Annotated in this window: 187 protein-coding genes and 8 pseudogenes (2 of these 195 only partly in view); 128 read left to right on the forward strand and 67 right to left on the reverse strand. The window is 47.6% G+C overall.

Annotated elements, in window-relative coordinates:
* From AC56AD_RS02575 to AC56AD_RS02650, 16 genes and pseudogenes are all read left to right on the forward strand, one after another.
* Positions 1-37, forward strand: the 3' end of a protein-coding gene (locus AC56AD_RS02575; RefSeq protein WP_012507343.1) for an NAD-dependent 4,6-dehydratase LegB. It extends 962 nt beyond the left edge of the window; 37 of the gene's 999 nt are visible here — the last part of the coding sequence; its start codon lies off the left edge, out of view; its stop codon occupies positions 35-37.
* Positions 34-1221, forward strand: coding sequence for a LegC family aminotransferase (locus AC56AD_RS02580; protein WP_012507344.1), 1188 nt, complete (start codon positions 34-36; stop codon positions 1219-1221). Before AC56AD_RS02575 ends, AC56AD_RS02580 begins: the two co-directional genes overlap by 4 nt.
* Positions 1218-1847, forward strand: a complete 630-nt coding sequence (locus AC56AD_RS02585; RefSeq protein WP_012507345.1) for an acetyltransferase — start codon at positions 1218-1220, stop codon at positions 1845-1847. The genes AC56AD_RS02580 and AC56AD_RS02585 overlap by 4 nt, the downstream gene beginning before the upstream one ends.
* Positions 1844-2851: an N-acetylneuraminate synthase gene (gene neuB, locus AC56AD_RS02590; protein WP_012507346.1), complete on the forward strand. Its 1008-nt coding sequence runs from the start codon at positions 1844-1846 to the stop codon at positions 2849-2851. Before AC56AD_RS02585 ends, neuB begins: the two co-directional genes overlap by 4 nt.
* Entirely contained in the window at positions 2848-4011 is a 1164-nt protein-coding gene (gene neuC, locus AC56AD_RS02595) for a UDP-N-acetylglucosamine 2-epimerase (RefSeq protein ID WP_012507347.1), read from the forward strand. Before neuB ends, neuC begins: the two co-directional genes overlap by 4 nt.
* A gap of 15 nt (positions 4012-4026) precedes the next feature.
* Entirely contained in the window at positions 4027-5085 is a 1059-nt protein-coding gene (locus AC56AD_RS02600; protein WP_012507348.1) for a nucleotidyltransferase family protein, read from the forward strand.
* A gap of 9 nt (positions 5086-5094) precedes the next feature.
* Positions 5095-6417, forward strand: a complete 1323-nt coding sequence (locus tag AC56AD_RS02605) for an adenine nucleotide alpha hydrolase family protein (RefSeq protein WP_498984047.1) — start codon at positions 5095-5097, stop codon at positions 6415-6417.
* 9 nt (positions 6418-6426) lie between these two features.
* Complete coding sequence (gene hisF / locus AC56AD_RS02610) at positions 6427-7197, forward strand: imidazole glycerol phosphate synthase subunit HisF (RefSeq protein ID WP_012507350.1); 771 nt, start codon at positions 6427-6429, stop codon at positions 7195-7197.
* A complete protein-coding gene (gene hisH / locus AC56AD_RS02615; protein ID WP_012507351.1) occupies positions 7184-7831 on the forward strand; it encodes an imidazole glycerol phosphate synthase subunit HisH in 648 nt (215 codons plus the stop codon). Before hisF ends, hisH begins: the two co-directional genes overlap by 14 nt.
* Positions 7824-8858 (forward strand): Gfo/Idh/MocA family protein, encoded by a 1035-nt coding sequence (locus tag AC56AD_RS02620; protein WP_041526390.1) that lies wholly within the window; start codon positions 7824-7826, stop codon positions 8856-8858. The genes hisH and AC56AD_RS02620 overlap by 8 nt, the downstream gene beginning before the upstream one ends.
* Positions 8855-9559, forward strand: a complete 705-nt coding sequence (locus AC56AD_RS02625; protein ID WP_012507353.1) for an acylneuraminate cytidylyltransferase family protein — start codon at positions 8855-8857, stop codon at positions 9557-9559. The genes AC56AD_RS02620 and AC56AD_RS02625 overlap by 4 nt, the downstream gene beginning before the upstream one ends.
* Complete coding sequence (locus AC56AD_RS02630) at positions 9556-10359, forward strand: SDR family oxidoreductase (RefSeq protein WP_012507354.1); 804 nt, start codon at positions 9556-9558, stop codon at positions 10357-10359. Before AC56AD_RS02625 ends, AC56AD_RS02630 begins: the two co-directional genes overlap by 4 nt.
* A complete protein-coding gene (locus AC56AD_RS02635; RefSeq protein ID WP_012507355.1) occupies positions 10353-10916 on the forward strand; it encodes an acyltransferase in 564 nt (187 codons plus the stop codon). The genes AC56AD_RS02630 and AC56AD_RS02635 overlap by 7 nt, the downstream gene beginning before the upstream one ends.
* Before the next feature lie 24 nt (positions 10917-10940).
* Positions 10941-12221 (forward strand): glycosyltransferase family protein, encoded by a 1281-nt coding sequence (locus AC56AD_RS02640; RefSeq protein ID WP_012507356.1) that lies wholly within the window; start codon positions 10941-10943, stop codon positions 12219-12221.
* Positions 12214-12900: an FkbM family methyltransferase gene (locus AC56AD_RS02645; RefSeq protein ID WP_012507357.1), complete on the forward strand. Its 687-nt coding sequence runs from the start codon at positions 12214-12216 to the stop codon at positions 12898-12900. Before AC56AD_RS02640 ends, AC56AD_RS02645 begins: the two co-directional genes overlap by 8 nt.
* A gap of 265 nt (positions 12901-13165) precedes the next feature.
* Positions 13166-14298, forward strand: a pseudogene (locus AC56AD_RS02650) (IS630 family transposase).
* A 123-nt stretch (positions 14299-14421) separates the two neighbouring features.
* Here the strand turns inward: AC56AD_RS02650 and AC56AD_RS02655 are convergent.
* Positions 14422-14685, reverse strand: a complete 264-nt coding sequence (locus AC56AD_RS02655) for a transposase (protein WP_049759876.1) — start codon at positions 14683-14685, stop codon at positions 14422-14424.
* 191 nt (positions 14686-14876) lie between these two features.
* Between AC56AD_RS02655 and AC56AD_RS02660 the strand changes: the two are divergent.
* Positions 14877-16244 (forward strand): annotated as a pseudogene (locus AC56AD_RS02660) (IS1182 family transposase).
* A gap of 305 nt (positions 16245-16549) precedes the next feature.
* Here the strand turns inward: AC56AD_RS02660 and AC56AD_RS02665 are convergent.
* Positions 16550-16729: a hypothetical protein gene (locus tag AC56AD_RS02665; RefSeq protein WP_083765343.1), complete on the reverse strand. Its 180-nt coding sequence runs from the start codon at positions 16727-16729 to the stop codon at positions 16550-16552.
* A 163-nt stretch (positions 16730-16892) separates the two neighbouring features.
* Here AC56AD_RS02665 and AC56AD_RS02670 point away from each other — a divergent pair.
* Positions 16893-18597 (forward strand): annotated as a pseudogene (locus AC56AD_RS02670) (IS5 family transposase).
* Positions 18598-19054: 457 nt separating this feature from the next.
* The gene (locus tag AC56AD_RS02675) at positions 19055-20209 is read left to right on the forward strand and encodes a hypothetical protein (protein ID WP_012507360.1); all 1155 of its coding nucleotides are present in this window, start codon (positions 19055-19057) and stop codon (positions 20207-20209) included.
* A gap of 540 nt (positions 20210-20749) precedes the next feature.
* Here AC56AD_RS02675 and AC56AD_RS02680 read toward each other — a convergent pair.
* The 4 genes and pseudogenes from AC56AD_RS02680 to AC56AD_RS02695 all read right to left on the reverse strand — a co-directional run.
* Positions 20750-20927 (reverse strand): annotated as a pseudogene (locus tag AC56AD_RS02680) (IS1182 family transposase); the annotation flags it as partial.
* A 4-nt stretch (positions 20928-20931) separates the two neighbouring features.
* Positions 20932-22165 (reverse strand): annotated as a pseudogene (locus tag AC56AD_RS02685) (ISAzo13 family transposase).
* 71 nt (positions 22166-22236) lie between these two features.
* Positions 22237-22485: a transposase gene (locus AC56AD_RS02690; RefSeq protein WP_223293963.1), complete on the reverse strand. Its 249-nt coding sequence runs from the start codon at positions 22483-22485 to the stop codon at positions 22237-22239.
* 20 nt (positions 22486-22505) lie between these two features.
* The gene (locus AC56AD_RS02695) at positions 22506-22853 is read right to left on the reverse strand and encodes a hypothetical protein (protein WP_223293964.1); all 348 of its coding nucleotides are present in this window, start codon (positions 22851-22853) and stop codon (positions 22506-22508) included.
* A 12-nt stretch (positions 22854-22865) separates the two neighbouring features.
* On the opposite strand from AC56AD_RS02695, the gene AC56AD_RS02700 reads away from it, so the two are divergent.
* Positions 22866-23198 (forward strand): transposase, encoded by a 333-nt coding sequence (locus AC56AD_RS02700; RefSeq protein ID WP_083765302.1) that lies wholly within the window; start codon positions 22866-22868, stop codon positions 23196-23198.
* On the opposite strand, the gene AC56AD_RS02705 is transcribed toward AC56AD_RS02700, so the two are convergent.
* A complete protein-coding gene (locus AC56AD_RS02705; RefSeq protein WP_150085564.1) occupies positions 23195-23449 on the reverse strand; it encodes a hypothetical protein in 255 nt (84 codons plus the stop codon). The two genes, AC56AD_RS02700 and AC56AD_RS02705, sit on opposite strands and share 4 nt — an antisense overlap.
* A gap of 81 nt (positions 23450-23530) precedes the next feature.
* Here AC56AD_RS02705 and AC56AD_RS02710 point away from each other — a divergent pair, with 81 nt between their 5' ends.
* The 28 genes from AC56AD_RS02710 (at position 23531) to AC56AD_RS02845 (ending at position 50443) form a co-directional block, all read left to right on the forward strand.
* A complete protein-coding gene (locus AC56AD_RS02710; protein WP_190274013.1) occupies positions 23531-23692 on the forward strand; it encodes a hypothetical protein in 162 nt (53 codons plus the stop codon).
* Between the two features lie 357 nt (positions 23693-24049).
* Entirely contained in the window at positions 24050-25315 is a 1266-nt protein-coding gene (locus tag AC56AD_RS02715) for a glycosyltransferase family 4 protein (protein WP_012507361.1), read from the forward strand.
* A 154-nt stretch (positions 25316-25469) separates the two neighbouring features.
* Positions 25470-26663, forward strand: a complete 1194-nt coding sequence (locus tag AC56AD_RS02720; RefSeq protein WP_012507362.1) for an O-antigen ligase family protein — start codon at positions 25470-25472, stop codon at positions 26661-26663.
* A 418-nt stretch (positions 26664-27081) separates the two neighbouring features.
* Positions 27082-27762, forward strand: coding sequence for a hypothetical protein (locus AC56AD_RS02725; protein WP_150085566.1), 681 nt, complete (start codon positions 27082-27084; stop codon positions 27760-27762).
* Between the two features lie 54 nt (positions 27763-27816).
* A complete protein-coding gene (locus AC56AD_RS02730) occupies positions 27817-29118 on the forward strand; it encodes a glycosyltransferase family protein (RefSeq protein WP_150085569.1) in 1302 nt (433 codons plus the stop codon).
* Positions 29115-30314 (forward strand): glycosyltransferase family 4 protein, encoded by a 1200-nt coding sequence (locus AC56AD_RS02735; protein ID WP_012507365.1) that lies wholly within the window; start codon positions 29115-29117, stop codon positions 30312-30314. The genes AC56AD_RS02730 and AC56AD_RS02735 overlap by 4 nt, the downstream gene beginning before the upstream one ends.
* A gap of 32 nt (positions 30315-30346) precedes the next feature.
* Positions 30347-31369: a polysaccharide biosynthesis protein gene (locus AC56AD_RS02740; RefSeq protein ID WP_012507366.1), complete on the forward strand. Its 1023-nt coding sequence runs from the start codon at positions 30347-30349 to the stop codon at positions 31367-31369.
* Positions 31370-31385: 16 nt separating this feature from the next.
* Entirely contained in the window at positions 31386-32504 is a 1119-nt protein-coding gene (locus AC56AD_RS02745) for a polysaccharide biosynthesis C-terminal domain-containing protein (RefSeq protein ID WP_012507367.1), read from the forward strand.
* A 48-nt stretch (positions 32505-32552) separates the two neighbouring features.
* Entirely contained in the window at positions 32553-33665 is a 1113-nt protein-coding gene (wecB, locus tag AC56AD_RS02750; protein WP_012507368.1) for a non-hydrolyzing UDP-N-acetylglucosamine 2-epimerase, read from the forward strand.
* Between the two features lie 60 nt (positions 33666-33725).
* Entirely contained in the window at positions 33726-34292 is a 567-nt protein-coding gene (locus AC56AD_RS02755) for a DapH/DapD/GlmU-related protein (RefSeq protein ID WP_482229216.1), read from the forward strand.
* 236 nt (positions 34293-34528) lie between these two features.
* On the forward strand, positions 34529-35080 hold the full coding sequence (locus AC56AD_RS02760) for an LbetaH domain-containing protein (protein ID WP_012507370.1): 552 nt from the start codon (positions 34529-34531) through the stop codon (positions 35078-35080).
* A complete protein-coding gene (locus tag AC56AD_RS02765) occupies positions 35073-35333 on the forward strand; it encodes a class I SAM-dependent methyltransferase (protein WP_012507371.1) in 261 nt (86 codons plus the stop codon). Before AC56AD_RS02760 ends, AC56AD_RS02765 begins: the two co-directional genes overlap by 8 nt.
* 117 nt (positions 35334-35450) lie before the next feature.
* On the forward strand, positions 35451-36854 hold the full coding sequence (locus tag AC56AD_RS02770) for an IS1380-like element ISPph3 family transposase (protein WP_498983727.1): 1404 nt from the start codon (positions 35451-35453) through the stop codon (positions 36852-36854).
* Positions 36855-36969: 115 nt separating this feature from the next.
* Positions 36970-37521, forward strand: a complete 552-nt coding sequence (locus AC56AD_RS02775) for a methyltransferase domain-containing protein (RefSeq protein WP_012507372.1) — start codon at positions 36970-36972, stop codon at positions 37519-37521.
* Complete coding sequence (locus AC56AD_RS02780) at positions 37518-38420, forward strand: glycosyltransferase family 2 protein (RefSeq protein ID WP_012507373.1); 903 nt, start codon at positions 37518-37520, stop codon at positions 38418-38420. The genes AC56AD_RS02775 and AC56AD_RS02780 overlap by 4 nt, the downstream gene beginning before the upstream one ends.
* A 24-nt stretch (positions 38421-38444) precedes the next feature.
* On the forward strand, positions 38445-39194 hold the full coding sequence (locus tag AC56AD_RS02785) for a glycosyltransferase family 2 protein (RefSeq protein WP_223293966.1): 750 nt from the start codon (positions 38445-38447) through the stop codon (positions 39192-39194).
* The gene (locus AC56AD_RS02790; protein WP_012507375.1) at positions 39191-40159 is read left to right on the forward strand and encodes a UDP-glucose 4-epimerase family protein; all 969 of its coding nucleotides are present in this window, start codon (positions 39191-39193) and stop codon (positions 40157-40159) included. Before AC56AD_RS02785 ends, AC56AD_RS02790 begins: the two co-directional genes overlap by 4 nt.
* Positions 40160-40191: 32 nt before the next feature.
* Positions 40192-40752, forward strand: coding sequence for a sugar transferase (locus tag AC56AD_RS02795; RefSeq protein WP_012507376.1), 561 nt, complete (start codon positions 40192-40194; stop codon positions 40750-40752).
* A 5-nt stretch (positions 40753-40757) separates the two neighbouring features.
* On the forward strand, positions 40758-41738 hold the full coding sequence (fcl, locus tag AC56AD_RS02800; protein ID WP_012507377.1) for a GDP-L-fucose synthase: 981 nt from the start codon (positions 40758-40760) through the stop codon (positions 41736-41738).
* A 6-nt stretch (positions 41739-41744) separates the two neighbouring features.
* Positions 41745-42887 carry a GDP-mannose 4,6-dehydratase gene (gene gmd / locus AC56AD_RS02805; protein WP_012507378.1) on the forward strand — a complete coding sequence of 381 codons (1143 nt, stop codon included), beginning with the start codon at positions 41745-41747 and terminating at the stop codon, positions 42885-42887.
* 749 nt (positions 42888-43636) lie between these two features.
* Positions 43637-44230: an acetyltransferase gene (locus AC56AD_RS02810; RefSeq protein ID WP_012507379.1), complete on the forward strand. Its 594-nt coding sequence runs from the start codon at positions 43637-43639 to the stop codon at positions 44228-44230.
* A 158-nt stretch (positions 44231-44388) separates the two neighbouring features.
* On the forward strand, positions 44389-45603 hold the full coding sequence (locus AC56AD_RS02815) for a glycosyltransferase family 4 protein (protein ID WP_012507380.1): 1215 nt from the start codon (positions 44389-44391) through the stop codon (positions 45601-45603).
* Positions 45604-45611: 8 nt separating this feature from the next.
* Positions 45612-46214 carry a sugar transferase gene (locus AC56AD_RS02820; protein WP_012507381.1) on the forward strand — a complete coding sequence of 201 codons (603 nt, stop codon included), beginning with the start codon at positions 45612-45614 and terminating at the stop codon, positions 46212-46214.
* Positions 46215-46278: 64 nt separating this feature from the next.
* Positions 46279-46521, forward strand: a complete 243-nt coding sequence (locus tag AC56AD_RS02825; RefSeq protein WP_012507382.1) for an acyl carrier protein — start codon at positions 46279-46281, stop codon at positions 46519-46521.
* Positions 46518-47843: an AMP-binding protein gene (locus tag AC56AD_RS02830; protein WP_012507383.1), complete on the forward strand. Its 1326-nt coding sequence runs from the start codon at positions 46518-46520 to the stop codon at positions 47841-47843. Before AC56AD_RS02825 ends, AC56AD_RS02830 begins: the two co-directional genes overlap by 4 nt.
* Positions 47840-48565, forward strand: coding sequence for an SDR family NAD(P)-dependent oxidoreductase (locus AC56AD_RS02835; protein ID WP_012507384.1), 726 nt, complete (start codon positions 47840-47842; stop codon positions 48563-48565). The genes AC56AD_RS02830 and AC56AD_RS02835 overlap by 4 nt, the downstream gene beginning before the upstream one ends.
* A gap of 17 nt (positions 48566-48582) precedes the next feature.
* Entirely contained in the window at positions 48583-49185 is a 603-nt protein-coding gene (locus AC56AD_RS02840) for an acyltransferase (protein WP_012507385.1), read from the forward strand.
* Positions 49186-49258: 73 nt separating this feature from the next.
* Positions 49259-50443, forward strand: coding sequence for a DegT/DnrJ/EryC1/StrS family aminotransferase (locus AC56AD_RS02845; protein ID WP_012507386.1), 1185 nt, complete (start codon positions 49259-49261; stop codon positions 50441-50443).
* Between the two features lie 10 nt (positions 50444-50453).
* On the opposite strand, the gene AC56AD_RS02850 is transcribed toward AC56AD_RS02845, so the two are convergent.
* The 8 genes from AC56AD_RS02850 to AC56AD_RS02885 all read right to left on the reverse strand — a co-directional run bounded on the left by AC56AD_RS02850 (position 50454) and on the right by AC56AD_RS02885 (position 57827).
* The gene (locus AC56AD_RS02850) at positions 50454-51146 is read right to left on the reverse strand and encodes an EpsI family protein (protein ID WP_012507387.1); all 693 of its coding nucleotides are present in this window, start codon (positions 51144-51146) and stop codon (positions 50454-50456) included.
* On the reverse strand, positions 51127-52002 hold the full coding sequence (locus AC56AD_RS02855) for an exosortase/archaeosortase family protein (protein ID WP_012507388.1): 876 nt from the start codon (positions 52000-52002) through the stop codon (positions 51127-51129). The genes AC56AD_RS02850 and AC56AD_RS02855 overlap by 20 nt, the downstream gene beginning before the upstream one ends.
* Entirely contained in the window at positions 52002-52931 is a 930-nt protein-coding gene (locus AC56AD_RS02860; protein ID WP_012507389.1) for a hypothetical protein, read from the reverse strand. Before AC56AD_RS02860 ends, AC56AD_RS02855 begins: the two co-directional genes overlap by 1 nt.
* Before the next feature lie 66 nt (positions 52932-52997).
* A complete protein-coding gene (locus tag AC56AD_RS02865) occupies positions 52998-54710 on the reverse strand; it encodes an IS1634 family transposase (RefSeq protein ID WP_012507107.1) in 1713 nt (570 codons plus the stop codon).
* A gap of 177 nt (positions 54711-54887) precedes the next feature.
* On the reverse strand, positions 54888-55277 hold the full coding sequence (locus tag AC56AD_RS02870; protein ID WP_012507390.1) for a SurA N-terminal domain-containing protein: 390 nt from the start codon (positions 55275-55277) through the stop codon (positions 54888-54890).
* Entirely contained in the window at positions 55274-55945 is a 672-nt protein-coding gene (locus AC56AD_RS02875; RefSeq protein WP_041526396.1) for a PEP-CTERM sorting domain-containing protein, read from the reverse strand. The genes AC56AD_RS02870 and AC56AD_RS02875 overlap by 4 nt, the downstream gene beginning before the upstream one ends.
* A gap of 164 nt (positions 55946-56109) precedes the next feature.
* The gene (locus AC56AD_RS02880) at positions 56110-57048 is read right to left on the reverse strand and encodes a hypothetical protein (RefSeq protein ID WP_012507392.1); all 939 of its coding nucleotides are present in this window, start codon (positions 57046-57048) and stop codon (positions 56110-56112) included.
* The gene (locus AC56AD_RS02885) at positions 57039-57827 is read right to left on the reverse strand and encodes a hypothetical protein (RefSeq protein WP_223293969.1); all 789 of its coding nucleotides are present in this window, start codon (positions 57825-57827) and stop codon (positions 57039-57041) included. Before AC56AD_RS02885 ends, AC56AD_RS02880 begins: the two co-directional genes overlap by 10 nt.
* Positions 57828-57914: 87 nt before the next feature.
* Between AC56AD_RS02885 and AC56AD_RS02890 the strand changes: the two genes are divergently transcribed.
* The 6 genes from AC56AD_RS02890 (at position 57915) to AC56AD_RS02915 (ending at position 61215) form a co-directional block, all read left to right on the forward strand.
* Positions 57915-58067: a hypothetical protein gene (locus AC56AD_RS02890; protein ID WP_190274016.1), complete on the forward strand. Its 153-nt coding sequence runs from the start codon at positions 57915-57917 to the stop codon at positions 58065-58067.
* 70 nt (positions 58068-58137) lie between these two features.
* Complete coding sequence (locus AC56AD_RS02895) at positions 58138-59109, forward strand: GDP-L-fucose synthase family protein (RefSeq protein ID WP_498984076.1); 972 nt, start codon at positions 58138-58140, stop codon at positions 59107-59109.
* Positions 59110-59115: 6 nt separating this feature from the next.
* Positions 59116-60258: a GDP-mannose 4,6-dehydratase gene (gmd, locus tag AC56AD_RS02900; protein ID WP_012507394.1), complete on the forward strand. Its 1143-nt coding sequence runs from the start codon at positions 59116-59118 to the stop codon at positions 60256-60258.
* A gap of 69 nt (positions 60259-60327) precedes the next feature.
* The gene (locus AC56AD_RS02905; protein WP_223293970.1) at positions 60328-60579 is read left to right on the forward strand and encodes a DUF4258 domain-containing protein; all 252 of its coding nucleotides are present in this window, start codon (positions 60328-60330) and stop codon (positions 60577-60579) included.
* On the forward strand, positions 60576-60776 hold the full coding sequence (locus AC56AD_RS02910; protein ID WP_012507396.1) for a DUF2283 domain-containing protein: 201 nt from the start codon (positions 60576-60578) through the stop codon (positions 60774-60776). The genes AC56AD_RS02905 and AC56AD_RS02910 overlap by 4 nt, the downstream gene beginning before the upstream one ends.
* A 166-nt stretch (positions 60777-60942) precedes the next feature.
* On the forward strand, positions 60943-61215 hold the full coding sequence (locus tag AC56AD_RS02915; protein ID WP_190274017.1) for a hypothetical protein: 273 nt from the start codon (positions 60943-60945) through the stop codon (positions 61213-61215).
* A 120-nt stretch (positions 61216-61335) separates the two neighbouring features.
* Here the strand turns inward: AC56AD_RS02915 and AC56AD_RS02920 are convergent, their stop codons facing one another.
* Complete coding sequence (locus AC56AD_RS02920) at positions 61336-61662, reverse strand: helix-turn-helix domain-containing protein (protein WP_012507397.1); 327 nt, start codon at positions 61660-61662, stop codon at positions 61336-61338.
* 433 nt (positions 61663-62095) lie between these two features.
* Between AC56AD_RS02920 and AC56AD_RS02925 the strand changes: the two genes are divergently transcribed.
* From AC56AD_RS02925 to AC56AD_RS02945, 5 genes are all read left to right on the forward strand, one after another.
* On the forward strand, positions 62096-62269 hold the full coding sequence (locus AC56AD_RS02925) for a hypothetical protein (RefSeq protein WP_190274018.1): 174 nt from the start codon (positions 62096-62098) through the stop codon (positions 62267-62269).
* Positions 62270-62522: 253 nt separating this feature from the next.
* Entirely contained in the window at positions 62523-63530 is a 1008-nt protein-coding gene (locus AC56AD_RS02930) for an Rpn family recombination-promoting nuclease/putative transposase (protein WP_041526649.1), read from the forward strand.
* Positions 63531-63864: 334 nt separating this feature from the next.
* Positions 63865-64857, forward strand: coding sequence for an Rpn family recombination-promoting nuclease/putative transposase (locus AC56AD_RS02935; protein ID WP_012507399.1), 993 nt, complete (start codon positions 63865-63867; stop codon positions 64855-64857).
* Positions 64858-64935: 78 nt separating this feature from the next.
* Positions 64936-65826 carry an Rpn family recombination-promoting nuclease/putative transposase gene (locus AC56AD_RS02940; RefSeq protein ID WP_012507400.1) on the forward strand — a complete coding sequence of 297 codons (891 nt, stop codon included), beginning with the start codon at positions 64936-64938 and terminating at the stop codon, positions 65824-65826.
* A gap of 208 nt (positions 65827-66034) precedes the next feature.
* Positions 66035-66994 (forward strand): Rpn family recombination-promoting nuclease/putative transposase, encoded by a 960-nt coding sequence (locus AC56AD_RS02945; protein WP_012507401.1) that lies wholly within the window; start codon positions 66035-66037, stop codon positions 66992-66994.
* Positions 66995-67551: 557 nt separating this feature from the next.
* On the opposite strand, the gene AC56AD_RS02950 is transcribed toward AC56AD_RS02945, so the two are convergent.
* From AC56AD_RS02950 to AC56AD_RS02965, 4 genes and pseudogenes are all read right to left on the reverse strand, one after another.
* Positions 67552-67878, reverse strand: a complete 327-nt coding sequence (locus AC56AD_RS02950; protein WP_012507402.1) for a helix-turn-helix transcriptional regulator — start codon at positions 67876-67878, stop codon at positions 67552-67554.
* Positions 67871-67969 (reverse strand): type II toxin-antitoxin system RelE/ParE family toxin, encoded by a 99-nt coding sequence (locus AC56AD_RS02955; RefSeq protein ID WP_083765344.1) that lies wholly within the window; start codon positions 67967-67969, stop codon positions 67871-67873. Before AC56AD_RS02955 ends, AC56AD_RS02950 begins: the two co-directional genes overlap by 8 nt.
* A 272-nt stretch (positions 67970-68241) precedes the next feature.
* Positions 68242-69650 (reverse strand): annotated as a pseudogene (locus tag AC56AD_RS02960) (IS1380 family transposase).
* A 92-nt stretch (positions 69651-69742) separates the two neighbouring features.
* Positions 69743-69964 carry a type II toxin-antitoxin system RelE/ParE family toxin gene (locus AC56AD_RS02965; RefSeq protein WP_083765345.1) on the reverse strand — a complete coding sequence of 74 codons (222 nt, stop codon included), beginning with the start codon at positions 69962-69964 and terminating at the stop codon, positions 69743-69745.
* Between the two features lie 212 nt (positions 69965-70176).
* Between AC56AD_RS02965 and AC56AD_RS02970 the strand changes: the two genes are divergently transcribed.
* From AC56AD_RS02970 to AC56AD_RS03005, 8 genes and pseudogenes are all read left to right on the forward strand, one after another.
* Entirely contained in the window at positions 70177-70350 is a 174-nt protein-coding gene (locus tag AC56AD_RS02970) for a hypothetical protein (RefSeq protein ID WP_190274019.1), read from the forward strand.
* Between the two features lie 156 nt (positions 70351-70506).
* On the forward strand, positions 70507-70797 hold the full coding sequence (nadS, locus tag AC56AD_RS02975) for a NadS family protein (RefSeq protein WP_012507404.1): 291 nt from the start codon (positions 70507-70509) through the stop codon (positions 70795-70797).
* Positions 70798-70834: 37 nt separating this feature from the next.
* Positions 70835-71239 (forward strand): GDP-mannose 4,6-dehydratase, encoded by a 405-nt coding sequence (locus tag AC56AD_RS02980; RefSeq protein ID WP_263053219.1) that lies wholly within the window; start codon positions 70835-70837, stop codon positions 71237-71239.
* Positions 71240-71572: 333 nt separating this feature from the next.
* Positions 71573-71788, forward strand: a complete 216-nt coding sequence (locus AC56AD_RS02985) for a hypothetical protein (protein ID WP_012507405.1) — start codon at positions 71573-71575, stop codon at positions 71786-71788.
* A 14-nt stretch (positions 71789-71802) separates the two neighbouring features.
* Positions 71803-72198: a type II toxin-antitoxin system VapC family toxin gene (locus AC56AD_RS02990; protein WP_012507406.1), complete on the forward strand. Its 396-nt coding sequence runs from the start codon at positions 71803-71805 to the stop codon at positions 72196-72198.
* Between the two features lie 2 nt (positions 72199-72200).
* Positions 72201-72356 (forward strand): annotated as a pseudogene (locus AC56AD_RS02995) (GDP-mannose 4,6-dehydratase); the annotation flags it as partial.
* A 225-nt stretch (positions 72357-72581) separates the two neighbouring features.
* Positions 72582-73094, forward strand: a complete 513-nt coding sequence (locus tag AC56AD_RS03000) for a hypothetical protein (RefSeq protein WP_012507407.1) — start codon at positions 72582-72584, stop codon at positions 73092-73094.
* Positions 73095-73316: 222 nt separating this feature from the next.
* The gene (locus AC56AD_RS03005) at positions 73317-73397 is read left to right on the forward strand and encodes a hypothetical protein (RefSeq protein ID WP_397233997.1); all 81 of its coding nucleotides are present in this window, start codon (positions 73317-73319) and stop codon (positions 73395-73397) included.
* A gap of 446 nt (positions 73398-73843) precedes the next feature.
* On the opposite strand, the gene AC56AD_RS03010 is transcribed toward AC56AD_RS03005, so the two are convergent.
* The 3 genes from AC56AD_RS03010 to AC56AD_RS03020 form a co-directional block, all read right to left on the reverse strand.
* Positions 73844-74674, reverse strand: a complete 831-nt coding sequence (locus tag AC56AD_RS03010) for a PEP-CTERM sorting domain-containing protein (protein ID WP_012507409.1) — start codon at positions 74672-74674, stop codon at positions 73844-73846.
* Between the two features lie 146 nt (positions 74675-74820).
* On the reverse strand, positions 74821-75603 hold the full coding sequence (locus AC56AD_RS03015) for a PEP-CTERM sorting domain-containing protein (protein ID WP_012507410.1): 783 nt from the start codon (positions 75601-75603) through the stop codon (positions 74821-74823).
* A gap of 210 nt (positions 75604-75813) precedes the next feature.
* Positions 75814-76320, reverse strand: a complete 507-nt coding sequence (locus tag AC56AD_RS03020) for a transposase (RefSeq protein WP_012507411.1) — start codon at positions 76318-76320, stop codon at positions 75814-75816.
* A gap of 304 nt (positions 76321-76624) precedes the next feature.
* Here AC56AD_RS03020 and AC56AD_RS03025 point away from each other — a divergent pair, with 304 nt between their 5' ends.
* The 12 genes and pseudogenes from AC56AD_RS03025 (at position 76625) to AC56AD_RS03080 (ending at position 88152) form a co-directional block, all read left to right on the forward strand.
* A complete protein-coding gene (locus AC56AD_RS03025; RefSeq protein ID WP_481859665.1) occupies positions 76625-77527 on the forward strand; it encodes an Rpn family recombination-promoting nuclease/putative transposase in 903 nt (300 codons plus the stop codon).
* Between the two features lie 207 nt (positions 77528-77734).
* Positions 77735-78682, forward strand: coding sequence for an Rpn family recombination-promoting nuclease/putative transposase (locus AC56AD_RS03030; protein ID WP_041526653.1), 948 nt, complete (start codon positions 77735-77737; stop codon positions 78680-78682).
* Positions 78683-78713: 31 nt separating this feature from the next.
* The gene (locus AC56AD_RS03035; RefSeq protein ID WP_012507414.1) at positions 78714-78989 is read left to right on the forward strand and encodes a hypothetical protein; all 276 of its coding nucleotides are present in this window, start codon (positions 78714-78716) and stop codon (positions 78987-78989) included.
* Between the two features lie 201 nt (positions 78990-79190).
* On the forward strand, positions 79191-79349 hold the full coding sequence (locus AC56AD_RS03040; protein WP_223293971.1) for an addiction module protein: 159 nt from the start codon (positions 79191-79193) through the stop codon (positions 79347-79349).
* Positions 79350-79542: 193 nt separating this feature from the next.
* Positions 79543-81058, forward strand: a pseudogene (locus AC56AD_RS03045) (ATP-binding protein).
* 189 nt (positions 81059-81247) lie between these two features.
* Positions 81248-81400 carry a hypothetical protein gene (locus AC56AD_RS03050; RefSeq protein WP_190274055.1) on the forward strand — a complete coding sequence of 51 codons (153 nt, stop codon included), beginning with the start codon at positions 81248-81250 and terminating at the stop codon, positions 81398-81400.
* Between the two features lie 227 nt (positions 81401-81627).
* Positions 81628-81981 carry a hypothetical protein gene (locus AC56AD_RS03055; protein WP_150085574.1) on the forward strand — a complete coding sequence of 118 codons (354 nt, stop codon included), beginning with the start codon at positions 81628-81630 and terminating at the stop codon, positions 81979-81981.
* A gap of 111 nt (positions 81982-82092) precedes the next feature.
* On the forward strand, positions 82093-83391 hold the full coding sequence (locus AC56AD_RS03060) for a nucleotide sugar dehydrogenase (protein WP_012507418.1): 1299 nt from the start codon (positions 82093-82095) through the stop codon (positions 83389-83391).
* Positions 83392-84260: 869 nt separating this feature from the next.
* Complete coding sequence (locus AC56AD_RS03065; RefSeq protein ID WP_012507419.1) at positions 84261-84653, forward strand: RpnC/YadD family protein; 393 nt, start codon at positions 84261-84263, stop codon at positions 84651-84653.
* Positions 84654-85182: 529 nt separating this feature from the next.
* Positions 85183-85929 (forward strand): YdcF family protein, encoded by a 747-nt coding sequence (locus tag AC56AD_RS03070; protein WP_012507420.1) that lies wholly within the window; start codon positions 85183-85185, stop codon positions 85927-85929.
* A 259-nt stretch (positions 85930-86188) separates the two neighbouring features.
* Positions 86189-86779, forward strand: coding sequence for a UpxY family transcription antiterminator (locus AC56AD_RS03075; protein WP_012507421.1), 591 nt, complete (start codon positions 86189-86191; stop codon positions 86777-86779).
* 119 nt (positions 86780-86898) lie between these two features.
* Positions 86899-88152 carry an MFS transporter gene (locus AC56AD_RS03080; RefSeq protein ID WP_012507422.1) on the forward strand — a complete coding sequence of 418 codons (1254 nt, stop codon included), beginning with the start codon at positions 86899-86901 and terminating at the stop codon, positions 88150-88152.
* Positions 88153-88221: 69 nt separating this feature from the next.
* Here the strand turns inward: AC56AD_RS03080 and uvrA are convergent, their stop codons facing one another.
* Positions 88222-91062 carry an excinuclease ABC subunit UvrA gene (uvrA, locus tag AC56AD_RS03085; RefSeq protein WP_012507423.1) on the reverse strand — a complete coding sequence of 947 codons (2841 nt, stop codon included), beginning with the start codon at positions 91060-91062 and terminating at the stop codon, positions 88222-88224.
* A gap of 245 nt (positions 91063-91307) precedes the next feature.
* On the reverse strand, positions 91308-94058 hold the full coding sequence (gene ppdK, locus AC56AD_RS03090) for a pyruvate, phosphate dikinase (RefSeq protein WP_012507424.1): 2751 nt from the start codon (positions 94056-94058) through the stop codon (positions 91308-91310).
* Between the two features lie 150 nt (positions 94059-94208).
* Here ppdK and AC56AD_RS03095 point away from each other — a divergent pair, with 150 nt between their 5' ends.
* Positions 94209-95090, forward strand: a complete 882-nt coding sequence (locus tag AC56AD_RS03095; RefSeq protein ID WP_012507425.1) for an ABC transporter permease — start codon at positions 94209-94211, stop codon at positions 95088-95090.
* Here AC56AD_RS03095 and AC56AD_RS03100 read toward each other — a convergent pair.
* Together AC56AD_RS03100 and AC56AD_RS03105 are read right to left on the reverse strand one after the other, a co-directional pair.
* Positions 95082-95240, reverse strand: a complete 159-nt coding sequence (locus AC56AD_RS03100) for a hypothetical protein (protein ID WP_317623602.1) — start codon at positions 95238-95240, stop codon at positions 95082-95084. The two genes, AC56AD_RS03095 and AC56AD_RS03100, sit on opposite strands and share 9 nt — an antisense overlap.
* Positions 95241-95268: 28 nt before the next feature.
* Positions 95269-95436 carry a hypothetical protein gene (locus AC56AD_RS03105; RefSeq protein WP_317623603.1) on the reverse strand — a complete coding sequence of 56 codons (168 nt, stop codon included), beginning with the start codon at positions 95434-95436 and terminating at the stop codon, positions 95269-95271.
* A gap of 158 nt (positions 95437-95594) precedes the next feature.
* Between AC56AD_RS03105 and AC56AD_RS03110 the strand changes: the two genes are divergently transcribed.
* The 14 genes from AC56AD_RS03110 to AC56AD_RS03175 all read left to right on the forward strand — a co-directional run bounded on the left by AC56AD_RS03110 (position 95595) and on the right by AC56AD_RS03175 (position 142489).
* A complete protein-coding gene (locus AC56AD_RS03110) occupies positions 95595-106430 on the forward strand; it encodes a T1SS-143 repeat domain-containing protein (protein WP_499052192.1) in 10836 nt (3611 codons plus the stop codon).
* A gap of 68 nt (positions 106431-106498) precedes the next feature.
* Positions 106499-113407, forward strand: coding sequence for an Ig-like domain-containing protein (locus AC56AD_RS03115; RefSeq protein ID WP_499052195.1), 6909 nt, complete (start codon positions 106499-106501; stop codon positions 113405-113407).
* Between the two features lie 32 nt (positions 113408-113439).
* Complete coding sequence (locus tag AC56AD_RS03120; RefSeq protein ID WP_041526405.1) at positions 113440-114861, forward strand: TolC family outer membrane protein; 1422 nt, start codon at positions 113440-113442, stop codon at positions 114859-114861.
* Positions 114862-114919: 58 nt separating this feature from the next.
* Entirely contained in the window at positions 114920-115633 is a 714-nt protein-coding gene (locus tag AC56AD_RS03125) for a peptidylprolyl isomerase (protein WP_012507428.1), read from the forward strand.
* Between the two features lie 56 nt (positions 115634-115689).
* Positions 115690-118740: a peptidase domain-containing ABC transporter gene (locus tag AC56AD_RS03130; RefSeq protein WP_012507429.1), complete on the forward strand. Its 3051-nt coding sequence runs from the start codon at positions 115690-115692 to the stop codon at positions 118738-118740.
* A complete protein-coding gene (locus tag AC56AD_RS03135) occupies positions 118737-119726 on the forward strand; it encodes an HlyD family secretion protein (RefSeq protein ID WP_012507430.1) in 990 nt (329 codons plus the stop codon). The genes AC56AD_RS03130 and AC56AD_RS03135 overlap by 4 nt, the downstream gene beginning before the upstream one ends.
* Before the next feature lie 107 nt (positions 119727-119833).
* Positions 119834-133303: an O-linked N-acetylglucosamine transferase family protein gene (locus tag AC56AD_RS03140; protein ID WP_012507431.1), complete on the forward strand. Its 13470-nt coding sequence runs from the start codon at positions 119834-119836 to the stop codon at positions 133301-133303.
* 43 nt (positions 133304-133346) lie between these two features.
* Entirely contained in the window at positions 133347-134129 is a 783-nt protein-coding gene (locus tag AC56AD_RS03145) for a glycosyltransferase (RefSeq protein ID WP_012507432.1), read from the forward strand.
* Between the two features lie 204 nt (positions 134130-134333).
* Positions 134334-135083 carry an FkbM family methyltransferase gene (locus tag AC56AD_RS03150; protein ID WP_012507433.1) on the forward strand — a complete coding sequence of 250 codons (750 nt, stop codon included), beginning with the start codon at positions 134334-134336 and terminating at the stop codon, positions 135081-135083.
* 497 nt (positions 135084-135580) lie between these two features.
* Positions 135581-136072, forward strand: coding sequence for a hypothetical protein (locus AC56AD_RS03155; protein WP_049759881.1), 492 nt, complete (start codon positions 135581-135583; stop codon positions 136070-136072).
* 545 nt (positions 136073-136617) lie between these two features.
* Positions 136618-139902: an O-linked N-acetylglucosamine transferase family protein gene (locus AC56AD_RS03160; RefSeq protein ID WP_012507435.1), complete on the forward strand. Its 3285-nt coding sequence runs from the start codon at positions 136618-136620 to the stop codon at positions 139900-139902.
* Between the two features lie 283 nt (positions 139903-140185).
* Positions 140186-140884 (forward strand): Lcl C-terminal domain-containing protein, encoded by a 699-nt coding sequence (locus AC56AD_RS03165; RefSeq protein ID WP_083765304.1) that lies wholly within the window; start codon positions 140186-140188, stop codon positions 140882-140884.
* A gap of 298 nt (positions 140885-141182) precedes the next feature.
* A complete protein-coding gene (locus AC56AD_RS03170) occupies positions 141183-141680 on the forward strand; it encodes an Lcl domain-containing protein (RefSeq protein ID WP_012507437.1) in 498 nt (165 codons plus the stop codon).
* 266 nt (positions 141681-141946) lie between these two features.
* Positions 141947-142489, forward strand: a complete 543-nt coding sequence (locus AC56AD_RS03175) for a hydrolase (protein ID WP_012507438.1) — start codon at positions 141947-141949, stop codon at positions 142487-142489.
* Positions 142490-142543: 54 nt separating this feature from the next.
* Here the strand turns inward: AC56AD_RS03175 and lpxK are convergent, their stop codons facing one another.
* Both lpxK and AC56AD_RS03185 read right to left on the reverse strand, forming a co-directional pair.
* Entirely contained in the window at positions 142544-143611 is a 1068-nt protein-coding gene (lpxK, locus tag AC56AD_RS03180; RefSeq protein ID WP_012507439.1) for a tetraacyldisaccharide 4'-kinase, read from the reverse strand.
* On the reverse strand, positions 143604-144215 hold the full coding sequence (locus AC56AD_RS03185) for a DUF374 domain-containing protein (RefSeq protein WP_012507440.1): 612 nt from the start codon (positions 144213-144215) through the stop codon (positions 143604-143606). The genes lpxK and AC56AD_RS03185 overlap by 8 nt, the downstream gene beginning before the upstream one ends.
* Positions 144216-144391: 176 nt before the next feature.
* On the opposite strand from AC56AD_RS03185, the gene purD reads away from it, so the two are divergent.
* The 4 genes from purD (at position 144392) to trpC (ending at position 148475) form a co-directional block, all read left to right on the forward strand.
* A complete protein-coding gene (gene purD / locus AC56AD_RS03190) occupies positions 144392-145672 on the forward strand; it encodes a phosphoribosylamine--glycine ligase (RefSeq protein WP_012507441.1) in 1281 nt (426 codons plus the stop codon).
* 21 nt (positions 145673-145693) lie between these two features.
* Positions 145694-146125 (forward strand): M67 family metallopeptidase, encoded by a 432-nt coding sequence (locus AC56AD_RS03195; protein WP_012507442.1) that lies wholly within the window; start codon positions 145694-145696, stop codon positions 146123-146125.
* Between the two features lie 91 nt (positions 146126-146216).
* Entirely contained in the window at positions 146217-147695 is a 1479-nt protein-coding gene (gene carB, locus AC56AD_RS03200) for a carbamoyl-phosphate synthase large subunit (RefSeq protein WP_012507443.1), read from the forward strand.
* Positions 147696-147704: 9 nt separating this feature from the next.
* The gene (gene trpC / locus AC56AD_RS03205) at positions 147705-148475 is read left to right on the forward strand and encodes an indole-3-glycerol phosphate synthase TrpC (RefSeq protein WP_012507444.1); all 771 of its coding nucleotides are present in this window, start codon (positions 147705-147707) and stop codon (positions 148473-148475) included.
* Here trpC and rpe read toward each other — a convergent pair.
* The 6 genes from rpe to pheA form a co-directional block, all read right to left on the reverse strand.
* Entirely contained in the window at positions 148462-149127 is a 666-nt protein-coding gene (gene rpe, locus AC56AD_RS03210; RefSeq protein WP_012507445.1) for a ribulose-phosphate 3-epimerase, read from the reverse strand. The genes trpC and rpe overlap by 14 nt on opposite strands.
* Positions 149128-149172: 45 nt before the next feature.
* On the reverse strand, positions 149173-151377 hold the full coding sequence (locus AC56AD_RS03215; protein WP_012507446.1) for a BamA/TamA family outer membrane protein: 2205 nt from the start codon (positions 151375-151377) through the stop codon (positions 149173-149175).
* A 19-nt stretch (positions 151378-151396) separates the two neighbouring features.
* Complete coding sequence (locus tag AC56AD_RS03220) at positions 151397-151624, reverse strand: DUF2795 domain-containing protein (protein WP_012507447.1); 228 nt, start codon at positions 151622-151624, stop codon at positions 151397-151399.
* A gap of 24 nt (positions 151625-151648) precedes the next feature.
* The gene (locus AC56AD_RS03225) at positions 151649-152410 is read right to left on the reverse strand and encodes a M23 family metallopeptidase (protein WP_223293973.1); all 762 of its coding nucleotides are present in this window, start codon (positions 152408-152410) and stop codon (positions 151649-151651) included.
* 102 nt (positions 152411-152512) lie between these two features.
* Positions 152513-155347: a DNA polymerase I gene (gene polA, locus AC56AD_RS03230; protein ID WP_012507449.1), complete on the reverse strand. Its 2835-nt coding sequence runs from the start codon at positions 155345-155347 to the stop codon at positions 152513-152515.
* The gene (pheA, locus tag AC56AD_RS03235; RefSeq protein ID WP_041526406.1) at positions 155344-156186 is read right to left on the reverse strand and encodes a prephenate dehydratase; all 843 of its coding nucleotides are present in this window, start codon (positions 156184-156186) and stop codon (positions 155344-155346) included. Before pheA ends, polA begins: the two co-directional genes overlap by 4 nt.
* 116 nt (positions 156187-156302) lie before the next feature.
* Here pheA and AC56AD_RS03240 point away from each other — a divergent pair, with 116 nt between their 5' ends.
* Genes AC56AD_RS03240 through AC56AD_RS03250 form a run of 3 tightly spaced genes read left to right on the forward strand, consistent with a single transcriptional unit; the run spans position 156303 to position 158200 of the window.
* Positions 156303-157055 carry a YebC/PmpR family DNA-binding transcriptional regulator gene (locus tag AC56AD_RS03240; protein WP_012507451.1) on the forward strand — a complete coding sequence of 251 codons (753 nt, stop codon included), beginning with the start codon at positions 156303-156305 and terminating at the stop codon, positions 157053-157055.
* 4 nt (positions 157056-157059) lie between these two features.
* Positions 157060-157635 (forward strand): crossover junction endodeoxyribonuclease RuvC, encoded by a 576-nt coding sequence (gene ruvC / locus AC56AD_RS03245; protein WP_012507452.1) that lies wholly within the window; start codon positions 157060-157062, stop codon positions 157633-157635.
* Positions 157636-157645: 10 nt separating this feature from the next.
* Positions 157646-158200: a CDP-alcohol phosphatidyltransferase family protein gene (locus AC56AD_RS03250; RefSeq protein ID WP_012507453.1), complete on the forward strand. Its 555-nt coding sequence runs from the start codon at positions 157646-157648 to the stop codon at positions 158198-158200.
* A gap of 398 nt (positions 158201-158598) precedes the next feature.
* Here the strand turns inward: AC56AD_RS03250 and AC56AD_RS03255 are convergent, their stop codons facing one another.
* The gene (locus AC56AD_RS03255; RefSeq protein WP_012507454.1) at positions 158599-160002 is read right to left on the reverse strand and encodes a bifunctional UDP-3-O-[3-hydroxymyristoyl] N-acetylglucosamine deacetylase/3-hydroxyacyl-ACP dehydratase; all 1404 of its coding nucleotides are present in this window, start codon (positions 160000-160002) and stop codon (positions 158599-158601) included.
* A gap of 149 nt (positions 160003-160151) precedes the next feature.
* Positions 160152-160949, reverse strand: a complete 798-nt coding sequence (locus AC56AD_RS03260) for an inositol monophosphatase family protein (RefSeq protein ID WP_012507455.1) — start codon at positions 160947-160949, stop codon at positions 160152-160154.
* A gap of 151 nt (positions 160950-161100) precedes the next feature.
* Between AC56AD_RS03260 and AC56AD_RS03265 the strand changes: the two genes are divergently transcribed.
* On the forward strand, positions 161101-161577 hold the full coding sequence (locus AC56AD_RS03265; protein WP_012507456.1) for a TspO/MBR family protein: 477 nt from the start codon (positions 161101-161103) through the stop codon (positions 161575-161577).
* 88 nt (positions 161578-161665) lie between these two features.
* Here the strand turns inward: AC56AD_RS03265 and AC56AD_RS03270 are convergent, their stop codons facing one another.
* The 6 genes from AC56AD_RS03270 to rsmI form a co-directional block, all read right to left on the reverse strand.
* Positions 161666-162151: a DUF4405 domain-containing protein gene (locus AC56AD_RS03270; protein WP_041526407.1), complete on the reverse strand. Its 486-nt coding sequence runs from the start codon at positions 162149-162151 to the stop codon at positions 161666-161668.
* 202 nt (positions 162152-162353) lie between these two features.
* Positions 162354-164357: an acetate--CoA ligase gene (gene acs / locus AC56AD_RS03275; protein WP_012507458.1), complete on the reverse strand. Its 2004-nt coding sequence runs from the start codon at positions 164355-164357 to the stop codon at positions 162354-162356.
* A gap of 182 nt (positions 164358-164539) precedes the next feature.
* Complete coding sequence (leuS, locus tag AC56AD_RS03280; RefSeq protein WP_012507459.1) at positions 164540-166963, reverse strand: leucine--tRNA ligase; 2424 nt, start codon at positions 166961-166963, stop codon at positions 164540-164542.
* 92 nt (positions 166964-167055) lie between these two features.
* Positions 167056-169242 (reverse strand): polyribonucleotide nucleotidyltransferase, encoded by a 2187-nt coding sequence (locus AC56AD_RS03285; protein WP_012507460.1) that lies wholly within the window; start codon positions 169240-169242, stop codon positions 167056-167058.
* Between the two features lie 114 nt (positions 169243-169356).
* On the reverse strand, positions 169357-170208 hold the full coding sequence (gene panC, locus AC56AD_RS03290; protein WP_012507461.1) for a pantoate--beta-alanine ligase: 852 nt from the start codon (positions 170206-170208) through the stop codon (positions 169357-169359).
* A complete protein-coding gene (rsmI, locus tag AC56AD_RS03295; protein ID WP_012507462.1) occupies positions 170192-170926 on the reverse strand; it encodes a 16S rRNA (cytidine(1402)-2'-O)-methyltransferase in 735 nt (244 codons plus the stop codon). Before rsmI ends, panC begins: the two co-directional genes overlap by 17 nt.
* Before the next feature lie 97 nt (positions 170927-171023).
* On the opposite strand from rsmI, the gene AC56AD_RS03300 reads away from it, so the two are divergent.
* Complete coding sequence (locus AC56AD_RS03300; RefSeq protein ID WP_012507463.1) at positions 171024-172010, forward strand: ABC transporter ATP-binding protein; 987 nt, start codon at positions 171024-171026, stop codon at positions 172008-172010.
* Positions 172003-173805 (forward strand): signal peptide peptidase SppA, encoded by a 1803-nt coding sequence (gene sppA / locus AC56AD_RS03305; protein ID WP_041526409.1) that lies wholly within the window; start codon positions 172003-172005, stop codon positions 173803-173805. Before AC56AD_RS03300 ends, sppA begins: the two co-directional genes overlap by 8 nt.
* A 37-nt stretch (positions 173806-173842) precedes the next feature.
* Here the strand turns inward: sppA and AC56AD_RS03310 are convergent, their stop codons facing one another.
* Positions 173843-175177 (reverse strand): DcaP family trimeric outer membrane transporter, encoded by a 1335-nt coding sequence (locus AC56AD_RS03310; protein WP_012507465.1) that lies wholly within the window; start codon positions 175175-175177, stop codon positions 173843-173845.
* 129 nt (positions 175178-175306) lie between these two features.
* Positions 175307-176863: a YifB family Mg chelatase-like AAA ATPase gene (locus AC56AD_RS03315; protein WP_012507466.1), complete on the reverse strand. Its 1557-nt coding sequence runs from the start codon at positions 176861-176863 to the stop codon at positions 175307-175309.
* Positions 176864-177206: 343 nt separating this feature from the next.
* On the opposite strand from AC56AD_RS03315, the gene AC56AD_RS03320 reads away from it, so the two are divergent.
* The 5 genes from AC56AD_RS03320 to AC56AD_RS03340 all read left to right on the forward strand — a co-directional run bounded on the left by AC56AD_RS03320 (position 177207) and on the right by AC56AD_RS03340 (position 183138).
* A complete protein-coding gene (locus tag AC56AD_RS03320; RefSeq protein ID WP_012507467.1) occupies positions 177207-178271 on the forward strand; it encodes an acyltransferase family protein in 1065 nt (354 codons plus the stop codon).
* 271 nt (positions 178272-178542) lie between these two features.
* Entirely contained in the window at positions 178543-179835 is a 1293-nt protein-coding gene (locus AC56AD_RS03325; RefSeq protein WP_041526410.1) for a DNA-methyltransferase, read from the forward strand.
* Between the two features lie 295 nt (positions 179836-180130).
* On the forward strand, positions 180131-181435 hold the full coding sequence (locus AC56AD_RS03330) for a DNA cytosine methyltransferase (protein ID WP_012507469.1): 1305 nt from the start codon (positions 180131-180133) through the stop codon (positions 181433-181435).
* Between the two features lie 67 nt (positions 181436-181502).
* Positions 181503-182432, forward strand: a complete 930-nt coding sequence (locus tag AC56AD_RS03335) for an HNH endonuclease (RefSeq protein WP_012507470.1) — start codon at positions 181503-181505, stop codon at positions 182430-182432.
* A gap of 454 nt (positions 182433-182886) precedes the next feature.
* Positions 182887-183138, forward strand: coding sequence for a hypothetical protein (locus tag AC56AD_RS03340; protein ID WP_397233534.1), 252 nt, complete (start codon positions 182887-182889; stop codon positions 183136-183138).
* Between the two features lie 70 nt (positions 183139-183208).
* Here AC56AD_RS03340 and AC56AD_RS03345 read toward each other — a convergent pair whose 3' ends face one another.
* The 3 genes from AC56AD_RS03345 to AC56AD_RS03355 form a co-directional block, all read right to left on the reverse strand.
* On the reverse strand, positions 183209-183535 hold the full coding sequence (locus AC56AD_RS03345) for a type II toxin-antitoxin system RelE/ParE family toxin (protein ID WP_012507471.1): 327 nt from the start codon (positions 183533-183535) through the stop codon (positions 183209-183211).
* Positions 183535-183804, reverse strand: a complete 270-nt coding sequence (locus AC56AD_RS03350) for a type II toxin-antitoxin system Phd/YefM family antitoxin (RefSeq protein ID WP_012507472.1) — start codon at positions 183802-183804, stop codon at positions 183535-183537. The genes AC56AD_RS03345 and AC56AD_RS03350 overlap by 1 nt, the downstream gene beginning before the upstream one ends.
* A 279-nt stretch (positions 183805-184083) precedes the next feature.
* Positions 184084-186852 carry a phosphoenolpyruvate carboxylase gene (locus tag AC56AD_RS03355; protein ID WP_012507473.1) on the reverse strand — a complete coding sequence of 923 codons (2769 nt, stop codon included), beginning with the start codon at positions 186850-186852 and terminating at the stop codon, positions 184084-184086.
* 251 nt (positions 186853-187103) lie between these two features.
* On the opposite strand from AC56AD_RS03355, the gene AC56AD_RS03360 reads away from it, so the two are divergent.
* Positions 187104-187745, forward strand: coding sequence for a photosystem P840 reaction-center cytochrome c-551 (locus AC56AD_RS03360; protein WP_012507474.1), 642 nt, complete (start codon positions 187104-187106; stop codon positions 187743-187745).
* 75 nt (positions 187746-187820) lie between these two features.
* On the opposite strand, the gene queF is transcribed toward AC56AD_RS03360, so the two are convergent.
* Positions 187821-188171 carry a preQ(1) synthase gene (queF, locus tag AC56AD_RS03365; RefSeq protein WP_012507475.1) on the reverse strand — a complete coding sequence of 117 codons (351 nt, stop codon included), beginning with the start codon at positions 188169-188171 and terminating at the stop codon, positions 187821-187823.
* 146 nt (positions 188172-188317) lie between these two features.
* On the opposite strand from queF, the gene AC56AD_RS03370 reads away from it, so the two are divergent.
* The 9 genes from AC56AD_RS03370 to AC56AD_RS03410 all read left to right on the forward strand — a co-directional run bounded on the left by AC56AD_RS03370 (position 188318) and on the right by AC56AD_RS03410 (position 197939).
* Positions 188318-189028 (forward strand): class I SAM-dependent methyltransferase, encoded by a 711-nt coding sequence (locus AC56AD_RS03370; RefSeq protein WP_012507476.1) that lies wholly within the window; start codon positions 188318-188320, stop codon positions 189026-189028.
* Positions 189025-189888, forward strand: a complete 864-nt coding sequence (locus AC56AD_RS03375) for a hypothetical protein (protein ID WP_012507477.1) — start codon at positions 189025-189027, stop codon at positions 189886-189888. The genes AC56AD_RS03370 and AC56AD_RS03375 overlap by 4 nt, the downstream gene beginning before the upstream one ends.
* Complete coding sequence (locus AC56AD_RS03380; protein ID WP_012507478.1) at positions 189885-190895, forward strand: tyrosine-type recombinase/integrase; 1011 nt, start codon at positions 189885-189887, stop codon at positions 190893-190895. Before AC56AD_RS03375 ends, AC56AD_RS03380 begins: the two co-directional genes overlap by 4 nt.
* Before the next feature lie 77 nt (positions 190896-190972).
* Positions 190973-191293, forward strand: coding sequence for a ribosome hibernation-promoting factor, HPF/YfiA family (gene hpf / locus AC56AD_RS03385; protein WP_012507479.1), 321 nt, complete (start codon positions 190973-190975; stop codon positions 191291-191293).
* A gap of 91 nt (positions 191294-191384) precedes the next feature.
* Positions 191385-192380, forward strand: coding sequence for an HPr(Ser) kinase/phosphatase (hprK, locus tag AC56AD_RS03390; protein WP_012507480.1), 996 nt, complete (start codon positions 191385-191387; stop codon positions 192378-192380).
* On the forward strand, positions 192373-194175 hold the full coding sequence (locus AC56AD_RS03395) for a peptide-binding protein (protein ID WP_012507481.1): 1803 nt from the start codon (positions 192373-192375) through the stop codon (positions 194173-194175). The genes hprK and AC56AD_RS03395 overlap by 8 nt, the downstream gene beginning before the upstream one ends.
* 6 nt (positions 194176-194181) lie before the next feature.
* Positions 194182-195147: an ABC transporter permease gene (locus tag AC56AD_RS03400; protein ID WP_012507482.1), complete on the forward strand. Its 966-nt coding sequence runs from the start codon at positions 194182-194184 to the stop codon at positions 195145-195147.
* Positions 195148-195190: 43 nt separating this feature from the next.
* Positions 195191-196225 carry a Holliday junction branch migration DNA helicase RuvB gene (gene ruvB / locus AC56AD_RS03405; RefSeq protein ID WP_012507483.1) on the forward strand — a complete coding sequence of 345 codons (1035 nt, stop codon included), beginning with the start codon at positions 195191-195193 and terminating at the stop codon, positions 196223-196225.
* Positions 196206-197939 carry a tetratricopeptide repeat protein gene (locus AC56AD_RS03410; protein ID WP_012507484.1) on the forward strand — a complete coding sequence of 578 codons (1734 nt, stop codon included), beginning with the start codon at positions 196206-196208 and terminating at the stop codon, positions 197937-197939. Before ruvB ends, AC56AD_RS03410 begins: the two co-directional genes overlap by 20 nt.
* A gap of 121 nt (positions 197940-198060) precedes the next feature.
* Here the strand turns inward: AC56AD_RS03410 and nifJ are convergent, their stop codons facing one another.
* A complete protein-coding gene (nifJ, locus tag AC56AD_RS03415; RefSeq protein WP_041526411.1) occupies positions 198061-201618 on the reverse strand; it encodes a pyruvate:ferredoxin (flavodoxin) oxidoreductase in 3558 nt (1185 codons plus the stop codon).
* Positions 201619-201893: 275 nt separating this feature from the next.
* Here nifJ and rlmB point away from each other — a divergent pair, with 275 nt between their 5' ends.
* The 3 genes from rlmB to gcvPA all read left to right on the forward strand — a co-directional run bounded on the left by rlmB (position 201894) and on the right by gcvPA (position 204487).
* Positions 201894-202640 (forward strand): 23S rRNA (guanosine(2251)-2'-O)-methyltransferase RlmB, encoded by a 747-nt coding sequence (rlmB, locus tag AC56AD_RS03420; RefSeq protein ID WP_012507486.1) that lies wholly within the window; start codon positions 201894-201896, stop codon positions 202638-202640.
* A gap of 119 nt (positions 202641-202759) precedes the next feature.
* On the forward strand, positions 202760-203143 hold the full coding sequence (gcvH, locus tag AC56AD_RS03425) for a glycine cleavage system protein GcvH (RefSeq protein ID WP_012507487.1): 384 nt from the start codon (positions 202760-202762) through the stop codon (positions 203141-203143).
* Between the two features lie 3 nt (positions 203144-203146).
* Positions 203147-204487: an aminomethyl-transferring glycine dehydrogenase subunit GcvPA gene (gene gcvPA / locus AC56AD_RS03430; protein ID WP_012507488.1), complete on the forward strand. Its 1341-nt coding sequence runs from the start codon at positions 203147-203149 to the stop codon at positions 204485-204487.
* A gap of 79 nt (positions 204488-204566) precedes the next feature.
* On the opposite strand, the gene dapA is transcribed toward gcvPA, so the two are convergent.
* Positions 204567-205457, reverse strand: coding sequence for a 4-hydroxy-tetrahydrodipicolinate synthase (gene dapA / locus AC56AD_RS03435; RefSeq protein WP_012507489.1), 891 nt, complete (start codon positions 205455-205457; stop codon positions 204567-204569).
* A 398-nt stretch (positions 205458-205855) separates the two neighbouring features.
* Here dapA and AC56AD_RS03440 point away from each other — a divergent pair, with 398 nt between their 5' ends.
* A complete protein-coding gene (locus AC56AD_RS03440) occupies positions 205856-210109 on the forward strand; it encodes a PAS domain S-box protein (RefSeq protein ID WP_190274021.1) in 4254 nt (1417 codons plus the stop codon).
* 19 nt (positions 210110-210128) lie between these two features.
* On the opposite strand, the gene recN is transcribed toward AC56AD_RS03440, so the two are convergent.
* From recN to AC56AD_RS03455, 3 genes are all read right to left on the reverse strand, one after another.
* Positions 210129-211832, reverse strand: coding sequence for a DNA repair protein RecN (gene recN / locus AC56AD_RS03445; RefSeq protein ID WP_012507491.1), 1704 nt, complete (start codon positions 211830-211832; stop codon positions 210129-210131).
* A gap of 18 nt (positions 211833-211850) precedes the next feature.
* On the reverse strand, positions 211851-212060 hold the full coding sequence (locus AC56AD_RS03450; protein WP_012507492.1) for a Sec-independent protein translocase subunit TatA/TatB: 210 nt from the start codon (positions 212058-212060) through the stop codon (positions 211851-211853).
* A gap of 118 nt (positions 212061-212178) precedes the next feature.
* Positions 212179-212817, reverse strand: coding sequence for a phosphatidylserine decarboxylase (locus AC56AD_RS03455; RefSeq protein WP_012507493.1), 639 nt, complete (start codon positions 212815-212817; stop codon positions 212179-212181).
* Positions 212818-212939: 122 nt separating this feature from the next.
* Between AC56AD_RS03455 and tilS the strand changes: the two genes are divergently transcribed.
* On the forward strand, positions 212940-213926 hold the full coding sequence (gene tilS, locus AC56AD_RS03460; protein WP_012507494.1) for a tRNA lysidine(34) synthetase TilS: 987 nt from the start codon (positions 212940-212942) through the stop codon (positions 213924-213926).
* Positions 213927-213999: 73 nt separating this feature from the next.
* On the opposite strand, the gene AC56AD_RS03465 is transcribed toward tilS, so the two are convergent.
* From AC56AD_RS03465 to trpD, 5 genes are all read right to left on the reverse strand, one after another.
* The gene (locus tag AC56AD_RS03465) at positions 214000-215040 is read right to left on the reverse strand and encodes a hypothetical protein (protein ID WP_012507495.1); all 1041 of its coding nucleotides are present in this window, start codon (positions 215038-215040) and stop codon (positions 214000-214002) included.
* 11 nt (positions 215041-215051) lie between these two features.
* A complete protein-coding gene (gene rnhA / locus AC56AD_RS03470; protein ID WP_273278836.1) occupies positions 215052-215492 on the reverse strand; it encodes a ribonuclease HI in 441 nt (146 codons plus the stop codon).
* 82 nt (positions 215493-215574) lie between these two features.
* On the reverse strand, positions 215575-215793 hold the full coding sequence (gene rpmB, locus AC56AD_RS03475; protein WP_273278837.1) for a 50S ribosomal protein L28: 219 nt from the start codon (positions 215791-215793) through the stop codon (positions 215575-215577).
* A 72-nt stretch (positions 215794-215865) separates the two neighbouring features.
* Positions 215866-216858: a chlorophyll synthase ChlG gene (gene chlG / locus AC56AD_RS03480; protein WP_041526667.1), complete on the reverse strand. Its 993-nt coding sequence runs from the start codon at positions 216856-216858 to the stop codon at positions 215866-215868.
* Positions 216859-216931: 73 nt separating this feature from the next.
* On the reverse strand, positions 216932-217987 hold the full coding sequence (gene trpD, locus AC56AD_RS03485) for an anthranilate phosphoribosyltransferase (RefSeq protein WP_012507499.1): 1056 nt from the start codon (positions 217985-217987) through the stop codon (positions 216932-216934).
* 156 nt (positions 217988-218143) lie between these two features.
* Between trpD and AC56AD_RS03490 the strand changes: the two genes are divergently transcribed.
* Together AC56AD_RS03490 and cutA are read left to right on the forward strand one after the other, a co-directional pair.
* Positions 218144-219238 (forward strand): M24 family metallopeptidase, encoded by a 1095-nt coding sequence (locus AC56AD_RS03490; protein ID WP_012507500.1) that lies wholly within the window; start codon positions 218144-218146, stop codon positions 219236-219238.
* A complete protein-coding gene (cutA, locus tag AC56AD_RS03495; protein ID WP_317623604.1) occupies positions 219228-219431 on the forward strand; it encodes a divalent-cation tolerance protein CutA in 204 nt (67 codons plus the stop codon). Before AC56AD_RS03490 ends, cutA begins: the two co-directional genes overlap by 11 nt.
* Positions 219432-219576: 145 nt before the next feature.
* On the opposite strand, the gene AC56AD_RS03500 is transcribed toward cutA, so the two are convergent.
* The 7 genes from AC56AD_RS03500 to AC56AD_RS03530 all read right to left on the reverse strand — a co-directional run bounded on the left by AC56AD_RS03500 (position 219577) and on the right by AC56AD_RS03530 (position 228341).
* Positions 219577-220263 carry a hypothetical protein gene (locus AC56AD_RS03500; protein ID WP_012507502.1) on the reverse strand — a complete coding sequence of 229 codons (687 nt, stop codon included), beginning with the start codon at positions 220261-220263 and terminating at the stop codon, positions 219577-219579.
* 30 nt (positions 220264-220293) lie between these two features.
* Positions 220294-220809, reverse strand: a complete 516-nt coding sequence (locus tag AC56AD_RS03505) for an IS630 family transposase (RefSeq protein WP_049759884.1) — start codon at positions 220807-220809, stop codon at positions 220294-220296.
* Between the two features lie 11 nt (positions 220810-220820).
* Positions 220821-221288: a helix-turn-helix domain-containing protein gene (locus AC56AD_RS03510; protein WP_041526412.1), complete on the reverse strand. Its 468-nt coding sequence runs from the start codon at positions 221286-221288 to the stop codon at positions 220821-220823.
* 39 nt (positions 221289-221327) lie between these two features.
* Complete coding sequence (locus tag AC56AD_RS03515; protein WP_150085582.1) at positions 221328-224747, reverse strand: hypothetical protein; 3420 nt, start codon at positions 224745-224747, stop codon at positions 221328-221330.
* Positions 224748-224933: 186 nt separating this feature from the next.
* A complete protein-coding gene (locus AC56AD_RS03520) occupies positions 224934-226103 on the reverse strand; it encodes a DNA polymerase III subunit (RefSeq protein WP_012507505.1) in 1170 nt (389 codons plus the stop codon).
* 17 nt (positions 226104-226120) lie between these two features.
* A complete protein-coding gene (locus tag AC56AD_RS03525) occupies positions 226121-227032 on the reverse strand; it encodes a branched-chain amino acid transaminase (RefSeq protein WP_012507506.1) in 912 nt (303 codons plus the stop codon).
* 103 nt (positions 227033-227135) lie between these two features.
* Positions 227136-228341 carry a 6-phosphofructokinase gene (locus AC56AD_RS03530; RefSeq protein ID WP_012507507.1) on the reverse strand — a complete coding sequence of 402 codons (1206 nt, stop codon included), beginning with the start codon at positions 228339-228341 and terminating at the stop codon, positions 227136-227138.
* Positions 228342-228525: 184 nt separating this feature from the next.
* Between AC56AD_RS03530 and AC56AD_RS03535 the strand changes: the two genes are divergently transcribed.
* Positions 228526-229800: an ABC transporter permease gene (locus AC56AD_RS03535; protein ID WP_012507508.1), complete on the forward strand. Its 1275-nt coding sequence runs from the start codon at positions 228526-228528 to the stop codon at positions 229798-229800.
* On the opposite strand, the gene ispF is transcribed toward AC56AD_RS03535, so the two are convergent.
* Positions 229797-230270: a 2-C-methyl-D-erythritol 2,4-cyclodiphosphate synthase gene (gene ispF, locus AC56AD_RS03540; RefSeq protein ID WP_012507509.1), complete on the reverse strand. Its 474-nt coding sequence runs from the start codon at positions 230268-230270 to the stop codon at positions 229797-229799. The genes AC56AD_RS03535 and ispF overlap by 4 nt on opposite strands.
* A 220-nt stretch (positions 230271-230490) precedes the next feature.
* On the opposite strand from ispF, the gene AC56AD_RS03545 reads away from it, so the two are divergent.
* Positions 230491-230686, forward strand: the start of a protein-coding gene (locus AC56AD_RS03545; protein WP_012507510.1) for a DUF4407 domain-containing protein. It continues 917 nt past the right edge of the window; only the first 196 of its 1113 coding nucleotides appear in the window; it begins with the start codon at positions 230491-230493; its stop codon lies beyond the right edge, outside the window.

The following is a 230686-nucleotide window of genomic DNA, read 5'->3' on the forward strand; positions in this document are numbered from 1 at the left end:
CCTTGCCAGTTACAAGTCAGATATATACAACCTGTGAAAGATTTAAACTCACCATCCCTACTGGCAGATCAGGTCGTCGCTGCTCTTCGCTCTGTTATTGGCCAGAAAGCCGCAGTTCTGCATGAACCAAGCTTTTCCGGCAACGAGTGGCTCTATCTCAAAGAGTGTCTCGATTCAACCTTTGTCTCATCCGTAGGCAAGTTTGTTGACCGCTTCGAAGCTGATCTTGTAGCCTATACTGGTGCCAGATATGTGGTTGCTGTGGTGAATGGCACAGCAGCACTGCACATTGCTTTAAAGCTTGCAGGGGTTAAAGCTGAAGATGAAGTGTTGATACCGGCCCTTACCTTTATTGCTACTGCCAATGCTGTAACCTATTGCGGTGCCACACCGCATTTTGTTGACAGCGAAGAGCGTACTCTGGGTGTGGATGCTGTAAAGCTTCGTGATTATCTTGAACAGCATACAGAGCAACGTGCTGGGCAGTGTATTAACCGCACTACCGGTCGGGTTATTCGGGCTTTCGTGCCTATGCACACCTTTGGTCATCCTGTCGATTTGGATGGAGTAATGGCCGTAGCACACGATTTTAATCTTGCACTTGTTGAAGATGCGGCTGAGTCTTTGGGCAGTTACTACCAAGGCAGGCATACGGGCACTTTCGGATTGATGGGTACATTAAGTTTCAACGGCAACAAAACCATAACTACCGGTGGCGGCGGCGCAATCCTGACTGATGATGAAGAGCTTGCACGCCATGCCAAGCATGTGACTACAACCGCTAAATTGCCTCATGCTTGGGAGTACCGTCATGATGAAATCGGGTATAACTACCGTATGCCCAACATCAACGCAGCTCTTGGCTGTGCACAGTTGGAGCAATTACCAACAATGCTTGCTGCAAAAAGGGAGCTGTTTCAGCGTTACCAAGCGGCATTTGCAACGGTTTCGGGTATCAGGTTGATGGTGGAACCGGCACAATGCCAAAGCAACAACTGGCTGCAAACTCTTGTGTTGGAACATGAGCAAGCAAATCAACGGGATGCTCTCCTGAAAGTCACAAATGATTCCGGTATTATGACACGCCCAGCATGGATTTTGATGCATGAGCTGGCGCCATTCCAGGAGTGCCCGCGTATGGATTTGGCAGGCGCTCAGTCGCTTGTGCAGCGTTTGATTAATATTCCAAGCAGTTCAAGTCTGCTTCAAGTCGTTTCATGAGCAAGCCGGATATCATACTTATTGGCGCTGGCGGTCATGCACATTCCTGCATTGATGTCATAGAGCAACAAGGCCAATACCACATTGCCGGATTGGTTGGTATGCCGCATGAAGTGCACGACAAGCACCTCGGTTATGAGGTGATAGCCACCGATGACGACTTGCCTCAACTGGCAAAGGAGTACGGCCATGCCCTGATTTCTTTAGGTCAAATTCTGTCGCCCGGTAGCCGCATACGTCTCTATCAGCAAGCCATCAAGCTTGGATTTCAACTTCCTGTAATTGTTGCGCCAACTGCTTATGTTTCCCGTCATGCCACTCTTGGTGCGGGAACAATTATTATGCATGGTGCAATTGTTACTGCTGGAGTCAGGGTTGGAGATAATTGCATTATCAACAATCGATCACTCCTTGAACATGATACTACGGTGGAAGACCACTGCCATATTTCAACAGGGGCTATCCTGAATGGTGGTGTAACGATTGGGGCTGGCAGCTTTGTCGGTAGTGGTACTGTTATCAAAGAGGGGGTAATAATTGGAAAGGATTGTGTAATTGGGATGGGCCTTTCTCTGCGCCATAATCAACTTGATCATTCACGATATACTGGCAAGAGTACCTCATGAGACAACGGACGCTCATTATCGCTGAAGCCGGGGTCAATCATAATGGTGACATGGAGTTAGCCAAGAAGTTGATTGATGTTGCCGCCGAAGCTGGAGCGGATTATGTTAAATTCCAGACATTCATTGCTGATCGTCTTGTTACGCATGCAGCCAACAAGGCTGACTACCAGATAAAGAGTACGAATTGCAGTGAATCGCATCATGAGATGCTACGTCGACTGGAACTCACACCTGCAATGCACAAAGAACTCATAGCACATTGTGCATCGCGAAATATTGGGTTTTTCTCCACAGGCTTCGATATTGAGAGTGTCGATCTACTGGTAAGTCTCGGTCATAATCTATTCAAGATTCCATCTGGAGAGATTACCAATCTCCCTTACTTGCGCCATATTGGCCAACTTGGTAAGCCTGTCATTCTCTCCACCGGAATGGCAATATTGGGCGATATAGAAGCAGCAATCGAAGTACTTGAACAAGCAGGTACAGCACGATCCAATCTGACCGTATTGCACTGTACCACAGAATACCCTACACCCATGTCAGAAGTGAATCTTCGAGCCATGCAGAGCATGCATAGTGCGTTTGGCGTGGCGGTGGGTTATTCAGACCATACGCAAGGCATCGAAGTGGCCATTGCCGCAGTTGCCTTGGGCGCAACGGTTATCGAAAAGCATTTCACCCTCGATCGCAATTTGCCAGGCCCCGACCATAAGGCAAGTCTTCAACCTGCAGAACTCAAGGCCATGGTGTCAGCCATTCGTAATATTGAAGTTGCTCTCGGTGATGGAATCAAAAGCCTCACTCCAGGCGAAGCAAAGAACAAGCCCGTTGCTCGTAAATCACTGGTCGCTAGTCATGCGATTAAAGCAGGTGAACTCTTCAGTGCACAGAATATCACCACGAAGCGTCCCGGTACAGGGATCTCGCCAATGCGATGGGATGAAGTAATGGGGCGTGTTGCGCAGAGAGATTTTCTTGCAGATGAATTGATCACGTTATGACTCGCAAGATTTGCGTTATCACTGGCACCCGTGCTGAATATGGCTTGTTGCGTTGGGTCATGCAGGGCATCAAGGATGACCCTGAGCTGACGCTGCAAATCATTGCCACCGGTATGCACCTGTCGCCTGAATTTGGTTTGACCTATCGCAACATTGAGCAGGATGGATTCCAGATAGATCGCAAGGTTGAAATGCTCACCAGCTCCGATACTGCTGTTGGCATAGCAAAGTCCATGGGTCTCGGGTTGATCGGTTTTGCTGATGTCTTGAATGAATTGAAGCCAGATTTGATTGTAGTGCTCGGTGACCGGTTTGAAATTTTCTCGGCAGTCTCGGCGGCGTTGGTTGCTCGTATTCCAGTTGCCCACTTGCATGGAGGTGAACTGACCGAAGGCGCTTTTGATGATGCTATCCGGCATTCCATAACCAAAATGTCGCACCTCCATTTTGTTGCTGCTGAAGAATACCGGCAGCGCGTGATCCAACTGGGAGAGCAACCGGATCATGTTTTTCTGGTAGGTGGGCTTGGTATTGACAACATTAAGCGTCTGAAGCTTCTCGATCGCGAGGAGTTGGAAGCTTCAATTGACTTGAGGCTTGGGCCTAAAAATCTGCTCATCACTTTTCATCCGGTTACTCTTGAGACCGCAACTGCAGCAGAGCAAATGGCAGAACTGCTTGCGGCATTGGCAGAATTTGAGGATACACAGCTAATATTTACCATGCCGAATGCCGACAACGGTGGGCGTGTGATGATCAGAATGGTGGAAGAATTTGTAGCACAGCACACTAACGCACGAGCGTACACATCCCTTGGGCAACTCCGCTATTTGTCATGCGTTTCAAATGTCGATGGTGTTGTGGGTAACTCTTCCAGCGGTTTGGCCGAAGTGCCCAGTTTCTGCAAAGGCACTGTTAACATTGGTGATCGCCAAAGGGGTCGGCTTCAAGCGGAAAGTGTGATCAACTGTGAACCGACTCGTAAGAGCATTGCAGGCGCCATTAACAAACTTTATTCTACCGATTTTCAACTAATCTTGAGCAAGCTTGCAAACCCCTATGGAGATGGCGGTGCAAGTGAAAAAGTTGTTGAAATATTAAAAAACCATGCACTGTGCGGAATGATAAAAAAGATTTTTTATGACCTTTGTAATGAATGATATACGAAAGAGAGAGTGACCATTACTGAAGAAATCTGGCGTCAGGCCATCCTTCCAATGTCCGCTTCTCTTGAGGAGGTAATAACCAATCTTACAAAGGTTTCGATTAAGATTGTGTTAGTGGTTAATGAAGCGGGTGAGTTGCAAGGCACCATTTCAGACGGAGATATTCGGCGTGGATTGCTTCGGGGGTTGAATCTCATAAGCCCAATCGAAAGTATTATCCACCATAATCCGCTGGTTGTCACGGAGGAATTAGGGCGTGAAGCTGTTCGGAAGTTAATGGTTGTTAACAAAATCCAGCAGGTGCCTGTTGTTGATGACCAACACCATATTGTAGGCTTGTATCTTTGGGATGAAATCGCGAAACCAATCCTGCGACCTAACCTGATGGTTATCATGGCTGGCGGTATGGGTACCCGGCTTCGTCCGCATACAGAAAACTGCCCGAAGCCGATGTTGTCGGTTTCCGGCAAGCCCATGCTTGAACACATCATTGAGCGTGCAAAGCAGGAGGGGTTCAGCCACTTTGTGTTGGCAATAAACTATCTTGGCCATGTCATTGAAAATTACTTTGGAGATGGGACTTGCTTACAAGTGCGGATCGATTACCTAAAAGAGAAATCCCCCTTGGGCACAGCAGGTGCCTTAGGGTTGCTGAATCCGTGGCCAACGCTGCCCTTTGCCGTAACCAATGGCGATGTTATGACAGACATTCACTATGGTGAGCTACTCGATTTCCACACTCGTCATAATGCTGCTGCCACCATGGCTGTGCGGGTGCATGAATGGCAACACCCATTTGGTGTAGTACAGACCGATGGAATTGATATTATAGGGTTTGAAGAGAAGCCTGTGCATCGAAGCCATATCAATGCTGGAGTGTACGTGCTTGAACCAGAAGCTCTTTGTTTTCTTGAAAAAAACGTTCGTTGCGATATGCCGGCGTTGTTTGAACGCCTGCAGGCAAAAGAGAAGAGGACTGCCGCCTATCCAATACATGAACCATGGCTGGATGTGGGCAGGCAAGAGGATTTGACCCGCGCTAACATGGATAATAAAATCAAACCGTAAAATAATACAATGGATAAAATAAAATATCCTCAACCTATTGATTTAGCTCCATTCAATAAAAAAAATGCTAAACCAGATGCGTTTTATGGACTACCTCAAGAGGTTATTTATTGCAAAAAGTGTGTAATATCAAACCAAAGACCAAATTCAGCGGTAGAGTATAAGCATACTAGAGAAACCAAAAAAGCGACAATCAACTTCGATGAAAATGGTGTTTGTGATGCCTGTAACTTTACAGAGCGCAAGCGTCATAGTATTGATTGGATTGATCGTGAAAAACAGTTGCGTGAGCTTTGTGATGTGCACCGTAAAAGTGATGGTTCCTACGATTGTATTACTCCTGGTTCAGGAGGAAAGGACAGTTTTTATGCGTCTCATATTTTAAAAACAAAGTATGGAATGCATCCGCTCACAGTAACATGGGCTCCTCATGTTTATACCGATTGGGGCTGGAAAAATTTCCAATCATGGATCCATGCAGGGCACGATAATTATTTGATGACACCAAATGGTCGAGTGCATCGTATCTTGACAAGACTTTCGACGGAATTGCTTTTTCATCCATTTCAGGCATTCATGTTCGGCCAGAAATCATTAGCCCCAAAAATGGCGTTATTATTTAATATTCCATTGGTGTTTTATGGCGAAAATGAGGCGGAATATGGGAACCCGATTGGTGATACCGATACAGCTAAAAGGGATTGGTCATACTTTACCTCTGCGGATCAATCTAGGATTTATCTTGGAGGTGTTTCTGTAGCGGATCTGAAGTCTCAGTTTGGAGTTGATCAAAATGATTTACAACCCTATTTACCTGCCGATCCTAACAGAATTGCTGAACAAAAAATAGAAGTCCATTACTTAGGTTATTACTTGAAATGGCACCCACAGGCATGTTATTATTATGCAGTCGAACATGGTGGTTTTCAAGCGTCACCAGAACGGACACCTGGTACCTATTCAAAGTATAACAGCATAGATGATCGTATTGATGATCTTCACTACTATACCACGGGAACCAAGTTTGGGATTGGTCGTGCTAGTTACGATGCTGCTCAAGAAATTCGTTCTGGAGATATCAATCGAGAAGAAGGTGTCGCATTAGTCAAGCGTTTTGACCATGAGTTCCCTGAACAGTTTGCGGATGAACTCTTTAAGTATTTATGTTTGCCTGAAAAAGAATTTCCTGTAGCAAGCCAAATGTTTGAACAAAATATGATGGATCGTGAGTACTTTCGCTTGCTTACAGATCATTTTCGTTCGCCTCATTTGTGGGTCAACGAAAATGGAAAGTGGAAGTTAAGAAATGCAGACTTGCTTGATAATCAATAATTACTGGCCTTGAGAAATATTCGTTTAATTGCCCGACTTGATATCAAAGGCCCAAATTTGATCAAGGGGATTCATCTTGAAGGATTGCGTGTGATTGGTTCGCCTAATGAATACGCATTGCGCTATTATCAGCAGGGAGTGGATGAACTGATTTATATGGATTGTGTTGCAAGCCTTTATGATCGTAACCATTTGGGCGATATTATCAGATCAGCGGCTAAAGATATTTTTGTACCAATGACTGTTGGTGGCGGTATTCGATCTGTTGAAGATGCTACCCAGATTTTACGTTCTGGAGCTGATAAGGTGGCAGTCAATACTGCTGCTGTTGCGAACCCTAAGCTTATCAATGAAATATCTCGCCGTTTTGGCAGTCAATGTATGGTACTATCAATAGAAGCTAAGGAGGTCGGCAAGGATCGATGGGAGGTTTATACAGATAATGGGCGTGAACGCACTGGATTGGATGTCATTGCATGGGTGAAAAAAGGTGTAGCTATGGGGGCTGGTGAAGTTTTACTGACATCGGTTGATCGTGAAGGAACAAGGAAAGGTTTTGATACCGCATTGGTTAAGGCTGTAACTGCAGAAGTTTCTATTCCTGTAATTGCCTCCGGAGGTATGGGAAAACCAGAAGATTTAGTAGGTGTTGTGAGCGTTGGTGGTGCGGACGCGGTTGCTATGGCTGATATACTTCATTATAATCGTGCTGGTATTGGTGAAATAAGAAATGTGGCTAAAGAAACTGGTATGGGAGTGAGGTACTATGAGGGGTACTAATGTTACTGTTATTGATTATGGTGTTGGTAATCTTCTCAGTGTGCAGCGCGGTCTTGAGCACTGTGGAGCAAAGGTTACTATAACAGCCGACTCAAACGAAATTCTGGCGTCAAATAAAGTAGTGCTTCCTGGAGTAGGTGCTTTTGGCAATGCGATGAATGCTCTTGAGATGCTTGGATTGGTTACTGTTTTGCGTGAAATTGCATATCGCCAAACGCCTTTGCTTGGGATTTGTCTTGGTATGCAACTGCTTATGATGGAGAGTGAAGAATTTGGTATTACTCCAGGTTTAGGTTTGATTCCGGGTAGAGTGATTCCAGTGCCTGTAGAAACCATCTCTGGCGAACTTCAAAAAATTCCGCATATTGGGTGGTCTGCATTATACCCATCTATCGTACTGAATGATTGGAATGGAACATTATTACAAGAAAATCGTCCCGGGGAGGCTGCGTATTTTGTTCACTCATTCATGGCGGTTCCCTTTGCATCTGAAGATCGGATTGCTGACTGTATTTATGGGGGGCATCAAATACCGGCAGTGATTGGTCGGAATAATATAGTAGGCTGTCAGTTTCATCCAGAAAAAAGTGGTGAGGTAGGGTTGAAGATTCTTAGAAGATTCTGTCTTGATTAACCGCATCCTCATCGTGGGCCTCGGTAGTATCGGTACTCGACACTTGACGATAGCGAGAAATCTATTTCCTGAAGCAGATATAAGGGTTTTGCGCCATCAAGTTTGCCTCTCAATTCCTGAATATGCCGATGGATGTTTTTCAATTATTGACGAGGCGATTGCTTTTTTACCTCAGATTGCGGTTATTGCCAACCCTGCGCCATTTCACGTTACTGTGGCCCAGCAATTAGCAGTGAAGGGAGTACATCTGCTCATTGAAAAACCACTATCATCATCAATTGGTGGGGTTACTCAATTGATAGAAACCTGTCACAAGAAAAGAACAGTTTTGCAGATCGGGTATAATCTCAGATTTCTACCATCACTTCAGCGCTTCAGCAATTTCCTTCTCGATAATGTAATCGGAAGGGTTTTATCCGTTCGTTGCGAAATTGGCCAATATTTGCCATCCTGGCGTCCGGATACTGATTACAGACAAAGGGTATCTGCACGACGTGAACTTGGCGGAGGAGCACTGCTTGAACTCAGTCATGAACTTGATTATTTGCGTTGGATTTTTGGCGAAGTTGAATGGGTAAATGCCACACTAAGCCACCAAAGCACCCTTGAAATTGACGTTGAAGATACCGCACACCTGATTCTTGGTTTTGTGTCCGCAGATGATAACTTTCAGCTTATTGGTGCAGTCAACCTTGACTTTATCCGTCACGATACGACGCGAAGTTGCACAGCCATTGGTGAAAATGGTACTCTTCGTTGGAATGGTTTAACGGGTGTGGTGGAACTGTATGAAGCGGGTGGAAAAGAGTGGCGTGAACTATTTCATTACCCACACCAGCGTGATTACAGCTATCAGGCAGAATGGCAAAATTTTATAGATTGTATTAACGAACATAATACGCCATTGGTTACGGGTGAGGATGGTCTAAAGATTTTGGAAATTATTGAAGCGGCACGGATCTCAGCAGCTTCTGGTAGGCTGGTAACTGTAGCAGCAATGGCCGCAACTGATCATATTATTTCATGAAAGCAATCGCATTTATCTTCGCCCGTGGTGGTTCCAAAGGTTTGCCCGGCAAAAATATCCGTCCCTTAGGTGGAAAACCATTAATTGCGTGGTCCATTGAGCATGCACTTACTGTCAATCGGATTAAAAGGGTTCTTGTTTCCACTGATTCTGAAGAAATTGCAGCAGTAGCGCGTGAGTATGGCGCCGAAGTACCCTTTATTCGGCCAGCAGAACTGGCGCATGACAATAGCCCTGAGTGGCTCGCTTGGCGTCATGCCCTTAATTATTTGCTTGAAACAACAGGTGTATTGCCTGAAATAATGGTCACTGTACCAACCACAGCGCCCTTGCGGATGGTGCTGGACATCGAAAACTGCCTTAATGAATACGAAAAAGGCGATGCTGATATGGTCATCACCGTTACCGAAGCCCACCGAAGCCCATACTTCAATATGGTAAAAACTAACACAGATGGTACCGTTGGGCTGGTTAACCCGCCGCAATCAGCCATTGCCCATCGACAGGAAGCACCAGTGGTTTACGACATGGCTACAGTCTGCTATGTAGCGAGCCCTAAATTTATAATGACTCATAATGCTATGTTTGACGGCAGGGTCAAGGCGGTACAGGTGCCCGCAGAACGTGCGATCGATATTGATACTTTGCTTGACTTTCAGATTGCCGAATGCCTTTTAAAAATAAGAGAACAGAAACAGTGAGTACCATAAAAGAACTCATGAACCTTCGAGGTCGCCGTGCATTGATTACCGGTGCAACAGGATGTCTTGGTAAGATGATGGCAGATACCTTGGCCGAACTGGGCGCTGATTTAGTGTTGGTTGATAGACCAAAATCAGATTTTGAAACACTTTGTACAACCCTGACTGAAAGATGGGGTGTTAACGTTGAGCACTATTTTTGTGATCTTGAACTTCAAGAGCAGCGCAAAGAATTAATAGCCTTGCTAAAAAGTGAAGGCAAAGGTCTCAACATCCTCATCAATAACGCAGCATTTGTTGGCACCTCTGACTTGCAAGGATGGGCAGTTCCGTTTGAAGAACAAACCGTCGAAACCTGGCGTCGCGCATTGGAAGTCAACCTTACAGCCATATTTGACCTTTGCCAAGGTCTGATGTCTTTGCTCAAGGCTGCTGAGGGTGCCAGTATCATCAACATCGCATCAATCTATGGTGTATACGGCCCAGACTGGAGCCTGTATGAAGGTACCAGCATGAGCAACCCGGCAGCCTATGGCGTGTCAAAAGGCGGTCTCATTCAATTCACCCGATGGTTGGCAACTACCATTGCCCCCAGTGTTCGCGTAAATGCGATATCGCCTAGCGGGGTATTCAGAAACCAGCCTGAAGCATTTGTTCAGCGGTATAAAGCAAAAACACCGCTGGGTCGTATGGCAACCGAAGATGATTTTCGTGGCGTTGTTGCATATTTGGCGAGTGATATGTCAAAGTATGTGGCCGGGCAAAATATTGCGGTTGATGGGGGTTGGGGAGTATGGTAACTATTACAGAACTACTCAAAAGAATTAGATATTGGAGTTATGCAGACCGCATTGGACCTGATATATTGCTAACGCATTGGCGCTTATATTTTAAAAGTTCAATGAAAAAACTTTGTAAAAATAAATTTAAAAGTTTTGGAGATAGTGCTGAATTTAGACCGGGGGCATATGCTGAGGCATGTTCTAAAATTGAAATTGGAAATCATGTGGTAATACGGCCCGGAACATTTTTATTTGCCGACCCAACAGTGGGTGGTGGTGGAATTATTATTGAAGATAAAGTATTAATTGGATGCGGAGTGCATTTTTATACCAACAACCATAAGTTTTCTGATGTAAATAAGCCGATATTTGACCAAGGCTATCCTGAGTCTAATACATCTAATTCAATTATTCTAAGAAGTGGTTGTTGGATTGGAGCTGGTGTAATAATTCTTCCAAATGTCGTGATTGGAGAAAATGCCGTAGTGGGAGCTGGTAGTGTAGTTACAAAATCAATCCCTCCAAGAGTCGTTGTTGGGGGGAATCCGGCAAAAATATTAAAAAATCTATATTGATATATTTGAAATAAATATTTATTTATGGAATTAAAAATTCTTTTGGTAATAAATAAGCCGAACAGAGAGCTTTCAATTATGGATTCTATTAAAAAGGAAATAATATTATTTTCCCCAAAAACGTCTGTAGAAATTATAGAAAGATACCGTACTGGGTTTGTTTCATTTGTATTTAGCTATAGGCCAGATGTAATTTTAACATTTCCTTTTACTGGTATTGGATTATCCGAAATGTTTTATTTATTTAAGGTTTTGTTGGGCTCTAAAATAATATGTTTTAGGACAGAAGGTGTAATTGATGTGGAGTCTGAATATAATTTAAAACTTGCAACTGGAGCGGATACTTATGGGAAGAATCTTGTTGATTTAGAAATATTTTGGGGTAATAAAGTAAGATTAGCTGTCGCCAGTGAGTTGGTTAAGCAAAGAAAACTTTCCTCAATAGATCGAGCGTTGGTTGTTGGTTATCCAAGAATTGAAAAGTATTTCGATGTTGCATCTAACAAAAGAGTTCTTCCAGAAAGAATCAAGTTTAAATTTAGCGCTTATGATAAGAGCAATATTGTTTTATTTGTGACAGGTTTTCATTTGGCAAATTATTCTAGGAATGATCTAATAAATGCTGGCGATTTGCACACAGACACAATGATTGATTTGTTGGTTAAAAGTGTAGAGGTTTTAAAGGAATATCGTTCGGAGTGGATTGAAAATATAATTCATACTGCGGAAAAATATCCTGATTTATTATTTGTTGTAAAAAAACATCCAATAGAAAAAAAGGAAGATTACTGTAAATTTCAAGAAATAAAAAATATATTGCATGTTTATGAAGATATTCAGGTAAACGACATTATTGAATTTGTTGGTTTGTTTGTTCATTACGGATCAACAAGTCTAATTGATGCGTATTTATCTAATACACCGTCATTATATGTATATTCAAAAAAAAATAATGAATGGTTTTCTGAACTTTCATGGTTTTCGGATTTGGGTTGGCCATCATCTGCAAAAGTGAGTGTTTCAAATATTACCCAAGCTATAAAAAATTATATAGAAGGAAAAATTATATTTAAAGTGACTCCTGAAATAAAAAAAATAATGAAGGACTATTTTAATATTGAATATGGATATAGATATGAACCATCAAAAGAGATAGCTAAAATCTTACTTTCTAATAATTCGGTACAAAAAATTAATATTTTTGATAAATATTTATATAAATCTTTAATTAGTATTATTCCAAGAGCTCTGTATAATTATCTTGTTGGTCTTTTGAAATTAAGAATAGGGATTAATTATGATTAAAAGATTGGTTAATCGGATTAAACAGCGAAAGTATAATAGTCTTAATCAGTTGGATCGACAGTTGGAAAAGTATGTTGACTATGATGATGGATATTTTGTAGAAATAGGTGCCAATGATGGTGTGGCTCAGTCAAACAGTTTATACTTCGAAAAATACCGTGGATGGCATGGTATGCTGATCGAACCGTCTCAAAATAATTTTATTAAATGCAGAAAAAACAGATCATTGCAAAGTACTATTTATTGTGCTGCCTGCGTTGCATTTGACTACAAAGAAGAGTTTGTTCGAATGGTTTACTCCAATCTTATGTCAACTGCACTTAGTATAGATAGTGATATTCTGGACCCGGAAGCGCACGCAAAATCTGGGCTGCGACATTTACAGGAGAGTGAAATATTGTTTGAGTACGGTGCGATAGCTCGCAAGTTGAATGATTTGCTCAATGAATCACATGCACCCAAAGTAATTGATTTCTTGTCGCTAGATGTGGAAGGATCCGAACTGGATGTATTGAAGGGGGTAGACTTTAAAGAATATCGTTTTAAATATATCTTGGTAGAGTGCAGAGATTTTGATCGTATGAACCAATATTTGTCGTTAATGAATTATCGCTTTTTAAAAACTATGTCTATTCATGATTATTTGTTTACTTCTGAGACGAAATCCGAGCTTCAGTAAGCAGGCCGCATCTGACTCTGGAACAGCAAAAGGTTCTTAGCGTGAATTATTATTGTATAAGGGCCCTTTGTTGAATTTAATGGGTTGAAGTGAAAGCAGAATACTTCACAATACAGTAGGAAGGTTAAGATTGCTACGATAAAATAATGTCTTTGTTCGGTAACTATCGAAGCTGTTAAAGACCCTTGACTAGTGTCATGTCATGCGTATAAAGACGCATAAAAGTGTTATCTTATTCTTCATAATCACCCAACCATATTTGACTATGAAGAAGTACAAAGTGACCCTGACTCAAGAAGAACGAAAGGAACTGGAAGCTCTCAGCAACAAAGGAAAACGCGCGGCTCAAACGATGCTGAATGCCTTGATTTTGCTTGCTTGTGATGAAGGCGAATACCAGATTGAACGCTCAATAAATGAAACCATTGCTAGCGTTCTGAATATCAGCATGAAAACGATAGACCGGGTAAAAAAGCGATTTATAGAGGAGGGTTTTGATGTGGCCCTCACAGGAAAAGCCTCAACACGAGTGTATTGCAGGAAAGCAGATGGGGACTTTGAAGCTCATTTGGTAGCCCTGAGCTGCTCAGCCGCACCTGAAGGGCATAAACGGTGGACCCTTAGATTATTAGCAGATAAGGTAGTCGAACTGGACTATGTAGACAATATTTCCTATGAGACCGTCCGAAGGGTTTTAAAAAAAACGTCATTAAGCCTTGGAAAAAGGATGGATGGATAATTCCACCGCTCAGTGATGGGAATTTTGTGGCACATATGGAGATGGTGCTGGACGTTTAAAAGCAACCTTATGATCCACTGTACCCGGTTGTCTGCATGGATGAATCAGCAAAGCAGTTGATTGCTGAAACAAGAACACTGATACCGGCAAGAGCTGGGCAGTTGGCCAGATATGATTATGAATACAGCAGGAATGGTACCTGTAATATTTTCATGGCCAATGAACCGTTGGTTGGAAAACGGATGGTTCAAATAACCACAAACAGAAAAAGACCTGACTGGGCAAAATTCCTTGAAGAGATAGCCAATCAGTATCAGCATGCAGAACGGATTACGCTGGTGTTGGACAACCTCAATACGCATGAGTCAGGCTCATTATATCATACATTTAAACCAAATAAAGCAAAGGAGTTATTGGACAGGTTCGAGTTTGTGTATACCCCAAAACACGGAAGCTGGCTGAATATGGCAGAGATAGAATTGAGAGTTTTGACGACTCAGTGCTTGAACCGTCGCATTGAGACGATTACAGAAGTCAAGTCGGAAGTTGCAGCATGGGAGATGGAACGAAACAATAAAAATTCCAAGATAAATTGGCGTTTTACAAACGAAAAGGCGAGGATCAAGCTGCTACGCCTTTATCCGACAATTGAGGAGTGACATGACACTATGCCATTAAGCGATCATCAAAAAGTTATTACGTAATCAGTACCAAAACCAGCTAAGATTTTTCGAACATCTTCTTCAAGGTTTTTTTCATTTCGCGTCTTGAATTCCATCAATTCATACTTCACCTTGTGCCAATACTTTTTCAATTCGATTGAGTTCTGGACTGTAAGGTGGCAAGAAATAAAGAGTCAGCCCCTTTTGAGCCAGCACCTTTAACATCGGTTGAACCGCTTTCGCTTTATGGAATGACGCATTGTCCAGAATGACCGTTAAAGGTTTACCCACGTAGTTCATCAGCAGACCAAGAAAGCCGGTAACTATAAGTGAATCTGTTGTTTGCCACAGCGCAACTGAGAACAAATCACCCGTTGAGAGCATGGCTCCGATTACATTCAGGCGTTTTCCCCGGTTGGCGTCAATCTTGTGACATTTGCCTATTGGACTCTAGCAGCCTGTCGGATTATCCAGCAGCACGAAATCGTAAAAATAGTCTCATAAGCCTTTTATAATAAACAAGATAAGTCGTATATTGCTTGCATCATAATCGCTTAACTATCCACTGAAAAGCAATGCATTCCGACTTTCTTTCAGCCGATCGAGATACACTCTACCTTTTGCCGCAATCTGTTCAGGATTGGCTGCCGGTCAATCATCTCGCACGCTTTGTTGTTGATATTGTTGCCCAGCTTGATCTTACTCCATTAAGAGACGCCTATGCAGGCAGAGGCTGCAAAGCCTATGATCCGGAAATGTTGTTAAGCCTCCTCTTTTACGGTTATGCCACCGGAACCTTTTCAAGCAGGAAGCTGGAACTTGCCTCTTATGAATCCATAGCGGCCCGCTATATCACCGGAAACAGTCATCCGGATCATGACACCATAGCAAATTTCCGGAAACGTTTTCTTGCTGAACTGAAACCATTCTTTATCCAGATTTTGACTCTTGCCCATGAAATGAACATCCTCAAGATCGGCAAGATCAGTCTTGATGGTACCAAAATCAAGGCCAATGCTTCCAAGCATCAGGCACTGAGTTGGGGTCATGCCTGCAAACTTGAAAAGCAGTTGAAAGCGGAAGTTGACTCCCTGCTTCGTCAGGCTGAACAGGCCGATCAGTCAGCAATCTCGGACGGGATGAGTATTCCTGAAGAGCTTGAACGCCGTGAAAAACGGCTTGAAGCTATTGCCAAAGCAATGCTTGAAATTGAACGTCGAGCTGAGGAGCGATATGTAAAAGAACAAGCTGAGCATGAGGAGAAACTGGCAGAGCGTGAACGGAAAGCGCAAGAGCGTGGTAAAAAAAGCAGAGGCAAAACACCGAAAGCACCAGAGCCTGGAGTGAGGAATCGTGACCAGGTTAATTTGACAGATGAAGAGTCACGAATCATGCCAGTATCGGGAGGCGAATTCATGCAGGCCTATAACGCTCAGGCGAGTGTTGATCTCGATACCATGCTGATAGTCGGAGTTCATGTTACCCAACATACAAATGATAAACTTGAGCTTCGGCCCGCTCTTGAAGAGCTGAACAAACTGCCTGCAAAGCTGGGAACGTAAACCGAGGTGATTGCTGACGCCGGATATTTCAGTGAAAAGAATGTTGGACTTTGTGAAAAAGAAACGATAACCCCTTACATCGCAGCAAGCAGAGAATCTCATAACCAGTCGCCTGCTGACCGCTTCAGCGAACCCGAGCCCATAGCAAAAGATGCTGACGCTGTAACAAAAATGAAACATCGATTGAAAACAAAGGACGGCAAGGCCGTCTATGCAAAACGCAAATGTACGGTTGAGCCGGTGTTTGGAGTCATCAAATCAGTGATGTGCTTCCGGCAGTTTCTGCTCAGAGGTATAGAAAATGTAAGAGGTGAATGGGATCTTGTCAGTATTGCGTGGAATCTGAAGCGAGTGAATGTATTACGTCAGATAATGGCATGAATATGGTGGTAAAAGCGCCTGATTGGCCCTATTTTGGTCTCATCAACAGAAAAAAGTACCGTCATAAATGACCAAAATCAAAAAATAAGGTTATGGACGATATCATTGTTTTTTTTGCCTAAAACGTCAATTCCGACAGGCTGCTAGGCGCTGCGGTTTGGCTGGGCCAGTGCGAAACCAGTCTCATCTACAAAGGCTAAGATCCTCTCATCGCGTTCGACTTCATCTTTCATCAATTCTATTTCTAACTGTGCTTGTCTAAACCGGACTTCATCTCGTTTTTTTAACCACAGGCGTGTACTTTTCTATACAAAACCAAGTGTTTTCAACGCATTAGTTACGGTACCAACGCTCACTTTTACATTGCACTCTTTCTTTAACCGAGCTACTATCGCTCGAGCTGTCAGTGCTTCCTTTTCCGTCCAAATCGTGATCTGTTCAAGGTGAATGGCGTTTAGTTTCGGAGGTGCACCGCTTCGATGTATGTCATATAAAGCGGCAAACCCCTTTGATAACCAGTTCTTACGTCGGGCCTACTGAATAAGTGCTAACGACATATTTTATATTGGATTAGGCTTTCATTTTTCGTATATTAGTGCAAGAAAAGCGATGGAAATAGCTCAAAAACCTTGCACATCGAAATTGGTTATGTATAAACCCAGGTTCCGGCAGCTCTCATTTGTTGATGAATTTTATCTTCCATTTGGCGGGAAACTCCAAGCCGACAATCGTTGGGTAAAATTGGCTAATGCCATTCCATGGTTTGCAGCCGAAGAGATTTATGCCAAAAATTTTACGGCAGCTAATGGCACACCGGCACTGAGTGTTCGCACGGCTCTGGGTTCACTGATTATCAAAGAGACCCTGAGTATTACCGATGAAGAGACTGTTGCTCAAATTCAAGAAAATCCCTATCTACAATTTTTTTGTAGGATTTACATCTTTTCAAAATGAAGCCCCATTTGATGCTTCGTTGATGACCCATTTTCGAAAACGGTTTACATCGCTTGATGTTGCAAATGTACAAGAGCATCTGCGCAACCAGTACCGTGAACTGCTTGAGAGACGACAGCAGCAGGAGCAGCAACAAAAAGAGAGTCGCAGAAATGGTGCTTCCAAGAGGATAGCTGCGGAAGCGACAAAAGGTAGAGCGGTTATTCCTGAGAACCCAATCGAAGCTGAACCAGAGCCTGCAATCAATGAAGCGCTTTCTGATAAATTAACACCTGATGCACCTCCGTTGGATGACGACATAGCAACTTGCTCATTGTCGGTTGAGGGTCCAGAAAACAAAGGTCAACTGATACTTGATGCAACGTGCGCCCCGGCAGATATTCGTTATCCGACGGATCTCGGCTTGCTCAATGATGCCCGCGTGAAAACGGAACAGATCATCGATAAACTCTATGCGCATGCTCCGGAAGGGATGAAAAAGCCACGCACGTATCGGAAAAATGCTCGGAAGGATTTTCTGAATGTGACAAAACTTCGCATGAAGCCAGCGAAAACCCTTCGCAAAGGTCTTCGCAAACAGTTGGGTTATCTGGGCAGAAATCTGAAAAGCATTGAAGCTCTTGCAGCGGAGGTGTCATTGAGCGTACAGAGTAAACAGTTATATGGTAAGCTGTTAGTCTGTTCAGAGATATATCGTCAACAGCGCGTTATGTATAAAACCAACAGTCACCAAATGAACGATTGGATTATCAGTGTCAGTCAACCGCATGTTCGTCCGATAGTTCGGGGCAAGGCAAGTGCGAAAACCGAATTCGGCATGAAACTGTCGCTGAGTGTTGTTGATGGATGGAGTAATGTGGAGAAAATGTCATGGTCGGCCTACAACGAAGGCAGTGATCTGATTGCCGAGATTACACGTTACTACGAGCGTGAGGGGTACTATCCTGAGTCCGTACATGTTGACAAGATCTATCGAAACAGAGCCAATCGCCAGTGGTGTAAAGTGCATGGAATCAGGATGAGTGGAGTCCCTCTTGGACGGCCGCCAAAGGACCCTGAAGTGAATGCTGAACGAAAGAGACTGACGCGGAAAGATGAGGGAATCCGCAACGCTGTTGAAGGAAAGTTTGGCCAAGGAAAGCGACGGTTCGGGATGAATCGTATTATGGCCAAGCTCGCTGGAACCAGTGAGACGGTCGTCGCGCTCATTGTTATGGTTATGAACCTGCAGAAACTGCTGGGGGTTCATTTTTTACGCCTTTTTGGATGTGTATGGTCGTTTATGATGGCCAAAAAAGCACTCTACAGCCTTCTGAGACCAAAAACGCAACAATTGGTAGCATTGGTCGATGCAATCAGCCTGGAAGCGAGATTTGTGCGGTTTTCGAAATGTTGCTAACCGATGGTTTGTTCAGCAAGCCCTACGTCGGTCATAAACCGTATCGATATTCAGGCCTTGCAACGCCACTATGGCCTTTGCTTTCAAGCCAGCGTCAAATTGTAACAGTGTTTGAGCCCGATGACGTGCTCGCCAATCACTCCGATTAGCCACAACTTCTTGTAGCTTTGCACGATTGCATGCAGATAATTCCAAGTCACTTAACTTCATGATTTACAGGGGCAGGGGTTTCTGTTTCCTTTCTTGCCCTTATATTACGGAAACAATTCTTGTTAACCGCTTAAATCTATGTTACGAATAATTTCTCCGAACAAACGAACAAACGCTTTTTCTTTGTAATGGAGGTCAATAGGCCATAAAATTGATAACTGTGCTTAATTTATAAAATTTGATTTCGCTTTTTCAAGTCTTGAATTGCTGTCCTTTTGGCATTAAAAATCCTCCTTCGCAGGGGATCATGAATAATTTATGTGAGAGTGGAGATTTTTTGGGCATGAATAATCTATTAGGAAAGAACTCAGTAGATTCAGTAAGAATCACATTTGGCATGATTGTTTTGAACGGAGAACCGTTTACGAGATATAACTTACTGAGTCTCTATCCTTGGGCGCATCAGATTATTGTTGTGGAGGGTGCATGCCGGACAGCCAAAGCAGTTGCAACGCCAGATGGCCATTCGATTGATGGGACACTTGAAACTCTTCGCTGCTTTCAGGGAGGAGAAGATCTTGAGCATAAGGTTATCTTGGTTAGTGCCTATGATGAGGGGTATAAAGACGGATTCTGGCCTGAAAAAACTGAAATGTGTCGGGCATTTGCTAGGCGTGCTACAGGAAACTATCTTTGGCAGGTCGACTCCGATGAGTTCTACAGAGAGCTGGATATGGAAAATATTATAAAGCTACTTGAGCAGGGAGTTGGACGAATAACTTTTCCGCAACACAGTTTTTGGGGAGGAATCGACTATATTAACAAAGGTATCGGGTTGGCAATATTTGACAGAGGGATTTCTGGAGCAAGAGTGTTTGCTTGGGGAGAGGGGTTTCAGTATAAAGAACATCGTCCTCCAACTGTGGTGGATAAAGAAGGCGAAAATGTTTCACTTCGTGGTGATGTGTCATCAGCAATAATGACTAAGAAAGGGATTTATCGATATCACTACTGCTTGGTATTTCCCTCTCAGGTTTTTTCAAAAGTGAACTATTACAGTGTTCAGTCACAAGAAAAAACCAATCAGGGTGGTGGGTTCAGTTCAACTATACTTTCTTGGCATGAATTAAACTTCAAGCAGATTACACATCCATTCAAATTGCATAATTTGCCTGAGCATCTTAGTTGGATTAGGCCATTCCGTGGTATTCAACCGGTACAAGTTGTAAAAATGATGGCCGATATACGTGATGGTTTTATTTCCAATGAGTTACGCCAAACTGTTGATATTAATATTCTCTTGCGTTCTAAGTATTATCGCATAGCTACCCTTGTGTTGGATAGAATAGTTATACTGGTCATGAGTCCTCTTTGTTATCCATTATTTCGGATTGGAATGAGTGTTAAATATAGGTTAAAAAATTATTCAAATAAATTATATAGAAAACTGATAAAGTATTAAGCCCTCATAAAAAGGTGAGTAGACCAGAGGAATATCACCTCCAGCCCCTCACAGAACTACATGGGAACCTCTCAGCTCATATAGCTACCATCATCCAGCCGTCGAAGTATACCCCGAGTTCCAATGTGAAAACAGCCTGTAGGAATTGCCGTTTTAGGAAAAGTATCAATGATATCGTCCATAAATTACAAGTCCCCTTATTTTTTGGGCTATTCGCGGATTTTAGTGGGAATAGAGTAAGAAAGAGTTGGTAAGGTGTAATATTGATTCATCGAATGAGTCAGAATGGATCCCTATGATGAAAGACATGTGTATGAAAATAAGCGATAGAAACAGCATCTTTGACGATTTAAGCAAGAAACAACTGAGGCGGTAACAAAATGCACAAAAACGAGATGCAGCTTTTTATAGCCTCGTCAAGGGTCTTTATCAGCTTCGAAAGCTACCGAACAAAGGCACTATTATATCGTAGCAATCTTAACCTCCCTACTGTATTATGAAGTATTATGGTTTCACTGCAACCCACTAAATTCTGCGGAGAGCCCACCGGCTCAACCGTACATTTGCGTTTTGCATAGACGGCCTTGCCGTCCTTTGTTTTCAATCGGTGTTTCATTTTTGTTACCGCGTCAGCATCTTTGGCTATGGGTTCGGGTTCGCTGAAGCGGTCAGCAGGCGACTGGTTATGAGATTCTCTGCTTGTTGCGATGTAAGGGACACGGTCATTGTAAAAATACCGATTGAGGTCTGATGCAGATATCCCACCAACGAAGGCTTGGTGAGCGCATCAGTCTTTTTTCCAGATTCTTTTTTTCCTTGCCACAGAGCTTGATACCCTTCTGGTATACCGTCTCCACCAGCATTGACCTTGCGGCTATCCCTCGCCAAATAAATTTGCAGGCACGATTTATGACGGTTGCTACACTCTCAAGGAGATAACCATTCCATGATTTTTCTAATCCTGCCCAGTAGCGTTCAATGTTGTTATACTTACTGTGATAGGGCGGATAGTAGATCAATCGAATACCAAGTCCGGTCATATCGGCAAAGCGGCCATCCGGTACAGAAATTGACTCCGCCTCCCACTACACTCTGGACCATTATCCATGTTGAGTACCAACTCTTTGACGTGAGAAAGTGCTTGCTTTCGCTCATTCCACCACAACTCAAGTCCATCAACCATAAAGTCACTGGTCTTGTTGCTTGTGCCAAAAAACAAGAACGATTTACCGCTGACTGGTTCCAGTATACCGCCAGGAACAAGCTTTTCCTTAGGTCGCATATCATGATCCCATGCTTCTACTGCTTTGAGTCCACGAGACTTTCCGCCTCGTGAATAGAGGCCTACATGCACTGTCGCTTTGGTGTCAATGCTGAGTCTTAATGTTTCAGGATCAGCATCTGCCTGCGCATTCATTTGCCTGACATTGTCGAAGATGGCATCTGTTTCTGCTGTTTTTTTTCGACTTTGGTTTTCTGAACGGTACGTAGACGGTAGTTTTGACGATTCAAAATATTTGAGAGTGTACGAACCGCAGGCAAAGATTCTTCTGGCCATCCTTCGGCAACAAGGGCATTATAAACGGCTTGAGCTGTCATGTTCGTATAGAGCAAGGTTGTTCGTAAACGGGGTTCTGCTTGACTGCATGGCTCCATTATTTTTCGAATGGATTCGAGCAACTTCGGATTTTTCTCTTCAAATTTTGGTTTGTGTCGTTCCGACAAATCATTAATACAGGCAATGCCACTCTCAAATTCCTTGATGCCTAATGCCACCGATGAACGATTCCAGCCAAATTCATCTTCTGCTACCCGAGGTTTACCGTTCAATATCGTCAGTACCACATCTCCCATAGCTTGGCGTCGTGCTGGCCAGGGTATTGAGGAAACCAGACGAACAATCAGTTCTGCGACTTCAGGTGCTATGTTGTTGCGATTCAGTGTAGATGGCTTCATGTGCAAGTTCTCTGGATGATGGGTTGCTTTTTGAAGACAAGATAAACGGGATTACGGTATACACCAAGTCCCTAAGGGGTTATCGTTTCTTTTTCACAAAGCTCAACATTCTTTTCACTGAAATATCCGGCGTCAGCAATCACCTCGGTTAACGTTCCCAGCTTTGCAGGCAGTTTGTTCAGCTCTTCAAGAGCGGGCTGAAGCTCAAGTTTATCATTTGTATGTTGGGTAACATGAACTCCGACAATCAGCATGGTGTTGACATCGACACTGGCCTGAGCGTTATAGGCCTGCATGAATTCGCCTCCCGATACTGGCATGATTCGTGACTCCTCATCCGTCAAATTAACCTCCTCACTCCAGGCTCTGGTGCTTTCGGTATTTTGCCTCTGCTTTTTTTACCACGCTCTTGCGCTTTCCGTTCACGCTCTGCCAGTTTCTCCTCATGCTCAGCTTGTTCTTTTGCGTATCGCTCCTCAGCTCGACGTTCAATTTCAAGCTTTGCCTTGGCAATAGCTTCAAGCCGTTTTTCACGGCGTTCAAGCTCTTCAGGAATACTCATCCCGTCCGGGATTGCTGACTGATCGGCCTGTTCAGCCTGACGAAGCAGGGAGTCAACTTCCGCTTTCAACTTCTGCAACAGACCGAGCCTCTTGAAAAACCGTTGCCCAAGAGAAGTCAACGTCATGGTGGCAATGCCATGAACTTTGACGTACGTACTGAGTTGTGCAACATTCTTGGGATTGATCTTACGGAGATCCATGGTATAGGGGCGACGCTTGTATTGAAGTTGATCGCAGAATGTGGTACCGATATGTCATGCTGGCCGACATCCAAGCACTTTACCTCATGGCAGTGCTTGGCTCCAGCCAACAAGATATCCGGTGGCAAGGTACTCTCTTCCAGAACAAGGAAGTCATCCAACCGAGTTTCAACGCTGCTCCGATTAGCGATTCCCGTTCTTGGCAAGACCGATAGTGCATTAGGGGGGATTTCTACCGAAGATTGGCAGCTCGATCAGGGAAGTCGTTAGTCATTACTGCGACGGCAAGAAAAATCGCTACGATCTTTTACAAAATCCTCAGATACGGCATCAAATATATCGATCCGGGTGCTGGTTATTATGATGAGAAGTATAAAGCTCGCACCCTTGAGGGACTTTGAAGAAGAGCCGATACCTTTTGGCTTTACCCTGCAAGTAATGCCGGTTACCGTGATGGCATAGTGGAGTTTTTTAGGAACAGATACCTCGCTGCTTGCGGCGGGAAGTTTCATTTTGCCCAAACGTCCAGTATATTTTAGAAACTGGATGGATGGCTGCGGTATCGACTACGTGCGTTGCAACTCAAGCAATGGCGACGGGGAATGACGGTATATCGTGAAGTACGGAAAATGGGTGCGAGTGAGGAACAAGCTTGGAGAGTGGCGATCAATGTGCGCCGCTGGTGGTACATGAGCCGCTACGAGATGAACCGTGTTATGCCCATTGCCTACTTCGATAAACTTGGTGTACCCCGACTCTCATGACCTCAACTACTCGAACCGCCCGGTGCGGTCCCGTATGCCGGGTGGTGTGGAAGGGGAATGGATAGGATTTCTGGCCCTCACCAATCCCGATTAGCTACACTTTGTATTAGTACCCCTCTACATGGGCGATGCCTTTATAAGTGAATAATTTAAAAAACGCTAAAAACACGGCACACCAATCTAAATTGATGACGATTGCAACTTGTCTAATTTAATTGGTTTACAATCTGACAGTAGTGATAGTGTTAGTATAAAAAAAGTAAATATCACCTAAGTGGTTATAAGTCTTTTACTCGAAGCTATGCCGCGATATAGTGAATTAATGAATCTTAACTTCATATATTATAGTAGAAAGTTATGCGAATTCTTTGGATTACAAATACATTATTTCCTGAGCCAAGTATTGCACTTTCTTTGCCTGTTCCTGTTGTAGGTGGTTGGATGTATGGACTTGCGGAAAATCTTGTCGCAAAAAAAGATATTTCTCTTGCTGTTGCTACGGTATACAATGATGATGGTCTTAAACGTATGGATTTGAATGGTATAGTATATTATATGTTGCCTTCTAAAAAACAAAACAGTTATCAAAAAAGCCTTGAGCCATTATGGAAAGACATAGTTTCAAGTTTTATGCCTGATTTAGTGCATATACACGGTACTGAATATCAACATGCTTTAGCCTGTATGCGTTCTTGTCCCAACGCACAATACTTAGTATCGATGCAAGGACTTGTTAGTGTTTATGCAAGATATTATTATGCTGATTTGAATGCTATTGACATCATTATGAATATTTCAATAAGAGATATTTTGAGATTAGATACCATTTTTCATGGAAAAAATAATTTTATTAACCGTGGTATATATGAAAAAGAATATATAAATCGGACAAAACATGTAATCGGTCGTACAACATGGGACCTTGCTCATACAAAGGCAATTAATACAACAGTGAATTATCATCATTGTAATGAAATTTTGCGTAAAAGCTTTTATGAAGCACCAAAATGGAGTTGTAAAAAAAAGAATGATTACACAATATTTCTAAGTCAGGCATCATATCCTATAAAAGGACTGCATCAAGTTTTAAAGGCTATTGCACTTCTTATTAAAGAATTCCCGCAGATAAGGTTGAGAGTAGCTGGTCATTCTATTATTAACCGTGGAACATTAATAAACAGACTTAAAATTGATGGCTATGGATCTTATATTAGACAATTAATAAATACGTTAAAGCTTTATGATCGAATTGTGTTCACTGGCCCTTTGGTAGAGGAGGAGATGATAAGAGAATACCTTCATGCTCATTTGTTTATATGTCCATCAAGTATAGAAAATAGTCCTAATTCTCTTGGTGAAGCTCAGATTTTGGGTGTGCCAACGATCGGATCTTATGTTGGCGGAATTCCAGATATGATTACCCATGGAGAAACAGGACTATTATATCGCTTTGAAGAAGTTGAAATATTAGCAGAAAATATAAGACGAGTGTTTACTGATCATAAATTCTCTCAGCGTATATCACAACAAGAAATAATAGAAGCTGAAAAACGTCATAGTAGGACTGCTAATTGCGATGAAACAATCAATATTTATGAAAATATTATTTTAAAAAATGTTTAGAGATGGTATTATTACCTTGCAGTATTTTGTTGTGTGTAGAATATATGTCAAAAAAATTATTTCTTTAATCTACTTTTTTTGACATATGCAATATATAACTCATTATAGCAGTAAAAACAAGTTGCCGATATTGCATAAGCATATAGGAATTAATATGTATTGGATTCAGGATGCTTGTTGGGTTTTGTTCCTTATTTTTCTTATGTGTGAAAGCGTTAAAGTTGTCGCTCTTTTTCGTTTAGTTCCTATTGCCGCTGGAATTGGTTTATATCTTATGGGAAGTCAAATATCACGCTATGACTATAGACGACTAATTATTTTTTTATATTTGAATGTTGCCGTATTACTCGCGGTTATACAGTCTGGTCGTTATGAGATATTGTTATTTTCATTTGTTCGCGCTTTTTTAGTGCCATTTTATGTTATTGTATATCTTTCACAGCGAGGGATAAGACGACAAACGTTGATTGTAATCGCGTTATCTGTGCTTCCACAGTTGTTTGTATATTTCACTGGTATAACATTTTCAGATTATCAACCGTATACATTTGCATTACAATTTTGTGGTTTAGCCGGTGACCCCAACTATCTTTCTTCATATTTGGTTATATCGTTGGGAGCACAGCTTGCTCTGCTACGCGAACCAGAATCTCGCGTCAATTTGTTTATCTGGATTATAATGGCCTTTATAACAGTATTTCTTATACTCATATCTGTTTCTCGAGCTGGTACAATGGCGATGATTCTCTCATTGGTAATATTTGCTTTTTCTTTCAAATACAAAAATCCTTACAGACAGTTTCTAATTATATCAGCGATATTGTATGCAACAATTAACATGAGTCCATTTGTCCTTGAACAGGCATCTTCTGATTCTATATTTAGTAAATTGTATAACAGATTTACGGTTGAGGGAGATTCATCTCTTCAAGAAAATTCAAGATATGGTGTCATGGAAAGGGGGTTTAAACAAATTTTTCAAAGAGGTCCGATAGAATATACTGATGAAAGCATTATTCTTGCACAAGAAGGAACTCTTATTCACAATACTTTAATTAGACTTGGTATAAGTTATGGTTGGTTGTCAGCTATTACCCATATCATTGTATGGGTGCTTGGCCTTTTGAGTTTAATTATATTATTTATACGTGAATTTTTTTTATATAAAAAATATGCCTATCATGTAAACATGGCACTATTACCTGTAATGTTACTTGTATTGCCATATTTCTTTGTTATTATGTCAATTCCTGCTTTAGAGCAGAATTTATATTGGGCACAGTTTGGGATGATTTTTACTTTTTTTTCTAACAAAAAAAGTAGTTTATACAATTATAAAAATGTATAGAATAGTAAATTAATATCTGTACGAAAAAGGCTCAATATTTAGCTTACATTTTTAAATGTTTTGGGCAATTCTTTCAGAGAGTTTATCATTTGAGAAAATATTATTGATGTTGATAAGATTTTATTAATCATAGTGTTATTATTTGTAAAATATATATTAAATGTTGTATTGTAAAACACAGTTCGGTCAAGGACTTCTTGGAAGGGGTATGGGGTTTGGTAATCGGCTTTTTCCTTGGGCAAGATGCCGTATATTTGCATTTGTCAATTCAGCACAGATGATATCTCCCGTTTGGTTAAGGCCTGCTATTAGTCAGATATTTAGAGGCGGAATCGATTATAATAGTTACGTTCGACAATTGATATTATTTGGACTATTCCGTAGACGTTCGAATGATTTGAGTGTAATCAAAGGGTTAATGACGACAAGCAGAATATCTGTTTTCCATGAGCCAGATTCTTTGGAGTCCCAATATCCGGTTCAAACAGAGAAAAAAAATGTGACCATTATTTTTTCTGGATACGAAAATTATTTTTTACCTCTTAATAATTGGCATAATTTTCTTTATGATGAATTACAACTTATCACTAAGGTAAAATATTTAAATATTGTTGATTCTGTTGGTTGTATTCCTATTGGCATATGTGTTCGCTGTGGCAATGATTTTGGCGAGCCAGTTATTATAAATGGTAAGTTGCAAAAAGGACAAAAAACACCCATAAAATGGTTTGTAAGATGCCTTAATATAATACGAAGTGAAATAAATTATCCCTGTCGTGCAGTTGTGATATCAGATGGAACACATCGACAATTAGATGAACTATTATCATTAGAAAATGTACAGTTATTACGACCTGCTTCTGCTATCAGTGATCTTCTTGTTTTAGCAAAAACAAGTCTTCTTATCGGATCAGGTTCAAGTTCTTTTGTCGCATGGGGTTGTTACCTTGGGCAAATGCCCAGTATTTCTCATCCAGGACAGTCTCTTTTAGATTGGGGTATTGCTCCTAAAAAAGGCCAATATATTGGTGAGTTTGATCCTAACAACCCATCTGAAGAGTTTTTATCTCAAGTTAGAGTAGTTCTCAACAAAAGTTAATCTGTTAATGATAGCATGGTAAGTTCTGAATACCCGAGGGTTTTGCTGGTACTGATGGCTAAGATTAAGATAGAGGAGCCTATAAATCTCATTATTAGAAAACAGTTTGGACAATGGCCATCGGATCATCTTGCACAGATATATTCTGGTGAATCAAAGGGATCAGGAGAGTTTTGTGATTATTATTATCATTTGCAGGCTAATGACCGTGTTTTTGGTAGTATCTATAATAAAATACGCAGAGGCATTGTTGATATAGTTGCGATTCACTCAGAAAATAATCATTCGAACATTAAAAGAACATACTCGTTTAAGAGTTTTATTGCCGTTATCAAGAAGCATTTTGGTGAGTGGCTAATAGCTTCAGGGTTATGGGAAATGATTTTTCGTGTACGTTTATCATCTTCTATGGCGACGTTTGTTAGCGAATTTAAGCCGGACTTGATCTATTGTCAGGGCTATTCGTTGGGATTTGTAACTCTGCCAATGCTGATTGCCAAACGATTTAGTATTCCAATTTGCTTTCAGACCACAGATGACTGGCCAAGTTATACTTACAATTCTTTTCCTATGGGCAGTATTCTACGCCACCGAACACGGCAATTAGTATCAAGAGCTACTCTTCGTATGGCTTTTGGTGAAAAAATGCAGCGGTTGTATAAGCGTAGGTATGGTGAAAGCTTTGACGTAACATACCATTTAGATGATCCTATGCGATTTCTGATGAGTTCTGGCTCTAAAATTGAACAAGAGATCATTATTAAACAGCATAGGATTGTTTATACCGGTAGTCTTGCATTACGCCGTTATGAAGCTCTTCAAGACTTACTTGCTGCAGTCAAAATAATGAAAAATAATAGTATAGAGATTCAAATTGATGTTTATTGTTCAGGAATACCAAAAGATCTACCAATAGAACTTCTTGACGCTTCTGAGATTGTGTTTTATCCTTTGCCATCCCATGAAGAAATTCCGAAAGTGCTGTCTACGGCATCGGTATTATTTCTTCCGGAATCTTTTAATGTGGCTCAAAAAATGATAGAATATTCCATATCCAGCAAGGCCCATCTTTACATGATGAGTGGTCAGCCTATATTGGTTTATGGACCGGAATATAGTGGAACTGTTGAGTATGCTGTACGTATGGGTTGGGGTGTCGTTGTTTCGAAACGTAGTGTTTTACTACTCAAAGCTGCATTGAGGGAGTTGCTTGATAGTGAACAGAGAAAATGTCAGATCCGTTTGAATGCTCAAGAGTGTATACAGCGTTATCATAATATGAAAGATGGACAAGATAAATTTCTTAAGATGCTTAAAAGTATAGAACATATCGAAGAAAAATCTATTGTGAAATGATTAAGCTTGGGCAGCAAATGCTGCTATCAAAAAATCCGTCATTGGTATTTATTAGTAATGGAATAACTCCCTATGGCACTCATTTTCTTGAGAGAATTGCTGGTGAGTTATTTGATTTTAAATTGCACACGATCTATTCTTATGAATTCAGTATGGGTAAGTGGCAGATTACTCTAAAACCCATACTAAATGCAGTCGTTTTAGGCAAAGATGAGTACGCGATTCAGCATTATAATCTCTCTGCGATTAGACATTCTTATTCTCGATATCTGCAATTAGTTAAAGAAATAAAAACAATTAGCCCTATTGCCGTAATTGTTTTAGGATATGGAAATATCGCTCATTATCTTTTGATAGAATGGTGCTATAAAAATGATATAGCTTGTTTGATATTAGGTGATAGCAATATACTCGGAGATTGTAATAGTGGTTTAAGGTCATTTATAAAGTCGATTATAGTAAAACGAGTTGTTTCCTGTTGTAGTGCATTTCTTCCTTGTGGTACTCTTGGTAGCCAATATTTTGAAAAATATGGTGCTCGGCCTGAGCAGATATTCTTTTCGCCTGTTGAGCCGGATTATTCGTTGATTGAGGAGATTTCGACGGATACAGTAAAGTCTCTGACGATGCAGTTCAAATTTGATCCTGATCGTTATCGTCTAATATATTCCGGGAGGTTGGTTGCGATTAAACGTCTTGATCTGTTAATCGATGCATTTGCTAAAATTGCAGAGCAACGTTCTGAATGGGATTTACTTATTGTTGGTGGTGGGTCTTTGGAAGCAGAACTCAAAATGCGTATTCCAGATTGGTTAAGGCATAGAGTTTATTGGACTGGATTTGTCAGTTCTCAAGAGCATATGTCTGCACTGTATCAGTTTGCAGATATATTGGTGCTGCCATCGGATTATGAGCCGTGGGCTCTTGTTGTTAATGAAGCAGTCTGCGCTGGTTTAGCATTGGTTTGCTCTGATGCTGTTGGTGCTGCCTTTGAATTGCTATGTGATGGTGAGAATGGTCGTTATTTCCATGCAGGCGATGTGGAATCGCTGATTGAAGCTCTATTGGATGTTACTAAGGCAGAAAATCTCCTCAAATATAAAATTGCATCAAAGCAGATTCTTAGTTTATGGAGGAAGAAAGCTGACCCCGTTGATGGGCTTAGATGTGCTTTGGAATACTGTTTTCGAACGTGATTGGCATCGTGAATTTAAAACAATACACATAAATGTTCAAAGATAAAAAGCTTTTTATAACAGGTGGCACAGGTACTTTTGGCAATGCTGTTTTAAGGCGTTTCCTTCAGACTGATATAGCGGAAATTCGAGTTTTCAGTAGGGACGAAAAGAAGCAAGATGATATGCGCAAGCATTATGCTCATACCAAGCTTAAGTTTTACATTGGGGATGTGCGCAATGCGGATAGTGTAAGGGATGCGATGGAGGGTGTTGACTTTATTTTTCATGCGGCGGCTCTGAAACAGGTTCCTTCCTGTGAGTTTTTTCCTGTTGAGGCGCTTCGTACCAATGCGATGGGTACACACAATGTGCTTACACAGGCTACTGCTGTTGGTGTGAAGCGGGTGGTAGTGCTGAGTACTGATAAAGCAGTCTATCCGATTAACGCGATGGGTATCTCAAAGGCTATGATGGAGAAAATTGCCGTTGCCCAGTCGCGTGTTTCTGGGAGTCGGACGGTTATTAACGTGACGCGTTATGGTAATGTGATGGCAAGTAGGGGTTCTGTTATTCCGCTGTTTCTGAAGCATATCCAGGAGGGTCGGCCCATGACCATCACTGATCCCAAAATGACTCGTTTCATGATGACGATTGATGATGCAGTTGATCTTGTGCTTTATGCCTTCACTCATGGTCAGCCAGGTGATACTTTTGTGCAGAAGGCACCAAGTGCTACTATTGAAGTGTTGGCGTTGGCACTGAAGAAACTGATGAAGAGCGATGTCTCAGTTAGCATCATCGGTACACGCCATGGGGAAAAACTTTATGAATCGCTTCTGACCCGTGAAGAGCTTACAGTTGCTCAGGATTTGGGCGGGTATTACCGAGTTCCTGCTGATAATCGTGATTTGAACTATGCTGCTTTTTTCAGTGAAGGGCGTGAAGAGGTGTCACTGAAGGAGGATTATAATTCACATAACACTGCAAGAGTTGATGTTGATGGCATGTGTGAGTTGCTTTTGAAGCTTGATTGCGTGAATGCTGCGATGAGAGGTGAACGGGTTGAGGTTTAACAATTTTGAAAATACCATGAATGTTCTTGTAACCGGGTCGAAGGGTTTTGTAGGCAGGAATCTTTGTTCTGTTTTGCGTACGATGGAGAGTATACAGCTTGTAGAATTTGATTGTGATAATACTTCTGCGGAACTGGAGCCTATGCTTGGTGAGGCTGAGGTAGTTTTTCATCTTGCCGGAGTTAACCGTCCGAAAAACGATGAGGAGTTCAGGAGCGGAAATACGGGGTTGACTGAAGAACTATGTGCTATTCTTCAGCGGTTGGAACGGACTCCGAAGATTATTTTGGCTTCTTCCATTCAGGCAGAACTTGACAATCCTTATGGTAGCAGCAAGTTGCAGGCGGAACAAGTACTACGGGGTTTTGCAGAAATAACCAGTGCACGGGCGGTTGTTTACCGCTTTAAGAATCTTTTTGGTAAATGGTGCCGTCCAAACTACAATTCGGTGACAGCAACTTTTTGCCATAATATTGCTCACGGGTTACCGGTTACTATTTCCGATCCGGGTCGCTCGCTTGAGTTGACCTATATTGATGATGTTGTTGCTGCATTGGTTGGTGAAATTCCTGCAGAGGAAGGAGTGAAGGAATCAGGCTTTGCATTTGGTGCGGATCTTAGTGCATATTCCATAACACTTGGCGAGCTTGCAGGCTTGATTACATCATTTCGCGAATCACGTCAAACCCTTGTTTTACCTGGTTTTGACAGTCTATTTGTCAAGGCGCTTTATGCTACCTATCTCTCCTATCTTGAGGGCGATGATTTTGCCTATCCGCTTCAGATCAGATCTGACGAACGGGGAAGCCTTGCCGAAATGTTGAAGAGCAACGCGTTTGGGCAGATTTTTGTTTCACGTACCAAGCCGGGGATTACCAGAGGCAACCACTATCACCATACCAAAACGGAAAAGTTCATGGTTGTGGAAGGAGATGCGGTGATTCGTTTCCGGCAGATTGATGGAGTAGAGGTGATCGAACATCGGGTCTCTGGAAAAGAGTTTCGTGTTGTCGATATACCTCCAGGTTATACACACCACATCAGCAATATCGGTGAAAATGAACTGGTAACCCTTTTCTGGGCCTCCGAGATATTTAATCCGGAAAAGCCGGATACTTACTTTTTGCAGGTCTGATTGTAACATATAAAATTTATAAAGCGTGTGGTGAAAAAGATAAAGGTAATGACTATTGTGGGTACTCGGCCGGAGATTATCCGTCTCTCCCGGGTGCTGGCGAAGCTGGATGAGCATACGGAGCATGTGCTGGTGCATACGGGGCAGAATTACGATTATGAGCTGAACCAGATATTTTTTGACGATCTTGATATCCGCAAGCCTGACCATTTTCTTGATGCTGCAGGTTCTACTGCGGCAGAAACCGTTGGATTGATTATTGCAAAAGCGGATGTGGTTATGGCCACTGTAATGCCTGATGTGCTGTTGATTCTTGGCGATACTAATTCCTGCCTTGCCGTTTATCCTGCCAAACGTCGAAAAATCCCTGTTTTTCATATGGAAGCTGGTAATCGCTGTTTTGATTATCGGGTACCTGAGGAGATCAACCGCAAGATTGTTGACCATACGGCTGATATTAATCTGACTTACAGCGATATTGCTCGGGAATATCTGTTACGTGAAGGGTTGTTTGCTGACCGGATTATCAAAACCGGAAGCCCGATGTTTGAAGTGCTGATGCATTACCATGATAAGATTGACCGTTCTGATGTGCTTGAACGGCTGAGTCTTAGCGACGGAGAGTACTTTGTGGTAAGTGCCCATCGTGAAGAGAACATCGAATCGGATCTAAATTTTATGAAGCTTGTCACCATTCTGAATGGACTTGCTGAAAAGTATGGTAAACGGGTGATTGTTTCAACCCATCCCAGAACCCGCAAACGAATTGATGTGAGCGGCGTGGTTTTTAATCCACTTGTTGAGCTGTTGAAGCCGCTCGGTTTTTTGGATTATGTTCATCTGCAGGTGCATGCCAGGGCTGTTCTCTCTGACAGCGGTACCATAACCGAGGAGTCATCGATCCTGAATTTTCCTGCGCTCAATATCCGTGAAGCACATGAGCGTCCGGAAGGAATGGAAGAAGCATCTGTGATGATGGTAGGTCTTGAGGTTGATCGTGTGATGCAGGCGCTCGGGATTCTTGAGACTCAGCCAAGAGGTGAGCTCCGTAGTTTGCGCCAAGTTGAGGATTATTCAATGCTGAATGTTTCTGATAAAGTGGTTCGATTGATACTCAGTTATACAGATTATGTGAATAGGGTGGTGTGGAAAAAGTATTAAAAGGCATTTTAATGTGTTTTGTTTTTATAAAAGTCAGAAAATAGCGTTTAACAAAATGTTATGAATCCTATACGACTGATATGTCCAACAAATTCTAGACAATATCATGCATTTCGTTCAGTATTGATGTGGTTTAGATGCATCAAATATGGGTTAAAGTTTGTTGATAAAACATTTTATATGGCACCTGGTTCTCATGTAAGCAAAGATTTGATAGCCGGAAAATATAGCTTTATTGGCTCTGAATGTATGATAGGTCCAAAGGTTAAATTAGGTAATTATGTGATGTTTGCTCCACGTGTTGCAGTCGTTGGAGCTGATCACATTTTCAACAAATCGGGTCGTCCAATTATTTTTTCAGGTCGTCCAGAAATGCCTTTAACAATTATTGAAGATGATGCATGGGTTGGTTATGGTTCTATTCTTATGGCTGGAATCAGGATCGGGCGTGGTGCTATTGTGGCTGCAGGTGCAGTAGTCACAAAAGATGTTCCTGCATATGAAATACATGGAGGCGTTCCTGCTAAAAAAATTGGAATAAGATTTCAGACTATTGAAGATTGTCAGTTTCATGATAAGATGTTGGCTTTACCTCCAAAACGTGGATTATATTGTTCCAATACATAACAATATTTCGATCTTGTAGTGTTAAATTGCTATAGGATATATTCTACTAAGATTTGTTTCGTTAGAGAAACGATAAAAACTGAATCATTCTCCCATATCTTTATCGTAGGGCAATGGATTCAAATACAATTGTAAAATTTGCATAAAAAAATCTACAATAGTCTTTTGTGTTTATGTCATTTAACATTTGAAAAATGATATAGACGGACTGTTTGATAAAAGACTAATTCACTGTAATGGCAAAAAAACTCCAACATAGTTCACTACCTCTCAAAAACAAACTTGCTCGTATTCTATGGCAGATAGTATGGCGTTTTTTTTATAGACCAACACCTCGGCTTTTTCATTCTTGGCGTTCTTTTTTGCTTCGCATTTTTGGTGCTAAAATTGGCAAATCAGTTCATCCATATCCTTCTGCACGTATTTGGGCGCCTTGGAATTTAGAAATGGGTGATCATTCGTGTTTGAGTGAAAATGTGGACTGCTATTGCGTCGACAAGATATGTATTGGAGCGCATTCCACGGTCAGTCAGTATAGTTTTTTGTGTTCAGCAAGTCACGACTATACACTGGATGCCATGCCATTGGTAACAGCTCCAATCACGATTGGTGAACGTGTATGGATAACCGCTGATGTTTTTGTTGGGCCTGGTGTGACGATCGGTGATGGTGCCGTAGTGACAGCGCGATCGAGTGTCTTTCGTGATCTCCCTCCTTGGATGGTTGCTTGTGGTAATCCCGCTGTACCGGTAAAGAAACGTAAATCTAACGATATATGTGATGAATAAAAATGAAATATCGGGATATCGATGGGGGAGTGCTGAGCTTTCAAACATTCATGATGACCTGATTCCTGAAGTTTTGCTTGAATTGAATAGGCTACAGTTAACTTTGGTGGGAAAGGCAAGAGTTTTTGAACTTGGCTGCGGAAACGGGAGTGTAGCGAATCTGCTGACAAAGCATGGTTGGGATGTCACTGGTATAGATCCTTCGACAGAGGGTATTGTTCGTGCATTAGAGAGCTATCCGTCTTTGACCTAAACTGAGCGATTTGTTATAAAAAAAGCTCCCATATTTACGGTTAAAGTGTTATATTAAAATGTGTAACGGGAAATTACCACTTGTAATGCAACACAAACAGAAAAATAAGGAAGCTCTATGTCGAAAGGTACAAAAAATAGCCGCAAAAAAGACCATCACATCAGTTCTGTCGGGACAACCAATGATTGTATTACCAACCGTGCTGGGCTGACATTGTTCGCCACCTATCTGCAGAGTATTCAGCTCATGCCGATTATGGATGAAATGTTTTGTGCCATGCGAAAAAACAAAAAAGGCGTCCCGGTTGTTGATCTGCTTCTTCAATTGTTGTGCTTTTTTATGGATGGTACCAGCCGTCACCTGACGCAGTTCGACCAGCTCAAAAAAGAAAGGAGCTATGCTCCGCTGATTGGCTGTAAGCCAGAGCACTTGGCATCGTCTCATGCAGTCAAGAGATTTTTTGGAATTTTCTCTTTTCATCAAGTCAAGCTGTTCCGTTATTTATTGCAAAAGATTTTTTTGTGGCGTCTGAAAATTGATCAGCCCGCAGTTATTGAACTGGGTATTGATTCTATGGTGATGGATAATAATGATGCTCTGAAACGAGAAGGTGTTGAACCAACGTACAAGAAAGTCAACGGTTTTCATCCCGTACAAATGAATTGGGGCAGGTACTTTGTTGATGCTGTTTTCCGTGTTGGCTCAGATCATTCAAATCATGGTCAAACGGTTGAAATGATGATACGTCATATTGTTGCTACGATCAGAAAGGAGTATCGTGTTAACGTACCGATCATTATTCGAATGGATTCCGGCTTCTACGATCAGAAGTTGTTCAAAACCTGTGAGTCGTTGCATGTTGGTTATATATGCGGCGGAAAGCTTTACGACAATGTAAAAAAAGCTGCGGAGGAGAACGCCAATTGGTCTAACTTTAACTCGCACAATAAAAAGGAGATATGGGAGTATACCGAGTTTATGTGTCAACAAGAAACTTGGGATTTGGCCCGTCGGACGATTTATAGTCGTATGATTCAGCATGACCGGCAACTTGTCGTACCTGGACTGGGTACTGATAGCGTCATCGTCACCAACATTGGTATGGGTTGTTGTTTGATTGACGAACTTCTCTATCAAGCCGGTGCCGAGAATCTTCTTTTCGCTCACGATATTCTCGGAAACTATCACCAGCGTGGCAATGATGAATTGGCCAACCGTGCCATCAAAAACTTTGGCGAAGAACAATTACCCTTCAAGTATTTTTATGCTAATGCAGCATGGTACTTTCTCATGCTGCTTGGTAATAATCTGTTCGAGAGCTTCAAAGCAGATGTCAGCTCATCAGTTATTGCTACAACAGTTTATGCAGATACATTTCGTCGGCAGCTTATTGATACCGCAGCCAAAATTGTTCGTAATGGCAAAAAGCTTATGATGAAAGTTCCAACGGACTGCTTTCATCGGCTGCAATTCGATAAACTCTTTGAGCGCTGTTTAAACGTTACTGTTTTGATGTGTTAAACAACGCGTTACGGCAATAGAATGCCTATGCCAATTAGCATTGGAGGGGAGGTTGCGCCCAAAAAGAACCTACCACAGCTATTTCGCTCAGATTGTCACAATATTTTTAAAATGAGTGCCTTGCTGTTCAGAAAATGGACAAGCAATTGGGTCTGGAATAATCTTTTTTGGTATAAAATCAGGATTCTTCAGGCTGTTTGGCTATAATTTGTCTCAATTGTTTTTCTTTTCTGTATTTCTGACGTTGGATGGGTTGCTGTTTTACGAATCGCTCAGTTTAGGTTTGAAATTATTTCCAGGCTCCGCATATGATAATTTATATGAGTGCTATGGAGCATTCCCTGTTGTTACAAGTTTTGAAGTGGTCGAGCATGTTTATTTTCCTCGAGAATATGCCGCCACGCTCTTTTCTTTATGCGAACACGGTGGAACGGTTATTCTTTCAACACCTTATCATGGCTACTGGAAGAATCTTGCCTTGGCATTTACAGGTAAGATGGATGCCCATTTTACAGCACTCTGGGATTACGGTCATATTAAATTCTGGTCGATGAAAACATTGACTCAGTTACTACTGGAAGCGGGTTTTGAGAATATCCGGTTTAAACGGGTGGGGCGCATACCGGTATTGGCAAAATCGATGATTGCTATTGCTACAAAAAAATGAAAATCACTGCCATTATTTTGACTTTTAACGAAGAGCGACATCTTGCACGCTGCATTGCCAGTTTGAAAGGTATTGTAAGTGAAATAATTGTTGCGGATTGTTTTTCAACTGATGCAACACTGGATATTGCATGTGCAAATGGGGCAAGAGTAATTCAGCATGAATGGGTTAGCCATGCAGCTCAATTTAACTGGGCACTTACCCAACTTGCTGCTGATACTGACTGGGTTTTGCGTGTTGATGCTGATGAATATTTGACTCCTAATCTTATTGCTGAAATTAAGTCCACTCTACCGGGTATTGGAACGAAGATCGATGGAGTGTATTGTAGTCGTCGTATGACATTTCAGGGCAGATTGATTCGTCATGGTGGCGTTTTTCCAGCACGTGTTTTGCGTCTGTTTCGTTATGGACGTGGTCAGTGTGAAAATCGTTGGATGGATGAACACATCAAAGTTGCTGGTCCGACCGTTGATTTTAATGGCGAAATGATTGATGATAGCCTTAATTCGCTTACTTGGTGGACAGAGAAGCACAATAAATATGCAAGCAGGGAAGCCGTCGATTTATTGAACCTGGAATATGGTTTTATGCCTCATGATTCTGTTGCCAGTTTGCGTAATGGCAAACAGACTGGAGTGAAGCGCTGGCTGAAGGAAGAGGTATATGCGCGACTTCCTGGAGGATTTCGTGCATTTACCTATTTTTTTTATCGGTATGTAATCCGGATGGGTTTTCTTGATGGTCAGGCAGGTACAGCCTTTCATTTTCTTCAAGGATTCTGGTACCGATATTTGGTAGACGCTAAAGTGTTTGAGGTGAAACGGTATATGCGGGATACAAATGCAAATATTGTGATGGCGATTGATAAAGTGTTGGGTGTTAAATTGGAAAGCTGAGGCTTATTTGTTGATATGTTAAGCATGTCTATTGTTACTGTTGTTAGAAATAATGAAACGACTATTGCTGATTGTATCTCTTCAGTGGCAGGCCAGAGTCTGCCGCCGTTTGAGCATATTATTATCGATGGAAAATCGACTGATGGAACATTATCAGAGATCAAGAAGCATCAACATTCCGCAGTCAAGTTAGTCTCTGAGTCGGATAAGGGTATCTATGATGCTATGAATAAAGGGATTCTACTTGCAACTGGTGATATTATAGGGATCCTGAACTCTGATGATATATATGCCCATTCTCAGGTTCTTGAAAACGTGACGAAGTTATTTCAAGAAAGCTGTGCAGATGCCTTATTTGCTGATTTGGTTTACGTAAAATCTGATAATGTAAATCAGGTAGTGCGTTATTACTCGGGAGCTGGATTTACTCCTGAAAAGTTTGCCTGGGGTTGGATGCCACCGCATCCAACCTTTTTTGTTAGAAGGGAGATATATGAGCGTTATGGTCTGTTTGCTACCGATTATCGTATTTCTGCTGATTATGAGCTGATGGCTCGTTTTATGGCTCGTCACAGGGTAAATTATCTCTATATGTCTGACGTCATTGTTCGGATGCGAACAGGTGGCGTCAGTACGCGAAACTTGAAAAGTAACTGGATTTTGAATCGTGAAATTCTACGGGCTTGCACCGATAATGGCATTGATACGAATATCTTTAAAGTCTATTCGAAATATTTTCGCAAAGTGTCGCAGCTTTTTGCAAGGCCAGCATGAACGTTTGGCTTACTGGTTCGACAGGCTTTCTCGGTACAAGCCTTGTAAAGCAGCTTATCCTTCAGAATGTCAAGTTTGTTGCCGTTCTATTAGATGAAAAGGATGTCGCACGGTTACCGTCTTCAGAGATTGAGTGGGTCATTGTACCACCGTTGTCTAACTCTGCAAATTATCAAAATACCCTCAATGATGTAGATGTTGTTGTTCATCTCGCAGCTCGTGTGCATGTGATGCGCGATGAGGCGGCTGATCCCCTTACTGAATTTCGTCGGGTGAATGTTTCTGGAACACTTAATCTGGCGAAGCAGGCTGCATTGGCTGGTGTTCGGCGTTTTGTGTTTGTAAGTTCGATCAAGGTTAATGGTGAGTCTACGCTTTTGGGTCATCCTTTTTCTGATGGCGATGCGCTTGATCCGCAGGATCCTTATGGTATCAGTAAATATGAGGCGGAACAGGGTTTACTTGAGCTTGCATCAGAAACCTGTATGGAGGTTGTAATTATTCGACCACCATTGGTATATGGCCCAGGTGTTAAGGCAAATTTTGCATCTATGATGAGCTGGCTTGAACGGGGAGTTCCGCTTCCGTTGGGTGCTGTTCATAATCAACGTAGTTTTGTGGCGCTTGATAACCTTGTTGATTTAATTGTAACCTGTATTGATCATCCGAAAGCGGTTAATCAGACTTTTCTTGTTTCGGACGGTGAAGATCTCTCCACGACAGAGCTGCTGCAGCGGATGGGGCGTGCTCTGGGTAAGCCAGCTCGATTAATTCCTGTTCCGGTTGGAGTGATGCAGTTTGCCGCAAACCTGCTCGGGAAGGGTGCTGTTGCCCAACGTCTTTTTGGATCGTTACAGGTGGATAGCTCGAAAGCTCGTGATCTTCTTGGTTGGAAGCCTGTCGTTACTGTTGATGAAGCGTTACAAAAAACGGCTGATGCTTTTAACGCAGTGCATAAAAAGTAATATCCATTGATAATCTGTTGTTTTTATTGTTCATGAAGCGACTTTTTGATATCACCATGTCGCTGCTGGCTCTTCTTGTGTTCGGTATGCCGATGCTTATTGTGGCTTTGTTCATAAAGCTTACGTCGAGAGGCCCGGTACTTTACTGGTCGGATCGAGTTGGAAAGAACAATGCTCTTTTCAGGATGCCGAAGTTCCGCACCATGCTTGTTGAGACTCCGGCTGTTGCAACTCACCTTATGTCAGATCCTGACAGATTTCTTACACCCATCGGCAAGTTTCTCCGGAAAACGAGTATTGATGAACTGCCTCAGCTTTGGAGCATTCTGATAGGAGATATGAGTATTGTTGGCCCTCGTCCGGCGTTGTTCAATCAGGATGATCTGATAGCGTTGCGTACTGAAAAAGGGGTGCATATTTTGACTCCTGGACTTTCTGGCCCTGCACAGATTAACGGCCGTGATGAATTGCCGATACCGGTAAAGGTTGAATTTGACGAGTATTATCTTAAAAATCGCTCCTTTCTTTTTGACCTGAAAATAATAGTTCAGACCATTTTCAAGGCAGTCAAGGGCGATGGAGTAACGCATTAAAATTTATGCATAAAAAAATATACATAGCCGGTCATCGGGGTATGGTTGGTTCTGCCATTGTGCGAAACCTGCTTGCCGGGGGGCTCAGCTCGGATAATCTGCTGTTCAGAACGCATGCTGAGCTTGATCTTACCTCTCAGGCGGCTGTTCGGGCATTTTTTGAGGGTGAAAAGCCTGATCAGGTCTATCTGGCGGCGGCGAAAGTTGGGGGGATTCATGCCAACAACAGCTATCCGGCGGAGTTCATCTATCAGAATCTGATGATGGAGGCCAATATTATTCATGAGGCCTGGCGGGTGGGGGTTCAAAAGCTCCTGTTTCTTGGCTCCAGTTGCATCTATCCCAAGCTGGCGCCTCAGCCGATGCCGGAAAGCGCTTTGCTGACCGGGCCGCTGGAGCCGACCAATGAACCCTATGCCATTGCCAAAATTGCGGGTATCAAGCTTTGTGAAAGTTATAACCGGCAGTATGGGGAGAGCGATGGCACTGATTTTCGCAGTGTCATGCCGACGAATCTGTATGGTCCCGGCGACAACTATCACCCTGAAAACAGCCATGTTATTCCCGCGCTGATCCGTCGCTTCCATGAAGCTATGGTCAGCGGAGATGCTGTTGTGACGCTCTGGGGTACCGGTACGCCACTGAGGGAGTTTCTGTATGTTGATGACATGGCTGCAGCATGCATTCACGTCATGAATCTCGACAAAGCGACCTTTGACGCCAATACCACTCCTATGCTGAGTCATATCAATGTTGGCAGTGGCAAGGAGGTGACGATTCGTGAACTTGCCGATACTATTGCAATGGTTATCGGTTTTCAGGGCGGTATTGCATTTGATGCCTCGAAACCTGATGGCTCACCCCGGAAACTGATGGACAGCAGCCGACTCAACAATCTTGGATGGCAGCCGAAGGTGGGGCTTGAAGAGGGGCTGAGGCTGGCGTATAATGATTTTCTTCTTCATGAACATGCTTCTCATTTTTAAATTTCTATGAAAGTTGCTCTTATTACCGGGATAACCGGCCAGGATGGATCTTATTTGGCGGAACTGCTGCTTGAGAAGGGGTATGAGGTGCATGGCATCAAGCGGCGGGCCAGCTCGTTCAATACCCAGCGGATTGATCATCTCTATCGTGATCGCCATGATATTGAAAATGAGGGTTCTCCGGTTTCTCATCACTCGTCGCTTTTTCTCCATTATGGTGACCTGACCGACAGCAGTAATCTGACTCGCATTATTTCGGAGGTACAGCCTGATGAGGTCTATAATCTTGGTGCGCAGAGTCATGTTGCGGTGAGTTTTGAGTCGCCGGAGTATACGGCTGATGTTGATGCCATGGGTACGCTGCGTCTGCTTGAGGCGATTCGCTTTCTGGGGCTTGAGAAGAAAAGCCGTTTTTATCAGGCTTCGACGTCGGAGCTGTTTGGTTTGGTGCAGGAGATTCCGCAGCGGGAGAGTACCCCTTTTTATCCCCGCAGTCCCTATGCTGTGGCGAAACTTTATGCTTACTGGATTACGGTGAACTATCGTGAGGCCTATGGGATGTATGCCTGCAACGGTATCTTGTTCAACCATGAGTCGTCGCGGCGGGGTGAGACTTTTGTGACGCGCAAGATTACGCGGAGTCTTGCCAATATCACCCAGGGGCTTGAGGAGTGCCTCTATGTTGGTAACATGAATGCCTTGCGCGACTGGGGCCATGCGAAGGATTATGTGCGGATGCAGTGGATGATGCTGCAGCAGGAGCAGCCGAAGGATTTTGTTATTGCGACGGGTGTGCAGTACAGTGTTCGCCAGTTTATTGAAAAGTCGGCGGCGCAGCTTGGGATTACCATTCGCTGGGAAGGCACCGGCATCAACGAAGTCGGTATTGTTGATTCACTCAGTATTCAGCACTCAGCACTCAGTACTGGTTCAGTTATTGTTCGGGTTGATCCGCGTTACTTCCGTCCTGCGGAGGTGGAGACGCTGCTTGGGGATCCGGCAAAGGCGAAAGCAGATCTTGGCTGGGTACCGGAAATTACGCTTGACGAGACGGTTGAGGAGATGGTAGCGTACGATCTCGATCTCGCCCGGCGTCACGCCCTCCTCAAAGCCAATGGTTATACCGTGGAGGTCAGCAAGGAGAGTTGATGGGGAAAGTGGGTAGTGGAAAGTGGGGAATGGGGATTAGGTAATGGGAAGAGGTTTTCATTACGAATCTTTTTCTGTCATCATCACGAATTCCCTTCTTTTCATCATCCCTTACGCCCCTTCTTGTCATCCCCATGTTAGGGAGGGATTTCATTGGGATGAAGAGGAAGAGTTTTGCCCGCGAATTACACGAATTTACGCGAAAAAGAAATTAAGGCGGTTTACTGGCTCAGCTTCGCTGCTCCAGTATCCCGCCTTGTTTTGCATTAAGAGGTGAATTGTTTTTTGTCATCCCGAATGCCTCTACTTGTCATCCCCACGTTAGGGAGGGATCTCATTGGGATGAAGAGGAAGAGTTTTGCCCGCGAATTACACGAATTTACGCGAAAAAGAAATTGGCAGTTGGTTTTCTCGTACGTTGACGATAAAAACAACTGCCGAGTTTTCATTAAGAAACGAATTGATTTGGTGTTAGCCTGTACTTACTTTCTTCTCATCCCTTACTTACGCCCCCTTTTGTCATCTCGACCATCGGGAGAGATCTCATAGCAATACCGGGGATTGGGATGAAGAGGAAGAGTTTTGCCCGCTAATTGACGCGAAAAGGAAATTAAGGCTGTTTGTTGTTTCAGCTTTGTTGCTCCAATATCCAGCCTTGTTTTGGATTAATTCAGGGATTAAATCCTTGAATTAAGGCAAGAGAAGAGTTTGTCCAATAATTACACGGATTAGCACGAATTGGGGTTGGTATGGAAAGAATATTGATTGTTGGGGCTGGGGGGCATGGGCGTTCTGTTGCTGAGTCGATTGAGTTGAGAGGAAACTTTCAGATTGCCGGTTTTATTGATGACAGTTATCCTGAAAAAAAGCAGGTGTGGGATTATCCTGTTTTAGGCGCAGTGGAGGATATTTCCGTTTTTTCTGATAGAGCTGAATCACTTGTTGTTGCTATTGGTAACAATCGGGTGCGCAAGGCTCTTTTCGGTAAGGCAAAAGCATCAGGATTTATGCTGCCGTCAATCATTCATCCGGCGGCTTTTGTTTCGTCTCGTGCTGTTATTGGAGAAGGTTGCTGCATTATGGCCGGTGCTGTTGTTGGTACTGAGGCTGTTCTTGGCAGTGGATGTGTTGTGAATGTGAATGCTTCGGCGGATCATCACTGTCGGCTTGAAGACTTTGCTCATCTTGGTGTTGGTGTTCAGCTTGCTGGCGGGGTAATAGTTGGAGATTCAGCATGGTTGCAGGCTGGTTCGTCTGCAGGATATGGGGTAGTAGTTCCTGATGAGGCTAATGTGTTACCATGCATTGGGTTGCTAAAAGATTGTGTTACGTGCAAAGTGTGAAGTGTTACGATTGAAGATGAGAAAATGATTTTGATTTTGGATTGAACAGATAAGAGGCGCGTTACGGATTTTACAAGGCCTTGTGTCAGGTGGAGTATTGGATGTCCAGAAGCAGGGAATGTATATCGGATTCTGTTTAAAAGTTTTTTTGTTGATATGTGCGGATATTATTGTTAACCCAGTGGTTTGATCCTGAACCGACTTACAAAGGCTTGTATTTTGCCAAGGAGCTTCAAAAACAGGGATTTGAGGTAGAGGTACTTACGGGGTTCCCAAATTATCCTGGAGGGAAAATATATCCAGGGTATAAAATTCAATTGTATAAGAAAGAAGTAATTGAAGGGGTACTGGTTACTCGTGTTCCCCTCTATCCCAGTCATGATCAACGTGAGATTGGTCGTGTACTGAATTATGTCAGCTTTGCGGTCTCTGCCCTTGTTTATGGAGTGTTAAGGGCAAAGAGACCGGATGTGGTGTATGCCTACCATCCGCCACTGACCGTCGGGATAGCGGTTTCTCTCATCCGCCTGTTCCGTCGGGTGCCCGTTGTTTATGATATTCAGGATATGTGGCCCGATACCCTGCGGGCTACGGGAATGGTTTCAAATTCCCGTGCGCTCGATATTGTAGGCAGGATCTGTAAATTGGTTTATCGCTCTGTTGACCGTATTGTGGTGCTTTCTCCGGGTTTCAGGAAGTTGCTTGTCGAACGGGGCGTTCCCGAACGGAAGGTAGATGTGATCTATAACTGGTGCGATGAAGCATCGATGGGTAATCCTGCAGGGGAGATTCCGAAAGATTTCTTTGGTTCAGGGAGCTTTGCCATTGTTTTTGCCGGTAATATGGGGAAAGCCCAGGCGCTCGATGCCGTGCTTGTTGCGGCAGAGATCGTTCAGAAAAAGGCTCCGGAAATCTGCTTTGTGTTTATTGGCGGAGGAGTTGAGGTCGATAATCTGAAAAGTCTCGCACATGAGAAGAACTTGCACAACGTGCGTTTTCTTCAGCCTGTGCCGATGGCTGAGATTGGAGGGGTTCTCGCTAAGGCCGATGCGCTTCTGATTCATCTCAGAAAAGACCCGCTGTTTACCATAACCATACCCTCAAAGACCCAAGCGTACATGGCTGTTGGAAAGCCGCTGCTTATGGCCGTTGAAGGAGATGTAGCCGATCTGGTGAAAGCCGCCGGTTGCGGCGTTATCGCTGAGCCCGAGAACCCCGAATCTATTGCAGATGCGGCATTGAAGCTGTTTTCGTTATCTTCAGCAGAACGGAATGCTATGACAGAGCGGAGCAAAGAGTACTATAAGTCTAAGTTATCTCTGAATGTAGGGGTTGAAAAGTTTGCCGCTATTTTCAGACAGTCAGCAAAATAAGTTGTTGTATGGTCAAGCGTCTTTTCGATTTGCTGCTTACGATTCCCGGTACTCTTGTTATTCTGCCGTTCCTGCTGGTTCTTGCTTTGCTGGTCCGGATTTTTCATGGCAGCCCGCTGTTTTTTACGCAGGTGAGGCCGGGCAGGCATGGGAAGCCGTTCAGAATGTGCAAGTTCCGGACGATGACCGATGCAAGGGATGACATAGGCAATTTGTTGCCAGATCAAGAGCGCTTGACTTCACTTGGCAGGTTTCTTCGTGCGACCAGCCTCGACGAGTTCCCGGAGTTGATCAATGTGTTGAAAGGCGATATGAGCCTTGTCGGTCCACGTCCGCTTCTGATGGAGTATCTGTCTCGGTACTCTCCGGAACAGAATCGTCGCCACGATGTGAAACCGGGAATGACCGGTTGGGCTCAGATCAATGGACGTAATGCCATCAGTTGGGATGAGAAGTTCATTCTGGATGTGTGGTATGTCGATAACCGGTCGTTATGGCTCGATGTCAGGATACTGGCCATAACCATGCTGAATGTGGTGTTGCGGAAAGGGATCAATCATAACAGTACCGAGACGATGCCTTTTTTTCAGGGTTCAGAAAACCAAAAGTGAAAATGATTGGGTATGGCCTGAAAATTATTGGTAATCCGGCGCATGAAATTGAAACGAGGTCATCATGAAAGAGAAAATTGTGGCCATTATTCGCGAAATGGCCGCCGAATACGGTTGGTCAGTTGTCAGTGATTTTTCCGATGATACGGTTCTGCTTGAGAGCGGTCTTGATTCTCTGGGGTTCGCTATTCTTGTAGCTCGTCTGGAGGAGGAGCTGCAGTACGATCCCTTTTCCATGATGGATGAACCGGTCTATCCGAGGACACTGGGAGAGTTTGTGGCTGTTTACGAGCGCTATGCTTCATGAAAGCTGAGGCGTTATCCTCTATTCTTGAGGGTTTTGATGGCGGGCAAACGGTTGTATTGTCAGCAGAGGCAAGGCTTACTGTTGATCAGCTACTCGAAAATGCCGATGCGCTTTTCCGGAGATCTTCCGTTACGTCGGGGAGCCGGATTGCACTCTGCGGTTTGGCGGTTTTTGATCTGATAACGGCTCTTGCGGCATTCGATGGCAGGGCCGGGGCGATGCTGCTGCTCCCGGCATCTGCGGATTCAGCATCAGGAGATCGTCTTGTTTTGGCTGCCGGTTGCACTCACAGGATGGACGGTGAAGGTATTCGTGCATTGCCGGATTGCCGGGAAGGGTGCGGTTCTGCGGATGCCGATGCAACGCAGTGGTTGCTGGCGACCTCCGGAACGACCGGAGTTCCGAAGTTGATCGGTCATACCCTTGCATCCCTTTCCCGTACTGTAAAAAGAGATGTTGCAAAGGGTCGCGGTTTTATCTGGGGGTTGCTTTACGATCCTTGCCGTTTTGCCGGTTTACAGGTTATTCTGCAGGCCTTGTTATCGGGTTCTATGCTGAGCGTTTCTTCATCGCATGATTTTAACAGGCAGGTTGAGGGTTTGGTTGCGGGTGGTGTCAATGCGCTCTCGGCTACGCCATCTCTATTGCGGAAGTTGCTGATGGCTGGCGACATTAAGGAATGTCCATTACGGCAGATAACGCTCGGAGGTGAAATAGCCGACCAGCAGATTCTGGATGGGTTGAGGCATTGTTTTCCTTCAGCAAGAATTGTTCATATTTACGCATCGACAGAGGCTGGAGTTGGCTTTTCCGTTCATGACGGCATGGCCGGGTTTCCTGCGGCCTGGCTTGAAGATGAACGTAAATCTGTTCCGATGAAGGTTCGCGGCGACGGGCATCTTCTGGTCAGGCCGACAACAGTTCCCGAGGGGGAGGAAGTAGCGGGACGGCTCGATGCCGATGGCTATCTGGATACCGGAGATCTTGTTTGTGTCGCTGGCGATCGGGTGTTTTTTTCAGGGCGGGCTTCCGGGTCTTTAAACGTTGGCGGCAATAAGGTTATGCCTGAGTATGTTGAAGAGCATATCAGGCGTGTGGACGGCGTTTTTGATGTCTATGTTTACGGGAAGAAAAGCAGCATGATGGGGCAGATCGTTGCGGCGGATATTGTGCTCGATCCAGGGGTTGATAAGGCTGTGATAAGGGGAAATATTTTAAGTTATTGCCGATCTGCATTGGAGAACTGGCAGATACCGGGTGTCCTTCGGTTTGTCAGCGGACTGGAGGAAACCGCGGCGGGAAAACGCGAAAGGCTGATATGATGAAAGTTGTTGTTGTTACAGGCGCTACGCGCGGTTTGGGGTTTGCCATTGCCCGGCAATGCATAGCTGACGGGTATAAGGTTGTTGCTGTCGGCCGCACCATGACCGAGCCGTTGGCTTCGTTGCTGCAGAGCTTTCCTGAGCGTATTGTATTTGAACCATATGATTTTTTTAATACGGCGGGGATTCATGCGTTTGCCGTCGGTATCGTGAAACGGCATGGTAGGCCCTGGGGGCTTGTGAACAATGCGGCTATCGGTACCGATGGAGTGCTTGCGACGCTGCATGAACAGGATATTGCCGATTTGATAACGATCAACCTACAGGCGCCGGTTCTGCTGACCAAGTACCTGTTGCGTCCCATGCTGCTGAACAGGGGGGGGCGGATTATCAATGTTTCTTCGATTATTGCCTCTACCGGTTTCAATGGACTTTCCGTATATGGAGCGACGAAAGCTGCAATGGCGGGGTTGACGAAGTCGCTGGCTCGTGAAGTAGGCAGAGCGAATATAACTGTCAATACCCTTGCGCCGGGGTTTATGGAAACCGATATGACATCGTCGCTTCAGGGAGAGAAGCTTGAGTCGGTCAGGCGCCGTTCTCCACTTGGGCATCTGGCTACCGTTGAAGATGCCGCTCATGCTGTGAGTTTTTTGTTGAGCGAGAAAGCATCGAGTGTGACTGGAACGACCTTGACGGTGGATGCAGGCGCTACCGCCTGAATAAATAATTCATTTTTATGTCAGATAAGCAGCGCCATACCGATAACCCTTTTTACAAGGGTTTCTTCGAGAGCGAAGAACTCATGAACATGGGCTTCATGTCTGTCGGGAAGAATGTGAAGATTGCAAAAAACTGTACTATCGTCGGGCTTGAGAATATTTCGCTGGGGAATAACATCCAGATTGATGAACAGGTGTTTATTGCGGTCAATAAAGGGTACCTCGATATCGGAGATCACGTGCATATCGGAGGTGGATGCCATGTAAGTGGCACGGGTGGCGTAACGATTTCGGATTTTTGCGGTTTGTCGCAGGGGGTGAGAATCTATTCGGTTACGGATGACTATACAGGGTATTCGTTAACGAACGCAACAGTTCCCGAGCGCTTCAAAAGTGTTAAAGTCGCACCGGTCAATCTGGGCAGGCATGTGCTTATCGGATCGGGCAGCGTTGTTCTGCCGGGTGTTACGATCGGAGAAGGTTCAGCGGTAGGAGCGCTTTCACTTGTCAGTATTTCGCTAGATGAGTGGGGGGTCTATTTCGGCTCTCCGGCAAAGAGAATCAAGGCGAGGTCGAAGAAGTTGCTGGAGATGGAGAAGCTGCTTCGAGAAGGAGGTTGAGATCGGGTTACGATGAAAAGCGATACTCCGTTCCTATTTCTCTGGCTTAAGAAACATATGTTGTAATCGATATATGTTGAATACTTCATTTCCTCCCTGGCCTTCGTTTAGTGTTGATGAGGCTGAGGCGGTTTCTCGGGTGGTTTTGTCTAATCGGGTTAATTACTGGACTGGGCAGGAGTGTCGGGAGTTTGAGCGGGAGTTTGCTTTGTGGGCAGGGTGCGAGTATGCTGTTGCTCTTGCGAATGGGACGCTTGCGCTTGAGGTGGCTTTGAAGGCTTTGGGGATTGGTTTGGGCGATGAGGTGGTGGTTACTCCTCGTACGTTTATCGCTTCAGCGTCGTGCGTTGTGGCTACGGGTGCGGTGCCGGTGTTTGCGGATGTTGATCGCGATACGCAGAATATTGCCGCCGATACGGTCGCTCAGGTGCTCTCTCCGCGGACGAAGGCGGTAATTTGCGTGCATCTTGCGGGTATGCCGTGCGATATGGATCCGATTATAGATTTGGCGCGTGAGCGAGGGTTGCTGGTGATAGAGGATTGCGCGCAGGCGCATGGGGCAATATATAAGGGGAGGCCTGTGGGATCTATCGGCCATATAGGGGCGTGGTCATTCTGCCAGGACAAGATTATGACCACCGGAGGCGAGGGCGGTATGGTGACGACGAACGACCGTGCGTTGCGGGATGCCATGTGGGCTTATAAGGATCACGGGAAGTCGTGGCGTGCTGTGAATGAAATGTATGAAAATACAGAACAGTCGAGTTTTCAGTGGTTGCATGAGTCGTTCGGTTCGAATTACCGGATGCTCGAGATGCAGGCTGCTATCGGCAGGATTCAGTTGCGGCGGATGCCGGAGTGGAGCGCAAAACGGCGCGGGTATGCGGGGATGATATGGAATACAGCACGGCTGTTTCCGTGGTTGCGCGTGCCGGATGTTCCGGATTGGGCGGAGCATGCGGCTTATAAGTGTTATGTGTTTGTGGTGCCGTCGGCGTTGCCGGATGGGTGGGATCGCGACCGGGTGATGGCGGAGATCAATGCGCAAGGGGTGCCGTGTTATTCGGGGTCGTGTTCGGAGATCTATCTTGAGAAGGCGTTCGAGGGGACGGGGTGGAGGCCGGCGGAGCGGTTGCCGGTGGCGAAAGAGCTGGGGGAGACAAGTTTGATGTTTCTGGTTCATCCGACGCTTGAGCAGGAGCATATTGAAAAAACCTGCAAAGTGCTACAGGAGGTTATGTCAGAGGCTAAAAGATAAATTATTGTTTTCAATCATGAGTGCCCATAATCAAATCTCGGTCATTCGCAGGAAGACTCTCAAGATATTCCCTGATGTAATCAATATGAGCTGTTGCAGGCTGATCCGGTGCAGGGCGCTCACTTGACACCCTTATCATGATATTGTCGGGCATGGTGCCCAGCATTGAACGTATCAGACGAGTCATCTTGTCAATACGTGTCGCACTGAAAAGCGATTGATTCGTTCCCAAATCCAGTTTCCCGCCTGTTATCCTCCAGTACATCACATCTTCTACCCTGTTGCCTTGTTGTGCGGTAAAGGTAATCACCTCCTGCTTTCCCATTTTTGTTGTCACTGATGCTTGCTTAGGTGTGCCGATTTCAGATCCACCAACCTGATAGCATACCTGTTGTAGATGACCAGCACGGCGGATGCCGTCGCGACTCCAGGTCATCAGCATGGAAACGGTTTTTCCGTCAGGGTACTGGTAGGTGCGTGTTGTAACCAAATCATAGTCACTTTTAAGCGATTTGCTCCATTCTGAGTCAACAGAGTGACCGGAAAGAGGTGCCCAGCCATCGGGGTGCTCTCTTATCAATCGTTCAAGATCGGGTGGAGCTCCCTTAAAGGTGAGGTGTTCTCTTGCTTCGACCAAGAGTAGTGATGAGAGGAGCAAAAGACCGGTTGCTATGGCCAATGCGCTATACCTGGTTATCCGCATGTGCTTTATTTCCTGTTTGCTTATAACCTTTAGAGGCTTGGAACAAAAATCGATCGATCAGGGCAAGAATGAGCAGTGCCACAATAAAGACGAATATACCGGTCATATCATGGAATAACCCTTGAGCAAAATTTTCGCCGATATATTGTGTTGCCAATACCAGCGATATGACACGGAAGAGGTTGGTGAGAATGGCAACAGGAAGAACGCAAGCAACGAGGACAAGGATGTGCCATGGTTTGCGTTGTGCGCTTTCTCGCAGATAGAGTACAGAGAGTGCGGTTAATGAAAAAATTGAGTTCATGCCTGAGCAGGCTTTGGTCACCTCAGCGCTGTATGGACCGAAATAAAGGATGACGCCGTTGGCGACAACAGGAAAAAGGGTTGCACTGATCATTTTTGCTGATACCGTTGCAATGGCTAATGCTAAATTGGACGATAGCAGTTGCGGAGCAATCCACCCGATAAGGACAATGATCGTTCCGGAAAGGGCAATGAAAAACGCTGATCGTCTGTATTGCTCCGGAGCCAGAGTTCCCAGCAAACCGGCAGCAATGACAAAGAGCCCCCAGATTTCAAGAATCATCGCAGGGTAGAGACGTCCTGCGGTATAGAGTACCCAGCCGAAACCTAAAAGAGCCAAGCCTGAGAGAAGGTTCCCTCTTCCTTGGCCAAGCAGGGATACGGTGATACTGCTGCGCTCAATCCATAACACGACAACAAGAATGACATACAACAACGGTTCATCGCTGTTGCCAAACGAGGGGTTAAAGAGTGTATATCGCGCAGCGGAATGAAAAGCCATAAGAGCAAACAGCAGCCACGGAAACCATGATGCGTGAGGTCGAATGTTCATCAGTGGACAATTCGCATGGTTCCGAACACAGTTGCTGCTATAAGCAAGCTGAATACTACAACGGGTATCCAGTGAAACCGTTCCATTGTGCGTTGAACAAATTGAAGGGCAAAGATTCGACTGCTACCTGTTCCGACAAGAATTCCGGTTATAATAGCGACCGCCATCATCCAGAAGGGAATGATACTCCAAAGCAGATACAGGTGATAGCCAAGGGCGGAGAGAACCGATACAGCAATAGCGATAAGAGTCAGTTCAACAATATGCGATGTCATATATACATCGTAGTCATATGGCATTGGAGTCTCTTTTTTTCGAGCTGGCCAGAGCCGTGGAAGCCATAGAGTGCCTCTCTGAATACACATTGAAGCCGTTAACAGCAGCATTGCAACGGTAAAAGAGAAGCTCAGCAGTGCCGCAAAGCGAATTTGCCGGTACATTTTGCTTGTGGCTCGAGCCGGGTCCGGGGTCGGGAGGGTAATCGCCTGCTGTTTGCCTTTTGTTCCTGGGGCGTCAGGTTTAAATTCGCCGAAATAGCTGATTTTGGAAGCATCAACCACCTCAGTCATTTTTTGTGTAAATACAATGTTTCGTTGCTGAGCATTGATCAGATTTGCTGCGGCCTGCTCTGCTGCTTGACCCTCCAGCGGAATGGGCACAATGGTGTGCAGCATCAGCATCATGGAGAATTTGTCTTCAACTCGCATGACTACCGGAACATTTGCTCTTGCTGTGCTTAATATCTTGAGAATTGCCGGTTCGATTTGATCTGAAGCGAGCGTTCGCGTAGTTCGTCGGAATGGTATCGACTTATTCTTAACGTTATCGAGCAATGCTGTCAATGAGGCTCCTTTCCCGACAGAAGCATTCAATGACTGCAGAAATGGAACATTAACGCCCTGAATGATCACCTCTTCGTAAACGAGCAATTTTCTTTGGGCAAACAGATTGGGATTTTCTTCTACTACCCTGAAAGTAGGATAAAGCGCACACTATCATGAGGTCACTCCCAGATATTTCAGGAACAGCCGATCTCTGGCTACGGATTCAGTAGACCAGCGGTAGTTGCCCATGACAGTTCGTACTTGAGTCGTCTCAATGCAATCGAACCAATCCAGAATCTGAGCGAGAGATCGTTGCTCAAGCCACTGTTCCAATTTTTTTTCGAGATTGACAAGTGCTTTGGTTTTTTCGCTTCCGTTCTTTCCAAGCTCTGCCCGCATTTCCTTGATTTTCTTGGTCAGGAAGCAATGATACCCCAGTGACACAAACTGTACGAATTGCCTTCCCCGCAGGTTGTCTGGATGCCATGTGCGCGGCCTTGCTCCATCAAGGCCTCCCTTCACCACGGCGAAGATCTCCTCTATTTTTTCACGCAATCGATAGTCTGCCAACGCTGTGAAGGTCTTCATGGCCTGATTGCTGACGAGCGCAAAATAGCCGAAGTATTTCGTCGCTTCGACAATGGCCTTGTCGTTGAAACCGACCCTCAATTGTCCACCACGCCCCTTTTTTGAGCAGATCAGATATCGCTCGATTTTTCGTTGCGCAGATTTCGTGAACTCCATCACCCCATCTTCTACTTGAGCTTTGAGTTCAAACAGCTCCTTGCGGAAGTCGAGCTGCTTCTTGGTGTCGCTGTTAGGGGAATAGAAGACATGGACATAAAGGCGGCGCACGAACCTCTCTTCTTCTCCGCTCAGCTTGCCGTTTCGCGACAGTTGGCGCACTCGACCGAACTCGTGCATTCTCATCGCCGTGGCGCCGCAAACCGACGGATCAAACTGGCAAGTGCTCGACATGCCCGCCAGCGTCTCCCGAAGCGCATCCACCGTCTCGCGAACCCAAGTGATATTGGGGTCAACCAGAGTAAGGAATTTCATGTTGCGCAAGGCGAATTTCATCATGTTCCCCTCACTGTAGTAGCCGTTATCGGTAACGATCAAGGGTTTCTCAAGGTTAAAGCACTTGAGTTGCTTCAGGGTGTTCTCAATGGATATGACGTCCGGAACATTGCCAGGCTGCTTGGCGAATGCTAACGGCTCGCGTTCCTTTACGGAATACAAGGTTAGAAGCTTGATGGTTTTCAGTCCGTCACCATCCTTATTGAACCCATGCCGTGCTTCCGACTGGTTCTCGGAGTAGGTCGATATCGTGGTCGAATCAAACGCCAGCACAGGTGCCTTGCCCAGGCGATCCGCCCGGAAGGAGAAGTAGCGCTGCACGCGGTCTTCGTCGCACCCGACACATTTGAACAAGTCACTGTAAACGTCTTCAGTGATAACTTCGCTGTAGGGAAGGGAGTGCATTACCTGCCAACCCTCAAGGCGTGGCAAGGTGTTTCCGCCGGAACCGATCCAGTAACGCGCAATAGAGAGAATCTTGGCAGCGTCGCCCTCGCTGAACGAAGAACGCACGTCATCGTCAATGCCGGAGGCTTTACCGACCCACTCCAGAAGATCCGTGAGGCCACTGTGCCTGCGTAGCGCACCAACCAAGCCCCCTTCATTTTTGCTTTTTTTCGGGCGTGTAGGGATTATCTCCTGTGTTCCCGACTTGATTTTCCCTTGGAGCTTCTGACTGACGGTATAGGTCTTTCTGGTTCGTTCATTATAGCCTGTAACCCGCTCATAGATGTAAATATCGCCATTCGGGCGCCTTTCACGCCGTTCGCCAACGTGAGTTTTTCCAGTTACTGGTTTAGACACGGGGTATTCTCCTTTTTAAAGTGTTTTCCTTATTATACATACGTACACGTTAAAAAGCAAGAAAAAAGCGCGGTTTTTCTAAAAAAAACACAACTTCTCCGGAAAAAACACAACTTTTTTTGAAATAGTGCTCAGGTGGCGATCTTTTTTAGTTAATGTGTGCGCTTTATCCGACTTTCAGGCTACTACTGTTTGGATCGTTTCCTGGGAGAGAGGCTTGGCTGTTGATACAATTTTTGCTTCGGCCAACCCTGCAAGAACACCGCGACGGGCATTATAGAGGGCAATGGGGAACTCAGGTGACTGGTCAAGCTTCATCTTCGCAGCCTGCTGGGCAAGGAGCTCAGCACGAACCAACCCAGCCAGAATGCTCCGGCGCTGATCGCGCTTTACCGATTCACTGGCTCCCGGTGCGGAAGCGCGCTGATAGAGAAAATCGACTTCACGCTGGGTAATTTCAACACCGTTGACAACCGCAGCAACCCGGCCATCACTGCCATCGCCAGCATGAGGGGAGCAGCCAGCGATGACAAAGGCAAAGAGAAAAAAAACAAAAAAAGATTTCACACTGCTGGAACTGAAGTTTTACCAGACTTTTTCTTCAGCCTTCTCGCACCTAAAAGACCTCCGATACCGAGGAGCACAAGACTGGCTGGCTCCGGTGTTGCTGGTCCGCGAAGCTGAAGGCCGTTTATTACAACTCTATTACTTGTACCTGTTGCGGCATAATCAATTACTAACTGGCCTGAACTATTTGCAGAATAAGTTCCTAACACATAATTCAATCCTGGAGTAAAGGTGCCTGTCTTTCCATTATTTGCAGTGGATGTAACATAAGAACCATCATTAACTCTAAATATTAATTGTTCAGGTATTTCAACGTTATTTTCACTTTGAGTATAGATATATAGTTCATAATTTTCACCAGCTACAAGTCCCCCAAAGGTCATATGATCTAGAGGATGTGCGCCTGTGTAATACATATAACTTCCCATCAAATTATCATCCGCAGGATTGGTACCAGTGTAAAATGCAGATTCTGAATGACTCATTGTCCCAACACCATCAGGATCATAAACAAATGATACAGTACTCCCGTCTCCATCTGAATTTTTTAAATTCGTGATCGATTCACCGCTCCTACTAAATGTTTTATTCCAAAACTGAGATGAACCGAAATCTGTAGAAGCAGCAGCACCATTGTAAACGTCAGTACTAAAGTTAACATTAATCAACTGATCTGCGTCAAGTATTTAATTGAATTATAGCTATTTTTTATGGTAAATCCTATTCGTTTTTGACAACAGTAGTATATGTTTGCTATAAATTTTTGTGGTGTGGATAGATGAGAGTGGAGAATCCTGAGAACAGTCATGATCCGATGTTTATACCCTGCGATCTACTCCTTAATACCAAAGAACTCGGCTACAGGAAAATTTTCAGGCAGGATATAGACGTATCCCTTGCCGGAACTGAAGGTACCCATGAGTGTCGATTGGAAAAACACGACAGGAACATTGATACACCCCCAGGAGACACGATTGTCTTTTGCCGTCGGTGAATCGAGTCTTTCCAGACGATGTTGTCCAGGAACATTGATCACCTCATGGATGGCAAGTTGGGTTGCAAAATCAACCCAGAGAACCACTTTATCGTGGCTGTCATAACCTTTACGTGCAAAAAAACGCCCCGCTTGAGTAATACGATCTTTTTCGGGTATCTTTGAAAGTGGCTTGCCTGCTATGCCGTCAGGCAAGATATCTCCTGTGCTCATACCAAGTAAAGTAGGCGCATCGCCGATTAGTTTACCCTCCGGAGAATAAACGAAAAGATGGGCGTTTTTCTTGTCGAGAATAATGAATGGATATTTTTTGTTATCCCCTACCTTCGTGACCCACATAGCCACAAAGCTCGCATCGGAGACTGGTATCTCCGATGCGAATGCAGCATTAAGAAAAGTGACAAGCCATAAGGCAAGATTCAGAGTACAAAAATAGACCCGGAACATATACTTCTGTGTGCCAATTAACCGCGAGCTCCACCTCTGAGATCCAGCTCCGGTACTGGAGGTACAGGCGTCGGCGCAGGTGCCGGCGGCGGCGGCGCTGGTGCTGGCGGCGGTGGTGGCGGTGGTGGTGGCGGCGGCGGTGGCGGCGGCGGTGGCGGTATCGGAGGTGTATCCGACGCATTTCCGCTTCCAAAAGCTGCATAGGCTTCGGATACAAGTACTCCCGAAACAAATGTCTGCAAGATGCCGGACGTCATCCCGATTAATAGGCAAATCCGGGTAAATGCAAGTGTTTTCTTCATGGTATGAACAATTAAGAATTAACGCCATATTGCAGTACTCACCCCGGCAATAAGCCGGACACCATCACCAGAATTTTCTGTTAAATCAGCAAGGCCTACGGTAACAGCTACCGGTACGGAATTGTTGATAAAAAACGTTTTCCCGACAGCCGCACTGAGGTTAATGCCATTCCATTCACAGATAACGTTGAAATTGTCAAAAAGCTCATAGGCAACGTTGCCGAAAACCCAGGTTCCGTCTTCTCCTTTGCCGTTTGCAACATCAGCGGGACTCTTTTCGCTGAACCGACCATTACCAACCCCGATACTGTAGTGCAGTTTCGTGCGACTGGTCTCCTGGTTGACCTGTACCTTGTCAAGTAATCCCTGACTGAAGACGATGTAGTAACTTTCATCCGCATCAGAGAGATCATCACCAGTAAGCATGATATGTTCTGCGCCTACGGCAATTGAACTGCCCGACCCAAGATAGCGGTGAAGCTGCATGACAAGGCCTATACGATTCCAGTCACTGAGATCATAATTGACTACCCCGACATGAAATCCAGCATTTTCATAGGGATTGCCGATTCCGATGCCCGCCATCACCCCGCCATCGTTCTTATCGCTATACGGCGCAGGAGAAGTTCCTCCAACAGCAAAAAAAATTGTTCCGTCTGAGGCTCCCCAACCAGTAGGAGTGAGGAACGACTTCGGATGACTATTCGGAAATGAGAGCGTAGAATACTCAAATGCTTTGGCCGAACAAGGCCAAAACGAGAGTAAAACCCCAAGCATTGCGAGTTTTTTGAGATTGAAATGTTTCATAAGCATGGCAGTTCGTTTAATATGGAAAATATATTTTCCTATAATAACCCGTTAAGTTTATCTAAAAAATCAGAAATATCCTAATCGATGAAAAAATTCACAGAAGCACTTCTGAAGGAATGCGGAATAATTCATAAAATTCACAATACTACTCTACCATCATTGACAAAGCGTCTGATTGATGCAGTGAAAACAGCTATGATTGCTATGATGCAGCATGGGTTTGGTTCTTTGACTTGAAATGCAACTCATAAATTGTTATAATCGGGGAAAGTATTATTCATGGTGATGGGTTAATGGGGAGCATAGGATGATATACATAGCCGGTCATCGGGGTATGGTTGGTTCGTCCATTCTCCGTCAATTACAGGCAAGTGGTCTCAGCAGGCAGCAGGTTGTTCTCAGAACTCATGCCGAGCTTGATCTTACTGACCAGCTTTCAGTCAGGGTCTTTTTCGAGAATGAACGGCCTGATCAGGTTTACCTTGCTGCAGCAAAAGTTGGGGGGATTTATTCCAACAACAGTTTTCCTGCGGAGTTTATCTATCAGAATCTGATGATGGAGGCCAATATTATCCATGAATCATGGCGGGTGGGTGTTCGAAGGCTTCTGTTTCTTGGGTCAAGTTGTATTTATCCCCGGATGGCCCCCCAGCCGATGCTGGAAAGCGCATTGCTCACCGGGCCGCTTGAGCCAACCAACGAACCCTATGCTATAGCTAAAATTGCGGGTATCAAGCTTTGTGAAAGTTATAACCGGCAGTATGGGGAGAGCGATGGCACTGATTTTCGCAGTGTCATGCCGACGAATCTGTATGGTCCCGGCGACAACTATCACCCTGAAAACAGCCATGTTATTCCCGCGCTGATCCGTCGCTTCCATGAAGCTATGGTCAGCGGAGATGCTGTTGTGACGCTCTGGGGTACCGGTACGCCACTGAGGGAGTTTCTGTATGTTGATGATATGGCTGCAGCATGCATTCACGTCATGAATCTCGATAAATCGATCTTCGACGCCAATACCACGCCTATGCTGAGTCATATCAATGTTGGCAGTGGCAAGGAGCTGACGATTCGTGAACTTGCCGATACTATTGCAATGGTTATCGGTTTTCAGGGCGGTATTGCATTTGATGCCTCGAAACCTGATGGCTCACCCCGGAAACTGATGGACAGCAGCCGACTCAACAATCTTGGATGGCAGCCGAAAGTGGGGCTTGAAGAGGGGCTGAGGCTGGCGTATAAGGATTTTCTTCTTCATGAACATTCTTCTCATTTTTAAATTTCTATGAAAGTTGCTCTTATAACCGGTATAACCGGGCAGGATGGCTCTTATTTGGCGGAACTGCTGCTTGAGAAGGGGTATGAGGTGCATGGTATCAAGCGGCGGGCCAGCTCGTTTAATACCCAGCGGATTGATCATCTCTATCGTGATCGTCATGATATTGAAAATGAGGGCTCTCCGGTTTCTCATCACTCGTCGCTTTTTCTCCATTATGGTGACTTGACCGACAGCAGCAATCTGACTCGCATTATTTCGGAGGTGCAGCCTGATGAGGTCTATAATCTTGGTGCGCAGAGTCATGTTGCGGTGAGTTTTGAGTCGCCGGAGTATACGGCTGATGTTGATGCGATGGGTACGCTGCGTCTGCTTGAGGCGATTCGCTTTCTGGGGCTTGAGAAGAAAAGCCGTTTTTACCAGGCTTCGACGTCGGAGCTCTTTGGTTTGGTGCAGGAGATTCCGCAGCGGGAGAGTACCCCCTTTTATCCCCGCAGTCCCTATGCTGTGGCGAAGCTTTATGCCTACTGGATTACGGTGAACTATCGTGAGGCCTACGGGATGTACGCCTGCAACGGTATCTTGTTCAACCATGAGTCGTCGCGGCGGGGTGAGACTTTTGTGACGCGCAAGATTACGCGGAGTCTTGCCAATATCACCCAGGGGCTTGAGGAGTGCCTCTATGTCGGCAACATGAATGCCTTGCGCGACTGGGGCCATGCGAAGGATTATGTGCGGATGCAGTGGATGATGCTGCAGCAGGAGTTGCCGAGGGATTATGTGATTGCGACCGGTGTGCAGTACAGTGTTCGCCAGTTTATTGAAAAGTCGGCGGCGCAGCTTGGGATCTCCATTCGCTGGGAAGGGGAGGGGCGAGAGGAGATTGGCGTTATTGAGAACCTTTCCACTCCGTATGCATCGCTCCGTGAGGGGAGTGTGATTGTCCGGGTTGATGCGCGTTACTTCCGTCCTGCGGAGGTGGAGACGCTGCTTGGTGACCCGGCAAAGGCGAAGGCTGATCTGGGTTGGGTGCCGGAAATCACGCTCGACGAGATGGTTGAGGAGATGGTTGCGCATGATCTTGATCTTGCCCGCCGCCATGCCCTCCTCAAAGCCAACGGCTATATCGTAGAAGTCAGCAAGGAGAGCTGATCGCTGATGTCAGAAGAGGGCGGGGGTACCCCGCCCTTACGGAATCCGGGCTGAAGAAGGGGGACGTTGTTGACTGGGTGTATTTGCTGGGCGGGTTGTGCCATTTTTGGTGCTGGGTTGGGCCTGCTGCCTGGCGGCTGGGTGCTGCGAGCGTTTAACGATCCTGATTATATTGAGAGTTACGATGATGGTACAAGGCATTATCTGAAAAAAATTGTTGAAAATGAAAACAGATGGTTAAGAGTTGTGGTTAATGTAGATGTGATTCCGAACAAGGGTGTAACAGCATTTTTTGATCGTAGATTAAGGGGGAAAGCATGAAAATTACAGTTGATAAGGAAACTGATACCCTTTATTTTCGGCTTGATGAAAATAAGATAGTCGAATCTGAAGAAGTGAGGCCGGGTGTGATTTTTGATTATGATGAAAACGATGCGGTTATAGGTGTAGAGTTTCTTAATGTATCGTCAAGAACAACAAAAGAGGATTTATCGAATATGCAATTTGAGTCAGCGTAAGTTGAGACTCAAGCAATGGTGATTTTGGTTCGTTTTAAAAAGGCGTAGCGGCTTTATATGAGAAACGATTGTGGGCTGAGGGGGATGTTACTTGTCTCTCAGCGTATACCTTCCCATAACTCCTTGATATTGGATGGAGTGACACTTGAACAATTGAGATTAAAACATGGACAACGACTTGAAAATTGGTGGAATCACAGGTTCGGCTTCAGATTTGACTGCCTTACAGAGTCTGAAGCACGTTATTTGCTTAACACCCCGGATGTTGACCGCATCCGAAATAAAATTATTGCGGCAGTCCAAGGTTGAAATTGCGCAGCGGGTCAGTGAATTGGCAGGTTTACGCAGAAGGTCAAACCCGGCTGCTGAAAAGGCAACTGAAACATCGTTTTTGAGAGCTGCCAGAGTGAGCATCCGGGAAATTAAGCCGCGCATCTGAAAGTGAGCTGGAGGCATGGGCCGAAGCTATCCTTCTGCATGACGATCTCAAAGAAGGGGGACGTTGTTGACTGGGTGTAGTTACTGGGCTTTAATTTGCTATTCCATCGAAAATTGATGTTCAGATTGTTTTCGGTTGCTGTTTTGGTTTCAGTTTGATTTCCAGTTCGCAATTAACTGCTTTAGCGTATTTTCTCAGTGTGGTAAGAGAGGGGGAATGCTTGCTGCCGGATTCCAGTCTGGAGATGGCACTTTTGGTCGTCCCGATTTTCAGAGCCACAGCTTCTTGCGTCATGCCTGAGTGCTGTCGTGCAGATAACAGCTCCCTGATCAATGCGTATTTTGGTTCCAGTGCTTCATATTCTCTGCGAAAATTCTCGTCTTGAAGGTTTTTGCGTATCTCCTCCTCAACATTGTATGGTACTGGCTGGTATTGCAGATCATCCATTGTTAACCTCCTTTAATCTTTTTCTGGCAACTGCTAATACCATCTCGACCTTTCGGCCTCATTTCAAAAAGGCCGTCCCCCATCGCTTTGGTGTGGGGCATTCTCACAGTTGGCCCGTATTACTTTAACAGAAGCGAAATTCTTCTGTAATCAGCCTTAATGCTGCTGGGCCATTCCTCAATATCCTCTTTGATGCTGGGATGGAAGTATTCGATTTCATAACTCATGCCCTAAGTTAGCAAATACGATAACTATAACTATAAAAAATATTTTAACTGAAAAAACGATAGGGGACGTAGAGTACTATTGACAGTCATTCAGTGTCATAAAAGAGGAAGATGGACGTTGTTCATTACGTGTAGTTACTGAGTGCTTACTTATAAACTGCCAGAGCAGAGTAGGGGAGCAAAAGTCGGAGCAAAAGTCGGAGCAAATGCTCTATTCGCATTCATTCAGGATAATCCAGGCCAGAGAGCAGGCGAAATGGCTGTACTGTTCACAGGTAACACAGCGAACCATAGAACGATGGCTCAAGCAATTACGAGAAGCTGAGCGGATTGAGTTCATTGGCTCATCAAAAATCGGTGGATACTATCAAAAACAGTGACTATTCCGTGAAAAGCCAACGGCTACACCGAAGAAGTCCGCAAGGAGAGCTGATCTTGGAAGAGGGCGGGGGGCTCTTGACCGTACGGCTCGGAGGAGGGGGGACGTTGTTGACTGAGTGTATTTACTGGGGGGGGGTGCCATTTTTGGTGCAGGATTGGGACTGCTGCCTGGTGGCTGGGTTCACGGATTTTGGGGAAGAGATGTTATATTATTTTCGTCATTACTTCTTCATGTTTCTAAAAGCCGCATCTATGAGCATTCGATCGCCACGAAAACTGATCACCTTCGACTGGGCAATGAAGCGCTTGTTGCGCAGCAAGGCTAACTTTGAGATCCTTGAAGGGTTTTTAAGCGAGCTGCTTGGCGAGGATATTACGATTCTTGAAATCCTTGAAAGCGAGAGCAATAAAGAGAGCAAACTTGACAAATTCAATCGTGTTGATCTCAAGGTAAAGAACGGCAAAGACGAAATCATCATTATTGAGGTGCAGTATGAGCGGGAACTTGATTATCTGCAACGGATGCTGTATGGGACGTCGCGAGTCATAACCGAACATCAGCAGGAGGGTGAGCCCTATGCAACGCTGGTCAAGGTTATCTCGGTAAACATCCTCTATTTTAATCTTGGCCATGGCAGTGACTATATCTATCATGGTACGACGACGTTTGTTGGCATACACGATAACGACAAACTGCAGCTCGACATCCGACAGCAGAAGCAGTATGGGAAGATGCAGATAAACCACATTTATCCTGAATACTACCTCATCAGGCTGAACAACTTTAACAGCATCGCGAAAACATCGCTTGACGAGTGGATCTACTTTCTGAAGAACGAAGAGATCAAGGATGAGTTTCAGGCCAAAGGGATCCAGAAGGCAAAGCGGTCGTTTTCTCTTCTCAGTATGTCTGAAGCAGAACAGGCGGCCTACGCCCGTTATCAGGATGATCTTCGTTACCAGGCCAGTCTTGTAGAGTCGAACTATGGTCTTGGCCTTCGGGAAGGGAGAGAAGCCGGGATTACTGAAGGCCGCGTTGAAGGCCGTGTTGAAGGCCGCGTAGAGGGTCGAGTTGAAGGCTTGGTTGAGGGTCGCGTAGAGGGTCAAGCCCGGCTGTTGAGAAAGTTGCTGGAGCGTCGTTTTGGTGTGCTGCCAGAGTGGGCAACCGGGAGATTAAGCTGCGCAACTGAACAGGAGCTGGAGGCATGGGCCGAAGCCATCCTCACCGCACAGACACTGGAAGCGGTTTTCACTCCGTGAAAATCCTTGAAATCCGTGGACAGAAATCTTTCTTGCTGGCACATGCTTTGGAGCTCATCCGGGCTCTATTGTCCTCGCCCTGCTTAAAGCTAATGGGTATAGGGTGGATGTGAGTAAGGAGAGCTGATTTTTGAAGAGGGCGGGGGGACCCCGCCCGTACGGAATCAGGGCTGAAGAAGGGGGACGTTGTTGACTGGGTGTATTTGCTGGCCGGGTTGTGCTGTTTTTGGTGCAGGGATGGGACTGCTGCCTGGTGGCTGGGTTCACGGATTTTGGGGAAGAGATGTTATATTATTTTCGTCATTACTTCTTCATGTTTCTAAAAGCTGCATCAATGAACATTCGATCGCCACGAAAACTGATCACCTTCGACTGGGCAATGAAGCGCCTGTTGCGCAGCAAGGCTAACTTTGAGATCCTTGAAGGTTTTTTGAGCGAGCTGCTTGGCGAGGATATTACGATTCTTGACATCCTTGAAAGCGAGAGCAATAAAGAGAGCAAACTTGACAAATTCAATCGTGTTGATCTCAAGGTAAAGAACGGCAAAGACGAAATCATCATTATTGAGGTGCAGTATGAGCGGGAACTTGATTATCTGCAACGGATGCTGTATGGGACATCGCGAGTTATAACCGAACATCAGCAGGAGGGTGAGCCCTATTCAAAGCTGGTCAAGGTTATCTCGGTAAACATCCTCTATTTTGATCTTGGCCATGGCAGTGACTATATCTATCATGGTACGACGACGTTTGTTGGCATACACGATAACGATAAACTGCAGCTCGACATCCGGCAGCAGAAGCAGTATGGGAAGATGCAGATAAACCACATTTATCCTGAATACTATCTCATCAGGCTGAACAACTTTAACAGTATAGCAAAAACATCGCTTGACGAATGGATCTACTTTCTGAAGAACGAAGAGATCAAGGATGAGTTTCAGGCCAAAGGGATTCAGAAGGCAAAGCGGTCGTTTTCCATCCTCAGTATGTCTGAAGCAGAACAGGCGGCCTACGCCCGTTATCAGGATGATCTTCGTTACCAGGCCAGTCTTGTGGAGTCGAACTATGGTCTTGGCCTTCGGGAAGGGAGAGAAGCCGGGATTACTGAAGGAATTGAGAAAGGTATTGAACAGGGCTTAAAAAAAGGAATTGAGCAGGGAATTGAGCAGGGAATTGAGCAGGGAATTGAGCGGGGAATTGAGCGGGGGAAACTTGAAGTGGCCAAACGGTTGCTTGATAAGGGAATGAGCGTTGAAGAGGCGGCAGAGGCTGCGGGAATAAGCGCTAACATGTTGAAGAGATATATCGTCTCCCCCGATGTTTAGACAGCGAACATGGACAACGACTTAAAAATTCTGAACTATGGTTGTGCCGTATAATTTTCTCCAAAAGGAGAGTGAGCTATGTTTCTAAAAGATCGTTATATAAATCCGTTTACTGATTTTGGTTTCAAGAAGATTTTTGGCTCTGAAGTAAACAAGGAGCTGCTTATTGCGTTTCTGAACACGCTCTTGCCTCCGGAGGCGGGAACCGTTGCAGATCTTTCCTTTTTGCCCAATGAACAGGTTGGGCGCAGTGAATATGACCGCCGGGCGATCTTTGATCTCTACTGTGAAAACGAAAAAGGGGAAAAATTCATTGTTGAGATGCAGCGGGCGAAGCAGAACTATTTTAAAGATCGTTCGGTTTTTTATGCCACTTTCCCGATTCAGCAGCAGGCGCAGAGTGGAGATTGGAATTTCTGCCTGAAGGCGGTCTACATGGTCGGTATTCTCGATTTTGTTTTTGATGTGGATAAAGCCGATGATGCTGTGGTTCATCACGAGGTGAGACTGATCGATCGTTCAACGGGTGCAGTTTTTTATGACAAACTCACCTTTATTTATCTCGAACTGCCTAAGTTCCTGAAGACGATTGATGAGCTTGTTACTGATTTCGACAAGTGGTGTTTTCTGCTTCGGCACCTCCCTGAGCTCACTGATCGTCCAGCCCGTCTTCAGGAAAAGGTATTTCTTAAAGTATTTGAACTGGCGGAAATTGCACAGTATTCGAGTGTGGAAGCAGCGGCTTATGAAGAGAGCCTCAAGGTCTATCGTGATCTGAAGAATGTTGTCGATACGGCGTTTGATGAGGGTATAGCCGAGGGTATCGTGAAGGGCAAGGCTGAGGGAATAGCCGAAGGCATTCAGCAAAAGGCACTGGAAGATGCCAAAAGGTTTAAAGATGCAGGTGTTGATATCGAAACGATTGCACGTTGTACCGGCCTGCCGGTTACTCTTGTGGAGGGGCTGTGAGTGGTGATTTCGGAAGAGGGCGGGGGACTCTTGACCGTACGGCTCGGAGGAGGGGGGACGTTGTTGACTGGGTGTATTTGCTGGCCGGGTTGTGCCAGTGTGTTGGGCTGGATTGGCCCGCTGCCTGGCGGCTGGGTTCACGGATTTTGGGGAAGAGATGTTATATTATTTTCGTCATTACTTCTTCATGTTTCTAAAAGCTGCATCAATGAACATTCGATCGCCACGAAAACTGATCACCTTCGACTGGGCAATGAAGCGCCTGTTGCGCAGCAAGGCTAACTTTGAGATCCTTGAAGGGTTTTTAAGCGAGCTGCTTGGCGAGGATATTACGATTCTTGAAATCCTTGAAAGCGAGAGCAATAAAGAGAGCAAACTTGACAAATTCAATCGTGTTGATCTCAAGGTAAAGAACGGCAAAGACGAAATCATCATTATTGAGGTGCAGTATGAGCGGGAACTTGATTATCTGCAACGGATGCTGTATGGGACATCGCGAGTGATAACCGAACATCAGCAGGAGGGTGAGCCCTATGCAACGCTGGTCAAGGTTATCTCGGTAAACATCCTCTATTTTAATCTTGGCCATGGCAGTGACTATATCTATCATGGTACGACGACGTTTGTTGGCATACACGATAACGATAAACTGCAACTCGACATCCGACAGCAGAAGCAGTATGGGAAGATGCAGATAAACCATATTTATCCTGAATACTACCTCATCAGGCTGAACAACTTTAACAGCATAGCAAAAACATCGCTTGACGAGTGGATCTACTTTCTGAAGAACGAAGAGATCAAGGATGAGTTTCAGGCCAAAGGGATCCAGAAGGCAAAGCGGTCGTTTTCCATCCTCAGTATGTCTGAAGCAGAACAGGCGGCCTACGCCCGTTATCAGGATGATCTTCGTTACCAGGCCAGTCTTGTGGAGTCGAACTATGGTCTTGGCCTTCGGGAAGGGAGAGAAGCCGGGATTACTGAAGGCCGTGTTGAGGGCCGCGTAGAGGGTCAAACCCGGCTGTTGAGAAAGTTGCTGGAGCGTCGTTTTGGTGTGCTGCCAGAGTGGGCAACCAAGAGATTAAGCTGCGCAAGTGAACAGGAGCTGGAGGCATGGGCTGAAGCCATCCTCACCGCACAGACACTGGAAGCGGTTTTCACTCCGTGAAAATCCTTGAAATCCGTGTACAGAAATCTTTCTTGCTGGCACATGCTTTTGAGCTCATCCGGGCTCTATTGCCCTCGCCCTGCTTAAAGCTAATGGGTATAGGGTGGAGGTGAGTAAGGAGAGCTGATTTTTGAAGAGGGCGGGGGGACCCCGCTTGTACGGAATCAGGGCTGAAGAAGGGGGACGTTGTTGACTGGGTGTATTTGCTGGGTGGGTTGTGCCATTTTTGGTGCAGGGTTGGGCCGCTGCCTCGCGGCTGGGTGCTGCGAGCGTTTAACGATCCTGATTATATTGAGAGTTACGATGATGGTACAAGGCATTATCTGAAAAAAATTGTTGAAAATGAAAACAGATGGTTAAGAGTTGTAGTTAATGTAGATGTGATGTGATCGGAAAACAAGAATAAGCCAATTTCGGAAAATAAGCCGCGCATCTGAAATGGATCTGGAGGCATGGGTCGAAGCTATCCTTCTGCATGAAGATCTCAAAGAAGGGGGACGTTGTTGACTGGGTGTATTTTCTGGGCGTTAATTTGCTATTTCATCGAAAATTGATGTTCAGATCGTTTTCGGTTGCTGTTTTGGTTTCAGTTTGATTTCCAGTTCGCAATTAACTGCTTCAGCGTATTTTCTCAGTGTGGTAAGAGAGGGAGAATGCTTGCTGCCGGATTCCAGTCTGGAGATGGCACTTTTGGTCGTCCCGATTTTCAGAGCCACAGCTTCTTGCGTCATGCCTGAGAGCTGTCGTGCAGATAACAGCTCCCTGATCAATGCGTATTTTGGTTCCAGTGCTTCATATTCTCTGCGAAAATTCTCGTCTTGAAGGTTTTTGCATATCTCCTCCTCAACATTGTATGGTACTGGCTGGTATTTCAGATCATCCATTGTTAACCGCCTCTAATCTTTTTCTGGCAACTTGAAGCTCTTTATGCGGAGTTGACTGAGTTTTTTTAATAAAAGTATGCAGGATTATAATTTTTTTCCCTTTTAGCCTGTATAATTCATGAGGTCTACCAAAACAGAAGTTTTGAGTAAAAAAATGGAGCTACTCATCGTTGTGGCCAGGTAAAAAATTTCGTTATCACAAATGAAGTCAATTGAAGGAGTTCATAACCAACGAAAATAGCTCTGAACGGTCTGAAAAAACAGGCGATATTCCACAGTGATCGTACCCGCCCCATATGGCAAGTGAGTTTTGCTGCAATGGTGTAAAATGTATGAGTGTTTATTCTTTTGCCAATTGTCGCTTTACGATATCGTTGGTGGTGGCCAAGGCTGACGACGCAAATGTTCAAAGATTGCCAGACATTTTGAGAAAATCGACTGGTACGGATATGCCGTAGGCAACTGCACACTAATTTTTGTTTTCCGTTCAATGACTCTTGCGCCTATTTTCAAGATTTTCAAGCGAATACTCTCAAAGGTAGCCGTAGCCATGCTGGTTCCCTTGAGCATGTTGGATCGGAAACTGTGCAGCAAAACATAAGCTGCTGAGTGCAAAAACAGCCGAAACTGATTGGCCAAAAAACGGTGACAAGAGGTTCGATCGCTCTTGGTGTAGGTTTTGTGATCCTTTATGCACAATTCATCATTTCCACGAGCACAGTAGATCTCTTCGTAGAGTGCTTTTGCCTTTGCTTCCGGCATGTCCGTGCTGATAAAACGGACGTTCAACTTTCCAATGTCGGTCATCTCTACCTTTGCAACAACTTTACGTGGCTTGCTCCAGCTTTCTGCCTTGTACATGAAAGAGTGATAGCGTTTGAAGCCTGCTGGTTGCTGCTTGACGTGTTTGATCAGGGTTTCTACATGCTTGAGCAAAAGTGCGTTACGGGTCAGTCCGGTCACGCTGTAGCAATCATTTTGTTGGTCAATGAATGCAAAGACTTCTGGTGCTGAATAATGACTGTCACCACGGTAAACCAGTATGGTGTCTGGCCATTTTTGGCGAATACGTTCCACAATCCGTTTCACGTAGGAGACGATCTCCCGGCTTCCCGGGCGCTTGCCTGGCCGCAGTATCGTGGTGATCAGTTTGCCAGAAAAACCTTCATACACATGCAGAGGCTGATAACAGGTCTCCTGATAATAACCGCTGAACAGAGCCAATTGCTGATGGCCGTGCACAACATCCTCCGTATCGTCAAAATCCAGGACAATGACCTCGGGAGGTTCGACATACGAAGCGAGAAAATGATCCACAATACCATCTGCAATTCGATAGAGATCTCGACGGGTAATCATGTTTTCCAACCTGCTGAACGTTGGTTGACTGGCTAAATCAAGGCCGGTCTCAGGTAAACGACCAAGAGCTATTTTCATTGCCGGATCAATGCGTAAACTGTTGCTGTCATTGCAATCTTCGTAACCACAGGCGATTTGAAATACTCGCAGGGTATTGAGTTCATTGACACTATGCGTAATCGAAGAAGAACGTCGGCTATCACTGATGCACTTGGTCAGCATGCTGATGATGCCAAGTTGGGATTCGGTTTCATGCAAGAGCAACACACCAGCGTCGCTTGTGATGTTGCCGCCATCAAAATCCAGAGCAACTTTTTACCCATTACCGGGGCAATGGCTGATGCCGAATTGTATGAAAATAATGTTTGTTGAGTACTCTCTGATGTGACTATATTCGGCTGAAGGGGTTGCATAAATATCGCGTCTTATTTATTGACTTAAGCACCAATAATATAAGTAATTGCGGTATTTTTTGCCCCCCTTTTTTTTGTTTATGGTGAATAATTCAGGTTAGATAGCAATAGAGCGCTCTGCCAATACCATCTCGACCTTTCGGCCTCATTTCAAAAAGGCCGTCCCCCATCGCTTTGGTGTGGGGCATTCTCACATTTGGCCCGTATTCCTTCAAAAGAAGTGAAATCCTCCTGTAATCAGCCTTAATGCTGCTGGGCCATTCCTCAATATCCTCTTTAATGCTGGGATGGAAGTATTCGATTTCATAACTCATACCCCAAGTTAGCAAATACGATAACTATAAAAAATATTTTAACTGAAAAAACGATAGGGGACGTAGAGGACTATTGACAGTCATTCAGTGTCATAAAAAAGGAAGATGGACGTTGTTCACGGCGTGTAGTTACTGAGTGCTTACTTTGAAACTGCCAGAGCAGAGTAGGGGAGTAAATGTCGGAGTAAATGTCGGAGTAAATGTCGGAGTAAATGCTCTATTCGCATACATTCAGGCTAATCCAGGTCAGAGAGCAGGCGAAATGGCTGTACTGTTCACAGGTAACACAGCGAACCATAGAACGCTGGCTCAAACAATTACGAGAAGCTGACCGGATTGAGTTCATTGGCTCATCAAAAATCGGTGGATACTATCAAAAACAGTGACTATTCCGTGATATGTGTTCGTTGCAGAAGCGCTGGCCAGTGCTCCAGTCGTTTTAGTTGCGAGGGATGGATGCATTATCCTTCCCGTTTTTAAAAGGGGTTTGTTGGTTGTTGTGGATGCCATATTGTGCGAATTTGTGAAAAAGTTATAGCTATATGGAAGAGATACTATTTTCTGAGTTGCTTAAGAGCTTGAAAGAAGCCAACGATATTGCTGAAGGTATGTCAGAGGCTTCGCGCCGTTTTGAGATTACTCTGCCGGATGTTCAGTCAGTACGTGAGCAAATTGGGTTATCCCAAGATGAGTTTGCCTCAATGATGCGGGTTAGCGTCAGGACGCTGCAAAATTGGGAAAAGCATCGTCGTAACCCGACTGGTTCCGCTGCGGCTCTGCTCAAGATTGTAGTCGCAGCACCGGATGTGGCTCTTAAATCATTGCATTCGTGATAGTTCTTATGGTTTTTCTTTTGAGTCGTACGGGTGGATGATGCTGCAGCAGGAGCAGCCGAGGGATTATGTGATTGCGACGGGTGTGCAGTACAGTGTTCGCCAGTTTATTGAAAAGTCTGCGGCGCAGCTTGGGATCACCATTCGCTGGGAAGGGGAGGGGAGAGAGGAGATTGGCGTTATCGAGAGCCTCTCCACTCCGTATGCCTCGCTCCGTGAGGGGAGTGTGATTGTCCGGGTTGATGCGCGTTACTTCCGTCCAGCGGAGGTGGAGACGCTGCTTGGTGATCCAGCAAAGGCGAAGGCTGATCTGGGCTGGGTGCCGGAAATCACCCTCGACGAGATGGTTGAGGAGATGGTGGCGCATGATCTTGATCTTGCCCGCAGGCATGCCTTGCTTAAGGCTAATGGGTATACCGTAGAGGTCAGCAGGGAGAGCTGACCTCTACTTCAAGGATGAGGGACGTTGGTGACTACGGGTAGTTACTGCCTTCGGAGAGGGGGGCGTTGTTGACTGGGTGTATTTGCTGGTCATTAATTTACTATTCCATAGACTGGCTCTTGCTTCAATACCAATGTTATTTCTTTGTTTCATTCCGTACTATTCTGGTTTACATTCCGTAAGTTATCTCCATTGCTTCCATATTTTATGTTAAGATGTGCTTACGAATGTGCTCTCTTTCTGCTCTCGTCTGAATGAAGTGCGCATTGCTGAAGCGCTGGAAAAAATTCCAGTCGTTTTTTGTAATTTTGGAAAACCATTCAGGAGATAATTATGCTGCAAAGTTATGAAGCCTTCTACGATCATGGAGCTATGAAATGGTTGGGTGATAAACCTCCGGTTAAGCAGGCATACGTTATTGTAACTATCCTTGCCGAGAAAGAAGCAACTGTGATGCCATTACAGAAAAAACATCAGCCATCACCTCTCATTGCAGGAAAAGGTAAAATACTGGGAGACATCATCTCTCCGGTTTCACCAGCAGAATAGTGGAGTTGTCTCGAATGATCGTGCTTGATACGCATATTTGGGTGAAATGGATTATTGACGGTAATCCAGCTCTGTCAGAAAAAATTGTCAATGCAATGAGGGTTGATTGTCATTGGACTGTTTCAGCTATATCCTGCTTTGAGGTTTCTTTGTTGGTTAAACGTGGCAAGCTTCAGTTGCTCCTACCCGTTGAAGATTGGATAAAGGAAGTGCTTGAAAATTCAGGTATTGATTCACTTCCTGTTACCTGTGATATTATGCATAAAGCCGCTATGCTTTCCGAAATTCACAGGGATCCAGCAGACCGGATAATTATCGCGGCTGCTCTTGTTTATGATGCAAAACTGGCAAGTATAGATTCTGTATTTCCGGATTACATGGAACTGCAAGGCAGATTGTTCGGTAAATGAATGTGCGGATGCAGTGGATGATGCTGCAGCAGGAGCTGCCGAGGGATTATGTTATTGCGACTGGTGTGCAGTACAGTGTTCGCCAGTTTATTGAAAAGTCGGCGGCGCAGCTTGGGATTCCCATTCGCTGGGAAGGGAAGGGAAGGGAAGGGGAGGGAAGATTGGTAGCCCGTCGTCACGCTCTCCTCAAAGATGAGGGACGTTGGTGACTACGGGTAGTTACTGCCGGTGTTGTGTAATTTTGGTGGCAAAATACACACAGGCAGCTATGGCTAAGCCGACAGTGAATGGATACGGGTGTGGTATTGCTGTAGTATTGTTTTTCTTTAACTGAATAACAAAATAATAGTTTATTATAGATACATCAGTATGTAGAATATCTAATGACAGCCATCAGTCAGAAGCGGGGAATTCAACCATCAGAGATAAAAGTAACAAAGATGTGGTTTGCAAAAATAAAATTTCTATTTGCTGTTTTTGTTTTGGCTTTCTTCATTAGTCCTCAACCAGCAGTAGCCGTCGTTGACGTTATTACTGTCAGTTTCAGTGAAACATTATCACCAGCGTCTTATTCAGGCGCAATTGATCCTGCTGTAAGCGACAAGTTGATCAATATTAACAATGCTTCAGGCTCAAGTTCCATCTCTGAAATGGTTGGTGTAACCGATAGCGCGCTTGTTCAATGGAATTCTCGTGAAATATTAAATTCAACTGGTACTGACTTATTGGAAGGTTGTCTTGGTACAAACACGCTTTCTCAGAACGGTAACAGTTTGTGGTTTACTGGGTTAACTCCAAAAAGCATGTACACGATCTACGTGTATAGCCAGAGTTCAACGAATGGTTATAAGACACAAATAAAATATTCAAGCAATGTTGCTCCAGGTAGCTCATAAGAAACTCATGTTGCAGGTATACTCACAACCGATACATCAAGAATAGGATACGTTGACAATGGAAATTATTTGATAATAACGACTTATTCGACAAGTTCCGGGCAAATTCTATTGAATTATTCTGCTCTTGTACAAGGTCAAGAAGCAGTAATCAACGCTGTACAAATCAAAGCAGGTGAGCCAGCTACAGCTCCTACACCTGAGCCATCATCCTTTGTTCTTATGGGGATAGGCGGAATATTAGCTGTGATGTTGTGGAGAAAAAAGCAAAAATCGGTTAAACTGTATACTTTCAACGAGTAGTTCTGCTTATCTGGCATTGATCTTTGTTTTAGATTAATTTAACCACAACGATATAGATTAATAGACCAAAAGGTATTCTTTAGTCCTGTTATACACCCTTGGGTGCACCTCGTCAAAACGATAAGCCGTCATTATTTCTGTTTTGGCCCCAGAAAGAGTGTTGTTGTGAAAGTGCTGATTATAACCGGCAGAGATTAGAGAACGCAAGTTTCTTACATGAAAGGCATAGCCAACTATCATGCCTTCGAGGCCTCGATATTCAGCAATGGTATGGGCAGTCTTTGACAGGGGAAAGTACAGGGACTGTTCGAATTAGATTACAATAACACCAATATACCACTTTTTTTCAGGTAAGCTCTTTTTCATAATCCGTCATTTTTTTAAGAATGGTGTGAATGTTTAGAGGGTGGGCATGTGTTTTGTATCGCTTCCAAGAAGTAATATTTCTATTCTATCACTTGTCTCGACACTATCTTTTTCCTCGCTGCAATTCCGGCGATCAACGCCCCTACCCCCATCAACACATAGGTAGATGGTTCGGGATTCGGAGAATTATGATTAAATGATTTCAATAAGGCTGTTTGAGTAACAGCACCTGTTGCAGCAGTAAACCCTACCAATCCAGACGAAGAGCCTATTTCGCGACTGATAACAAATGGCGTTGCACTACTTCCATACGTAAGAGTAGCTGATCCTGGTTTTGAATTCAGCTGATTGAGGTATACCGACAATATTGCTCCATCATAGTCAAGCCACGTATACCAGATACCATTACTGTTAAATGTTTGTGATACTGATGCTTGTGATTCGCTCCTTATATTACCGTTAATATCGATACCAATGTGGTTGTGGTCAATGTCATTATATTTGACTCCGGGATCATTACGATGGGTATCAATCTCAACGCCAACACTTCTATTAATCCCATCATATCCTAACAATCCACCAGTCCCGCCAAGATTGGAACTTTCTTTATTCTTGATCACAAACACCAATCCATCAGCACCATTAGTAGAAGTGCCATCAAAGGAAAATGAAAAAGACGAATTGAAGCTGGTAACATCGACAGGTGTATGAAAAAAGACACTTCCAGCTCTTTTTTCTACATTAATAGAGGTAAGTTGCAAATCGTTTCCGGAATTTACAGCGGTACCATAACGCGTATAACCCGATGTTGACGAAAAATCATTATAAGTCAACACCGTCCCGGCTTCAGCACTACCCGACAAAAACAACCAGGCAAGCAGGGCTGAAAAAGCAATCAGTTTTTTTTTCATCTCAAACCCATGTGTTTATGTTGACAAGATATTTTTATACGTAACAGATTCAGCCGTTTACTACCATACTACTTTTGCCTCTCGAACAGTCAATATCTTTAGTTATAAAACGTTAACCTTCGTTTATCTTCCAGTATTCACCTTAACTATTTACCCTTAGCAATTAACAGATTCTTTTTCCATGCAACCATACCGGCAATCAACGCCCCTACCCCCATCAACACATAGGTCGAAGGTTCCGGAGTCGGCGATTTGCCATATACCAATTGCACAGCATTGATGCCGGCTCGATTTAGAGTATTTCCTGGATTGGTATAAAAAGCAACGTAAGCTTTGCCTGTTTCATCAGTTGTAAAATCGTAGGTAAGATAATTTCCGTTTGCCCGGTAGGTTGTCAAATGATCTGTCGTCAATGTTCCGATCGAGCTGTAAGTACCCGATCCCACTCTTATCGACAAATTCGTAATAAACGTATGCCTAACATCATTTTGCCCTTGACTGTAAACAACAACAGAGTACTGCTCATTAGCCATTAACCCGTCAAAGGATATTTTTGCTTCACCAACACCCGACTTTGAAGTAGATGCGTCATGCTTAAGCAGCTCTGGAGCATCACGATAACCCTCCTTTAATCCACTATCACCACCCACGGTGAATGTAGCGCTACTACTGCTGTAAAGATCCGTAAATGATGTTGAAGTACTGCCTTCGCTCAATCTGTAAGAACTCGAAACGCTATAGCCGTCCGAAGGCAAAGCACCAAAAAGAGCACTTGGATCCGAGATGTTGTTATCTGATACATAGAAGGTGATAACCTCTGTTGCAGCTATACCTTGGCAGGGATGAACCGCAAGAACAATAGCAAAACCTGCTAAATAGCTGATAAACTTATGTCTTACAACGGAACGAAACCAACGAATAAAAGTCATTTAACTAATATGAAATATATAGTTAATAGCCTCAATATTCACAAGTAAATATATGTTGACTAGGCTTTTTTTATCAAAGATAATAAGTGAAAAATGTTTGCTTTACAAATTTGTTAAAACATTTAACTTGATCTGTATAATCCGGTATGACGTTAAAGGTTTTGTGGATACTCGAATACATTAATTTTTTATCCTAATTCTAAATTGCAATCAAATTGATTTTAATATCCAATCCCAACCAGTTAAAGACCGAAGTCCGTCAGGATGTTCTTCCATTTTTTTCAGTCCTCTCGCTGCTTGTGCGATAACAGCTCCAAGTGTCTCAAATACCCGATTAGCAAATTCCTTCTCTCGCAATTCATCCCAAAGGTGCTCAACAGGATTTAATTCCGGTGAATACGGTGGCAGCTTTACAAGTACCATGTTCTTTGGAACCCTTAAATGCTCGGCACGATGAGAAGGCGCTCCATCCACAACCATCATGACAAACTCTTCAGGATGCTTATGAGAGACCTGCCTGAGAAATGCGCCCATACTCACTGTGTCCATTTTGCCGCCCAACATCCAATCAATCACACCATCTTGCGGAGATACTGCTGCGTACGCATAGACATACTCTCTTACAAGAGCTAACTTTACGATAGGACGAAGTGGCGCTGGAGCCCAGCATTTTCGAGGATCACTTATCCTTCCGAACCGAGCCTCATCCTGAAACATCAAGCGCAAAGGCAGATTCAGTACATTTTGCTTGGTGGCTTGTACCAGTGTCTCTGGGAGTTTTTTTTAAATTCTTCCTGTGCCTGTAGTTACTGCTCCTGAATGTGCCAATGTGTTGTGCTAAATCGGGTCAGCAGTTTTGAGGTTGAGTTTACTGCAGAGAGAAAATCCGGGTTTTTTAGTAGATTTCAAGGGGTGTGCTGTGGTATCGCCCTGTACATGCAAATTTATTCTGAATGTTGGTGGTTCATTTTTTCTGAACTATGGTTGTGCCGTATAATTTTCTCCAAAAGGAGAGTGAACTATGTTTATAAAAGATCGTTATATAAATCCCTTTACCGATTTTGGTTTCAAGAAGATTTTTGGCTCTGAAGTAAATAAGGAGCTGCTTATTGCGTTTCTGAACACGCTTTTGCCTCCGGAGGCGGGAACCGTTGCGGATCTCTCCTTTTTGCCCAATGAACAGGTTGGGCGCAGTGAATATGACCGTCGGGCGATCTTTGATCTCTATTGTGAAAACGAAAAGGGGGAAAAATTCATTGTTGAGATGCAGCGGGCGAAGCAGAACTATTTTAAAGATCGTTCGGTTTTTTATGCCACCTTCCCGATTCAGCAGCAGGCGCAGAGTGGAGACTGGAATTTCTGCCTGAAGGCGGTCTACATGGTCGGTATTCTCGATTTTGTTTTTGATGTAGATAAAGCTGATGATGCTGTGGTTCACCACGAGGTGAGACTGATCGATCGTTCAACGGGTGCGGTCTTTTATGACAAACTCACCTTTATTTATCTTGAGCTTCCCAAGTTTCTGAAAACGATTGATGAGCTTGTTACTGATTTCGACAAGTGGTGTTTTCTGCTCCGGCATCTCCCTGAGCTCACTGATCGTCCGGCTCGTCTGCAGGAGAAGGTCTTTCTTACAGTATTTGAACTGGCTGAAATTGCACAGTATTCGAGTGTGGAAGCTGCGGCTTATGAAGAGAGCCTCAAGGTCTATCGTGATCTGAAAAATGTTGTCGATACGGCGTTTGATGAGGGTATAGCCGAGGGTATCGTGAAGGGCAAGGCTGAGGGAATAGCCGAAGGAATAGCCGAAGGCATTCAGCAAAAGGCACTGGAAGATGCTAAAAGGTTTAAAGATGCTGGTGTTGATATCGAAACGATTGCACGTTGTACCGGTCTGCCGGTTACTCTTGTGGAAGGACTGTGAATGGTGATTTCGGAAGAGGGTGGGGAGACCCCGCCCGTACTGCTCGGAGGAAGGGGGACGTTGTTGACTGGGTGTATTTGCTGGGCGGGTTGTGCTGTTTTTGGTGCCTGGTTGGGCCGCTGCCTCGCGGCTGGGTTCACGGATTTTGGGGAAGAGATGTTATATTATTTTCGTCATTACTTCTTCATGTTTCTAAAAGCCGCATCTATGAGCATTCGATCGCCACGAAAACTGATCACCTTCGACTGGGCAATGAAGCGCTTGTTGCGCAGCAAGGCTAACTTTGAGATCCTTGAAGGGTTTTTAAGCGAGCTGCTTGGCGAGGATATTACGATTCTTGAAATCCTTGAAAGCGAGAGCAATAAAGAGAGCAAACTTGACAAATTCAATCGTGTTGATCTCAAGGTAAAGAACGGCAAAGACGAAATCATCATTATTGAGGTGCAGTATGAGCGGGAACTTGATTATCTGCAACGGATGCTGTATGGGACGTCGCGAGTCATAACCGAACATCAGCAGGAGGGTGAGCCCTATGCAACGCTGGTCAAGGTTATCTCGGTAAACATCCTCTATTTTAATCTTGGCCATGGCAGTGACTATATCTATCATGGTACGACGACGTTTGTTGGCATACACGATAACGACAAACTGCAGCTCGACATCCGACAGCAGAAGCAGTATGGGAAGATGCAGATAAACCACATTTATCCTGAATACTACCTCATCAGGCTGAACAACTTTAACAGCATCGCGAAAACATCGCTTGACGAGTGGATCTACTTTCTGAAGAACGAAGAGATCAAGGATGAGTTTCAGGCCAAAGGGATCCAGAAGGCAAAGCGGTCGTTTTCTCTTCTCAGTATGTCTGAAGCAGAACAGGCGGCCTACGCCCGTTATCAGGATGATCTTCGTTACCAGGCCAGTCTTGTAGAGTCGAACTATGGTCTTGGCCTTCGGGAAGGGAGAGAAGCCGGGATTACTGAAGGTCGCGTAGAGGGTCAAACCCGGCTGTTGAGAAAGTTGCTGGAGCGTCGTTTTGGTGTGCTGCCAGAGTGGGCAACCGGGAGATTAATCTGCGCAAGTGAACAGGAGCTGGAGGCATGGGCTGAAGCCATCCTCACAGCACAGACACTGGAAGCGGTTTTTACTCCGTGAAAATCTCAATGATCTAATCAGGAGGCTTGCCATGCAAGTGGTAAAAAATAAAGAAGGGAAGATTGAAGAAACGGGCAGTGTCGTCACTCCCTGCCGTCCCATAGAAGTAAACTCTGAGCACGACTTCAAGGCGCTTGGTTTAGCCAGCTTTTTTGATACCCAGGAAGACAACAATGTCGATTGGGAAGAGATTTTTCAGGCTGGCAGCAACGTGTGCCCAGGTTTGGTGCCACGTGTCAGCCCGGATCAACAGGATGTGTCAACGTTGCCTGCAGATTGTGGAATTTGTTATAGGAAGGAACGTTGATATGGCGGTGGCCTGTGTGCATGTGATGGAGCTTGAGGAGAGACTGAGGTTGGCGTATGAGGATTTTCTGAAAAAAGAACATTTGTGGATAACACGCATTATTCTGCTTGTACCTGAACATTCGTACCATGGGAAGGTGTTTTTCCATTATCACTCGATATCGTAATTATGGATAAGCTATTGATAAATAAGGCAATGAAAATGCCGCCCATTCAACGGGTTGCATTGGCAGAGTTGCTTCTTGCAAGTATTGATTATGAAGAGGGCGACATTCGTGAAGCATGGATAAGTGAGGTACATGAACGCATGAAAGCGGTAAATGAAGGTCGTTCGACACTTCTGGATTTTGATGCGTTATAGCGGTGAAGCTTAAATTTCAAGAATGAGCAGCTAAAGATTTGCTTGATGCAGTGAAATGGTATAAAGGAAGAAGGGGGACGTTGTTGACTGCGCTCGGTTTTTCTGACTAAAAGTTTTGTATTTTGCGGTGTCGTAAAAAAAGTGTGGAGTGCCGATACCTGTTATGGGCTCATGTTTAACATTGAGGTTGACGATGAAAAAGTTGCCAGTGGGCATACAGACCTTCAGCGAGATCATAAACGAGGATTACCTGTATATCGACAAAACCGGGATAGCCTATAGCCTGATTAACAACTTTAAATATGTTTTTCTGTCGCGCCCCCGGCGATTCGGCAAAAGCCTCTTCCTTGATACGCTGAAAAATATTTTCGAGGGAAATCGGGATCTGTTCCGTGGGCTGCTGATTGAGGAGCAGTGGAACTGGGAGGTGAAGTATCCGGTCATCCAGATCAGTTTCAGTGGCGGAATACGCAGCCAGGAAACTCTTCGCAAAAATCTTTTCTATATCCTGAATGACAATCAGGAGCGGCTTGATATTATTTGTGTGGAGAAAGAGGATCCCAACCAGTGTTTCGCAGAACTCTAAGAAGACCTCACAAAAGTATCATCAGAAGGTTGTTGTTCTTATTGATGAGTATGACAAACCGATTCTGGACAATATTGAGAATATCCCCGAGGCTCTGGTTATCCGGGATGGAATGCGGGACTTTTATACCAAAATCAAGGAGAACGACCGGTATCTGCGCTTTGCCTTCCTCACAGGGGTGAGTAAATTCTCCAAAGAGTCGCTCTTCAGCGGTCTGAACAATCTTGAAGATATCAGCCTGAACCCTGATTTTGGCAACGTTTGTGGTTATACCCAGCTTGATCTGGAGAGCTCTTTTGCCCCTTATCTCGAAGGTGTTAATATGGAGCAGGTCAAGCGGTGGTACAATGGGTATAACTTTTTGGGTGATAGTGTGTATAACCCTTTCGATATCCTGCTGTTTATCAAGAACCAGCGTACGTTCCAAAACTTTTTGTTCGAGACAGGAACGCTAAAGTTTCTGATTGAACTCATCAAAAAGAACAACTATTTTATTCCAAAATTTAATGGATTACAGGTTAATAAGTCTCTGGTTAACAGCTTTGACCTTGAAAATCTCAATCTGGAGACTATTCTGTTTCAGACCGGCTATTTGACCATCAAGCGCCAGCTGCCGTTGGATATGGGATTTGGTTATGAGTTGGGATTTCCTAACAGGGAGGTGCAGACCAGTTTTAACGATTATATCCTGCAATCGGTGACCAGCGTTTCGGAAAATGAGCCCATCCGCCGTGAGCTGCTGGCTATCATGAATACTGGTGATGTTGAACGATTTGAACCTGTTATCAAGCGTCTTTTTGCAAGCATCGCCTATAATAATGTTACCAACAATGACATTGAGCGTTACGAGGGCTTTTATGCCAGCGTGCTTTATGCCTGTTTTGCCAGTATCGGAGTAGAGATCATCGCCGAGGATGTGAGCAACAAGGGCAGAATTGACCTGACGCTGAAGGCTGTGGGGAGAACCTTTTTCTTTGAATTCAAGGTGACTGACGGGGAGCCACTTGAGCAGATCAGGGAAATGAAATATTACGAAAAATATGAGGGGGAACGCTATCTGATTGGCATCGTCTTTGACCCGAAACAGAGAAACGTCAGCAAGTTTGAGTGGGAGAGGATTTAAAGCCTGTTCCCAAATTCCAGAAGGGGGACGTTGTTGACTCCGTGCACATTCTTCCTTGGTTGCAGAGAGTGACGTTGTTGACTGCATGTACTTACTGCTCCAGAATGTTCCAATTTGTTGTGCTGGATCGGTTCTGCAGCTTGGCGGCTGGGTTCACGGATTTTGGGGAAGAGATGCTGATCACCTATCATGAGCAGAGGTGGTTGCGTGCTGGGTGTAACAGTGTTGAAAGGTAAGCCAGAGTGGGCAACCGGGAAGTTAAGCCGCGCAACTGAACAGGAGCTTGAGGCATGGGCTGAAGCTATCCTCACCGCACAGACACTGGAAGCGGTTTTCAAATAAATGTTACTGTACGAAAAAGGGGGACGTTGTTGACTAGGGGTACATCCTGCTCGGGTTGTGCTGTTGTGTATGCCGGTTCGGGCCAGCGGCTCTGCGGTTGGGTGCACGGACTTTGTGAAATAGATGTGATGCTCGAAGTTTTATAAGTGAGCTGTTTGGCGAGGAGAGAGCATGGCGAAAACTTCGCATTGGATCGTGGTACACTCAGAGCCATTTTGCGGTGTGCATTGCTGAAACGCTGGCCGAAGTTCCAGTCTGTTTTTGTACCTTTGAATAAGATTGCTGTGATCATGATGCTGCAAAATTATGCAGCTTTTTATGATCATGGAGTCATTGAATTGGCTGGTTGCCGCTACTCGTTGAAGATTGCATTAAAGGAAGGGCTTGAAAATTCAGGTATTGATTCGGTTCTGGTTACCTGCAATATTACGATTATGAAGGATGGGCGTAAGGTGCTGGTTTGGAGTGCGGAAGTTTTTAAAGTCGGCGCAGGCGTGTTGTTCAATCCATCACCGCTCTTTCGTAAGTGGCGTATTGTGCTGTCTGGAATTGGAATTGGATGTGGTGTGAATCTGATATGAACATATTGTTATAAAATATTTTAGAGATATTTAAAGCAGGCGCTCTTTCGTAGTAACGTGTTGGTCTTACTGACGTTTTTTTGTGCTAAAAAAACTATCCTTCCCCCATTTATGAATTCAATTAGAATTGCTGTTGTTGGTCTTGGCTATGTCGGCTTGCCGCTTGCTGTGGAGTTTGCCAAAAAGTATCCTGTCGTTGGTTTTGATATCAAGCAGGAGCGTGTCGGTGAACTTGGGCAAGGTTACGATGCTACACTTGAGGTGACCAGTGAAGAGCTGAAGAGTGTTCTCTGCGAGAGTAACTATAATGGGGAGGAAGGGAGTCCGGGTCTTTTTGTGAGTTCTGACAGTAGCGATCTTGGTGCGGTAAATTACTATATCGTTACGGTACCTACTCCGACTGACAAGAACAATCGTCCTGATCTTTCACCGCTCCTCAAGGCGAGCGAAACCATTGGCAGGGTGCTCAAGATGGGCGATATTGTCATCTATGAATCAACGGTCTATCCCGGTGCTACCGAGGAGGATTGTGTCCCTGTTCTTGAACGATTCTCCGGGCTTACGTTCAACCGTGACTTTTTTGCTGGCTACTCTCCCGAACGGATTAATCCCGGCGATAAGGAGCATACAGTAACAAAGATAAAAAAGGTTACATCGGGCTCAACTCCAGATATTGCCACTAAAGTTGATTCGCTCTATCGATCGATCATCGTTGCCGGTACCCACTTGGCCTCATCCATCAGGGTTGCGGAGGCGGCCAAGGTGATTGAGAATTCGCAGCGTGATATCAATATTGCCTTTGTCAATGAGTTGTCCGTGATTTTCAACCGGATGGGGATCGACACTCATGAAGTTCTGGCGGCAGCGGGTACCAAATGGAACTTTCTTCCCTTTAAACCGGGTCTTGTGGGAGGTCACTGCATCGGTGTTGATCCATATTATCTTGCCCAGAAGGCTCAGGAGTATGGCTACCATCCGGAAATCATTCTTGCGGGGCGGAGGTTGAACGATAACATGGGCAAGTATATAGCCTCGCAGGTCATTAAACTGATGATAGCGCGTGATCACAAGATCAAGGGTGCCAAGATTCTGATGCTTGGCATCACCTTTAAGGAGAACTGTCCCGATATCCGGAACACCCGTGCTGTCGATATTGTGAATGAACTGAAGCAGTATGGCGCTGAAGTGGATATTCACGATCCGTGGGCGAATCCCGAAGAGGTGATGCATGAATACGGGTTTGAATGCCTTCATGAGCTTAATGGCAATCATTACGAGGCCATCATTCTTGCTGTAGCGCACGATGCATTTGCCGCTCTTGATATTCGCTCACTTAGCTCTGGCATTAATGCGGTCATTTATGATGTGAAAGGGGTTTTGCCGATTGATAAGGTTAGTGGAAGGTTGTAACGATCGGGCCTGCAGCCTGGTGGATGGGCTCACGGATTTTGGGGAAGAGATGTTATATTTGAGCAATGGAACGCCTGTTGCGTAGCAAGGCTAACTTTGAGATACCCGAAGGCTTTTTAAGCGGGCTGCTTTGAATTTCGATGTTGCCCATTAATGAATTCAGCCTCCGACGAGGATCTGGTACTTGTGACAACGAGGTATCCGTGGGAGGTATTTCCACCTGTTTGGATTCATGCTAACGAATCAACGGTAAAACTCCTTCATATCTTGCGGCTAAGTCCGGTGACCCCGATGCAGCATCTCTCTTTGTAGATGCTTTGTTGAATCCAATAATTGTTGAACAATTAGCTGATACATTTGCCTGGAAAAAACCAGTATTGGTTTCAGCACATGCAGTGGAAGGGTCTGGGGGTAAACACCATACTGGAAGCATTGGCTGATATGCTTGTCCAACAGTTAGGCTGGTCTACAGATAAGAGCAGAGTGAAGATAAATATTGTGTCGCATACAGGAGCTGATGGTTTTTCTCGTTTGGTGAGGCAGGCGAAGTTTGATGGGGATACATTGGCAGGCAGGTCAGAGTGAGCACCCGGGAAATTAAGCCGCGCATCTGAAAGGGGGCTGGAGGCATGGGCCGAAGCCATTCTCATGGTGCCGTATAATTTTCTCCAAAAGGAGAGTGAACTATTTTTATAAAAGATCGTTACATAAATCCTTGCTTCCAGAGGGGGGGAGTTTCTGATCTTTCTTTTTTGTCGAATGAACAGGCCGGGTGGAGTGCATTTGATCGTCGGGCCAAACGATTTCACGTTGTACTGGTTTGCCGGTTTTTTTGTGGAAGGGCTGTGAGCTATTGTGGAGAGCAAAAAATGAGATATATCACGAGTATAGAAAGGATAGGCTATGACAAGGGCTCTATTGAGGGTCAGGCCGAGGGTCGTGTCATAGGCCGTTTGGAGGGTAAGCGCCGGTTCTTGTGCATGCAACTGGAATGTCGCTTTGGTGCTTTGCCTGCATGGGCATTAGAGATGGTAAGCTGCGCTTCTGAGGAGGATTTGCATTCATGGGACGATGCTGTCCTCACTGCGCCGACCTTGGAGGCCGTTTTTCATCAAAAGAAATTTTTTCGTGAAGAACCGGACTGGATAGAGACAATTATCTCGCAGAGTTATGAAGCTTGCTATGAAAACGGAACTTTGAGATGGTTGGGAGATAAGCCTTCGGTCAAGCAGGCCTCTGTTATTGTGACGATTCTCTCTTAGAGAGAAAGAGCGATAATTGCATTATTGAAAAAATCTCAACGCTCATCGCTTCTTGCAGGCAAAGGCGAAGTGTTTGGAGATATCACACCTGTATCACCGGAAGAAGAGTGAAACTGCCTGATATCATTGTGCTCTTCAGGGAAGAACCATCAGTGAACGCTTGAGATTGCTCGTGATGGAGTCAAAATGCATCTGGAAGTGGGTCAAGAGCCGGAAAAAGAGTGTCTCATTGCTCAAGAGAGGTTTGATTATTGTTTATTGCAGGATTTTAACGGGGAGTCTTGCATATGAGAGCTGTTTATAGTACCAGTTTATGATTTCCTTCAAGCCGGGGGTGAGCTTGTGATCAAACGTATTCCGCAAATATGGTGGTCATTCACTCTTGACGTCGAAACAGGTTGTGCTTTTCGTTCATGAGTACACGCAGTCAACAACGTCCCTGTGTTTTTGAGCTGAAGTACACGTAGTCAACAACGTCCCCAATGTTTTGAGCTGAAGTACACTTAGTCAACAACGTCTCCAATGTCGTATGATCAATAAAATTCTGCCTCTTCTTGTTTTGCCGTCGGGGTTCAGCCTGTTGTGTCTGCTGGCTGGATTGCTGTTGCGCAACAGCTTTTTTCTTTGGCTTGGAACTCTGCTGCTTTTGGCGTTCAGTATGCCTGTGATGAGTGATTTTTTGATGCGTTCTGTTGAGGTTGGCGAGGGGAGAGTGCCGGTCAGCAGTGTCGGGAAGGCTGATGCGATTGTTGTGTTGAGTGGTATGATTGTGACGGTTGACGGGGCGCCGCTGGGGGAGTGGGGTGGTGCTGTGGATCGGTTTGATGGTGGCGTTGAGCTTTTCAAGGCGGGAAGAGCTCCTGTGGTGGTTTTTACTCGTGGGCAGGTGCCGTGGCAGCCGGGTGTGGTGCCTGAGGGTGAGTTGCTGGCGAAAAGGGCTTTGCTGCTTGGTGTGCCGCAATCGGCTATCCGTTTGACGGGTAAGGCGGGTAATACGGCGGATGAAGCTGCTGCGGCAAGTGTGTTGCTCGGTGCTTCAAAAAAAGGAGTTCCGAGGAGAATTATTCTTGTTACCAGTGCTTTTCATATGCGTCGGGCGCGTTTTTTGTTTGAACGTGCGGGGTTTGCTGTTGAGCCTTTTTTGGTGGATTATCAGACCAGTGAGAAGAGCCCATTGACGGTGCTCTCTTTTTTGCCGAATGCCGAGGCGCTTGCGCAGTCCGACAGGGCATTGCGTGAGGTGATCGGCTTGCTTTTCTATTGGGTTACAAAATAAGTGGTGACTCCGTCCCGTTCGCCGGAAACAGGAGATGGGGACGTTGTTGACTGCGTGTACTTCCGAAGAACATACCGTGTTTTCAATGTTGACTTTGCGGTCGTAAATACACGGAGTCAACAACGTCCCCCTTTTCGTCCCCCTTTTTTTGAGGAAGTACACGGAATCAACAACGTCCCCAAGGGGGGATTTTCATTAGTGGGGCGTAGTTGTTATCTTCTTTTTTTTGAGGGTTGGTTAACATTATTGTGTTTGTCGAATGGATGATGTTCGGAATTTGCTGTGGTATGCTGTTTATGTTCGTTCTCGGTATGAGAAGAAGGTTTATCAGTTGTTGCTGGAGCAGGGTGTTGTGAGTTTTTTGCCGTTGCTTGATACCTGGAAGCAGTGGAGTGACCGGAAGAAGAGGGTTTCTGAGCCGTTGTTCAGGGGTTATGTGTTTGTTAATATTGATTTGGTGAGGGAGAAGATCCGTGTGCTTGATACGGAGGGTGTGGTGAAGTTTATCGGGATCGGGAGAGTGCCTTCGGTCATTGTGCAGCGGGATATTGATTGGTTGAAGCAGTTGGTGAGGGAGCCGGATGCGATTCATCGTCATGTGGTTTCTCTTCCGGCGGGTCAGAGGGTGAAGGTGCTTGCTGGTCCGTTTAAGGATTTTGAGGGGGTTGTGGTGAAGCAGGGGAGGGAGTCGCGGTTGGTTGTTTTTTTTGAGAGTATTATGCAGGGTGTTGAGGTGACGATTTTTCCTGATGTGTTGGCGCCGATTGCGGTTGCTCCTTCGCCGGTTCAGGGTGTGGCGCCGTTGAGTGGTAAGCTTGCGTCTGTGGAGAAGCATTTGCTTCGCTTGTGAGGTGGTCGCGTGTTGTGCTGGCTTAGTTGAAATTGAGTGGGGGCCTCGGCGGGTTGTTGGGGTGAGACTCTGGAGAGGTGATTTTTTTTATTTTTGCAGGAGTTTCTGCAGGGGGCTTAATGGAGGGTTTTGTGCAAAAAGGGGAGCATGCGTCGATACGGGATGTTTTCAGTCTGCCGGTGATTGTGGCGGCGCTGGGTTATTTTGTTGATATTTACGATCTGGTGCTTTTCAGTATTGTGCGGGTGCCGAGTTTGAAGTCGTTCGGGTTGTCGGGGAAGGAGTTGATTGATTATGGGGTTTATCTGCTGAATATGCAGATGATTGGTATGCTGGTTGGTGGTATTCTGTGGGGCTGGCTTGGCGACAGGAAGGGGCGGCTGAAGATTATGTTTGCTTCGATTCTGCTCTATTCGCTTGCCAATATTGCAAATGGTTTTGTTTCGTCGCTGCCGGCTTATGCGGTGTTGCGTTTTGTGGCTGGTGTCGGGCTTGCCGGGGAGCTTGGGGCGGGTATTACGCTGGTTTCGGAGGTGTTGCATACGCGTATACGGGGTTACGGGACGATGCTTGTGGCTTCGATTGGTGTTTCGGGGGCGATACTTGCCAATATTGTGGCGAATACGTATGAGTGGCATAATGCTTTTTTTATTGGCGGGGGGCTTGGGCTGTTGCTGCTTGTTGCGCGTGTGAGGGTTGCTGAGTCGGGGATGTTTAAGGCGATGGAGGCGAAGAGCGGGATGAGCCGGGGGAATATGTTGGCTCTGTTTACGGATCGTGGCCGTTTTTTCCGTTATATCAATTCGATCATGATTGGGGTGCCGATCTGGTTTGTTGTGGGGGTGCTGATTACTTTTTCGCCTGAGTTTGGTGTTGAGCTTGGTATTTCCGGGCCGGTTTCGGCTGGCAATGCGGTGATGTACTGTTATCTTGGTCTGGTTTTCGGGGATCTTTCGAGCGGCTTGTTGAGTCAACTGTTGCAGAGCCGGAAAAAGGTTATTCTGTTGTTTATGCTGCTGACGGTTGGCGCCGTGGCGCTCTATTTTCTGCAGGGTCATCAGAGCCCGCAGTTTTTTTATGTGGTCTGTGCTGTTCTTGGTTTTGCGGGTGGTTATTGGGCTATTTTTGTTACGGTTGCGGCGGAACAGTTTGGCACCAATCTTCGTGCTACGGTTGCTACGACGGTGCCTAATCTGGTGCGTGGCATGGTGGTGCCGATTACCATGCTCTTTCAGTTTTTCCGTGGCCTGTTCGGGCTGGAGTCGGGGGCGCTGCTGGTTGGCGCCATCTGCGTGACGGCTGCTTTTCTCTCTCTCAGCGCTCTTGAGGAGACCTTCCACAAGGATCTGGATTACTACGAGGAGTTTCTCTGATCTCCTCCTTCAAACCCACAACAAGACAACAAGAAGGGGGACGTTGTTGACTGCGTGTATTTGACGCCTTTACACTATTCCCATCTCTGCTTTTAAAAATTGGCCGGTGTAGGAGTGTTCTGTTTGGGCAATCTGTTCGGGGGTGCCTTCGGCGATGATGTTGCCGCCTTCGTTGCCTCCTTCGGGGCCGATGTCGATTATCCAGTCGCTGTTTTTGATGATGTCGAGGTTGTGTTCGATGATGATGACGCTGTTGCCTTTGTCGACGAGTTTGCGGAGTACTTCGAGCAGGTGCTGGATGTCCTGGAAGTGGAGTCCGGTTGTGGGTTCGTCGAGGATGTAGAGGGTGTTGCCGGTCTGTATTTTGGCGAGTTCTGCCGAGAGTTTGATGCGTTGTGCCTCTCCGCCTGAGAGCATGGGGGAGGGTTGGCCGAGCTTGAGGTAGCCGAGTCCGACGCTTTGCATGGTGGTGAGGATGCGCAGTATCCGGGGGAAGTCGGTGAAGAATTCTGCGGCTTCGGTGATGGTCATTTCGAGTACATCGGCGATGGATTTTCCTCGGTATTTGACGAGCAGGGTTTCGCGGTTGTAGCGTTCTCCCTTGCAGTTTTCGCATTGGACGTAGACGTCGGGAAGAAAGTTCATTTCGATTTTTCGGGTTCCGGCTCCCTGGCACACTTCGCATCGTCCTCCTTTGACGTTGAAGCTGAACCTTCCGGCTTTGTATCCTCTGATCTGCGCTTCGGGCATGCGGGTGAAGAAGTCGCGGATGAAGGTGAAGGCTCCGGTGTAGGTTGCGGGGTTGGAGCGGGGAGTGCGGCCTATGGGTGATTGGTCGACGTTGACTACTTTGTCGAGCTGTTTTATGCCTTCGATGCTGTCGTAGGGATAGGTGTGCAGTTTGGAGCGGTAGAAGTGGCGCGCAAGGATTGGGTAGAGGGTTTCGTTGATGATGGTGGATTTGCCTGATCCGCTGACTCCGGTGATGCTGACGAGTGAGCGGAGGGGAATGGTGATGTCGATGTTTTTGAGGTTGTTGCCCCGGCACCCTTTGAGCCGCAGGAATTGTTGTTCCTCAGGGTCTGTTTTTTCCTCTTTTTTGCAGTATACCTGCCGTTCTCCGTTGAGGTATCCTGCGGTGAGTGAGTTGGGGTCGAGGGTGGCGGCGGCTCCCTGGGCGACTATTTCTCCGCCGTATTCGCCTGCTCCTGGTCCGAGGTCGATGATTTCGTCGGCTTCGAGCATGGTCTCTTTGTCGTGTTCGACGACGAGGACGGTGTTGCCGAGGTCTCTGAGCCGTTTGAGTGAGGTGATGAGTTTGTGGTTGTCGCGCTGGTGGAGTCCGATGCTTGGTTCGTCGAGGACGTAGAGGACGCCGCTGAGTTGTGAGCCGAGCTGTGAGGCGAGTCGTATGCGTTGTGCTTCGCCGCCGGAGAGTGTTTGTGAGCTGCGGTCGATTGAGAGGTAGCTGAGCCCGACGTTGAGGAGAAATTCAAGGCGTTTGACGATTTCGTGCAGTATGGGTGTGGCAACAAGTTGCTCTTTTGTGCTGAGGTTGCCGGGGAGCGCCTTGAAGAAGGCGAGGGATTCGGGCAGGGTGAGTGATTCTGCCTGTGCTATGTTGATCTCGTTTATTTTGACCAGCAGGCTCTCTTTGCGCAGTCTTGCTCCTTTGCATGAGGGGCATGGTTTGCGGAGCATGTAGTTTTCGGCCCACTCGCGTATTTTTGAGGAGCTGGCATTTTTGAGGATCTCTTCGACGTAGGGGAGGGCTCCGGGAAAGGGTTGCGGGTAGAGGGTGTCGTGGCCGGAGTAGCTGTAGCTGACGTCGAAGGTTCGGGTGCCGGATCCTTCGAGAAGGATTTTCATTGCCTCTTGTGGAATGTCGGTCAATGGGGTGTCGAGGGTGAAGTTGAACTCTCTTGCGATTGCCCTGATGACTTGCCAGAGGTTGCGTTTTCCTGATTTTCCGAATGGGTCGAGCCCGCCGTCGTTGAGCGAGAGGGTGAGGTCGGGGGTCATCAGCTCTCCTGAAAGCTGCATGAGCTCTCCGAGGCCGTTGCATTCAGGGCATGCGCCGTAGGGGGAGTTGAAGCTGAAGTGGTTTGGCGCAAGGGTGTCGACGGGTACGGAGCCGTCGGAGTAGGCGTAGCGTGTGCTGAAGGTGAGCTCTTTGAGCTGGCTCTCCATCGGGTCGCAGATGACGGTTGAGCGGTGTTCTGACATGGTTATGGCCATGCTGATTGCGTCTCTGAGGCGATCTTCGCAGTCGGGGCTGATGACCAGGCGGTCGACTACGAGTTCTATGGAGTGGCTTTTGTAGCGTTCGATCTGCATCTCCTTTTCCATTTCGCGGTATTTTCCGTCGATGCGGACCCTGAGAAAGCCTTTGAGGAGGAGTCGTTCGAAGAGTTCGCGATAGTGCCCTTTGCGTCCGGTGACGAGGGGGGAGAGTATCTGTATTTTGGTGCCTTGTGGGAGGGCGAGTATGGCTTCGCCGATGCTCTCTTCGCTTTGCTGCTGGAGCATGGCGCCGGTGACGGGGTCGTAGCGTCGTCCTGCTTTGGCGTAGAGGAGACGGATAAAGTCGTGAATTTCGGTGATGGTGCCGACTGTTGACCGGGGTGAGCGGTTGGTGCTCTTCTGGTCGATGGAGATGACGGGTGAGAGTCCTTCGATATAGTCAACGTCGGGGCGTTCTATGCTGCCGATGTATTGGCGGGCGTAGGGCGAGAGTGTTTCCATGAAGCGGCGCTGACCTTCGGCGTAGATGGTGTCGAAGGCGAGGCTTGATTTTCCCGATCCTGAGAGGCCGGTTATGACAACAAATTTGTTGCGTGGAATGTCGAGGGAGATGTTTTTGAGATTGTGGACTCGTGCTCCCCGGATGTTGATATGGCTGAATTCCATGTGTGTTGTTTGCGCTCTTTCTTTTTTTGCTGTGTGGGCGGTAATCGTTGTTTGATTATGCCTTGCTCAACGGTAAAATGGTGGCTCTGGTTTCTTTGTACGACTTTTCTGAATATGGAAATTATTTGGCAGAAGCAAGCCGAAAAAGGGAAAACAGTGCGGGGATTGTTTGTGGGGATAGTTCATGAAAAAGGCGGCAATTGCCGCCTTTTTCGTTTGGTACCCGTGATGTTGCTGCTTTTGGTTTACCCTTTCAGTGCTGCTCTTGCAGCGGCAAGGCGGGCAATCGGTACTCTGTAGGGGCTGCATGAGACGTAGTTCAGTCCCAACTGGTGGCAGAATTCGACGGTTGATGGATCGCCGCCGTGTTCGCCGCAGATGCCGAGTTTGAGTTCTGGTTTGACGGCCCGTCCCTCTTTTGCCGAGATGCTCATGAGTCGGCCCACGCCATCCTTGTCGATGGATTCGAAGGGGTTGCGTGCGAAGATTTCATGTTGCTGGTAGATGGGCAGGAATTGGCCTGAGTCGTCACGGCTCATGCCGAGGCCCATCTGGGTGAGGTCGTTGGTGCCGTAGCTGAAGAAGTCGGCTGCGGTGGCAATCTGGTCGGAGGTGATGGCTGCACGGGGTACTTCGATCATGGTGCCGACGAGGTATTTGACGCCTGTGCCTTGTTCGGCTATGACGCTGCGTGCTGTTTTGTGGATCACTTCGCTGGTGATTTCAAGCTCTTTGACGGTGCTGACAAGTGGCACCATGATTTCTGGTACTACTTCGAGCCCCTCTTTTTTGAGTTTGCATGCGGCTTCGATAATTGCCCGCACCTGCATGACGGTGATTTCGGGGTGCAGGATGCCGAGTCGGCAGCCCCGAAGGCCGAGCATGGGGTTAAATTCATGCAGATCGCCGATACGCTCTTTGATCTCTTCAAAGGATCTGCCAATTTTGATGGAGAGTGCCCTTATTTCGTCGTCGGTGTGTGGCAGGAACTCGTGGAGAGGTGGGTCGAGAAGCCGGATGGTGACCGGGCGTGAACCCATTGCCTTGAAGAGTCCGTAGAAGTCGTCGCGCTGGTATGGCAGCAGTTTTTCAAGCGCTATTTTGCGGCCGTCTACATCGTCGGCCAGAATCATTTCGCGCATGGCGTCAATGCGCTCTCCGCCGAAGAACATGTGTTCGGTGCGGCAGAGGCCGATGCCTTCGGCGCCGAAGGTGATGGCGATTTCTGCCTGGTCGGGCTGGTCGGCGTTGGTGCGGATGTTGAGTTTGCGGTATTTATCGGCCCATTCCATGAGCTGCTGGTAGATCGGCCATGTCGGGGCATCTTCGGGTTTGAGGCTCTTGTCGACGAGTACTTCGATGATTTCGGAGTTTTTGGTCGCTACTTTTCCGGCAATGACCTCTCCGGTGCTGCCGTCGATGGAGATGTAATCACCTTCATGCAGGACAATATCGTTGCCTTGTACCCGCAGTTCTCCTCTCTGGTAGTCGATGCTGAGCGCTCCGCATCCTGCGACGCAGACCTTGCCCATCTGACGGGCTACCAGTGCGGCGTGTGAGGTCATGCCGCCTCTTTCGGTGAGGATACCTTCTGATGCATCCATGCCCTTGATGTCTTCGGGGGAGGTTTCGATGCGGACAAGAATGACCGCTTCTCCGCGTTTTCCGGCTTCGTAGGCATCGACGGCGTTGAAATAGATTTTGCCGGTAGCGGCGCCAGGGCCGGCATTCAGTCCTGTTGCAAGGAGTCGTCCTTCCTGAATGGCTGCCTGCTTCTCTTTCATGTCGAAGACGGGCCGGAGCAACTGGTTGAGTTGTTCGGGCTCGATGCGCAGCAGTGCCTCTTTTTCGTCAATCAGTTTTTCGTTGAACATGTCAACGGCTATTTTTACTGCGGCCATGCCGGTGCGTTTGCCGACCCTGCACTGGAGCATGAAGAGTATGTTGTTCTCGATGGTGAACTCGATGTCCATCATGTCGTGGTAGTGGTGTTCGAGAATGGAGCGAATCTCTTCGAGCTGGTCGTAGATGCCTGGATTTTCGGCCTTGAGTTGTTCAATTTTCAGAGGGGTTCTGGTTCCGGCTACCACATCCTCTCCCTGGGCATTCATCAGAAACTCACCATAGAAGATGTTGTCGCCGGTTGCGGCGTCGCGCGTGAAGGCTACGCCGGTTCCGCAATCGAGGCCCATGTTGCCGAAGACCATTGCCTGGACGTTGCAGGCGGTGCCCCAATAACCGGGAATGTGGTTGAGCTTGCGGTATACAATTGCCCGCTCGTTGTTCCAACTGTTGAAGACGGCTCCGATTGCTCCGATGAGCTGTTCGTGTGGGTCTTCAGGGAAGGTTTTGCCGGTTTTTTCAAGAATTGCGGTTTTATAGTCAGCGACGATACTTTGGAGGTCTTCAACGGTGAATTCTGTGTCGAGCTCGATGCCGAGCTCGTGTTTTTTTGCTTCAAGGATTTTTTCGAAGGGGTCGATCTGTTTTTTGTCGGTCGGTTTGAGGTCAAGCACGACATCTCCGTACATTTGCACGAAACGGCGGTAGCAGTCCCATGCGAAGCGGGGGTTTCCTGATTTTTTTGCAAGGCCGTCAACGGTTTGTGCATTGAGACCAAGGTTGAGAATGGTGTCCATCATGCCGGGCATTGAGGCTCTTGCACCTGAACGGACGGAGACCAGGAGGGGGTTTTCGGGGTCTCCAAATTTTTTGCCGAGCGTCTCTTCAATTTTGCGGAGCGCATCGGGGATTCCTTGCTCGAATAGATTTTTGGGGTAGTTTTTTTGATTTTCGTAGTAGTAGGTGCAAACTTCGGTTGAAATGGTGAAGCCGGGAGGAACCGGCAGACCGATGTTTGCCATCTCGGCAAGGTTGGCGCCTTTGCCGCCGAGCAGGTTTTTCATGGACGCATCACCTTCAGAAGAGCCGCCCGAGAAACTGTAGATGTATTGTTTACTGCCGGCCTTTTCGTTGGTAATCTCAGATTGTGGCATAATGTTTCATGAGTGATTGTGTTTTTTTACCAGATAAAGGAAATGCATGTGGTGAAAAAACAGGTGAAGTTGACTACTTTTATCGAAACTGAAGTTTACTAAAAAGCCGCTGTAAAAACTACCGTAAAGGATATTTCATTCTGATTTATTATGGAAATTGATCCTCTTGTTATTTTTCTGCAAATCTTGCGTCTTGCCGTTCCCTATGTGCTTACCTCTGTTGGGGCAACGTTTTCGGAGCGGGGCGGGGTGGTTAATCTGGCACTTGAGGGGATGATGCTTGTTGGTGCGTTTGGTGCGGCTTTTGGTCAGTACCGGAGCGGGTCGGCCCTGGCGGGCATTTTGCTGGCTCTGGTGTGCGGCCTTTGTGTTGCGCTGCTTTTTGCTTTTGTGACGGTTACCTTGAAGGCTGACCAGATTGTTGCCGGTATTGCTATCAATATTCTTGTTATGGGCGCTACCCGTTTTGGGCTCAGCCTGTTGTTCGGAAGTTCGATGAATTCGGAGCGGATTGCCGGTATTGCGGTTCCCTCTCTTTTGCTTGATCCTCTTTTTCTTGCTGCTGTGCTCTCTGTTGTTGCAGGTTATCTGGTGCTTTTCAGGACTCCTTATGGTCTGAGGCTTCGGGCAACGGGTGAAAGTGCTGAAACGGCCGACAGTGCAGGTATCAATGTGGATCGCATGCGCTATTCCGGCGTGCTTGTTTCTGGTGCACTTGCGGCTCTTGGTGGAGCTTTTCTTGTTTTTCAGCAGCATACCTTTACTGATAATATGTCGGCCGGGCGGGGTTATATCGCTCTTGCGGCTATGATTATCGGCAAGTGGAACCCGGCTGGAGCTGCACTTGCAAGTTTGTTTTTTGCAACGACCGAATCGATGGAGATTTGGCTCCAGACGGGGTGGATTCCCTCGCAGTTGGTGCAGTCACTCCCTTATGTCATAACGCTGGTTGTGCTTGCCGGATTTGTTGGCAGGGCTTCAGCGCCGAGGGATGCGGGTACTGCGTTTGAAAAAAACCGCAAATCAGATTAGGCAGATCAGCTCTCCAGCATGTTTTTCTATGCCTTTGGCCACTTCGGCTATTGATGTTTCGAGCATGTAGGCTGCTGGTGTGCTGACTCTTTTTCCTTTCTGGCTGACAATGCACTCCCCGACAGGGCATTCGATAGGGCGGGCACCCATTGCCTCGATCGCTGCCGAACTTTCCGGATCATTCTCTGGTTAGGTCAATATGTTTCAGGTCAATATGTTCACAGCCCGGAAGTTTTGCTGCAATAAAAGGGTGCGATGCAGGTGCAAGAGGGGTCAGCACCGCTTCCTGAATCTCGGATCCATCAGGAAATCCGCAGCCTGAAAGGAGAATTCCGATTTTTTTCATGGCAAATATTAGTATTTTATTATGGAGTATTATACATTTTATATGCGCAGGTGCGTTCCCTGTATGCGTTGTGTTTGTTTTTGTTTGGTTAAGGATGATGATTTGACGTACTTAATAGCAACTTTGCTTTTCATAGCTTAATTATACCTAAAGTACCAATGAGTATCGATAATACGATTTCGCTCGCAACTGTCTCAGAGATTATTGGTAAAGTCTGGGCAGAACTTGAAGATGGAACCAGCCGTCTTCTGCAGGCAGGGGATATGGTTTATGAGGGTGAGGTTATTCATACAGAAACTGGAAGTCTGGTTGTGCTTCGGACTACGAATGGTGCTGTGTTAAGGGTTACCGAGGGCAAGGAGGTCGTCTTGGGTGCTGGGCTTTTTGCTCCTGCGGACAAGGATATTGCGGGATTGGTTGCCGAGGCGGGGAGTGATGCGCCGCCCGTCGGGCTGGAAACCTCTGACAGTCCCGAACCGCCTGTTGTGATCGAAAACAATCCTCAGAGTGGTAACCGTCTTCATGGATTTGTCCGTGTCGAGCGTGCTGTTGAGTCAGTTAATACGCCCCCCTACCTTTTGTGGGCTTATACAGGGAAATATAATGCATCAACGAGCCGTCGTTCGGCAGGTTACAGCCCCTTGCTTGAGGGTCGTGGCACTTTTGATGAGCGACTGGTAATTCCGGTTGAACCGGTCACCTTTGCTGCGGTGGAGCCGATGGTTCCGCTGGCGCCCATTTCGATGACATACTCCTCTTTACCGTTCGATGATGTTCCGAAAAATAATACAGCAGAGGTGACGGCTTCGGTTCAGGAGGATGCTCTTCTGGAGGGTAACCGTGATACTCCGGAGGATACGATGGTGGCAACGGGCAGTGTTGCTCCATTGATTGATACGGGAGCTGATGTGCCGGTAACCTTCAGTTTGCAAACCACGGGGCTTGATGCGTTTGGCTGGACTTCGAACGGAGTTCCGCTCAGCTTTACGGTATCCGGCAATACGTTGACGGCTTCTGTTCCTTCCGGTCCGGTCTTTACGCTTGTTCTTGATCCGTCTACGGGTGCTTTTACCTTTACGCTGTCTGCTCCGTTTGATCAACCTCCCGGATCCGGTGAGGAGGGCACCATCACTCTTGATCTCTCCAGCGCTATTGTTGTTACCGACAGGGATGGTGATGCGATAACGGTTGATAACGGGTTTACGATTATTGTTGAGAATGATGTGCCGATCGGTGTTGGCGGCATTGCGGGCAGTGTCGATGAAGATGAGCTTCCGTTTGGTATACCGGATGGTGATGGGGTGACTACGGTTGCAACAGGCAATATATCCAGCCTGTTCTCTGCGGGCGCCGATCAGCCGCTGACCTATGGTTTGTTGACCAACACCGGTGGTCTGCCCCAGGGTCTGACTTCGGCGGGGGATCCTGTTACTTATGTTGTTACGGGCAATACGCTGACTGCAACAGCCGGGGGAGGAACGGTCTTTACGCTTGTTCTTGATCCTGCAACGGGTGACTATACGTTTACGCTCTCCGACCGCCTGGATCATCCTTTGACCAATGGGGATGATAACGAAATCCTTCCGCTTGACCTGACAAGTATCCTTCAGGCAACCGACAGCGATGGCGATCACTCTGCTTCAGCCGGAACATTCACGATCAATGTTGAAGATGATGTGCCCGTTGGCAGCGGCCTGGTTACGGGCAATGTTGACGAGGATGAGTTGCCTTTAGGTATAACGGACAGTGATGCTTTTAACACGGTTGCGACAGGTAATATATCCGGACTTTTCTCTGCAGGTGCCGATCAGCCTGGGCGCTATGGTTTGTCATCCGAAACCGGAGGCTTGCGTCAGGATCTGACTTCGGCGGGGGTGGCGGTCACCTATTCGGTAAAGAATAATATTCTGACAGCATCATCCGGGAGCATTCCGGTCTTTACGCTGGAGCTCGATTCCGTTACGGGTGTCTATACCTTTACGCTGCTTGCCCAGCTTGATCATCCACTTGCCAATGGCGACGATAACGAAATCCTTCCGCTGAACCTGACGAGCATCCTCGAGGTCACCGACAGTGATGGCGATCCGTTGATTACGACAGGAACCTTTATCATCAATGTTGAAGATGATGTGCCGGTTGGTTCGGGGACGATTGTGGGCAATGTCGATGAAGATGAACTACCTGACGGCATAACGGATGGAGATACTGTAACCACCGTTGCACGAGGTAACGTGGCGGCGCTTTTCCGTATCGGAGCTGATCAGCGGGGTAATTTTGGCTTGTCTGGCAATACGAGTGGGCTTCCGGTGCTGTACTCATCCGGCATGTCTGTCGTGTACACTTTTACGGATAATACGCTGACAGCAACAGCCGGGGGCAATCCGGTCTTCACACTTGTTGTTGATTCTGTTACGGGAGACTATACTTTTACACTGATTGATCACATCGATCATCCTCGTGCTGATGGAGATGATACCGAAATACTTCAGCTTAATCTGACAGGCATTCTGCAAGTTACCGATGAAGATGGTGACCCCTTGATGACTGCAGGAACCTTCACCATCAATATTGAAGATGATGTGCCGATTGGTACTGGTGCGATTGTGGGTGAAGTGCAGGAAGATGCGTTGCTGGACGGAAATCGTGAAACCGCTTCTCAGACAGTGGTAGCTCAAGGCAATTTAGCTGCTCTTTTCCAGATCGGGGCTGATAATCCTGGAACGTATGGTTTAACGGGCGATACATCCGGACTTCCTGAGTTGCGTTCCGTTGGCATACGGGTCGATTACGCTGTTACGGTTAATACGTTGACGGCAACAGCCGGGGGCAATCCGGTCTTCACGCTCGTTATTGATCCTGCTACGGGAGACTATACCTTTACGCTGCTTGATCAGCTCGATCATCCTCGTGGTGATGGAGATGACAGCGAAACACTTTCGCTGGACCTGACGGGCCTCCTGAGGGTCACGGACAGTGATGGCGACACGTTAAACACCAGCGGAACGTTTACGATCAGTATCGAAGATGATGTGCCGGTCGGTGTCGGCATATTACAGAGAACGGTGCATGAAGATGCATTGAATGGAGGTAACCGGGAAACTCCGTCGCAGGTGATATCAGTGAATGGGAGTATAGCTGGTCTTGTCTCAATAGGTGCAGATCAGCCGGGAACTTATCTCTTTACGCTATCTGCTGATACGAGCCATCTACCGATTCTGAAATCAGCCGGATTGCCGGTTCTCTATGATGTTACTCCTGATGGAAATATACTGACGGCATACGTCGATTCTGATGGTATTGCGGGGTATAATTCTCAAACTGATCGACCAGTCTTTAAGCTGGTTGTTGATACGAGCACCGGAAACTATGTATTTACGTTGCTTGATCAGCTTGATCATCCGCTGAACAATGGTAATGACAGTGAGACTCTTTCGATTGATTTTTCGAGCATACTGAGAGTTTCCGATCAGGATGGTGATCCGTTGGCAACCTTTGGTGCCTTCACGATTAATGTAGAAGACGACATCCCGGTTCAGACCACTGCGACGGTAGTAGGCTCCGTACAGGAAGACGCACTGAGTGGCGGCAACCTCGACAACACCGCCGCCGACACGACGATAGCGACCGGTAACATCTCCGGCCTGGTGAGCGTTGGAGCCGATGCCTCCGCCACCTACTCGGTCCAGGCCAGCGGCCTGCCGACGCTGACCTCGAATGGCAATACGGTCACCTACAGCGCCGTCGATACCAATAGCGACACCATAACCGACAAGCTCGTCGCCTCCGCCTCCGGCAGCACGGTGTTCACCCTGGAACTGAACCAGACAAGTGGCGCCTACACCTTCACGCTGCTCGATCAGCTCGACCACCCGGTCAGCAACAGTGACGACACCGAAATCATGACGCTCGACCTGTCAGGCGGCCTTGTAGCGACCGACAAAGATGGCGATGCGATAACCATCAACAGCGGCTCTCTGCTGATTGAGGTAGAAGACGACATCCCGGTTCAGACCACTGCGACGGTAGTAGGCTCCGTACAGGAAGACGCACTGAGTGGCGGCAACCTCGACAACACCGCCGCCGACACGACGATAGCGACCGGTAACATATCCGGCCTGGTGAGCGTTGGAGCCGATGCCTCCGCCACCTACTCGGTCCAGGCCAGCGGCCTGCCGACGCTGACCTCGAATGGCAATACGGTCACCTACAGCGCCGTCGATACCAATAGCGACACCATAACCGACAAGCTCGTCGCCTCCGCCTCCGGCAGCACGGTGTTCACCCTGGAACTGAACCAGACAAGTGGCGCCTACACCTTCACGCTGCTCGATCAGCTCGACCACCCGGTCAGCAACAGTGACGACACCGAAATCATGACGCTCGACCTGTCAGGCGGCCTTGTAGCGACCGACAAAGATGGCGATGCGATAACCATCAACAGCGGCTCTCTGCTGATTGAGGTAGAAGACGACATCCCGGTTCAGACCACTGCGACGGTAGTAGGCTCCGTACAGGAAGACGCACTGAGTGGCGGCAACCTCGACAACACCGCCGCCGACACGACGATAGCGACCGGTAACATCTCCGGCCTGGTGAGCGTTGGAGCCGATGCCTCCGCCACCTACTCGGTCCAGGCCAGCGGCCTGCCGACGCTGACCTCGAATGGTAATACGGTCACCTACAGCGCCGTCGATACCAATAGCGACACCATAACCGACAAGCTCGTCGCCTCCGCCTCCGGCAGCACGGTGTTCACCCTGGAACTGAACCAGACAAGTGGCGCCTACACCTTCACGCTGCTCGATCAGCTCGACCACCCGGTCAGCAACAGTGACGACACCGAAATCATGACGCTCGACCTGTCAGGCGGCCTTGTAGCGACCGACAAAGATGGCGATGCGATAACCATCAACAGCGGCTCTCTGCTGATTGAGGTAGAAGACGACATCCCGGTTCAGACCACTGCGACGGTAGTAGGCTCCGTACAGGAAGACGCACTGAGTGGCGGCAACCTCGACAACACCGCCGCCGACACGACGATAGCGACCGGTAACATCTCCGGCCTGGTGAGCGTTGGAGCCGATGCCTCCGCCACCTACTCGGTCCAGGCCAGCGGCCTGCCGACGCTGACCTCGAATGGCAATACGGTCACCTACAGCGCCGTCGATACCAATAGCGACACCATAACCGACAAGCTCGTCGCCTCCGCCTCCGGCAGCACGGTGTTCACCCTGGAACTGAACCAGACAAGTGGCGCCTACACCTTCACGCTGCTCGATCAGCTCGACCACCCGGTCAGCAACAGTGACGACACCGAAATCATGACGCTCGACCTGTCAGGCGGCCTTGTAGCGACCGACAAAGATGGCGATGCGATAACCATCAACAGCGGCTCTCTGCTGATTGAGGTAGAAGACGACATCCCGGTTCAGACCACTGCGACGGTAGTAGGCTCCGTACAGGAAGACGCACTGAGTGGCGGCAACCTCGACAACACCGCCGCCGACACGACGATAGCGACCGGTAACATATCCGGCCTGGTGAGCGTTGGAGCCGATGCCTCCGCCACCTACTCGGTCCAGGCCAGCGGCCTGCCGACGCTGACCTCGAATGGCAATACGGTCACCTACAGCGCCGTCGATACCAATAGCGACACCATAACCGACAAGCTCGTCGCCTCCGCCTCCGGCAGCACGGTGTTCACCCTGGAACTGAACCAGACAAGTGGCGCCTACACCTTCACGCTGCTCGATCAGCTCGACCACCCGGTCAGCAACAGTGACGACACCGAAATCATGACGCTCGACCTGTCAGGCGGCCTTGTAGCGACCGACAAAGATGGCGATGCGATAACCATCAACAGCGGCTCTCTGCTGATTGAGGTAGAAGACGACATCCCGGTTCAGACCACTGCGACGGTAGTAGGCTCCGTACAGGAAGACGCACTGAGTGGCGGCAACCTCGACAACACCGCCGCCGACACGACGATAGCGACCGGTAACATCTCCGGCCTGGTGAGCGTTGGAGCCGATGCCTCCGCCACCTACTCGGTCCAGGCCAGCGGCCTGCCGACGCTGACCTCGAATGGCAATACGGTCACCTACAGCGCCGTCGATACCAATAGCGACACCATAACCGACAAGCTCGTCGCCTCCGCCTCCGGCAGCACGGTGTTCACCCTGGAACTGAACCAGACAAGTGGCGCCTACACCTTCACGCTGCTCGATCAGCTCGACCACCCGGTCAGCAACAGTGACGACACCGAAATCATGACGCTCGACCTGTCAGGCGGCCTTGTAGCGACCGACAAAGATGGCGATGCGATAACCATCAACAGCGGCTCTCTGCTGATTGAGGTAGAAGACGACATCCCGGTTCAGACCACTGCGACGGTAGTAGGCTCCGTACAGGAAGACGCACTGAGTGGCGGCAACCTCGACAACACCGCCGCCGACACGACGATAGCGACCGGTAACATATCCGGCCTGGTGAGCGTTGGAGCCGATGCCTCCGCCACCTACTCGGTCCAGGCCAGCGGCCTGCCGACGCTGACCTCGAATGGCAATACGGTCACCTACAGCGCCGTCGATACCAATAGCGACACCATAACCGACAAGCTCGTCGCCTCCGCCTCCGGCAGCACGGTGTTCACCCTGGAACTGAACCAGACAAGTGGCGCCTACACCTTCACGCTGCTCGATCAGCTCGACCACCCGGTCAGCAACAGTGACGACACCGAAATCATGACGCTCGACCTGTCAGGCGGCCTTGTAGCGACCGACAAAGATGGCGATGCGATAACCATCAACAGCGGCTCTCTGCTGATTGAGGTAGAAGACGACATCCCGGTTCAGACCACTGCGACGGTAGTAGGCTCCGTACAGGAAGACGCACTGAGTGGCGGCAACCTCGACAACACCGCCGCCGACACGACGATAGCGACCGGTAACATATCCGGCCTGGTGAGCGTTGGAGCCGATGCCTCCGCCACCTACTCGGTCCAGGCCAGCGGCCTGCCGACGCTGACCTCGAATGGCAATACGGTCACCTACAGCGCCGTCGATACCAATAGCGACACCATAACCGACAAGCTCGTCGCCTCCGCCTCCGGCAGCACGGTGTTCACCCTGGAACTGAACCAGACAAGTGGCGCCTACACCTTCACGCTGCTCGATCAGCTCGACCACCCGGTCAGCAACAGTGACGACACCGAAATCATGACGCTCGACCTGTCAGGCGGCCTTGTAGCGACCGACAAAGATGGCGATGCGATAACCATCAACAGCGGCTCTCTGCTGATTGAGGTAGAAGACGACATCCCGGTTCAGACCACTGCGACGGTAGTAGGCTCCGTACAGGAAGACGCACTGAGTGGCGGCAACCTCGACAACACCGCCGCCGACACGACGATAGCGACCGGTAACATATCCGGCCTGGTGAGCGTTGGAGCCGATGCCTCCGCCACCTACTCGGTCCAGGCCAGCGGCCTGCCGACGCTGACCTCGAATGGCAATACGGTCACCTACAGCGCCGTCGATACCAATAGCGACACCATAACCGACAAGCTCGTCGCCTCCGCCTCCGGCAGCACGGTGTTCACCCTGGAACTGAACCAGACAAGTGGCGCCTACACCTTCACGCTGCTCGATCAGCTCGACCACCCGGTCAGCAACAGTGACGACACCGAAATCATGACGCTCGACCTGTCAGGCGGCCTTGTAGCGACCGACAAAGATGGCGATGCGATAACCATCAACAGCGGCTCTCTGCTGATTGAGGTAGAAGACGACATCCCGGTTCAGACCACTGCGACGGTAGTAGGCTCCGTACAGGAAGACGCACTGAGTGGCGGCAACCTCGACAACACCGCCGCCGACACGACGATAGCGACCGGTAACATATCCGGCCTGGTGAGCGTTGGAGCCGATGCCTCCGCCACCTACTCGGTCCAGGCCAGCGGCCTGCCGACGCTGACCTCGAATGGCAATACGGTCACCTACAGCGCCGTCGATACCAATAGCGACACCATAACCGACAAGCTCGTCGCCTCCGCCTCCGGCAGCACGGTGTTCACCCTGGAACTGAACCAGACAAGTGGCGCCTACACCTTCACGCTGCTCGATCAGCTCGACCACCCGGTCAGCAACAGTGACGACACCGAAATCATGACGCTCGACCTGTCAGGCGGCCTTGTAGCGACCGACAAAGATGGCGATGCGATAACCATCAACAGCGGCTCTCTGCTGATTGAGGTAGAAGACGACATCCCGGTTCAGACCACTGCGACGGTAGTAGGCTCCGTACAGGAAGACGCACTGAGTGGCGGCAACCTCGACAACACCGCCGCCGACACGACGATAGCGACCGGTAACATCTCCGGCCTGGTGAGCGTTGGAGCCGATGCCTCCGCCACCTACTCGGTCCAGGCCAGCGGCCTGCCGACGCTGACCTCGAATGGCAATACGGTCACCTACAGCGCCGTCGATACCAATAGCGACACCATAACCGACAAGCTCGTCGCCTCCGCCTCCGGCAGCACGGTGTTCACCCTGGAACTGAACCAGACAAGTGGCGCCTACACCTTCACGCTGCTCGATCAGCTCGACCACCCGGTCAGCAACAGTGACGACACCGAAATCATGACGCTCGACCTGTCAGGCGGCCTTGTAGCGACCGACAAAGATGGCGATGCGATAACCATCAACAGCGGCTCTCTGCTGATTGAGGTAGAAGACGACATCCCGGTTCAGACCACTGCGACGGTAGTAGGCTCCGTACAGGAAGACGCACTGAGTGGCGGCAACCTCGACAACACCGCCGCCGACACGACGATAGCGACCGGTAACATATCCGGCCTGGTGAGCGTTGGAGCCGATGCCTCCGCCACCTACTCGGTCCAGGCCAGCGGCCTGCCGACGCTGACCTCGAATGGCAATACGGTCACCTACAGCGCCGTCGATACCAATAGCGACACCATAACCGACAAGCTCGTCGCCTCCGCCTCCGGCAGCACGGTGTTCACCCTGGAACTGAACCAGACAAGTGGCGCCTACACCTTCACGCTGCTCGATCAGCTCGACCACCCGGTCAGCAACAGTGACGACACCGAAATCATGACGCTCGACCTGTCAGGCGGCCTTGTAGCGACCGACAAAGATGGCGATGCGATAACCATCAACAGCGGCTCTCTGCTGATTGAGGTAGAAGACGACATCCCGGTTCAGACCACTGCGACGGTAGTAGGCTCCGTACAGGAAGACGCACTGAGTGGCGGCAACCTCGACAACACCGCCGCCGACACGACGATAGCGACCGGTAACATATCCGGCCTGGTGAGCGTTGGAGCCGATGCCTCCGCCACCTACTCGGTCCAGGCCAGCGGCCTGCCGACGCTGACCTCGAATGGCAATACGGTCACCTACAGCGCCGTCGATACCAATAGCGACACCATAACCGACAAGCTCGTCGCCTCCGCCTCCGGCAGCACGGTGTTCACCCTGGAACTGAACCAGACAAGTGGCGCCTACACCTTCACGCTGCTCGATCAGCTCGACCACCCGGTCAGCAACAGTGACGACACCGAAATCATGACGCTCGACCTGTCAGGCGGCCTTGTAGCGACCGACAAAGATGGCGATGCGATAACCATCAACAGCGGCTCTCTGCTGATTGAGGTAGAAGACGACATCCCGGTTCAGACCACTGCGACGGTAGTAGGCTCCGTACAGGAAGACGCACTGAGTGGCGGCAACCTCGACAACACCGCCGCCGACACGACGATAGCGACCGGTAACATATCCGGCCTGGTGAGCGTTGGAGCCGATGCCTCCGCCACCTACTCGGTCCAGGCCAGCGGCCTGCCGACGCTGACCTCGAATGGCAATACGGTCACCTACAGCGCCGTCGATACCAATAGCGACACCATAACCGACAAGCTCGTCGCCTCCGCCTCCGGCAGCACGGTGTTCACCCTGGAACTGAACCAGACAAGTGGCGCCTACACCTTCACGCTGCTCGATCAGCTCGACCACCCGGTCAGCAACAGTGACGACACCGAAATCATGACGCTCGACCTGTCAGGCGGCCTTGTAGCGACCGACAAAGATGGCGATGCGATAACCATCAACAGCGGCTCTCTGCTGATTGAGGTAGAAGACGACATCCCGGTTCAGACCACTGCGACGGTAGTAGGCTCCGTACAGGAAGACGCACTGAGTGGCGGCAACCTCGACAACACCGCCGCCGACACGACGATAGCGACCGGTAACATATCCGGCCTGGTGAGCGTTGGAGCCGATGCCTCCGCCACCTACTCGGTCCAGGCCAGCGGCCTGCCGACGCTGACCTCGAATGGCAATACGGTCACCTACAGCGCCGTCGATACCAATAGCGACACCATAACCGACAAGCTCGTCGCCTCCGCCTCCGGCAGCACGGTGTTCACCCTGGAACTGAACCAGACAAGTGGCGCCTACACCTTCACGCTGCTCGATCAGCTCGACCACCCGGTCAGCAACAGTGACGACACCGAAATCATGACGCTCGACCTGTCAGGCGGCCTTGTAGCGACCGACAAAGATGGCGATGCGATAACCATCAACAGCGGCTCTCTGCTGATTGAGGTAGAAGACGACATCCCGGTTCAGACCACTGCGACGGTAGTAGGCTCCGTACAGGAAGACGCACTGAGTGGCGGCAACCTCGACAACACCGCCGCCGACACGACGATAGCGACCGGTAACATATCCGGCCTGGTGAGCGTTGGAGCCGATGCCTCCGCCACCTACTCGGTCCAGGCCAGCGGCCTGCCGACGCTGACCTCGAATGGCTATGCGGTCACCTACAGCGCCGTCGATACCAATAGCGACACCATAACCGACAAGCTCGTCGCCTCCGCCTCCGGCAGCACGGTGTTCACCCTGGAACTGAACCAGACAAGTGGCGCCCCGACAAGGACGGTGACCAGATCACCATCAACGCCAGTTCGCTGCTGATCACAGTCGAGGACGACATCCCGATCGCCCGTAATGATTCGACCCTGTACATTAAAGAAGGAAGTGAAATGGCTACATCTGTCGGAAATTTGGCATGGAATCTTCTGACATCAACAAATCCGTCAGGGGGAGCGACATCATGGAGAGACTATTCCGGTGCTGATGAGTCCATTACCATAACAAGGGTTGACTATGTTGATAGCCTGGGAGCCTCTCAATTCAAGATACTTTCGGGTGGTACGACCGGAGAACTTGATACAAAATACGGTAAATTAACGGTATTTAGTGACGGGGAGTGGCAATATACTCCAGACCCTTGGGTTAATCATTCCACAGAACCAGTCTCTGAAACCATAACCTATACCATTACCGATCGTGACGGTGACACGGCAACGGCGACAAAAACCCTAGTTGTTGAGGATACCGCCACGACTATCAGTGATCCGCTGGATAACTCTGTCTATGAAAGGAATCTTTCGACAGGATCCGATCCGAACCCTGTGCTGCTTGTTAAAACGGGTACTCTTGGCGTTAATAAGCAAGCAGATCCTATTAATGTAGTATTTAACGGAGCACCTCCGCCCACTGGTATAACCTCCAACAAAAAGACGATCTTCTATCATGAAAGTCCTGATGGCCATACGCTCACAGCTACAGACCTGGAGGCTGATGGTGGTAATGTGATTTTTACCATAGAAATCAAGAATTATGATTCTAAAGACGCATCCTATGAGTTTACCCTCTACAGGGCTGTCGATCATCTTTATGAGGATCAGAATACTGGTGCTACCATATCGCATGACCCTATTGAATTTCCGATCCGTTACAAGGTTCTGGAACCTTACGATAATGATACGGTTCTCAATTTCCCTTCAGGGGTTAATGGAGGCGGACTTGCTGAATTTACAGTCACGATTTATGACGACACGGCTCTTGTCGAACCTTTGCTGACCTTTCAGGAGGATGAACCGGATCCTGGTGAGAGAACGATGACGGTCAACGCTGATGCGAGATCGACCAATCTGTCCATAACCGGTACTCCTGCAGCGCATGGAACGGTTCAGGTTAATGACGGAACGATATCAGGTCTTCCCGATGGAACCATTACCTATACTCCATTCCCCAACACAAACTATAGTGGGACGGATACCTTTGAGTATACACTGGAGATTGAAAATACATCAACAACCGAAATTCGGACGGTGACCGTAACCGTGATTCCGGTGTCGGATGCGCCGGGAGTGACGGCTCTTGACTATACCCTCTCGACTCTGGAAGACACTCAGATTGATCTTCGCCTGTATGCACCGACGGTAGGTGATAAAACTGACCAGAATGGCATCGGCACAGCAGGTGATGATCCCGAACGGCTTGGCGCAATTACCCTTTCGGGGATTCCGGTCGGTGCGAAGATTTTCAAGGCTGATGGTACGACGCTTGTTTTTGAGGCAACCACAGGCCACACCTCATTTACCGTTATGCTTGTCAGTGGTGGCACAACGCCGGTTACCGGCACGGACAGCAAGTCGCTCTTCCTTGCCGAAACAACTGCCAACAGCTATTTAACGGTTTTGGAATACGAAGGGCTTAAACTACTGCCTCCACCCAACAGCGGCAACAATTTCTCTCCTGCTATCACCGTCTCGGTGACAGAATATGAGGTTGATGCAGCGGGTTACCAGAAAGAGGTCAGTGGCGTGGCGGTTCCCGGAGTGACCACAACCGCAACAATTGCGGTCGAGGTTCTTGCGGTGACGGATATTCCGCCTGCTCCAGGTCTTCTGATTGACGGTTTTGATACGCCCTACACGGCAAACTTCGAAGAGGATACCGTTTTTGACCTTGGCGCATTGCTTTCAACAACTTCCTTTGATGATACGACGGATGGCAGTGAACATCGTGAAATCGTACTCTCCGGGTTACTGAAAGATACGATTGTGACCTCAAATGCTCTTCCGGGACCAGTGACGATTGGTGCGACGGGTACCGTTACCATTCCCCTGATCAACAGTACTGTTCCTGCTGGTATCCAGAACGTTCTGCCGGGTATCACCATCACACCGCCGCCAAATTTCAGCGGCGAAATGAACGGTATAACCGTAACCCTGCAGGCGCTTGATACCGATCCGAATCTGCCAGCGGCATCGCCTGTTCCGGTGAGCTGGACTGATTCGGTTACCCTGAATCTGCTTGTTTTGCCGGTAGCTGATGATATTGCAGCTCCTGATGTATCGACTTCTGAGGACCAGTCGGTCAGGTTCCTGAAGGATCTTAGGGTTACCGATATCTCGTCCGGGTTGACCACAGGAGGAACGGAAATCATTACTGCGATAACCGTCAGTGATCTTGCGCTTGGTTGGGTAATAAAAAACCCTTCAGGAACAGTTGTTTTCACAGGAGACGGTACGGCTGATTTTTCCATCCCTGTAGGAGATTACACAAACTATACCGTTACTCCTCCGCCGCATAGCAGCGCCGATACAACGGTGAAGGTTCTCGTTACCACAACAGATACGGCTACAATTCAGGGAATTGATATCACGGATAATAGCAAAATCGATCAATTGCATAATATCAAGGTGACCGTTACCCCGGTAGCCGAGGCGGTTGCAGGGAGTGCTGTGCACAACGGAACCTCGGTAACGGTAACTGCGGCTGAAGCGGATTCTGATGTCAGCGGCACCGCTGATCTGGCCATCAATCCACATCACACCTACACGACTCACGGTACAGAGGGTCAGTTCGTTTCACTTACCGAGGCCGGGTCAAGCCCGTTTGCCATTGGAAGTTTTTGGCACAATGAGGATGCGGATGGTTCAGAGAGAACCTATGCCCTCTTTACGCCGACATATCTTGTCGGAGGTGTGCTGACAGATATGATTGAAGCAGAGTTCCAGTATACCGATGGTTCCGGGGTGCATACGGAGATCTTTAAAGGTACTCCGATAGCGGTAGAAATGCCTTATCTGCATACCGTATCGTTCAAAGCAAAACCTGGTTATAGTGGAGCAGTTACCATTGATGTTCAGGCAAAAACAGTTGACCATGGCCCTGATGACACAACGACCGATGTGTTCAATGTCAGTGGTCTGGCTCACCTCGACTTTATTGTTGATCCAGTGCCCAATCAAGTTACGCTTGCTGTGACCTCTCCTGTGCCGATTGATGAAGATTTGCTCAGGACGCTCTCCATTCGTCCGACGTCCACAGACACCGATGGATCAGAGAGCTTTACCATTACGATTACGGGTATTCCTAATGGCTCCGAGATGATCTATGATGGATCGACTATCTATGCGATAACGGATACATCGGGTACGGTAACCATAAATCACTTTGATTCTTCAAAAACGTTTACCATACAGCCGCCTCACAACAGTAATGAAGACATTACTCTCCATGTTACGGGTCACACGGTTGAAGTTCTTGATCCAACGAACCCCGGTACGATCTGCCAGCCTCTTGACATTATTGTCGATGTCAGGGGTGTTGCCGATCCTGTTGATGTTGTAACGACTGTGGCCGGATTTTCTGAGCAACGACTGGATAGTCTGCCTCCTTCAGATCTCATTAGTATGAGTAGTCTTATTTCTGTCACGCGGCAGGATACTGATGGTTCAGAAACCTTGTCGTTCTATTTTACAGGCCTCGCTAACGGTTTTGATATCAGCGGGGTGAATGTATCCTTCCTTGGTGGTACGGGTACCGAACGCAGATGGCTTCTCACTCCAGGTGATTTTGCGGGTACCACAATGACGGTTCCGAAAAACTTCAGCGGAACGGTCACCTTCCAGGGTGTTCCGGTGACCTCGGAAAATGATGGCAACTCCTGGACTGGTGATACCTGGGATCCCGTTGGGCTTCGCTGGACAAACAATACCTCTACTGGTGATCCGATACCCCTCTCCCTCACGGTTTCGCCATCACCTGAAGCGACGATTGTCGACCATACCGTCTTCAATGAGGATCAGTGGATACTGACTGATCCGCTCAATCCGGTGATGGGCGCCTATGCACGGGTTAATTTTGATCTTCTACCGCAGCCGCTTGTTGATACGAATGAAGTGTTGACGTCGGTCTGGATAAAAGCGGCCGATGTTGATGGCAGGGTGTTTACCCTCTCTTATGATGCAGATGATGCCGGTGCGGGTTCTCCGATTGTCCTTGGCGCTGTGGGAGGTATTCTGGCCGACGACGGTTATTACAAACTCACTGCGGAACAGTCGAAGCATATCTATGTGCAGAATACGCATGACCTGCATGGCAGCTATACCTTTGAGGTACAGTATGCGATTACCGATCCGACAAGTGATGGCACCACAGTCAGGATTATTAATCCTGCTACCGGAGGTTGGACAGGCGTAACAGCGAATTCGGTGACGACGCAGTCGACGATAGCCGCTTATACCCTGACGGTCAATGCGGTGACGGATCCGATTACTGATCCACTTGGTACAATTAGTGCTGCGGACGAAACTTCTTCTCACACGGTTATATCCGGGGATGTGGTTACGGTCTATGGCAGCACAGTACTCACGGTGCCGGTTGTTGTCACGCAGTCCAATTATCTTGCTGAAAATCCTGACGGGCAGGATCTGGATGGCAGTGAAATGCTTGAGCGTTTTATTATTGATGGTGTGCCGGACGGGATTACGGTTGTCGGAGCGACCTATGTCGGCGATACCGGTACGACACCCAATACCGGGCGCTGGATTTTGGATGTTAATCCGGATCTTCCATTTACATCCACCATTCCGCGAAATATTGCCTTTGATTTTGATGGAGTTGCTTCGCAGTTTATCGGTTGGTCGAAAACGATTACCATTACCGCAGAGAGCAGGGATACCGGGTCGGGTATACGTTCTGCTTCCGTATCGTTTACCATTGACAATAGCCTCGTTGTCTCATTTGATGACAGCGGCAGAGCTACTAATATTCCGGCGGCTATTACCCCATGGGGTCTCAACACCGTGAGTATGACAGAGGATACGGCTTCCATGCTTGCCGATCTGGCAACGGTTGCGATTTCTTCCATCACTGACAGCAGTCCCTTCAGTATTACGCTGAAAAATGTTCAGGCTGGCACCATTGTGACCGGTATGGAGCGTATGGTTTTGCCTGGAGACGAAGTGATTTATACCGCATCCGGCTCAGGTGGTGATGCCACATTGCAGACACTGCTGCATAACATTACCCTGACACCGCCGCCTGACTCGAACGAAAACAATCATAATGACCTGTTTGTCTTTGATCTTGCACTGACAACCTATGCGCCGGGCGGTCAGCAGAATACGGAGAAGTTTCATGGACAGATAGAGGTGTTGCCAGACAGTGATCCGACAACGAGCGTGATTACTCCTCGTGCCGGGAGTGAGTACGAGGATGATACGACCAGACCGTCGAAGGTGGACAGCGGAGCGGGAGTCCTCTTTACGGTTGCTTTCGAGAATGCGGCCGATGGTAGTTCGAATCAACTTTTGGGTAACGTAATGCTTGTGATTGATGAAAGAAGCATGGACAGCTATCTGGGAGGATTAGTATTGACGGATGATGGCACCGGTAAGGTACTCACGCTTGAGAGTAGTGGCGGAGGTTTTGCAAACTACAGTATCAGCGGTGTGCTTGCCAGTGATGTGTTGACCTTGACCTATTTCCCTGTTCCAAATGCCTCGGGCAGTATCGAGATAACGGCTTCGGTTAATTCCCGCGAGACGGGGAGCGTCCAGATCTCCGGCACCCCCGGGTCACTCACCATTGATGTGATTCCGGTCATTGATGGCTATAATCCCACATCCATAGTAGCGACAGGTCCGGAGGATACTCGTATTCAATTGGCTATCACCGGAGGGGGCCTGATTGATCTTGATGGCTCGGAGTCGGTACAGAGTATTTTGCTGAAAAAACTCCATAATTGCTGTCTGGTCTATATTGGAGATGATGCCGCTTCGGCAGTGTTGGCGCTCAATGCAGGAAGTGATGCATCCGGCCATAATACATGGTCGATTGGTAAGCTATCAACGATCACCGGAAAAATTGAGCTTCCAAACTATGTTGCGATTGTACCACCGAATAATCTCAGTGGTACGGTTGAGGGATTAGAGCTTGTCGTTATTACCACCGAGACGCACTTGCCTGGAGAATTGCTTGAGCAGACATTCCTCTTTGATACTGTGGTGACGCCGGTTTCTGATGGTCTGACGACGATCAGTCCGACTCATTCGTTCGGTCCAGAAGGTCAGATGGTGCCGATTAACCTCAATGTTTCAATGGCTGACTTTGATGGTTCGGAAACAGCGACGGTGACCTTGAGGGGATTTAGACAGTATGCTTCTTTCTATGGCGCAAGCGGTACCGAGTTGACGTTGGCCCAATTTAATCCGGCGACCGACTATAATAGTGGTACAGACACCTATACGCTTCACGGGCTTACGGTTGAAGATACAAATGCGCTGTCGGTTATACAGTCGGCCACTAATGGGACATCGACGGTGTATGTTGCTGCCTATACGGTAGATGGCGCTGCTCCTCAATCCGTAACAACGCCCGAGAAATCTTTCACCCTCAATATCTCGCCGATTGTTCCGACGACGAGCAACGATACCCTGCTCTATGATGGTGTGGCTGATCTTGCAAATACCAGAAGCTTTGACGGCCTAGCCGGAACTGATACGCTGGTGCTCCGGAAGGGTGAGGATATTGATTTTGCTGATAGTCCTGTTGATCGATCGATTTTCAATATTGAGTACATTGATCTGACGGTCAACGGCAATCACTCTCTTTCGAACATCACCTCTGCGGGTGTTGCTGCCATGACCGATCCTTCGACCCATGACCTGTATATTCTCGGCGACGGCGGTGACCATGTGGCGTTTACTGGAGCAGACTGGTCAACTGCAACTCGGATTGGAGATTACAATGTATATACCAGCAGTACGGATCCGACGGTCAAGGTTTCTGTGTACAAAGACATTTTATAATGGACAACTTAAAAACCTCTATATCCAAGGTTATGAAACAGACTACCAATAAGAACCTGAAAACCCTTGCAGTGGCAGTTTTGCTCCTCTGTCTTGGGTCACCGCAAACTGTAGAGGCCAAGGCAGTAACGGCAAGTGAAGCGGTTACCGCTGCTTTGAATACCAATCCGGAGGTGCAGGCGAAGTTTCATGCTTTCCGGGATGTGTACGAAGAGCAGGGTGTGGCTAACGGGGGCTACATGCCGAAGCTTGATTTTAGCGCTGGCGTGGGTCGGCACTGGCTCAAGTCGGAGAGTAACGGGGATGAAAATTACTGGCGGAAGGGTCTCCGGCTTGAACTCTCCCAGATGCTTTTTGACGGGTTTTATACCCGAAACCAGGTTCATCGGTTGAAACACTCGGGTCAGGCCCGATATCTGGAGTTTATGGACTCTATGGAAAATATTGGTCTTGAAAGTTTCAGGGCGTATATGGATGTGCTCCGTTATCGTGAGATGGTCAATCTTTCGAGAAGAAATTATGAGTATCATCAGGAGATTTACAAGCAGATCAGCAGTCGGGTTCGTGCGGGGGTTGCAGCAGGGGTTGATATGGAGCAGATCACGGCCCGTCTTTCGCTGGCACAGTCGAACCTGGTGACCGAATTGAGCAACCAGCATGATGTAAGCGCTCGCTACCAGCGTTATATCGGAGAGTTGCCGGAAGAGAATCTGGCGCCTGCAGTGCTGCCTGATAAAGGGATACCTGCTACGAAAGTTGCGACGCTGAAAGAGGCCTATCAGTACAATTTCGGCTTTCTTGCCACCCTTTCTGATATCCGGGCTGCTCAATATGCCGTCAATGTACAGAAAGCAAAATATTATCCGCGTATCGACTTCAAGGCTCGCCATGACCGGTCATGGAATCTGGATGGTGTGGATGGCCGGAGGGATGAGTCGGTTGCTGAACTTGTATTGAACTACAATATCATCAATGGGGGCGCTGATCAGGCGGCATTGCATCAGTACCGTGAAAAAATGTATCGTTCGGTTGATCTGAAAGACAAGGCCGCTCGTGATTTGCGTCAGACCATAGAGATCGCTTATAATGAACGGGAGATGATAAAAGAGCAGTTACAGTATTTTGATCGGCACTATAAAAGCATGGAGAAGGTAAGAGAGGCCTATCATGAGCAGTTTAATATCGGAAAACGTACATTGCTTGACCTGCTTGATACCGAGAATGAATATTATCAGGCACGTCGTGCTTTTTATAACGGTTTTTTTGACCTCACGATAGCTAATGCAAGGACGTTGGCGGGACTGGGCAGGCTGCTCACCACAATGGGTGTTGTTCGCGGAGAGATGCCGAGTTTGAAGGATATCAATATTCCTATGCCTGAGGTCAAGGATGAGGATTTGCCGCCATTTGACGTTCCTGTGCGTGGCAAACTGGATCTTCCTGAGGTCAAGTGATGATGGTTGTTTGAGTCGGGGGGTGTTTTATTGTAATTCCTAAGTTGTGCGGTGTTTTATGTCTGTTGCGGTTACTGTTGGCAAGAGAGAGTTGGTGGTTGATGATGTGGTGTCGTTGCTTGCAGGTCATAACTTGTGGCCGCAACTGATGGAGGGCGTGGTTGTTGACAGGGTTTTACGTACGCTTGGGTGCAGTGAGGAAGAGATCGGGGTTTATTATACGACCGAACTTGCTGCTGATGCTGTTTTTCTTGAAAAAAAACGGGCTCAATTGCTTCTTGACGGGGCGAAGGAGGAGGATGTTGATTTTTTTATCAGTCGTCCCGTTTTGCTGGAGCTTTTCAAGAGGCGGCGGTTTGAGCCTCTGGTTGGCAGCGCTTTCCTGAAGTTGAAAGCTGGTATGGACAAGGTTCTCTTTTCTCTGTTGCGCAATAAAGATCATGAGCTGACAAGAGAGCTGTTTTTTCGCCTCGAATCAGGAGAGGAGTCGTTTGCCTCTCTTGCAGCCCGTTATGCCGAGGGCCGGGAGGCGTTGAGTGGCGGTCGCCTCGGCCCGATTGAGATGCAACAGTTAAATCCTGCATTGGCTGCGGTGCTCTCGACGGCCAGGCCGGGGGTTGTGAATCCTCCGGTTGTCATTGACGGATTGGGAGTTATTACCTTGCTGCATGAGAAAATACCGGCAAAATTTGATGAACCGATGAAACAGCATCTTCTCAATCACCTGTTTCGTGAATGGGTGAAGGCTGAGGTATTGGCTTTTTTTTACTGAGATCTCTTTTTTTCTGGTCACGATGGGTTATCTGATTTTTTTATAAGGGAATTTTCATGTCGCATACAATCGCAGACAGTGACGCTGATATTTGCAAGGTTATAGGGGGGATTCCCCTTTTCTCGGGTTTGGCAGAAGGTAAAATCAGGATGCTGGCCGGTGTTTGTTCCGTGGAGCGCTATACCATAGGAAAACCGGTAATCAGCGCCGGTATGCCTCCAGATTCGCTGTATGTTATTATCTCAGGACGTGTACGGTCACTCTATAAGGAGGGCTCCAACGGAGTTGTTCAAACTCTGAGGCTTCTCGGTGCCGGAGAGCTGTTCGGCTGGGTGGCTCTTATGCGTCGCCAGCCAACGGAGATTGTTACCGCTTCCGAGGAGACGCTCTGCCTGAAGATTCCCTTGTCGTCGTTGAGCATGGTGATCAATGAGCTGCCTCTCTTGTATGATCTGCTCTTTTCGAAAACGGATCCTTCCGAGATTTGTGCTCTTCTTGAGACTCTGTTCAGCAAGGATCCGAGGGTTGAGGCTCGTATTGGTGAGTCCGGCTTTTCAGGGATCAGGGATCTTTCCCTCCACCTTTACCCTTCTGCGGTTGTTGTTGATACCGGTTTCAGCAGGGTGATTCCCCAAAAAAAGCTTCAATGGTTTGTCAGCCGGAGCGATGACCCGGCGTATCCTCCTGGCAGTGAGTACCGACCCTCTTCCGGCGAATTGGCAGGCTCTTTTTCGTTGCGTCTGGTGGGGCTTGATTTGTCTTGTCTCAAGGAGTCTGCTGTTGAGGTAAAGCCGATTGTGGCTGAGCCTTTGCGCGGTGAACCGCTGGCGGGTATTGCCAGTTCAGAGCGGCCGCAGGGAGAACCTGTCAGGGAGCAGCCCCGCGAAGAGTTCAGTTGTCAAACGGAAGAGGAACAGGTAAGCGGCCGTTCAAAAGGATTCTATTTTTGTAAAGGGAGGGGTGTTGTTGAGGAGACAACAGCCTGTTTTCAGATGTTTGGCAAGCATATGAATGTGCCGGTTAAAAAAGATCTGATACAGAGCATTATCGGAAACCAGTATGCGAGGAATGGTCAGATATCGCTGCAGGATTGTGGAGGTGTCGGGGTGGTGCTTGGCTTGAAAGCGCAGGTAGTGAGTTTTTCCGAGGAGGCCATGCTTCGGCTGAAGGTGCCTGCCCTTATTGGATGGGAGAAGAGTTTTGCTGTGCTTTACAAGGTTACAGCTAAAGAGGTTACCCTCGCAGTCCCCTCTGCATCAGGTATTAAGGTACTTGCTGTAAAAGAGTTCTGGGAAAAGTGGGATCGCAGGGGGGAGGCGCTGGTGCTTGATGCGAGAGAGGATACTCCTGAAAAAAAATTCGGGTTTGACTGGTTTGCGCCCTCTATCAAAAAGTATCGCAATGTTCTTGGAGAGGTGATGATTGCCTCGTTTTTTACCCAGATCATGACTCTGGTCAATCCGCTGTTGTTTATGGTCATCATCGATCAGGTCATTGTCAAGAACAGTTACAGCACACTGCATGTGCTTGGCACCTTTATGCTGATCATTGCGATTCTCCAGGCGGTGTTGAACAGTCTGAGAACCTATCTTTTTGTTGATACAACGAATCGAATTGATGTTGCACTTGGTGCAGAGGTTATTGATCATCTGCTGCGGCTGCCACTCCGTTTTTTTGAAAAAAGGCCGGTTGGTGAGCTGAGTTCCCGGATCGGAGAGCTTGAGCATATCCGTCAGTTTTTAACGGGCACCGCTCTCGGGGTCGTTCTTGATGCAGTTTTTTCGTTCGTCTATGTTGTTGTTCTCTTTGCTTTCAGTTGGAAGCTGGCGGTGATGGCTCTCTCGGTTGTTCCGGTAATTGGGTTGATAACCTTTTTGTTGTCGCCGGTTATCCGGAAACAGTTGCGCGAAAAGGCGGTAAAGCATAGTCTAACGAATGCGTATTTGATAGAGGTGCTATCGGGAATTCAGACGGTCAAGTCCCAGAATATTGAGTTGCGTGCGCGCTGGAACTGGCAGGAAAAATATGCGAGCTATGTCAAGGAGGGCTTCAAACCGGTTGTTTCGGGTACCATTGCCAATTCTGCCAACTCTTTTCTCAGTCAGGCATCCGGGCTTATTGTAATATGGGCCGGTGCGGCTCTGGTGTTGAATAATGAGCTGACCCTGGGCCAGCTTATTGCATTTCGTATTATTGCCGGTTATATCACCAGTCCTGTAATGAGGCTTGCTCAGCTCTGGCAGAATTTTCAGGAAACCGGCATGTCGCTTGAACGGCTTGCTGATATTGTTGATACTCCGCAGGAGGGTGGCAAGGATCAGTTGGCGCAGATTCCTCTTCCTCTTGTCAAAGGTGAAATTTTCTGTGAAAATGTCTCGTTCCGTTTCAGGGATAATAGTCCGATGGTGCTGAAAAATGTGACCGTTACGATTCCTGAAGCTGCATTTGTTGGTATTGTGGGGGAGAGCGGGTCGGGTAAAAGTACCTTCGCAAAACTGATTCAGAGGCTCTACAGGCTTGAAGAGGGCCGTATTTTTATTGATCATTATGATATTGCCAAGGTTGAGCTCAATTCGCTCCGAAGCCAGATCGGCATTGTACCCCAGGATCCCATGCTTTTCAATGTTTCGGTAAAGGAGAATATTGCTCTTACCAATCCGGACGCAACGGATGCCGATATTATCCGTGCAGCCAGAATTGCCGAGGCTCATGACTTTATTATGGCTTTGCCTACCGGTTACAATACGCCGGTTGGCGAAAAGGGCTCCTCACTTTCGGGTGGTCAGCGCCAGAGAATTGCCATTGCAAGAACCATTTTACAAAACCCGGGTCTTATCATTCTTGATGAAGCTACAAGCGCTCTTGATTCGGATACGGAAAGCCGTTTGACGGCAAATTTGATAACCGCTTTCAGAGGCAAAACAGTCTTGTTCATTACCCACAGGCTTAATTCGGTTAAAGCAGCATCCCTGATTCTCTGTTTTCATGATGGTTGTATTGATGAAGCTGGTACTCATGATGATCTTATGGGAAGAAAAGGGCGGTATTACTCCTTGTTCCAAAAACAGTCTTTTTCAATTCCGGTTATGGAGGGTAGCCTCGGATGAAAAATCCATTTGCTGATGATCTGATCGGTCAGGGAGAGGTTTTTACCCAGTCTGTTATGGTGCCGAGGGCGATACTCTGGGTTCTTGTTCTTGCTTTTTTTGGCTTTATTGTATGGGCCTCTGTTGCTGAAATAGATGTTTCGATTCCTGCTACAGGAAAGCTTGAACCGACAGGAGAAGTTAAAAAAGTGCAGGCGGCGATTGAGGGTGAAGTGAGCGCTTTGCGGGTTGATGATGGCCAGCGGGTTAAAAAGGGGGAGGTGCTTCTTGAGTTAGTCCCGGTTTTGTCGGTTGGTGAAGAGTCGAAGCTCAAGTCGTTGCAGATTAACCTCGACAATACCCGCCAGCAGTATGCGACGGAGTCGGTGCTGCTCGGAAAGCTTCGCTCTCTGCTCAGTACGGCTGCCGTCTCTCAATTTGAGGTTGAACAGAAAAAACTGGATGTACTGAAACTGCAGGCTCAGGTTGCAGATCTCACTGAGCAGATCAGCAAGCAGCAGTATATGACGGGTCAGGCAACAGGTTATGAATCCATAACGGCTCCGGTCAGTGGCACCGTCTTTGATCTTCAGGTGAAAAAGGGGGCTATTGTCAGTTCCGGGCAGGTTATGCTCAAGGTTGTTCCTGATGACAATCTTACAACAAAGGCGTTTATTTCAAACCAGGATATCGGTTTTGTCTATGAAGGGTTGCCGGTTGATGTCAAGCTCGACGCCTTTCCCTCTTCCGAGTTTGGCGATATCAAGGGGAGGGTGCTCCAGGTTGGTTCTGATGTGCTTGCGCCTGATGACATCATCAAATATTATCACTTTCCTGTCAAGGTAACGCTTGAACGCCAGTTTCTGGAGGTTAACGGGCGAAAAATTTTTCTGCAGTCTGGCATGTCGGTGACGATGAACATCAAGGTGAGGAAGCGCACCGTTATGAGTATTTTTACCGATCTTTTTACACAGCAGGCCGATGCTATAAGCCATATCAGAAAGTAAACAGGCTGGCCTGAAGAGAGAGATCCGGCAAATTGCCTCGCTCCTGTTGTGCCAAATCGCAGAATTACACAGGGGTTTTGAAATGGATCTGCATTCAAAAGGGTTCAATGAAGCATCGTATACCCAAAAAAGAAAAGTCAAAGCAACTTGGCGGTTTTCGGGTTGAACATCAGACTGAAACTTCTGACCCATCAGATGCTCCTGTTGCGAGGCTTCAGGCAGCATTGACTTTCCATCAGCAAGGCCGATTGGATGAAGCTGAAGCAGTGTATCGGGAGATTTTGGTGACGGAGCCTGATCAGTTTGATGCTTTTCGGCTTTTGGCAATAATTGCAGCACAAAGAAAACAATTTCATGAAGCTATTGCTTTGTTTGAGCGGGCCTTCGAAATCAATTCTGAACACGCAAATTCCTTAAATAATTATGGCATTGTATTGTGTGAAGTGAAGCGCTACAATGATGCAGTGTTGAGTTTTGACAAAGCGATCGCGCTTAATCCGGACTATGGAGAAGCTGCTTTGAACCGTGAAGCAGTTTTAAAAATCCTGAAACGGTATGATGAAGTCGTTCTGAGTTGTGGACTGGCTTTCAAAGGTAATAATGCTGCGGTTTGTTCTGATTACGGAAATGTATTACAGGAATTGAGCCGATATGAGGAGTCTTTACTGTATTACGATAGAGCTCTTGCACTCGAACCGGATTATGTTGCGGCTTATTTTAATCGTGGCCTGGCCTTAAAAAAGCTGAAACGGTATGATGAAGCTGTTTTGAGTTATGACAAGGCGATTGCACTTGAACCGGATTATGCAGAGGCACACTCAAATCGAGGTAATGCGTTAACAGAATTGAAACGTTACCATGATGCCGTTCTGAGTTATGATAGAGCTCTTGCACTCAAACCGGATTATGCCAAGGCTCATGCTAATCGAGGGGTAGCGTTGCAGGAGCTGAAACAGTACGATGAGGCTGTATTGAGTTATGGTCGAGCTCTTGCGTGCAAGCCGGACTATGATTTTTTGTTTGCTGAACAACTGTTTCTCAGCGTACGAATTTGTGACTGGAGAAGTTTTGAGCATCAGGTGTTTTTGCTCAGAGAAAAAATATCTCGCCACGAAAACGTATCAACACCATTTCCTGTTCTTGCACTCGTCGATTCGCCTTTGTTACAACAAGAGGCAGCCAGAATATATGTCAATGCGAAACATGTTATTAATGCTCCCTTGCCACTCATTGCCAAACGTGAACGGCATGAGAAAATTCGTATTGGTTATTATTCCGCTGACTTTCAGAATCATGCAACGACCTACCTGATGGCAGAGTTGTTTGAACGGCATGACCGAAGGCGATTTGAACTTACCGCTTTTTCTTTTGGGCCGGACAAGCAGGATGAGATGAGAACGAGGGTTGCCTGTGCTTTTGACCGTTTTATTGATGTGCGAACCCGCTCTGACCGAGAGGTGGCGCTCCTTTCAAGGGAGTTGGAAATCGATATTGCGGTTGATCTGAAAGGCTTTACGACTGATTCTCGCACAGGTATATTTGCCTTGCGGGCAGCGCCGATACAGGTTAGCTATCTTGGTTATCCTGGTACCATGGGCATGGACTCGATGGATTATCTCATTGCTGACCAAACATTGATACCGGTTTATTCCCGGCAGTACTATACTGAAAAAATTGTCTTTCTCCCCGACAGTTATCAGGTTAATGATACAAAGCGCACGATTGCAGAGAAAGATTTTACCCGGAAAGAGTGCGGATTACCGGAAAAAGGGTTTGTCTTCTGCTGTTTCAACAATAATTACAAAATTACTCCTTTCGTCTTCGATAGCTGGATGCGTATTCTCCGGCAGGTTGAGGGAAGTGTGTTCTGGATCTTTGAGGATAATCCAAAAGCTGCGGAAAATTTGCGGAAGGAAGCGACGAGAAGAGGTGTTGATTCCAACAGGCTGATTTTTTCGAAGCGGATACCTCTTGCTGAACACCTTGCACGGCATCGGCTGGCAGACCTGTTTCTTGACACCCATCCCTGCAATGCCCATACGACGGCAAGTGATGCTCTGTGGGCTGGGCTACCTCTTTTGACGCTGGCAGGTGAAACTTTCGTGGCAAGAGTGGCGGCAAGTCTGCTTAATGCCATCCAGTTACCGGAACTTATCACCTGTACACAGGAAGAGTATGAGGCTCTTGCGATTGAACTTGCCACCAATCCGGACAGGTTGAAGCTGATCAGGCTGAAACTCGAGAAAAACCGGCTGACGACCCCTCTGTTTGATACAGAACGTTTCACTCATCATCTTGAGGAGGCTTATGGTGTTATGTATGAGAGATATCAGGACGGATTACTGCCAGAGCATATTGTATCGTTACCATCAGCAGAAGAGAGGAAAGAGTTGCTGACGATGGCTTTGGAATCATCAGGAGAAAGGCATGGGCAGAAGGCTGCTCTTGTATGTGATGCAGCAAGTGATCATGCTTCGAGGTTTCCGGAGGCACTGACGCTCCATCAGCAGGGGCGGATCAATGAAGCTGAGGCGCTTTACAGGGAGATCCTGTGTGCAAATCCCAAACACTTTGATGCATTGCAGCTTTTAGCCACAGTTGCAGCACAAAAAAGGAATTTCAGCGAAGCTGCTGCGCTATTTGAGCAGGCATTTGCAATCAATTCCGATTGTCCGGAATTATTGAACAATTGGGGCAATACGTTAAAGGAGTTGAAACGGTACGATGAGGCATTGCACTGTTTTGATCGTGCGACTGAACTCAATCCGTATTATGTTGAGGCATACTATAATCGGGGTATCACGTTAAAGGAGTTGCAGCGGTACGATGAGGCGCTTTTGAGTTATGATGCTGTTATTGCTCTCAAGCCGGATTATCCTGAGGTATACGTTAATCGTGGTAATGTGTTGAAGGAGTTGTTACGGTGTGACGAGGCGCTTTTGAGCTATAACAGCGCTCTTGTACTTAAACCTGATTATACCCAGGCGTATTTTAATCAGGCTCTTGCATTACAGCATCTGAAACAATACGAAGAAGCGGTGCTGAGTTATGACAAGGCAATTTTGCTCAATCCTGAATATGTTGCGGCTTACTCTAATCGTGGCTCTGCATTAAAAGAGTTGAAGCGCTATGATGAGGCGTTATCAAATTATGGTGAGGCGATTGCACGAAATCCTCAATTTGCTGAAGCATACGTCAATCGAGGCAATGCCTTGACAGACTTGAAACGTTATCAGGATGCTCTTTTGGATTATGACAGAGCCATTGCAGTCAAGCTGGATTACGCAATAGCTTATTTCAATCGGGGCGTTATTCAGCAGAAATTGAAACTCTATGAAGATGCGGTATTGAGCTATGACAATGCTTATACTTTTGAGCCCACTTTTGATTTTTTATATGGACTTCGATTGTATGCAAGGATGCAGATTTGTGACTGGAGTATCTTTTACAATAATGTTCGTGAACTGAGAGAAAAAATAGGGCGCTGCGAAAAAGTATCCATACCATTTCCCGTTATTGCGCTTCTTGATTCACTTGTTTTACAAAAGGAGGTAGCAAAGCTTTATGTGCAGGAAAAATATCCTGCGAATCATGAACTTCCAGTTATGGTAAACTATCCACAGCATGAGAGGATTCGCATTGGCTACTACTCGGCGGATTTTCATAATCATGCAACGACCTACCTGATGGCAGAGCTTTTTGAACGGCATGACCGAAGTCGATTTGAACTTACGGCATTTTCTTTTGGGCCGGACAAGCAGGATGAGATGAGAGCGAGGGTTGCAAGTGCTTTTGACTATTTTATTGATGTGAGAACCCGATCTGACCGAGAGGTGGCACTTCTTTCAAGGGAGCTCGAGATTGATATTGCAATTGACTTGAAGGGCTTTACGCAGGACTCTCGTCCCGGCATATTTGCCTTGCGGGCAGCACCGATTCAGGTCAGTTATCTTGGTTTCCCTGGTACCATGGGTGCCGGGTATATTGACTATCTCATTGCTGATCGAACATTGATACCGGAACGCAGCCAATATGGCTACACCGAAAAAATTGTCTATCTCCCTGACAGCTATCAGATCAACGATACAAAGCGTCTCATTGCAAAAAAACTCTTTACCCGTAAAGAGTTGGGATTGCCGGAAATCGGCTTTGTCTTTTGCTGTTTTAACAATAACTATAAAATTACTCCTCTCATTTTTGACGGCTGGATGCGCATTCTCCGCCAGGTTGAGGGTAGTGTGCTCTGGCTTTTTGAGGATACTCAAAGAGCCGCTCAGAATTTGCGGCGAGAGGCTATTGAAAAAGGTGTTGATGCAGAAAGGCTGATTTTTGCAAAGCGGATGCCTTTGGCTGAACACCTTGCAAGGCACCGGATAGCAGACCTGTTTCTCGACACTTTTCCGTGCAATGCCCATACGACAGCAAGTGATGCTTTGTGGGCCGGTTTGCCACTTTTGACGCTTGCCGGTGAAACCTTTGCAGCAAGAGTGGCTGCAAGTCTCCTTAATGCCATACAGTTACCGGAACTGATTACCTTTACACAGGAGAAGTATGAAGCTCTTGCGATTGAACTTGCAACCAACCCCGAAAAGTTGATTGCGATCAGGCAGAAACTGGAGAAAAACCGGATGACGACCCCTCTGTTTGATACAGAACGTTTCACTCATCATCTTGAGGAGGCTTATGGTGTTATCTATGAGAGATATCAGGAAGGGTTGCCTCCTGGGCATATTGTATCGTTACCATCAGCAGAAGGCAGCGAGCCGTTGCTGACGATGGCTTTTGCATTACCAAAAGCCAGGTCGGAGCAAGATGTTTCCGCAGTAGCTGAAACAGCCGCCCGGTCAGGGCCGGCTTATTTTGCTACATTGCAGTCTGCATTGGCCCTTCATCAGCAGGGTTGTCTGGATGATGCCGAGGTTCTTTACAGGGAGGTTGTGCACTCAAATCCGGATTACTTTGAAGCTGTGCAGCTTTTGGCAACTGTTGCTGCTCAAAAACAGAGTTTTCATGAGGCTCTTGAGCTCTTTGATCATGCACTTGCCATCAAGCCCGATCACCCGATTACACTGAACAATCGGGGGAATACGTTAATAGCGCTGAAACGGTATGGTGACGCGTTATCAAGTTATGAAAGGGCTTTTCTTCTTAAACCTGACTATGCTGAGGCTTTTTATAACCGAGCTCTTGCACTACAGGAGCTGGAACGGCATGAAGAGGCAGTGTCGAGCTATGAGAAAGCGATTTGCATCAAACCGGATTATGCAGAAGCTTATTATAAGCGTGGCGTAGCGTTACAAAGGCTTCAGCGCTATGACGATGCTCTGTTGTGTTATGACAAGGTGATCGCACTCAAACCGGACTACGCTGACGCGCACTATAGTCGAGGTCTTGCTTTACAGGAGTTACAGCGATACGATGAGGCGCTCATAAGTTATGACGCAGTTATTGCTCTGAAACCAGACTATCCTTTGGTATATGGAATCTGTTTGCATATGAGGATGCATAGTTGTGACTGGGCCAATTTTGATCATTATCTTTCCGTTATCATAGAAAAAATAGAGTGTCACAAATATGTTGCACCTCCGTTTATCTTTTTTGCATCAGTAGATTCTCTATCATTGCAAAAAAAGGTCTCCACAATTTTTATGCAGGGGATTTTTCCTGCAAACCATGAGCTTCCACTCATTGAAAGGCATTCGCGGCATGAGAGGATTCGTATTGGTTATTACTCAGCGGACTTTCATAATCATGCAACAGCGAATTTGATGGCCGAGCTGTTTGAACGGCACGACAGATCGCGCTTTGAACTCACTGCTTTTTCTTTTGGTGCAGATGCGCAGGATGAGATGAGACGAAGGGTGGCCACCGCTTTTGACCGTTTTATCGATGTACGTACCCAATCTGACCGAGAGGTTGCGCTCCTTTCAAGGGAGTTGGAAATTGATATTGCAATTGACTTGAAAGGTGTTACGCAGTACGCCCGTCCCGGTATATTTACCCTGCGGGCAGCTCCGATTCAGGTCAGTTATCTTGGTTTCCCTGCTACCATGGGTGCTGAATATATTGACTACCTTATTGCTGACCGGACACTGATACCCGAAAGCAGCCGGTATGGTTACACGGAAAAAATTGTCTATCTCCCTGACAGCTATCAGGTTAACGATACAAAGCGTCTCATTGCTGAAAGGGTGTTCACTCGCAAAGAGTGCGGGCTGCCGGAAAAAGGATTTGTCTTTTGCTGTTTTAACAATAACTATAAAATCACTCCTGTCACCTTTGACGGCTGGATGCGCATTCTCAAACGGGTGGAGGGAAGTGTTCTCTGGCTCCTTGGGGGTAATCCAAAAGCGGTAGAAAATTTGCGGAAGGAATCGACTGAAAGAGGTGTTGATGCAGAAAGGCTGATTTTTGCAAAGCGGATGCCTTTGGCTGAACACCTTGCACGGCACCGGATAGCAGACCTGTTTATCGACACCTTTCCGTGTAATGCCCATACGACGGCAAGTGATGCTCTGTGGGCCGGGTTGCCTCTTTTGACGCTGGCAGGTGAAACTTTCGTGGCAAGAGTGGCTGCAAGTCTCCTCAATGCCATACAGTTACCTGAACTGATTACCTCTACACAGGAGGAGTATGAAGCTCTTGCGATTGAACTTGCAACCAACCCCGAAAAGTTGATTGCGATCAGGCAGAAACTGGAGAAAAACCGGCTGACGACCCCTCTGTTTGATACAGAGCGCTTCACTCATCATCTTGAAGAGGCTTATGGTGTTATCTATGAGAGATATCAGGAGGGGCTGCCTCCTGGGCATATTGTATCGTTACCATCAGCGGAAGGCAGGAAAGAGTTGTTGATGAAGGGTACTGTTCCGGGAGTAAGGGCGGAGCAAGACGTCAGTGTTGCATCTGAAACAACCGCCCAGTATAGGCCTGCTCATTCTACCAGGTTGCACTCTGCGTTGGCGCTGCATCAGCAGGGTTGTCTGGATGATGCTGAGGTTCTTTACAGGAAGATCCTGCGTGAAGATCCGGAACACTTTGATGCTCTTCAGCTTTTGGCAACAATTGCAGCGCAAAAAAAGAATTTTTCAGAAGCGGTGGAACTCTTTGATCAGGCATTTACAATCAATTCAAATCACCCAAACTCACTGAACAATTGGGGGAATGCCCTTAAGGAGTTGAAACGGTATGACGAAGCAATATCAAGTTATGACAAGGCCGTAACAATCAAGGCCGACTATGCTGAGGCTTATGTTAACCGAGGTATTGTGTTCGAAGAGCTGAAGCTGTACGATATGGCGTTGTCAAGTTATGACAAGGCATTTGCCGTTAATGCGGGCTATGATTTTCTTCCGGGAATGCGCTTTGCAATAAGAATGTTGTTTTGTGACTGGGTTGATTTTGATAATCATGTATCGCTTCTGAGAGAAAAAATAGGGCATCATGAAAGGGTATCGTCCCCCTTTACTCTTTTTGCAATAAGTGATTCACTGTCGCAGCAAAAAGAGGCTGCTTTGATTTATGTGGATGCAAAACAAGCTCTTGATCATTTGTTGCCTGTTATTACAAAGTGCTTGCGACATGACAAAATTAGAGTTGCTTACTACTCCGCAGATTTTCATAACCACGCAACGGCTTACCTGATGGCGGAGCTGTTTGAACGACACGATAGATCGAATTTTGAATTCACTGCCTTTTCTTTTGGTGCAGACGCGCAGGATGAGATGAGACGAAGGGTGGCCACTGCTTTTGACCGTTTTATCGATGTACGTACCCAATCTGACCGAGAGGTTGCGCTCCTTTCAAGGGAACTTGAAATTGATATTGCAATTGATTTGAAAGGCTTTACGCAGCACTCACGTCCCGGTATATTTGCTTTGCGGGCAGCGCCGATACAGGTCAGTTATCTTGGTTATCCCGGTACAATGGGCGCTGAATATATTGACTACCTTATTGCTGACCGGACACTGATACCGGAAAGCTGCTGGTACGGCTACACGGAAAAAATTGTCTATCTCCCTGACAGCTATCAGGTTAACGATACAAAGCGTCTCATTGCTGAAAGGGTGTTCACTCGTAAAGAGCTGGGATTGCCGGAAATCGGCTTTGTCTTTTGCTGTTTTAACAATAACTATAAAATCACTCCTGTCACCTTTGAGGGCTGGATGCGCATTCTCAAGCGGGTGGAGGGAAGCGTTCTCTGGTTATTAGAGGATAATCCAAAAGCTGCGGCAAATTTGCGGAAGGAAGCGACTGAAAGAGGTGTTGATGCAGAAAGGCTGATTTTTGCAAAGCGGATGCCTTTGGCTGAACACCTTGCAAGGCACCGGATAGCAGACCTGTTTCTCGACACTTTTCCGTGCAATGCCCATACGACAGCAAGTGATGCTTTGTGGGCCGGTTTGCCACTTTTGACGCTTGCCGGTGAAACCTTTGCAGCAAGAGTGGCTGCAAGTCTCCTTAATGCCATACAGTTACCGGAACTGATTACCTTTACACAGGAGAAGTATGAAGCTCTTGCGATTGAACTTGCAACCAACCCCGAAAAGTTGATTGCGATCAGGCAGAAACTGGAGAAAAACCGGCTGACGACCCCTCTGTTTGATACAGAACGTTTCACTCATCATCTTGAGGAGGCTTATGGTGTTATGTATGAGAGATATCAGGAGGGGTTGCCTCCTGGGCATATTGTATCGTTACCATCAGCAGAAGGCAGCGAGCCGTTGCTGACGATGGCTCTTGCATTACCAAAGGCCAGGTCGGAGCAAGATGTTTCCGCAGTAGCTGAAACAGCCGCCCGGTCAGGGCCTGCATATTTTGCCACATTGCAGTCTGCGTTGGCCCTTCATCAGCAGGGTTGTCTGGATGATGCCGAGGTTCTTTACAGGGAGGTTGTGCACTCAAATCCGGATTACTTTGAAGCTGTGCAGCTTTTGGCAACTGTTGCTGCTCAAAAACAGAATTTTCATGAGGCTCTTGAGCTCTTTGATCATGCACTTGCCATCAAGCCCGATCACCCGATTACACTGAACAATCGGGGGAATACGTTAATAGCGCTGAAACGGTATGGTGACGCGTTATCAAGTTATGAAAGGGCTTTTCTTCTTAAACCTGACTATGCTGAGGCTTGTTATAACCGGGCTCTTGCACTACAGGAGCTGGAACGGCATGAAGAGGCGCTGTCGGGCTATGAGAAAGCGATTGGTATCAAACCGGATTATGTTGAGGCTTTGTATAAGCGTGGCGTAGCGTTAAAAAGGCTTCAGCGCTATGACGACGCTCTGTTGTGTTATGACAAGGTGATCGCACTCAAACCGGACTACGCTGACGCGCACTATAGTCGAGGCCTTGCTTTACAGGAGTTACAGCGATACGATGAGGCGTTATCAAATTATGGTGAGGCGATTGCACGAAATCCTCAATTTGCTGAAGCATACGTCAATCGAGGCAATGCCTTGACAGACTTGAAACGTTATCAGGATGCTCTTTTGGATTATGACAGAGCCATTGCAGTCAAGCTGGATTACGCAATAGCTTATTTCAATCGGGGCGTTATTCAGCAGAAATTGAAACTCTATGAAGATGCGGTATTGAGCTATGACAATGCTTATACTTTTGAGCCCACTTTTGATTTTTTATATGGACTTCGATTGTATGCAAGGATGCAGATTTGTGACTGGAGTATCTTTTACAATAATGTTCGTGAACTGAGAGAAAAAATAGGGCGCTGCGAAAAAGTATCCATACCATTTCCCGTTATTGCGCTTCTTGATTCACTTGTTTTACAAAAGGAGGTAGCAAAGCTTTATGTGCAGGAAAAATATCCTGCGAATCATGAACTTCCAGTCATGGTAACCTATCCACAGCATGAGAGGATTCGCATTGGCTACTACTCGGCGGACTTTCATAATCATGCAACAGCCAATCTGATGGCTGAGCTGTTTGAACGGCACGACAGATCGCGCTTTGAACTCACGGCCTTTTCTTTTGGGCCAGAGGTTCAGGATGAGATGAGAGCGAGGGTTGCAATTGCTTTTGACCGCTTTATTGAAGTGAGAACCCTGTCTGACCGAGAGGTTGCGCTCCTTTCAAGGGAACTCGAAATTGATATTGCAATTGACCTGAAAGGTGTTACGCAGTACGCCCGTCCCGGTATGTTTGCCCTGCGGGCAGCTCCGATTCAGGTCAGTTATCTTGGTTTCCCTGCTACCATGGGTGCTGAATATATTGACTACCTTATTGCTGACCGGACACTGATACCCGAAAGCAGCCGGTATGGTTACACGGAAAAAATTGTCTATCTCCCTGACAGCTATCAGGTTAACGATACAAAGCGTCTCATTGCTGAAAGGGTGTTCACTCGCAAAGAGTGCGGGCTGCCGGAAAAAGGATTTGTCTTTTGCTGTTTTAACAATAACTATAAAATCACTCCTGTCACCTTTGACGGCTGGATGCGCATTCTCAAACGGGTGGAGGGAAGTGTTCTCTGGCTCCTTGGGGGTAATCCAAAAGCGGTAGAAAATTTGCGGAAGGAATCGACTGAAAGAGGTGTTGATGCAGAAAGGCTGATTTTTGCAAAGCGGATGCCTTTGGCTGAACACCTTGCACGGCATCGGCTGGCAGACCTGTTTATCGACACCTTTCCGTGTAATGCCCATACGACGGCAAGTGATGCTTTGTGGGCTGGTTTGCCACTTTTGACGCTTGCCGGTGAAACCTTTGCCGCAAGAGTGGCTGCAAGTCTCCTTAATGCCATACAGTTACCGGAACTGATTACCTCTACACAGGAGGAGTATGAAGCTCTTGCGATTGAACTTGCAACCAACCCCGAAAAGTTGACTGTGATCAGGCAGAAACTGGAGAAAAACCGGCTGACGACCCCTCTGTTTGATACAGAACGTTTCACTCATCATATCGAGGAGGCTTATGGTGTTATCTATGAGAGATATCAGGAGGGGTTGCCTCCTGGGCATATTGTATCGTTACCATCAGCGGAAGGCAGGAAAGAGTCGTTGATGAAGGGTACTGTTCCGGGAGTAAGGGCGGAGCAAGATGTCAGTGTTGCATCTGAAACAGCCGCCCAGTATAGGCCTGCTCATTCTATCAGGTTGCACTCTGCGTTGGCGCTGCATCAGCAGGGTTGTCTGGATGATGCCGAGGTTCTTTACAGGGAGATTTTGCGTGCAAATCCGGAACACTTTGATGCTCTTCGGCTTTTGGCAACTGTTGCTGCTCAAAGAAAGAATTTTCCAGAAGCGGAGGAACTCTTTGATCAGGCACTCAAAATCAATCCCGCTCATGCAACGGTATGGAATAATCGAGGTATTGCCTTACAAGAGCTGAAACGGTACGATGAGGCGTTGCAATGTTATGATAACGCTCTTGAACGTAAAGCAGATTATGCGGCTGCTTTTTTTTATCGTGGCCTGGTGTTAACAAAATTACATCGTTATGATGAGGCTGTATTGAGTTACAACAGGGCGCTTATACTCAAACCGGACTATGCGGCTGCTTGTTATAATCTTGGAAATACATTACAGAAGCTGAATCGGTATGATGAGGCGCTTGTGTGTTATGACAAGGTTCTTGTAATCAAGCCAGGCGATGCTGAAGCCTGCTCTAATCGTGGTATTACTCTTAAGGAGTTGCAACGCTATGATGAAGCAGTATTAAGTTATGAGAAGGCTCTTGCGCTCAGGCCGGATTATGCTGATGCTTACTATAATCTCGGAAATGTATTACAGGATTTAAAACGCTACCGTGAGGCTCTCGATAATTATGACAAGGTTCTTGCAATCAGGCCTGGTGATGCTCATGTTTACTCTAATCGAGGTATTGCTTTACAAGAGCTGAAACGGTACGATGAGGCGCTTGTAAGTTATGAAAAGGCACTTGCTCTTAAGCCGGACTATGCCAAAGCGTATTCCAATCGAGGCAGTGTATTACAGGCCTTAAACCGCAATGATGAGGCTCTTTTGAGCTATGAGCGTGCCATTGCCATCAAACAAGACTATGCTGAGGCTTACCGTAATCGTGGCGTTGTGTTAAAAGAGTTGAAACGGTATGATGAGGCTCTTTTGAGTTATGAGCGTGCCATTGCCTTTAAACCAGACAGTGCGGACGGTTATTTTAATCTTGGCATCGCCTTACGGGAGCTGAAGCGATATGATGAGGCTCTTATAAATTTTGACAAAACTCTTTTCATTAACCCAGGTTACGAGTTTTTATTTGGAGTACGTCTGTATACCATGATGCACATTTGTGACTGGAGCACTTTTAAGCATCATGTTTCTCAACTGAGAGAAAAATTAGAGCGACATGAAAAAGCATCAACACCATTTCCTCTTCTTGCCCTGATAGGTTCGCTCTTGTTGCAAAAACAAGTATCATCAGATTATGTACAGGAAAAATATTCCGCAAACCCGGAACTTCCACTTCTTGTCAAGCGCTCGCGGCATGATAAAATCCGCATTGGATACTATTCGGCAGATTTTCACAATCATGCAACAGCTTATCTGATGGCGGAGCTGTTTGAAATGCATGATCGCTCACGGTTTGAGATCATTGCCTTTTCTTTCGGGCCTGACAGGCAAGATGAGATGAGAAAAAGGGTTGCAATTGCTTTTGATTGCTTTGTCGATGTACGTACCCAATCTGACCGAGAGGTTGCGCTCCTTTCACGGGAGTTGGAAATTGATATTGCAGTTGACCTGAAAGGTTTTACACAGGATTCCCGATGTGGGATTTTTGCCCTGCGGGCAGCGCCGATACAAGTGAGTTATCTTGGCTATCCCGGTACCATGGGCGCGGATTATATTGATTACCTTATTGCGGATCCGACACTGATTCCGGAAAGCTGCCGGTACGGCTATACTGAAAAAATTGCCTATCTCCCCGATAGTTATCAGGTCAATGATACAAAACGTACCATTGCTGAAAGGGTTTTCACTCGCAAAGAGTGCGGGTTGCCGGAAAAAGGATTTATCTTTTGCTGTTTTAACAATAACTATAAAATTACTCCAGTTACTTTCGATGGCTGGATGCGGCTCCTTCGGCAGGTAGAGGGTAGCGTTCTTTGGCTTCTTGAGGATAATGTGACAGCAGCGGATAATTTGCGAAAAGAAGCGATAAAACGGGGTATTGATGCCGCCAGGATTGTTTTTGCACAACGGATGCCACTTGCAGAACATCTTGCAAGGCAGCGGTTGGGGTATCTGTTCCTTGACACCTTTCCGTGCAATGCCCATACGACGGCGAGTGATGCACTTTGGGTGGGGTTGCCGGTGTTGACGCTCGCTGGTGAATCATTTGCCAGCAGGGTAGCTGCAAGTTTGTTGAACGCGATGCAGTTGCCGGAACTGATTACCTCTACGCAGGAGGAGTATGAGGCTCTTGCGATTGATGTTGCCACCAATCCGGAAAAACTGGGCAATATCCGCCGTAAACTGGAGCAGAACCGGCTCACCACACCATTGTTTGATACCGAACTCTTTACGCGGAATATTGAAGCGGCTTATGATGCGATGTATGAGCGATATCAGAGAGGATTTCTTCCGGATCACATCAAGATTGCGTAATCTTGATAATTTTGTTTCAAAACATTCCTGATCACGTATCGCGATGCAAAAAAAAACCTTGACTGTTATTATCCCTTCCCGGTTTCAGCCCAAACAATTATCGTTTCTTGAAAAGGCTGTTCAATCAATAAAAAAACAGACAGCAATAGATAATTATGACTTGACTGTTCTTGTTAGTGTAGATAAAGGAAAGATGCTTGAAAAGAATGCAATTGAACAGCTTAAAGTGAGATGTATTGAAAGCTCAGGGGGTTCTCAGGCATCGGCACTAAATGCAGCAATTGATTTAGTCGATACTCAATTTGCAGCTTTTTTGGAGGATGATGATGAGTGGTATCCAAAATACCTGGAAGCTGCTGCTCAAGCGATATTATTTGCACCATTCGTCTCATCGACACAGCTTGAATATGACGAAAATAATGTATTGCTGAGGATAAATGATTTTCCAACTCCATCAGGCTGGTTTATGAGTTCCGATGTTTTGAAGAGTGTAGGAAAGTTTAATGAGGAATACCGTTTCCATCTTGATAATGAATGGCTTGGAAGGCTTTCGTTGGCGAAGGTTTCTCGAATTCATCTGGTTGAAGCTACCGCTCCTGTCGATGCCCGCTATATTGCTGCGGTAAGGCCATGGCTTGATAATGTATTGAAAAGCTCAAAAGGATCAGTTCGGTTGGCAAGACACTCGGAAGCGTTACCCCTTGTGCGTCGTCTCAGGCACTCTGAGGCAGGAATGGAGAAAATAGCAACATTGCCGGATTACAGGGCCAGATCACAAAGTGAATGTCGCTCTCTGGTTGAGCGTTTCGGCAGGATACCCTGGTGATAATAGTCGATGAGCTCCAGGGGTAATAGTCGAAGTTCGTAGTTCTTGATATGATGGTTTCAGAAGTGGCGGGAATATCATGTACAACGATTTATGCAGGACTGCAGGCTCTCTCTTGTCCTGTGATTGTTCAAGTTCGTTAATATTGTCTGTTGCAAAAGTTTATATAATCAATCAGAAAACAGTATTAATTGAGGTTTTTTTATGCAAAAGCAAATTGTTTTATCAGTTAATCCTGATCGATTAGCACATTTTTTTCGTTTGATCAAACCAGTCACCACTAATCATCCTTTGATCAGAATTGGGGGTGAGTTTGATGGTGGCTACTTGATTCCAGATGATTTGGATAAAATAAAAGTATGCTTCTCGCCAGGAGTATCAACTATCGTAGATTTTGAACTTGATTTGGTGAAAAGAGGGATTACGTGTTTTTTGGCTGATTATTCAGTGGAGGCTCCTCCTGTTCAGAATAAATTGTTTCACTTTGAAAAAAAATATTTAGGGCCATCCGAAACCTCGACTGATATGACTCTTGAAAATTGGGTCAAGAAAAGTGCGCCAAATCAAACAGATTACATTCTGCAAATGGATATCGAAGGAGGGGAGTACGGTGTCATTTTTGATACAAGCAGCGAAATACTTCGAAAATTTCGAATTATGGTAATCGAATTTCATAGCATGTATGCCTTGATTGATAAATTTGGATGGGAATTAATTAATCTGGCGTTCACTAAGATATTAAAAGATTTTAAGATTGTTCATATTCATCCGAATAATTGTTGTAGATCTATTGTCTATAATAAATTTGAAATTCCTCCGGTTGTAGAGTTTACTTTTTTAAGAAAAGACAGAATAACGGAGATGGAGCCATCATTATTCTTTCCTCATCCATCAGACAGGAAAAATGTTCCTGAAAATAATGATTTGTTGTTGCCGTCTTGTTGGTATAAATAATAGATTAATCAATAAGAGTTAATAGATCAGGCCGAAACTGCCCTGAATTGATGAAGTGGTTGTTTTTAATAATGGTATATTGCTTGAAAAAAATGCAATATCTACTGGACGAAATCATTATTGCGATGTTCCAGACCTATCAGTTACATTCGGAGCTGTAATATCTTTAGTACAGATCACAATACAGGTAACATGCACTATATCAATGATTATTAATCTTGTTGTTGTTGGGCTTATAGTCGGTATAACATTGCAGCATTGTAATTGATTTATAATTCCGAATTCAGTTAAGCTTTCAATAACCAGTTGTTCTGTAATGTGGAGTTGGTTTAGACGTATTCCTTGGCGTATGGTATTGTTTTCTTCGTTATCAATTTTTGTGAAGCGCTCATGCAATTTTATTCTCAACTTGGCCAGGACCGGTTTCTTTTTGAGCAATTTTTCTTTGGAAAGCGCAATGGAATCTTGCGCTTTCGATGGTGCAAACTCCGTATGTCATGAATTTGAATCTTGATGATCGACTGGCCATGGATGCGGTGGAGGTGATGGAGAGTGCGCTTGATAGCGGAAGCGATCTGGTGGGCGGTGACTGGAAGATTTGTTACAGCCAGGAGGAGACAGACGCAGTCGCTTCTTCATTCCCGGCCAGCGAACTGCCATTCATTCCTGCATGGCCACCAGCGGGTGATCTCACTCGATTGGGCAGCGGTACAGGCTCGCGCGGTACGCTTGGGCCAGCTTGTATGTGGCGTACCCATCTACACAAGACTCTTGCCAGGTATCCATATCAGTTTGGCGATGGCACCTTGATACGCGTGATTGGCGATGCAGTGTGGTGGCGTTTGCTTGTACAGAACAAAAAGAAAATGCAACGGGTTGCGAGCATCATTGGCAACTACAATAGTCATCAGCATGATCAAGCTGAGTTTCGTAATTCAGCCCAATCAGAGGAGCAGAGGCTGAAGTTAATCGGAGTACGATTATTGTAAGAGACGAGTTGTCTGATTGACCCGGCATTACGCTCGAAATAGCCGATGACACTTGTCTGGCGGGTGGGAAATTTTTCAAGGAATGTTGCAGATTACGGGTAGTGTTGGTTATGTACTGAAGACGGAGTCTGTGTTTTGCAATTCTGGAAATGTGTTGCAGTATTTGATGCGCTATGGGGAGGCTGTACCCGGTTAGAACAAGGCAATAGCTCTCAAGCTGGATTATGAGTTTTTTCTGAAATGTGCCTGAATATAAACATGCTGATGTGCGACTGGAGAGATTTCGAGTATCAGCTCTCTCCATTTTTTCAGAAACAAGAGTGATCTGAAAAGGTTGCAGTGCCTTTTTCTTTTCTCTCCATAAGTGATTCACTGCTCATGCCGAACAAGGTGGCCGTGATCTCTGTTGGGGAAATTGAATTTTAACACCATTCCGGAAAAACCGGGCAATATGCGTCGTAAACTGGAGCTGAACCGGCTGGCAATGCCCTTGTTTGACACCCTGTTATTTACCCGGAATCTGGAAGAACTCTATAGGATGATGTATGAACGATATCAGAATGAGTTGCAAGCCTGAGCATCTTGTTGTCAAGCGGGAAGTGTCAAAAGAGGATACCGCTTTTGTGTTGCGTTCAGCGTTCTTGCTGCATCAACAGGGCCGTTTGGAGGAGGCTGAGGCTCTTTATCGTGAGATCGTGCAATCAGATCCGGAACATTTTGAGGCGTTGCGGCTTTTGGCGATCATTGCTGTGCAAAAAAAGCGGTTCGAAGACTCTCTTGTGTTGTTTGATCATGCCCTCAAAATCAATCCCCGCCATGCAGCTACACTCAACAATCAGGGTGTGGTCTACGAGGAGTTGCATCGTTTTGATGAAGCATTATGCAGTTATGAGCATGCGCTTGCCGTGAAACCCGATTATGCCGAGGCCTCCTTGAATCGTGGTGTGATGTTACAGGAGCTTGGGCGGTTTGACGAGGCTGTGTTGAGTTACGATCATGCGCTGACCAATGATGCGGACAATGCCCGTATCTGGTTTCATCGCGGTAATGTTCTTCAGGACTTGAAACGTTACGGGGAGGCTGTTTTCAGTTTTGAAAAAGCTCTTGCCATCAATCCGGATTATGCAATAGCGTATGCAAATCTTGGTAATGTGTTACAGGATCTGAAGCGCTATGAAGAGGCTGTGCTGAGTTATGACAGGGCGATTGCCGTCAATCCGGACTCTGTAAGGGCTTACGTTAACCGGGGCATAGCGTTACAGGAGCTGAAACGTTACGAAGAGGCTGTTTTCAGTTTTGAAAAAGCCTGTGCTATCAATCCTGACTATGCAATAGCGTATGCAAATCTTGGTAATGTGTTGCAGTATTTGAAGCGCTACGGGGAGGCTGTACTCAGTTATGACAAGGCGATAGCTCTCAAACCGGACTATGCAGAGGCACACTCCGATCGCGGCGTTGCATTACAGGGACTGCAACTCTATGAAGAGGCGTTGTTGAGTTATGACAGAGCTCTGCTTGTCAGGCCGGACTATGCGGAGGCTTGCTATAATCGTGGTGTGGTGTTACAGAAGTTGAAGCGGCACGTAGAGGCATTGGCGAGTTATGAGCAGGCTTTGGCTCTCAAGCCGGATTATGATTTTTTGTCTGGAATGTGCCTGAATATAAAAATGCAGATGTGTGACTGGAGAGATTTCGAGTGTCAGCTCTCTCGACTTTTTCAGAAAATAGAGCGCTCTGAAAAGGTTGCAGTGCCATTTTCTTTTCTCTCCATAAGTGATTCGTTGCTCTTGCAGAAAAAGGTGGCTATGATCTCTGTTGGGGAAAGCTGTTTTTCTCCCCAGGTGCCCTCAGCAATTTCCAAACGTTCTCGGCATGAAAAAATCCGTATTGGATACTATTCGGCGGATTTTCATGATCATGCTACGGCATATTTGATGGCAGAGTTGTTTGAACGGCATGATCGATCTCAGTTTGAGCTTTTTGCCTTTTCTTTCGGGCCTGACAGGCAAGATAAAATGAGAAAAAGGGTTGCCGCTGCTTTTGATCATTTTTTTGATGTGCGGACTCGATCTGATGCAGAGATTGTCCTCTTCTCAAGGGATTTGGAAATTGATATTGCCATTGATCTCAAAGGCTTTACACAAGGTTTTCGGAGAGGGATTTTTGCCCTGCGGGCAGCGCCGATACAGGTCAGCTATCTGGGTTACCCTGGCACCATGGGGGTCGGGTATATTGATTATCTGATTGCGGACAGTATGCTGATACCGGAAGGCTCCCGAAAGTACTATACAGAAAAAATCGTCTATCTGCCCGACAGTTATCAGGTCAACGATACAAAGCGCGTCATTGCGGAGAAACTCTTTACCCGCAAAGAGTGCGGTTTGCCCGAGCAAGGATTCGTGTTTGCATGTTTTAACAATAACAATAAAATTACCCCGGCAACTTTTGATGGCTGGATGCGTATTCTTGGACAGGTAGAGGGGAGTGTGCTTTGGCTTCTTGAGGATAATGTGGCAGCAGCGGATAATTTGCGGAATGAAGCGATGCAGAGGGGTGTTGATGCCGCCAGGCTTGTATTTGCAAAACGGATGCCGCTTGCTGAACATCTCGCAAGGCAGCGGTTGGGGGATCTGTTCCTTGACACCTTCCCTTGCAATGCTCACACGACGGCAAGCGATGCCTTGTGGGCAGGTTTGCCACTCTTGACGCTGCTTGGTGAATCGTTTGCTGGCAGGGTGGCGGCAAGTTTGCTGAACGCGATGCAGTTGCCGGAGCTCATAACGTCCAAGCAGGAGGAGTATGAGGCTCTTGCGATTGAACTTGCTTCCAATCCGGCAAAACTGGGCAATATCCGCCGTAAACTGGAGCAGAATCGGCTTGCAACACCGCTGTTTGATACCAAGCGTTTTACCCGGCATATAGAACAAGCTTATTGTATGATGTACGAACGCTATCAGCAGGAGCTACCGCCCGATCACCTGTTTTCGCTGCCATCAGCGCAAGGCAGTACAGGAACCATATCGCAGTTACAGCAAGAGTATGCATGCTGTCCCTTATGTGGATGCAAGAACTCCTTGTATGGCCGTGCAGACTGCAGCCGTCACACTCTGTGGCATGAACCGCTTCCTCGTATATTGGAGTGGATGCGTTGTCCAGGTTGTCACCATGTTTATACCCGCCACTTCTGGACTCAGGCTGGTATTGATGAACTTTTTCGGAATGCTCAACAAAACCAGCTTGCAGGTTTCGGCGCCAGTCAGGACGCAAAGCGAGCGAACTGGGTACCAGTCGTGGACAGGGTGCTCAATCTGCTTGGAGGATATCGTAGTATCATGGATAATGGTTCCCATCCAACATGGGTAGACGTTGGATGTGGTGATGGTGCGCTTGTTATGACTGCGGGTGATTTTGGCTTTACCGCATTGGGGCTTGACGCTCGCAGTGAGGCGGTACGCCGTATTATTGAGCTTGGTTTCAAGGCGGAGGAGGGGGATTTCATGCAATGTACTTTTGAACGTAAGCTCGATGTGCTTTCGATGATGGATGTGCTTGAACATATGCCCTATCCAGGGCTTGCTCTGGGCAAGGCGGCAGAGCTTGTCAGGCCGGGTGGTGTTCTTGTTATCAGTCTGCCTGATCTCTCGTGTTCAAGCTGGAGGATGATGGATGCGGCTAAATGCAATCCATATTGGATGGAGATTGAACATTATCATAATTTCAGTCGAGAGAGGTTGATCGCTTTGCTTGGTGAAAGAGGATTTGACGTTGCTGATTTTGGGATTCCAAACCGTTACAAGGCACAGATGGAGCTTTATGCTGTTCGGAAATGAGTTGTTGGTTGAGTGATGCGTTGAGTCGCTCGCTTCAGTCGGTTGTGAGCACCTTCTATCCAATCTGTGTTTTTCCGAACCGCTTCAGATTAAAGGTGTTATAGGCTATATAACGAAGAGGTCGTATTTTAATTGTTTATTTTGCGAAAAAATACCTATATCTTCCCCAGTCAATGTTTTTTTTCTTCGTTGGTGTAAGAATATCTGCTGCGTTCAGGATATATACATTGACGGATAATACTGTTTTTTTATTATACGGGTATTTTAGCATTTTTCCACATCTATGGGAAAAGTGATTATGATGATTACTCCTTTTACTGTAATGAGTTCCAAATATAATGGTGTGATGGTACAGGGAGCTGTGGTGGGGGGAATGACGAATTGGTCGGGGGGCGATCTCTTGCGGACAGGTGAAAAAAGGAGGGGCTTTCGTCATGAGACTGAAAAAAAGGATGGTCGAGTTCAGTGCGGGAGTGCACATTCTGGAGAAGACGGAGTGTATGCCATTATGAAGCTTTTTGCATTTATCATATTACTGACTTTGCTGCTTACTGGCGCCTGGCTTGTGGCTGCAAGTGCATCATCTCAGGCTGTGGTGATGGTTGGTCGTGACAGCTTTGGAGACGGAGGTGTTGCCACTATTGCAAAGCCCGGTCAGCAACCGGGTAATCGTGTTACGGTGCAGCATGGTCTGATTGCTGCTGAAGAAGATCTCCCCGGATTCTTCAGTTGGGCGGAAGCACGGGTGTCCTGTGATAGTTTGACTCTTCATGGTTACGATGATTGGTATTTGCCTGACAAGGATGAACTGAACAGGCTGTTTTTCAGCAAGGGGGCTGTTGGTGGCTTTTTGGATACGTTGTACTGGAATTCGACATCGAGTGATGCGCAAGAGGCCTGGTCGCAGGACTTTTTTGGCGGCACTCAGAATTCTGTCAAAAAGAGCGCCACTTTGCGTGTTCGTCCTGTACGGAAGTTTTAGGAAGGTGGTGATGCATAATCTGCGTGAAGTTTGGTTAGGTCGGGAGCTCTTTTTTTTACTTGACCGGTGTCAATAAAAATAACTGTCGGGTGGAGTTTTCCGGGTGAAAACTGTAAAAAAACAAAAGTAAATTTATAAAAAGCCTCTTTTGTTATATATTGCGTGTATAGATTGAGTGTGATGTTATATGAAGTGTATCAGTATGTTTGCTTTTTTGTCTCTCCCTTTGGCAGTGCTGACGGTTGATCATCATGATGTAGTATGTTTTTTTGTTTAATTATTGATAACTATTCAGGTCATGGAACATTTTTTTGGAAAATTCGGTATCAGACTTTTTACGGCTTTATTGCTGTGGGGTCTGGGTGTTTTGGCTGTTTCCGAGGTGTCGTTTGCAGCACCCAAGGTTGGGGATGAGTATGGTGGGGGGAAGGTTGTTTATATCCTTCAGCCGGGTGATCCGGGTTATGTTGCGGGCGAAGAGCATGGTATGGTTGCGGCCAAGGAGGATTTACCTCAGGAGTCGCTAAGCTGGGCTGAGGCCAAGGCTGCGGCGGAGCGGCTTGAGTTGAGTGGTTATAAGGGCTGGAGTTTGCCGACACAGCAGGAGCTGAGCCTGTTATATAAAAATCAGGCGATTGTTGGTGGGTTCAGGGATTATAGCTACTACTGGAGCGGATCCGAGGTTGACAATCAGAAAGCGTGGGCTCTGGATTTTTATAATGGAGAGAAGGTTCTTTCTGTAAAGTCAGGTGCTTTGACTGGCATAAGGCGTATACGGGCAATACGGAAGTTCTAAGGGTCTGCTTTGTGCCATAGCAGGTGGCATGTGGAGAAAAGTTCTGTTGTTTTTAACAGTGAGGGGGCAGGCTTGTTGTACAGGCCTGCCTTTTTGCGTTTATGCTATAGTAAATATCCGTTGGGGTTGCGGGCGATGTGTGATGGTTGTAGAGAGTCGGATACTGAAATAATTCCCTTGAAAAAAGATACAGAATTGTTTTTTTTTCATTGTATGCCGTATACTGAGTACTATCTCTTTTCAAGTTTTTTATTGAGCGTATTGCCATGCTGAGTTCGAGGGAAACGTTATTGCTTGTTATTGATGTGCAGGGGCGGCTGGCACAGTCTGTTGTTCAGCCGGCAGCCCTTGAAACCAATATCAGCAAGTTGGTCAGGGCTTGTCTGATTCTTGATGTTCCGGTTCTCGTGACCGAACAGTATCCAAAAGGGTTGGGCTCAACTGTTGATACTCTGAAGGAGCTGTTACCAGGAATGGTGCCTGTTGAAAAGCTCTCATTCAGTTGTTGCGGAACCCCTGAGTTTATGAAGCAACTCCGATCTTTTAACCGAAACGATATTCTTGTTGTCGGTATGGAGGCCCATGTTTGTGTTTACCAGACAGCGGTTGATCTTGTTGAGTTTGGGTATAATGTCCATCTGGTGACCGATGCTGTTTCGTCCAGAACGGAAGCAAACCGGCTTCTCGGGATTCGCTGTATTGAAAAAGCCGGAGCATCATTGACCAGCACGGAAATGGCGGTCTTTGAATTGCTGCGTGTGGCCGAGGGTGAGCGCTTCAAGGCAATTTCAAAAATCATCAAAGAGTAGGGGCAACCTCTTGTGGTTGCCCCTATGGTTGCACACCACAAACCAATCCATAATTTATTTCATCGCCACAGCTTTTCGAAGCATCGACTGCAGGATCTCTTTCCCTTCGAAGATATCGGTTTTGATTTTCAGATAGTAACAGGGCCGCGCGGTGATAATGCGGATAAGTTCGGGATGTCCCAGCATTCGGAAGTAGTCTTTTTCTGTTGTGATCAGGCTAAGTCCTTTGGATTCGGCTTCACGGAATATCTCCGTCAGCTTTTTTGCGCTGTAAGGTTCGTGATCGTAGAAAAAACGGTGCGCAGCAATGGTTACTCCCTCTTTTCCCAGACTATCGAGAAAGCTTTGGGGAGAGGAGATACCTGCGAAGGCGAGTGCGCTGATGCTGGTCAGAGGAGGGGCCTCTTCTGAGGAGATAAATGCGCCGGAAAAACAGACCAGTTCTGCAATGGCAACGCGCGCTTTTATGAGTGGCGTCCCTCTCTCTTTTATTTTTCGCACTATTGCATCAGCTTTTTCCGGATCATCGATTTTGTTCAGTACAATCAGGTCAGCTCTTGAAAGGTTTTTAAGCGGTTCCCTCATGCGTCCTTCGGGCAGCATTCTTGCCTTCAGAAAAGGTTCTGATACGTTTATGATGGCAATATTGAGCTCTCTCTGGATTTGGCGGTGCTGGAATGCGTCGTCAAGGATGATAACGGAGGGCATTCTTGCTGCAAAGTGTTTTACAAGATACTTTACGGCCTCTTTTCTTTTTTTTGCAACAATGACAATGGCATCGGGGTTGTTCCAGGCGAGCATTGCGGTTTCATCGCCGGACTCGCTGCTGCTGAGCAGGACTTTTTGTCCGTCTGAGACCAGTTGTACGCCTTTTGATTCTCTCCGATACCCTCGGGAGATGATGGCCGGTTTGCAGCCGATGGAGAGATAGTACTTGACAACCCAATCGACAAGCGGAGTTTTTCCTGTACCGCCGACAGAGAGGTTCCCTATTGAAACTATGGGCACGGGTGATTTCCAGGCAGGCAGAAGCTGTCGGTCAAAGAGTGTATTGCGGAGCTGCACAATAACCCGGTAGCCAAGGGCTGCGGGTCTGAGCAGTATGGAGAGTGGGTTATGCATGGTGAAGCTGGATTGCAAGTTGCTTTGTATACGATTCTATCTCTGCTTCGTTTTCGAATGCAGGCAGATGGATAAGGTGGAGTTGGACGGACGTTTCACTGAAAGGTTTCGGAATTTCAAACTGATCCCAGCTTTTGAGTGTCCAGCTTTTTTTATGACGGATTTCGGCAAAAACCAGTGGATAGTGGTTTTCGGAGGCCAGGCGCAATGTGCCGTATTTGAACTGATTGGCAGGTCCGCGTGGTCCGTCGGGGGTAAGGGCGACAATATTGCCGTTTTGCAGGGCTTTTTGCATGGCCTGTTTGACTGCGGCACCCCCTTTTGAGCTTGAACCCCGTATGAGCGAGAAACCGAGTCGTTCAAGTGTATCGGCAAGAGTTTTACCGTCTTCGGACATGCTTACCACAGCAGTTATTTTTTTTTCGGGAAAGAGTCTTTGGGCAAGAAGCCAGCCTGTGATCATTTTACCATGCCAGAAGGTGATGATGACCTCTTTGTCGGGAAGCTGTATTATTTTTGGTATGACCGATATCCGCAGGCTTGCATAAAGAAGTTTCAGTGCAAAGGGAATGAGATGGCGGGAAATCAGCGGGGAGAGCGGCATAGGTGTTGAAAATAAATGGCATACAGGGAACTTGAGCGGACAGGAAAAATTTATTTTATTCTTTATTTTATTCCCGGTGGATTATATACTGGCTATGGTTCCAAAGGGGGGAGTAATTTAACAAACTGTGCAGACAATGCACAGGCTCAAATAGGGCAAATGCCTGTACAGAGATTATGAATGTTTTGATTATAGGAAGTGGCGCTCGTGAACATGCCATGTGCCAATGTGCTGTGGAGAGTGAGGGTGTTCAGAGAGTTTTTGTGGCGCCAGGAAACGGTGGTACCGCTATGATGGGCGGACCTGTTTGTAATGTGCCACTGAAAGTGACTGCGCTTGATGATCTGCTTCGATTTGCGGAGGAGAATGCCATTGACTTGACTGTTGTTGGTTCGGAGGCTCCGCTTGAACTTGGTATTGTGGATCTCTTTCGCCGTGCGGGTAAAAAAATAGTCGGCCCTGCACAGGAGGCAGCCTCTCTTGAGTCGAGCAAGGTGTTTGCCAAGGAGTTCATGCGGCGACACGGGATTCCTACGGCAGGGTACCATGTATTTCATGATGCGCTTTCCGCCAATGCTTATATCGGATTGCCGGAGACCTTGTTTCCGCAGGTGATCAAGGCAAGTGGATTATGTGCCGGAAAAGGGGTTTTCATCGCGCTTGACAGGGAGCAGGCCATGATGGCAAATAATGCGTTGTTTGAAGAGCGTATTTTTGGCGATGCAGCCAATGAGGTGGTTATCGAGGATTTTTTGCAGGGAGAGGAGGCGAGTGTTTTTGCTTTGACGGATGGTACCCGCTACCGTTTATTTCTGCCTGCACAGGATCATAAGCGTATCGGCGATGGCGATACCGGCAAGAATACGGGTGGTATGGGCGCTTATGCTCCTGCGCCGCTGGTGACTTCTGAAGTGATGCAGAAGGTTGAAGAGCGGATTATCCAGCCAACCTTGAAGGGTATGAGGGATGATGGGTATCCGTATACCGGCTTTTTGTATGTCGGTCTCATGATTGATCGGGGTGAACCCTTTGTTGTCGAGTATAATGCACGTATGGGCGATCCGGAGACACAGGTGGTACTTCCCCTGCTGAAAAGCGATTTTATTGCAGCTCTTCAGGCGAGTGTTGATGGTACACTCGGAGAGGTGCCTTTTGAAATGTATCAGAAATCGGCGGCAACAGTTGTCATTGCCTCTGCTGGCTATCCTGACCATTATGAAACCGGCAAGGCTGTTGCTCTGGCAGATGAGCTTTCCGCCATGAAGGATTGTCAGGTGTTTCATGCTGGAACGGCTTACGAGGGTGGGCGACTTGTCACTGCGGGTGGAAGGGTATTTTCGGTGACAGCGCTCGGGGATACGCTCAGGGAGAGTATTGATCGGGCCTACAGTGCGGTTGAAAAGATCAGTTTTGAAGGGGCTTATTATCGTACAGATATTGGAGCCAAGGCTCTTTAATTTTCAGTCAATAGTTTTGCCATGAAGCTACCCAGGCGTCAATTCGAGATTATCCAGGAGCAGGCGTTTCGGGAGTTGCCTTATGAGTGTTGCGGGCTCCTGGTCGGCATTCAAAACAGTGATCACAGGGGAAATGTAGAGAATATTGTCTATGAAGTTGCCCCCTGCAGGAACTGCCTCTATTTTGGTAAAGAGCAGGGTTTTGAGATTGCCCACCAGGAGTATCTTGATGTTGAGCGTGAGGCCAGAATGCTTGGATATGAAATTATCGGCTCTTACCATTCCCATATCAATTCTCCGGCCCTTCCGTCATTGCATGATGTTGATTTTGCACGTCCCGGCCATACGCTGCTTATTATTTCACTGATGAATGCGCAACCAAAGGAGGTTACAGCATGGCTGCGGCGGGGGTCGGGAGGGGTTCATCAGGAACAGATTCGTGTGCTGGAATAGTGTCTCCTGGCTTTGGGGCAGAAAAACTCTTCAATTATTTTGTACATTACCTTTTTTTTAAGCTCAGTCAAGTATTAAACCCCGAAAAAACGTGCCAAAGCGGGAAGATATAAAGTCGATATTAGTGATTGGTGCCGGTCCTATTGTGATCGGCCAGGCTTGTGAATTTGATTATTCCGGCACCCAGGCGTGCCGCGCCCTTAAGGAGGACGGGTATCGGGTTGTGCTGGTTAACAGCAATCCGGCAACCATTATGACTGACATAGAGTTTGCTGATGCTACCTATATTGAGCCGATTACGCCGGAATATGTTCAGAAAATTATCGAACGCGAAAAACCCGATGCGCTTCTGCCGACGATGGGTGGCCAGACGGCTTTGAACATTGCGGTCAGTTTGGCCGAATCCGGTATTCTTGAACGTAACGGAGTTGAACTGATTGGCGCGAAGCTTCGTGCAATCAGAAAAGCTGAAAATCGTGAGTTTTTCAGTGATGCCATGAAAAAAATTGGCCTGGAGATGGCCAAAGGTTTTTTTGTCCGGAATGAAAAAGAGGCAAAAGAGGCGCTTGAGGAGATTGGTCTGCCGATTGTTATCCGTCCCTCGTTTACACTTGGTGGTACCGGCGGTGGTTTTGCCGAGACAAAAGCAGACTATTATGATGCCATACGCAGGGGCCTTACTGAAAGTCCTATCAGTGAAGTGCTTGTTGAGGAGTGCCTGATTGGCTGGAAAGAGTATGAGCTTGAGGTTATCCGTGATCTGGCAGATAATGTGATTATTGTCTGTTCTATTGAGAATGTTGATCCGATGGGAGTGCATACGGGCGATAGTATTACGGTTGCTCCGGCCCAGACGCTTACGGATCGCCAGTATCAGGAGCTGAGGGACGCTTCGGTTCGTATAATTCGTGAAATAGGTGTCGAGACTGGCGGCAGCAATATCCAGTTTGCAATTAATCCTCTCAATGGCCGTATTGTGGTTATTGAGATGAATCCTCGTGTTTCGCGCAGCTCTGCTCTGGCCTCGAAGGCGACCGGATTTCCGATTGCAAAAGTAGCGGCCAAACTTGCTGTTGGATACACGCTTGATGAGATCCTCAATGATATCACCAGAACGACTCCCGCGAGTTTTGAACCGGCAATTGATTACTGTGTTGTCAAGATTCCCCGCTGGGATTTTGAAAAGTTCAAAAATGTTGACGCCCGTCTTGGTGTACAGATGAAGTCGGTCGGTGAGGTCATGGCTTTTGGACGAAACTTCAGGGAAGCGTTGCAGAAGTCGCTTCGCGGCCTTGAAATCGGCCGGGCAGGGCTTGGTTCTGATGGAAAGGATGTCATGAATGTCCTTGCCATGACTCCGCAACAGAAGAAGTTTGCCAGGGAGGATATTCTTGAGAAAATCAGGATACCGAAAGCTGACCGGATGTTTTATCTGCGTTATGCATTCCAGGCTGGCGCTACTGTTGACGAGGTTCATCAGTCAACAGGTATAGATCCCTGGTTCCTCGATAACATTCTCCAGATCGTTGAGCTTGAAGAGAAGCTCAGGGAACTGGCCGCAGCAGTCTGAGCGGGGGTTATGAGCTATCTGAGCAGGATACTGGAGGAGAAAGAGCGGGAGGTAGGGGAACTTGCCAGTGAGCATCCCGCCCGTCGTTACGCTGAGTTGCAGGGCTCTCTGGCGCCCACCCGTGATTTTACCGGCGCACTCCGGCGCACCGGCAGGGGGTTGCGGCTGATTGCCGAGATTAAAAAAGCCTCTCCTTCGAGAGGTCTTATTGTTCCTGATTTTGATCCGGTCAACATTGCACGCCGCTATGGAGAGCTTGGCGCTGCGGCCTATTCTGTGCTGACTGACCGCACTTTTTTTCAGGGTTCAATCGACTATCTTCAGATGGTGAGCCGCTCATTTCAGTTGCCTGTGCTGCGCAAGGATTTCATTATCGATGAGTCCCAGATTTTTCAGTCCCGTCTGACAGGAGCCGATGCCATTCTGCTTATCGTGGCTGCGCTTGATTCCTGTCAGCTTGGCGATTACCTGCAGTTGGCGGCCTCTGTTGGCCTGCATGTGCTTGTGGAGGTGCATGACCGCAAGGAGCTTGACAGGGCGATTGAAAAGGGCGCACCGATCATCGGTGTCAATAATCGGGATCTGAAAGACTTTTCCCTCAAACTTGAGACATCGCTCTCGCTTCGTCCCTTTATTCCTTCTGATGTTCTTGCTGTTTCCGAAAGTGGTTTGAAAAGCTCCGCTGATATCGCTCTTATCGAGCAGGCATCGTTTGATGCCGTGCTGATAGGAGAGGGACTGTATACCAGCCCCGAGCTTGGCAGGATTACCTGGTCATAGCCCTGAATTTTGCCGCCGTTTGTGCTGGATTGGCCGCTTTGAAGAATGCCGTGCCAGCAATCAGCGCATCGGCTCCAGCCGAAACAACTTCCTGCCCGTTTTCTTCCGTTATGCCGCCATCAATGGCAATGACCATTCCCGGATTCACTTTCAGACGCATCTCATGGAGTTGGCGGATTTTGCCAATTGAGGAGGGAATAAACTTCTGTCCTCCGAACCCGGGATTGACCGACATGAGAAGGACAAGATCAAGATCTGGCAGGATGGATTCAAGTGTCGATAACGAGGTTCCTGGATTGATGGAGACGCCAGCCTTTGCACCGAGGCTTTTGATGAGCTGAATCGTGCGGTGGAGATGCGGGCATGCTTCCTGGTGAACGGTTATCTGGTGGGAGCCAGCCTTGATGAACTCTTCAATGAAGCGATCCGGGTCGACTATCATCAGATGGGTGTCGATAATCATGGGTGTGCATGATGCAATAGCCTGAACGATGAGTGGGCCGAAGGTGATGTTGGGGACAAAGTTGCCGTCCATAATGTCGCAGTGCATCCAGTCAGCTCCAGCTTTTGTAGCGATATCTATGGAGTGTTCAAGTCGGGTGAAGTCAGCCGACAGAATTGAAGGGGCAAGAAGCGTCGATGGTGCTGGCATGGTTATCCGGTTGGTTATCGTGAAAAAAATAATTCGGTTAAATAATTAAAAAGCTTCACCAATTCCAAAATTGAAGGTGTAGTCACCAATGTTTAATGCAGAGAAGCGCCAAGGCTTTTCCTGCGTTGGATCATGCAGTTTATAGGCGAAATCAAAGCGGAATGGGCCTATAGGGGAGCCGATCCGCAGTCCGATTCCTGCGTCCCAGGCGAAGTCTCTTGCAAGGGATTTAAGGGTGAGGCCATAAACTCCGTTGCGATCCCAGATATTTCCAATATCGGTAAAGAGGGTGATTCCGGATGGTTGATTAAAGAGGGTGAAAAATTTTCGTCGATATTCCATATTGAGTTCAAGCTTGATGTCGGCACCGAAATTGGCAGCCACCTTGCTCACACTGCGGCCTGGTCCAAGTGTATTGAAAAGCCAGCCCCGCATACTGTTTGTTCCTCCAGCATAAAAACGGCGCTCTTCAGGGGTCGTTTCAGCCTTACCATAGGGAGTCATCCATCCTATACGTCCTCTTCCGGCAAGTTGGCTCTGTGGAGAGAAGTTTTTTGCAAGGCTCAGGGCGCTTTCGAGTTTCACATATTGGGAATAGGTTGTACCGAATATCTGGGGATCTTTGTCAGTGAAGCCGCTATAGTTTTTTGTGTCTAAATAGGTATCCATTAACCATGCAAGGCTGCCGGATTCTTCAAGAAGGAGATCCAGGTTGCGGATGGTGCGTTCAGCAGGAGCGCTTTGGCGGTTTGTGAAGTTGTAGCGAAGCCGGAAGGTCTGGTTGACATGGGTTTCAAGAAGGCTGTCAATTCCGGCGTTCACTGCGGCTTCATTGGAGGGGTCAATGCCGATATTATAGGCAAGATCAGTTTCAAAAAGTTGTTTGAATCCTTTGAGGGAATCTTTTTTAACCCATTCAAATTCAAAAAAATCAAAATTCAGGCGCGATGATGGATTCAGGCGGGCGCTGTAGGTTGCGCGGAGCAGTCCGTTTTTGTTTGAGAGCAGTACCGGGAGTTTTGTTGCTGCATATTCAACTGTTGTTGCGTAGAAATTGCCCGGTTTTTTGAGAACGGGCAAGACAAGCGAGCTTTTCAGGCCAAACTCATAAGGAATAACTCTCGCGTATTGGTCTGTGTCAAGGTTTTGCAGGAGTTTATTGTTGTAACCGGCCTGTGTGCCGTATTCTGTGGATGCACGAAACTGTTCAGCCCCACCGAGCAGGTTTTTGTTTTCATAGGCCAGGGAGGTGCCGAAAAAGAGGGCTCCGTATCGGTTATCAACCAATATTTTTGGTTCTATCTGATGCTTGGGTGCCGTTTCAAGGTGAATGGTGGTGTAGAGTTTGTCGGCTTGTACCGAGTCAGGGCTGATGGAGATGGATGAAAAGAGATTGGTTGCTCCAAAATTTTGCAAGGTGCTCTGTTCGAGGCTTTTTCGGGTTATGTCGCCTGGGCGGAATTCAATAGCCGAGGTGATCAGATGTGGGGAGATGTGCTGGTTACCGAGAATGGTTGCGCTGATGTTCTCTTTTGTATAGGTTTTTGTTTTTGGTGTGGTGTCGCTGTTGACCGGGTTGTGTACGATAGCCGTGATGGCTCCATAGTGTAACTGTTTTGGCAAACTGAGCCGAAAAAGGACTCCTGCGCGGGTTCCAACGGTATCAACCTTGATGCGGATACTGTCTTCATGGAAAAAAGAAAAGCCGTACTCTTTGAAAAATGCTATGGTTCGATCACGCTCTTCAATCAGTCTCTCAACGGAGAATACATCGTTGACGTTGAGCCGTTTATTGTGGAGATAATCTGTTTTGAGTTCTGCAGGAATCTTTTCCAGTCCTTCATACGTGATGAAGTCAACTTTTGAGGGATTATTTTCCCGGATACGGATGTTGATATCCAATTTTTTCCCACCGTTTTTCCTGACAATGGTGGTATCCAGATCGGTAAAAAAAAAGCCTTTATAGGTGTAGAGTTTCTTGATGAGGAAGAGGTCTTTTTCAAATTCCTCTTTATTGAATGCTCTTCGGGATCCCCCGAAGAGACCGAGTCCCAGAAAGGATCGGTTTTCGGCGGTTACAATGATCAGGCGAAGTTCCTCCTCACTGATCGATTTATTGCCGCTGAAGTGGATGTTGTTCACATATGGCGATACGGCCACCTGTTTTTTCCCTGTGCTTATCGATCTGCCCTGTGCCGGAAATGCACAGAGCAGAAGAAGGGAGATAAGAGTCAATACTGCTTTTGTCAAGCATGAATCCTGTTTTGTTCTACGTTAATGGCTCTTCATCACCGTAGCCAAAGTCTTCGTCGGTAGGATAGTCGGGCCATATTTCATCAAGGCTCTCATACATATCATCGCTTTCGGGAAGATCGAGCAGGTTGTCGATCACCTGCTGGGGCGCACCGCTCCTGTTTGCGTAATTGATAAGTTCATCTTTTGTTACAGGCCACGGAGCGTCAGCTATATGACGGGCAAGGTCTAAATTCCAATACATACGACGTCGATTGAGTTATTCAGGTTAGGAGTTATTGTCGCTCTGTTCCGGCGCAGGTTTTTGTGTTGTGATAAACTTGTCCGGATTGCTTTCATCAAAGAAATAAGCGGTTGGGTTGACTTTTACATTGTCTTTCTGTACTTCATAGTGCAGATGGGGGCCAGTTGAGAGGCCGGTATTTCCCGAAAGTGCGATGATTTCACCGCGTTTGACTCTCTGCCCCTGGCGCACCAGAGATTTGGAGAGATGGGCATAGATGGTTTGATAGCCGAAACCGTGATTGATGGTTATTTTTTGTCCGTACCCTCTGTCATATCCCGAATAGGCAATAACCCCGTCACCTGTCGACTGCACCCTTGTGCCTTCAGCAGCGGAAAAATCAATGCCTGAGTGAAAAAGGGTAACCTTGTAGATTGGGTGTACCCGTTTTCCAAAAGCGCTGGTAATCGCGCCACTGACAGGCCTGATGTTGGGTATACTGGAAAAATAGGAGGTTGAAGTGGGCTCTTCACTCTGCACTCTTGATTCGGTGGCGTTGTTTCTCTGACGATCTATCTGCAGGATGAGCTGTTCAATCATCTGTTCCGTACTTGCGAGTATTCCTTCGGTCGTGTTTGCCCTGGGAGCTGGAGTTTTGGTTTCAATCGATTGTGCCTCTTCAGCAAGGAGGGTTGCCGGAGCCCCGATGACGAAAGAAAAAAGGGCAAGAGAGAGAGCAACAATTCCTGAAGAGAGGCAGGCAAAGAGGCTCTCTTTAGCGTTTCTGCCGTATTCTGAGACAGCCATAAACCGATGTTTCAAAGTCATGTGGTATCGGGGATTGTTGGTCTGAACAGGAATGTCATTCATAGCCAAATATAAAAAAACTTTTTTGGATAATCTCAATGATTAGTGGGCTTCCAGCCAGTTTTTTCCAATGCCGGTATCGACCAGAACAGGGACATTTTTTAGTCCGCAACGTATTGCTGCATCAATCATTGCCTGTTCTACAAGTTTTGAAAGCGGCTCTTTTTCTGCATCAGTGGTTTCAAAGAGCAGTTCGTCATGTACCTGGAGAAGCATGACTGATTTCATGTTCAGATGGCGCATCCTGCTGCTGCAGAGGTTCATGGCGCATTTGATGATATCAGCGGCTGTGCCCTGAATCGGCGTATTCATGGCAGCTCTTTCTGCCGCTTTTTTCAGGTTGGTATTCCTGCTGTTGAGATCAGCAAGATAACGACGACGTCCGAGGATCGTTGTGACATACCCTTTTTCCCTTCCGGTTACAATAATTTCCTGCAATGCCTTGAAGAGCCCGGGATATTTCGAGATGTAGGTGTCGATAATGGCCTTGGCCTCTTTTTGGGGAATATTGAGTCTTCGTGAGAGGCCAAATGGCATGATGCCGTAAAGAACTCCAAAATTCACCTCTTTTGCCTTGCGTCTCATATCGCTGGTAATTTCATCGGTGTCGAAAATTACCTTTGCTGTTGCGGTGTGAATGTCTTCCCGGTTGCGGAATGCTTCGAGGAGTTGAGGATCTCCGGAAATTTCTGCAGCAATTCTGAGTTCAATCTGCGAATAGTCTGCAGAGAGTAGCCAGTTTTCAGGTGTTGAAGGTATAAATGCCCTGCGTATCTCTTTGCCGAGGGGACTGCGTATGGGTATGTTTTGCAGGTTTGGATTGGAAGAGGAGAGTCGGCCAGTTGCCGTGATGAATTGATTAAATGTAGTATGCAACCGACCTGTCAGAGGATTGACCATTTTTGGCAAGGCGTCGATATAGGTACTCTTGAGTTTCTGCAGGCTTCGGTATTCGAGGAGGTCACGTGCGATGGGAAAGAGTGTCGCAAGCTCCTCAAGCACTTCAACATTGGTTGAATAGCCTGTTTTTGTTCTCTTTTTTGGTGGAAGCGCAAGGAGATCAAAGAGAATATGGGCAAGCTGTTTGGGGGAATCGATGTTGAAGGCGGAGCCTGCTGCAGCATAAATTGTTTCTGTCAGGAGCTCGAGCTCTTTTTTAACCCGTTCGGAAGCCTTTTCAAGATGGTGGGTGTCGATGCATATGCCGGCATATTCCATTTCGGCAAGGACTGTGACCAGCGGGAACTCAATGTTTTCGCAAAGCCAGAGCAGTTCAGTTTCTCCGTCGAGTTTTTTGCGGAAAACACCCTCAAGCTGAAGAGCAAGATCGGCATCCTGGCAGGCATAGTCTGAGAGCTTTTCGGGATCAACCTCGAAAATATGCTGTTTTGTTTTTCCGGTTCCAACCAATTCATCAAAGGTTGTCGTTCGGTAGCCGAGGTGGTGGGCGGCCAGGTCGTCAAGGTTATGTTTTTCTTCAGGATTGAGCACATAGCTCGCAAGCATGGTGTCGAATGCAACAGGAGAGAGCTCTATGCCGTATTTTTTGAGAACGAGCATGTCATATTTGAGGTTCTGGCCAATTTTCGGCAGGGATGGATTTTCAAGGAGCGGTTTCAGGATTTCGACTGTTTTATCCCGGTCAAGGGCGCTCTGCGCGAAAGAGATAAATCGCGCTTTTCCTGTTTCAACCGCGATCGATATCCCTGCCAGTTCGGCTTCAAAGGTGTCAAGACTGGTGGTTTCCGTGTCGACGGCAATATGCCGGGCATCGTGCAGAGACTCCATCAGTTCCATCAGTTTATCGACTGTGTCGATACGGGCATAGTCGGCATTCTCCCGGGGTGATCGGAGAGCGGGCTCTTCTTCATGAAAAGGGGAGGAGGGTTCCTCATGGAGCGGAGCTGTTGCTGAGGGCGCTTGCTGAAGCTCGCCAAAAAGAGCCAATATTCTTGAGGAAATGGTTTTAAGACCGAGTTTTTGCAGCAGCGGGAAAAGCTTTGCCGGGTCAGGTAATCCGCAGGCAAGCTCTTTCAGGGTAACGTCGATCTGTAAATCGGTGCGTATGGTGACCAGTTGTGTTATCAGATCAAGCGTGGGTTGAAATGCTTCAAGGCTTTGGCGGTTTTTCGGGGAGATCGTGTCGAGATGGTTGTAGATATTCTGCAGGGAACCGTATTGGTCAAGCAGGGAGATGGCGGTTTTCGGGCCAATCCCTTTTGCTCCGGGAATATTGTCGGAGGTGTCGCCGGTGAGGGTGAGGAACGGGATAAAAAGCTCAGGGGGAACCCCGAACTGTTCGATAATCTCTTTTTTCCCAAGCAGTTCAAGCTCATTCTGGTTTTTGCCGGGTTTGAGGATGTTTACTCCCTCATGGACCAGTTGGGCAAGATCCTTGTCGGGGGTGACAATATAGACCTGGCACATTGGGCTGAATTTACGGGAGGCGGTGCCAATAAGATCGTCCGCTTCGTATCCCGGGGTTTTAATGAGCGGAATATCAAACGCTTCAAGCAGCTTGAAAATGGCGTCAAGTTGCATGATGAGATCTTCGGGTGGCGCCTGTCGATTGGCTTTGTAAAGAGGATAAAGATCGTGTCGGAAGGTTTTTTCCTTGCTGTCAAATACCGCTGCAAGGTATTGTGGCCTGTAGGTTTCAAAGATTTTAAGCAATGTGGATGCAAAGCCATAAATAGCTCCGGTCGGCATGCCCTCCTGACTTGTCATGCCCGTCCGTTGCAGGGCATAAAAGGAGCGGTAAACGATGGCCATGCCGTCGAGCAGAAAGAGTGCTGGTTTTTTTGTGATGGTTGCCGGGTTCTTGATTCTCTCTTCCGGATTGGCTGGCGGGAAGAAGTCGAGCTGCCGATTATTCATTCTGCAATCACTCCATAACTTCCAAGGACGTTGACCATGGTGGCAAATTCTTTGAGATGGCAAAGGGCGTTCTGGATATTCCGATCGTTCTGATCACCGATAAAATCAACATAAAAAAGATATTCAAAGGCTTTTTTTCTGAACGGTCTCGATTCGATTTTGGTCAGGTCAATATCACGCATGGCGAATGTTGCCAGTGCCTTGAACAGTGATCCTTGTTCGTTGGGGAGCGTGAAGACGATTGATGTTTTGTGCTGTGCGCTCTTCGCAGTTGTTTCAGGGAGCGGGTTTTCCGGATTTTTCGCATGTGCAATACAGAAAAAGCGGGTAATGTTCCACTCCTCGTCGGCCAGATTTTCCTGGAGGATCTCAAGTCCGTAGAGTTCGCCTGCCCTTTTTGATGCTATGGCAAGTTTTCCGGGATCTTTTTCAGCGGCTATCATTTTTGCGCTTCCCGCCGTATCATAGGCAACTTCAGCTTTGAGGTGTTGGTGAGTGGCAAAAAAGTTTCGGCACTGGGCCAATGCCTGTGGGTGTGAAAGTACCTTCAAAGCCCTTTCTGTGGATGAACCGGGAATGCCAAGCAGGCAATGTTTTACCTTGACGAAGGTTTCTGCCACAATGGTGACGGGATGCTGCAGCAGAAGGTCGTAGTTATGATGAATGCTGCCTCCAAGTGAATTTTCAATGGGGATGACGGCATAATGAACCTTCTGGTTTTCAACAGCCGCGAAGACCTCGTCAAATGATTCGAAGGGTTTTGGCTCTCCAATCCGGAGTGCGGCGATCTCACTGTATGCTCCTGGTTCACCCTGGTAGGCGGTCATCAAGTTTGTCATTGTTTTTTCTTGTTGTTAACTTGCGGGAATACCGTCAGATTTGATTTTATTTAAAGAAAATAAATCTATTATCATAGGCGGGCATCTGGAGGAATAATAAATCAGCATTTTTTATTATGTCAGGACATAGCAAATGGGCAACCATTAAGAGAAAAAAGGCGGTAACCGATCAAAAAAGAGGCAGTTTGTTCACCAAACTGGTCAAGGAGATTACGATTGCAGCAAAAATGGGTGGTGGTGACCCAGCGGGTAATCCTCGTCTCAGGCTTGCAATCGATACGGCCAGGGATAATTCCATGCCGATGGACAATATCCAGCGTGCCATCAAGAAGGGAACGGGAGAGCTTGAGGGGGTAACCTGGGATGAGATTACCTATGAAGGGTATGGTCCTGCAGGGATTGCGCTGATTATTGAGACTGCTACAGACAATCGTAACCGTACCGTAGCTGATATTCGTCACATTATGAGTCGTAACAATGGTTCGCTCGGTGAAAGCGGTAGTGTTGCCTGGATGTTTCAGCGCAAGGGAACGCTTGATGTTCCACGATCGGCTGCCGGAGAGGATCAGCTTATGGAACTTCTGCTCGAGGCCGGTCTTGAAGATCTTGGCAGCGATGATGAGAACTATTTTACCGTCATAACTGACGTCAAGGATCTTGAGCGTGTCAAAAAAGCGCTTGATGATGCCGCTATCATGTATGAGAATGCAAAAATTGATCTGATACCCGAAAATTATATTGAGCTTGAAGCCGAGGATGCCCGCAAGGTGATCAAACTGATTGATGCATTTGAAAATAATGATGATGTGCAGGCGGTATACACGAATATGGAGATCAGTGAAAGTGCAATGAGCAGTTTAAACGAGTAAAAGAGTGGTTGTTCTGGGAGTTGATCCTGGAAGTCGGCTTACGGGCTACGGCGTAATTCGTCAGGAGGGTACGTTTTTTACGGTGCTCTCTTGTGGAGTTATCCGGCTTCATCCTCGCAGTAGTCATGCGGAGCGTATTGGTCAGATTTACAGGGAGCTTGAAGCAGTTATTACGGATTATGCTCCTGAATGTGTTGCACTTGAAACTGTTTTTTTGAGCAGGAATGTGCAGTCGGCATTGAAACTTGGTCAGGTACGGGGTGCCGTAATTGCTCTTGCGATGAACCGGAATCTTCTCTTGCACGAATATGCCCCTCGCGAAGTGAAGTCGGCAGTAACCGGAAAAGGGGCGGCCAGCAAGGAGCAGGTTGCGTTTATGGTCGCAAGGATGCTTGCTCTTAATCCGGTTCCTGAACCTTTCGATGTTACCGATGCCCTCGGGATTGCGCTCTGTGATCTGCTGAGAGGCGGAAGCCGGGAACCTTTTAAGAGTGCAGGACAGAGCAGAAAAGGGGGAATGAGCTGGTCGCAGTTTGTTGGGGCATCGCCCGATATGGTTATCCGGTTATTTCAAAAATAAATTCACCACTGTGGAAGGTCGTATCGTAAATATCCCGAATTTTCTCAGTATTCTGAGGATACTCTTGATACCCTGGTTTATCTACTACTTTCATACGGGTCATCTTGATATAGCCATTACTATTATGATTGTGGCTGTTCTGACCGACTGGTTTGATGGCCAGGCGGCCCGATGGACGAATGATGTTTCAGAGATGGGAAAAATTCTTGACCCCCTTGCCGACAAGCTTTGTCTTGCAAGTGTTGCGGTTTATTTTCTCTGGGTCGGGCAGCTCCCTTTATGGTTTGTGCTTTTTGCTGTGCTCCGCGATATTCTGATTTTTATTGGAGCGGGTTATGTGAAATTTCGTCATTCAGTGGTGACGACATCCCTTTGGCCGGGGAAATGGGCGGTGGGTTTTGTCTCCATGCTCTTTATTGCCATGGTCTGGCCTCATCCGTTTTTCAGGGAATATCTGGTCAAAGAGTTTTTTTTATATCTCTCGACGCTTATGCTCTTTTACTCGTTTGTTCTCTACTGCCTGAGGTTTTATAAAATTCACAAGGGGCTGGAGTATCGGGCCTGAGTTTCAGCAGCTCTTTTTCATTCCCTGAAAGGGCTTTTCCCTTCATTTTCGGTTTCATTTCTCCCTGTTTTTTATAGTCACCATTATGCTTATCCTGATATGGATAACTTTTTCTGTGAAGACGGGATTTTAACGTAACGATACGGGAACCTCTTTCTTCATATGATGTTAATTGCATTAACACGCTTTATGGCGTTGGTTGCAAAATGTGGATAACTTGTTGATGGAATGTGGAGTCCGTGTGGTCAGCCAGGGAGAGAACTGTTTTGCAGCAGAGCACAGGCTGCTGTTTTTCAGGCCTCAGACGGAGAGGGGCGCCGGGGTATCTGTTGTGTGCTCCGAAGCGCCCTGCTCCAATTCTGCTACAGGGCACGCTTCATGCACACTGGGTTATTCCATTACTTGCTCTTTGGTGCAACCGTGGCCATGAGGGAAGCTTCGCATACAAGTTCTCCCCTTACATAGGCTTTGGCGTCAAATTGGCAGATGTTTCTGCGCTTGTTGGTCAGGATTGCTTCGATAACAAGTGTGTCGCCCGGAAGCACGGGTTTGCGGAATCGAGCCTTGTCGATACCCATGAAGAGCACGACACTCTCCTTGATGTTATCATTGCCGTTGAGCATCATGATGCCGCCCGTCTGGGCCATGGCTTCAAGGATGAGAACGCCGGGCATGATGGGATTTCCGGGAAAATGGCCCTGGAAAAACGGCTCATTGATGGTGACGTTTTTGATCGATACAATTTTTTCGTCAAGCTTGAACTCTATAATCTTGTCGATCAACAGAAAAGGGTAGCGGTGGGGGAGGATCTGTTGAATAGCATTGATGTCGAAAATAACGCCGGCTTTTTTTTCATGCTGGAACTGTCGGGCAAGCTTGTTACGATCGACATATTTTTTGAGCTGCTTTACGAACTCCACATTCGATGCATGACCGGGACGTGCCGCGAGCACCTGAGCCTTGAGTGGCATACCAAGAAGTGCGATGTCGCCGAGAAGGTCGAGCAGTTTATGGCGCGCAGGTTCGTTCTTGAAACGAAGTTCACGATTGTTGAGGATGCCATTGTCACCAAGTACAAGATTTTTGCTCTCAATACCGAGTTTTTTGCCAAGATCGGAAAGCTCCTGTTCGCACATGGTTTTGTCGATAATGACAATAGCGTTGTCGACATCACCACCCTTGATGATTCCCTGGTTTGCAAGGGCTTCCACTTCGCTGAGAAAGCAGAATGTTCTGGAGGATGAAAATTCTTTGACAAATTCTTTGTCCAGATCAAAGAGGCCGGAGTGCTGCGAGCCAAGCGCCGGGTTTTTGTAGTCAACCATGACGGTTATTCTGAAGCTGTCGAGAGGCAGGGCTACAATATCAACGCTGTTGTTGGCATCATGGTATTCAATGGTTTCATCGATGACCAGGTAATTTTTTGGTTCATCCTGTTCCTTGAACCCGGCTTCGATCAGCGCTGCGGCAAAAGGGTGTGAGCTTCCGTCCATGACAGGAGGTTCCGGGCCGCTTATTTCGATGCGGCAGTTATCGATCTGCAGGCCGTAAAGCGCTCCGAGAACATGTTCGGTGGTGTGCACCTTTACACCATTGAGTCCGATGGTGGTACCCCTCAGAACATCAACGACATTCTCGATCAGGGCTGGTATTTCAGGGCTGTCGTCGATATCGGTACGCACAAAACGATACCCATAGTTGACTGGTGCAGGTTTGAAGGTAATCATGCACTCTTTGCCGGTGTGAAGTCCGGAACCCCAGAGAGAGACCTCTTTTTGAAGTGTACGCTGAAGAATGAGCATAGTGGAATTGTTGCTCCTGTTTCGGTTATCCGTGCAGGAAATGAAGACTGATTGTTATAATGAAAAACTATACAGGCCCTGAAGATAAGAAAGAACTGATTCCTCTTCAAATCAGCCTGGTTGCAGGGTCTTGTCTGGTACTGGTTTTTTTATGTGAAATGTTTCAGCGCTTTTTCAAGCAGAAGAGGGTGGGTTATGTTGTTGCCTGCAATAATACTCTGCTTCAGAAAAACATCAGGATCCCCACTAAAGTCAGTGATGGTACCTCCTGCTTCACGGACAAGCAGGACACCGGCAGCAAAATCCCACGGAAAGAGTTTGTATTCCCAAAAGCCATCAAAGCGGCCACAGGCGGTGTAGGCAAGATCAAGGGCTGCTGAGCCTGCACGCCGAATGCCGGCAGAATCATGAATAACCTCCTTGAGCATGCCGATGTATGATTCGAGGTAGTGATACTCCTTGAAGGGCATGCCGGTTCCAATGAGAAAACTCTCTTTGTCCGTGCGGCTTGATATGGTGATCTTTTTTCCGTTAAGGTAAGCTCCCTGACCGCGTTCGGCGGTAAAAAGCTCTTTGAGAACTGGCTGATAGACCACAGCGGTGAGCAGCTCATCATCGCTCCCTTTGAGCGCTATGCTGATTGAGAAAACGGGAAAAGAGTGAATAAAATTAAGCGTGCCATCAAGAGGATCGACAATCCATGTTCTTCCTGAAGTGCCGGTTATGATGGTGCCCTCTTCGCAGAGCATGCTGTCTTCGGGAAAGTTTTCGGTGATAATTGAGCTGATTGCCGCTTCACAGGCTTTATCGACGTCGGTGACAAAATCCTTGAACTCTTTTACCTGGATTTCGGGATGGGAGAGTTCTCCGAATTTTTCAAGGGTTATAGCTCCCGCAGCATGAGCCGCCCTGATGGCTGTCTGCAGTTCTTTACTTTGAGCTCTCATGCAACAGTATGGGTTGGAGTTGAAGTGGTCGTCAATATAGCATTTCCCGGAGAGAGTACCTATAAGTCTCAGTCCTCTTGTTTCTGCAGGGAATTATCGGAAGGCTCCTTGTGTTTAAGGTGTTCAGTTCAATAATTTTAACACTGATGTCATGAATGTCAATATTCCGAAACTTGCGCTCTGTATCGGGTTGTGTTTCGTCTTCGCCTTTGCCGGCAGCACCTTTACTCCTGTACCGGGTTCTGATTGGTACTACCATGTGCTGAACAAACCTTCATGGAATCCGCCGGACTGGCTCTTCCCTCCTGCATGGAGCCTGCTTTTTCTGCTCATGGGTATTGCGCTTTATCTTGTTGTTCAGCAGTACTCCAAAGAGACAAAGATTCGTGGGGCTCTGATTGTCTTCGGTGCCCAGCTTTTACTCAATCTTGGCTGGTCGGCAGCATTTTTTGGACTGCACTCTCCCGTGCTTGCGATGGTGGTGATTGTCCTGCTCTGGTTGGCTATTGTGTTGACGATTGTGAAATTCCGTGCTGTTTCTCCGATGGCTGGCAATCTGCTGATTCCCTACCTCATGTGGGTGACGTTTGCCTCATTTCTGAACTTTACGATTGTGCAGCTTAATTGATTGAATAATTTTTCGCGGCGCTCAATCTTCAGGTGAGAGAGAAAAGGATGCGTTGAGGGTGCATCCTTTTTTCATGCGGTTAAGTGGGTTAATTGAAAATGACGGCAAGAACATCCATCTCTTTTTTCCCGTTTTTTGCAGCAATCTCACGGATGGACATGGCTGAACTCTCCACAGCAATCCCTTTTTGTTCAAGTTTCAGGATAATGCTTTCACTCTTTTGCCCGGCGACAACTGCCACGGTTTCAAGTTTCGACTTCTCAAGCGCTCTGGTCATTTTCATTCTTGGATTCTGTTCATTTCGGGCTGGCATAACTATGCTGAGTATGGTAATAAGCAGGCCAGCGCCGATAATGGCCAAAGCAGGTTTTCGCGTAAAATAGCCGGTAAAGGCTTTCCAGTTTGCTGCGATGTGTAACAGAACACCCGCGACCATTGCCCAGCTCAGCCATTCATGAACAGGTTTGGTGTATCCAGCTTCAATTTTAAAAAACATCAGGATGCCTGTTACGGCAAGAATGACAAAGGTTCCGGTGGCCAGCGGTGTGGCCCATGATTTCATTGGTGCGCTCATGGTTGTGTTCTCTTGTTTTTTTGTTTGTTTTATGATTTCGTGAAGGCATAGTTCGATGAACGCCACATTCGACGCTGATTGTGGTAAAATCTTGTGCAGGCGGGCGCCGACGGGGGAAAAAGGCCGGAAAAACAGAAAGCGCAGTCTAAGCTGCGCTTTCTGTTGTTTATCGGGCGATCGAAGAGTGAGCAAGCGGGAACGCTTAGTCGTTTTCCTGATCGCGGAGGTTTTCAAGAACACCGAAATCCTCAAGTGTCGTGACATCTCCCTTGATTTCGTTGCTTGTGGCAAGCTCACGAAGGAGACGACGCATGATTTTTCCGCTGCGTGTTTTTGGAAGACCTTTGGCCCATCTGATCTCATCGGGTTTGGCAATAGGTCCGATCTCCTTGGCAACGTGGTTGCGAAGCGCTTCACGGAGCGTCATGTCACCGACATATTCATCTTTCAGGGTCACAAAGGCTACAAGGGCATTGCCTTTGAGTTCATCAGGACGGCTGACAACGGCGGCCTCTGCAACAGCCTCGTGGGATACCAGCGCGCTTTCGACCTCACTGGTGCCAAGGCGGTGACCTGAAACGTTGACCACATCATCGACTCGACCCATGATCCAGATGTAGCCATCCTCATCCTTGCGGGCGCCATCACCGGTAAAGTACATGTCGTGGAATTCAGACCAGTAGGTTTTTTCATACCGTTCATTGTCGCCGTAGATGGTACGGAGCATTGATGGCCATGGCTTTTTGATAACAAGGTATCCGCCTTCGTTGGCTTCGCACGGGGTACCGTCCTTGCGGACAACATCAACCATGATGCCAGGCAGGGGACGAGTGGCTGTGCCGGGTTTTGTCGGGGTTGCGCCTGGAAGGGGAGAGACCATGATGCCTCCTGTTTCCGTCTGCCACCAGGTATCGACAATCGGACATTTTTCCTGTCCGACAACTTTTTGGTACCACATCCATGCTTCGGGGTTGATTGGCTCTCCTACGGTTCCGAGCAGGCGAAGCGAGCTGAGGTTGTGTTTGGTGACCCATTCATTTCCGGCGCGGATAAAGGCGCGGATAGCGGTTGGCGCGGTATAGAAGATGGTAACTTTGTGGCGGTTGATGATATCCCAGAACCTGTCCCACTGCGGATAATTTGGTGCACCTTCATACATCAGGATGGTTGCTCCATTAAGCATCGGGCCGTATATCATGTAGGTGTGCCCGGTGATCCAGCCGACATCTGCCGTACAGAAGTAGATATCTTCGTCTTTGATATCAAACACGTATTTGAACGAGCTTGCAGCATGGACCATGTATCCGGCGGTGGTGTGCAGGATACCTTTTGGTTTGCCGGTTGAACCGCTGGTGTACAGTACAAACAGCGGATGTTCTGCATCGAGTTCTGCAGGTTCGGATTCATCAGCGGCAAGGCCCATGAGATCATGCCACCAATGGTCCATGCCGTTATGCATGTGGATCTCTTCATCGGTAACTTTCAGGACAATGACGCTTCGTATTGACGGCGTATTGACGATAGCTTCGTCAACGATATTTTTCAGGTTAATGGAACCGCCGCGGCGTCTTGTGCCATCTGCACAGATGACCATCTTGGCGCGTGAATCGTTAACGCGTTCAGTGATGGCATGAGCAGAGAAACCGGCAAAAATAACGTTATGGACTGCTCCGACACGCGCACAGGCGAGAACGGCGATGACCAGTTCCGGAACCATGCCCATATAGATTGCAACTCTGTCTCCTGGCTTGATGCCGGCGATTTTCAGGACGTTTGCAAATTTGCTGACCTGGCGGTGCAGTTCACCATAGGTCAGAACCCGCTGGTTACCCTCTTCTCCTTCCCAGATAATGGCAGCTTTGTTCTTTCTCCAACTGTTGACATGGACATCAAGGGCGTTGTAGCAGATATTGGTTTTACCGCCGTTAAACCATTTCGCATAGGGAGTATTCCACTCCAGAACGCTATCCCACTTTTTAAACCAGTGGAACTGCTCAGCAATGCCTCCCCAGTAAGCGTCCGGATCGGCTTCAGCGGCAGCATAGAGTTTCTCATACTCTTCCATTGAGGAGATATGGGCATTGTTCGAAAACTCTGCCGAAGGCGGAAATTTCCGCTTTTCAGACAGAACAGAGCTGATCGACTCTTCTCCAGAAGACGAGGTTTCGGTGTGCTGTGCGTTGGATGTTGTTTCTTCTGTAGCCATTGATACCCATGTTTTGTGTGTTAAAAAAAAGGATACTCACCCCTTTTACAGGAAATCAGGAACGTGGAAAATAACTGGTTGAAACGGAGATAAAAAGCCGGACAGAGAGTTTTATGCATTCTCTGCCAATTTTACATAAAATAATTTTACAGGACAATAACAGTTGTTAATATAGAGGAAAGTCACTCTTTTTTTACAACAAAATTAACCAGTTTGTCTACAACAACAATTTCGCGAAGTATGGTTTGTCCGTCAAGAAATTTGAATACCGATTCTGTCTTTTTTGCTTCCTGAAGAAGCAGCTCTTTCGGGCTTTTTGCCGGGGCAAGAAAGGTGCCTCGCAATTTTCCGTTGATCTGGACGGCGATGGTTAAAATGCTCTCTTCGACAAGTTTTGGATCAAATGAAGGGAAGGGTGCCTGGCTGATTGAGTAGTTGTGACCGATGCTTTCCCAGAGCTCTTCCGTGATGTGAGGTGCATAGGGTGAGAGCAGCACAAGGAGCGTTTCAATTGCAGAGCGGTTTTTGCATCCCGACTTTTGCAGTTCATTGACAAAGACCATCATTTCGGAAATAGCCGTGTTGAATTTGAGCTGTTCCGTGTCCTCGCCAACCTTTTTAATGCTCTTATGCATACGTCGGAGCAGCTCTTCCGGCATGGCTTCCTCAGACAGCAGTGTCGCCGACTCCTCATGTTCCCCATAAACCAGTCGCCACACTTTCGACAGAAAGCGGCTTATGCCTTCAATGCCGTTGGTGTTCCAGGGCTTGACCTGTTCAAGGGGGCCCAAAAACATCTCATAAAGGCGCACAGCATCAGCTCCATAGCGTTCAAGAACGTGGTCGGCGGGGATGACGTTGCCGCGTGATTTCGACATCTTTTCATTGTCTTCACCAAGAATCATTCCCTGGTTGAAAAGTTTTTTGAATGGCTCCCTGGAACTGACAACACCGAGATCGAAGAGCACCTTGTGCCAGAATCGGGCATAGAGCAGGTGAAGGACAGCGTGTTCGGCGCCGCCGATATAGAGATCGACGTTCATCCAGTAGCGCTCTTTTTCAGGATCGACCAGTTTTTCCTGGTTTTCAGGATCAATGAAGCGGAGATAGTACCAGCAGCTTCCCGCCCACTGTGGCATGGTGTTGGTCTCCCGTCTGAAGGATCCGTGCTCATCGCTTCCGTAAAGCCAATGTGGAATATTGGCAAGCGGAGACTCCCCGGTCGATGAGGGGTGGTATGCCTCAACTTCGGGAAGAACAAGGGGAAGAGCGGTTTCCAGCCGAAGAGTACCATCATGATAATGCTTGATGGGGATTGGTTCTCCCCAGTATCGCTGGCGGCTGAATATCCAGTCGCGGAGTTTGTAGTTTACCTTTCTCTCTCCCGCTTTTTTTGTTTCAAGCCATGATGCCATGCGCTCGAAAGCTTCGCAAAAGGGGAGACCGTTGAGTGTTATTTCGTTGTTGGCGGAGTTGACGCAAATACTCTCTTTCTCTTCAAAGACGCGTTCCTGAACATCATGCGGACTCTGGATAACCTCGATGATGGGGAGGTTGTACTGCTTGGCAAACTCCCAGTCGCGGCTGTCATGTGCCGGGACTGACATGATAGCTCCTGTTCCGTAACTGATCAGGACAAAGTCGGAGATCCATACGGGAAGAGGTTCTCCTGTTGCAGGGTTTATGGCATAGGAGCCGGTGAAAACGCCTGTTTTTTCCTTCTGAAGGCCTGTGCGTTCAAGTTCGGTTTTCAGCTTTGCCTTGCTGATATAGTTTTTCACCTCAACTAACTGCTGGGCCGTGGCGAGCTTTTCAGCAAGCGGATGCTCAGGGGAAATGACAAGGTAGGTGGCACCGAAAAGGGTGTCGGGCCTTGTGGTGTAGACTCTCAGCTTTTTGTTGTGGCAGCGGAGCTCAAAATCAATTTCGACTCCTTCAGAACGTCCAATCCAGTTGCGCTGCATCTGTTTGACATTTTCCGGCCAGTTGAGTTCATCAAGGTCGGCAAGCAGGCGATCGGCGTATGCCGTGATTTTCAGCACCCACTGGCGCAAAGGGCGTCTCACAACCGTGTAGCCGTCGGCAATTTTTTCATCAACCTCTTCATTTGCCAGAACGGTTTTCAGCTCTTCGCACCAGTTGACGTCCACTTCCGACATATAGGCCAGTCCCCTCTCATAGAGTTTGAGAAAGATCCACTGCGTCCATTTGAAATAGTGCGGATCGGTCGTGTTGATCTCCCTTGACCAGTCGTAGGAAAAGCCCATGGCCTGAAGAGTGCCCTTGAAGTTCCGGATGTTCTCTTCAGTGGTTGTTTTCGGGTGGGTTCCTGTTTTGATGGCAAACTGTTCTGCTGGAAGTCCGAAGGCATCCCATCCCATAGGGTGGAGCACATTATAGCCGCAACTCCTTTTGTAGCGTGCAGTGATATCTGAGGCGGTGTACCCTTCAAGATGTCCGACATGGAGCCCGGTGCCACTGGGATAGGGAAACATGTCGAGAACATAATATTTTGGTTTGTCAGCATCATCACCTGTTTTAAAGGTGTTCTGCTCTTTCCACCAGGCCTGCCATTTTGCTTCTGTTTTTGAAAATTCGTACCTCATGGGGTGTTGATGAATATCGTTGTATCCTCAGAATTACATAAAAAAAGCAGTACAGGAATAAATCTGCACTGCTTTTTGACGTCATGTTGCATTTACTTGTTCTCTGCGCCGTTCTCTTTTGGTGCATCCTGTTCAGCCGCTTTTATGGAAAGGGCAAAACGGGTTTTTCCGGTGCGGGAATCCTTGCGGACATCAACCAGTTTGACCCTCACCTTTTCGCCGATTTTGAGGTGATCGCTGACCTTTGTGACCCTCTCACTCGATATTTCAGAGATGTGGACCAGTCCATCGGTTTTGGGAAGAAATTCCACAAAAGCGCCGAGCTCATCACGAATGTCGCGCACCTTTCCAATATAGATATTACCCACTTCCGGCTTGGCCGTCAGATTTTTTATGGTGGCCAGTGCGGCATTTGTTCCCTCACTGGTCGAGCAGGCAATGGTTATGGTTCCATCGTCATCAATATTGATTTCTGCGCCGGTCTCTTCAGTGATGCTGCGGATAGTCTCTCCACCTTTACCGATAATCATGCCGATGCAGTCAACCGGCACCTTGATGCTGGTAAGTTTTGGTGCAAAGTTGGCAAGTTCCTGACGGGTTGAAGGGATAGCCTTCTCCATTTCGCCGAGGATGTGAAGACGGCCCCTGCGTGCCTGCTCAAGGGCAGTTTCAAGGATGTGGTAGTCAAGACCGTCGATTTTGATATCCATCTGGCAGGCGGTAATACCATCACGGGTGCCTGATACCTTGAAATCCATATCTCCAAGGTGATCCTCATTGCCGAGAATATCAGAGAGTACTGCATATGAGGCTCCCTCCTTGATCAGTCCCATGGCGATGCCTGATACCGGCTTTTTAATCGGAACACCACCATCCATCAGGGCCAGCGTTCCTCCGCATACCGATGCCATTGATGAAGAGCCGTTCGATTCAAGGATGTCTGAAACGATACGGATGGTGTAGGGGAACTCTTCCTCTGTCGGAGCAACCATTTTGATGGAGCGTTCTGCCAGATTGCCATGTCCGATTTCCCTGCGTCCGATACTTCCGAGCCTTCCGGTTTCACCGACACAGAAGGGAGGGAAATTATAATGGAGATAGAATTTTTTGTCGGCACTGCTGGTCAGGTTGTCAACGGACTGGGCATCTTTTTTCGTGCCGAGGGTAATTGTTACCAGAGCCTGTGTCTCTCCTCTGGTGAAGAGTGCCGAACCGTGGGCTCTCGGGATGATGCCCAGTTCAATGCTTATTGGTCGTACCTGGTCGAGGGCTCTGCCGTCAAGACGTTTTGCGTCGTCAAGAATCATGTGGCGCATGACCCGTTTTTCGACCATGTGGATCTGTTCGTCAATGATATGCGGGTTAATGCAGAGCGCCTTGGCCGGATCGGTCGAGAACTCTTCGCTGCTGCATGTTGCTTTGAAGTGCTCAATGGTGCTCTCTATAATTTCATGGTAGATGGCGGCTGTCTGATCAGCGCGCTCTTCCTTTTTGAGCGGAGTGTAGGCGAGCTCCTTGAGGCGGGTTTCGCAAAGTACCCGAACCGTTTCAGTGAGCTCAGCCGGAATGACTGTTGGCGTAAAGGGACGGATTGGTTTTGCCACTTCTGCTGCGATTTCGCTCTGCAGAGCACAGAGTTTGCGGATGGCTGCGTGTCCGAATTTGATGGCGTCGAGCATCTCTGCTTCGGAAATCTCTTTCATCTCCCCTTCAAGCATGCAGATGGTGTTTTCCGTACCGCCGATGCAGATATCAAGATCGCTGTTTACCAGTTCATTGATGTCAGGATTGACGACAAAGAGACCGTTGATTCTGCCTACCCGAACTTCAGACATAGGATTCTGGAAGGGAATATCGGAGACCATGATGGCGCACGATGCAGCCAGGCCACCGAGGACGTCAGCGTCATTGATCTGGTCGGAAGAGATAACGGTAACAATAATCTGTGTTTCATAGAGATAGCCATCGGGAAAGAGCGGACGGAGAGCACGGTCGATCAGTCTTGCTGAAAGAATCTCTTTCTCTGAAGGGCGGCTTTCACGTTTGAAAAAACCACCAGGAAATTTGCCTGCGGCAGAATACTTTTCGCGGTATTCTACCTGAAGTGGAAAATAGTCCTGATTGGGGGGTGGTGTTTTTTTGCTTGAGACAACCGTTGCAATGACCATCGTGTCACCCTGGCGAACAACAACAGCTCCGTCGGCCTGTTTTGCCATTTTACCGGTTTCGATAGAGATAATCTTGCCTTGTCCAAGATCAATTTCTTTGTTAATAATCATGGAAATCGTGTGATAGTAAGTGATAAAAATGTTGTCCGGTTGTTTTCAGGCAATGAACAAGTACTAAAATATAACATAAAAAATCTCTTCCGGTAACCTGATCTCTCGCATTCATTATGCCACGATCTTGCCGTTATCGATAAGTCGGACTTTTCCCGCATAGGCCGCAAGCAGCAGTCGATACTCTTTTCCCTCTTCAGCAATTTCTGCCGGTTCAAACCGCTCTTCATCGACAAAAACAACATAATCGGGTCGCCATCCTGGTGTTGAGGCAATCATTTGCTCAATTTCGGCAGCAATTACCGAAAGGTTTTTTTTCTGCTCAGCGATGCTTTTTTCTGCATGACAGATTCCCTGGTAAAGAATGCCGGCCGTGCTGCGTTCCGTGTTTGAGAGGTATATATTTCTTGAGCTTACCGCCAGACCATTTTCTTCCCTGATAATGGGTGCAGCGATAATTTTGACATCAAGATTGAGATCTTCAACCATGCGGCGGATAACAGCGAGTTGCTGTGCATCTTTTTCACCGAAGATTGCAATGTGTGGTTTGGTGATATGCAGAAGTTTTGTCACAATGGTGGCCACTCCGTTGAAATGGCCAGGCCTTCGCTCTCCCTCCAGTCGTTCGCCGAGAGCGCCGCATTGCAGGGTAGTCTGATGGTTTTCGGGGTAGATGGTTCCGGCTTCAGGTGCGAAGAGGTAATCGACTTCTGCTGCTGTTGCAAGGGCAACATCCTGCTCGAATGGTCTGGGGTATTGATGGAGATCTTCGTTCGCTCCGAATTGGGAAGGGTTGACGAAAATGGTGAGTATAACGGTGCCAGCGCTTTGCCGGGCAAGCTTTATAAGGCTCAGATGCCCTTCGTGCAGTGCACCCATAGTCATGACAACGCCGATGAACTGGCGGTTGAGGCGCAGTTTTTCAGCGATTGCCTGCATCTGGCGGGGTTCAGTGATGATTTGCATCTTCTTCTTCTGGTTTGACTGTTTTTTTTCCGGGTGGGTGGACAACGACCACAAACTCACCCCTCGTTTTGCCGTCGGCAAGGCGCTGGCGCATCTCCTCAATGGTTCCGGTAAGATACTCCTCATGAATTTTGGTCATCTCTCGCCCGATGAAAATCCGGGCATCCGCCATGACGTTGCTGAGCTCATCGAGGAGCTTCATGATCCTGAAGGGTGATTCATAGACCACAAAAGTGGTTTGCAATGCGGCGAGGTACTCAAGCTTGCTTTTGCGCCCTTTTTTATGCGGAAGAAACCCCGCAAAATAAAAGTTGTTAACGGGCAGCGGACAGGCTGAAAGTGCTGCCGTCACTGCACTTGGTCCGGGAACCGGAATAACCTGAAGCCCTCGATCATGCAGTTCGTGCAGGAGTGCATAGCCGGGATCGCTGATCACCGGGGTACCGGCATCGGTGATGAGTGAGACATCGGTACCCTCTTCAAGCAGTGCGACAATTTGACGGATAGCTGCAGGCTCATTGTAGTTGTGGTAGCTGATGAGCCTTTTGGCAGAGATGTCGAGATGGCGGAGCAGAATGGAGGCACGGCGCGTATCTTCACAGGCGATAGCCCCGGACTCTTTCAGGATTCTTATGGCTCTCAGGGTAATGTCTTCAAGATTGCCGAGAGGCGTTGCAACAACGTAGAGGGTTCCTGTATGTATATGATCAGTTTGCAAGGGCAAAAGAGGAGGTTGAACAAAGGGTTAGTTCTGGTAGATTCACATTCGTTTTAGTATAATAATAAAAAATACGATAAACAGCGTTCAGTCAAAGATGATGGATCAAAGGCGGTTACTGTCGGTTAACGACCTGCGGGTGCATTTTTCCGGGCGGAAGAGTGGTGGATTGGGAAAACCTCTTTTGATACCTGTGGTTAATGGAGTCTCATTTGAGGTGTTGCAGGGAGAGACGCTTGGCCTGGTGGGTGAGTCGGGCTGCGGAAAAACGACTCTCGGGCGGGCCCTTATCCGTCTTGGACCCTCAACAGTGACTGGAACGATTATGTTTGAAGGGAGGGAGATCTCTGCCATCAGCAATCATGAGTTCCGTGCGCTTCGCAAAGAGATCCAGATGATTTTTCAGGATCCTTTCGGCTCGCTGAATCCACGCATGACGGTTGGCCAGGTACTTGAGGAGGTACTGCTGGTTCACCGCATTGCCCGGGGGGATGCTGCCCGACGCAGGATTGAGGAGTTGCTCGATCTGGTCGGTCTGAGCAGGGAGTACCGCAACCGTTATCCGCATGAGTTTTCCGGAGGGCAACGGCAGCGCATCGGTATTGCACGTGCGCTGGCAGTCAATCCGAAATTTATCATCTGTGATGAGCCTGTCTCTGCTCTTGATGTATCGATTCAGTCGCAGATCATCAATCTGCTCAAGGATCTCCAGCGGGATCTGGGGTTGACCTATCTTTTCATTGCACATGACCTGTCGGTTGTTGAATACATTTCCGACAGGGTTGCGGTCATGTATCTCGGAAAAATTGTTGAGATTGCTGAATCTGCTGAACTCTATGCCAATCCAAAGCATCCCTATACAAGAGCGCTTCTGTCGGCAATTCCCAATCCTGAATTCGGAGGAAAAAAAGAGCGGATTTTGCTGAAAGGAGATTTGCCTGGGCCCATGAATATCCCTTCAGGATGCGGTTTTCATCCGCGATGTCCCTCCGCAACGGCTGAGTGCAGCCAAAAAGAGCCCAGGCTTCAGGAACTCACTTCTATTAATAATGGACATCAGGTAAGCTGTTTTCTCTATGAATGATATGAACACACCAACAAAGAGGCGCGGCTGTTTTCGTAATGGCTGTCTTGCACTTGTGCTTCTTCCTCTCCTCATTTTTGCGGGACTTTTCTGGGCTCATCGCAGCTCACAGGCTCTTCCCGACCGTTTTGTGCTGGTAGTACCTCTCAGTGGCGGGATCGATGAGGTACGCAATGAGAGCAGTTCGCTCCCATTTTTGCCTTCGCATGAGTCACTCTCTCTCCAGGAACTGCTCTTTGTACTCAATCATGCCGTTGCGGACGAGCGGGTCAGGGAGGTGCTTCTTGATATCCGGGGGATACACACCTCTCCCGCCAAGATCGCTGAACTACGGGATGCTGTTGAAAAAGTCCGCAAGGGGGGGAAAAAGGTCACTGCATTTCTTCGCTCAGCCGAGGATGCCGATTATCTCCTTGCGACCGCATGTAACTCCATTATTGCCGAACGCGGCGGTTTTCTTCTTCTCGATGGGCTGAAGGTGGAGTCGCTCTTTTATACCAGCCCGCTTGGAAAACTTGGAGTTCAGGTTCAGGCTGCGCAGTGGAAAAAGTACAAGAGCGGTATTGAGCCCTTTGTCAGAACCGGGGCGAGCAAGGAGTACCTCGAACAGATCAATGCGCTGCTTGATGAGTTCTATGATGATTACCTTGGTTACGTTTCAAAGCGGCGCGGCATGAGCCGAAGCTCTTTTGAGGCGCTCATCAACAATGATCCTCTGGTGTCGGCCAAAAAAGCCCAAACGCTCGGACTGGTTGATGGCATCGCCTCCTTCTGGGAGTTGCAGCGTCAGTTGACCAGAAAAGTGTCAGGAAAGGAGCTTGCCCGTGATAACGATGTTTTTGTCAGTGGAGCCCGCTACCGTTCTGCCGTTGCCTGGCCCCAAAAAGGGGAGAGTGATGAGCGCATTGCGGTGATCACCATGTCAGGCATGATCGTTCACTCGGCAGGGGAGATGGGTGAGGGTATCGATATTGAGATGCTGAAAAATTCGCTTGATGCAGCGCTGGAGGATAAAGCGGTTAAAGCTCTTGTTGTCCGCATTGACAGTCCCGGCGGTGATGCCCTTGCCTCTGCAGATATGCTGCAGATGCTCGACTCGGCTGCTGTGAAAAAACCTCTTGTGGTCTCCATGTCGGGTGTCGCCGCTTCGGGAGGCTATATGGCTGCCCTTGCAGGGAAAACCATTTTTGCCCAGCCACTGACCATTACCGGCTCCATTGGTGTCTATGCCCTTAAGCCCAACATCAGCGGCTTGGCCGAAAAAATCGGTCTGGGTCGGGATGTTGTAACCAGAGGGCAGTATGCCGATGCCAGCACGCCCTTCAAACCGCTTGAGGGGCAGGCCTACAACAAATTTGTTGGAGCATCGGGCGAAATCTATGATGATTTTGTCGGGAAGGTTGCCGCATCAAGAAAAATGAGCATTGCCGCTGTGGACTCGGTTGCCGGGGGAAGGGTCTGGACCGGAAGCCGTGCCATGAAGGCTGGTCTGGTTGACCGTATGGGAGGACTCTTTGATGCCATTCATGCAGCACAACAGCTCGCTAAAATGGATATGGGCAAAAAGCTCCAAATCATCCTCTATCCCGAACAGAAAAGCTGGTTTGAGTCCCTTCTGCAGGGCAGGAGTGCAAGCCTCTCCGACAGGTTTGCCGCAGCCGTCAAACAACAGGTGCTGCATGAACTCCTTCCACAGAGGCAGTTGACCTCCATGGCCACCTTTTACGAAATGCTGCTGACATCAGGCCAATTGCAGATGCTCGCCGTCATGCCATCCGACATCATCATCGATTGATCCCGACAATGGGCGGGAAGACCCCGCCCGGCCGGATCTAAAATTTATAGGTCAACGAGCTTTGGGCGCGGATTGCATCGCCTTCAGCCACTCCCTTGTATTCGGTTTTCCAATCAGAGAGCTGAAGCCCAAGTATCAAATTCGGCGTTATTTTATTGATGACATTGGCAAAGATGCTCTGATTCCGTGATCGGGCACCGAGAGCCAGATCGTTATCATTGGGATTGTCCACCCCTGCTCCAATGCTGAAAGAGGTTGATGGGCTGGAAGTGTACCTGAGTGCGGCCCATCCGCCACACGAACGGATCTCTTTAAGCGTACTGGTATTGACGCCCTGGCTTATTCCACCCCAGTAGTCGTCGAGGTTTGAACCGGTAAAATACTCTCCCGCCAGCGTCATTTTTTTGCTTAATGGCATGGAGAGTTCCAGGTTGCATGACCATGAGTCAACTGTTTTGTGACTGCCACTGTTATTGGCGTCCCACTCTTCCTCTCCGTAATGGCCCGAAAGGGCAATAGTTGCAGGCTGACTTTCCACCAGGAGCGGTAGGGAAAGAGCAATGCGTCCCTGAATGGTTGGCATCGTGGCATCCTTGCCTGTATCCGTTGCAATCACACCCGGTGTCGTGTTTTTGTCTCCGATCGTTCTCGATGCAGCCACAGCCAGTTCCATGCGGCTTTTTTCTCCGGTTGCAACTCCTTTGGTGAGACGCAACTGTGGGTGGCGGGAACCAATATTTCCTGCGCTCCACATCAGGGCAGGATCATCCACAAAAGGGATCAGTGAAGAGACAAGATCCCAGCTCTGGCCTGCAAGAATGCTGAAATCGGAGGCAGGCCAGTATGCCTTCATATAACCATGACGCAGGCGAGGGGCCTGGTTGTTTTCGCTTGAAAGGCCAGTGAGAAAATCAAACTCAATATTGCCGGTCAATTTTATGCTCTCCGTATCAGGGCCGCTGAGGTTCATGCCGATTCTTGTCGCACCCGCCGTAAGGTTCCATTCACGATCATTGCTGCTTCCGTACTGAGGCCAGGCCCACAGGGCGATATTGCCGGGATAGATTTGGCCACTATCAAACGAGCCATCCAAACGGGCAAAACCGTAGAGCTGCAGGTTGACACCCGAGCTGGTTGAGACGGTTGCCGGAGCTGGGGGGTCAGCTTTTTTTACGGGTGCTGATGGTGTTTCTGCAGTTCCTGCGGCAGCAGGCCTGGTTTGCAGCAGTGCTTTCAGTTCGGCAAGCTCCTTCTCAAGACGCGTGATGCGCACGTCAACACTTTCGGTGCTTTCAGCGGCAAAAGAGGGTGCAGCAGTGCAGAGTGAGCCTGCAAGCAGCAGGGTGTAACGGAATTTTCCCCTTGCATTCATGGATATTCTCCGAAGGATGGTTTGGTTAAGGGAGCTGACTGGAATTTGATACAACCACGAATATAGGCAGACGGGGGAGAATTTCTTTGCGGTTTGATTGTGTGTTGGCTGTGTTGCCTCACCGGGATCTCAGAAGCTCCAGAAATCGCGGTCGAGATTGCGGTACTGAATGCCCTGGATGAGATGTTTCATGGCAATATGCTGGCAGCCGTCCAGGTCGGCGATGGTGCGGCTCACTTTCAGGATACGGTCGTGAGCCCTTGCTGAAAGGTTCATGCGGTTCATTGCATCCATCAGCTTTTGCGAACTCTCCCGGTCGAGCTGGCACCAGGTTTTGATCTGCCGGGAGTTCATCTGGGCATTGGTAAAGATTTTCGGCGCTGTTGTGGTGGCAAACCTCTCTTGCTGTATCTTCCGGGCTGCGATGACCCTCTGGCGTATGGTCATTGAGCTTTCAGCGCTCGATGCCGCGAAAAGGTCACTGTTTTCAACTTTTGGTACGTCGATGTGTATATCAATGCGGTCAAGCAGCGGGCCGGATATTTTTGAAAGATAGCGCTGAATCTGCTGGGGCGGGGCAGTCAGATTGCCGTCCGGGTCTTTCAGGGCCCCTGCAGGGCTCGGGTTCATGGCGGCGATCAGCATGAAGCCTGCCGGATATCGGGTAGTAACAGAGATCCTTGATACCGTCACCTCCCGCTCTTCAAGCGGCTGGCGGAGCACTTCAAGGGCGTTGCGGCTGAATTCCGGCAGTTCGTCGAGAAAGAGGATGCCGTTGTGGGCAAGGCTCACCTCTCCCGGTTTGGCCGTTGAACCACCGCCGATCAGGGCGATATTGCTCGTTGTATGGTGCGGACTGCGGAAAGGGCGCGTCACCATGAGTGGCCGCTCTTTTTCAAGCAGACTGGCCACTGAATAGATTTTTGTTGTTTCGAGCGCCTCTTCAAAACCAAGGGGTGGCAGAATTCCCGGCAACCCTTTTGCCAGCATGGTTTTGCCGCTGCCGGGAGGTCCGATCATGATGACGTTGTGGCCCCCTGCGGCTGCAATTTCAAGCGCTTTTTTTGCCGCTCCCTGTCCCTTGATGTCAGCAAAATCAACCAGATATTCCTGCTCACCCTCAAAAAGCTCCGCGATATTGACCGTCACCGGAGTGAATACCCTCTTCCCATTTAAAAGGGCAACGGTCTCATTCAAGCTTTCAACGCCGTAGACCTCAATGGCCGACTTTGCAGCCGAGACCGCCACCGCAGCCTCCGCCGCGTTTTCCATTGGCACGATCAGCCGCTTTATTCCCTCCTTTCCTGCCATGATGGCCACAGGAAGAGCGCCGTTGATTCTCCTGAGCGAGCCATCAAGCGCCAGCTCACCCATAATGAGCGTCTCCTCAAACCGGTTACCAATCAGCTCAAGCGAACCAAGAAGACCGATGGCCACAGGAAGATCAAAAGCCGTTCCCACCTTTTTGATATCGGCAGGAGCCAGATTGACCGTGATCTTTTTTGGCGGAATGGTAAATCCCGAATTTCTGATTGCCGTCAGGATTCTCTCCCGGCTCTCCCTGACCGCATTATCCGGCAATCCCACAACCGTAAAGGAGGGAATGCCGCCTGCAACGTTGGCTTCAACCGTAACCTTGATGGCGTCAATGCCAATCAGCGCAGCCGCATTCAGTGTTGAAAGCATGGCGGAGTGGATGAGAGGATTTCAGTATTTATGCGTAAAATATGCAAATATTTGAAAGTTTCTCAATCAATGAGCTTGCTTCTTGTCTGCTGTGGAACCGGGTTGAAATTGTAAAATGCGGCAATACGTATATAGGGTGGTGTTTTTTTATCTCCTTTTATAGTAATATGTTATAATGTTATCGGCTGTCGCTGGAGTGTGTTCGTCAGAGCTCTTGAGCGTCAGGAATATCAGATAATGAGAAGCGGAGTGTGTACATTACAGGATGATAATTTGTGTTTATAACCACTGTGACACCGTCATGCTGAAGACGACGTTGATAGTAATCCCTGAATAATTATCTATGTCCAATACAAGAATTGACCAAATTACCTTTACAAGGTTTATCGCTGCAATTGCCGTGGTTGTTTTTCATTTTGGACTCAATACCACTCCCTTTAATAATGAACTGATCTCTTTTTTGTTCAAAGAGGCAAACGTTGGTGTGAGTTATTTTTTTCTTCTGTCAGGTTTTGTGATGGTTGTTGCTTACATCGACAAACCGGAACTTAATCTTTTTGGCTATTATAAAGCCCGATTCTTTCGAATTTATCCCGTATACTTCATAGCCCTTCTTTTAGTGTTTCTCTATTTCGTGGAGAAAAACCGGACAATAGATACTATCGGACTTGGCATGAACCTCCTGGTTATCCAGGCATGGTTTCCCGGCAAAGCATTGACGCTGAACTTTCCAGGCTGGTCATTGGCCGTCGAGTTCTTTTTTTATGCAATTTATCCCTTTTTGTTTAACGCTCTCTATAAAAAGAGGGATATCAAGTCACTTGCCCTGCCAATTCTCCTCTTCTGGATTATCAGCCAATATGCCCTCTACGCAATCGTTTCATCAAGTTTTTATCAGGGCTATCCATCAAAAAGTTATGAGTTTGCCTACTATTTTCCCTTTATGCATCTCAACCAGTTTTTAATAGGTAATCTTGCAGCTCTTTTTTTTCGTAAATACAAAAAAAAGTCAGGGAATTATGATATAGCCGTGATAGTGGTTTTTGTATTGATTGTTGCTGCTCTGAAATATCCTTTGGGATTGATTTATCATAATGGACTCCTTGCCTTGCTTTTTATACCGTTTATTCTCTTGCTTTCATTCAATCAGGGGGTGATTTCCTCACTCTTCAGAAAGAAGTTTTTTTGTTATCTGGGAGATATCAGCTACAGTATTTATATCTTGCAGGTGCCGGTTTATATGTGGATAGATGAGTTGTTCAAATATTTTCGAATCAATGATGCGCTCATGCAGTTTTATTTCTCTCTTGTCATGCTCATTCTCTTTTCGGCACTAACCTTTTCCTTCATCGATGTACCATTAAGAGAAAAAATCAAGAGGGGGAGCATAAAAAATAACCAGAGATAGTATTTTTCTGAGCAAGCCATCAAGCGCGAGCTTTCCCTGACGGCATTGTTCGTCAATTTCACAATCGTAAACGAGGGAATGCCGCTTGCAACGTTGGCTTCAACCGTAACCTTCATGTCGTTTCCCTGATAGCATGGGGGCTCTTTTTTTAAAACAGTAAGCCAATTCATCAGGCGTGAGGAAAGCTTTCGTTGAAGGCATTGTGGAATTATCCGGTTGGAAGAGGAACTCTGCAATTATTCTGCTGGCAACATTAAAGTAACAGGTCACATTGAAAACACATCATAAAATTGTTCATGGCGACAGCCGAGAGATGAACCTCCTGCCCGGCAGGTCAGTGCACCTCGTTGTCACCTCTCCACCCTACTGGCAGCTCAAGGACTACGGAACGGATAACCAGATCGGCTTTCACGAGAGTTACGAGAGCTACATTAACAACCTGAACCTTGTCTGGAACGAATGTGAGAGGGTGCTGCACCCCGGTTGCCGTCTCTGCATCAACATCGGCGACCAGTTTGCCCGCTCGGTCTACTATGGCCGCTACAAGGTCATTCCCATCCGGACGGAGATTATCAAGTTCTGCGAGACCATCGGCTTCGACTACATGGGCGCGGTGATCTGGCAGAAGGTCACCACAACCAACACCACCGGTGGCGCATCAATCATGGGGAGCTTTCCCTATCCACGGAACGGCATTCTCAAGATTGATTATGAGTTCATTCTCATCTTCAAAAAACAGGGCGATGCTCCAAAGCCCACCAAAGAGCAGAAAGAGCGTTCAGCCATGACCACCGAGGAGTGGAACACCTACTTCTCAGGCCACTGGAACTTTGCCGGAGCAAAACAGGAGGGTCACCTTGCCATGTTCCCCGAAGAGCTTCCGCACCGGCTCATCAAAATGTTCGCTTTCCGTGGTGATACGGTGCTTGATCCCTTCATGGGCAGCGGCACAACTTCACTTGCCGCAAAGAATCTTGAACGAAACTCGGTTGGGTACGAAATCAATCCGGAATTTATCGAGATTGCCCGGCAGAAGCTGAACACAAAGCAACCTGACTTTATGGGCACGGAATACGAGTTTCTGCATGATACCGTTAAGGGTGATTTTGCCGCAGCCATTGAGCAGTTGCCTTATCAGTTCAGAGATCCCCACAAGCTCGACAAGAAAACTGACCCCCGAAAGCTTACCTTTGGTTCCAGGATTGAGAAGGAGAGCCAGGCAGAGCGCGAAGAGTTCTTCACGGTCAAGGAGATACTCAGCCCCGAAAAAGTAAGGTTATCCAACGGTTTGACGATAAAATTGATCGGGATCAAAAGCGAACCCTTCTCGCACGATAAAGCGATTGGCTATCTGAACGAAAAAATCAAGGGAAAGCGTATCTTCCTGAAGTATGATAAATTGAAGTACGACAATGAAAACGTCCTGCTTTGCTACCTCTATCTGGAGAACAAGACCTTTGTCAATGCGCATCTGATCAAAAGCGGGTTGGTCGGGATTGACTGTAGCTATGAGTACAAGCAACAAGTGAAGTTTCTGAATATGGGTGAGCTTGTTCAGGGTTGAAGGGCGTGACAAGTTCAAAATGTTAGCGCTACTTGTTCATTCTATCAGTCCGATTGCCGAGCAGAGTCAGCATCTTGCACAACGGAGCGAGCATGGACGAAACCTCTGGCGTTTGTTGGCTTCGGTTCCGATGACCCGGATTTAGCCCGACGAACTGGAGTCAGAAGAAAAAATGCTTGAGCGCACTGTTTTTTTATTTATCTATTCTGAACGGTAAAATAATCCTGCTGGTTTTCGGCATTCCAAATGCTGTGAAATCGGCTATCAGTTTCATTCAGAGAGCAGATCACGAAGCGTGCACATCAATCATAATAAAGGCACAGAACTTCCAGTCGTCATAAGTGATGAGCAAGTGTATCATGATCGACTGGCAGGGAGATTAAACGATAAGCTGTCGCTTCGGGTTATTGATCTTTTTGCCGGTGCAGGTGGTTTGTCTGCCGGGTTTTCCCACTTCTTTGGCCATCACTTCACGCCAGTTTGGGCGAATGACTTTAACTCTTGTGCGGCAGAGAGCTATAATGCCAATTTTGGGCATCATTGCAGGGTTGGAGACATTGTTGATATTCTTGATAACCCCACAACAATCATCCCCAAAGCTGATGTCGTTATTGGAGGCCCTCCTTGCCAGGGATTCAGCCTTTTAAATAAAAACAAGGAGGGAGACGCACGGAAGCAGCTTTGGATACCGTTCATGGATGTTGTCAGGCTTTCCGGTGCTGACGTTTTCGTTATGGAGAATGTTCCCGAGCTGTTAAGTAGCCTGGAATGCAGGGAAATCTACGCTATGGCGAACGCAATGGGCTTTAAGCTGGTCAGTGCCAAACTCTGCGCAGCCGATTACGGTGTACCACAAATTCGGTGGCGTGCGTTTATTGTCGGGTGCAAATTTGCAGATCCCCAGGCAGTGTTCCCTCCCAAAAAGACACACTTTCCGCATAAGGGGTACCGGCAGAGATTTGTTGAAAGCTCAATTCCATACATCGCTGATGCTCAGCCATTTCGAACGGTTAAAGATGCCATAGGCGACCTGCCAGCGCCACAAGGCACAATTGTTCGTCCGGAAGCGCCACCATTAGACCTACATTTCGGTCGTACACCGACAGCAAAAAGTTTGGAACGATACCGCTCAATACCCGAAGAGGGGATGAACCGCGTTGATCTCAAGAGAATAGCACCAGAGCTGACGCCGGATTGCTGGATGCGGAAGAAGAGCGGAGGCACGGATCTTTTCGGGAGGTTATGGTGGAACAAGCCATCAGTAACCATTCGCACGGAGTTTTATAAGCCGGAAAAGGGGCGATACTTGCATCCCGTGCAGGACAGGCCGATTACACACCGGGAGGCTGCCCGCTTTCAGTCATTTCCGGATGAATTCAAATTTACTGGATCGAAAGTGGAAATCGCAAAGCAGATTGGTAACGCCGTTCCCTGCCAGCTTGCAGCCCGAGTAGCAGATTGTGTTTATGCCCTGCTTTTGTCAAAACAGGAAACAATTTCATCACACCACTCAAGAGAGCCCGTTTCAGGTGAAGCAGAAGGGCTCTACAAAAAAATAAAAGCTCAGGAAGCACGTTCGCCTCAAGGGCTTTTTGTGTAGAGTGAGCAGTTGGTTGAACGGATCAAAATCGGCAGCACTTTTTTCAGCGGGTATTACAGAACTTTTTATGGCAAAACGAAGAACGCTCAACGACCCTGAAAGTTTGCGTCAACAACTTGTCGCGTTGCTGATAAACTTTGAACATGAGTTGCGGGATGGCGACTTGCGCTCAAAAGTATTGGCGTTGTTGCCAGCTCACAATCAGTTGCGGGATATGGGCAGCTCTCTTATCCCGAAAGAGGATGCCTCAGCAGCACGAGATCGTATCCTGTATTATTTTTGCAACTATCCCCGTGTCGTTATAAAAGGGGAAGAGTTGATGATTGTTGCAGGGATAAGTGAGTGGGCAAGACGTCTGAGGGAGTTACGGGTTGAGTTTGGCTGGAAAATCATCAGTGGCGGTACGGCCAAAGAGATGGCCAAAGAAGGTGAATTCATCCTCCCCGGTATTGATGCCTCCAGGTTAGGGCCCGACGACTATATTCTTGCAGACGAGCATCAGGATCGTGACGATGCTTTTCGCTGGAACCTGGCCAACGAAATTCGGCGTAAGAATACAAGTGTTCGAGATCGCATCCTCGAATATTTGTTGCGCAATGTTGGCAAAGCAATAAACGCCGAAGAGTTACGTTATGTTGCTGGAAATAAGACTGAATGGGCGCGGCGTGTACGAGAATTGCGAACCGAGTTTGGGTGGCAGGTGATGACCAAAACCACTGGAATGCCAGATATCCCTGTCGGCTCTTACATTCTCGCCAGCGCCAGACAGGCTCCGGAACATGACAGGGTGATTCCTGATGCTATACGTCGTGAAGTGCTCCAGCGTGATGATTACAGGTGTCAGCAATGCGGATGGCATCAAGAGATGTGGAACCAGTCAGATCCCCGACATCTTGAAGCGCATCATATCAAACAGCATGTTGAGGGAGGAGAAAACACAAAAGAGAATCTTGTTACCCTGTGCAACATCTGTCATGACAAGGAACATACCAGATAATAACAGCTAAATTCATCTTCAGTTACCCGAGGCTTATCGTTTAATATCGTCAGTACTACATCTCCCATAGCTCGGCGTCATGCTGGCCATGGTATTAAGGAAACCAGACGAGTAATCAGATCTGCGACTTCTGGTGCTATGTTGTTGCGATTCAGTGTAGATGGCTTCATGTGCAAGTTCTCTGTATGATGGGTTGCTTTTTGAAGACAAAATAAACGGTATTACGGTATACACCAAGCCCCTAACATGGGCGACAAATCTTCAGCGTAGAGCAGATCTCTCCGATACTGATATTCATGTTCTTGCTCATTTTCTGGGCCATCTACACTTTCAGGTCATCCTTTGAAATTTTCGGTCTCACTGATTTTCTTCCTCTTGACCTTGCTGCCGTCTGGCCTGCCTGCCAGTTCCTGATGAGTGGGATCGGCTGTTCAATGTCGATTTTTTTATCAGGGTGGGGGAGCAATTTGTTGGGCTCCAGATCAAGCCGATCACGTTTGGAGGCGGAACGGTACAGCTTCCTGAAATTTTCAAGGAGAAATCCATACAGGAAAAAACGCACCGACAGTTTGCCGAGAAATTCGGTGGTAAGGTGTTCTACATTTACTCGTACAAAAGTGGGGAGAAAAAGGAGATATACAACAAGGATGTTGTTGATGAGATCAAGGCTGAAATCAAGAGGCTTGGTCAGTGTCAGTTGTTATAAATCAGTTATCCTCTATTCCTGCAGTTATTTCGCTTGCTGAACACGGTACAGGCGTCCCGCACTGTTATGATTAGTCTTTAAGCAATCTGTCAGTGAGCATTGTCATGAAATCCCGACGAGTCGATACGAACATGTGGACATAAACATCCCGCACTCCAATCTCATAGATGACTCTGGTTTGTCCAACCAGCCTTTCGCGAATTCCTTGCAACCCAAGTTTAACCGCTTCTTCTGGAACAAAACCAGCATAAGGGAACTCGCCGATATCTTTCAGAATCTCTTTGTACTGTTGATCTGAAGAGTCCCGTACAGCCTTGCCAAACTTGCGGTTAACGTATTTTCGAATTTCACGATAATCATCTTTCGCGCAATCAGGAATAAATACAGAGTGCGCCACTATCCCTCCTCCTTCTCCATATCAGCAAAAAAATCCTCAACACTTTGAAAATTCCCCTCGGAAATATCTTTTTTGCCAAGGTTGATAAGCTTCAGAAAAGCCATGGTTTCAATCTGTTCTTCGTAAGTACGGATGTCCATGACGACAATCTTCGCTTCCCCATTCTGCGTGACAATCAGCGGGCTCCGGTTTTCTTCAAAGTCCCTTACAATTTCGGCAGCATGTGACTTAAGGTATGATATCGGGCGTACCCTTTCTGATAGTTTCATTGTTTCTCCTGTTCATAAATATTGTGCCTCAAGACCGAATATAGGCTAAATTCAGATTCTCTCCTATCCGGATAGCAATGATACTCGAATGCAGCGCCTTCTGAAGGAAGCGCTTTGTTTTGTCCTATGTGATTTGTGGGAAGCAAAAGGCGAAGGTAAAGATCATCTACATACCTGCCATCGAAAGATGCATCAAGGAGCTGAAAAAAGGATAGCCTCCAGCTTGGTAGATTATTCTCTCTGCCAAGTTGGAGATCGGCACTCCCGGAAGCACCCAGGTTATCCCGTAGTTCTCAACCCTCCCGATATAGCGTTGATGGTCAGGAAAAGTTCGTGCAGGATGCTCTCCGCCTCTTCCGCTCGGTCACTCTCCTTGAGTTTGCGCCACTCTTTGAGGAGCTTGATCTGTTGCCGGTGCAGTATTTCCAGTCCTTCACGACGGGGGGCGATGAATTTGTTGACATTCATGCGCTGGATTTCAAGAGGCTCGGCGAAGAGCAGCTCGATGTATTTTTTTGTCCGGTGGTATTCGGCCTCAATCATGCCGAGGATGTGCTCCCGGATGGTGCTGTCGCCAACCAGTTCGGCGTACTGGTGCATGATCTGCAAGTCGGCTGATGCCATACTCGTGTCGGCATTGCTGATGATATAGCGGAGCGGCGGCCAGGCGTGGCTGCGAACGCGGATTTCATCGAAGGTATCCGGGTTTGTGGTGTGCAAATGCTCAAGTGCAGAGCCTACGCCATACCATCCCGAGAGGGAAAATCGGGCCTGGTTCCAACTGAAGACCCAGGGAATGGCCCGCAGGTCTTTGAGGCTTGTCTGGCCGCTTCGTCTGGAGGGGCGTGATCCTATTCTTGATGATTCAATAATATCAATAGGGGTTGCTTCACGGAAAAAGGCAAGAAAACCTTCAGCCTCGATCAGTTTTCGGTAGGCCTGGTTGCTTTTTTCGGAGAGCATATCCATGACCGCTTCGAGCGGGTGTGCTCTTTTTTCGTTTTTTCGCTGCCTGATCATGGCGCTGGCAACTCCGGCCATGAAGAGTTCGAGATTATAGACAGCGCTGATGCGGTTGGCATATTTCTGCGCAATGGTCTCACCCTGTTCGGTAAAGCAGATGCCGGCATGGAATGAGCCGTGGGGTTGCGCCTTGATAAAGCGGTGTGTCGGGCCTGCGCCCCGGCTGATGCTGCCGCCTCGACCATGAAAAAACAGAATATCGGTATTGCTTTTTTCGGCGGCTTCAAGCAGTGCTTCCTGGGCCCGGTAGAGCGCCCATGTGCTTGCAAAAATCCCTCCATCTTTGTTGCTGTCGCTGTATCCGATCATCACCTTTTGAACCGCTTTTGTTTTTCCGGCTTTTGTTTTCTGGTATTGAAGACTCCGTTGTGTCACAGGGTGATGAAGGAATTCCTGGAGTATCGCCGGGCTTTTTTGAAGATCTTCAATGGTTTCAAAGAGCGGGACAACGGGGAGGATGCAGGCATCTCCATCTCCGAATGGGGTCATCAGTCCAACTTCGCGGGCAAAGAGATAGATGACAAGCAGGTCAGAGGCATTTCGGGTCATGCTGACAATGAGGGAGCCGATTCCGTCGGTGCCGTACATTTTACAGTGGTTGAGCAAGACCTTGTAGCAGGCAAGCAGGGTTTCGGCTTCAGCACCGACGCTCATGTCGGGATGGGTAAAGGGACGGGGTGACTGGAGTTCCCGGTCAAGGAAGGCTCTTCTTGCTGGCTCATCCCATTCCAGAAAATCGTTGCCGTTCAGGCCCGAGGCTGTCATGAGCTGGGAGAGTGCAAGATCGTGAAAGTGGCTGTTCTGACGGATATCAAGTTTGCCAAGATGGAAGCCGAAGGTCTGCACAATCCGGTAGACCGGTACGACCTCCGTGTCGGCGATGTGCTGCGCTCCGACGTCGAGCAGTGACTGACGCAGCAGCGAAAGATCTTCAAGGAGCTCATCCGAACTGCCATATCGATCTGATTCAACGGCGATATGCAGGGCTCCCGATCTGTCAGCTTCAAGCGGAAGTGAGGCAATCATCAGGTTGAGGAACTGGCGCCATGGCTCGTGGCGGTTTCGCTGCATGGCCGCAATACTTTTATCACCCAGTTTTTGACAGAGCGTTTCGATGCGAAGGAGAAGCTCTTTGCCCGGTGGCTGGAGTCTTTCGCTGAAACTTAATTTTGATGCGAGTTGCCTGAGATGGCGCAGAACAAGTGCCAAAGCGTTCTGGCGCATATCGCCAAGGGTCTCTTCGGTCACTTCGGCAGTGACGAGCGGATGGCCATCACGGTCGCCTCCTACCCAACTGCCGAAGCTGAGGCGGGGGAGGTTGCGCGGATCAGAAAGGCTGGCTGTATGAAATCCGGTATCCCGCCATGCCTGCAGGAGGCGTTTGTCGAGCATCGGCAAGACTTCAGGAAAGATATTGTGGAGGTAGTGAATAACATTCCGTCTCTCATCCGATACCTCGGGCTTTTCGAAAAGGATCTCTCCGGTTCTCCAAAGCCGTTCTATGACCACCTTGATCTCATTGCGGATGTCGAGTTTTTCCAGTGGTGTCCACATCTGGTTTTCCCGCTGTACCAGAAGCAGGTAGAGCTGACGGTGCTGTTCAAGAACGGTTTTTCGTTTTGCTTCGGTTGGATGTGCGGTCAGAACGGCGTCGATGGAGACCTCCGGCAGCAGGTTACCGATCTCCTTTTCTGTGATTCCACGCTCTCTGAAGCGCAGCAGGGTTCTCCCCCAGAGCCCGGTGAGGTGCGCCAACCCCTGTTCAGCTTCGAGCATGCGTCGGTTCTGGGCCGCCGAGTTCTCTTCAGCCATATTGAGAAGTTGAAAAAAAATGGAAAACGCCTGAAGGGCGCGTTCACTGTTGGGATAGCGTTCAAGAGGGATACTCCTGTTTTCCGAGGGAAGGTGCTCTGCAAGTTCATCTTCTCCAAGGTCGCGCAGTACCTCCTGAAAACAGAGGAGGAGAAAAAGAAAGTCGCGTTCCGCTTTTTCGAAATCGATGACACTGCTGGTTGTGGTGATCATAAGACAACGATAATTCTTTTTGTGAAACAGCTTTCTTCAGTATTCGAAAAAATCACCTGAGTTACAAATGAGGTACCTGTTTTTTGAAGGGAGCATTTTTCCCGTCAGTGATCTGCTTTTTTGGTTACTCAGAAGATTACTGTTGCTGATCGCAAGCTTTTTACGCTTTCTGTTTGTCGTCTTTACTATTTATGCTTATCTTGACCTATAATTTTCTGGGTAAGCCACTAACACCTAACTCATTACCAGTTATGGACAACAAATCAAATGGTAAGCTTGTTGCTTTAGCCGCAGGCGGGGCTGTCTTAATGGGGGCTTTGTTTTTCGGGTTGTCATTTTTAACCGGGTATACGTTACCGGCAGCAAATCTTTCCGAGGCGCTGACTCCGTTAAGTTCCTTTGCAGGGTGGTTTTTGCTGATTTTCTGTTCCTCGCTTATCATCATGGGACTTGGCAAGATGTCGGCGAGAATCAGTTCAAAGTGGTTTTTAAGTTTTCCTCTCAGTATCATTGCCATTGTTGCGGTGATGTTTGCTTCGCTCTGGTTTCGTCCGTCAGGTATCCTGATGTCTACCACGGGCCGTACCGTTACGCTTGATGGCAAGTATATCCGTTCCGTTGATGAGTTGACAGCCTATCTCTCAAAGCCTGTCTTGTCGGCAAACGTTCCTGTTGCTCCTGCCGGTTTCGACTTCGATGCGGCAAAGGCTCTCTGGAATGATAAGTGTAATGCCTGTCACACGCAGGAGTCCACAATGGATGTCTTCAGAACCAAGTACAAGAAGACTGGTAAGATTGATATCATTGTCAAACGTATGCAGGCTTATCCGACATCGAAAATGACGGATGAGGATTCCAGAATCATTATGATGTATATGAACGAAAAGCTCTGAGAGCAACCGCGTTTCTTTTCTCTTTATAAAAAAGCCTCAGAGTGCTGCTCTGGGGCTTTTTTATGATGCGCCTTTTCAGAGTGTTTGACTGTAGTTGACGCTCACGGTTTCGGTTATTCCGCCTCTTGCTCTCCATTCGGTTATCACGCTGAGCGATCTTGGCTGAAGCAGGGTAACAAGATCGTCAAGGATCCTGTTGGTGATATTTTCGTAGAAAATGCCTGCGTTGCGGAACTCAAGAAAATAGTATTTCAGCGATTTCAGTTCAATGCAGCTTTTATCGGGCACGTAGCGGATGGTAATGGTTCCGAAATCAGGAAGTCCGGTTTTGGGGCAGACGGAGGTAAATTCCGCATTGACGATTTCAATGGTGTAGTCTCTGTCGGGGAAGCTGTTATCGAAGAGTTCAAGAAGATCTTTTTTCATTCGGTTATTGTTTTTTTTGGGATTTATTTTTCAGGTTGTGTTCGCTGCAAGCGCTCATTTCGCTGCAAAATAAAAATCCGGGGCGATTTTTCGGTAAGTTGAAGTTTGCTTTTTTGTTTTTTCTCGAAGTAAATAGCATTGCAATTATGGGAATATCCAGAGATGGCGAGGGTTTGGAACTGCAACGGCTCTACGATACGTTGGCAGCGGAGTATGATCTTGCTGAAACCAGCTATATCTTTGGTGAGCAGCCATTCCGTTTTCTGAGTGTTCTCGACAGTTATGCACTTCTTGACCGGATTTCACCTGAAGAGTTTGTCAAGGATGAGCAGATGCCTTATTGGGCGGAAATATGGCCATCAGCAATAACACTCTCCTCATTTATTGCCGATGAGCTTCCGCTTGAAGGATTGCGCGTGATTGAAATCGGAGCCGGTGTCGGTATGGCTTCGGTTGTTGCAGCCTGGAAAGGCGCCAGTGTTCTGGCTACAGACTACTCGCTTGAAGCGCTTCGGTTTGTCCGTTATAATGCCTTGAAAAACAGGGTGAAGCTTGAAAGTGAGAGGCTCGACTGGAGGCTTGTGCAGTGCAGTGAGCGCTTTGATCTTCTTTTTGCTGCCGACGTGCTTTATGAGCGGGTGAACCTGCTTCCCATTGTCACGGCGATTGATAAACTGCTTAAACCCGATGGCGTTGCTTATCTTGCCGATCCGCGAAGAAGGCTCGCTGAGCAGTTTCTTGAGCTGGCTGCTGAAAATAATTTCCTGATAACCCCATTTCAGAGGAAGTACAGTGGAGGCTCAAAAACAGTTGCGGTGAATATTTATAAAATGCAACGGCAATCAACCGATAGATGATACACATGGAGGAGAAGTTTTCTGTTTGCTGGCGCTATCATGCTGGCCAGGGAGCGCTTGTCTGGCAACTTATGTTTACTCCGGCAGGTGACCTTGTCGGGCAAAAGCGCTTTTCCGGCAGTCGGCAGGCGCTCTTTTTCTGTATTGATACGCTGAGCGGGATGGTTATCCGCGATGACTATCTCTTTTTTGAGCATCACCACTCCTCTTCTGCTATAGAAGGGGGGCTTACACTCCTCGAAACAACGATCGGGAATCTTGTTTACTGCTCTGCCGGTCAACTGAACAGTCCGGAGCATCAGGGTATATGGGCCATTGATTTCAGGAGTGGGATGGTGGTGTGGTCGCGTCCTGATCTTGTTTTTGTCGCCAATCTTGAAGATGAGTTTCTTGTCTATCACGCTTCAGTGTTTGCGGGCTTTCCCGAGCGTCATTTTAGGCTCATTGACCCGTTTACCGGTGTCGATATCCGTCTGCCTGGAGCTGATGGCCTTGAGGTTAATGCCCTCAGGGGAAAGGCTGTGCAGGAAGAGGTGCGTCAGCAGGTCACCTTGCCGGAGTTTGTGATGGATGGTATGACGGCAGAGCGTAACGCATTGCAGAGAGCTGGTATCGCCGAAACAACCCGTTGCGAATGTATTGTTCAAGGTGCGTTGACTGTTGCCGCGTTGCATGAACCGGCCAGGTTGCCTGCTTTATGGAACTCTTCTCTGCGGGTCTGGAAAAATGATGCTCTTGTCTATGCCGACACACTGGAAGAGGGTGTCGAAAAACCAGGCTTGAACAACTTTTTGATCAGGAGTGATAAATTGTACTATCTCAAGGGAAGAGAGGAATTGCTTTGTGTAGCTCTCTCATGAAGGACTCATCATTCACCCCCTCATCCACCCTGTTTCGGGGATCAACGCTACCGGTCGCTGACTTTCTTGAAAAGCTGAGCACGCTAAAAAATTTGTCGCCCAACACGGTTATTGCCTACAGAACCGATCTGTTCCAGTTTTTTTCCTTTCTTGCACAGCATCTTGGGCTTGCCGATTTGAGCCTTTTTGATCCGGAGCAGGTAACGACGGTTGAGGTGCGGCTTTTTATGGCGGCATTGATTGAACGTGGCGTTCGGCAGCGATCCATTGCAAGAAAACTTGCTTCAGTTAAAAGCTTTTATCGCTATCTGCAGGAGAGTGGACATATCAGGAACTCTCTTTTTTCTGCTCTTGCCACGCCTCAGTATCCGAAGCGTGTTCCCGGTTTTTTAACAGAGCAGCAGACAGAAAAGTTTTTTAACGAGCTTCTTCCGCAGAGTGCGCAAGGATTTCGCAAGCCTGAAAAAAATGAACTTGATGAATCTTTTATTTGCGAACGTGATCGCAGTATTCTTGAGTTGCTCTATTCGAGTGGGCTCCGAATTTCGGAATTGATTGGATTAAAGGTTGGAGAGCTTGATCTTGAGAGAGGATATGTCAAATTGACCGGAAAGGGGAGGAAGCAGAGAATTGTCCCTGTTGGGCAGCAGGCTGTTGATGCGCTTAAAAAATATTTTGAAGTCCGGAGAAACTTCTTTAGAATGAAGAGGACGGGGGATGCGGGCGAGTTGCTCCACGTCTTTGTAACCAAGAGTGGCAAAAAGCTTTATCCTATGCTTGTGCAGAGATTGACCAGGAAGTACCTCACGTCGGTTACTGACCAGAAAAAGAAAAATCCACATCTCTTGCGTCACACGTTTGCCACTCATTTGCTCAATAGCGGGGCAGATCTCAATAGTGTCAGTGACATGCTTGGACACAGCAATCTGTCAACAACTGAAATCTACACGCATGTTACCTTTGAGCGCCTGAAGGAGGTTTACCGGAAGGCGCATCCCAACGCATAAACTTGGGCTTCGGATAGTGTATTAGCCGAAGTCGTGTTCCTTCGTGATGTTCATCTTATTATCAAAAGGAGTTTATTATGACAAAAGCTGTTGTTACGGATCCGGTTACTGTTACTGTTACCCTTCGTCATTCAAATAATCACAACGATATAGAAGAGTATGCCCGCAATGCCGTGCAGGCTCTTACGAGAATTTATCCGGGTATCATCAGTTGTCATATTATTCTGGACCATCAGAAAAATGATTTTGAAAAGAACAAGCTTGCTGAGATAACGGTGCATGTGCCGCAGAATGTCCTGGTTGCAAAAGAGGCCTGTACCGCCTATGAACTTGCTATCGACACTTGTGTCGATGCCTTGAGTCGTCAGCTTCTGAAGTACAAGGAAAAAATGCAATAACAGCGAGGCTCCCAGAAGGGTGCGGGGTAGCCTTAAAGAAAAGCTTCGCACTCTTCACTTGAGTTTACTAACCCTTCTATTGTCAGAAGAGATGAATTTGGATCAAAAAGGATTAAAAAAGCGATCCATTACGGTCGCCTATTTTTTTAATACCATCGGTAAAAAAAACGATATCAAATTTCGGCGTCTGAACGAAGTTGACGAACAGAAGCGGCGGATTTTTGAGCGTGATCTTCATCGGCCGGGGCTTGCTCTGGCGGGTTTTACCAATCTGTTTACCTACAAAAGGGTGCAGATTTTAGGGAATACGGAGACAAGGTTTTTAAATCATCTTGAGGAGGAGGAGAGGAATCGGGTCTTTGCCAACCTTGTGCGATTCAAAATGCCATGCATTATTCTGACCAGTAATAACAAACTGCCCCAGAATCTTCTTGATATGGCAACCAATGCCGATATTCCTGTCTACGTCACCCGATGCTCCTCTACGAAAACCATCTATATTGTGACGGGTTTTCTTGATGACCAGTTTTCGCTTTATCAGCAGTATCATGGTTCAATGGTTGATGTTTATGGCGTCGGGGTGCTGTTGACCGGCAAGAGTGGTCTCGGAAAATCAGAGATTGCGCTTGATCTTGTTGAACGGGGTCATGGTCTTGTGGCCGATGATGTTGTTGTTATTCACCGCAAAGGGGAGTCGATGGTGCTCAATGCCAAACGAAACAATATCATTGACCATTTTATGGAGATCCGTGGTCTTGGTGTTGTTGATGTGAGGGCGAACTTCGGTATCCGGGCAATTCGTGATGTCAAGGAGGTGCAGGTAGTTGTTGAACTGCTCGAATGGAACAAGGAGATCGTCTATGAACGTCTTGGTCTGGACATTAAATCAAGAAAGATTCTCGGCGTTGATGTTCCGCTGGTTGAGTTACCCATATTTCCAGGGAAAAACATTACCGTTATTATCGAGGTGGTTGCACTCAATTTCCTGTTGAAACGGTATTCAAATTATGTTGCAGCCGAAGCGCTGACCGACAGGATAAACGATGTGATCAACCGTGAGAAGGGAGAGGAGGATAGTTATGAGTAAACAAGGTACAAAGAGGATTTTCGCGACCTGCAGGCTTGGATGCGGCCTGTTGCTTGCTGCGTTTGTGCTTTTTCTCTCTTCCTGCAACCGCCACAACGGAAGTTCCGGTGAGGCTGGAACAAGAGGTGGGGCAATGGATTCCACACTTGTTATTGCCATGCTTGGTGATGCCGATTATCTTAACCCCGTGCTTGGCAGCACCGTTACTTCAGGCAATATTATTGGACTTATCTATCCATCTCTCTTGCAGAGTGAGTTTGACACCTCGACCGGGCTTTTGAACTATATGGCTCTTGAAAAAAAACTGCGGGAAGTAATGCCCGGTCAGGGGAAAAAAACACCGAAAGGGGCCATTGCAAAGAGCTGGCAGATGTCGGCGGATCAGAAATCCATTACCTACATTCTCAGAAATGATGCTTTCTGGAATGACGGCAAGCCTGTTGTTTCAGGGGATTTCAAGTTTTCCTACCAGTTGTATGGCAATCCGGTGATCGCCAGCGCCCGTCAGCAGTACCTGGCTGAGTTGGTTGGTGCCGACAAGGGAAAGGTTGATTTCGACAAAGCCATTGAGACTCCTGACGATACCACCCTTGTCTTCAGGTTTTACAAGCCTGTTCCGGAACATCTGGCACTTTACCATACATCATTGACGCCCCTTCCGGCTCATCAGTGGAAAAATGTCAAGCCTGACGAATTCCGTCACTCACCGCTTAATCTCGAACCGCTTGGGGCAGGCCCCTATAAACTGAAGAGCTGGAAGCAGCAGCAGGAAATTGTACTCGCATCAAGCCGGAGCTCGAATCTCCCGAAACCCGGAACCATTCCGCTGATTACCTTCAGGGTTGTGCCCGATTATACGGTCAGGCTGGCGCAGCTTCAGACCGGTGCGGTGGATGTTGTTGAAAATATCAAACCGGAAGATTTTACGGCTCTTCTGAAGGCCAATAGGCAGATTGATGTCAAAACGATTGGTCTGAGGGTCTATGATTATGTTGGCTGGTCAAATATCGACCAGAATGAGTATCACAAAAGTGGCAGGGTCATGCCTCACCCCCTGTTCGGTTCGGCGCGTGTTCGGCTTGCCCTGACGCAAGCCATTGACCGCGAAGCGATCATTGACGGCTATCTCAAGCAATATGGGGTAATTTGTAACACCGATATTTCACCATCACTGAAATGGGCCTATAATGAACGGGTTGCGCCGCATGCCTTCGATCCTGCACGTGCTTCAGCCCTGCTGAAGGCTGAGGGCTGGACGCCTGGGCCGGATGGTATTTTGCAGAAACAGGGCAGAAGGTTCAGTTTCGTGCTCTATACCAATGCCGGTAATGCGAGAAGGAACTATGCAAGTGTTATTATTCAGCAGAATCTGCGCTCAATCGGTATCGACTGCAAGCTTGAGGTTCAGGAATCCAATGTCTTTTTTGAAAGTCTCCAGGAGAGAAAGCTTGATGCATGGATGGCTGGATGGTCCATTGGTCTGGAGATTGATCCTCTTGATGTCTGGGGTTCCGATCTTAACAAGAGCCGTTTTAATTTTACCGGTTACCGCAATCCGAGGATAGACGAGCTCTGTGAGCTTGCCAAGCAGAAGATGGAACCCACGGGGGCAAGAGCGTACTGGCTTGAATATCAGGAGATTATACATCGTGATCAGCCGATCACCTTTCTCTACTGGATCAAGGAGACGCAGGGCTTCAGCAAGAGGATTGAGGGGGAAGAGCTCAATATTTCAGGTGCTTTTTATAATATTGACGACTGGAGGCTGCGTCCTTCAGCCAATGTTGCACTATAGGGTCTTATGCTGATTTATATTCTTAAGCGGCTTTTGATTGCCATACCGCTCATTTTTGGGGTACTGACCCTGACCTTCTTTATCATTCGGCTTGCGCCTGGTGATCCTGCTGCCTTTTTCATTCAGCCGGGGATCAGTCCGAACGTTGCCGAACAGATCAGGGCACAGTATGGTCTCAACGATCCCGTGCCGGTACAGTATGTCAAATGGCTTGCCAACGTTCTGCAGGGTGATTTCGGGCGCAGTTTCAGCCGTGCCCAGCAGCCGGTTTTTGATGTTATTGCCGATGCGTTACCGATAACCGTGACCATTGCGGGTTTGACCCTTATTGCAAATTTTACCTTCGGTATCCTTATCGGGATTATCTCTGCAGTGCGCCAGAACAGCTTTCTCGATCGTTTTCTGACCGTGACGGCCCTCTTTTTTTATTCGATGCCGGAGTTCTGGTTTGCCTTGATGATGATTATTCTTTTTGCCCTGAAGTTTCCCTTTTTTCCAGCGTCGGGTCTGAACGAAATTGGTGCGGAGGGGTACGGCCCGGTTGGTTTTGTGCTCGACCGGTTATGGCATCTTGTGCTTCCGGTTACGGTGCTCAGCATCAATGGGGCTGCCGGTATTGCCCGTTATGTCAGGGGTAGTATGCTTGAAGTTATCCGGCAGGACTATATCCGCACCGCAAGGGCCAAAGGGTTACCGGAGAAGGTTGTTATTTTCAAGCATGCCCTTCGCAATGCCCTTCTGCCGGTGATTACTCTTGTAGGGAGTTCGCTCCCCTTTATTTTCAGCGGAGCCTTGTTTATTGAGGTTATCTTTGCTTTTCCGGGTATGGGTCGCGTTACGGTAGAGGCAATTTTTGCAAGGGATTATCCACTCATTATCGCCAATACCTTTATTTCCGGTTCTCTGATTGTACTGGGTAATCTGATTGCCGATGTCTTGTATGCCGTTGCAGACCCACGGATAAAGCTTTGAGGGCATTGATTCCTATGACCGTTCAACCTCTAATATTTTCTCTTTGAGAATAGAGCTGCTCAATACACCTCCTGATGCCAGTGAAACACGGATTGAGGAGCAGATACGTCCACTCCGTATGGATGCTTTTGCTGGTCAGCAACGGCTTACCGATAATTTGAGAGTTTTTATTTCTGCGGCAAAAATGCGGGGCGAAGCGTTGGACCATGTTTTGTTGTCTGGCCCTCCAGGGCTTGGCAAAACGACGCTTGCTTACATTATTGCTTCTGAAATGGGGAGCAGCATCAAGTCAACGTCGGGTCCTCTGCTCGACAAGGCGGGAAATCTTGCGGGGCTACTGACCGGGCTGCAGAAGGGGGATGTGCTCTTTATTGATGAAATTCATCGGATGCCACCGACGGTTGAGGAGTATCTGTACTCAGCAATGGAAGATTTTCGCATTGATATCATGCTCGACAGTGGACCCTCTGCAAGGGCGGTACAGTTACGTATTGAGCCCTTTACCCTTGTTGGAGCCACGACACGTTCCGGTCTTCTGACCTCGCCCCTCAGGGCACGATTTGGTATTAACAGCCGTTTCGACTACTATGCTCCGGAACTTCTGGAAGGAATTATCAGAAGAGCTTCGACCATTCTTGGTATTGGCATTGATGCTGAAGCCGCATCAGAAATTGCCGGACGTTCACGGGGCACTCCCCGTATAGCCAATCGGTTGCTCCGCCGTGCACGTGATTTTGCACAGGTGGATGGCGAATCGTTTATAAGCCGCTCTATAGCCATGAAGACTCTTGACTGTCTTGAAATTGATGAGGAGGGTCTTGATGATATGGATAAAAAAATCATGGAGACCATTGTCAATAAATTTAATGGAGGACCGGTTGGTATAGCTTCTCTTGCGGTCTCGGTAGGGGAGGAGCAGGATACTATCGAAGAGGTTTATGAGCCCTATCTTATCCAGGCAGGTTATCTGACAAGAACAACACGAGGCCGGGTTGCTACCCGGCAGGCGCTTATCCGTTTTTCAACTGCTTCTGAAAGAGATGAAATTTCTTTGTTTGATGCGCAGCCGACTTCCTGAGTTATTGGTAGCCCGACCTCTCCGGGTGAGCGTCAGCTCTTTTCTGCATATGGCGGCAATTTCCTCTGTTCTTCTCTTTTCGGGCTGTGCATCCTCCAAACCTGTGCTTTCTGGCAGTACCGTGCCGGATTCTGTTGTTGAAGCTTCAAAAAGAGAGTTCGTTGCTGCGTCACTGAAAAGTGCAAAAGGGGACTATCGTGAGGCAGTCGAGCGTTACCGGAAGCTGCTTCACGATCAACCCTCAAATGCTGCGATCCATTATGCACTCTCGAAAGCATGGGTCGCTCTTGGAGTTCCCGATTCTGCCCGTCTGTACAGTGAAAAAAGTGTTTTGCTCAATCCTCGCAACAAGTACTATACAGCTTTTCTTGCCTTTCTCTCTCATCAGATGCATGATTACGGTCGCGCAGCCGAACTCTATCGGCAACTCGCCGTTCTTGATCCGGGCAGCACGGAACCACTTACAAGCCTTGCTCTGGAGTATCTTGCAGTCGATCAACCTGAAAAATCCCTCGCTGTTTTTCAGGAAATTTTGGCACGGGATCCAAAGAATGAGGATGCTCTGGTGCAAATGCTCTTTGTGGAAATAAAGCTCACACACTACCAGGAAGCGATAGCTACCGTGAAGGAGCTTATTGGGCAAAGCGACAGCAAAGAGAAGTTGCATCTTACCCTTGGGGAGCTTTATCTGCAGACCCGTCAGTATGGCCTTGCCTCCAGGACATTCAGGGAGCTTCTCAAGTCGAATCCCGGTTCCGTTTCGGCATGGCTGGCGTTGTTCGAGGTCTCTGTCCAGTCCGCAAACCATACCGCTTTCCTTGAAGATCTCAACCGGTTTTACAATACCAATAACGTAAATCTTCAGAAAAAGATAGAGCTTGCGAAACTTTTTCTTGTCCGTGCGTCAAGAGAGAGTTCCTTTGTTGATCCTGCGTTCGTCATGATTGGCGAAATGAACCGACGCCATCCCGGCAATGGTCAGATTTATGCGCTTCGTGGCATGGCTCGGTTACAAAAGCGGGATGTGGCGGCTGCGGTGATCGATTACAGGAAGGCTCTTCTTCTTGAGCCTGGCAGTATCGAAATATTGGAGGAGCTTGTTGCTCTCCATCTCATGAGGAAAGAGTATCGGCAGGCAGGGGAGATACTCTACAAGGCTAAAAAAAGGTTTCCTGTTCTGACTTTCAGGCTTCAGGTACAGGAGGGTGAACTGCTCTTTCAGACAGGAAAGATCAAAAAGGCAGCACTCTTGCTTGAAAAGGTGTTGTTGACGAAAGGTGCGCAAAAGGAGAAAGCTCTCTACCTCCAGGCATCTGGCACGCTCGCCTTTTGCTATGACACTCTTGGTTTTACTGATAAAAGTATTCTTCTCTACAAGAGCATTCTTGAACGGGAGCCTGATAACCTTCTTATGATGAATAACCTCGCTTATATTCTCGCTGTGGCGGGAAGAGAGCTGCCGAGGGCCAAAGAGCTTGCTTTGAAGGTGGTTGAGGCTGAACCGGCCAATGCTGGTTATCACGATACGCTTGGCTGGGTGCTGTTCAGGTTGGAAGAGTATGAACGTGCAAGGGAGATTCTGGAAAAAGCAGTTGGGCTGGATCCTCTTGAGGCTGAAATAGCAGATCATCTCAGTCAGGTTTATGAGAAACTTGGAAACCTTGACAAAGCCCTTGAGCTGAAGAAAAAGGCTGCACGCCTGAAAGCCAGGTAGTGTTATCCGATCCGGGAGTGCGTTTTGAGCGCAGGAATGGGTTTGTGGTATAAGCAGAAATGAAAAACGACGGTATGGAACCGTCGTTTTTCATTTCTCTTGATTTCAGGGCAGGAGCTTGTTATTTAAGCTCATCAAAGGGGCGTGCTGCAAGATATTCGTAATGGGCCCAGCGAGCATCTACCTCTTTCTGGATTGCTGCGTAGTACTCTTTGGCAAGTACCGGATTGCTCTTTTTGAGCATCCGGAAGCGGTTTTCCATATCAAGGAATTGGGCAACCGGTATCTTTGGCTTCTTCGAATCAAGTATCAGCGGATTTTTTCCTTCAAGCAAACGTTCCGGATTGTAGCGGTAGAGTATCCAGTGGCCGGAATCAACCGCAGCTTTCTGATTCTCAAGAGCGGTAGACATGTTGATACCGTGGGCGATACAGTGCGAATAGGCGATTATGATTGAAGGCCCGTTGTAGGCTTCGGCTTCAATGAACGCTTTCAGCGTCTGTTCATCCCTGGCTCCAAGGGCCACTGATGCAACATAGGCATTTCCGTAACTCATCGAAATCAGGCCAAGATCTTTTTTCGTTACCGCCCTTCCTGCGGTTGCAAATTTCGCTACCGCAGCCTTCGGTGTTGCTTTTGACGCCTGTCCTCCCGTGTTTGAGTAGACTTCGGTATCAAGCACCAGAAGGTTGACATTTTTGTCACCAGCCGTTATGTGATCTACGCCGCCATAGCCAATATCATAGGCCCATCCATCGCCGCCGACGGCCCAGACACTCTTTTTGACAAGCATATCGGCTACCGAGAGCAGGTTCTTTGCATCAGACGAATCCATCTGACGGAGTTTATCCTTGAGGATTGCAACCCGTTTTCTCTGTTCAAAAATTTCAGGCTCATTGATTTCACTGGCCTCAAGAAGTTCTGTCGTCAGCGTATCACCAATTTGTGAAGCGAGGCGCTGCAGAAGCTCACGAGCATATTCCCGCTGCTTGTCGATGGAGATCCTGAAACCAAGTGAAAATTCAGCGGTATCTTCAAAGAGCGAGTTGGACCATGTCGGGCCACGACCGTCCGAATTTTTGGTATAGGGGGTAGTGGGGAGGTTTCCACCGTAAATTGATGAACATCCTGTTGCATTGCCAACCACCAGACGGTCACCGAATAATTGGGTCATCAGCTTGACGTAGGGGGTCTCACCGCAACCAGAGCAGGCTCCTGAAAATTCGAAGAGTGGCTCCTGAAGTTGCTGTTCCTTGACCAGTCGGGTGTTGATCTTGTTCCTGTCATATTCAGGAATATTAAGGTAGTAGTTCCAGTTGTCAACCTCGGTTTCACGAAGTGAGGATTGCTCATGCATGTTGAGCGCTTTTCTTCCAGGGTTGTTTTTATCCCTTCCAGGACAGACATGGATGCAGATTTCGCATCCCGTACAGTCTTCCGGGGCGATCTGGATGGTATATTTCATCCCTTCCCAGTTCGCGCCCTTTGCTTCAGTGGATTTAAAGGTACGTGGTGCATTATCGAGATACTTCGGATCGTAGACCTTGGCGCGGATTGCAGCATGGGGACATACAATAGCACATTTTGCGCACTGAATACAGATGTCGGATTCCCAGACAGGAATTTCATCGGCAAGGTTGCGTTTCTCAAATTTTGAAGTTCCGGTCGGGTAGGTGCCATCCACAGGCAGCTCGCTGACAGCAATGTCGTCACCCTCGCCGGTAATGATTTTCGCCAGAACATTACAGACAAAATCAGGCGCCTCTCCGACAATGGGCTGACGAAGCTCTTTTGTACTGTTGGCAACGGAGCCAATGGTAACCTGATGCAGGTTCGAGAGCGTTTCATCAACAGCCTTTATATTCTGGTTGACAACATCGTCACCCTTTTTGCCATAGGTTGTTCTGATAGAATTCTTGATCTGCTCGATTGCCTCTTCGCGGGGCAGAACACCCGATATTGCAAAAAAGCAGGCCTGCATGATGGTGTTGATGCGCTGGCCCATCCCGCTTGCGTGTGCAACTTTATAGGCATCAATGGTAAAGAGTTTTGCCTCTTTGCGGATCAGTTGTTCCTGAACGATTTTCGGCAACTTTTCCCACAACTCTTCGGCCGAGTAGTGGGTATTCAGAAGCAGGGTGCCATTTTTCTTGAGATTTTTGACCACGTCAATCATTTCAAGGAAAATCCAGTGGTGACAGCCAATGAACTGGGCCTCGGTGATCAGGTAGGTTGAACGAATCTCCCTGGGGCCAAAGCGAAGATGTGATGTCGTAATTGAACCTGCTTTCTTTGAATCATAGACGAAATAGCCCTGGGCATAGTTCCCGGTATTTTCACCAATAATTTTAATGCTGTTTTTATTCGCGCCGACGGTACCATCTGACCCAAGGCCGTAGAAGAGCGCCCGGAACATCTCGTCAGGCTCGATCAGGAAGCTCCGGTCATAATCAAGACTGGTATGAGTTACATCATCGTTGATACCGACCGTGAAGTGGTTTTTCGGTTTTGCAGAAGCCATGTTGTCGAAGACAGCCTTGACCATTGCGGGTGTAAATTCCTTTGATGAGAGACCATATCGACCACCGGTAATGGCTGGAATGGTTTTCATCAATCCATTCTGTACTCCTTCAAGCAGTGCATTGACGGTGTCAAGATAGAGTGGCTCTCCAGCGCTTCCGGGTTCCTTGACCCGATCCAGTACAGAAATTGACTTGACCGTGGCAGGAAACGCCTTGATGAAACGTTCGATATCGAAGGGACGGAAGAGACGGGCGTGGATGACACCGACTTTTTCACCCTGATTGTTGAGATATTCAGCGGTTTCCCTGGCGGTTTCGACTCCGGAACCCATCAGGACAATGACGCGTTCAGCATCAGTTGCACCGTAGTATTCATAGAGGTTATAGTGGCGACCAGTGAGCTCTCCGAATTTCGCCATCGCTTTTTCAGTGATTTCGGCGCACGCATTGTAATAGCTGTTGACCGTCTCTCTGCCCTGAAAATAGACATCGGGATTCTGGGATGTGCCCCTGATAATTGGTGCATCAGGGCTCATGCGGCGGTTTCTGTGTGCTATGACGAGATCATCATTGATCATCTCTTTAATGATATCATCGGCAATGATCTCTATTTTTGAGATTTCATGAGAGGTTCTGAATCCGTCAAAGAAATGAAGGAATGGAATTCTTGATTCAAGGGTTGCAGCAGCCGTAATGAGCGCCATATCCATGACCTCCTGAACGGAAGCTGATGCAAGCATGGCAAAGCCTGTTCCGCGAATTGACATGACGTCGCCATGGTCTCCAAAGATCGAGAGAGCCTGCGCGGCCAGCGAACGTGCCGAGACGTGAATGACGCACGAGGAGAGCTCACCGGCTATTTTATACATGTTGGGAATCATCAGCAGGAGCCCCTGTGACGCAGTAAAGGTGGTTGTTAGCGCACCGGTCTGCAGGGAGCCGTGAACCGCTGCCGCAGCGCCAGCTTCACTCTGTAACTCGTCAATTTTGGGGACAGTTCCCCAGATGTTGGTTTTTCCTTCGCTTGCCCATGCCTCCGAATATTCCCCCATCGGTGATGCTGGAGTGATCGGATAGATACAGATAACTTCACTGGTGCGGAAAGAGATATGAGCCAAAGCTTCATTTCCCTCCATTGTTTTATAAGTCCGGCTCATACTGTCAGTCACTTGAAATTTGTATTGATAAGGGTATGTGCAGATCACCGATATGGAAAGTGAGAAGGAACTGCAAGCGTTATAATCGTAAGACAAGAAAAACAGAGAAAAAACCCACTTCTGGGTGGAAAGAAAGATATAAAAAAAAATGAATTTGATAAATTTAATTAGATTTCTGTTTGTTTTATGGTGAATCCGGCGGATGGGGAACAATCCCCCGAACAAGTTTGCACGGTTCTTTGCTATTTTTTTAATTATAGAGTAAATGAGGTGTTATGGACGCGGAACATTCCGAAAACATTGTCTATGGCAGGAATGCCGTACTTGAGCTTCTCCAGCAAAAGCCCGAAAGTATTGAGAAGATCTATTTTCAGTTTAACACCTCTCATCCAAAACTGAAGGAAATTGTTATTACCGCAAGGCGGCTGAAGCTGGTGAGCGGCAAAGCCCGGCTTGAAAAACTTTCCCTTATTGCCGGCACAACAAAGCACCAGGGAGTTTGTGCTCTTATCAGTTCGGTCACCTACTACTCGCTTGAAGAGGTGCTGGCAACTCCCCGCAATACCTTCCCGCTTCTTGTGGTACTGCAGGGGCTTGATGATCCCCACAACATCGGAGCCATAATAAGAACTGCTGAAGCTGTGGCTGCCGATGCAGTTGTGCTTGTTGAAGGAAAGGGCTCTCCTGTTAATGCTGTCGTTCACAAGGCCTCAGCCGGAGCGCTCTCTCATATGAGAATTTGCAAGGTAAAAAGCCTTGTGCGTGCCCTTGAACTTCTGCATCAATGCAATGTTCAGGTTCTTGCGGCTGATATGGAAGCAGAACTCAATTATACCGATGCCGACATGAAAAAATCGACAGCCATTGTGCTTGGTATGGAAGGGAGCGGTATTGCACCTGAAGCGCTGCAATTCTGCGATCATGTTGTCCGCATTCCCATGGCAGGCTGCGTTGAATCCCTGAATGTCAGTGTGACGGCCGGTGTGCTGCTTTACGAAGCCATGAGGCAGCGGCTTGCATGAGCGAACCGCTTTTAACCGGCTGATTTGACGGGATTGCAAAAAAATATTACCTTGTCTTGCACAAAGACGAACCCTTATTTTGGGTTGGACACTCCATCAACATACTTTTTCTCCTCGCCATGACTATTCCCGAAGATCTCCGTTATACCAAAGACCATGAATGGATTAAACTGCTCGAAGATGGCAGCACCGCACTGGTCGGCATTACTGACTTTGCCCAGCACGAACTTGGGGATATTGTTTTTGTTGAATTGAAATCTGCCGGAACAGTGCTGAAACAGCATGAGGTCTTTGGTACAGTCGAGGCGGTAAAAACCGTTGCCGATCTTTTTGCTCCGGTTGCCGGTGAACTGCTTGAGCTGAATGCTCTGCTTGACAGCGCTGAAATTGTCAATCAGGATCCATACAACGATGGCTGGCTGGTCAAGATGAAGGTTGCCAGTCCGGAAGCAGTTCATGCACTGCTTGATGCTGAGGCTTACCGTCAGCTCACAGGGGAGTAACCAATGCCATTTATTGTCAATACTGCCAGCGAAAGGGATGAGATGCTCAAGGCAATCGGGGTCAGCTCCTTTGATGATCTGCTTGTTGCTATTCCTGAAGAGATACGACTGAAGAGAGCTCTCGATCTTTTTCCGGCTTCAGATGAACCCCAGGTTCGAAAACTGCTGGAGGGCCTTGCTTCTGCTAACAAGAGTACGGCTGATTATGTCAGTTTCCTTGGAGGAGGGGCTTATGATCACTTCATCCCCGCAGCCATCAAGACCATTACCTCCCGCAGCGAGTTTTATACGGCATATACGCCATACCAGGCTGAGGTCTCCCAAGGCACCCTGCAGGCAATTTACGAATACCAGAGCCTTGTCTGCCGTCTCTATGAGATGGATGTTGCCAATGCCTCCATGTATGACGGGGCGACGGCCTTGGCTGAAGCAGTCTTGATGGCCATGAACGTTACGGGTCGCAGCAAGGTTGTTGTGGCTGGTAAGCTGCACCCGTACAACAGCTCTGTTCTGAAAACCTATCTTGAAGCAGCCGGTCACCATGCAGTTATACAGAACACTCTTGAAGAGGGTGTTGGCAGCATTGATGCACTGAAAGAGCTTGTCGGTGCCTCGGTTGCTGCCGTGGTTGTGCAGCAGCCCAACTTTTATGGCTCTCTTGAAGATGTTGAAGCGATCGGGGCCATTGCCCATGAAAACGGGGCGCTTTTTGTTGTCTCCGCCGATCCGCTTTCACTTGGCATGCTTGCAGCTCCCGGAAGTTACGGGGCAGATATTGCCGTCGGTGAGGGCCAGCCCCTTGGTACGCCTCAGAGTTTTGGAGGCCCATACCTTGGCATTTTTACCGTGAAGCAGCAACTTGTCCGCAAAATTCCCGGTCGTCTGGTCGGTATGACCAAAGACAGGGATGGAGAAGATGGCTTTATTCTTACCCTTCAGACCCGCGAGCAGCACATCCGGCGTGAAAAGGCCACGTCAAACATCTGCAGCAACCAGGCGCTCAATGCCCTTCAGGCGGCCATCTATCTTTCACTGCTTGGAAAAGAGGGGTTGCAGCAGGTTGCCACACAATCAGCACAGAAGGCCCACTATCTGGCAGGAAAAATAGCTGCGATTCCTGGATTTTCCCTGAAATACAAGGCGCCATTTTTCCGGGAGTTTGTTGTTGAAACACCAATTCCTGCAGCCGCAGTAATTGAACGGATGCTTGAGCACAAGCTCTTTGCAGGCCACGACCTTGCTGTTCACGGAGAAACTGGATTGCTTGTTGCTGTTACGGAGAAAAGGACAAAAGCGGAGCTTGATAGTTTTGTTGACAAGCTTGAGGGGATTACTGGAATATAGGAGGGTATGGGACTCAGGGGACTTATAAGCTTTTCAGCTACCGAGTTGTCGGTAGCTGAAAAGCTTGAAGTTGGTGTTGTTATATGAGTCCCAGTGACTCCAGTTCCTGGTCGATAAGCAGCTTGTTCTCTGCTGATAGTGGTACCAGGGGCAGCCGATAGTTCTCCTCAATCATCCCCATTCGTGACAGGGCGTATTTGACGGGTACAGGATTGCTCTCAATAAAATTAAGTTTCAACAACTTGCGATAACGGCGGTTTATCCTCCGTGCCTCCTCAAGATCGCCCAGCCTGGCAGCTTCGACCAGTTGCTTGATCTGTGAGGGAATCTGGTTTGCCGCAACCGAGATTACCCCATCCCCACCCATGGCCATAAAGGGCAGAATCAACGAATCCTCACCGGTGAGTACAGAAAAATGGTCTGGACGCTCCTCAAGAAGTTCCGAAATCTGGCTCATATTCTCGGTAGCCTCTTTGACAGCCGCAATATTTTCAAAATCTCTTGCAAGCCGCAGAATGGTTGAAGCCGCAACATTGCATCCTGTTCTTCCCGGAACATTGTAGATGATAATTGGCACCGTGACGGCCTCGGCAATATGGCGGTAATGCTGATAGATTCCCTCCTGCGAAGGCTTGTTGTAATACGGAGCCACGGAAAGAAGGAGTGATGCACCCGCTTTTACCGCGTTCTTTGCAAGGGCTACGGCGTGTGGGGTAGAGTTCGTGCCAGCGCCTGCTGCCACCAGGGCTTTCCCGTCCACCTCATCCTTTACAATGCGGATAATGTCAAACTGTTCATCTTCGGAAAGAGTTGGCGACTCACCCGTCGTGCCGCAGGGGATGATGATATCGGTTCCTGCTGCGATCTGAAACTGTACCAGTCTCCTTAATGCATCGGTATCAACCGTCATATCCTTTTTGAACGGGGTTACCAGCGCAACGGCAGATCCTGAAAGGTATCGTGTGGACATACTATTTTCTCTAAACTTTACAAATTCAACTGAAAACTCTCTTTTATGTTCCTCTGTTTTTTTTGTCAGGAAGATCAGGAATATACAGAGAAAGGTAATTTGTAAAACGGAATTTATCGCAAAACCCCTTAATTGTCAGCAAGCGCAGGCTAAATCAGCAGCAACTTGTCCCAAATGCCCACACATCCAGTTCTCTTCCGTACCATAACCCAAGTCACCCAAACAGCTTTTCTCCTTTAATCCCGGCAGAGGTTACGACTCACCTGGTGTTGAAAAATACGGTTCAACGTTTAATGTGATTATTTTGGGGTTGTTATTTTTTCGTGCATAACTTGAATGAATTTATACTTACTTAAGCGTATTAAAGAGAACCGGGCATCAATAATCGATTTATGGATATGATGGTGGAACACGTGCGAGAACAGGAAGAGGAATATCTGCAGATGAAGGCTTTGCTGGAGGAAAAAGATGCGAAGCTGGCTGAATATGAAAAACAGGTTGAAACGCTGGGGCTGGTCATTGCCGGTACCAATGCTGGTTCCTGGGACTGGGATATCAGTTCGGGAGCAGTTGCCATAAACAACCGCTGGGCGGAAATCGCAGGTTATACGAAAGAGGAACTCGAACCGGTCACGATTGAAACATGGATGAAGTTTTGTGACCCTGACGATCTGAAGCGCTCAACACTCTTGCTCGAGAGGCATTTCAGCGGGGAGTCTGATTTCTATGAAATCGAACTCAGAATGCGGCATAAGAATGGTGATTGGGTATGGGTGCTCGACAGGGGTATTGTTTTCGAGCGTGACCGGACGGGAAATCCGGTTCGAATGGTAGGTACCCATCAGGATATAACCAAGAGAAAGCATGCCGAGGAAAGGCTTCTCAAGGAACGAAATATGTTCATGGGGGGGCCGGTTTCGGTATTTCGCCTGAAAAACAGTCCCGGTTGGCCTATAGTCGATGTAACGAAGAATTTTGGAATATTGCCTGGTTACCTGCCAGCCGAGTTGATTGGCAATGTTGTCGGCTACACAGAGCTTATTCATCCGGACGACAGAACACGGGTTTTGGGGGAAGTTGAAGCGTTCGCCGCAGACAACAGCCGGGAATCGTTCGAGATGGAGTATCGGCTGCAGGGGAAAGATGGTTCCGAAATCGAGGTCTATGATTTCAGGTTCATCCATCGCGATGAAAACGGTGCGGTCTCCCATTACGACTCATTTATCCTTGATGCGGCTTCTCATGGTGGCATTGAGCCATCCCTCTCATACAATCGAAGGTTCGAGCGTCTCGTTGCCACCCTGGCCAACCAGTTTATCAACCTTCCTGCCCACAGGATCGACGAGATGGTCAATCTTGCCCTCGAAAATATCGGAAAGTTCGTACAGGCAGACCGGAGTTATATCTTTGAGTACTACGACAACCATCGCTTGATGGACAATACCCATGAGTGGTGCGCCGAGGGTATCGAGCCGCAGATCCAGATCCTGCAGCATCTGCCAACCGATCTGTTTGCATGGCTGACTGAAAAGATCAACATGAATGAGGCAATTATCGTACCGAGAGTATCGGAGCTGCCGGAGGAAGCTGCGGCGGAAATGGAGATCCTCGAACAGCAGGATATCCGATCGCTCATCATCATTCCCCTCGCGTCCGGTAATCTTCCGTTTGGCTATATCGGTTTCGATGCGGTTACCCAAGAGCGCCACTGGCCACAGGAAACCGTTTCGGTGCTTAAGCTCGCTGGAGGAATCATCGCCAACGCCCTTCAGAGGAAGCAAGCTGAACGCATGATCCAGTGTGAACTCGATCTTGCCCTGAAATTGAGCGCATCGGCCTCATTCGAGGAGACTTTGAAAATTTGTCTGCAGAGTGCGCTTGAAATTTCAGGCATGGATTGTGGAGGGATCTACCTCGTAAACGAAGCCGATAAAAGCCTGAGTCTTGTCTATTCTGAAGGGCTTTCGGAATCGTTTGTCAGTAAAACAAATCATTACAGCGGAGATTGCACCCAGCAGCACATCGTCTTCCAGGGTATACCACTCTACAGTCGTTATACGGAAATCGAACTCACTACCGATCTACCAAGTCTGGATGACGATCTGAAAGCAATCGCGGTTGTTCCAGTCATGAGCAAGAATGTTGTTGTAGCATGTCTGAATGTTGCATCCCATTCGCTTAACCAGGTACCGGAATTTTCACGCAAGGCGCTTGAGACTGTGGCTTCCCGGATTGGCGCAGCTATTATTCAGGCAAAACATGAGGAAAAGATCAACGCAGCGAACAGGAACCTGGATGCACTATTCAACACGATCGACGACATGCTTTTCATCGTCGGAGCTGATGAGATGGTCAAACACACGAACTCTGCCGTGCTCTCCCGCCTCGGCTATACACAGGAAGAGGCATATCGAATGCATGTGCTTGACTTTCATCCTCCGGCACAGCGGGAAGAGGCCAGAAGAAATATCGAAGGAATGCTTGCCGGCACTGAACATGTCTGTCTTGTTCCCCTTATGACGAAAACAGCTTCCCTGATCCCTGTGGAAACGATTGCGACCCATGGGAGCTGGGACGACCAACCTGTGATTTTCGGCATTTCGAGGGATATTACTGAGCGCATAAAACATGAATCGACCGTCAAGGAAAGTGAAAGAAGGTTCAGAGAGCTCATAGAATTTCTTCCTCTTCCGGCTATTGAGGCTGACCTGGATGGCGTGATCACCTACTGCAACAGGCAAGGGTTGCTCTTTTTCGGATATGATGCGGGGGAAATGCAGAACAATTCGGTATACACCCTGGTTAACCCCTCTGATTTGAGCTATTTGAAAAGTGTGCTGCACGCCATCACCCTTGAAGGTAAAAGGGTAAGTGTCGAGATGACCGGGCTCAGGAAGGATGGAACTGAATTTCAGGCGATGCTTTACGGTGCACCGGTGTTCACAGGAGGTGTGATCACTGGCGGGCGAGGGGTTGTTGTAGACCTTACGGAAATGAAAAAAAACGAGGCGGCGCTTGCGGCATATACCCTGCAGTCGAGGTTGCGTGAAGAGTTAAGCTCCATTATCGATAATATTCCTGGTGTCGTTTACCGACTCTCCGGTGACGGGAGCATCAAGTATTTCAGCGGTTCGATCCATTCTGTTGCAAACGGACTTTTCCCTCAAATGAATGGAAAGAATTATGAAGCAATGAGCCCCATTCATCCCGATGACCGCGAAAAAGTTGAGCAGTCCAACAGAGAGCTCATGAGTAAAAAAAATTCCCTGATCATCGTCTATCGGGTCATGGATGAAAATGGTTCAGTCAAGTGGATCGAAGACCGGAAAACCTCGACCTTTTCCGAAGAGGGCCAGTTTTCTTTTATTGACGGCATCCTTTTTGACATTACCGAGCGGGTCAATGCACTGAACAGTCAGAATGAATTTGAAAGCCGCATGCGCAAGACCCAGCGGCTTGAAACCATAGGAACACTGGCCGGAGGTATCGCACACGATTTCAACAATATTCTCACCCCCATCATGGGCTATGCTGAAATGGGATTGCTTACCCTTTCGGGTGATGCTCCTCAGCATGACTATTTTTCCGAAATTGTCAACGCGGCAGACCGTGCCCAGAACCTCGTTTCACAGATTCTCACCTTCAGCAGGGCCCAGGAAAGTACCCCTTCGGTTGTTTCTGTCCAGTCCATACTTCAGGAAGCGCTGAAATTGCTGCGTCCCTCCATCCCTGCAACGATCAGCATCAGCCAGAACATTGAGAGGGAGTGCAGGAACATTCTTGCCGATCCCTCCAAAATCCACCAGGTTGTCGTTAACCTCTGTACCAACGCATTCCAGGCAATGGAGGGAAATGGCGGGGATCTGAGTATCGAGCTTAAGGAGATCACTCTTGAGGGTGAATTGGGGAAAGAACTGCCAAAAATCGGGCCGGGGCGGTTTGTGAACCTGACCGTTTCCGATACCGGCTGTGGTATGGATGATGCAACCATGGAACGTATTTTCGAGCCTTTTTTTACGACGAAATCGGTTAACAAGGGTACCGGGCTCGGACTTTCGGTGGTTCATGGCATCATCAAGAGCTTTGGAGGCGAAATAACTGTTCAAAGCCGGAAGGGGAATGGAAGCTCATTCAGCATTTTCCTGCCGGTTATCGAAGAACAGCAAAAAAAATGTGAGCGTGAAGAAATCCCGATTCAGGGCTCTTGCCAACTGCTCTTCATAGACGATGAAGTGAGCACCCTGAAAATGATGTCAGCCTTGCTCACGCAACTTGGGTTCAGGGTAAAGGTTTTCAGTTCTCCCCTTAAGGCTCTTGAAGTTTTCCGCCAAGAGCCCGCTGCGTTCGACCTTGTCATAACCGATCTCACGATGCCGGAGATGAACGGTATCGAGCTCGTCTCGGCATTGCATGAAATACGGGAGGATCTGCCGGTTATCCTTATGACCGGTTATGGCAAGGAGATCGAAAACAATGCCTCTCTGGCCCGCTACGGTATCAGCAGACTTCTGAAAAAACCGGTCAAAATAGCCCAGCTTAGCAGGGAGATCAATGAGGTCATTTCAGCTCATTACAAGGAACCCGTTCGGAATGAAAAAACTGCAGAAAGAGGTGGAAAAGCAGCGCCGCAGGATTACGATAGTTATTTGTAAAAAGAGGGGTTTGTGAAGTTCAGCGAGCAGCCCTCTCAACCAGTTCTGCTGCAAGTGTAAGTGACGAGGGGGAGATGTTTTTGCCGCTGATGAGCGCGGCAATGGCCTGCAGGCGGCTCTCATGGTCAAGAACGGTCACTTCCGTTATGGTTCTCTCCTGCTGGACGGATTTTTGCACACTGAGGTGCAGGTCGGCCATTGCGGCAATCTGTGGCAGGTGGGTGATGGCGATGATCTGGTGCAGGCGTGAGAGGTTTTTCAGGCTTCTTCCGACCGCTTCGGCGATTCTGCCACTGATGCCGGTATCGATTTCATCAAAGATAAGGATTGGCAGCTCGGCCGACTCAGCCAGGGCGCTCTTCAGGGCAAGCATGACCCGTGAAATTTCTCCGCCGGAGGCCACTTTGACAAGCGGTTTTGGCTTTTCACCGGGGTTGGCTGAAATCAGGAACTCAATCTGGTCGTAACCGCCCGCAAATGCGGTATAGCACTTCCCATCGACGGTGATTTCTCCCTCACGATTTTCTTCGTGCCTCATGCTGACAACGAAGGTGGCGTGTGGTATGCCGAGTTCCGCCAACTGTTTCTGGATAAGGAGTTCAAGCCGATGGGCGGCATCCTGCCGTTTGCGGCAAAGGGTGTCGGCGTACCGCGACAGTTCAGCTTTCTGCCGGGCTATCTGCTGGCGGATACGATCAACTTCCTCTTCAAGGTTCTCTTCGAGGGCGCTCTTTGCTTCAAGCTCATTTTTCAACTCAATCAGTCCGGAGAGGGAGCGGCCATATTTTTTCCCGATGCGCTGGAGCTGGAGCTGGCGTTCCCGTAACGATTCGAGCCTGACGGGATTAAAATCAATGTTTGCGGTATAGCTGCGGGTGAAACGGGCGAGTTCATCGACTATGCTTTGTGCACTGCGACTCTCTTCAAGATGGATGTCGAAGCGCCTGTCGATGGTTGCAAGTTTTTCGAGGAGATGCAACGCTTCGCTTATGGCAGAATAGAGGGAGTGTTCGCTGTCGTAGAGCAGCTCACTCAGGGATGCGCTGAGCGTGAACAGGGTTTCAGCATTTTCAAGGAGCGTTATTTCGGTTTCAATGCTCTCCTCCTCACCGCTTTTCAGGTCAAGCGCGTTGAGCTCGTTGAGCTGAAACGTAACGATCTCCCTCTTTTCGCGGATTTCTGCCGCCTCTTTTTTCAGGGTTTCGAGCCCTCGCTGCATCTCCTGAAGCGCTGAACGAGCCTCTTTGTAGGCGGTGACCTCCTGTGCTGTTTTGGCGAAGTCGTCAAGCAGGCTCTCGTGCGTGTCGGCATGAAGCAGCAACTGGTGGTCATGCTGGCCGTGCAGATCAATCAGCATCTCGCCGGTCTGTTTCAGGATGGCCGCCGTGCAGGGTGTGTCGTTGATGAAGCAGCGGGATTGACCAGTTGAGGAGAGCTCCCTTCGGAGAATAAGCTCCTGTGCCGTTTCAATGTTCGCATCATGCAACAGCCTCTCAATCTTTTCAGAATGAACGTCGTTGAGTATCGCTTCAATTACGGCTTTGCTGGTGCCTGATCGCACCAGATCACTGCTTGAACGCTCACCAAGAACAAGACTCAGCGCTCCGACAAGAATAGATTTGCCAGCGCCGGTCTCTCCGGTTATAATGGTCAGTCCAGGGTTGAATGAAACCGTTAGCTCCTGGATCAGTGCGAAATTTCTGATATAGAGGCTGACAAGCATGGCCGGTTATCGCACATGTTAGCTTTGCGTTGACGAGGCTGTTTTTTCCTTTTTCGGCTTTTCATCAACGACTGAGTTAAACTCCTCTTCTATCTCAGTCTGTGCTTTTTTGAACTCCTTCATCCCTTTTCCCAGCCCTCTTGCAAGTTCCGGAAGTTTTTTTGCGCCGAACAACAGCAGAATGATCAGCAGAATGAGAATCAGTTCCTGTCCACCTAATCCAAACATCGGGATTCCTCCATGGCATTTTTATTGCTGAAATGAGTATTTCTTGTCAATTATATAATCAATATGCTCTCCTAAACCAACTCTTTTCAGAGGAAGGCTGGTTGTTGTGTTGCCTGGCTCAATAGCGGGCAAGGATGGTTTCGCCGGCACGGGTTCTCTGACCTGGCTGAAGCAGTACGGTTGCTGAAGGGGGCAGGATGAGATCGACCCTTGAGCCGAACTTGATCATGCCGAACCTGTTGCCGAGTTTGACGTTCTCTCCCTTTTGCAGTTGACAGACAATTCTTCTGGCCAGAAAACCGGATACCTGGCTGAACTGTACCTCAATTTCACCGTTGTTTATGCCGATTTCCATTTTTTCATTGCTCTCCATGCTCCGATTGTCAAAGGCCATCAGGAACTGACCGGGGCGGTAGTGCAGGCGGGTTACCTTTCCGCTGAGTGGTACGCGGTTGACGTGGACATTGAGGGGCGACATAAAAATACTGACCAGCGTTGAGGTTTTTCCGGCAATGTTTCCGTTTTGCTTCTGGACGAGAAGGATTTTCCCGTCGGCGGGTGCAAGGATAATTCGCTTTTCGTCGGGCGCAACCCGTTTAGGGTCACGAAAAAAATAGAGGGTGAAAAGGAGTGCGAGGCCTGTTGTAAGGTGTATCGGTATTTGTGCCCAGAGGGGAAAAATCAGTGCAGCCGCGCTGATAGCCAGGCAGAGAAGAAACACCTTGATCATGGTGCTGTAGCCATAGGAAGTAAACATCTTTTTTGGGGCTCTTGTCGTTTTTTTTTGATAAGCTCCCTTATGATAATTATTTATCTTGAACCTGAGGTAATGGTGGAGAGTTTTTTCCGTTTTTTTTGCAATTCAGGGGCGGTGAAGAGGTGAATCGTTTAGAAAAAAAATTTCTTGAACAACTCAGAACAAGGCGGCTGGTCGAAGAGGGTGACAGGGTTCTTGTTGCGGTTTCCGGGGGGCCGGATTCCATGGCCATGCTCTCACTTTTCTGTGCGGTAAGACCTCTTCTGCGTGCTGAGCTTGCGGTGGCTCACTGTAATTTTCAGCTTCGTGGCGCCGAAAGTGACGGCGACGAGTCTTTTGTGCTCGATCATTGCCGCTCACTTGATCTGGAGTGTTTTGTCGATCATTTTGACACCTTGCGTTTTGCCGGGGAGTGGAAGCGATCGGTCGAGGAGAGCGCACGGATATTGCGATATACTTTTTTCAGGCAGGTGATGGAGCAGAAGGGATTTTCAAAAATCGCTACCGGTCATCATGTCAATGATAATGCTGAAACCATTCTTTTCAATCTTTTCAGAGGGGTCTCACTTCCGGGACTGAGAGGCATCCGGGCTCTTAACGGTAAAATTATTCGCCCCATGCTGTTATTTCACAAGGCGGATATGGTTGCCTACCTGAAGGAGAAGGGGATTACCAGCCGAACGGATACGAGTAATTATGCCAATGATTATGACCGGAATTTTATCAGGAACCGTGTTATTCCGCTTATTGAGGAGCGCTTTGCCGGTAAATTGATGCCATCACTCCGCAGAGTGTCGGAACAGGCGGGTGAGCTTTCAGAATTTCTGGAACTCTATTTTGAAAATCTCTGTGAACGGGAGCCGGGGCTTGCCCTCAATGAGGGGAAGCTTTCTGTTTTTGCACTTCAGCAGCTTACGGTTTTTGAGCAGAAGGAGGTGTTAAAAAGGGCGCTACGGGATCTGCATGCTGTGGTTGACGCCCGGACGCTTCAGAAGCTGGTTGATCTTCTTGGTAGTCAGCCAGGAAAAATGGTGATGGCTGGCGGGCAATTGCGAGTGCTCTGGAAAGACGGGATGCTCTGTTTTTTTCGTGACAGCGCTCCGCCTTGATGCCGAGCCTTTATTTACACCCCCTCGGGAGGGGAATCTCGGGGGAGGGGGGCAGTGTGCGGAGTGCTTTATTTCAGGGCAACTCTTTCTGTTTGGCAGCCTGAAAAAATTCGAGAGGAAGTTTCGTGTGTATGATTATGGATTCCATGTTCTGCCGGATCTCGATTTTGTTGAGCAGTTGTCTGGTCTGTTCGCTGGTTCTCGTGCCAGAGAGTTCAGAAAGCTTGACTGCGCCCCAGAGGAACGTTGATGCAAAAAAGGCTGCCTGGGGTGTTGTATAGACCCATTCGCTTTGTCCTTCAATTCCATCATTGAACTTTACGGAGAGAGCGAGGTTCTGGATACGGTTCAGGTTGCCGAGGCTTTTTACCCCCTGGTTGGTCGAGGTGAGGCTTTGCAAGGCCCTGATGGTCCAGGCTGCAGAAGGGAGGGCAAACCAGAGATGCGATTTGTAGAGAGCCTTGTTGATCAGCGCAACCGAGAGTGAATCCCTCTGATAAAAGCTGCCGGTTGGAACAAGGAAATCCGTCAGCATTTTTTTGTTGTTGGTCAGGGCTATTTGTTTCGTTCCGATTGGACAGAGCCACAGTGTGCTGTCAAGTGCATAACATTGGTGACCACCGATGGTTTCAACCGTTGTACTGTTGGTTCTGAGAAATGATTCCGGAAGTTTTTTTGAAACAGGCCCCCATACGATTCCAAGAAAGTTCTGCTCTTTGTACCCATGGCGCTTGAAGCTGATCAACAGGGTATCGATGTCGAGAGAGGGATTGATTTTTGCCGCTCTCATCAGGGTGTCGAGTCGGCCCTGTGGTTTGAAAAGTGGAGCCTTTTTCAGTGAATCCGGGATGACCTCCACCCAGAGCCTGCTTTCACGGATATCTTTAAGGCCAATGTAGATCAGGGCATCAGATTTTCCGGGAATGCGATCAACAATCGAGCGAAGCGCAGGAGTAAGTGGTTCGGGCTGAAGGCGTGATTTCGACCAGTTAACCCAGAGTACTACCAGCAGAAAGCAAAGGGTACTGATAACGCTCATGGAGAGGAGGAGCCCTGCCCCTTTTTTCAGGGAGCGTTTCGGGGGTGTTGCTTCAGGCACGGCGTTTCGCGGCATAGATCAACAGGTTATGATTTCTTTTTAATGGCCTCGCGAGCCAGAGTGTCGCAACGGTTGTTGTAGGGGTTGTCGCTGTGGCCCTTGACCTTATGGAACGTTATGGTATGTAACGTAAGTAACTTCAGGATTTTTTTCCAGAGATCGATGTTTTCGACATTTTTTTTTGTCGATGTTTTCCAGTTATTGATGGTCCAGCGTTTCAGCCACCCTTCATTGATGGCGTTGACAAGGTAGCTTGAGTCGCTGTACAAATCGACACGGCAAGGCTCCTTGAGCGCTTCGAGCGCCTCTATTGCAGCGCTGAGTTCCATGCGGTTGTTGGTCGTGGCTGGTGAGTATCCGGCTATTTCACGAATCGTGGAGCCGTACATCAACAGCGCACCCCAGCCGCCAGGGCCCGGATTGCCGCTGCATGCGCCGTCAGTGTATATCGTTATCTTTTTTTCCATCGACAAAAAAAAGCTCAACCTGTTTATGATTGAGCCTTTACAAGATATTAAAAAATCTTTTGCAACCGATCTTGCCTGTGCTTTATTTCAGCAGTTTGGCAAGCGTTGCGGTACCTGTTTTCGCGATAATTTTCATGGCTTTTGCTGAAAGCTTGACCTTTACAAACCGCTTCTCCTCTTCTATCCAGATTCTTTTGGTATGGAGGTTTGGCTCAAAACGGGTGCGGACGTGGTTGTTCGCATGAGATACCGTATTGCCGTATATGGGTCTTTTACCGGTCAGTAAACAAACTTTAGACATGGTGCAATAAATTGTGTTAAAAAAACGAAAGGGAATATAACAATAGTTTCATAAAACCCGAAACGTATTGTTTCATGGTCGGATGCCAACAGCGCAAACCATCATGGATAAAACATAGAGCAGGGTACCGAAGGCATTGTACCAGACCGCTTTCTCCTTAGGATTTGCTATCAATATCTTTTGCATGGGCAGTTGGGCGAGCAGCAGTATCAGGGCAATGACAGTTGTGGTGATGGAACCTTTGACAATCAGGATGGTGATGGCCGAGAGCTGTGCAACATCCATAATAATGGCTGCAAGGAGAGCTGCCTTTTTCTCTCCAAGCTGTACCGGAATGGAGGCGACCTTGCGGATCGTGTCGCCAACAATGGATTTGAAATCGTTCAGCGTCATGATGCCATGCGCTCCGATTGAAAAAATGATGGCAAGGGCAATGGTTTCCGCAGAAGGAACACCCTGGGTAATGGCAAAACTGCCCGTCAGCCATGCCACACCCTCATAGGCAAGCCCGACAATAAGGTTGCCGAACCAGCCATTTCTTTTTGCTCGGATTGGCGGGCCGGAATAGGCGTGCGACATGAGCACTCCGACAAAGGCAATGACGACAACATAGGGATGAATGGAGAGCGCGACAAGAAAGCCCGTAATGATAAGGGCGAAAGTAATCAGCCAACTGGCCGATTTTGATATTTTTCCTGCAGGAATAGGACGTTCGGGCTCATTGATGGCATCAACCTCCCGGTCAAAGTAGTCGTTCATGGTCTGCGACATGGCGCACATGAGCGGCCCGGCAAGAAGAACGCCACGCAGGAGAATATCCCAGTTGTCGGCAATATTCTCTCCGGTTGACACGACGCCGCAGGCAAAGGCCCACATTGGCGGAAACCAGGTAACCGGCTTCATGAGAGGCACGATAGCAGATGGCTCAATCCTGAAGCCAGGCTTGTTGACATTCTCAAGAGCCTGTTCAATGATTTTTCGTCTTGAATTGCTTACTCCTGACTGGAGAAGCTTTTCAGCGATACCTTGCTGCTTTTCAGGGGTTGGAATGTCGCGTCCGTTCATGGGCATAATGGTTCTCGCTTCGGCTTAAAAACAAGGCAGAGTATACAAGTTTTTTGGGAAAAAGATAAGGATTTTAGTTGACGACTGACCGGTATTTCCGTGAGAGTTCAGCGTTAATTTTCAGAATTTCATTAAATTTTTTCTCCGATTTGCCACTTTCGAGCGCCTCTCTTGCGATGTCGAGTCCATCATCAATGCAGCGTGCTTTTCCGGAAACATAACAGGCCATGGCTGTTGTGAAGAGGGCGGCATCACGATGTGCTGCCGGAGCGCTTCCGTCAAGGATCTGGCGAATGATGCGTGCGTTTTCATCTCTCTCTCCTCCCTGGATTTCCGAAAGCGAGTGCCTTGCCAGACCGAAATCTTCGGGATAAACGGTGTGCTCGGTTACAGTGCCCCTGTGAATCTCGACAATATGCGTTGGCCCATTGAGGCTTGGTTCATCAAGCGCGATGCCCTCTGCAGTCATGGCATGAACAATCATGGCACGACGCGCCCCGGTCTGTAGCAGCACTTCGGTATAGAGCTCCATCAGCTCCCGATTGAACACCCCGACAAGCTGCCGTTTTGCCCGTGCCGGATTGATCAGCGGGCCGAGAATATTGAATATGGTTCTGATCCCAAGCTCCCGACGGACAGGGGCGACCCGCTTCATTGAAGGGTGATAGAGGGGGGCAAAGAGGAAGGCAAAGCCGCTCTCCTGAAAAAGCTCTTTTGTCGCCTCAGGCGGCAGATCGATGGTGAATCCAAGCGCTTCAAGCACATCAGCGCTTCCGCAACTGCTTGTAACTGAACGGTTACCATGTTTGGCAATGCGGACTCCGGCACTGTTGGCAATGATTGATGCCGTTGTTGAAATATTAAAGGTTCCTGCGTGGTCACCGCCGGTTCCGCAGGTATCAACAGCATTTTCATCCAGCTCGATGGTGACGGCTTTTTCCATCAGACTATAGTATGCTCCAGCGGTTTCAGTTGGGGTAACACCTTTTTTCTGCAGAAGAGCAAGCAGAGCCGCAATAACCATCTCGGAAAAAAGACCATCCATAATGTTGTTCATGCAGAGGATCATCTCTTCCTGTGAAAAATCCTCTCCTGCAAGCAGCTTTTGAAGTAACTTTTTTTGTGGCATGAAACTGATTGGTTGGCAAATGGTTGCGAATTGTGTAAATGTAAATAATAACAAGAAATGGTGTAAATATAAATAATAAAGAGCATTGATTCCCATTGAACAGGCTGTTGCGGAGTGATGCCCGGTATTTTTGTGAATTATGGTACTCATTTTTATATGGATAGCAAGCAGATAGCATTTTACCGGGAAGAGGCCTTGCGGAAGGTTTTGAACAAAATGATGAGCCAGGCGCTCGATTCGGCTATTGTTACCGATCTCGCCGTTATCCGGTGGCTGACGGGTTTCAGTGGTTCGAGTGCGAGGCTGCTGATTACCCGAGAGAAAAGCTGGCTTTTTACCGACTTTCGTTACAGGGAGCAGGCTGCTGAAGAGGTTGTAGTGGCAGAAACCGTTATTGCTGGCGACGGGTTTGCTGCGGAGCTTGGTTCAGGCCGCTATCCTCTCGGTGAAACGGTTGCATTGCAGTCCGACAATGTTACCTGGCATGAAGCAACCCGCCTTATCGAACAGATGGTTGGCAAACAGCGGGTGATACCGGTTGACTCCTTTTTTGATGAGTTCAGGATGGTCAAGAATGCAATCGAACTCATGAAAATGCGTCGTGCGGCAGAAATCAGCGAACTTGCCTTCGAAACCGTGCTTCCCATGATTTCGCCTTCCGTAACGGAACTTGATATTGCCGCAGAGATCAGCTATCAGCATAAAAAGCTTGGCGCGGAAAAGGACTCCTTTGACCCCATTGTGGCCGGGGGTGCCCGTTCTGCCATGCCTCATGCAACGCCCTCAACCGCCCGCTTCAAATCGGGAGAGCTTATTGTGATCGACATTGGGTGCGTTTATGAAGGGTACGCCTCCGATCAGACAAGAACGGTTGCGCTTGGGCATGTTTCAGCCGAGGCCCGAAAGGTTTATCGCATTGTGCAGGAGGCTCAGGCGCTCGGCATTGCTTCGGCGCGGTGCGGCATGAGCGGCAAAGAGCTTGACGCCCATGTTCGCGATTTTATTGCTGCGCACGGTTATGGTGATGAGTTTGGCCACGGTCTTGGTCATGGTGTTGGCCTTGAGGTGCACGAAGAGCCACGGATCAGCCCGAAAGGGGAGTGTGTGTTGCAGGAGAATATGCTCTTTACCATTGAGCCCGGAATCTACCTGCCCGGCAAATTCGGGGTGCGCATTGAGGATACCGTGGTGATGGGCCCGCTCGGTGCAACCCCCCTGCAGCGCCTGGGCAAAGAGCTTATTGAATTATGACGGGGTTATCAAAATTTCAGGAGAGAGCGAAGTTCTCCTCTCAATCAAGACCACAGAGGCCCGATACAGCAAGCTCGAAGCCTATATCGAGGAGTATCACCCCTACGACGTGCCGGAAATCATCAAACTGCCCATAACCGGCGGACTGCCCGGCTACCTCAACTGGCTCGACTCAACTACCGGCAAGCCTTGACCTCAAATAGTTTGATAAGGCTGAAACAAAACAGACAAATACAAACAGCAAAAAAGAACAATTGATACGGCACTATATTCTGTCGTATCAATTGTTCTTTGCTATTATCGTGTTAAGGGTTAAATGATAAATTAACTCCCAAAAATCAAGTAAAATAACTAAATGCCAACGTAGAAGTGTCACCTGCATCTATTCCAGAAAAGTCTCCCAATCCTGCGGTATTTGTTATCCCGACAACCTGAAGAATTGTGTTTACCCAGGTAGCACAATTCCCATTATCTAAATTGTCAGCATCAGCAGTTGGAAGTAGAGTATAGTCAACACTTTCATCGAGATAATTTGTATAGGCGGTATATAATGCAGCGATTAACTCATCATAGCTTACTCCAGCCGGCAATGGAATCAAGTGGGATTCTTCATTAGATCCCAGAATAGCAGCAATATCGGCAGCGTCATTAAGGTAGGCAACTAATTTTCCGCTTTCTTCAGTACCACCAATAGTAAATCCATCACGTACTCCATCTCCATCAAGATCAACAGTATCAATGGTTCCATCCCGGTTAAAATCAAAAGTTTCGGGCCATGAGGGCAAAATTTCGAGAAAATGATGATTTGCGGTACCCAGAATAATATCTCGGGCACTCCAATAAATACCTGCTTCAGGCTGTACCGTTGGAGTATCCGCAGTTCCGGGAGAACCCTCAAATCGGAGAAACTCGGTATCATATAGGATATCAACCCCATCTCTGTTTGAAATCTTATCTTCAACACGAAGTCCGCTGCCATCTTCAAGAGTTGTTATCGTATAGTCCCCGATAACTCCAGTGAACACAGCAACGTCATTGCCTCCTATAAGCGCTCATCAAAAAGTCATTACGTAATCAGTACCAAAACCAGCTAAGATTTTTCGAACATCTTCTTCAAGGGTTTTTTCATTTCGCGTCTTGAATTCCATCAATTCATACTTCACCTTGTGCCAATACTTTTCAATTCGATTGAGTTCTGGACTGTAAGGTGGCAAGAAATAAAGAGTCAGCCCCTTTTGAGCCAGCACCTTTAACATCGGTTGAACCGCTTTCGCTTTATGGAATGACGCATTGTCCAGAATGACCGTTAAAGGTTTACCCACGTAGTTCATCAGCAGACCAAGAAAGCCGGTAAATATAAGTGAATCTGTTGTTTGCCACAGCGCAACTGAGAACAAATCACCCGTTGAGAGCATGGCTCCGATGACATTCAGGCGTTTTCCCCGGTTGGCGTCAATCTTGTGACATTTGCCTATCGGAGTCCAGGCGCTGCGGTTTGGCTGGGCCAGTGCGAAACCAGTCTCATCTACAAAGGCTAAGATCCTCTCATCGCGTTCGACTTCATCTTTCATCAATTCTATTTCTAACTGTGCTTGTCGAAACCGGACTTCATCTCGTTTTTTTTTAACCACAGGCGTGTACGTTTCCAGACAAAACCAAGTGCTTTCAACGCATTAGTTGCGGTACCAACGCTCACGTTTACATTGCACTCTTCCTTTAACCGAGCCACTATCGCTGGAGCTGTCAGTGCTTCCTTTTCCGCCCAAATCGTGATCTGTTCAAGGTGAATGGCGTTTAGTTTCGGAGGTGCGCCGCTTCGATGCCTGTCATATAAAGCAGCAAACCCCTTTGATAACCAGTTCTTACGTCGGTCATAAACCGTATCGATATTCAGGTCTTGCAATGCCACGATGGTCTTTGCACTCAACCCGTCGTTGAAATATAACAGTGTTTGAGCCCGATGACGTGCTTGCCAATCTCTTCCTTTTGCCACAATTTGTTGTAGCTTTGCACGATCGATGGCAGATAATTCAAAGTAACTTAACTTCATGATTTACAAGGGCAGGTGTTTGTGTTTACCTTCTTGCCCTTATATTACGGAATAATTTATTGTTGAGCGCTTACCGCCATCAATGGTGTCATTTCCGACAAGACCTTTCAATATGTCATCACCGGCGCCACCGTCAATGTGGTTATCAAGGCTGTTTCCGGTAAGGGTGTCGTCATAGGCAGTGCCTTTGACATTTTCGATAAAGTCATGTTTGTAATTTACAAATGCGCTGTTAATTGCCGACAAGATATCGCTGCTGTTTGATGCCATGCCAACGACATCACCGACACCCAGTTGAACGACAAAGTCTTCGTAATATGAAACCAAATCATTTGTAACAAGAAAAACAGGATAGATGTCAACTGCCTGCATATCAGCAGCCAACTGCGGAATATTTATCGGAATATCTTCATAGAATGGTTCATCGGTGGAAATCAACAAAATCCGCAGTGCGTTTCTTCCATATCCTATTTCAGCAGTTTCTGCCCGATCAACAACTGTCCTGATTGCAGTAAGCAACTCCTCATCACCCCATATTCCAAGTTGATTTACTGCATCCTTAAATAGATTAAGATCAACTGATAACGGCAACAGTGTTTCATAATATGGATTTGTTCCACTTGGAGGATTGAAGATACCAAGACCAAAAAAGCTGTCTGGTTGTATATTGCGAATATCTTCAGCCAATCCATCAGGAGTAGCAATAATTTGTTTCAAATTTGCAATATCGTCGCCATAAGAACCTGAAATATCCTGAAGAAGGAATAAATCTATCGCCTGTTTTGTAATGGCGGTTGTTCCACTGCCTAAAATTATGGTAGCACTGCCGGCAGTACCTCCATCACTTAAATTAACCGAGGCGCCAGAAACAGACCCGGAAAGATCAAGGGTATCATGATCACCACCACTGTCAATAATTGTTTTTTCACCACTACCGTTGATTTTGAATGTGTCGTTTTCCTCTTTGCCTGATAATAGATCATCACCGTTTAAGCCATCAAGGGTATCATCAAACGCTGTACCAATTATGTAATCATTGTCATTTGTACCAAAAATTGTGTCGAATACTCCATTGTTATCCAGGTCTCTATGTTCACCATTGATAACAGACATTATTTCCGGATTATCAAGAGTGATATTCACAACCTGCAAGGTATCCGTCAGTATATAAGTCGAAGGTATATCAAGGCTTCCTGAGAGAGCTTCAATTGTGCCTGATCCAGTAAGAATCCTTGCTCCTCCCAACTGGTCAAGGTCATTGATTCTCAGAATAACATGCTCACCCAATGAAATTTGGCCGATACGCGCAAGAATAGCTGCATCTGTAGTGGTTAAATCAATAATCAGTGGATCGGCTGCAGTGCCACCAGTCAAGACAATCGTACTGGATCCATCACCGGTCAAGGTGACTCCTCCTGTTGCGATCAGGTTATCAAGAAAGCTTTGGCTGAATGTAACGTAAGAGCGTATCTCAAAATGTTCAATGCCGGAAATTACATAGTGGGAAAGATCGGCAGTACCATAGACGTAAAGCGTATCGTTTCCTTCTCCACCGACAATCGTTTCCACAGCGCCGTTGTTATCCTCATTCAGATCCTGACCGTTCAGATCAGAAAGGGGGTGCCCAAGTGCTACAGTATCTTCAGGGGAACCCACTTTTCCGCCGCCAGAAAGATCGCCAACAATGACAAAGGTATCGTCACCAGCGCCACCATCCATACTATCTGTTCCGGCGCCGCCTCTCAAGATATCATTGCCATTACCGCCAACAAGGGTGTCGTTACCGGTGCCTCCGGTAAGTCGGTTATCATTACTGTCTCCTTCAAGCAGTAAACCTGTATTTTCGAAAATATCGGTCAGGTTGACTGTAATGGTTTTTGCTGTGCTGTTTGTGCCGTCGGTAGCAGTTACCGTTACTTCGTAGCTGTGGGCGTCGGTTTCGTAATCGGGAGCGGCCTTGAACTGGAGGTTTCCTGAAACGATCTCGAATAACGCTGCGTCTGTGCCACCGGTGATGCTGAATATCGCCGGGTTCGTGCCTGCAGTATCGACGTCGGTTGATGTCAGTGCAGCAACCAGAGTTGTGTTTTCAGCTACCGTCTGGGCAGCGGCTGTGGTGATGACAGGGGTTACGTCATTAACGTCAGTAATGCCGACTGTAATGGTTTTTGCTGTGCTGTTTGTCCCGTCTGTAGCAGTTACAGTTACTTCATAGCTATGGGCGCCGGTTTCGTAATCGGGAGCGGCCTTGAACTGGAGGTTTCCGGCAACGATCTCGAACAATGCTGCGTTTGTGCCACCGGTGATGCTGAATATCGCAGGTGTGTCAGCAGAATCGACGTCGGTTGATGTTAGTGCGGCGACCAGGATTGTGTTTTCAGCCACAGATTGTGTGGCGGCAGTGGTGATAACAGGGGCGATCTCGTCAACGTTGGTCAGGTTGAGCGTGATGGTTTTTATTTCATTGTGAGCGGCGACGCCATCGCTGGCCATAACCTGCAACGTATAGCTTTTAATAGATGATTCATAGTCGATACTTGCAGCTCCTGCTGCTGTAAGGTTTATCTGGCCTGTTGCAGCATCAATGCTGAACAGTGCGTTACCGCTGCTATTGGCAGGTGCATTTACCAGGCTGAAGGTGATGGTGTTGCCATCTGCATCGGTCGCATCGGCATCAGCGCCGATAATTGCACCGGAAACATGGTTTTCAGCCATAGTGACTATGGCATTGTCGACGGTAAGTGTTGGGTGGTAGTTATTTACTGCACGACCTTCCCTATATCCATATGTCACATAATGTATTGTGGCAGCAAGAGTATCATTTCCGAATGCATTCCGCAAATCTTCATAGGATGCAAGATATGCCGCAGCATCGAAAATCATTGTACGGCCCTCATTATATCCATATGCAATGAAATGCTTCGCTGCCGTGATGGCATCAGCATCAGTTATGCCATCAGCTCCAAGCCAATTCATCAGGTCCGGGTTAGAGGCAAGATACTCCCATACATCAAAGGTGATGGTACGCTCTTCATCATATCCATATCCAATGAAATGCTTCGCTGCCGTGATGGCATCGGCATCGGTGACGCCATCAGCACGAAGCCAATTCATCAAGTCCGGGTTGGAGGCAAGATACTCCCATGCATTAAAGGTTATGGTACGTTCCTCATTATATCCATATCCAATGAAATGCTTAGCCGCAGTGATAGCATCGGCATCGGTGACGCCATCAGCACGAAGCCAATTCATCAAGTCCGGGTTGGAGGCAAGATACTCCCATGCATTAAAGGTTATGGTACGTCCTTCGCTAATTCCATGCTCAATGTAATGCCTCGTTGCCGTAGCCGAGTCAGCGTCTGTTACGCCATCAGCACGAAGCCATGTCATTAAATCGGTGTGGGAAGCAAGGTATTCCCAACTTGCAAGAGAGCCAGCAACCATTGATGGAGTAGCCATACTATTTCTTGATTAAATGATTGATAATACGTGTTAACGCGGTAAACAATACGCCCATGTTACCTGTATTATATTTCATTACAAAGAAATAATTTGAATATTACATATTATATATGTCGTTTATATGTAAAAATTATGATAGTTCAGTGTGTGTATATAGTGGGATACGAAGCAAATCCACAAAATTTACGCCTTCTGCAGCAATCCCTTGATTTCAGCCGTAAAAGAGGCCATGACGAGGAGCGGGCTGGCGTTGCGTTCGATGGCGCGGATGGCCTCTTCGGTGATGGTTGAGATTTGGAAGTAATCCGGGTTGGGGAAGTTTTTTGCAAAACGGTTGATGGCTTCGCTGATGTCGGGGTTATTCAGCTCCTGAAAGTCGGGGTTGATCCGGCGATGGTTGGCATCCTGAAAGAAGAGCAGGAGTGCGGCAAGAAAGAGGGTCAGGTCGCTGCGCGAGAGGTTTTTGGCGCTCTGCTCGCATGAGGTGATGGCTTCGTGAAAGCGGCTGGGGGTGAGTACCTGGCGCAGATAGTCGAGCGCCTGGTTACGGAGAAGAATGGTTGGCGTTTCTGATGAATCGTTGCTGCGGTTGTTGATGAGCTCCCAGGCAAGGCGAAGGTTGCCTCTTGAAAAGCTGACGATAAAGCTCAGCTCGGGTTCCTTGATCTCCGGACGGTTTTCCTGCAGCCAGAGTCGCAGCTCCTGGGGGGTAATGCGTGAAAACCTGACGGCCTGGCATCGTGAACGGATGGTGGGCAGCAGCGCTTCCGGTCTGGATGAGACAAGAATGAAAACCACGTGGGCGGGGGGCTCTTCGAGCAGCTTGAGGAGCTTGTTTGCCGCCGATGGGTGCAGTCGCTCAGCCTGTGAAATAATGAAGATCTTTTTGCTCCCCTCACTCGGCATAAACAGTGCCTTATGCTGCAGGGAGATAATCTGTTCGGTCAGAATGCCCATGGAGCGCTCCATGGCGGGGGAGAGGTAGGGGTTCTCTTTTTTTTGTTCGAGCAGGGCATCATAGCGTTCTTTGGCATCGGTAAAACGCTTGTTCTCTTTTTTTGCGGAGTCTCCCGGATCAAGCAGGGCGGATTCTACCGGAAAAATATACTCCACATTGGGATGCATGAACGACTGGATTTGCAGGCAGTCGGGGCATGTTCCGCATGAACCTTTGTGCACATCGGTTGCCGCATTCTGGCAGTTGAGCAGAGAGGCGATTTCGAAGGCTACCGACTCTTTCCCCGACCCGTCGGGGCCGGTGAAAAGGTAGGCATGAGCAAAACGTCCTGTTTCAAGTGCATTTTGCAGAACGCGGATCTGCTGTTTTTGACCGATAATGTTTTTCCAGCTCATGCGAGATTTTGCCGTGCTCAGATAAAGGTTAGCCAGTTGTAGGGATCTTCACCGGTCTGGACGATTTTAAGATAACTCGCCTGCAGGATTTCGGTAATCGGGCCCCGTTTTTCATTGCCGATCGGGTATTTATCGACGCTTCTGACTGGAGTGATTTCAGCCGCTGTGCCGGTCAGGAAGATCTCGTCAGCAATATAGAGCGCTTCCCTGGGAATCAGTGTTTCACGAACTTCGTAGCCATGCTCTTTTGCAATGTGCATGATGGCGTAACGGGTAAAGCCGGGAAGTATTGACTGACCCGACATGGGGGTATAGATGATGCCATCCCGAACGACAAAAATGTTTTCGCCGCTTCCTTCGGAAACATAACCGTTCACATCGAGTGCAAGCCCTTCTGCATAGTCGTCCATCAGCGCTTCCATTTTGATGAGCTGGGAGTTCAGGTAATTGCCACCCGCTTTTGCCCATGCCGGAAGGGTGTTGGGGGCCGGGCGGTTCCACGAGGAGACGCGGACGTCAACACCGGTTTCAAGCACATCTTCTCCCAGATAGGTTCCCCACTCCCAGGTAGCAATGGCGACCTCAATGGAGGCACGGTGCGGGTTGACTCCCAGAGCTCCCTGCCCGCGATAGACCAGCGGACGGATGTAGCATGATTTGTGATTGTTGGCCTGGATGGTGCTGATGATGGCCTCTTTCAGCTCTTTTTCGGAGTATGGAATTTCAATACGGTATATTTTAGCCGAGTCTCTGAGGCGTTTGATATGTTCGTCGAGAAAAAGAATTGCTGAACCCTTCAGGGTTTCATAGCAGCGGATTCCTTCAAAGAGAGATGAACCGTAATGGACAACATGGGACAGAATGTGGATTTTCGCGTCAATCCAGTCAATCAGTTCGCCGTTCATCCAGATTTTAGCAGACTTGTTCATGGTGCAGGCATTGGGTGTTAATGGCATTAGCAGGAGCAAACTCCAAGATATAAAAACCCCGCGTTCTGTTGCGGGGTTTTTTATGTCCGAAATCGTGAAAAGGTCAGTAGATTCTTTCGTAAACGCCTTCGACTTCACGCAGAATCGGTTCGTAGGCGCTGGCCTTTCTGCCGAAACAGATGCCGAGTGACTCGTACAAGGCGACCTGATCGAGATCAACATGGCGTTGCACAATCGCCTTGCTTGATTCAATGAACTCTACTTTACGTCCCTTGACCTTGGAGATGGTGACGCCGGTTTTGCCATCGAGCAGGAGCAGTATGGCTGCTGCACCGGCTTCAAAACCGAAGTTGATGTCGTATGCTGAAGAGTTGCCTGAACGGACAAGGTGGCCGGGATGAATTTCACGTACTTCCGGAATTTCATAGACACCTTCAACGAACATGCCGGTCTCTTTCATGAAAATTGGCATGGCCGGGTCAGCTTTCATTCTTTTCTGAATCTGCTGGCAGGTAAATTTCCCCGCTCCGGCGAGTTTTTTGTGACCGAATGCATCAATGCCTGCGGACTCATCGACAATATCACTGCCGTCAGCATTTTTCAGTCCCTCTGCAACAACAATGGTATAGGTTCCGCTGTGGACATCGCTCTCCCTGATTCTGCGGGTAAAGCGCTCTGCGAGGTGTTCGTAAACAATATCCCAGTTTGCCGGAATCTCGGGTATGAGAATACAGTCAGCTTCAGCCGCTACACCGCTGCGGAAGGCCGTATGGCCTGCATAACGGCCGAATACTTCCGTGACCAGAACCCTGTTGTGGGTTTTACCCGTCGTTTTAAGGTCATGCACAAATTGTGCGATGCGGTTGATGGTTGAGTCGGCGCCGACCGAATAGGTCTGGAGGTCGAGATCCATGGTTTTCGGTGCATGGATGCACTGAATGCCCTGCTGGTTTAAATCGACCATGACGCTGCCTGAATCGTCTCCTCCACTGATAACAAGTGCATCAATGTCGAATTTTTTCATACCGGCCTTGATGCGGTTGTATTTTTCAGGATTGCTAATCGCCTTGATCTTGACTCTCGAATGACCTGCTTCGGAGCCGGCAAAACTTGCGTCAAACCGGTCGAGCCGAACCTGGTCGAGCCGGACAATGCTCTCCTGGTCGACGAGGTTGTACAAACCGGCATAGCCGTTAGGAATGATATAAAGTTCCAGCCCTTTTGAGAGAGCCATCATTGCTGCGCCTTTCAGCACCGCATTAAGTCCGCCGCAATCCCCACCGCTTGTGAGGATACCAATTTTTTTCACAGTTATGCTCTCCTATTTCAATGCCAAGGTTAGTATTTAATGGTCAAATTTATTTATTTGTCGGGGGGTAACCTTTCCCGCTTCGTGCAGTCAAGATAGATTTTTTGTGTCATTTTTCCACGACAAGTCTAAAAATTTAATAACAGACCGTGTGTCAGAAGATGACTGAACTATACATGTTTTCATGAACTACAGAGATCAGGCGAGGATAGCTTTTGTGCATTTACGGGAGAGAAAACGCCAGACACTCCTTACGGCTCTTGGTGTTGCCGTTGGCTCGGCTATGCTGGTGACCACTATTGCCGTATCACGGGGCTCCTCATCAAACGTGGTGGCCAAGGTTATTGATACGGCGCCGCATGTGGTGATCAGCGCAGAAAGGGTCGTGCCGCTGGTGCCTGACAACATCATTGGGCAGCATGGGGTCATGGTTTCGATGGTGACGAAAAATATCAATCTGGATGAACAGGAGGTAATCAAGAACTATAGCGAGGTTATTGAGAGCATCAAGCCGGTCAAGGAGCTTCAGAGCATCTCTCCTTTCGTGCTCAGTAAAGTGATTGCCCGCAACAAAACCCGCTTTACTCCCTGTATTGCCCGGGGTGTCGTACCCCGTCTTGAGGCTGAGATAGCGGGGTTAAAGAAGAACCTGATTGAGAAAAATGCCCTTGATGAGCTGGCCGCTACACCGAATGGTGTGCTTGTCGGTGATCTTCTTGCAAAGAAACTGAATGTCGGTTATCGCGACAGAATTGTGCTTGTGACAAAAAACAGCGAAGAGTTCCCTGTAACGCTAGTGGGACGTTTCAGCAGCGGTTTTAATGCAAAGGATGAACGGGAGGCTTATGTCAATCTCCCTTTTGCCCAGAGGATGGAGGGGATTGCCTCCAACTCAGTGAGTGGCGTCGGACTGAGAACGGCGCACGTTGAGCGTGCCCAGGAGACCTCCGACAGAGTGGAAGCGCTCAGTGGCTATAAAAGCGAGAGTTGGGATGAAACCAACCGGAATGTTATTGAGTTTTACAACCGCAACGGACTGATTACTCTGGTTCTTGTCGGGTTTGTTTTTATTGTGGCGGGTCTTGGTGTCTCATCTGTCATGACGACAGTTATTTTGCAGAAAGTCAAGGATATTGCCATCATGCGTTCCATGGGTATGCCGGCGGGGAACATCATGCGCATTTTCATGCTCGAAGGGTTTATGATTGGCCTCCTCGGAGTACTCATCGGCAGTCCTGCCGGCCATCTCATCTGCAAGCTTGTTGCCTCCATCCGTTTCGAGGCAAGCACGGCAGGAGTGCTGAAAAGTGACCGGATCAATCTTATCGAAATGCCTGACGCTCATCTGATTGTGATCGTTTTTGGTATCCTCATTGCCGTGCTCTCCTCATGGAGCCCGGCAAGAAAGGCGACACGTTATGTTCCGGTCAGTATTCTCAGGGGTGAAGTCGGGGGTTAGAGCGAACGGATAATGCAGACGGCATGTGCCGCCGCTCCCTCTTCACGTCCGATGTAGCCCAGTTTTTCATTGGTGGTAGCTTTGACCGAGACCATTCCGATCTCAATATCGAGACAGCGTGCAATGTTTTTGCGCATCCCGGTAATGTAGGGGGCAATTTTGGGCTCTTCAAGAAGCAGCATGGCGTCGATGTTAACCGTCTGGTAACCATGCTTTTCAAGCAGCTTTCTGACCTGTTTAAGCAGAATCATGCTGTCGATATCCTTGAACTCCTGGCTTGTGTTGGGAAAGTGCAACCCGATGTCTCCCAGGGCTGCTGCACCAAGCAGGGCATCACTGACGGCATGAAGCAGAACATCGGCATCGCTGTGGCCGTCAAGTCCATTATGTCCGGGGATGTGAACGCCTCCGATCACAAGCTTTCGGCCCTCTGCAAAAGGGTGTACATCGATACCAATTCCAATACGCATGGCAAGAGGGGTTTAATAGGGTTAAAAATGCAGGCAACAAAGATAGAATAAATCATGGAAATATCAGAGCCGCATGTTGGCAGATCACTCTATGGAACAAACAGGTAAAAAGAGAGTGCTTTTCCTGATTGGTTGTTATGCTGTGGCAGGTTAACTTAACAGGGTATAGGGGTGAGAGTGTGGAAATTTTGTTAACGCAGAAGGAATGGAGAGTACTTGCATGACCTTTTCACGATTACAGCGTTTTTTCTGGATATGTGCCGGAACCCCGCTCGTTATGATTGAGAAATACCCGACCGAATACAGCAAATATTCCGGTATCGGTGCAACGATTCTTTTTACTGCGCTTTTCGCCGGTTTGTCGGGTGGGTATGCACTCTATTTTGTTTTTGCCGGTAGTCCTTTTGCTGAATTAT

The organism is Pelodictyon clathratiforme, assembly GCF_982375515.1.

Coding starts and splice junctions, on each gene's coding strand:
- AC56AD_RS02930 (WP_041526649.1), top strand. CDS start 62,523: ATGAGCATTCGATCGCCACGAAAACTGATCACCTTCGACTGGGCAATG.
- rpe (WP_012507445.1), bottom strand. CDS start 149,127: ATGCCAGCACCATCGACGCTTCTTGCCCCTTCAATTCTGTCGGCTGAC.
- AC56AD_RS03440 (WP_190274021.1), top strand. CDS start 205,856: ATGATGGTGGAACACGTGCGAGAACAGGAAGAGGAATATCTGCAGATG.
- AC56AD_RS02795 (WP_012507376.1), top strand. CDS start 40,192: ATGAAGCGACTTTTTGATATCACCATGTCGCTGCTGGCTCTTCTTGTG.
- AC56AD_RS02640 (WP_012507356.1), top strand. CDS start 10,941: ATGGAATTAAAAATTCTTTTGGTAATAAATAAGCCGAACAGAGAGCTT.
- AC56AD_RS03040 (WP_223293971.1), top strand. CDS start 79,191: ATGCCGCCCATTCAACGGGTTGCATTGGCAGAGTTGCTTCTTGCAAGT.
- gcvH (WP_012507487.1), top strand. CDS start 202,760: ATGACTATTCCCGAAGATCTCCGTTATACCAAAGACCATGAATGGATT.
- purD (WP_012507441.1), top strand. CDS start 144,392: ATGAATGTTTTGATTATAGGAAGTGGCGCTCGTGAACATGCCATGTGC.
- AC56AD_RS02885 (WP_223293969.1), bottom strand. CDS start 57,827: ATGAAACATTTCAATCTCAAAAAACTCGCAATGCTTGGGGTTTTACTC.
- AC56AD_RS02945 (WP_012507401.1), top strand. CDS start 66,035: ATGAACATTCGATCGCCACGAAAACTGATCACCTTCGACTGGGCAATG.
- dapA (WP_012507489.1), bottom strand. CDS start 205,457: ATGTCCACACGATACCTTTCAGGATCTGCCGTTGCGCTGGTAACCCCG.
- ppdK (WP_012507424.1), bottom strand. CDS start 94,058: ATGCCACAATCTGAGATTACCAACGAAAAGGCCGGCAGTAAACAATAC.
- AC56AD_RS02625 (WP_012507353.1), top strand. CDS start 8,855: ATGAAAGCAATCGCATTTATCTTCGCCCGTGGTGGTTCCAAAGGTTTG.
- AC56AD_RS02690 (WP_223293963.1), bottom strand. CDS start 22,485: ATGCCAGTATCGGGAGGCGAATTCATGCAGGCCTATAACGCTCAGGCC.
- AC56AD_RS02635 (WP_012507355.1), top strand. CDS start 10,353: ATGGTAACTATTACAGAACTACTCAAAAGAATTAGATATTGGAGTTAT.
- uvrA (WP_012507423.1), bottom strand. CDS start 91,062: ATGGAATTCAGCCATATCAACATCCGGGGAGCACGAGTCCACAATCTC.
- AC56AD_RS02830 (WP_012507383.1), top strand. CDS start 46,518: ATGAAAGCTGAGGCGTTATCCTCTATTCTTGAGGGTTTTGATGGCGGG.
- AC56AD_RS03075 (WP_012507421.1), top strand. CDS start 86,189: ATGGATGATGTTCGGAATTTGCTGTGGTATGCTGTTTATGTTCGTTCT.
- AC56AD_RS03285 (WP_012507460.1), bottom strand. CDS start 169,242: ATGATTATTAACAAAGAAATTGATCTTGGACAAGGCAAGATTATCTCT.
- AC56AD_RS03265 (WP_012507456.1), top strand. CDS start 161,101: ATGAATGTCAATATTCCGAAACTTGCGCTCTGTATCGGGTTGTGTTTC.
- AC56AD_RS03005 (WP_397233997.1), top strand. CDS start 73,317: ATGGGGATAGGCGGAATATTAGCTGTGATGTTGTGGAGAAAAAAGCAA.
- AC56AD_RS03020 (WP_012507411.1), bottom strand. CDS start 76,320: ATGTTTCAGGATGAGGCTCGGTTCGGAAGGATAAGTGATCCTCGAAAA.
- AC56AD_RS03175 (WP_012507438.1), top strand. CDS start 141,947: ATGCTGAGTTCGAGGGAAACGTTATTGCTTGTTATTGATGTGCAGGGG.
- AC56AD_RS02980 (WP_263053219.1), top strand. CDS start 70,835: ATGATGCTGCAGCAGGAGCAGCCGAGGGATTATGTGATTGCGACGGGT.
- AC56AD_RS02935 (WP_012507399.1), top strand. CDS start 63,865: ATGAACATTCGATCGCCACGAAAACTGATCACCTTCGACTGGGCAATG.
- AC56AD_RS03025 (WP_481859665.1), top strand. CDS start 76,625: ATGTTTATAAAAGATCGTTATATAAATCCCTTTACCGATTTTGGTTTC.
- AC56AD_RS03335 (WP_012507470.1), top strand. CDS start 181,503: ATGGCAAAACGAAGAACGCTCAACGACCCTGAAAGTTTGCGTCAACAA.
- AC56AD_RS03395 (WP_012507481.1), top strand. CDS start 192,373: ATGAGTAAACAAGGTACAAAGAGGATTTTCGCGACCTGCAGGCTTGGA.
- AC56AD_RS02710 (WP_190274013.1), top strand. CDS start 23,531: ATGACGGTATATCGTGAAGTACGGAAAATGGGTGCGAGTGAGGAACAA.
- AC56AD_RS02825 (WP_012507382.1), top strand. CDS start 46,279: ATGAAAGAGAAAATTGTGGCCATTATTCGCGAAATGGCCGCCGAATAC.
- AC56AD_RS03370 (WP_012507476.1), top strand. CDS start 188,318: ATGGGAATATCCAGAGATGGCGAGGGTTTGGAACTGCAACGGCTCTAC.
- fcl (WP_012507377.1), top strand. CDS start 40,758: ATGCATAAAAAAATATACATAGCCGGTCATCGGGGTATGGTTGGTTCT.
- AC56AD_RS03165 (WP_083765304.1), top strand. CDS start 140,186: ATGGGAAAAGTGATTATGATGATTACTCCTTTTACTGTAATGAGTTCC.
- AC56AD_RS03060 (WP_012507418.1), top strand. CDS start 82,093: ATGAATTCAATTAGAATTGCTGTTGTTGGTCTTGGCTATGTCGGCTTG.
- AC56AD_RS03240 (WP_012507451.1), top strand. CDS start 156,303: ATGTCAGGACATAGCAAATGGGCAACCATTAAGAGAAAAAAGGCGGTA.
- AC56AD_RS02970 (WP_190274019.1), top strand. CDS start 70,177: ATGCTCTATTCGCATACATTCAGGCTAATCCAGGTCAGAGAGCAGGCG.
- AC56AD_RS02780 (WP_012507373.1), top strand. CDS start 37,518: ATGAAAATCACTGCCATTATTTTGACTTTTAACGAAGAGCGACATCTT.
- lpxK (WP_012507439.1), bottom strand. CDS start 143,611: ATGCATAACCCACTCTCCATACTGCTCAGACCCGCAGCCCTTGGCTAC.
- AC56AD_RS03300 (WP_012507463.1), top strand. CDS start 171,024: ATGATGGATCAAAGGCGGTTACTGTCGGTTAACGACCTGCGGGTGCAT.
- AC56AD_RS02720 (WP_012507362.1), top strand. CDS start 25,470: ATGTATTGGATTCAGGATGCTTGTTGGGTTTTGTTCCTTATTTTTCTT.
- AC56AD_RS03110 (WP_499052192.1), top strand. CDS start 95,595: ATGAGTATCGATAATACGATTTCGCTCGCAACTGTCTCAGAGATTATT.
- AC56AD_RS03510 (WP_041526412.1), bottom strand. CDS start 221,288: ATGAAGTTAAGTTACTTTGAATTATCTGCCATCGATCGTGCAAAGCTA.
- AC56AD_RS02985 (WP_012507405.1), top strand. CDS start 71,573: ATGCTGCAAAGTTATGAAGCCTTCTACGATCATGGAGCTATGAAATGG.
- AC56AD_RS03270 (WP_041526407.1), bottom strand. CDS start 162,151: ATGAGCGCACCAATGAAATCATGGGCCACACCGCTGGCCACCGGAACC.
- rpmB (WP_273278837.1), bottom strand. CDS start 215,793: ATGTCTAAAGTTTGTTTACTGACCGGTAAAAGACCCATATACGGCAAT.
- AC56AD_RS03095 (WP_012507425.1), top strand. CDS start 94,209: ATGGAAATTGATCCTCTTGTTATTTTTCTGCAAATCTTGCGTCTTGCC.
- hisH (WP_012507351.1), top strand. CDS start 7,184: ATGAGGGGTACTAATGTTACTGTTATTGATTATGGTGTTGGTAATCTT.
- AC56AD_RS03150 (WP_012507433.1), top strand. CDS start 134,334: ATGCAAAAGCAAATTGTTTTATCAGTTAATCCTGATCGATTAGCACAT.
- AC56AD_RS03000 (WP_012507407.1), top strand. CDS start 72,582: ATGACAGCCATCAGTCAGAAGCGGGGAATTCAACCATCAGAGATAAAA.
- AC56AD_RS03315 (WP_012507466.1), bottom strand. CDS start 176,863: ATGCTTTCAACACTGAATGCGGCTGCGCTGATTGGCATTGACGCCATC.
- leuS (WP_012507459.1), bottom strand. CDS start 166,963: ATGAGGTACGAATTTTCAAAAACAGAAGCAAAATGGCAGGCCTGGTGG.
- AC56AD_RS03520 (WP_012507505.1), bottom strand. CDS start 226,103: ATGAGCTGGAAAAACATTATCGGTCAAAAACAGCAGATCCGCGTTCTG.
- AC56AD_RS02765 (WP_012507371.1), top strand. CDS start 35,073: ATGAATAAAAATGAAATATCGGGATATCGATGGGGGAGTGCTGAGCTT.
- AC56AD_RS02990 (WP_012507406.1), top strand. CDS start 71,803: ATGATCGTGCTTGATACGCATATTTGGGTGAAATGGATTATTGACGGT.
- neuB (WP_012507346.1), top strand. CDS start 1,844: ATGAGACAACGGACGCTCATTATCGCTGAAGCCGGGGTCAATCATAAT.
- AC56AD_RS03350 (WP_012507472.1), bottom strand. CDS start 183,804: ATGAAACTATCAGAAAGGGTACGCCCGATATCATACCTTAAGTCACAT.
- AC56AD_RS03320 (WP_012507467.1), top strand. CDS start 177,207: ATGTCCAATACAAGAATTGACCAAATTACCTTTACAAGGTTTATCGCT.
- AC56AD_RS02895 (WP_498984076.1), top strand. CDS start 58,138: ATGATATACATAGCCGGTCATCGGGGTATGGTTGGTTCGTCCATTCTC.
- AC56AD_RS03130 (WP_012507429.1), top strand. CDS start 115,690: ATGTCGCATACAATCGCAGACAGTGACGCTGATATTTGCAAGGTTATA.
- AC56AD_RS02755 (WP_482229216.1), top strand. CDS start 33,726: ATGAATCCTATACGACTGATATGTCCAACAAATTCTAGACAATATCAT.
- AC56AD_RS03160 (WP_012507435.1), top strand. CDS start 136,618: ATGAACGATATCAGAATGAGTTGCAAGCCTGAGCATCTTGTTGTCAAG.
- nadS (WP_012507404.1), top strand. CDS start 70,507: ATGGAAGAGATACTATTTTCTGAGTTGCTTAAGAGCTTGAAAGAAGCC.
- AC56AD_RS02920 (WP_012507397.1), bottom strand. CDS start 61,662: ATGGATGATCTGCAATACCAGCCAGTACCATACAATGTTGAGGAGGAG.
- chlG (WP_041526667.1), bottom strand. CDS start 216,858: ATGAACGGACGCGACATTCCAACCCCTGAAAAGCAGCAAGGTATCGCT.
- AC56AD_RS03195 (WP_012507442.1), top strand. CDS start 145,694: ATGAAGCTACCCAGGCGTCAATTCGAGATTATCCAGGAGCAGGCGTTT.
- AC56AD_RS03100 (WP_317623602.1), bottom strand. CDS start 95,240: ATGGGTGCCCGCCCTATCGAATGCCCTGTCGGGGAGTGCATTGTCAGC.
- recN (WP_012507491.1), bottom strand. CDS start 211,832: ATGCTTGTCAGCCTCTATATCAGAAATTTCGCACTGATCCAGGAGCTA.
- AC56AD_RS03410 (WP_012507484.1), top strand. CDS start 196,206: ATGCGCAGCCGACTTCCTGAGTTATTGGTAGCCCGACCTCTCCGGGTG.
- AC56AD_RS02925 (WP_190274018.1), top strand. CDS start 62,096: ATGCTCTATTCGCATTCATTCAGGATAATCCAGGCCAGAGAGCAGGCG.
- AC56AD_RS03355 (WP_012507473.1), bottom strand. CDS start 186,852: ATGATCACCACAACCAGCAGTGTCATCGATTTCGAAAAAGCGGAACGC.
- AC56AD_RS03455 (WP_012507493.1), bottom strand. CDS start 212,817: ATGTTTACTTCCTATGGCTACAGCACCATGATCAAGGTGTTTCTTCTC.
- AC56AD_RS03465 (WP_012507495.1), bottom strand. CDS start 215,040: ATGCCGCGAAACGCCGTGCCTGAAGCAACACCCCCGAAACGCTCCCTG.
- AC56AD_RS02760 (WP_012507370.1), top strand. CDS start 34,529: ATGGCAAAAAAACTCCAACATAGTTCACTACCTCTCAAAAACAAACTT.
- AC56AD_RS02770 (WP_498983727.1), top strand. CDS start 35,451: ATGTCGAAAGGTACAAAAAATAGCCGCAAAAAAGACCATCACATCAGT.
- AC56AD_RS03140 (WP_012507431.1), top strand. CDS start 119,834: ATGAAGCATCGTATACCCAAAAAAGAAAAGTCAAAGCAACTTGGCGGT.
- AC56AD_RS02810 (WP_012507379.1), top strand. CDS start 43,637: ATGGAAAGAATATTGATTGTTGGGGCTGGGGGGCATGGGCGTTCTGTT.
- AC56AD_RS02735 (WP_012507365.1), top strand. CDS start 29,115: ATGATTAAGCTTGGGCAGCAAATGCTGCTATCAAAAAATCCGTCATTG.
- AC56AD_RS03260 (WP_012507455.1), bottom strand. CDS start 160,949: ATGAGAGCTCAAAGTAAAGAACTGCAGACAGCCATCAGGGCGGCTCAT.
- AC56AD_RS02845 (WP_012507386.1), top strand. CDS start 49,259: ATGTTGAATACTTCATTTCCTCCCTGGCCTTCGTTTAGTGTTGATGAG.
- AC56AD_RS02940 (WP_012507400.1), top strand. CDS start 64,936: ATGTTTCTAAAAGATCGTTATATAAATCCGTTTACTGATTTTGGTTTC.
- acs (WP_012507458.1), bottom strand. CDS start 164,357: ATGGCTACAGAAGAAACAACATCCAACGCACAGCACACCGAAACCTCG.
- gmd (WP_012507378.1), top strand. CDS start 41,745: ATGAAAGTTGCTCTTATTACCGGGATAACCGGCCAGGATGGATCTTAT.
- AC56AD_RS02855 (WP_012507388.1), bottom strand. CDS start 52,002: ATGAACATTCGACCTCACGCATCATGGTTTCCGTGGCTGCTGTTTGCT.
- AC56AD_RS02730 (WP_150085569.1), top strand. CDS start 27,817: ATGGCTAAGATTAAGATAGAGGAGCCTATAAATCTCATTATTAGAAAA.
- AC56AD_RS03070 (WP_012507420.1), top strand. CDS start 85,183: ATGATCAATAAAATTCTGCCTCTTCTTGTTTTGCCGTCGGGGTTCAGC.
- AC56AD_RS03155 (WP_049759881.1), top strand. CDS start 135,581: ATGAATTTGAATCTTGATGATCGACTGGCCATGGATGCGGTGGAGGTG.
- trpD (WP_012507499.1), bottom strand. CDS start 217,987: ATGCCACAAAAAAAGTTACTTCAAAAGCTGCTTGCAGGAGAGGATTTT.
- hprK (WP_012507480.1), top strand. CDS start 191,385: ATGAATTTGGATCAAAAAGGATTAAAAAAGCGATCCATTACGGTCGCC.
- AC56AD_RS02950 (WP_012507402.1), bottom strand. CDS start 67,878: ATGGATGATCTGAAATACCAGCCAGTACCATACAATGTTGAGGAGGAG.
- AC56AD_RS03490 (WP_012507500.1), top strand. CDS start 218,144: ATGGATAGCAAGCAGATAGCATTTTACCGGGAAGAGGCCTTGCGGAAG.
- AC56AD_RS02605 (WP_498984047.1), top strand. CDS start 5,095: ATGGATAAAATAAAATATCCTCAACCTATTGATTTAGCTCCATTCAAT.
- AC56AD_RS02890 (WP_190274016.1), top strand. CDS start 57,915: ATGAAAAAATTCACAGAAGCACTTCTGAAGGAATGCGGAATAATTCAT.
- AC56AD_RS03010 (WP_012507409.1), bottom strand. CDS start 74,674: ATGAAAAAAAAACTGATTGCTTTTTCAGCCCTGCTTGCCTGGTTGTTT.
- AC56AD_RS03115 (WP_499052195.1), top strand. CDS start 106,499: ATGGCTACATCTGTCGGAAATTTGGCATGGAATCTTCTGACATCAACA.
- AC56AD_RS02785 (WP_223293966.1), top strand. CDS start 38,445: ATGTCTATTGTTACTGTTGTTAGAAATAATGAAACGACTATTGCTGAT.
- AC56AD_RS03360 (WP_012507474.1), top strand. CDS start 187,104: ATGGACAACAAATCAAATGGTAAGCTTGTTGCTTTAGCCGCAGGCGGG.
- AC56AD_RS03310 (WP_012507465.1), bottom strand. CDS start 175,177: ATGAATGCAAGGGGAAAATTCCGTTACACCCTGCTGCTTGCAGGCTCA.
- AC56AD_RS03400 (WP_012507482.1), top strand. CDS start 194,182: ATGCTGATTTATATTCTTAAGCGGCTTTTGATTGCCATACCGCTCATT.
- queF (WP_012507475.1), bottom strand. CDS start 188,171: ATGAAAAAAGATCTTCTTGAACTCTTCGATAACAGCTTCCCCGACAGA.
- AC56AD_RS02675 (WP_012507360.1), top strand. CDS start 19,055: ATGAATAATTTATGTGAGAGTGGAGATTTTTTGGGCATGAATAATCTA.
- AC56AD_RS03225 (WP_223293973.1), bottom strand. CDS start 152,410: ATGGCTGTCTCAGAATACGGCAGAAACGCTAAAGAGAGCCTCTTTGCC.
- AC56AD_RS02880 (WP_012507392.1), bottom strand. CDS start 57,048: ATGGCGTTAATTCTTAATTGTTCATACCATGAAGAAAACACTTGCATT.
- AC56AD_RS02645 (WP_012507357.1), top strand. CDS start 12,214: ATGATTAAAAGATTGGTTAATCGGATTAAACAGCGAAAGTATAATAGT.
- AC56AD_RS03120 (WP_041526405.1), top strand. CDS start 113,440: ATGAAACAGACTACCAATAAGAACCTGAAAACCCTTGCAGTGGCAGTT.
- AC56AD_RS02585 (WP_012507345.1), top strand. CDS start 1,218: ATGAGCAAGCCGGATATCATACTTATTGGCGCTGGCGGTCATGCACAT.
- AC56AD_RS03505 (WP_049759884.1), bottom strand. CDS start 220,809: ATGAAAGATGAAGTCGAACGCGATGAGAGGATCTTAGCCTTTGTAGAT.
- AC56AD_RS02740 (WP_012507366.1), top strand. CDS start 30,347: ATGTTCAAAGATAAAAAGCTTTTTATAACAGGTGGCACAGGTACTTTT.
- rnhA (WP_273278836.1), bottom strand. CDS start 215,492: ATGGAAAAAAAGATAACGATATACACTGACGGCGCATGCAGCGGCAAT.
- AC56AD_RS03030 (WP_041526653.1), top strand. CDS start 77,735: ATGAGCATTCGATCGCCACGAAAACTGATCACCTTCGACTGGGCAATG.
- polA (WP_012507449.1), bottom strand. CDS start 155,347: ATGAATAATCGGCAGCTCGACTTCTTCCCGCCAGCCAATCCGGAAGAG.
- AC56AD_RS02725 (WP_150085566.1), top strand. CDS start 27,082: ATGACGACAAGCAGAATATCTGTTTTCCATGAGCCAGATTCTTTGGAG.
- AC56AD_RS02840 (WP_012507385.1), top strand. CDS start 48,583: ATGTCAGATAAGCAGCGCCATACCGATAACCCTTTTTACAAGGGTTTC.
- neuC (WP_012507347.1), top strand. CDS start 2,848: ATGACTCGCAAGATTTGCGTTATCACTGGCACCCGTGCTGAATATGGC.
- hpf (WP_012507479.1), top strand. CDS start 190,973: ATGACAAAAGCTGTTGTTACGGATCCGGTTACTGTTACTGTTACCCTT.
- AC56AD_RS02790 (WP_012507375.1), top strand. CDS start 39,191: ATGAACGTTTGGCTTACTGGTTCGACAGGCTTTCTCGGTACAAGCCTT.
- AC56AD_RS03450 (WP_012507492.1), bottom strand. CDS start 212,060: ATGTTTGGATTAGGTGGACAGGAACTGATTCTCATTCTGCTGATCATT.
- wecB (WP_012507368.1), top strand. CDS start 32,553: ATGACTATTGTGGGTACTCGGCCGGAGATTATCCGTCTCTCCCGGGTG.
- AC56AD_RS03145 (WP_012507432.1), top strand. CDS start 133,347: ATGCAAAAAAAAACCTTGACTGTTATTATCCCTTCCCGGTTTCAGCCC.
- trpC (WP_012507444.1), top strand. CDS start 147,705: ATGAGCTATCTGAGCAGGATACTGGAGGAGAAAGAGCGGGAGGTAGGG.
- AC56AD_RS03105 (WP_317623603.1), bottom strand. CDS start 95,436: ATGAAAAAAATCGGAATTCTCCTTTCAGGCTGCGGATTTCCTGATGGA.
- AC56AD_RS03080 (WP_012507422.1), top strand. CDS start 86,899: ATGGAGGGTTTTGTGCAAAAAGGGGAGCATGCGTCGATACGGGATGTT.
- gmd (WP_012507394.1), top strand. CDS start 59,116: ATGAAAGTTGCTCTTATAACCGGTATAACCGGGCAGGATGGCTCTTAT.
- nifJ (WP_041526411.1), bottom strand. CDS start 201,618: ATGAGCCGGACTTATAAAACAATGGAGGGAAATGAAGCTTTGGCTCAT.
- pheA (WP_041526406.1), bottom strand. CDS start 156,186: ATGACAAACTTGATGACCGCCTACCAGGGTGAACCAGGAGCATACAGT.
- AC56AD_RS03065 (WP_012507419.1), top strand. CDS start 84,261: ATGAGATATATCACGAGTATAGAAAGGATAGGCTATGACAAGGGCTCT.
- AC56AD_RS02700 (WP_083765302.1), top strand. CDS start 22,866: ATGAACTTTGACGTACGTACTGAGTTGTGCAACATTCTTGGGATTGAT.
- AC56AD_RS03515 (WP_150085582.1), bottom strand. CDS start 224,747: ATGGCTACTCCATCAATGGTTGCTGGCTCTCTTGCAAGTTGGGAATAC.
- gcvPA (WP_012507488.1), top strand. CDS start 203,147: ATGCCATTTATTGTCAATACTGCCAGCGAAAGGGATGAGATGCTCAAG.
- AC56AD_RS02835 (WP_012507384.1), top strand. CDS start 47,840: ATGATGAAAGTTGTTGTTGTTACAGGCGCTACGCGCGGTTTGGGGTTT.
- AC56AD_RS02745 (WP_012507367.1), top strand. CDS start 31,386: ATGAATGTTCTTGTAACCGGGTCGAAGGGTTTTGTAGGCAGGAATCTT.
- AC56AD_RS03015 (WP_012507410.1), bottom strand. CDS start 75,603: ATGACTTTTATTCGTTGGTTTCGTTCCGTTGTAAGACATAAGTTTATC.
- sppA (WP_041526409.1), top strand. CDS start 172,003: ATGAATGATATGAACACACCAACAAAGAGGCGCGGCTGTTTTCGTAAT.
- AC56AD_RS03035 (WP_012507414.1), top strand. CDS start 78,714: ATGCAAGTGGTAAAAAATAAAGAAGGGAAGATTGAAGAAACGGGCAGT.
- AC56AD_RS03185 (WP_012507440.1), bottom strand. CDS start 144,215: ATGCCGCTCTCCCCGCTGATTTCCCGCCATCTCATTCCCTTTGCACTG.
- AC56AD_RS03255 (WP_012507454.1), bottom strand. CDS start 160,002: ATGCTCATTCTTCAGCGTACACTTCAAAAAGAGGTCTCTCTCTGGGGT.
- ispF (WP_012507509.1), bottom strand. CDS start 230,270: ATGCGTATTGGAATTGGTATCGATGTACACCCTTTTGCAGAGGGCCGA.
- AC56AD_RS03535 (WP_012507508.1), top strand. CDS start 228,526: ATGAACTACAGAGATCAGGCGAGGATAGCTTTTGTGCATTTACGGGAG.
- AC56AD_RS02695 (WP_223293964.1), bottom strand. CDS start 22,853: ATGACGTTGACTTCTCTTGGGCAACGGTTTTTCAAGAGGCTCGGTCTG.
- AC56AD_RS03170 (WP_012507437.1), top strand. CDS start 141,183: ATGGAACATTTTTTTGGAAAATTCGGTATCAGACTTTTTACGGCTTTA.
- AC56AD_RS02910 (WP_012507396.1), top strand. CDS start 60,576: ATGAAAATTACAGTTGATAAGGAAACTGATACCCTTTATTTTCGGCTT.
- AC56AD_RS03380 (WP_012507478.1), top strand. CDS start 189,885: ATGAAGGACTCATCATTCACCCCCTCATCCACCCTGTTTCGGGGATCA.
- AC56AD_RS02820 (WP_012507381.1), top strand. CDS start 45,612: ATGGTCAAGCGTCTTTTCGATTTGCTGCTTACGATTCCCGGTACTCTT.
- AC56AD_RS03135 (WP_012507430.1), top strand. CDS start 118,737: ATGAAAAATCCATTTGCTGATGATCTGATCGGTCAGGGAGAGGTTTTT.
- panC (WP_012507461.1), bottom strand. CDS start 170,208: ATGCAAATCATCACTGAACCCCGCCAGATGCAGGCAATCGCTGAAAAA.
- AC56AD_RS03220 (WP_012507447.1), bottom strand. CDS start 151,624: ATGTATTGGAATTTAGACCTTGCCCGTCATATAGCTGACGCTCCGTGG.
- AC56AD_RS02715 (WP_012507361.1), top strand. CDS start 24,050: ATGCGAATTCTTTGGATTACAAATACATTATTTCCTGAGCCAAGTATT.
- AC56AD_RS02655 (WP_049759876.1), bottom strand. CDS start 14,685: ATGCTCTCAACGGGTGATTTGTTCTCAGTTGCGCTGTGGCAAACAACA.
- AC56AD_RS02965 (WP_083765345.1), bottom strand. CDS start 69,964: ATGAGTTATGAAATCGAATACTTCCATCCCAGCATTAAAGAGGATATT.
- AC56AD_RS03125 (WP_012507428.1), top strand. CDS start 114,920: ATGTCTGTTGCGGTTACTGTTGGCAAGAGAGAGTTGGTGGTTGATGAT.
- AC56AD_RS02915 (WP_190274017.1), top strand. CDS start 60,943: ATGGACAACGACTTGAAAATTGGTGGAATCACAGGTTCGGCTTCAGAT.
- AC56AD_RS03525 (WP_012507506.1), bottom strand. CDS start 227,032: ATGAACAAGTCTGCTAAAATCTGGATGAACGGCGAACTGATTGACTGG.
- AC56AD_RS02850 (WP_012507387.1), bottom strand. CDS start 51,146: ATGCGGATAACCAGGTATAGCGCATTGGCCATAGCAACCGGTCTTTTG.
- AC56AD_RS03375 (WP_012507477.1), top strand. CDS start 189,025: ATGATACACATGGAGGAGAAGTTTTCTGTTTGCTGGCGCTATCATGCT.
- rlmB (WP_012507486.1), top strand. CDS start 201,894: ATGGACGCGGAACATTCCGAAAACATTGTCTATGGCAGGAATGCCGTA.
- AC56AD_RS03050 (WP_190274055.1), top strand. CDS start 81,248: ATGAGCAGAGGTGGTTGCGTGCTGGGTGTAACAGTGTTGAAAGGTAAG.